The 230686-nt window shown below is 43.5% G+C and carries 210 protein-coding genes, 4 tRNA genes, 3 rRNA genes and 3 pseudogenes (1 of these 220 running past the window's edge); 187 read left to right on the top strand and 33 right to left on the bottom strand.

What is annotated here, in order from left to right; all coding sequences use genetic code 11:
• The 11 genes from fusA to SSV_RS09800 form a co-directional block, all read left to right on the top strand.
• A protein-coding gene (gene fusA, locus SSV_RS09850) for an elongation factor G (protein WP_072074650.1) crosses the window boundary here: on the top strand, positions 1–1080 show its 3' portion. It extends 1002 nt beyond the left edge of the window; 1080 of the gene's 2082 nt are visible here — the last part of the coding sequence; its start codon lies beyond the left edge, outside the window; its stop codon occupies positions 1078–1080.
• A 200-nt stretch (positions 1081–1280) separates the two neighbouring features.
• Positions 1281–6101 carry a ZmpA/ZmpB/ZmpC family metallo-endopeptidase gene (locus SSV_RS09845; protein WP_072074649.1) on the top strand — a complete coding sequence of 1607 codons (4821 nt, stop codon included), beginning with the start codon at positions 1281–1283 and terminating at the stop codon, positions 6099–6101.
• 387 nt (positions 6102–6488) lie between these two features.
• A complete protein-coding gene (gap, locus tag SSV_RS09840; protein WP_002908655.1) occupies positions 6489–7496 on the top strand; it encodes a type I glyceraldehyde-3-phosphate dehydrogenase in 1008 nt (335 codons plus the stop codon).
• A 348-nt stretch (positions 7497–7844) separates the two neighbouring features.
• Positions 7845–9656: a glutamine--fructose-6-phosphate transaminase (isomerizing) gene (glmS, locus tag SSV_RS09835; RefSeq protein ID WP_072074648.1), complete on the top strand. Its 1812-nt coding sequence runs from the start codon at positions 7845–7847 to the stop codon at positions 9654–9656.
• A gap of 210 nt (positions 9657–9866) precedes the next feature.
• Positions 9867–10913 carry a uroporphyrinogen decarboxylase family protein gene (locus tag SSV_RS09830; protein ID WP_072074647.1) on the top strand — a complete coding sequence of 349 codons (1047 nt, stop codon included), beginning with the start codon at positions 9867–9869 and terminating at the stop codon, positions 10911–10913.
• A 56-nt stretch (positions 10914–10969) separates the two neighbouring features.
• Complete coding sequence (locus SSV_RS09825) at positions 10970–11170, top strand: hypothetical protein (RefSeq protein WP_072074646.1); 201 nt, start codon at positions 10970–10972, stop codon at positions 11168–11170.
• 88 nt (positions 11171–11258) lie between these two features.
• Positions 11259–12260, top strand: a complete 1002-nt coding sequence (locus SSV_RS09820; RefSeq protein WP_072074645.1) for a uroporphyrinogen decarboxylase family protein — start codon at positions 11259–11261, stop codon at positions 12258–12260.
• Between the two features lie 15 nt (positions 12261–12275).
• Positions 12276–13160 (top strand): transporter substrate-binding domain-containing protein, encoded by an 885-nt coding sequence (locus tag SSV_RS09815; RefSeq protein WP_072074644.1) that lies wholly within the window; start codon positions 12276–12278, stop codon positions 13158–13160.
• Positions 13161–13355: 195 nt separating this feature from the next.
• The gene (locus SSV_RS09810) at positions 13356–14048 is read left to right on the top strand and encodes an amino acid ABC transporter permease (RefSeq protein ID WP_072074643.1); all 693 of its coding nucleotides are present in this window, start codon (positions 13356–13358) and stop codon (positions 14046–14048) included.
• Between the two features lie 3 nt (positions 14049–14051).
• Positions 14052–14738, top strand: a complete 687-nt coding sequence (locus SSV_RS09805; RefSeq protein WP_072074642.1) for an amino acid ABC transporter permease — start codon at positions 14052–14054, stop codon at positions 14736–14738.
• Between the two features lie 12 nt (positions 14739–14750).
• Positions 14751–15515 (top strand): amino acid ABC transporter ATP-binding protein, encoded by a 765-nt coding sequence (locus SSV_RS09800; protein WP_002917760.1) that lies wholly within the window; start codon positions 14751–14753, stop codon positions 15513–15515.
• A gap of 138 nt (positions 15516–15653) precedes the next feature.
• Here the strand turns inward: SSV_RS09800 and SSV_RS09795 are convergent, their stop codons facing one another.
• The gene (locus tag SSV_RS09795; RefSeq protein ID WP_004185304.1) at positions 15654–16406 is read right to left on the bottom strand and encodes a DeoR/GlpR family DNA-binding transcription regulator; all 753 of its coding nucleotides are present in this window, start codon (positions 16404–16406) and stop codon (positions 15654–15656) included.
• Positions 16407–16618: 212 nt separating this feature from the next.
• Between SSV_RS09795 and SSV_RS09790 the strand changes: the two genes are divergently transcribed.
• The 19 genes from SSV_RS09790 to SSV_RS09705 all read left to right on the top strand — a co-directional run bounded on the left by SSV_RS09790 (position 16619) and on the right by SSV_RS09705 (position 33627).
• Entirely contained in the window at positions 16619–17338 is a 720-nt protein-coding gene (locus tag SSV_RS09790) for a class II aldolase/adducin family protein (protein WP_072074641.1), read from the top strand.
• Between the two features lie 21 nt (positions 17339–17359).
• Entirely contained in the window at positions 17360–19126 is a 1767-nt protein-coding gene (locus SSV_RS09785; protein WP_072074640.1) for an L-fucose isomerase, read from the top strand.
• A gap of 65 nt (positions 19127–19191) precedes the next feature.
• Complete coding sequence (locus SSV_RS09780; protein ID WP_002916544.1) at positions 19192–19488, top strand: PTS sugar transporter subunit IIB; 297 nt, start codon at positions 19192–19194, stop codon at positions 19486–19488.
• 4 nt (positions 19489–19492) lie between these two features.
• Positions 19493–19855: a PTS lactose/cellobiose transporter subunit IIA gene (locus SSV_RS09775; protein ID WP_072074639.1), complete on the top strand. Its 363-nt coding sequence runs from the start codon at positions 19493–19495 to the stop codon at positions 19853–19855.
• Position 19856: 1 nt separating this feature from the next.
• Complete coding sequence (locus tag SSV_RS09770; protein WP_002927994.1) at positions 19857–21353, top strand: sugar ABC transporter ATP-binding protein; 1497 nt, start codon at positions 19857–19859, stop codon at positions 21351–21353.
• Between the two features lie 24 nt (positions 21354–21377).
• Positions 21378–22058, top strand: a complete 681-nt coding sequence (locus SSV_RS09765; protein ID WP_255297058.1) for an ABC transporter permease — start codon at positions 21378–21380, stop codon at positions 22056–22058.
• A complete protein-coding gene (locus tag SSV_RS12290) occupies positions 22043–22360 on the top strand; it encodes an ABC transporter permease (protein ID WP_255297057.1) in 318 nt (105 codons plus the stop codon). Before SSV_RS09765 ends, SSV_RS12290 begins: the two co-directional genes overlap by 16 nt.
• A 56-nt stretch (positions 22361–22416) precedes the next feature.
• Entirely contained in the window at positions 22417–23499 is a 1083-nt protein-coding gene (locus SSV_RS09760) for an ABC transporter substrate-binding protein (protein WP_072074638.1), read from the top strand.
• 42 nt (positions 23500–23541) lie between these two features.
• Entirely contained in the window at positions 23542–25026 is a 1485-nt protein-coding gene (locus tag SSV_RS09755) for a rhamnulokinase (protein ID WP_072074637.1), read from the top strand.
• The gene (locus SSV_RS09750) at positions 25027–25455 is read left to right on the top strand and encodes an RbsD/FucU family protein (RefSeq protein ID WP_072074636.1); all 429 of its coding nucleotides are present in this window, start codon (positions 25027–25029) and stop codon (positions 25453–25455) included.
• A gap of 186 nt (positions 25456–25641) precedes the next feature.
• Positions 25642–26793, top strand: a complete 1152-nt coding sequence (locus SSV_RS09745; RefSeq protein WP_072074635.1) for an iron-containing alcohol dehydrogenase — start codon at positions 25642–25644, stop codon at positions 26791–26793.
• Between the two features lie 476 nt (positions 26794–27269).
• Positions 27270–29408 carry an ATP-dependent Clp protease ATP-binding subunit gene (locus SSV_RS09740; RefSeq protein WP_072074634.1) on the top strand — a complete coding sequence of 713 codons (2139 nt, stop codon included), beginning with the start codon at positions 27270–27272 and terminating at the stop codon, positions 29406–29408.
• A gap of 238 nt (positions 29409–29646) precedes the next feature.
• Entirely contained in the window at positions 29647–29820 is a 174-nt protein-coding gene (locus SSV_RS09735) for an MFS transporter (protein ID WP_255297056.1), read from the top strand.
• A gap of 855 nt (positions 29821–30675) precedes the next feature.
• Positions 30676–30948 carry a TIGR04197 family type VII secretion effector gene (locus SSV_RS09725; RefSeq protein WP_072074633.1) on the top strand — a complete coding sequence of 91 codons (273 nt, stop codon included), beginning with the start codon at positions 30676–30678 and terminating at the stop codon, positions 30946–30948.
• A gap of 12 nt (positions 30949–30960) precedes the next feature.
• A complete protein-coding gene (locus SSV_RS09720; protein ID WP_072074632.1) occupies positions 30961–31323 on the top strand; it encodes an energy transducer TonB in 363 nt (120 codons plus the stop codon).
• Positions 31313–32452, top strand: coding sequence for a hypothetical protein (locus SSV_RS09715; RefSeq protein ID WP_255297055.1), 1140 nt, complete (start codon positions 31313–31315; stop codon positions 32450–32452). The genes SSV_RS09720 and SSV_RS09715 overlap by 11 nt, the downstream gene beginning before the upstream one ends.
• On the top strand, positions 32425–32889 hold the full coding sequence (locus tag SSV_RS12285) for a hypothetical protein (RefSeq protein ID WP_255297054.1): 465 nt from the start codon (positions 32425–32427) through the stop codon (positions 32887–32889). Before SSV_RS09715 ends, SSV_RS12285 begins: the two co-directional genes overlap by 28 nt.
• Before the next feature lie 17 nt (positions 32890–32906).
• Entirely contained in the window at positions 32907–33227 is a 321-nt protein-coding gene (locus SSV_RS09710; RefSeq protein ID WP_072074631.1) for a DUF4176 domain-containing protein, read from the top strand.
• Positions 33217–33627, top strand: coding sequence for a hypothetical protein (locus SSV_RS09705; RefSeq protein WP_072074630.1), 411 nt, complete (start codon positions 33217–33219; stop codon positions 33625–33627). The genes SSV_RS09710 and SSV_RS09705 overlap by 11 nt, the downstream gene beginning before the upstream one ends.
• A gap of 41 nt (positions 33628–33668) precedes the next feature.
• Here the strand turns inward: SSV_RS09705 and SSV_RS09700 are convergent, their stop codons facing one another.
• Positions 33669–34052 carry a serine hydrolase gene (locus SSV_RS09700; protein WP_072074629.1) on the bottom strand — a complete coding sequence of 128 codons (384 nt, stop codon included), beginning with the start codon at positions 34050–34052 and terminating at the stop codon, positions 33669–33671.
• A 314-nt stretch (positions 34053–34366) separates the two neighbouring features.
• Between SSV_RS09700 and SSV_RS09695 the strand changes: the two genes are divergently transcribed.
• The 8 genes from SSV_RS09695 (at position 34367) to SSV_RS09650 (ending at position 43346) form a co-directional block, all read left to right on the top strand.
• Positions 34367–34624 carry a hypothetical protein gene (locus SSV_RS09695; RefSeq protein ID WP_002893837.1) on the top strand — a complete coding sequence of 86 codons (258 nt, stop codon included), beginning with the start codon at positions 34367–34369 and terminating at the stop codon, positions 34622–34624.
• Positions 34625–35174: 550 nt separating this feature from the next.
• Positions 35175–37151, top strand: coding sequence for a transketolase (tkt, locus tag SSV_RS09685; protein ID WP_072074627.1), 1977 nt, complete (start codon positions 35175–35177; stop codon positions 37149–37151).
• A 178-nt stretch (positions 37152–37329) separates the two neighbouring features.
• Positions 37330–37665 carry a preprotein translocase subunit YajC gene (gene yajC / locus SSV_RS09680; RefSeq protein WP_072074626.1) on the top strand — a complete coding sequence of 112 codons (336 nt, stop codon included), beginning with the start codon at positions 37330–37332 and terminating at the stop codon, positions 37663–37665.
• Between the two features lie 240 nt (positions 37666–37905).
• Entirely contained in the window at positions 37906–38655 is a 750-nt protein-coding gene (locus SSV_RS09675; RefSeq protein ID WP_072074625.1) for an undecaprenyl pyrophosphate synthase, read from the top strand.
• 18 nt (positions 38656–38673) lie between these two features.
• Positions 38674–39477 carry a phosphatidate cytidylyltransferase gene (locus SSV_RS09670; protein WP_072074624.1) on the top strand — a complete coding sequence of 268 codons (804 nt, stop codon included), beginning with the start codon at positions 38674–38676 and terminating at the stop codon, positions 39475–39477.
• Between the two features lie 225 nt (positions 39478–39702).
• Positions 39703–40959 carry an RIP metalloprotease RseP gene (gene rseP, locus SSV_RS09660; RefSeq protein WP_072074622.1) on the top strand — a complete coding sequence of 419 codons (1257 nt, stop codon included), beginning with the start codon at positions 39703–39705 and terminating at the stop codon, positions 40957–40959.
• Positions 40960–41024: 65 nt separating this feature from the next.
• Positions 41025–42875 carry a proline--tRNA ligase gene (locus tag SSV_RS09655; protein ID WP_072074621.1) on the top strand — a complete coding sequence of 617 codons (1851 nt, stop codon included), beginning with the start codon at positions 41025–41027 and terminating at the stop codon, positions 42873–42875.
• A gap of 90 nt (positions 42876–42965) precedes the next feature.
• On the top strand, positions 42966–43346 hold the full coding sequence (locus SSV_RS09650) for a PH domain-containing protein (protein ID WP_072074934.1): 381 nt from the start codon (positions 42966–42968) through the stop codon (positions 43344–43346).
• 55 nt (positions 43347–43401) lie between these two features.
• On the opposite strand, the gene SSV_RS09645 is transcribed toward SSV_RS09650, so the two are convergent.
• Entirely contained in the window at positions 43402–43941 is a 540-nt protein-coding gene (locus SSV_RS09645; RefSeq protein ID WP_255297053.1) for a DUF1307 domain-containing protein, read from the bottom strand.
• Positions 43942–44105: 164 nt separating this feature from the next.
• Here SSV_RS09645 and SSV_RS09640 point away from each other — a divergent pair, with 164 nt between their 5' ends.
• From SSV_RS09640 to SSV_RS09625, 4 genes are all read left to right on the top strand, one after another.
• Positions 44106–48494: a PolC-type DNA polymerase III gene (locus SSV_RS09640; protein ID WP_072074620.1), complete on the top strand. Its 4389-nt coding sequence runs from the start codon at positions 44106–44108 to the stop codon at positions 48492–48494.
• Between the two features lie 19 nt (positions 48495–48513).
• On the top strand, positions 48514–48666 hold the full coding sequence (locus SSV_RS12125; protein ID WP_072074619.1) for a hypothetical protein: 153 nt from the start codon (positions 48514–48516) through the stop codon (positions 48664–48666).
• A 21-nt stretch (positions 48667–48687) separates the two neighbouring features.
• Positions 48688–49929, top strand: coding sequence for an aminopeptidase (locus SSV_RS09630; protein ID WP_072074618.1), 1242 nt, complete (start codon positions 48688–48690; stop codon positions 49927–49929).
• A 94-nt stretch (positions 49930–50023) separates the two neighbouring features.
• Positions 50024–50254, top strand: coding sequence for a GlsB/YeaQ/YmgE family stress response membrane protein (locus SSV_RS09625; protein ID WP_002893807.1), 231 nt, complete (start codon positions 50024–50026; stop codon positions 50252–50254).
• A 117-nt stretch (positions 50255–50371) separates the two neighbouring features.
• On the opposite strand, the gene SSV_RS12280 is transcribed toward SSV_RS09625, so the two are convergent.
• The 3 genes from SSV_RS12280 to def form a co-directional block, all read right to left on the bottom strand.
• Positions 50372–50575 (bottom strand): HNH endonuclease, encoded by a 204-nt coding sequence (locus SSV_RS12280; RefSeq protein WP_255297052.1) that lies wholly within the window; start codon positions 50573–50575, stop codon positions 50372–50374.
• Between the two features lie 318 nt (positions 50576–50893).
• On the bottom strand, positions 50894–51235 hold the full coding sequence (locus SSV_RS12275) for a hypothetical protein (RefSeq protein WP_255297051.1): 342 nt from the start codon (positions 51233–51235) through the stop codon (positions 50894–50896).
• Positions 51236–51500: 265 nt separating this feature from the next.
• Positions 51501–52133 carry a peptide deformylase gene (gene def, locus SSV_RS09615; protein ID WP_072074617.1) on the bottom strand — a complete coding sequence of 211 codons (633 nt, stop codon included), beginning with the start codon at positions 52131–52133 and terminating at the stop codon, positions 51501–51503.
• A 193-nt stretch (positions 52134–52326) separates the two neighbouring features.
• Between def and SSV_RS09610 the strand changes: the two genes are divergently transcribed.
• The 3 genes from SSV_RS09610 (at position 52327) to rpsO (ending at position 54672) form a co-directional block, all read left to right on the top strand.
• A complete protein-coding gene (locus tag SSV_RS09610) occupies positions 52327–53496 on the top strand; it encodes an MFS transporter (RefSeq protein ID WP_072074616.1) in 1170 nt (389 codons plus the stop codon).
• An 11-nt stretch (positions 53497–53507) separates the two neighbouring features.
• The gene (locus SSV_RS09605; RefSeq protein ID WP_072074615.1) at positions 53508–54236 is read left to right on the top strand and encodes a pseudouridine synthase; all 729 of its coding nucleotides are present in this window, start codon (positions 53508–53510) and stop codon (positions 54234–54236) included.
• 166 nt (positions 54237–54402) lie between these two features.
• Positions 54403–54672: a 30S ribosomal protein S15 gene (gene rpsO, locus SSV_RS09595; RefSeq protein WP_004193424.1), complete on the top strand. Its 270-nt coding sequence runs from the start codon at positions 54403–54405 to the stop codon at positions 54670–54672.
• A gap of 378 nt (positions 54673–55050) precedes the next feature.
• Here the strand turns inward: rpsO and SSV_RS09590 are convergent, their stop codons facing one another.
• Entirely contained in the window at positions 55051–55977 is a 927-nt protein-coding gene (locus SSV_RS09590; protein ID WP_072074613.1) for an alpha/beta hydrolase family protein, read from the bottom strand.
• Positions 55978–56264: 287 nt separating this feature from the next.
• On the opposite strand from SSV_RS09590, the gene SSV_RS09585 reads away from it, so the two are divergent.
• From SSV_RS09585 to SSV_RS09570, 4 genes are all read left to right on the top strand, one after another.
• The gene (locus tag SSV_RS09585) at positions 56265–56678 is read left to right on the top strand and encodes a YjdF family protein (RefSeq protein WP_072074612.1); all 414 of its coding nucleotides are present in this window, start codon (positions 56265–56267) and stop codon (positions 56676–56678) included.
• Positions 56679–56865: 187 nt separating this feature from the next.
• Entirely contained in the window at positions 56866–57087 is a 222-nt protein-coding gene (locus tag SSV_RS09580; protein WP_002899027.1) for a DUF4649 family protein, read from the top strand.
• A gap of 18 nt (positions 57088–57105) precedes the next feature.
• Complete coding sequence (gene trxA / locus SSV_RS09575; RefSeq protein WP_072074611.1) at positions 57106–57420, top strand: thioredoxin; 315 nt, start codon at positions 57106–57108, stop codon at positions 57418–57420.
• Between the two features lie 207 nt (positions 57421–57627).
• The gene (locus SSV_RS09570) at positions 57628–57987 is read left to right on the top strand and encodes a hypothetical protein (RefSeq protein ID WP_072074610.1); all 360 of its coding nucleotides are present in this window, start codon (positions 57628–57630) and stop codon (positions 57985–57987) included.
• Positions 57988–58039: 52 nt separating this feature from the next.
• On the opposite strand, the gene pepF is transcribed toward SSV_RS09570, so the two are convergent.
• Both pepF and SSV_RS09560 read right to left on the bottom strand, forming a co-directional pair.
• Entirely contained in the window at positions 58040–59836 is a 1797-nt protein-coding gene (gene pepF, locus SSV_RS09565) for an oligoendopeptidase F (RefSeq protein ID WP_072074609.1), read from the bottom strand.
• 402 nt (positions 59837–60238) lie between these two features.
• Positions 60239–62293 (bottom strand): RNA-directed DNA polymerase, encoded by a 2055-nt coding sequence (locus SSV_RS09560; protein WP_072074608.1) that lies wholly within the window; start codon positions 62291–62293, stop codon positions 60239–60241.
• A gap of 225 nt (positions 62294–62518) precedes the next feature.
• Here SSV_RS09560 and SSV_RS09555 point away from each other — a divergent pair, with 225 nt between their 5' ends.
• The 10 genes and pseudogenes from SSV_RS09555 to SSV_RS12380 all read left to right on the top strand — a co-directional run bounded on the left by SSV_RS09555 (position 62519) and on the right by SSV_RS12380 (position 71921).
• Positions 62519–63751 carry an RNA-directed DNA polymerase gene (locus SSV_RS09555; RefSeq protein WP_072074607.1) on the top strand — a complete coding sequence of 411 codons (1233 nt, stop codon included), beginning with the start codon at positions 62519–62521 and terminating at the stop codon, positions 63749–63751.
• Positions 63752–64547: 796 nt separating this feature from the next.
• Positions 64548–66749, top strand: coding sequence for a polyribonucleotide nucleotidyltransferase (gene pnp / locus SSV_RS09540; RefSeq protein WP_072074605.1), 2202 nt, complete (start codon positions 64548–64550; stop codon positions 66747–66749).
• A gap of 91 nt (positions 66750–66840) precedes the next feature.
• On the top strand, positions 66841–67458 hold the full coding sequence (gene cysE, locus SSV_RS09535; protein ID WP_072074604.1) for a serine O-acetyltransferase: 618 nt from the start codon (positions 66841–66843) through the stop codon (positions 67456–67458).
• A 30-nt stretch (positions 67459–67488) separates the two neighbouring features.
• A complete protein-coding gene (locus SSV_RS09530) occupies positions 67489–67707 on the top strand; it encodes a YdeI/OmpD-associated family protein (protein WP_072074603.1) in 219 nt (72 codons plus the stop codon).
• A 13-nt stretch (positions 67708–67720) separates the two neighbouring features.
• Entirely contained in the window at positions 67721–68485 is a 765-nt protein-coding gene (locus SSV_RS09525) for a nucleoside phosphorylase (RefSeq protein WP_072074602.1), read from the top strand.
• Between the two features lie 8 nt (positions 68486–68493).
• Positions 68494–69015 carry a dihydrofolate reductase family protein gene (locus tag SSV_RS09520; RefSeq protein WP_072074601.1) on the top strand — a complete coding sequence of 174 codons (522 nt, stop codon included), beginning with the start codon at positions 68494–68496 and terminating at the stop codon, positions 69013–69015.
• 17 nt (positions 69016–69032) lie between these two features.
• A complete protein-coding gene (cysS, locus tag SSV_RS09515; protein ID WP_072074600.1) occupies positions 69033–70376 on the top strand; it encodes a cysteine--tRNA ligase in 1344 nt (447 codons plus the stop codon).
• Positions 70369–70761, top strand: a complete 393-nt coding sequence (locus tag SSV_RS09510) for a Mini-ribonuclease 3 (protein WP_072074599.1) — start codon at positions 70369–70371, stop codon at positions 70759–70761. The genes cysS and SSV_RS09510 overlap by 8 nt, the downstream gene beginning before the upstream one ends.
• 19 nt (positions 70762–70780) lie before the next feature.
• Positions 70781–71212 (top strand): annotated as a pseudogene (locus tag SSV_RS09505) (DUF6892 domain-containing protein).
• Positions 71213–71498: 286 nt separating this feature from the next.
• On the top strand, positions 71499–71921 hold the full coding sequence (locus SSV_RS12380; RefSeq protein WP_002905370.1) for a hypothetical protein: 423 nt from the start codon (positions 71499–71501) through the stop codon (positions 71919–71921).
• A gap of 124 nt (positions 71922–72045) precedes the next feature.
• Here SSV_RS12380 and SSV_RS09495 read toward each other — a convergent pair whose 3' ends face one another.
• Positions 72046–73002: an aromatic acid exporter family protein gene (locus SSV_RS09495; protein WP_072074598.1), complete on the bottom strand. Its 957-nt coding sequence runs from the start codon at positions 73000–73002 to the stop codon at positions 72046–72048.
• Between the two features lie 151 nt (positions 73003–73153).
• Here SSV_RS09495 and rlmB point away from each other — a divergent pair, with 151 nt between their 5' ends.
• The 5 genes from rlmB to rpsI all read left to right on the top strand — a co-directional run bounded on the left by rlmB (position 73154) and on the right by rpsI (position 76292).
• Positions 73154–73882: a 23S rRNA (guanosine(2251)-2'-O)-methyltransferase RlmB gene (rlmB, locus tag SSV_RS09490; protein WP_002914047.1), complete on the top strand. Its 729-nt coding sequence runs from the start codon at positions 73154–73156 to the stop codon at positions 73880–73882.
• A complete protein-coding gene (locus tag SSV_RS09485) occupies positions 73879–74400 on the top strand; it encodes an NYN domain-containing protein (protein WP_002902298.1) in 522 nt (173 codons plus the stop codon). Before rlmB ends, SSV_RS09485 begins: the two co-directional genes overlap by 4 nt.
• A complete protein-coding gene (locus SSV_RS09480) occupies positions 74390–75253 on the top strand; it encodes a DegV family protein (RefSeq protein WP_072074597.1) in 864 nt (287 codons plus the stop codon). Before SSV_RS09485 ends, SSV_RS09480 begins: the two co-directional genes overlap by 11 nt.
• Positions 75254–75433: 180 nt before the next feature.
• Positions 75434–75880, top strand: coding sequence for a 50S ribosomal protein L13 (gene rplM / locus SSV_RS09475; protein ID WP_002893769.1), 447 nt, complete (start codon positions 75434–75436; stop codon positions 75878–75880).
• A 19-nt stretch (positions 75881–75899) separates the two neighbouring features.
• Positions 75900–76292: a 30S ribosomal protein S9 gene (gene rpsI, locus SSV_RS09470; RefSeq protein WP_002902303.1), complete on the top strand. Its 393-nt coding sequence runs from the start codon at positions 75900–75902 to the stop codon at positions 76290–76292.
• A gap of 96 nt (positions 76293–76388) precedes the next feature.
• Here the strand turns inward: rpsI and SSV_RS09465 are convergent.
• Positions 76389–76565, bottom strand: a pseudogene (locus tag SSV_RS09465) (tyrosine-type recombinase/integrase); the annotation flags it as partial.
• Positions 76566–76715: 150 nt separating this feature from the next.
• Here SSV_RS09465 and SSV_RS09460 point away from each other — a divergent pair.
• On the top strand, positions 76716–77228 hold the full coding sequence (locus SSV_RS09460; RefSeq protein WP_072074596.1) for a GNAT family N-acetyltransferase: 513 nt from the start codon (positions 76716–76718) through the stop codon (positions 77226–77228).
• A gap of 139 nt (positions 77229–77367) precedes the next feature.
• On the opposite strand, the gene SSV_RS09455 is transcribed toward SSV_RS09460, so the two are convergent.
• Together SSV_RS09455 and SSV_RS09450 are read right to left on the bottom strand one after the other, a co-directional pair.
• Positions 77368–78504 carry a YcjF family protein gene (locus SSV_RS09455; RefSeq protein WP_072074595.1) on the bottom strand — a complete coding sequence of 379 codons (1137 nt, stop codon included), beginning with the start codon at positions 78502–78504 and terminating at the stop codon, positions 77368–77370.
• The gene (locus SSV_RS09450; RefSeq protein WP_072074594.1) at positions 78494–78730 is read right to left on the bottom strand and encodes a hypothetical protein; all 237 of its coding nucleotides are present in this window, start codon (positions 78728–78730) and stop codon (positions 78494–78496) included. The genes SSV_RS09455 and SSV_RS09450 overlap by 11 nt, the downstream gene beginning before the upstream one ends.
• A 410-nt stretch (positions 78731–79140) precedes the next feature.
• Here SSV_RS09450 and SSV_RS09445 point away from each other — a divergent pair, with 410 nt between their 5' ends.
• The 4 genes from SSV_RS09445 to SSV_RS09430 all read left to right on the top strand — a co-directional run bounded on the left by SSV_RS09445 (position 79141) and on the right by SSV_RS09430 (position 86513).
• Positions 79141–79584 carry a hypothetical protein gene (locus SSV_RS09445; RefSeq protein ID WP_072074593.1) on the top strand — a complete coding sequence of 148 codons (444 nt, stop codon included), beginning with the start codon at positions 79141–79143 and terminating at the stop codon, positions 79582–79584.
• A gap of 217 nt (positions 79585–79801) precedes the next feature.
• Entirely contained in the window at positions 79802–81052 is a 1251-nt protein-coding gene (locus SSV_RS09440) for a dicarboxylate/amino acid:cation symporter (protein ID WP_072074592.1), read from the top strand.
• Between the two features lie 14 nt (positions 81053–81066).
• Positions 81067–82005 carry an ATP-grasp domain-containing protein gene (locus tag SSV_RS12120; protein WP_176693597.1) on the top strand — a complete coding sequence of 313 codons (939 nt, stop codon included), beginning with the start codon at positions 81067–81069 and terminating at the stop codon, positions 82003–82005.
• 281 nt (positions 82006–82286) lie between these two features.
• Positions 82287–86513: a GH32 C-terminal domain-containing protein gene (locus SSV_RS09430; RefSeq protein WP_072074591.1), complete on the top strand. Its 4227-nt coding sequence runs from the start codon at positions 82287–82289 to the stop codon at positions 86511–86513.
• Positions 86514–86661: 148 nt separating this feature from the next.
• Here SSV_RS09430 and SSV_RS09425 read toward each other — a convergent pair whose 3' ends face one another.
• Positions 86662–87498: a MerR family transcriptional regulator gene (locus SSV_RS09425; RefSeq protein ID WP_072074590.1), complete on the bottom strand. Its 837-nt coding sequence runs from the start codon at positions 87496–87498 to the stop codon at positions 86662–86664.
• A gap of 86 nt (positions 87499–87584) precedes the next feature.
• On the opposite strand from SSV_RS09425, the gene SSV_RS09420 reads away from it, so the two are divergent.
• The gene (locus SSV_RS09420; RefSeq protein WP_072074589.1) at positions 87585–88619 is read left to right on the top strand and encodes an NAD(P)H-dependent amine dehydrogenase family protein; all 1035 of its coding nucleotides are present in this window, start codon (positions 87585–87587) and stop codon (positions 88617–88619) included.
• A 58-nt stretch (positions 88620–88677) separates the two neighbouring features.
• Here the strand turns inward: SSV_RS09420 and SSV_RS09415 are convergent, their stop codons facing one another.
• Positions 88678–91785, bottom strand: coding sequence for an LPXTG-anchored zinc carboxypeptidase (locus SSV_RS09415; protein ID WP_072074588.1), 3108 nt, complete (start codon positions 91783–91785; stop codon positions 88678–88680).
• A gap of 254 nt (positions 91786–92039) precedes the next feature.
• Between SSV_RS09415 and SSV_RS09410 the strand changes: the two genes are divergently transcribed.
• The 51 genes from SSV_RS09410 (at position 92040) to SSV_RS09160 (ending at position 142142) form a co-directional block, all read left to right on the top strand.
• On the top strand, positions 92040–92306 hold the full coding sequence (locus tag SSV_RS09410) for an ACT domain-containing protein (protein ID WP_002893729.1): 267 nt from the start codon (positions 92040–92042) through the stop codon (positions 92304–92306).
• 10 nt (positions 92307–92316) lie between these two features.
• Positions 92317–93654 carry a PFL family protein gene (locus tag SSV_RS09405; RefSeq protein ID WP_072074587.1) on the top strand — a complete coding sequence of 446 codons (1338 nt, stop codon included), beginning with the start codon at positions 92317–92319 and terminating at the stop codon, positions 93652–93654.
• 132 nt (positions 93655–93786) lie between these two features.
• On the top strand, positions 93787–94683 hold the full coding sequence (locus SSV_RS09400; RefSeq protein WP_072074586.1) for a hypothetical protein: 897 nt from the start codon (positions 93787–93789) through the stop codon (positions 94681–94683).
• Positions 94684–94813: 130 nt separating this feature from the next.
• Entirely contained in the window at positions 94814–95515 is a 702-nt protein-coding gene (locus SSV_RS09395; RefSeq protein WP_072074585.1) for a histidine phosphatase family protein, read from the top strand.
• A gap of 99 nt (positions 95516–95614) precedes the next feature.
• The gene (locus SSV_RS09390) at positions 95615–96313 is read left to right on the top strand and encodes a histidine phosphatase family protein (RefSeq protein WP_072074584.1); all 699 of its coding nucleotides are present in this window, start codon (positions 95615–95617) and stop codon (positions 96311–96313) included.
• Positions 96300–97088, top strand: coding sequence for a M15 family metallopeptidase (locus SSV_RS09385; protein ID WP_072074583.1), 789 nt, complete (start codon positions 96300–96302; stop codon positions 97086–97088). Before SSV_RS09390 ends, SSV_RS09385 begins: the two co-directional genes overlap by 14 nt.
• Before the next feature lie 217 nt (positions 97089–97305).
• Complete coding sequence (locus SSV_RS09380; protein ID WP_072074582.1) at positions 97306–97629, top strand: PadR family transcriptional regulator; 324 nt, start codon at positions 97306–97308, stop codon at positions 97627–97629.
• The gene (locus SSV_RS09375) at positions 97629–98201 is read left to right on the top strand and encodes a DUF2812 domain-containing protein (RefSeq protein WP_072074581.1); all 573 of its coding nucleotides are present in this window, start codon (positions 97629–97631) and stop codon (positions 98199–98201) included. Before SSV_RS09380 ends, SSV_RS09375 begins: the two co-directional genes overlap by 1 nt.
• 42 nt (positions 98202–98243) lie before the next feature.
• On the top strand, positions 98244–99083 hold the full coding sequence (locus SSV_RS09370) for an ABC transporter ATP-binding protein (protein WP_072074580.1): 840 nt from the start codon (positions 98244–98246) through the stop codon (positions 99081–99083).
• Positions 99076–99804: an ABC transporter permease gene (locus SSV_RS09365; RefSeq protein WP_072074579.1), complete on the top strand. Its 729-nt coding sequence runs from the start codon at positions 99076–99078 to the stop codon at positions 99802–99804. Before SSV_RS09370 ends, SSV_RS09365 begins: the two co-directional genes overlap by 8 nt.
• 163 nt (positions 99805–99967) lie before the next feature.
• Positions 99968–101002 carry a heat-inducible transcriptional repressor HrcA gene (hrcA, locus tag SSV_RS09360; protein WP_042763211.1) on the top strand — a complete coding sequence of 345 codons (1035 nt, stop codon included), beginning with the start codon at positions 99968–99970 and terminating at the stop codon, positions 101000–101002.
• A gap of 35 nt (positions 101003–101037) precedes the next feature.
• Positions 101038–101574, top strand: a complete 537-nt coding sequence (gene grpE / locus SSV_RS09355; protein WP_072074578.1) for a nucleotide exchange factor GrpE — start codon at positions 101038–101040, stop codon at positions 101572–101574.
• A gap of 136 nt (positions 101575–101710) precedes the next feature.
• A complete protein-coding gene (dnaK, locus tag SSV_RS09350; protein ID WP_072074577.1) occupies positions 101711–103540 on the top strand; it encodes a molecular chaperone DnaK in 1830 nt (609 codons plus the stop codon).
• A gap of 2 nt (positions 103541–103542) precedes the next feature.
• Entirely contained in the window at positions 103543–103938 is a 396-nt protein-coding gene (locus SSV_RS12115) for a hypothetical protein (RefSeq protein ID WP_072074576.1), read from the top strand.
• Positions 103939–103998: 60 nt separating this feature from the next.
• A complete protein-coding gene (locus SSV_RS09340) occupies positions 103999–104631 on the top strand; it encodes a DJ-1/PfpI family protein (protein ID WP_072074575.1) in 633 nt (210 codons plus the stop codon).
• Between the two features lie 198 nt (positions 104632–104829).
• A complete protein-coding gene (dnaJ, locus tag SSV_RS09335) occupies positions 104830–105966 on the top strand; it encodes a molecular chaperone DnaJ (RefSeq protein ID WP_072074574.1) in 1137 nt (378 codons plus the stop codon).
• A 316-nt stretch (positions 105967–106282) separates the two neighbouring features.
• Positions 106283–112096, top strand: a complete 5814-nt coding sequence (locus SSV_RS09330) for a ZmpA/ZmpB/ZmpC family metallo-endopeptidase (RefSeq protein ID WP_072074573.1) — start codon at positions 106283–106285, stop codon at positions 112094–112096.
• Positions 112097–112353: 257 nt separating this feature from the next.
• On the top strand, positions 112354–113103 hold the full coding sequence (truA, locus tag SSV_RS09325) for a tRNA pseudouridine(38-40) synthase TruA (RefSeq protein WP_072074572.1): 750 nt from the start codon (positions 112354–112356) through the stop codon (positions 113101–113103).
• Positions 113093–113854: a bifunctional hydroxymethylpyrimidine kinase/phosphomethylpyrimidine kinase gene (locus SSV_RS09320; protein ID WP_072074571.1), complete on the top strand. Its 762-nt coding sequence runs from the start codon at positions 113093–113095 to the stop codon at positions 113852–113854. Before truA ends, SSV_RS09320 begins: the two co-directional genes overlap by 11 nt.
• Positions 113844–114326 (top strand): ECF transporter S component, encoded by a 483-nt coding sequence (locus SSV_RS09315; RefSeq protein ID WP_072074570.1) that lies wholly within the window; start codon positions 113844–113846, stop codon positions 114324–114326. The genes SSV_RS09320 and SSV_RS09315 overlap by 11 nt, the downstream gene beginning before the upstream one ends.
• Positions 114327–114338: 12 nt before the next feature.
• Positions 114339–114902: a TIGR01440 family protein gene (locus tag SSV_RS09310; RefSeq protein WP_072074569.1), complete on the top strand. Its 564-nt coding sequence runs from the start codon at positions 114339–114341 to the stop codon at positions 114900–114902.
• Between the two features lie 79 nt (positions 114903–114981).
• The gene (gene tig / locus SSV_RS09305) at positions 114982–116265 is read left to right on the top strand and encodes a trigger factor (protein WP_002911735.1); all 1284 of its coding nucleotides are present in this window, start codon (positions 114982–114984) and stop codon (positions 116263–116265) included.
• Between the two features lie 134 nt (positions 116266–116399).
• Positions 116400–117149 carry a CPBP family glutamic-type intramembrane protease gene (locus SSV_RS09300; protein ID WP_072074568.1) on the top strand — a complete coding sequence of 250 codons (750 nt, stop codon included), beginning with the start codon at positions 116400–116402 and terminating at the stop codon, positions 117147–117149.
• Positions 117150–117241: 92 nt separating this feature from the next.
• Positions 117242–117832 (top strand): DNA-directed RNA polymerase subunit delta, encoded by a 591-nt coding sequence (rpoE, locus tag SSV_RS09295; RefSeq protein ID WP_002898937.1) that lies wholly within the window; start codon positions 117242–117244, stop codon positions 117830–117832.
• A gap of 120 nt (positions 117833–117952) precedes the next feature.
• Positions 117953–118636, top strand: a complete 684-nt coding sequence (locus SSV_RS09290) for a B3/B4 domain-containing protein (protein WP_072074567.1) — start codon at positions 117953–117955, stop codon at positions 118634–118636.
• 182 nt (positions 118637–118818) lie between these two features.
• The gene (locus SSV_RS09285) at positions 118819–119229 is read left to right on the top strand and encodes a GyrI-like domain-containing protein (protein ID WP_072074566.1); all 411 of its coding nucleotides are present in this window, start codon (positions 118819–118821) and stop codon (positions 119227–119229) included.
• 144 nt (positions 119230–119373) lie between these two features.
• Positions 119374–119459: transfer RNA gene (locus SSV_RS09280), tRNA-Leu, on the top strand.
• Positions 119460–119636: 177 nt separating this feature from the next.
• Positions 119637–120518 carry a class II fructose-bisphosphate aldolase gene (locus tag SSV_RS09275; protein ID WP_002902377.1) on the top strand — a complete coding sequence of 294 codons (882 nt, stop codon included), beginning with the start codon at positions 119637–119639 and terminating at the stop codon, positions 120516–120518.
• A gap of 320 nt (positions 120519–120838) precedes the next feature.
• The gene (locus SSV_RS09270; RefSeq protein ID WP_072074565.1) at positions 120839–123259 is read left to right on the top strand and encodes a pneumococcal-type histidine triad protein; all 2421 of its coding nucleotides are present in this window, start codon (positions 120839–120841) and stop codon (positions 123257–123259) included.
• Positions 123260–123329: 70 nt separating this feature from the next.
• Positions 123330–124247, top strand: coding sequence for a metal ABC transporter solute-binding protein, Zn/Mn family (locus SSV_RS09265; protein ID WP_072074564.1), 918 nt, complete (start codon positions 123330–123332; stop codon positions 124245–124247).
• A 220-nt stretch (positions 124248–124467) separates the two neighbouring features.
• On the top strand, positions 124468–125460 hold the full coding sequence (locus SSV_RS09260; RefSeq protein WP_072074563.1) for an ABC transporter ATP-binding protein: 993 nt from the start codon (positions 124468–124470) through the stop codon (positions 125458–125460).
• Between the two features lies 1 nt (position 125461).
• The gene (locus SSV_RS09255; protein ID WP_072074562.1) at positions 125462–126280 is read left to right on the top strand and encodes an ABC transporter permease; all 819 of its coding nucleotides are present in this window, start codon (positions 125462–125464) and stop codon (positions 126278–126280) included.
• A gap of 1 nt (position 126281) precedes the next feature.
• The gene (locus SSV_RS09250; RefSeq protein ID WP_072074561.1) at positions 126282–127067 is read left to right on the top strand and encodes an ABC transporter permease; all 786 of its coding nucleotides are present in this window, start codon (positions 126282–126284) and stop codon (positions 127065–127067) included.
• A gap of 50 nt (positions 127068–127117) precedes the next feature.
• Positions 127118–127576, top strand: coding sequence for a GNAT family N-acetyltransferase (locus SSV_RS09245; protein WP_072074560.1), 459 nt, complete (start codon positions 127118–127120; stop codon positions 127574–127576).
• 51 nt (positions 127577–127627) lie between these two features.
• Positions 127628–127700, top strand: a tRNA-Thr gene (locus SSV_RS09240).
• Positions 127701–127890: 190 nt separating this feature from the next.
• A complete protein-coding gene (locus SSV_RS09235) occupies positions 127891–128337 on the top strand; it encodes a LytTR family DNA-binding domain-containing protein (protein ID WP_002893678.1) in 447 nt (148 codons plus the stop codon).
• Between the two features lie 5 nt (positions 128338–128342).
• Positions 128343–129005, top strand: a complete 663-nt coding sequence (locus SSV_RS09230) for a LiaF transmembrane domain-containing protein (RefSeq protein WP_072074559.1) — start codon at positions 128343–128345, stop codon at positions 129003–129005.
• 126 nt (positions 129006–129131) lie between these two features.
• The gene (gene rpmB / locus SSV_RS09225) at positions 129132–129320 is read left to right on the top strand and encodes a 50S ribosomal protein L28 (RefSeq protein WP_001140948.1); all 189 of its coding nucleotides are present in this window, start codon (positions 129132–129134) and stop codon (positions 129318–129320) included.
• 142 nt (positions 129321–129462) lie between these two features.
• Positions 129463–129828, top strand: a complete 366-nt coding sequence (locus tag SSV_RS09220) for an Asp23/Gls24 family envelope stress response protein (protein ID WP_002893676.1) — start codon at positions 129463–129465, stop codon at positions 129826–129828.
• 2 nt (positions 129829–129830) lie between these two features.
• Positions 129831–131495: a DAK2 domain-containing protein gene (locus tag SSV_RS09215; RefSeq protein WP_072074558.1), complete on the top strand. Its 1665-nt coding sequence runs from the start codon at positions 129831–129833 to the stop codon at positions 131493–131495.
• A 109-nt stretch (positions 131496–131604) separates the two neighbouring features.
• On the top strand, positions 131605–132207 hold the full coding sequence (locus SSV_RS09210) for an SP0191 family lipoprotein (RefSeq protein ID WP_072074557.1): 603 nt from the start codon (positions 131605–131607) through the stop codon (positions 132205–132207).
• A gap of 433 nt (positions 132208–132640) precedes the next feature.
• Positions 132641–133516 carry an ABC transporter ATP-binding protein gene (locus SSV_RS09205; protein WP_072074556.1) on the top strand — a complete coding sequence of 292 codons (876 nt, stop codon included), beginning with the start codon at positions 132641–132643 and terminating at the stop codon, positions 133514–133516.
• A 10-nt stretch (positions 133517–133526) separates the two neighbouring features.
• Complete coding sequence (locus tag SSV_RS09200; RefSeq protein ID WP_002908839.1) at positions 133527–134261, top strand: ABC transporter permease; 735 nt, start codon at positions 133527–133529, stop codon at positions 134259–134261.
• 4 nt (positions 134262–134265) lie between these two features.
• Positions 134266–135366, top strand: coding sequence for a sensor histidine kinase (locus SSV_RS09195; RefSeq protein ID WP_072074555.1), 1101 nt, complete (start codon positions 134266–134268; stop codon positions 135364–135366).
• Positions 135363–135962, top strand: a complete 600-nt coding sequence (locus SSV_RS09190; protein ID WP_072074554.1) for a response regulator transcription factor — start codon at positions 135363–135365, stop codon at positions 135960–135962. The genes SSV_RS09195 and SSV_RS09190 overlap by 4 nt, the downstream gene beginning before the upstream one ends.
• Positions 135963–136222: 260 nt before the next feature.
• Positions 136223–137923 carry an acetolactate synthase large subunit gene (locus SSV_RS09185; protein ID WP_072074553.1) on the top strand — a complete coding sequence of 567 codons (1701 nt, stop codon included), beginning with the start codon at positions 136223–136225 and terminating at the stop codon, positions 137921–137923.
• Complete coding sequence (gene ilvN / locus SSV_RS09180; RefSeq protein ID WP_002898887.1) at positions 137916–138392, top strand: acetolactate synthase small subunit; 477 nt, start codon at positions 137916–137918, stop codon at positions 138390–138392. Before SSV_RS09185 ends, ilvN begins: the two co-directional genes overlap by 8 nt.
• Before the next feature lie 64 nt (positions 138393–138456).
• Positions 138457–139479, top strand: coding sequence for a ketol-acid reductoisomerase (ilvC, locus tag SSV_RS09175; RefSeq protein ID WP_072074552.1), 1023 nt, complete (start codon positions 138457–138459; stop codon positions 139477–139479).
• A gap of 99 nt (positions 139480–139578) precedes the next feature.
• Entirely contained in the window at positions 139579–140829 is a 1251-nt protein-coding gene (ilvA, locus tag SSV_RS09170; protein ID WP_072074551.1) for a threonine ammonia-lyase IlvA, read from the top strand.
• Positions 140830–140885: 56 nt separating this feature from the next.
• The gene (locus SSV_RS09165) at positions 140886–141818 is read left to right on the top strand and encodes an SPFH domain-containing protein (protein ID WP_002927673.1); all 933 of its coding nucleotides are present in this window, start codon (positions 140886–140888) and stop codon (positions 141816–141818) included.
• 108 nt (positions 141819–141926) lie between these two features.
• Entirely contained in the window at positions 141927–142142 is a 216-nt protein-coding gene (locus SSV_RS09160) for a capsule biosynthesis transcriptional regulator (RefSeq protein ID WP_002893653.1), read from the top strand.
• Between the two features lie 95 nt (positions 142143–142237).
• Here the strand turns inward: SSV_RS09160 and SSV_RS09155 are convergent, their stop codons facing one another.
• Together SSV_RS09155 and SSV_RS09150 are read right to left on the bottom strand one after the other, a co-directional pair.
• Positions 142238–142978, bottom strand: a complete 741-nt coding sequence (locus tag SSV_RS09155; protein ID WP_072074550.1) for an amino acid ABC transporter ATP-binding protein — start codon at positions 142976–142978, stop codon at positions 142238–142240.
• Positions 142975–144540: an ABC transporter substrate-binding protein/permease gene (locus SSV_RS09150; protein WP_072074549.1), complete on the bottom strand. Its 1566-nt coding sequence runs from the start codon at positions 144538–144540 to the stop codon at positions 142975–142977. The genes SSV_RS09155 and SSV_RS09150 overlap by 4 nt, the downstream gene beginning before the upstream one ends.
• Positions 144541–144671: 131 nt before the next feature.
• On the opposite strand from SSV_RS09150, the gene SSV_RS09145 reads away from it, so the two are divergent.
• The 9 genes from SSV_RS09145 to sufB all read left to right on the top strand — a co-directional run bounded on the left by SSV_RS09145 (position 144672) and on the right by sufB (position 154927).
• Complete coding sequence (locus tag SSV_RS09145; protein WP_072074548.1) at positions 144672–146567, top strand: DUF2207 domain-containing protein; 1896 nt, start codon at positions 144672–144674, stop codon at positions 146565–146567.
• A gap of 139 nt (positions 146568–146706) precedes the next feature.
• A complete protein-coding gene (locus SSV_RS09140) occupies positions 146707–147549 on the top strand; it encodes an undecaprenyl-diphosphate phosphatase (RefSeq protein WP_072074547.1) in 843 nt (280 codons plus the stop codon).
• Between the two features lie 175 nt (positions 147550–147724).
• Positions 147725–148477 carry an adaptor protein MecA gene (gene mecA, locus SSV_RS09135; RefSeq protein WP_072074546.1) on the top strand — a complete coding sequence of 251 codons (753 nt, stop codon included), beginning with the start codon at positions 147725–147727 and terminating at the stop codon, positions 148475–148477.
• Positions 148468–149634 carry a glycosyltransferase family 4 protein gene (locus tag SSV_RS09130; RefSeq protein WP_072074545.1) on the top strand — a complete coding sequence of 389 codons (1167 nt, stop codon included), beginning with the start codon at positions 148468–148470 and terminating at the stop codon, positions 149632–149634. Before mecA ends, SSV_RS09130 begins: the two co-directional genes overlap by 10 nt.
• A gap of 89 nt (positions 149635–149723) precedes the next feature.
• Entirely contained in the window at positions 149724–150494 is a 771-nt protein-coding gene (sufC, locus tag SSV_RS09125) for a Fe-S cluster assembly ATPase SufC (RefSeq protein ID WP_072074544.1), read from the top strand.
• A 41-nt stretch (positions 150495–150535) separates the two neighbouring features.
• On the top strand, positions 150536–151798 hold the full coding sequence (sufD, locus tag SSV_RS09120) for a Fe-S cluster assembly protein SufD (RefSeq protein WP_072074543.1): 1263 nt from the start codon (positions 150536–150538) through the stop codon (positions 151796–151798).
• 42 nt (positions 151799–151840) lie between these two features.
• Positions 151841–153073, top strand: coding sequence for a cysteine desulfurase (locus SSV_RS09115; protein WP_072074542.1), 1233 nt, complete (start codon positions 151841–151843; stop codon positions 153071–153073).
• Positions 153060–153497 carry a Fe-S cluster assembly sulfur transfer protein SufU gene (gene sufU / locus SSV_RS09110; RefSeq protein WP_002902442.1) on the top strand — a complete coding sequence of 146 codons (438 nt, stop codon included), beginning with the start codon at positions 153060–153062 and terminating at the stop codon, positions 153495–153497. The genes SSV_RS09115 and sufU overlap by 14 nt, the downstream gene beginning before the upstream one ends.
• Before the next feature lie 17 nt (positions 153498–153514).
• Positions 153515–154927, top strand: a complete 1413-nt coding sequence (gene sufB, locus SSV_RS09105) for a Fe-S cluster assembly protein SufB (RefSeq protein ID WP_072074541.1) — start codon at positions 153515–153517, stop codon at positions 154925–154927.
• Positions 154928–155066: 139 nt separating this feature from the next.
• Here sufB and pbp3 read toward each other — a convergent pair whose 3' ends face one another.
• Entirely contained in the window at positions 155067–156335 is a 1269-nt protein-coding gene (pbp3, locus tag SSV_RS09100; protein ID WP_072074540.1) for a D-alanyl-D-alanine carboxypeptidase PBP3, read from the bottom strand.
• Positions 156336–156630: 295 nt separating this feature from the next.
• On the opposite strand from pbp3, the gene SSV_RS09095 reads away from it, so the two are divergent.
• From SSV_RS09095 to SSV_RS09040, 12 genes are all read left to right on the top strand, one after another.
• Complete coding sequence (locus SSV_RS09095; RefSeq protein WP_072074539.1) at positions 156631–158586, top strand: peptide ABC transporter substrate-binding protein; 1956 nt, start codon at positions 156631–156633, stop codon at positions 158584–158586.
• Between the two features lie 191 nt (positions 158587–158777).
• Complete coding sequence (locus SSV_RS09090; protein WP_072074538.1) at positions 158778–160748, top strand: peptide ABC transporter substrate-binding protein; 1971 nt, start codon at positions 158778–158780, stop codon at positions 160746–160748.
• A gap of 234 nt (positions 160749–160982) precedes the next feature.
• Positions 160983–162959, top strand: a complete 1977-nt coding sequence (locus SSV_RS09085) for a peptide ABC transporter substrate-binding protein (RefSeq protein ID WP_072074537.1) — start codon at positions 160983–160985, stop codon at positions 162957–162959.
• Positions 162960–163023: 64 nt separating this feature from the next.
• Positions 163024–164520 (top strand): ABC transporter permease, encoded by a 1497-nt coding sequence (locus SSV_RS09080; protein ID WP_072074536.1) that lies wholly within the window; start codon positions 163024–163026, stop codon positions 164518–164520.
• Positions 164520–165446 (top strand): oligopeptide ABC transporter permease OppC, encoded by a 927-nt coding sequence (gene oppC, locus SSV_RS09075; protein ID WP_072074535.1) that lies wholly within the window; start codon positions 164520–164522, stop codon positions 165444–165446. The genes SSV_RS09080 and oppC overlap by 1 nt, the downstream gene beginning before the upstream one ends.
• Before the next feature lie 8 nt (positions 165447–165454).
• Positions 165455–166522 carry an ABC transporter ATP-binding protein gene (locus SSV_RS09070; RefSeq protein WP_072074534.1) on the top strand — a complete coding sequence of 356 codons (1068 nt, stop codon included), beginning with the start codon at positions 165455–165457 and terminating at the stop codon, positions 166520–166522.
• Positions 166523–166532: 10 nt separating this feature from the next.
• Positions 166533–167459, top strand: a complete 927-nt coding sequence (locus SSV_RS09065) for an ATP-binding cassette domain-containing protein (RefSeq protein WP_072074533.1) — start codon at positions 166533–166535, stop codon at positions 167457–167459.
• A 438-nt stretch (positions 167460–167897) separates the two neighbouring features.
• Positions 167898–169446 (top strand): 16S ribosomal RNA (locus SSV_RS09060).
• Positions 169447–169510: 64 nt separating this feature from the next.
• Positions 169511–169583, top strand: a tRNA-Ala gene (locus SSV_RS09055).
• A 243-nt stretch (positions 169584–169826) separates the two neighbouring features.
• A 23S ribosomal RNA gene (locus SSV_RS09050) occupies positions 169827–172726 on the top strand.
• A gap of 114 nt (positions 172727–172840) precedes the next feature.
• Positions 172841–172956, top strand: a 5S ribosomal RNA gene (gene rrf / locus SSV_RS09045).
• The 16S, 23S and 5S rRNA genes sit together here with 2 tRNA genes alongside, the layout of an rRNA operon.
• A gap of 5 nt (positions 172957–172961) precedes the next feature.
• Positions 172962–173035 (top strand) — tRNA-Asn (locus SSV_RS09040).
• A gap of 231 nt (positions 173036–173266) precedes the next feature.
• Here SSV_RS09040 and SSV_RS09035 read toward each other — a convergent pair.
• On the bottom strand, positions 173267–174631 hold the full coding sequence (locus SSV_RS09035) for an aspartate kinase (RefSeq protein ID WP_072074532.1): 1365 nt from the start codon (positions 174629–174631) through the stop codon (positions 173267–173269).
• Positions 174632–174883: 252 nt separating this feature from the next.
• Here SSV_RS09035 and SSV_RS09030 point away from each other — a divergent pair, with 252 nt between their 5' ends.
• The 16 genes from SSV_RS09030 (at position 174884) to SSV_RS08955 (ending at position 188424) form a co-directional block, all read left to right on the top strand.
• Positions 174884–175675, top strand: a complete 792-nt coding sequence (locus SSV_RS09030; protein WP_072074531.1) for an enoyl-CoA hydratase — start codon at positions 174884–174886, stop codon at positions 175673–175675.
• A gap of 141 nt (positions 175676–175816) precedes the next feature.
• On the top strand, positions 175817–176251 hold the full coding sequence (gene fabT / locus SSV_RS09025; protein WP_002901186.1) for a fatty acid biosynthesis transcriptional regulator FabT: 435 nt from the start codon (positions 175817–175819) through the stop codon (positions 176249–176251).
• Positions 176251–177225 carry a beta-ketoacyl-ACP synthase III gene (locus SSV_RS09020; RefSeq protein ID WP_072074530.1) on the top strand — a complete coding sequence of 325 codons (975 nt, stop codon included), beginning with the start codon at positions 176251–176253 and terminating at the stop codon, positions 177223–177225. Before fabT ends, SSV_RS09020 begins: the two co-directional genes overlap by 1 nt.
• A 55-nt stretch (positions 177226–177280) precedes the next feature.
• A complete protein-coding gene (locus SSV_RS09015; RefSeq protein ID WP_002893611.1) occupies positions 177281–177505 on the top strand; it encodes an acyl carrier protein in 225 nt (74 codons plus the stop codon).
• A gap of 136 nt (positions 177506–177641) precedes the next feature.
• Positions 177642–178616 (top strand): enoyl-[acyl-carrier-protein] reductase FabK, encoded by a 975-nt coding sequence (gene fabK, locus SSV_RS09010; protein ID WP_002896881.1) that lies wholly within the window; start codon positions 177642–177644, stop codon positions 178614–178616.
• Positions 178609–179529: an ACP S-malonyltransferase gene (fabD, locus tag SSV_RS09005; RefSeq protein ID WP_072074529.1), complete on the top strand. Its 921-nt coding sequence runs from the start codon at positions 178609–178611 to the stop codon at positions 179527–179529. The genes fabK and fabD overlap by 8 nt, the downstream gene beginning before the upstream one ends.
• 12 nt (positions 179530–179541) lie before the next feature.
• Positions 179542–180276 carry a 3-oxoacyl-[acyl-carrier-protein] reductase gene (gene fabG / locus SSV_RS09000; RefSeq protein WP_072074528.1) on the top strand — a complete coding sequence of 245 codons (735 nt, stop codon included), beginning with the start codon at positions 179542–179544 and terminating at the stop codon, positions 180274–180276.
• A gap of 64 nt (positions 180277–180340) precedes the next feature.
• Positions 180341–181573 (top strand): beta-ketoacyl-ACP synthase II, encoded by a 1233-nt coding sequence (gene fabF / locus SSV_RS08995; RefSeq protein ID WP_002927619.1) that lies wholly within the window; start codon positions 180341–180343, stop codon positions 181571–181573.
• A gap of 6 nt (positions 181574–181579) precedes the next feature.
• The gene (accB, locus tag SSV_RS08990) at positions 181580–182068 is read left to right on the top strand and encodes an acetyl-CoA carboxylase biotin carboxyl carrier protein (protein ID WP_072074527.1); all 489 of its coding nucleotides are present in this window, start codon (positions 181580–181582) and stop codon (positions 182066–182068) included.
• Positions 182065–182487 (top strand): 3-hydroxyacyl-ACP dehydratase FabZ, encoded by a 423-nt coding sequence (gene fabZ / locus SSV_RS08985; protein ID WP_002896886.1) that lies wholly within the window; start codon positions 182065–182067, stop codon positions 182485–182487. The genes accB and fabZ overlap by 4 nt, the downstream gene beginning before the upstream one ends.
• 18 nt (positions 182488–182505) lie before the next feature.
• On the top strand, positions 182506–183873 hold the full coding sequence (locus tag SSV_RS08980) for an acetyl-CoA carboxylase biotin carboxylase subunit (RefSeq protein ID WP_002893598.1): 1368 nt from the start codon (positions 182506–182508) through the stop codon (positions 183871–183873).
• 99 nt (positions 183874–183972) lie between these two features.
• On the top strand, positions 183973–184836 hold the full coding sequence (gene accD, locus SSV_RS08975; RefSeq protein WP_002901174.1) for an acetyl-CoA carboxylase, carboxyltransferase subunit beta: 864 nt from the start codon (positions 183973–183975) through the stop codon (positions 184834–184836).
• The gene (locus SSV_RS08970; RefSeq protein WP_072074526.1) at positions 184833–185603 is read left to right on the top strand and encodes an acetyl-CoA carboxylase carboxyl transferase subunit alpha; all 771 of its coding nucleotides are present in this window, start codon (positions 184833–184835) and stop codon (positions 185601–185603) included. Before accD ends, SSV_RS08970 begins: the two co-directional genes overlap by 4 nt.
• Before the next feature lie 199 nt (positions 185604–185802).
• Positions 185803–186351, top strand: coding sequence for a carboxymuconolactone decarboxylase family protein (locus SSV_RS08965; protein WP_176693596.1), 549 nt, complete (start codon positions 185803–185805; stop codon positions 186349–186351).
• Between the two features lie 18 nt (positions 186352–186369).
• Complete coding sequence (locus SSV_RS08960; RefSeq protein WP_072074524.1) at positions 186370–187434, top strand: acyl-CoA dehydrogenase family protein; 1065 nt, start codon at positions 186370–186372, stop codon at positions 187432–187434.
• A 72-nt stretch (positions 187435–187506) separates the two neighbouring features.
• Positions 187507–188424, top strand: coding sequence for a TDT family transporter (locus SSV_RS08955; protein WP_072074523.1), 918 nt, complete (start codon positions 187507–187509; stop codon positions 188422–188424).
• Positions 188425–188544: 120 nt separating this feature from the next.
• Here SSV_RS08955 and serS read toward each other — a convergent pair whose 3' ends face one another.
• Positions 188545–189822 carry a serine--tRNA ligase gene (gene serS, locus SSV_RS08945; protein ID WP_072074522.1) on the bottom strand — a complete coding sequence of 426 codons (1278 nt, stop codon included), beginning with the start codon at positions 189820–189822 and terminating at the stop codon, positions 188545–188547.
• A 310-nt stretch (positions 189823–190132) separates the two neighbouring features.
• Here serS and SSV_RS08940 point away from each other — a divergent pair, with 310 nt between their 5' ends.
• From SSV_RS08940 to SSV_RS08930, 3 genes are read left to right on the top strand one after another with little or no spacing between them, the layout of a single operon-like run.
• Positions 190133–190690: a TetR/AcrR family transcriptional regulator gene (locus SSV_RS08940; protein ID WP_072074521.1), complete on the top strand. Its 558-nt coding sequence runs from the start codon at positions 190133–190135 to the stop codon at positions 190688–190690.
• A complete protein-coding gene (locus SSV_RS08935; protein ID WP_002916366.1) occupies positions 190683–191261 on the top strand; it encodes an NAD(P)H-dependent oxidoreductase in 579 nt (192 codons plus the stop codon). Before SSV_RS08940 ends, SSV_RS08935 begins: the two co-directional genes overlap by 8 nt.
• Before the next feature lie 13 nt (positions 191262–191274).
• Positions 191275–191907 carry a GNAT family N-acetyltransferase gene (locus tag SSV_RS08930; RefSeq protein ID WP_072074520.1) on the top strand — a complete coding sequence of 211 codons (633 nt, stop codon included), beginning with the start codon at positions 191275–191277 and terminating at the stop codon, positions 191905–191907.
• A 180-nt stretch (positions 191908–192087) separates the two neighbouring features.
• Here the strand turns inward: SSV_RS08930 and SSV_RS08920 are convergent, their stop codons facing one another.
• From SSV_RS08920 to SSV_RS08895, 6 genes are all read right to left on the bottom strand, one after another.
• Complete coding sequence (locus SSV_RS08920; protein ID WP_072074519.1) at positions 192088–192456, bottom strand: DUF956 family protein; 369 nt, start codon at positions 192454–192456, stop codon at positions 192088–192090.
• A gap of 70 nt (positions 192457–192526) precedes the next feature.
• The gene (locus tag SSV_RS08915) at positions 192527–193468 is read right to left on the bottom strand and encodes a PTS system mannose/fructose/sorbose family transporter subunit IID (RefSeq protein ID WP_002893579.1); all 942 of its coding nucleotides are present in this window, start codon (positions 193466–193468) and stop codon (positions 192527–192529) included.
• An 18-nt stretch (positions 193469–193486) separates the two neighbouring features.
• Positions 193487–194293 (bottom strand): PTS mannose/fructose/sorbose transporter subunit IIC, encoded by an 807-nt coding sequence (locus SSV_RS08910; RefSeq protein WP_048773513.1) that lies wholly within the window; start codon positions 194291–194293, stop codon positions 193487–193489.
• A gap of 42 nt (positions 194294–194335) precedes the next feature.
• Complete coding sequence (locus SSV_RS08905; protein ID WP_002893577.1) at positions 194336–195331, bottom strand: PTS sugar transporter subunit IIB; 996 nt, start codon at positions 195329–195331, stop codon at positions 194336–194338.
• A gap of 460 nt (positions 195332–195791) precedes the next feature.
• The gene (adhP, locus tag SSV_RS08900) at positions 195792–196811 is read right to left on the bottom strand and encodes an alcohol dehydrogenase AdhP (protein ID WP_072074518.1); all 1020 of its coding nucleotides are present in this window, start codon (positions 196809–196811) and stop codon (positions 195792–195794) included.
• Positions 196812–197028: 217 nt separating this feature from the next.
• Positions 197029–197841, bottom strand: a complete 813-nt coding sequence (locus tag SSV_RS08895; protein WP_072074517.1) for a Cof-type HAD-IIB family hydrolase — start codon at positions 197839–197841, stop codon at positions 197029–197031.
• Positions 197842–197937: 96 nt separating this feature from the next.
• Between SSV_RS08895 and SSV_RS08890 the strand changes: the two genes are divergently transcribed.
• The 5 genes from SSV_RS08890 (at position 197938) to lytR (ending at position 202473) form a co-directional block, all read left to right on the top strand.
• Positions 197938–198567 (top strand): DUF1361 domain-containing protein, encoded by a 630-nt coding sequence (locus SSV_RS08890; RefSeq protein WP_080983547.1) that lies wholly within the window; start codon positions 197938–197940, stop codon positions 198565–198567.
• 145 nt (positions 198568–198712) lie between these two features.
• Positions 198713–200134 (top strand): NCS2 family permease, encoded by a 1422-nt coding sequence (locus SSV_RS08885; protein WP_072074515.1) that lies wholly within the window; start codon positions 198713–198715, stop codon positions 200132–200134.
• A gap of 138 nt (positions 200135–200272) precedes the next feature.
• Positions 200273–200713: a tRNA (adenosine(37)-N6)-threonylcarbamoyltransferase complex ATPase subunit type 1 TsaE gene (gene tsaE, locus SSV_RS08875; protein WP_072074514.1), complete on the top strand. Its 441-nt coding sequence runs from the start codon at positions 200273–200275 to the stop codon at positions 200711–200713.
• Positions 200706–201227 carry a GNAT family N-acetyltransferase gene (locus tag SSV_RS08870; RefSeq protein WP_072074513.1) on the top strand — a complete coding sequence of 174 codons (522 nt, stop codon included), beginning with the start codon at positions 200706–200708 and terminating at the stop codon, positions 201225–201227. The genes tsaE and SSV_RS08870 overlap by 8 nt, the downstream gene beginning before the upstream one ends.
• 7 nt (positions 201228–201234) lie before the next feature.
• A complete protein-coding gene (gene lytR / locus SSV_RS08865; RefSeq protein WP_072074512.1) occupies positions 201235–202473 on the top strand; it encodes a glycopolymer--peptidoglycan transferase LytR in 1239 nt (412 codons plus the stop codon).
• A gap of 117 nt (positions 202474–202590) precedes the next feature.
• On the opposite strand, the gene SSV_RS08860 is transcribed toward lytR, so the two are convergent.
• Together SSV_RS08860 and SSV_RS08855 are read right to left on the bottom strand one after the other, a co-directional pair.
• Positions 202591–202878, bottom strand: coding sequence for a hypothetical protein (locus tag SSV_RS08860; protein ID WP_002896907.1), 288 nt, complete (start codon positions 202876–202878; stop codon positions 202591–202593).
• 9 nt (positions 202879–202887) lie between these two features.
• Positions 202888–203298: an HIT family protein gene (locus tag SSV_RS08855; protein WP_072074511.1), complete on the bottom strand. Its 411-nt coding sequence runs from the start codon at positions 203296–203298 to the stop codon at positions 202888–202890.
• Positions 203299–203366: 68 nt separating this feature from the next.
• Here SSV_RS08855 and SSV_RS08850 point away from each other — a divergent pair, with 68 nt between their 5' ends.
• From SSV_RS08850 to SSV_RS08750, 21 genes and pseudogenes are all read left to right on the top strand, one after another.
• A complete protein-coding gene (locus SSV_RS08850; RefSeq protein ID WP_176693595.1) occupies positions 203367–204098 on the top strand; it encodes an ABC transporter ATP-binding protein in 732 nt (243 codons plus the stop codon).
• Positions 204095–205141, top strand: coding sequence for an ABC transporter permease (locus tag SSV_RS08845; protein ID WP_072074509.1), 1047 nt, complete (start codon positions 204095–204097; stop codon positions 205139–205141). Before SSV_RS08850 ends, SSV_RS08845 begins: the two co-directional genes overlap by 4 nt.
• Positions 205142–205191: 50 nt before the next feature.
• Positions 205192–205986, top strand: a complete 795-nt coding sequence (ccrZ, locus tag SSV_RS08840) for a cell cycle regulator CcrZ (RefSeq protein WP_002893562.1) — start codon at positions 205192–205194, stop codon at positions 205984–205986.
• Positions 205983–206621, top strand: coding sequence for a tRNA (guanosine(46)-N7)-methyltransferase TrmB (trmB, locus tag SSV_RS08835; protein WP_072074508.1), 639 nt, complete (start codon positions 205983–205985; stop codon positions 206619–206621). Before ccrZ ends, trmB begins: the two co-directional genes overlap by 4 nt.
• A gap of 199 nt (positions 206622–206820) precedes the next feature.
• Entirely contained in the window at positions 206821–207309 is a 489-nt protein-coding gene (gene rimP / locus SSV_RS08830; RefSeq protein ID WP_176693630.1) for a ribosome maturation factor RimP, read from the top strand.
• Positions 207310–207368: 59 nt separating this feature from the next.
• Positions 207369–208467: pseudogene (gene nusA, locus SSV_RS08825) on the top strand (transcription termination factor NusA); the annotation flags it as partial.
• A 168-nt stretch (positions 208468–208635) separates the two neighbouring features.
• The gene (rnpM, locus tag SSV_RS08820; protein ID WP_002893558.1) at positions 208636–208932 is read left to right on the top strand and encodes an RNase P modulator RnpM; all 297 of its coding nucleotides are present in this window, start codon (positions 208636–208638) and stop codon (positions 208930–208932) included.
• Complete coding sequence (locus tag SSV_RS08815) at positions 208925–209221, top strand: YlxQ-related RNA-binding protein (protein ID WP_002893557.1); 297 nt, start codon at positions 208925–208927, stop codon at positions 209219–209221. The genes rnpM and SSV_RS08815 overlap by 8 nt, the downstream gene beginning before the upstream one ends.
• A gap of 19 nt (positions 209222–209240) precedes the next feature.
• Complete coding sequence (gene infB, locus SSV_RS08810) at positions 209241–212036, top strand: translation initiation factor IF-2 (RefSeq protein ID WP_072074505.1); 2796 nt, start codon at positions 209241–209243, stop codon at positions 212034–212036.
• A gap of 175 nt (positions 212037–212211) precedes the next feature.
• The gene (rbfA, locus tag SSV_RS08805) at positions 212212–212562 is read left to right on the top strand and encodes a 30S ribosome-binding factor RbfA (RefSeq protein ID WP_002908941.1); all 351 of its coding nucleotides are present in this window, start codon (positions 212212–212214) and stop codon (positions 212560–212562) included.
• Positions 212563–212800: 238 nt separating this feature from the next.
• Positions 212801–213952 carry an N-acetylglucosamine-6-phosphate deacetylase gene (nagA, locus tag SSV_RS08800; protein WP_032909878.1) on the top strand — a complete coding sequence of 384 codons (1152 nt, stop codon included), beginning with the start codon at positions 212801–212803 and terminating at the stop codon, positions 213950–213952.
• A gap of 157 nt (positions 213953–214109) precedes the next feature.
• On the top strand, positions 214110–214304 hold the full coding sequence (locus SSV_RS08795) for a hypothetical protein (RefSeq protein ID WP_072074504.1): 195 nt from the start codon (positions 214110–214112) through the stop codon (positions 214302–214304).
• A 77-nt stretch (positions 214305–214381) separates the two neighbouring features.
• On the top strand, positions 214382–215224 hold the full coding sequence (locus SSV_RS08790) for an aldo/keto reductase (RefSeq protein ID WP_072074503.1): 843 nt from the start codon (positions 214382–214384) through the stop codon (positions 215222–215224).
• Positions 215225–215677 (top strand): GNAT family N-acetyltransferase, encoded by a 453-nt coding sequence (locus tag SSV_RS08785; protein WP_072074502.1) that lies wholly within the window; start codon positions 215225–215227, stop codon positions 215675–215677.
• A gap of 315 nt (positions 215678–215992) precedes the next feature.
• Positions 215993–217261: a DNA methyltransferase gene (locus SSV_RS08780; protein ID WP_072074501.1), complete on the top strand. Its 1269-nt coding sequence runs from the start codon at positions 215993–215995 to the stop codon at positions 217259–217261.
• Entirely contained in the window at positions 217262–219580 is a 2319-nt protein-coding gene (locus SSV_RS08775; RefSeq protein ID WP_072074500.1) for an ATP-binding protein, read from the top strand.
• Between the two features lie 298 nt (positions 219581–219878).
• Positions 219879–224399: a S8 family serine peptidase gene (locus SSV_RS08770; protein WP_072074499.1), complete on the top strand. Its 4521-nt coding sequence runs from the start codon at positions 219879–219881 to the stop codon at positions 224397–224399.
• A gap of 312 nt (positions 224400–224711) precedes the next feature.
• Positions 224712–225473 carry an elongation factor Tu gene (locus SSV_RS08765; protein WP_072074498.1) on the top strand — a complete coding sequence of 254 codons (762 nt, stop codon included), beginning with the start codon at positions 224712–224714 and terminating at the stop codon, positions 225471–225473.
• 20 nt (positions 225474–225493) lie between these two features.
• Positions 225494–226411: a glycine--tRNA ligase subunit alpha gene (glyQ, locus tag SSV_RS08760; RefSeq protein ID WP_002893545.1), complete on the top strand. Its 918-nt coding sequence runs from the start codon at positions 225494–225496 to the stop codon at positions 226409–226411.
• A gap of 2 nt (positions 226412–226413) precedes the next feature.
• The gene (gene glyS / locus SSV_RS08755; RefSeq protein ID WP_072074497.1) at positions 226414–228453 is read left to right on the top strand and encodes a glycine--tRNA ligase subunit beta; all 2040 of its coding nucleotides are present in this window, start codon (positions 226414–226416) and stop codon (positions 228451–228453) included.
• A 20-nt stretch (positions 228454–228473) separates the two neighbouring features.
• Positions 228474–228731: a DUF896 family protein gene (locus SSV_RS08750; protein WP_072074496.1), complete on the top strand. Its 258-nt coding sequence runs from the start codon at positions 228474–228476 to the stop codon at positions 228729–228731.
• 67 nt (positions 228732–228798) lie between these two features.
• On the opposite strand, the gene SSV_RS08745 is transcribed toward SSV_RS08750, so the two are convergent.
• From SSV_RS08745 to SSV_RS08725, 5 genes are read right to left on the bottom strand one after another with little or no spacing between them, the layout of a single operon-like run.
• Positions 228799–228975 carry a hypothetical protein gene (locus SSV_RS08745; protein WP_072074495.1) on the bottom strand — a complete coding sequence of 59 codons (177 nt, stop codon included), beginning with the start codon at positions 228973–228975 and terminating at the stop codon, positions 228799–228801.
• Positions 228972–229514: a DUF3278 domain-containing protein gene (locus tag SSV_RS08740; protein ID WP_072074494.1), complete on the bottom strand. Its 543-nt coding sequence runs from the start codon at positions 229512–229514 to the stop codon at positions 228972–228974. Before SSV_RS08740 ends, SSV_RS08745 begins: the two co-directional genes overlap by 4 nt.
• Positions 229515–229532: 18 nt before the next feature.
• Positions 229533–229697 carry a DUF3278 domain-containing protein gene (locus SSV_RS08735; RefSeq protein WP_080983546.1) on the bottom strand — a complete coding sequence of 55 codons (165 nt, stop codon included), beginning with the start codon at positions 229695–229697 and terminating at the stop codon, positions 229533–229535.
• A gap of 31 nt (positions 229698–229728) precedes the next feature.
• The gene (locus SSV_RS08730; RefSeq protein ID WP_004189784.1) at positions 229729–230259 is read right to left on the bottom strand and encodes a DUF3278 domain-containing protein; all 531 of its coding nucleotides are present in this window, start codon (positions 230257–230259) and stop codon (positions 229729–229731) included.
• 47 nt (positions 230260–230306) lie between these two features.
• Positions 230307–230522 (bottom strand): helix-turn-helix transcriptional regulator, encoded by a 216-nt coding sequence (locus SSV_RS08725; protein ID WP_002903294.1) that lies wholly within the window; start codon positions 230520–230522, stop codon positions 230307–230309.
• Between the last annotated feature and the right edge of the window lie 164 nt (positions 230523–230686).

The following is a 230686-nucleotide window of genomic DNA, read 5'->3' as shown; positions in this document are numbered from 1 at the left end:
AACAGCGGTTCATATGTATTGAACACTTCTAAAGGTAAACGTGAGCGTATCGGACGTATCCTGCAAATGCACGCCAACAGCCGTAATGAAATCGAAACAGTATACGCTGGTGATATCGCTGCTGCCGTAGGTTTGAAAGATACAACTACTGGTGACTCATTGACAGATGAAAAAGCTAAAATCATCCTTGAGTCTATCAATGTTCCAGAACCAGTTATCCAATTGATGGTTGAGCCTAAGTCTAAGGCTGACCAAGACAAGATGGGCGTTGCATTGCAAAAACTAGCTGAAGAAGATCCAACTTTCCGTGTTGAAACAAACGTTGAAACTGGTGAAACAGTTATCTCTGGTATGGGTGAGCTTCACTTGGATGTCCTTGTTGACCGTATGCGTCGTGAGTTCAAGGTTGAAGCAAACGTAGGTGCTCCTCAAGTATCTTACCGTGAAACATTCCGCGCTTCTACTCAAGCTCGTGGATTCTTCAAACGCCAATCTGGTGGTAAAGGTCAATTCGGTGATGTTTGGATCGAGTTTACACCAAATGAAGAAGGAAAAGGCTTCGAGTTTGAAAATGCTATCGTCGGTGGTGTGGTTCCACGTGAATTCATCCCTGCGGTAGAAAAAGGTTTGGTTGAGTCAATGGCGAACGGTGTCCTTGCTGGTTACCCAATCGTTGACGTGAAAGCTAAACTTTACGATGGTTCATACCACGATGTCGACTCATCTGAAACGGCCTTCAAGGTTGCGGCTTCACTTGCATTGAAAGAAGCGGCTAAGACTGCACAGCCAGCTATCCTTGAGCCAATGATGTTGGTAACAATCACTGTTCCTGAAGAAAACCTTGGTGATGTTATGGGGCACGTAACAGCTCGTCGCGGACGTGTTGATGGTATGGAAGCGCATGGTAACAGCCAAATCGTTCGTGCCTATGTGCCACTTGCTGAAATGTTCGGTTATGCGACAGTTCTTCGTTCAGCATCACAAGGACGCGGTACTTTCATGATGGTATTTGACCACTACGAAGATGTACCTAAGTCAGTACAAGAAGAAATCATTAAGAAAAACAAAGGTGAAGCTTAATAGCTGAATCTAGAATCCTTTTTAAAGGGATTTGAATTAAAAAAATGCCTCAAAAAGTTAAAACTTTTGAGGCGTTTTTTATTGTCCAAGATGATAAATAGGGATAATAGAAAAGTACAGGTTATTGCTTGAATTTCTTTGTGTATGACTGATATTTTTGGTATACTAGAGAAGAATAAGTAAGGATAATGGAGACTATAATGAAAAAGGATTTATTCAAGGAAAAACATCGTTTTTCCTTGAGAAAGTACGCCATAGGAACTTGTTCTGTCTTATTGGGAACAAGTTTGTTTTTTGCTGCAATAAGAGCGGAGTCTGTAGCTGCAGATGAGCAGTTTCCTCGTTTAGTATCTACTCATTATGTAGAAGACAAGAGTTTGCCTGATACATTGAAGGCGGAGCTACGAAGATTTGAAGAGAACAAGATTAAAGTAGAAGAAGGAAGAAACTATTATTTTATCTATCGCAAGACTGCCAATCATTTGCCAAATACAGGTCTTTCCTTAAATGAATTGGTTCCAGTGCTTGGTATGGGGATCTTGCTGGTGTCTTTGACTTTGGTCAAGAAGAAAAAAGGCAAAGCTTTCTTCCTTGTCACAGCAATGGCTCTAGGTGGTGGAATTACATCAATTTCTGCTTTGGAACATTTAACAGAACTAAAACCTGCTCTCGTAAAAACCATAGAAGGACATTTTTTGCCGAGTCCAGAAAAGATAGAGGGATATGAGTTTACAGGTTATTATTTTGAAATAGAAGCTGGCGAGAAAGCTTCAGCTCAGCTTCCAACATCAAATACACAGCCGGCTTTAGCTCCGGAGGAAACACGGGGATTAGTATCTGATTTGGCATCAGGAACAAGTTTATCTCAGACCCCAAGTGTAGAAAGGACATCTATCCCTCAGGAAGGTGCTTTAAATCTCATTGAGGTTAAGCCTGAGTTGGAGAGTTCGAAAGAACCTGTTTCTTATTCAACAGTTGAGCAGGAAGACCCTACTTTACCTGCGGGTCAAACAAGAATCCTTCAAGCGGGACTTGCTGGTGAACGGACTATTTTGACAGAGGTCAAAATAGTTGACGGCAAGCAAGAAAGAAAAGTGGTTTCGGATACAGTCACGACAGAACCAGTAACCGAAATCATTGCAGTGGGAACTAAAGTTGAATCAACCGCTATTCCCCAAGAAGGTGTTTCAAATCTGATTGAAGTCCGGCCAGAATTAGAGGTATCGAGAGAAGCTGTACCTTATCCAACTGTTGAACAAGCAGATCCGAACTTGCCTGCCGGCCAAACGAGAATTGTTCAAGCAGGAGTGGTAGGTGAACGTACCATCTTGACAGAAGTAACGACGGTCGAAGATAGGCAAGAACGCACCATCGTCTCGGATACTGTCACGACAGAACCAGTAACCGAAATCATCGCATCTGATGCAATCGTTGAATCAACGTCTATACCTCAGGAAGGGGATCTAAGTCTGGTTGAAGTGAAGCCAGAATTGGAGATTTCGCAAGAATCTATTCCATATGTAACTGTTGAGCAAGCAGATTCAAGTTTGATGGCCAATCAAACAAACGTGGTTCAAACCGGAGTTGATGGGCAGCGTACCATTTTAACAGAAGTGACAAGCCTTGAAGGCAGGGAAGAACGTACAGTCGTTTCGGATACGGTTACGACCGCCCCGGTTACAGAGATTATTGCAGTTGGTACTAAAGTCGAATCGACAAACACTCCTCAAGAAGGTGAGACCAGTCCGGTTTCAGTCAAGCCAGAATTGGAAACTTCGCAAACAGCTGTAGCCTATACAACTAGTCGTCAAGAAGATCCGAATTTGCCAAAAGGTCAAACAAAGGTCATTCAAGCGGGAGTTGATGGTCAACGAACTGTGCTGACAGAGGTAAAAACAGTCGAAGGCAGGGAAGAACGTACAGTCATTTCAGATATAGTTACGACACCCCCAGTGACTGAGATTATCGTGGTCGGTACTAAAGGGGAGGAAGCATCGCTGCCACAGCCAAAAGTTGAAACAAAGAGCATTCCGTATGGAACAATCTATGAGGCTGACAATACCCTGGAAGTCGGAAGCAGAAAAACCAAGATTCAAGGCGTCATCGGAAAAGAAGAGACGACCTTCACCTATTCTCGAGATCAAGCGAGCGGAAATATTACTGAGTCCAGTGCTAAGAAAACACTGGTTGAGAAGGTAGATGAAGTCATCTTAGTGGGCACAAAACCAAGTATCGAAACTAAGATAATCCTCAATAAAACTGTCTACCAAGCAGATCCAAGTTTGAATTTTGGGAAGCAGGAAATTGCCCTAGATGGAAAGAGTGGTTCTGAACAGATTAGGACAAACTATCAGCTAAACACTCAAACAGGTCAAGTTACTGCAGCAGAAAAGCAAAAAGAAGTGACTTCTCCGGTCGATAAAGTGGTAAAAATCGGAAATGTAGAAAAAATTGTCACACCGATTCCTATCGTAGAAGAGCGCCGGAAAGACCCGTCGCTTGAGAAAAATATCGAAAGAGTGGAAGCTACTGGAGAAGCTGGTGAATCAACTCTGATGCGGACTTATGCGGTAAATTCGCAAACGGGTGAACTGACTGCTCCTGTGGAAAGGACTCTTGAAACCAAGGCCATGAAACCTCGTGTGGTTTTGATAGGAGTAAAGGATGATAAACCACATCAACTACCACCGAATACTGAGCTGGAAAATGCAGTGGATGTAAGCCAGGCTAGCAGGGCAATGAAATCGATGGATCTGTTGGGGAATGATACATTAACTGCCTCTCTCCAGCCGACCTACCTAGCCCGAGATCTTATTACCAAAAAGATTGAATTGAAGAAAACTAAGCCGAATATCACTGACGAAGAAGTCAAAGAAGCTCTGCGCAAAGAGTATCTTGAAAGGCTATCAATTAGAGAGACTTTAGAGGAAACCAAGCAGAATTTGGATGCTGACTTGAAAAAAGTTGTAGCTCATACCTTAAGAGTCCTTGGTGATAGTCCTGAAAATCGGGCAAAAGTAAAACAAGATTTAGAAGAAAATAAGGAAAAAATTCTCTTAGGCTTAACTTATATCAAGCGATTTTACAATATCGATTTCGGAGACACGAATATCCGCGACATCCTAGCTTACAATCCTAGCTCCTTTGGGAAGAAGGATGTGACATCCCTGGATTGGTTGAAACATCTGGGTTCTATGACCTACGATGAAATGAAATTAACCAATAGTCCGAAAACATTTGAAAAGTATTTTTGGAAAATAACAGATAAGAGAAGCTTGTTGGATTTCCTTGATTACAATCGGACAACCTTCACAAATATGGATGGCGATACTTGGCTGAAGACAGCTACAAAAGCCATTGTTGTAGAGAAAAAATCAAAAGAAACCATGGATGAAAATGTCGGTTTGTATACGAAGTTGACATCTGAACCAGCTCACTACGGCGCAGAAGCTCAGCAAGTGACGAATCGCAGACAATACAATATGGCTACTCTTTTGGGCTTAGTCAACATAAAAGAACCGAGCATCTACGCGATTACAAACATTGCGACAGTCACTTATGGCAATATCGGAACGTATATGGATTTGACTTTAGCTAAAAATAATGAGGCTAAATATAAGACCGAATTAGAAAGAGTTAAAGCTCTGGTAGAGTTGACCGCAAACCGTCAGGCGGATTATGTAGATACTCTCTATAGAATCACCAAAGAAAACAATCGTTCAAAATTGATTACGAATCGTTTAATCGTTGACACCATGAAAAAACACTCCGATGATAAGGGCGCAACAATCAAAACGACTTGGTCAAAAGAGTTTGGTCCAGATGCCAATCAAGGCGTGAAGAATTTCATGTCACCGCTCGGTATGTATTCTCCGGCTCAAACTGTTGGTGCTGAGGCAAATGGTGCCGGTGTACGTTACTTCATGGATAGGGTTCTGGATGATCGAGGTTCAGCGACCTATTCTCATGAGATGACCCACTTGCTGGATCGCACAGTGCTCTTTAACAATTATGGCAGACGTGATGGTACAGGTGCGGAGTTCTATGCTCGCGGTATGTTTGAAAATTCCTACTACCCAGAAACTGACACTCACTTCAACTTAAACTTTACTTTTGATGAGAGTAAGAAAGATAGTTTCTACAATAAGACGCCAGACCGCTTCCAGTCTGCAAAAGATCTTAAGACCTATATGCACGGTAGCTTTGATGTCCTCTATAGCTTAGACTACCTAGAAGCAGAAGCAACCAAGAATCTGGCGACCAGTGACAAAATGCTCTACTTTAAGCAACTCTTGCCAACTGCAACCAGTGGTTCTAGAAGCCCTGTAAATTATACTAATTCAGGCATAAAACCAAATCATAAGAGCGAGGAGACAAAGGCTCTAACCGAGACTGAGGCTAGCAAACTGACAGATATTTTTAGTCTGATTGATCATCATATCGTGGTGAATCGTTTTCTCATCAAAGGATTTACTGGGATTGGCAAGGTAGATGCCAACGGTTACTATACTGTCGATATGTTTGATACGATTTACGGTGTAAGTGAGAATGATAGTGGTATGAGCGGAGATATCAGCTTCAGGAAGCAAGCTTTTGAATTGTTGGCTGCTTTAGGATACTATGAAGGCTTTGTGCCATATGTATCCAACCAATATAAAGGCCAAGCAGAAGCTGAAAACAAACCATTGTCTGATAAGTACATCTTTGAACAGATCTTAGTAGGAAAATCCTATGCTCAGTTTAAGAAAGAACAAGTCAGCGAGAGAATAGCAAATCTAAGTAAGCTCAAACCGATTTCTATCAACTACAATGGCAGAACTCAGGTCATAGAGAACGCTGAAAAACTGAGAGAATTGATGGCTCAAGCTGTTAAAGAAGAACTTGCTCAAATCAAAGCAGGTCATACTACAGCTCAAAAATTTAATTTCATTGAAACACCTGTTCAAAAACTGAAGAAGGCTGTTTATAAGGCTTACCTCAAAGAATCAGATGAGTTCCGAAATTCAATTTATAGTCAGTAAGAAGAAATAAAATCCTTATTGTAAGGGCTTCAGACTAAAGATAAAGTCTCAAGAATGGAAGGTTCTTGAGACTTTTCTGCTTGTTTAGAAAAATTTCAAGAGAAATTAAAAGTGGGCATATGTTTGAGTTCTTAAGTAAGCAAAAAACAGGTAAAGATACTTCTAATCCATGCTCTGGATTGCTGTCTTTTAAGGATATCTTTTGCTTTTTGAAAGTAGTATTGAAAAAGATTTGGAAGAATGAACGACTTTCTCTGACAATGATGAAATCAGTTGCATTTTACCTCAATTAAGTATATAATAGAAATGTTGAAAGGTGATTTGTAGCAACTCAAGTTACTCTTTTCACATAAAAATTTTTTGATTTTCATAAGGAGGAAATCACGAATGGTAGTTAAAGTTGGTATTAACGGTTTCGGTCGTATCGGTCGTCTTGCTTTCCGTCGTATCCAAAACGTAGAAGGTGTTGAAGTTACTCGCATCAACGACCTTACAGATCCAGTAATGCTTGCACATCTGTTGAAATACGACACAACTCAAGGTCGTTTCGATGGTACTGTTGAAGTTAAAGAAGGTGGATTCGAAGTTAACGGTAAATTCGTTAAAGTTTCTGCTGAACGTGACCCAGAACAAATTGACTGGGCTACTGACGGTGTAGAAATCGTTCTTGAAGCAACTGGTTTCTTTGCTAAGAAAGATGCTGCTGAAAAACACCTTAAAGGTGGTGCTAAGAAAGTTGTTATCACTGCTCCTGGTGGAAATGACGTTAAGACAGTTGTATACAACACTAACCACGACGTTCTTGACGGTACTGAAACAGTTATCTCAGGTGCTTCATGTACTACAAACTGCTTGGCTCCAATGGCTAAAGCACTTCAAGACAACTTCGGTGTTGTTGAAGGATTGATGACTACTATCCACGCATACACTGGTGACCAAATGATCCTTGACGGACCACACCGTGGTGGTGACCTTCGTCGTGCTCGTGCTGGTGCTGCAAACATCGTTCCTAACTCAACTGGTGCTGCTAAAGCTATCGGTTTGGTTATCCCAGAATTGAACGGTAAATTGGACGGATCTGCACAACGCGTTCCAACTCCAACTGGATCAGTTACTGAATTGGTTGCTGTTCTTGAAAAGAACGTAACAGTTGATGAAGTAAACGCAGCTATGAAAGCAGCAGCTAACGAATCATACGGTTACACAGAAGATCCAATCGTATCTTCAGATATCGTAGGTATGGCTTACGGTTCATTGTTCGACGCAACTCAAACTAAAGTTCTTGATGTTGACGGCAAACAATTGGTTAAAGTTGTATCATGGTACGACAACGAAATGTCATACACTGCACAACTTGTACGTACTCTTGAATACTTCGCGAAAATCGCTAAATAATTCAATAGTAGAAGAAAGAGGCTCATTTGAGTCTCTTTTTCTGTGCACTGTTTTGCGAGAATTATCAGAGACAGGGCGAATGTACAGCTCTATTTCCTATTCTTTATTAGTTATATAGAAAGTCAGTTCTGACATATCTGTCCATTTTTCTAAATACTTCAAGGAGCAATTTTGCGGTAAGAGAAGCTAAGCATACTTTTCTTAAAGAAAACTATACCAATTTCGTGCTTGACAAACTAAAAAACTGTGTGTATACTAGCTTTGTTGGAGTTTTTAGACTCCAAGAAGACTATACCAATTTTTAATAAGAAGGGCTGGTTTCTAAGGCTAGAAATCAGAAGTAACGTTATGTGTGGAATTGTCGGAGTTGTCGGAAATCGCAACGCAACAGATATTTTGATGCAGGGCTTGGAAAAGCTGGAATACCGAGGTTATGACTCAGCTGGAATTTTTGTAACAACAGGGAAAACTTCTAGTCTGGTCAAGTCTGTCGGTCGTATCGCTGACCTACATGCTAAAATTGGCATTGATGTTGCTGGGACTACTGGTATCGGACATACTCGTTGGGCTACTCATGGAAAACCAAGTGAAAACAATGCCCATCCTCATACTTCACAGACTGGCCGTTTTGTCTTGGTTCACAACGGTGTGATTGAGAACTACCTTGACATTAAGAATACTTACCTAGCTGGTCATGACTTCAAGGGGCAGACAGATACAGAGATTGCTGTGCACCTGATTGGCAAATTCGCTGAAGAAGAAGGCTTGTCTCTTTTAGAAGCCTTTAAAAAAGCTCTCCACATTATCCGTGGTTCTTATGCCTTTGCTTTGGTGGATTCAGAAGATGCAGATGTTATCTATGTTGCTAAAAATAAATCACCGCTTCTAGTTGGACTGGGTGAGGGCTACAATATGGTCTGCTCAGATGCTATGGCCATGATTCGCGAGACAAGTCAGTTTATGGAAATTCATGATCAAGAGCTGGTTATTGTCCGTAAAGATAGTGTGGAAGTGCAGGATTATGACGGGCATACTCTGGAGCGTGAAAGTTATACTGCTGAGCTAGATCTGTCCGATATCGGTAAGGGGACTTATCCATACTATATGCTCAAAGAAATCGACGAGCAGCCAACTGTGATGCGTAAGCTAATCAGCGCTTATACAGATGATAAGGGGCAAGTATCAGTAGATGCGGATATTGTTAAAGCTGTTCAGGAAGCTGACCGTCTCTATATTCTTGCAGCTGGAACTTCTTATCATGCTGGCTATGCTTCTAAGCGTATGCTGGAAGAGCTGACGGATACACCTGTTGAGCTGGGCATTGCCTCTGAGTGGGGCTATGCTATGCCGCTCCTTAGCAAGAAGCCTCTCTTCATCTTTATCAGTCAATCAGGCGAAACAGCCGACAGCCGTCAGGTCTTAGTCAAGGCGAATCAGATGGGTATTCCAAGTTTGACCGTGACCAATGTTCCGGGTTCAACTCTCTCTCGGGAAGCCAATCATACCATGCTGCTCCATGCTGGTCCTGAAATTGCGGTGGCTTCGACCAAGGCCTATACAGCTCAGATTGCAGCCCTAGCTTTCTTGGCTAAAGCTGTTGGTGATGCCAATAATTCCGAGAAAGCGGCAGCCTTTGACTTGGTTCACGAGCTGTCCTTAGTTGCGCAGTCTATTGAGTCCACTTTGTCAGAAAAGGAGTTGATTGACAATAAGGTCCGTGGCCTTCTGGAAACAACCCGCAATGCTTTCTATATCGGCCGTGGTCAAGACTACTATGTGGCGATGGAAGCTAGCTTAAAACTCAAAGAAATTTCTTATATCCAGTGTGAAGGTTTTGCTGCTGGTGAGCTCAAACACGGTACAATCTCTCTGATTGAAGACGAAACACCAGTTTTGGCCCTGCTTTCAGACGAAGTATTGGCTAGCCATACTCGGGGCAATATTTCAGAAGTCGTAGCTCGGGGTGCCGAGGTGTTGACTATTGCTGAAGAGAATGTAGCCAAAGAAGGTGACGATATCGTACTCAATCAGGTTCATCCATATCTGTCACCGATCTCTATGGTGGTACCGACACAGCTCATTGCTTACTTTGCAACCTTGCACCGTGGTCTGGATGTTGATAAACCGCGTAATCTGGCTAAGTCTGTCACTGTAGAATAAGCACAGAGGGTCATTGCCTATAAAAATTATCTATCTCGTCTATAGAAAATATATATGGTACTTATCTAAAAAAGGTACAAAAAACAAGGTTATTCAGCAGAGTCTGAAAAGCCTTGAAAAAGCTAGCTTAGTCTAGCTTTTTTATTTTGCTTTGATAAATATTTTTAATCAGGCTGATAGGGAAGATATATTTCCCAGGAGAAGGAGAGGATGGTAAGATATATTACAAATTCAAAGAAGGAGGAAGTAATGGCCAGCAAGAAAGAATTAGTGCTGAGAGCTTTTCGGGGTGAAGAAGTTGACCGAGTGCCTGTTGGATTTTGGTTTCACTTTGTAAGCCAAGAGGAAAAGATGCTGGGCCTGGACAATCCAGTAATTTTCAATAAAAGTGTTGAGGGGCATGCTGCTTATGTTCGAGCTGCACGGCCAGACTTTGTCAAGATTATGAGCGATGGCTTCTTTAAGTATCCCAGCACGCTTTATTCGGATCATATTGAGTCCATTCGGGACTTGGCAGCTATCCAGTCTATCGGTGAGCATCATCCTTGGATTGAGCAGCAGATTGATATGGTGAAAGCTGTAAAGGCAAGCTATCCGGAGGACCTCGCTTCCTTCTACAATATTTTTGCGCCGGTCTCCTATCTCAAGCGCTGGTTCCGTCGGGAAGGGTCACGAGGAGATAGAGAAATAGCAGATTTTCTGGCAGAGGATCCTGAGCTGATAGGACATGTTTTAGATGTCATTGCCGGTGATATTGCTATTTTGACTAGGCGGATCATTGAGGAAGCGGGCATTGAGGGGATTTATCTCAGTACCCAGCAAGTCCAAGACGGCCGGGTAGATGCGGCCAGTTATCGTCGTTATATTGAGCCTAGTACGGTCAAGGTTCTGGAAGCGGCCAATGCGGCTGGCGGTCAGAATATTCTCCACATTTGCGGCTTTGAAGGAGCCAGCAATGATTTGGAACTGTTCAAGGACTATCCGGCTCAAGTCTTTAACTGGGCAACCCATCATGAGGGTGTCAGCTTAGCTGAAGGGCGCAAGCTCTTTGGCGGTCAGACTGTCCTGGGCGGCTTTGAAAATGGCAGAGCAGCTCTTCTAAATACAGGCAGTCGTGCAGAGTTAGAGGATGAGACCAAGCGACTGCTGGCTGCAGCTGGCAGACAGGGAGTGATTCTTGGGGCTGACTGCACAGTACCAGATGATTTCGAAGTAGAAAGACTGGACTGGATTCGTCAGGCAGCTAGTCAGTTCTGATAGATTTGCCAAAGCAATCAAAGAGTAATTTTCAACTCTTTAAAGGAGGAAGATAGATGAAGCGGTATCAAAAAAGGCTTGCAGTTCTTGCTCTGATATTCTTGATAATAGGAACATTTCTGAGCATCAGTCAGATTTATGCTCACCATTCTTCAGACAAAAAAGAAGATGATTTGCAGGTGATCAAGAAACTGCCAGAGCAGTCAACTGGCTTGATGCAGCCCAATGATATCGCGGCCCTGCTCTTGTTGGATTAGAATTGTACTTAAAAAGATGAATTAGCCTAATTAAAAAGCTAAAAAACAAATCATTGGCTAGATAGGAATGATAGAAAAAGGAGAGAAGATGATTTCAAAAAGAGAATTAGTACTGAAAGCTTTCAGAGGAGAGCCCGTTAACCGAGTGCCAGTTGGTTTCTGGCATCATTTTACCAGCGAAGAGGAGTGGCTGGCTGGTTTTGGAAATCAGGCCATTATTGAGAAAAATCTGGCTGGTCATCAAGCTTTTCTGGCAGAAGTTGAGCCAGACTTTATCAAGCTGATGAGTGATGGTTATTTTGCCTATCCTAATGAACGCTTGAAAAAAGTCCAATCTATCAAGGAGTTGGCAGATATTGAGCCGCTAGGTGCTGACCACCCTTGGATTAGTGATCAGGTTGAGCTGGTTCAGAAGATTAAGGCTAGCTTTACAGAGGACTTGGTCGCTATTTACAATATTTTTGCGCCAGTGACCTACTTCAAATGGTTGGTCGGCAAGGTTGCTGGTGGAGATGACATCATTGCAGATTTCCTGGCGGAGGATGCGGTACTCACGAAGCGGGTGCTGGATGTGATTGCTCAAGATATTGCGGCTCTGACGGAGCGGATTATCAAGGAAGCTGGTGCGGATGGAATCTACCTCAGCGTTCAGAGCATTCAGGATGCACGGGTTTCGGCTGAAGACTATAAGACTTTTATTGCTCCTAGTGAATTGGCGGTGCTGGAAGCAGCCAATGCGGCTGGCGGAGTGAATATCCTGCACATTTGTGGCTACGAAGGCGCGCGAAACGATGTTCATCTTTTTACAGATTATCCAGCTCAAGTCGTCAACTGGGCGGTGGGGCCAGAAGGCATCAGCCTAGCGGAGGGCCGGAAATTGTTTGGCGGTCGGACTGTCCTGGGTGGCTTTGAAAATGGTAAGGACGGCCTGCTCTACACGGGCAGCCAAGCGGCTATTCAAGACGAGACCAAGCGGCTGATAGCAGCGGCTGGTAAGGAAGCTTTGATTATCGGGGCTGACTGTACTATTCCAAGCGATATTGAAGCAGAGCGGATTCAGTGGGTTCGCCAAGCAGCAAGTTTAACATAAGAAGGAGACGAAAGAATGAGCAAGAAAAAATGGATTATTGGTGGAGCAGCAGTGATTGCTATTGTAGCAGCGACTTATTTGGGGCGGACCTTGACAGGTGCTTCATCTAGCAAGACGAGCAGCTCTGCATCAGGCAGCAGTAAGGTCACGACTTTAAAAGTGGCACATACACAGAACTATGTTCCTTATGACTTTGTGGATGAAAAAGGTGAGTCAGATGGCTATGAGGTTGCTGTTCTCAAGGCCATTGATGAAAAGCTGCCAGACTATCAGTTTGAATATACTGGTACCAGTGATGAAGATCTTTTAGTCGGTCTGGAATCTGGAAAATATGACATCGGAACCAAGGGAGCATGGTACACCGAAGAGCGGGCGAAGAAGTTCATCATTCCAAAAAGCCCAATCGGCGCTAGCATTATCGGTTTCACTATCCGCAAGGAAGACGCTGAAAAATACAAGACCATTGATGATTTTGCCAAGGAAAAGGGTAAGTTGGTGCCAATCTCTCCGCAGAATGCTCAATGGGCCGTTATCGAAGAGTATAACCAAAAGCATAGCGGTGCTCCTATTGATTTGACTGCAGCAGAGTCCTTCAAGGTAGCTGATGCTTATGCTTGGGTTCTGGAAGGGCGCTACGATGCTTTCTTTGACATCAAGCTGTCTTTTGAAAAAGCTGTGACGGACAAGGAAGGTTCTTACCATCAGTATGCGGATCAACTGTCTTGGTTCCCTTACAAGGGGATTCCGACCTATCCCCTGCTTCATAAAAACGAAAAGAATGAAGAATTTGCCAAGGCATACAAGAAGGCAATTAAGGAACTGGAAAAAGACGGAACCTTGGCTAAACTATCTGAAAAGTATTTCGGTGAAGATGTTTTCTCTTATGTGGACAAGAATTAGTGGCTGCTGTCTGCTGATCACGGAAAATCAAAAGGCTGACTGAGAAGCTAGCTGAATACAGAGCTGGTGGCTTCTAAGCTGACCTTGATGCTGTTTGAAGGAATTTTCAAAGAGAGAGCATGGCTGCTCCAATCTGAAAGTGCCCGTCCAAGAGAAGCTTATTCTATCTAATCACTGTCGAAGGAGAAGAAAATTATGGTCTCATATGACTTATCCCGTGTCTTTGGTCTGCTGCCTAGTCTGCTGCAGGCTCTGCCGACCACTTTATGGATTATGTTTGTGACAGCTTTGATTGGCTCCTTGCTGGGTGGTCTGTTGGCTTGGGCTCAGATTGCTGAGGAGCAGTCTTTTGCTGGCCTGGCTAGAGGATATATATTTATCCTTAGATGTACACCGCCTATCGTCTTGCTTTTCTTGGTTTTTTATGGCATTCCAGAGTTTTTAGAATGGTGGCTGGGGCTGGATATCAATAATTGGTCGCGGACTGTGTTTGTCATCATCACCATGATTCTGCTCTTTGCGGCTATGATTGCGGAAGTCTTCAAGGCAGCCTATCTTGCTGTTCCCAAGGGACAGACCGAGGCAGGTCTCAGTATTGGCTTGACACCGGTGCAGACTTTTCTGCGCATCGTCCTGCTACAGGCTTTTCGCATCGCCCTGCCTAATCTGACTACTGCCCTTCTTAATCTCATGCGGGATGCTGCGCTGGCTTATACGATTGGGGCAGTTGATGTCATGGGAGCGGGGCAAAATCTCATCAGCCGGAATCTGGGCAATTATTCCCTCGAAACCTATACAGCAGTGGCCTTGATTTACTGGGGGATTGCCCTAGTGGTTTCTCTGGCTTCCCAGCTTCTGGAAAAAAGTCTGACAGTCAAGGAGAGGTAAAGCATGGATTTGAATTATATAGTAAATACCTTTCTGGTAACGTTGAAAGGCATACCAGTAACCCTGATCATTATGGTGGTGGCTATTCTGCTCAGCTTTATTCCAGCTCTGCTTCTAGCTCTGGGGCAGATTTATAAAGTTCGAGGTGTGCGGACCTTTTCGGTGGTTTATCTGGCCTTTATTCGAGCAACGCCTCCTATTTTGCTCATTCTCTTTTTCTATAGTCTTTTTCCTAGCTTACTGAATCAAATTTTTAAAAGTCTGGGTAGTCAGATAGACGTCTTTAAGTTCAATCCGCTTTACTATGCTTTCATCGTTTATAGTCTGATGACGACAGGCAGTTTGTCAGAAATACTGCGCTCTGCCATATTGACAGTAGATAAAGGACAGTTAGAAGCGGCGCAGGCGATTGGTTTAACGAATTTTCAAGCCTATCGGAGGATTATTTTTCCTCAGGCATTGCGCTCAGCCCTGCCCAATCTGGCCAATCTGGTTATCAATCTAGTCAAGGGAACCTCGCTGGTATTTGTCATGACGGTCAAGGATATCACAGCCTTGGCTAAAATAGAGGCCTCCCACTCTTACCAGTATTCAGAGTCTTATCTGGTGATTTTTGTTATTTATCTCATTATTTGTGGCTTGATTCAGTGGATTTTTAGGGGCTTGGAAAAGCGCTACGCTCTTGCTTAGGAAGGAAAGATTATGTTAGAAGTAAAACATATCTCCAAACGATTTGGAGAGCACCAGGTGCTGGCAGATGTCAGTCTCAAGGTCAATCAAGGTGACGTTGTGGTTATTCTGGGACCCTCAGGCTCTGGGAAAACAACATTTCTGCGCTGTCTGAATCACTTAGAAAAAGCGGATGGCGGCCAGCTGACTTTGTCTGGTAAGGACTATGATTTGGCTAAGCTCAGCAAAAAGGAGATTTTGGAAATTCGTAGAAAGACAGCCTTTGTCTTTCAGCATTATAATCTCTTTGCTAATAAAACAGCCCTTGAAAATATCTTAGAGGGCTTAGTGATCGCTCGTAAGATACCGAGGGAAGAAGCGCTTGAGATTGCGGAAGAGTCCTTGAAGCGCGTGGGCCTCTTGGCCTACAAGGATTATTATCCTTCGCAGCTATCAGGCGGTCAGCAGCAGCGGATAGGGATTGCGCGTGCCATTGCTGTCAAGCCAGATGTCATCCTACTGGATGAGCCAACTTCGGCTCTAGATCCAGAACTGGTCGGTGAAGTTCTCAGCGTCATGAAACAGCTGGCTCAGGAGGGAGTGACCATGGTCGTTGTGACCCATGAGATGAGCTTTGCCCGCGATGTAGCCAACCATGTCATCTTTATGGACGGCGGTCACATCATCGAAGAAAATCCTCCTCAGGAATTCTTCTCTAGCCCGAAGGAAGAGCGGACCCAACAGTTTCTGTCCCGCATTCTGTCGGATGCCAGCTATAGTGTAGAGTACATGATTTAAAATCTGGAGTGAGTCCAGATTTTTATTTTTGATAGAACGCTGTTATCCTTTGGCTTGAAAATGGAGGGATGAGTAGATAGTAAAAAACTAGACCGAGATAAGCCTATCTCGGTCTAGTTTGTGTTTAAAGAAAGGTGCTTACCAGAGGATTTCGCACTGGCTGCCGACAGCATTTTGGAAGGATTCGACTGGTGGCTGGTCGGTGATAATGCAATCCAGACTAGAATAGTTGGAAAGTTTGAAATAATGACTGGTGTTAAACTTAGAGTGGTCGGCCAATAGAATTGCCTTGTCACTATTCGCTATCATTTCGCGCTTGATATGTGCCTGATTGTGGTTGGCTTCGTAGGCAGCGTAGCGATCCAATCCGCGGCAGCTAAAGAAGAGTAAGTCTGCATGGAAATTGTTGATGAAGTTGGCTGCAAAATCGCCCAGCGCAGAATTGGTCCCGCAGCCAATATGTCCGCCTGATAAGAAGAGGGTGACATTTTCAAAATTATTTAGCTGGCGGGCTGCTTCAATACCATTTGTTATGACACGTAGGTTCTGGAAAGGTGCCAAATGCGGAATGAGCATGGCTGCAGTCGTAGAGCTGTCAATGAAAATAGACTGGTTATGAGTGATAAAAGTTGAAGCAATTTCAGCAATTTGCTGCTTGCTTTTTTCTTCTTCACGGGCGCGAGCAGAATACACATATTCTACATTGTTGGCCGTAATCAGCATGACTTCACCATGAGAGCGGATGATTTTCCCCTCTTTTTCTAGCTCAATCAAGTCCCGTCGAAGTGTTGATGTAGAACAGTACAAAAGTTCTTCAAGTTGGGCGGTTGCAATAATCTTTCGCTTGCTGAGAATGTCTATAATTCGACTCATTCGTTCCAAAGAAACCATAGTGACCTCCACCGATGAACAAAGCTGAACATTTATGGTCACATTATAACACAATAAACGAAAAAAAATCAATATAGTAACCATTAGATTGAACGATTATGAACAGTTTTGGCTATATTGTTATATAAAAGTTGGCTATTTATCAATTAGAGGCATAGGTATTGAATGCGCTTACAAAAAATACTATGATGAATCCAGAAAGGAGTGAGATTATGGATCATCAAGAAGAAATAATCCGCGAACAAATATGTGATGTATGCCACAAGATGTGGCAATTAGGCTGGGTAGCCGCTAATGACGGCAATGTCTCAGTCCGTCTAGACCAAGATACCATTATTGCAACGCCAACAGGTATCAGTAAGAGCTTTATTACGCCTGAAAAACTCGTCAAGCTCAATCTAAAAGGGGAGATTATCGAGGCTCAGGACGGCTATCGTCCATCCAGTGAAATCAAGATGCACATTCGCTGTTATGAAGAACGGGAGGATGTGAATGCTGTCGTCCACGCGCATCCACCAATTGCGACTGGCTTTGCACTGGCTCATATTCCGCTTGATACCTATTCCTTGATTGAGAGTGCCATTGTAGTAGGGGCAATTCCTATCACTCCCTTTGGTGTGCCATCTACCATGGAAGTGCCAGATGCCATCACCCCATACTTGTCAGAACATGATGTCATGTTACTTGAAAATCATGGCGCCTTGACTGTAGGAAGCGATGTAATTACAGCTTACTATCGGATGGAAACCTTGGAGCTGGTTGCTAAGACCACTTTCCACGGACGCATGTTGCTTTCTACTAAGGGAGTTGAGGAGGAAGAGATTTCTCGTCCAACCTTGGAACGCTTGTTTGCAATGCGGGCCAATTATAAAGTCACAGGCCGTCACCCTGGTTATCGTAAATATAATGGTGACGGGACTATCAAAGAATAAGAAACATCGGAGGAAATGATTATGACTCAACATCCACGTATTGGAATTCGTCCAACCATTGACGGACGTCGCCAAGGTGTTCGGGAATCACTAGAAGTACAAACCATGAATATGGCTAAAAGTGTGGCTGACTTGATTAGCTCAACTTTGAAATATCCCGACGGTCAGCCTGTTGAATGTGTTATTTCACCATCTACCATCGGACGTGTGCCTGAGGCAGCCGCATCACATGAATTATTCAAAAAATCAAATGTCTGCGCGACTATCACAGTGACACCATGCTGGTGCTATGGTAGTGAAACCATGGATATGTCACCAGATATTCCGCATGCGATCTGGGGCTTCAATGGCACTGAACGGCCAGGAGCGGTTTATCTCGCTGCAGTACTGGCTTCACATGCACAAAAAGGTATTCCAGCTTTTGGTATTTATGGCAGGGATGTACAGGAAGCTAGCGACACTGAAATTCCAGAAGATGTAAAAGAAAAAATTCTGCGTTATAGCCGGGCTGCTTTGGCAACAGGACTGATGCGTGACACAGCTTACTTGTCCATGGGCAGCGTCTCTATGGGAATCGGTGGCTCCATTGTCAATCCAGATTTCTTCCAAGAATACTTGGGTATGCGCAATGAATCAGTTGATATGACGGAGTTTACTCGTCGGATTGACCGAGGCATTTATGACCACGAAGAATTTGAACGGGCCATGGTTTGGGTCAAAGAGCACATCAAAGAAGGTGTGGATCGCAACCGTGAGGACTTGGTTCTTTCTCCAGAAGAAAAAGCAAAACAATGGGAATTTGTGGTCAAGATGTTCATGATTGGCCGAGACCTTATGCAAGGCAATCCTCGCTTGGCTGAGCTTGGCTTTGAGGAAGAAGCTGTTGGGCATCATGCCTTGGTTGCTGGCTTCCAAGGTCAGCGTCAATGGACCGACCACTTCCCGAACGGGGACTTCATGGAAACCTTCCTCAATACTCAGTTTGACTGGAACGGCATTCGTAAGCCTTATGTCTTTGCGACAGAAAATGACTCGCTCAACGGTGTGTCTATGCTCTTCAACTATCTCCTGACAAACACTCCGCAAATCTTCGCAGATGTCCGGACTTATTGGAGTCCAGAAGCGGTAGAACGTGTGACAGGACACAAGTTAGAAGGCAAGGCAGCTGATGGCTTCCTGCACTTGATTAACTCTGGTTCTTGTACCCTGGATGGTACAGGTCAAGCCAGTCGAGACGGCAAGCCAGTCATCAAGCCATTCTGGGAATTGGAACAAAGCGAAGTAGATGCGATGCTTGAAAACACAGACTTCCCACCAGCCAATCGCGAATACTTCCGTGGTGGCGGCTTCTCTACTCGCTTCTTGACCAAGGGCGATATGCCAGTGACCATGGTGCGTTTGAACATCCTGAAAGGCGTAGGTCCAGTCTTGCAAATCGCTGAAGGCTATACCTTGGAATTGCCAGAGGAAGTGCATCATACCTTGGATAATCGGACAGATCCAGGCTGGCCAACCACTTGGTTTGCACCGCGTTTGACAGGAAAAGGCGCCTTCAAGTCTGTCTATGATGTCATGAACAACTGGGGAGCCAACCACGGTGCCATTACCTATGGGCATATTGGAGCGGATTTGATTACGCTGGCTTCCATGCTGCGTATCCCAGTTAATATGCACAATGTGCCAGAGGAAGACATCTTCCGTCCCAAGAACTGGTCACTATTTGGTACAGAAGATTTGGAATCAGCCGACTACCGTGCTTGCCAATTATTAGGGCCAATTCATAAATAAAGATTTTGGGTAGGCGTGCCTCTTTCTGGGCACGCAACCTACCCAATAGAAAGAGAGTAGCTTAGATGACCAAGACAATTATTCTAGCCTGTGTAGGTGGCTTAACAACCAGTATGTTGGTAGAGCGAATCAATGAAGTTATTCATCGTGACCAATTGGATTACTCCTTTTATTCCATTGGGATTACGGGTATGAATAACTTGAAGAATATCGATGTCTTATTGCTCAGTCCGCAATTAGCCTATTTAGAAGAAAAGGCTAAAGCAAGCTTGCAGGTGCCAGTCGCAGTCATTAGTGATGAAGATTTCGAGTTGATGAGAGGCGAAGAAGTGCTTCGTCAGGCTGAAGTATTGATGGACTAGGCCTATGGCAGGACAAGACAAAGGCTCAAGCCAAGAGCTGATGCGACTGATTATCAAGAGTAGCAAAGTGACTGCGCAAGTCATGCAGAGTTTGGAGTTGGCTCAGTCAGGTCAGAAGGAAGAAGCAAATGCTGAGTTGGAACAAGCGAGAAAACTAAGCGTGGAGGCTCACAACTTACAGACCAACCTTATCCAGTCTGAACTGAGTGGTCAAGCCAATCCTCCAAGTCTGCTGGCGGTCCATGCTCAGGACCATTTTATGAATAGCCATTTATTACTCGAATTAGCCGCCGTATTTCTCAATCAAATAGAAGAAATCGAAGATTTAAAAGCAAGAATTGCAAAACTGGAACAGGTAGGTGAGTAGCATGGATCATCCTGTCATATTAGAAATGAAGGGCATTGTTAAAAGCTTCGGTCCAGTCCGAGCCTTAAAAGGGGTCAATTTTGACTTGCGGGCTGGTGAAGTGCATGCTCTAATGGGTGAAAATGGGGCTGGTAAATCCACTTTGATGAAGGTCTTGACTGGTATCTATGGAGCAAATGAGGGTACCATTCATTACAATCAAGAAGAGGTGGTCTATTCCAAGCCCAAGGAAGCAATGGATGCAGGGATCGTTATCGTTCACCAAGAATTGAATATGATGAACCATCTAACAGTGGCTCAAAATATCTTTATTGGACGGGAAGAAGTTCAAGGCAGCTTCTTCATTAACGATGCATCCAGTATTAAGAAAGCAAAAGAACTCTTTAGTCTCTTAAAACTAGACATTAACCCAACTGAAAAAGTAGGAAATCTGACAGTTGGGAAACAACAAATGGTCGAAATTGCCAAGGCCCTCTCAATGGATGCCAAGGTGATTGTCTTTGACGAACCGACAGCAGCTCTGACTGAATCGGAAATCAATGAGCTCTTTGTCATCATTGACGACCTGCGTGCTAAAGGTGTCGGTATTATCTACATTTCTCACCGGATGGATGAGATTGCCCGAATCACAGACCGCGTGACTGTTATGCGAGACGGTGAGTATGTAGGCACGGTCAATACCAAAGATACCACCAAGGATGAAATCATCTCTATGATGGTTGGACGGACGATTTATGAAGATCCTAAGGCTGCGTCAACAGTAGCAGAAGATGCCCCTGTGGTGCTGGAGGTGAAAAACCTCTGTGCAGGAACAGCCGTTAAAGATGTGAGTTTTAAACTCCATAAGGGTGAAATTCTAGGTTTCTCAGGATTGATGGGAGCCGGTCGGACAGAAGTTGCCCGTTTGCTGTTTGGTGCAGACAAAAAAGAAAGCGGTTCCATTGTTATAAATGGGAAAGAAGTAAGCATCAATTCCCCCCAAGATGCCATCCGGGAAGGGATTGGTTACTTATCTGAAGACCGCAAGCGCTTTGGCTGCATCGTGGACATGACCATTGCCAACAATACGGTTATAACCAATCTTGATAAGTATATCAAGGCGGGCTTGATTGATGATGGTGCTATTGTCAAGGCGAGTGATCAGTTTGTTCAATCTTTACATACCAAGACACCGTCATCCAAACAGCTGGTTCGCAATCTTTCGGGAGGGAACCAGCAGAAAGTGGTCATTGCCAAATGGCTAGAACAAAATAGTGATATTTTAATCTTTGATGAGCCGACACGAGGGATTGATGTCGGAGCAAAAAGTGAAATATACACACTGATGAATGATCTGGTTGCTCAAGGCAAATCCATTATTATGATTTCGTCAGAACTGACAGAAATCTTACGGATGAGCGATCGAATCGTAGTCATGTGTGAAGGTAGAAAAACGGGTGAGCTGGATATTAGCCAAGCAACGCAAGAGAGAATCTTGGCGCTAGCGACTGACCGTTAAAAGTGAAAACAGAGGTGTTTACGTATGGAAGAGAAACAATCCTTATGGATGAAATTAGAAAAAACAGTTGGTTTACAAAAGCTGATTGCCTTGATTGCCTTGGTGGTAATCTTTGCCTTCTTTGCCATCTCCAGCGAATCATTTCGTTCGTTTGATACGGTAGTCAGTATCTTAGATGCGTCATATTACATTGGTTTCCTTGCCATTGGGGTCACATTTGTCATCATTACAGGTGGTATTGATCTCTCTATTGGTACGGTGATGATGTGCTCGGCTATTATCGGGGGCGTCCTTCATACCAAGATGGGCTGGCCACTCTGGCTGTCTTTGCTGGCTATTCTAGTCATTGGAGGATTGTTCGGTCTGCTCAATGGAATCATGGTCGCAAAATTCGGTTTGCCGCCTTTTATTGCGACACTGGGTACGATGATGATTTCCCGCGGTCTGAGCTCCATTGTCTCAAATGTCCAAAGTGTAACCTTCCCTCTTCGTGGAACAGGTGAAGGTTGGTACAAAGATTTATTCCGAACCCAGGATAATTTCCCGACAGGCTTGATTGTGCTGGTGCTTGTGGCTGTCCTTGCTGCGGTAGTATTGAACAAGACAAAAATTGGCCGCTATATTTTCGCGATTGGCTCCAATAAAGAAGCCACTCGTCTGTCTGGGGTCAATGTCGTCAATGGGAAGGCATGGCCTATGTCATAGGCGGTCTGTCAGCAGGGCTTGCTGCCGTTGCTTATGCAGCCACCTATTCTACGATTCTGCCAGGTACTGGTAACGGTATGGAGCTTGATGCGATTGCCGGTGTCGTAGTAGGGGGAACTTCTCTAGCTGGTGGTGTCGGATCTGTTATTGGTACCATTATCGGGGTCTTCATCATGTCAGTCCTGAAAATTGGTTTGCCATATATCGACCTACAACCCCACTATCAACTCTTTATTACTGGTTTCGTTGTTATCGTCGCTGTTTACTTTGATATTTTCATTCGCAAGAATAAGAAGAAATAAGTACAGCCCTCGCCATCATATATATGAGTGTATAAAATATAATAGGAGCTTTTATCATGAGAAAATCATTTAAATTTGCTACTGCGGCACTTCTTGCTGCTGCTGCGATTGGACTAGTTGCTTGTTCTTCTAAGAAAGACAGCGATAAAGCTACAAACAGCAAGGGTGGAGACTATCGGGTAGAAGTAATTGCCAAAGGTTTCCAACATGACTTCTGGAAAGCTGTTAATAAGGGTGCTGAACAAGCGGCAGATGAATTTGGCGCTAAGATTACTTTTGTCGGTCCTCAAAATGAAACCGCTATCGCAGAACAATTAGAACAGTTAAATAATGCCATTAACAAAAATCCAGATGCCATTGCCCTAGCAGCGCTTGACACCGAATCAGAGTTAGATGCTATTAAACAAGCCCAAGCTAAGAATATCCCACTGATTGGTTTTGACTCAGGGGTTCCAGGTGCACCAGACGGAGCAATTAAAGCAACTGCTTCAACAGACAACCATGCAGCTGGTGCCAATGCGGCCGAACACTTATTCCCATTGTTGGAAAAGAAATTGGGTGATAAACCGGTTCGTATCGGGGTGGTTTCCCAAGAAGCAAACTCACTTTCTATCACACAACGGACTTCCGGTTTCATTGATAAGATGGTTGAATTGCTAGAAAAGAAAGGCGTCAAAACAGCTGTTGTTGGTCACGATAAATTCAAAAACAATGTTTCTGAATCAGATGCCAAAGCTATCATTGAAGTTCGTGTACCAGCTCAAGTAGACGATGCAGCTGGAAAGACAGAAGCATCAACTGTGCTTGAAAAATCAGATACAGTCGCTATTTACGGTTCAAATGAATTTGCAGCTAAAGCTATTATCAACGCAAATGGCAGTTTCAAGGAATCCAAGCTCGGTGCAGACAAGATTTTGGCTGTCGGTTTTGACTCAGGTGCCTTACAGCAAGATGCAATTCGTAATGGTCTCTTTGTAGGATCTGTTACGCAAGACCCGATTCAAATCGGATATCAATCTGTAAAATTAGCTATTGAAGCGGCTCAAGGGAAAGAAGTCAAAGATGTAGACACAGGATCAAAATGGTATGATGCCAAAAACATCGACTCTGATGAAATCAAACCATTGCTTTACCAATAATCAAAATTGTTTGTAAAGATTGGTGTATTGGAGGGGATGATAATGACATTGATGAAATTACTGGCCATTGACCTAGGTGCTAGTTCAGGTCGTGTCATGCAAGCAATTTACAATGGCCATAGTATCCAACTATCAGAAGTTCATCGGTTCAAAAACGAGCCGATGAACGTGAATGACGGTCTTTATTGGAATATCCTGCATCTGTTTGGAGAAATTAAGATTGGGATCAAGAAAGCTTCAGTAGATGGGATTCCTATTCGATCCATATCCGTTGATACATGGGGAGTGGACTATGCCTACCTAGACCAAAACGGTGATCTGCTCTACCAGCCGCATTGTTATCGTGACAATCGTATGGGCCAATACGAAGAAACTTTTTATAAGAAAATCAGCAAAGAGGCGCTTTTTGAGGAGACAGGCGTACAGCCTGCCTGCATTAATACTGTCCTGCAAATATTCGCTGATTTGCAGGAAAAGCCGCATTTGGCAAGAGTTGCAGAGCGCGTGCTCTTCATGCCGGATTTGATTAACTATCTTTTGTCAGGTGTTTTATCCAGCGAGTACACCATTGCTAGCAGCAGTGGTTTGCTCAATATCAATTCTCAGACCTGGTCTGGCAGCGTTTTTGAGACGCTAGGGATTCCTAAAAAGTGGTTTGGTGAGGTGACGCAGGGAGGAAAAGTCCTGAGAAGCCTGTCGCCACGGATCACACAAGAGCTGAAAATTGAGCCTTTTGATGTCATTGCTGGGGCTGGTCATGATACAGCGGCAGCTGTTCTGGCTATTCCTTATGCGAGTGAGCAGCCAACAGCCTTTATCTCTTGTGGCACTTGGTCTCTGGTCGGTCTAGAATCTCAGAATCCTGTAACCAGCCAGGCAGCTTTAGCGGCCAATCTGACCAATGAAGGCTGCTTTGACGGATGCTATCGGATTTTGAAGAATACGACAGGGCTCTGGATTATCCAAGAACTGCAGCGGGACTGGCGATTGCAAGGAGAGGAGATCAGCTTTGCTGAAATGGTGACACTGGCAAGAAATGTCACGAATAATCGCTCTTGGATCAATCCCAATGATGCTATTTTTGCAGCTCCGGGAGACATGGAGGCTAAGGTCAAGGAGCGTTGCCATATGACCAACCAGCCTGTCCCTCAAAGCAAAGGCGAGGTTGTCCGAGTGGTCTTGGAAAGTCTCGCTTTTGCCTACCGTCAAACCGTGGAGCAAATTGAGAGCCTGACCGGTCAGAAAATCGAGCAGATTCACATGGTCGGCGGCGGTATCCAAAATGAGCTGCTCTGTCAGCTGACAGCTGATGTAAGCCAGAAGCCAGTCCTAACAGGACCGATTGAAGCCAGCGCTTTGGGAAATATCTTGGCACAGCTTTTGACCTTGGGTGAGATTCAAGATCGGCAGACTGCCCAAAAGCTCATCAAGGATTCAGAAAAGACCAAGCAATACCAAGCTCAAGAAGGCTCAGATTTGGCTCAGTCCTATCAAGAATTTCAAGCAAGTATGAAAGTAGGAAGCTAGATGTTAAAGCATATTCCAACTATTTTAAGTCCAGAATTGGTCAAGTATCTGATGGAGATGGGGCATGGAGACGAAGTGGTCATTGCCGATGCAAACTTTCCTGCCCATCGGATTGGTCAGCGGGTTGTTCGCTGTGACGGCCACGGAGTTCCAGCGCTGCTAGATGCTATCTTGACTGTCCTGCCCTTAGATACTTATAGTGATTACCAAGCAGGCCTTATGCAGGTAGTGCCGGGTGATCCGACCGTACCAGTCATCTGGGAAGACTACAAGGCTTTATTAGAAAAGCACTATCCAGGTACAGCCATCAAAGAATTTGAACGCTTTGCTTTCTATGAGCAGGCGGAAAAAGCTTATTTGGTCATCCAAACGGGCGAGGGAGCTCTGTACGGCAACATCATTTTGAAAAAAGGTGTCATTGCCAGCTAATGAAAAAAAAGGTAAGAGGTGGACAAGGTTGCTTCTGGAAAGGAGTGTCCTTGTTCCTCATCCTTATCTGGAGCTTTCTTTGCTTTTTTTATCAATTAACTTGTTAAAAAAATCACAAAAAACTTGCAAAAAGCGAATTTTTGCAGTATCATTATATTAACAACATAAATCAAAAGGAGAAAATATATGTCTACATTTTATGTACCAGCTGTCAATCTTATTGGCAAAGGTGTTGTCAAGGAAGTTGGCCCTTATGTTAAAGAGCTGGGTTATAGCAAGGCTTTGCTAGTGACGGATAAGTTTATCGAAGGCAGTGATATCCTGCCCCAAATCCTAGCACCACTAGATGCGGAAGGCATCCAGTATGTGGTCTTCAGCGATGTTGAGCCAAACCCGACTTGTAAGAATGTCATGGATGGTGTGGCTGCTCTCAAGGAACACAACTGTGACTTCATCATCAGTGTCGGCGGAGGTTCACCACAGGATGCGGCTAGCTGTATTTCAGTTATTGCGACAAATGGCGGCAAACCACAAGACTACGAAGGCTTACACAAGTCTGCTAAGAAAGGTCTGCCAGTAGTGGCAATCAATACTACAGCGGGAACTTCAGCTGAAATTACCATTAACTATGTCATCACAGATGAGGAACGCAAGGTTAAGATGGTTATGGTGGACAAGAATAGTTTGGCCCTGATCTCAGTCAATGACCCCGAACTCATGGTATCCAAACCAGCTGCCCTCACAGCAGCAACAGGGATGGATGCTTTGACTCATGCAGTCGAAGCTCTCGTCACACCAGGAGCTTACGGTGTAACCAAGAAATTATCTATCGGAGCTATTGAACTTATCAAGGAATACCTTCCTCGTGCGGTTGCAAATGGCCATGATATTGAAGCGCGTGAAGGCATGGTGAATGCCATCTTCCTTGGCGGTATGTCCTTTAACAATGCTGGTCTAGGTTATGTTCACTCTATGGCTCACCAACTTGGGGCAGTTTATAATCTGCCGCACGGTGTCTGCTGTGCCATGCTCCTGCCAGTTGTAGAGCGTGAAAATGCTAAACGGGTACCAGAAGCTTTCCGCAATGTTGCCAAAGCCTTTGGTCTGCAAATCGAAGGCAAGACTGACAAAGAATGTGCAGCTTATGCCATTTCTGAAATCAAAAAACTGTCTGAAACGGTTGGTATTCCGAAAAAACTCACTGAACTTGGTATCGAAGAAAAGGACTTTGACTTTGACTACCTATCTAAAAACGCTTTGATTGATGCTTGTGCGCCAGGCAATCCATTCATGCCAACTCTAGAAGAAACGATTGCTTTTTATAAAGAACTCTTCTAAGAACGAAAAAATTCTGCTGAAACAAACAAGGCTCTGCAGGGCTTTAGCTTGCAGGGCTTTTTTATAGGAATTAAAAGGATCTAAACGAAAATTTTGATTGCAACTGTAAATTTATTTTAAAAAATTATGTAAAATGTATTGACAAATAAATTATGTCATGATAAAATTACAACTGTAAACAAAAAAGTTTACGTAAATTTAATCAGAAAGTATGAATACAGCCGGAAGGCAATTATTTTTGGGAGGATCAAAAATTATGTAAAATCATCTTCGTCTGAAAGAGATTTGATTCACTCATAAAAGTAGAGACTAAATCAGTCTTAATTTTTGGAAATGAAATAAGTTATGTAAAGTAATAGACAGGAGAAGATCTCCCAAATGAATATTTATAGTAGATAAGGAAAAGATTTCTTATCTGAAATTTTGGAAAACAAAAAATTATGTAAATAAAAATATAAAAAAAGTGAGGCAATGCTATGAACAACAACTACAACAATTTTAACAATATGGATGACCTTTTTAACCAACTTATGGGACGCATGGGTGGCTACAACAGCGAACACCGTCGCTACTTGATTAATGGTAGAGAGGTCACACCGGAAGAGTTTGCTCAGTACCGGGCTACTGGCAAGCTCCCTGGTCAAGGAACAGGTGAGCAATCTGGACAAGCTGCTGCTCATGGACCTAAGCAAGATGGTATCCTAGCTAAGCTAGGTCGCAATCTGACTCAGGAAGCGCGTGACGGTAAGTTAGATCCAGTCATTGGGCGTAATAAGGAAATCCAAGAAACAGCTGAAATCCTTTCCCGCCGGACTAAGAACAATCCGGTTCTGGTCGGAGATGCCGGAGTTGGTAAGACAGCTGTCGTAGAAGGATTAGCTCAGGCTATCGTCAATGGTGATGTGCCAGCGGCTATCAAGAATAAGGAAATCATTTCTGTTGATATTTCTGGTCTGGAAGCTGGTACTCAATATCGTGGTAGCTTTGAAGAAAATATCCAAAACTTGATCAATGAAGTTAAGGAAGCCGGCAACATTATCCTTTTCTTTGATGAAATTCATCAAATTCTGGGGGCTGGCTCTACTGGCGGAGATAGTGGCTCTAAGGGCTTGGCGGATATTCTCAAACCAGCTCTTTCTCGTGGAGAGTTGACCGTTATCGGGGCGACTACTCAGGACGAGTACCGTAACACCATTCTCAAAAATGCAGCTCTGGCTCGTCGTTTCAATGAAGTCAAAGTTAATGCACCGTCTGCTGAGGATACTTATCAGATCCTTCGAGGTATTCGGGACTTGTATGAAAAGCACCACAATGTCATCCTGCCGGATGAAGTGCTGAAAGCGGCTGTGGATTACTCTGTCCAGTATATTCCACAGCGGAGCCTGCCAGACAAGGCGATTGACCTGGTCGATGTGACTGCTGCCCACTTGGCAGCCCAGCATCCAGTAACCGATGTTCATGCGGTTGAACATGAGATTGCTGAGCAAAAAGACAAGCAGGAAGCAGCTGTTGAAAAAGAAGATTATGAAGCAGCTCTGAATGCCAAGACCCGCATTGAAGAGCTGGAAAAGAAAATTCAAAACCACACCGAGGATATGAAGGTGACGGCGACAGTCAACGACGTAGCAGAATCTGTTGAACGGATGACGGGAGTGCCGGTATCTCAGATGGGAGCCAGCGACATTGAGCGCCTCAAGGGCATGAATGACCGTCTCAAAGCCAAAGTGATTGGCCAAGACAAGGCTGTTGAAGCTGTAGCAAGAGCTATCCGTCGTAACCGTGCAGGCTTTGATGAAGGCAACCGTCCGATTGGCAGCTTCCTCTTCGTTGGTCCGACAGGTGTCGGAAAGACTGAGCTGGCTAAGCAACTGGCTCTGGATATGTTCGGTACCAAGGAAGCCATCATCCGTTTGGATATGTCAGAATACTCCGACCGGACTGCTGTTTCCAAGCTGATTGGTACCACTGCAGGCTATGTCGGCTATGATGACAACAGTAATACACTGACCGAGCGTGTGCGCCGCAATCCATACTCTATCATTCTCTTGGATGAGATTGAAAAGGCGGATCCACAGGTGATTACCCTTCTCCTTCAAGTTTTGGATGATGGTCGCTTGACGGATGGTCAAGGGAATACAGTTAACTTCAAGAACACGGTCATCATTGCGACTTCCAATGCTGGATTTGGCTATGAAGCTGGCTTGGAAGAAGACGCAGAAAAGCCTGATCTGATGGACCGACTCAAAGCTTACTTCCGTCCAGAGTTCCTCAATCGTTTCAATGCAGTTATTGAGTTCTCTCATCTCAAGAAAGAAGATTTGATGGAGATTGTGAATCTCATGCTGATCGAAGTAAATCAAACCTTGAGCAAGAAAGAAATTGATCTGGCTGTATCTGATGCAGCTAAGGAATTCCTGCGCGACGCTGGTTATGACCAAGTCATGGGTGTTCGTCCACTCCGCCGTGTCATCGAGCAGCAAATTCGTGACAAGGTGACGGATTTCCACTTGGATAATCTAGATGCTAAGCACTTGACGGCCGATTTGGAAGATGGTGTCTTGGTTATCAAGGAAAAGGGTGCTGCCGCATCTGAAGAAGACAAGCAGGCAGAATAAAGCTTACTAAGTCAACTAACTTTTCAAAGACCTCCTTCTTAGATGAAGGCAGGTCTTTTTTATAAAGTAGGAATTCTAAATTACTTTCTGGAAATAAATTAGCATTTATCCCAAAATCTCAACTTGACTCTCCTTAACAGAACCTAAAAGCAAGCGACTTTATAAAGCCAGTATATTAGCCTATCAGGGGGATCAGCTTTATGCAGAAGGATTTAAAACAAGAGAGATGAATAATTTTTTGACGAAAGGAGAATGCTATGAAACAGTAACTACAATTAAGCTCAATGTCATTATCTTTGCCATTCTCAGCACTCTATGCGGCTGGATTGGTTATGTTGTTGATAAAATAACCGGCCAGGCTCATTACGAAAATATCGGAACAGAGATAGGAAGCGGCTTTTTAGGATGCTGATTTGGCTGGAACCCCCGTTAATCTGTACCCTCTTTCTCCGAAACTTTGGCGAAGACGGCTGAAAAGAGGCGGGGTTTTTCATTAATTTTAAGAATAATAAAAAATTATACCTGATTGGCTTTTTAGTCTACCTCTTGTTACGATGATAGTGATATTGTTGGGACTGATGACACAAGACATCAGAGTGACAGATGTGAAGGTTGAGCTCATGATCTATCTTGGAATCTTGCTTACACAGATAGGGACTCAATTCATAAAAAATATTTTTGAAGAATCTGTTTGGAAGGCTAACATTCTTCCTTATCGGGATGATAACTGTTGCATGCTGGACGATCATGTATACAGAGATTTTTAGAATTACTAAGTCTGTATTGCCCCTGGTAATTATATACACTATGGAGGATGCAGTTATAAATCCTTTGCTATTACTAGGATTTGTCTCGGTAGAAAAAATCAAGCTTTCCTATTCTCACTTTCAGTGGGGATGATTCCGACCGTTCTTTATTTAACAGTTGGTCTAGCTATACGAAAATGGAGAAAAAGCAAGAATATAGCCATTTAGTTCGAGACAGCAAGCCAACAGAGTAATAGAAGGCTGATTCCTGATAATGTTGCCGGCTTTCGCTTGAATCATCTGGCTGCCAAAGATTTGGAAGGCAATCTGGAGGATGAGTTTCTGATCATTCGGGAGCGGAAATCAGAGACTTTAAAAGCCCCAGCTTAAGCATGCTTAGTAATTAACAAGATTGGAATTATTTATCAGTCTTGTTTCTTTTTAGTTAAAAATCAGGCGGAGACTTGAACTTATAATATAAATGTCATAAAATAAAAGCAAAAAAAACAGAGGAGCAAACAATGTCAGATATTAAAAGTGATAATGGGCTGGCAGTTAGCCATGCTAATAGCTTTTCAACGGCTTCCAGTCAGATAGGAGCAGCATCTCAGGCTGACAAGGATGCTATCAGTCGTTTGGAAGGAAACAGCCGAGCCAGTGAGGAAATTGATCATTCCAGTATGGCGTCAGCTGATATCGCCGATAAGATTACAAGCTTCAGTCAGCTCCTGCAAAGCGTAGCAGAGGAATTTCAAGCGACCGACCAAGGACTGGCTGCGGATATTGAGGGATAAGGGGTAAGTAGTATGAAGAATTCCCAAACTCTGGCTGCCGAACGCCTGCAGGCTTTTGAAAAGCTGGATAAGGCTGAGGAGCAAAAGCGCCGTCTGGACCGCTTTGAAGAGGATATGGACTATCTCTATGACCGGGGGCTTTCGGCCTTGAGAGAGCTGAATTACCTGCCCTTAACGGCCAAGGACGGTCAGGATTTTTATGATATTATGGGTCTGGTTGAGCACAGTCACCGACTGCTAGATTTGGATATCCAGGATGGTCAGGATCGGCTGGATAAGGAAAGAAAAAAGCTAGACCGTCAGATTGAGGCCATCCAGGGTCAGTATAGACAAGCTCTGGAAGCAGAAGAAAAGGAGGCTGGATATGGGCGCTAAGATGGAACTCCCCGCTTCCAACCAGCAGGCAGGGTCAGTGTCCTCTGCCGGTCAGGTGAGGATTGCGGCTTATGAATCTGCCATGCAGGCCATGGAAAGTTTTACAGGGGAAAGCGGACTGACCGGAACAGCTTATGATAGTGCTAAAACCTACTGTCAGGGGATGTTTCTTCCCCTCTTTAAGGCAGCGATTCTCTTTGAAGAAGAGCTGGTCAAAGCTGGCAGCGACCTACCCGGCCGTTATGTTAGTGAGGTGGCAGAAGAGAGCTTGGATCAGGATGTACTGGAGAGTCAGATTGCTTCTTATGATCAGACCATTGACAGCCAAAATCAGGCTCTGACCGAGGCTGATAAACAGAAAGATGTGGCTGCTTCTACCAAAAGCAGCATCCAGAATGCCATTACAGCAGCTCAGGACAAACGTCAGGAATTACAGGACAAGCTGAATAAACTGCTGGCCTTTTATTCATCGTCGGCCACTATTTTCGATAATCTGCCGGGGCTGGCTGCTGCTTTGGATCAGGCTCTGAGTCTGATGACAGAAGGGTTTGCGAATTTTAACGGCAGCTTTGTCCTGCCCAGTCCGGACAGGATGATCTGGGCCCAGACTGTTGAAACAGCTTGGGAGAGCAAAAAAGCAGCTGAAGCCGCCTTTCAAAAGATCATGGATAAGCTAGACAGCGGTGAAGAGCTGACTCCGGAGGATATCCAGGCTGTCCAGGCCTATCTGGAGCGTTATCCCACCCGAGACATTCCGGAGGCCCTTCGCAGCCGTCTGGAAGAAGCGGTCCAGCAGGCAGATCCCAGCCTCAAGGCACGACTGAACCAAGCTCGGGCAGATAAGGCTTCTGGTAGCCTCTCGCAAGCTGCTTTCAATGGACTGTGGGCTGGGGCTATGCTGGGCTTTATGAAGCAAGCAGGTAATCAAACTGGCGCCCAAACAGCAGCTATGCCTGCTGCCAAACAGGATGGTGGCAGTGGCGGTGGTCATCGGGCTTTTGGGACTTTCTTTTTGGGCATACCCATACCCTGGAACATTCCAAAAAGACTGACTGGAGTACAGGATGGTTATATAGTACCTATGCCAAATACTCGACAACTGTGGAAGAAGACGATCCTGGTATTTTAAAATACAAGACAAATAATGGTATTATCAATGGAGCGGCTGTAGATTTGGGTGTGGCTTCTGTCGATATAGATGCCAGTGACTGGAAGCTCAATACCAGCCCTCAAATCAGTGTCGGCGGCTATCATGTCGGTCTCAATGGCAGTTTTGGCTTTAATACAGATACAGGCTGGCTCCCTATGCCGGAGATTAATCTTTCTGTAAATGGTGGAACAGAACAGCATGATACTGCGGTCGGTCTTAAAGTATCTACTGATATCTGGAATGGTATGATTGGAGTCTATGGGGTCGACTCGACTATCAGCAAAGACTCGAAAGGGAATACAACTGTCAATTCGGTTGAAATGGGAGCCCAAACCCTGAATGGTCTGGAAGTAGTAGCTGCAGCAGCTGTATTTGCAGCAGGTCCTGTAGCCCTCCCAGTGCTTGCTCTGGCTTAAGGAGAAAGGAAGCTTTGATGAAACAACAATTACCTATCGGAAGTGTAGTTATGGTCAAGGGCAGTTCTCAACCCCTGATGATTGTCAGCCAATTTCCTGTGACGACCCTTGACGGACAGACCGGCTACTTTGACTTTGGGGCAGTGACCCTGCCCTCCGGTCTGACGAGAAAAGAATTAATCTTTTTTAATAAAGAAGATATTGAGCGGCTAGTCTTTGTTGGTTATGTAGATGTAACTTTTCAGGATTTGCTTCAGCGTTATGACGAGCTGATAGCTGATATCCCCTATCCCAGGCTGACCGTCCCAGAAAGAGCAGGAGCCACAGATGAAGCGTAAGACAATTATTTTCTCAGGCCTGGTCCTCCTTGCTTTAGCTTTTGGAGCCCTCTTCCTCTTTGCCAGCCTGAATGAGGCCAGTCTAGATGGAGTGTATTACCGCCAGATTGAGGATGGGGCAGAAGGCTTCAGTGGCTTGGACAAGGAAACGATTCTGAATCTCAGAGACCAGAAAGTCACCTTTTATAAAGACGGTCTGGAAGAGAAGGGCAGCATTGACCGCAAGGCCGGTAGTATCCGGCTGGGATCTAAACTTTACAGCTATGTCCACAATGGGGATCTGCTCATGCTCAAGCTCAAGGATGAACCGACCAATTCCAAGGAGAGCCTTTATCTGGTCAGAAAAGACAGCCCCTCAGCCAAGAGGCTGGAGCAGAAGTCTAAATCTCAGTCACCTTAATGCACAGCTGCATCCGTCTCGTTCTAGCGAGGCGGATTTTGTCATTTGAACAAGCTCCTGCAGCAGGGAAAGAGCCGATAAGCCTTAAACAAGTCTTCTATCAAAACTTTTCCATTGGCTTGGTGGTCCATTTCATAATTTGGAAAGCCGGAGATTTTGTCAAGCAGATGTCGTAGGGTGAACTGCTCAGCTTGCGGCAGCCCCTTGGTTATCTCTTGCGGAAAAATAGCCATCAAGTCTGTATCATAACCCTGGTCTAACAGCTGGAAAATAATCGTATAAGTATATAATCTGGAAATACTTGCAAGGGCAAAAGGACTATCACTTATCATAAGCCCTTTGTTTTCTTTCAGATACTGTCGATCTCCCTGATAGGCTAACATACTGGCTTCATAAAGCTGCTTACTATTTAGAAAGGTTGACATTGCTATTTTCCTGCAGATTTTCTAAGTTTCTTCTTGAAAAACTGCTGGATGACACTCACATAATCTGAACTAGCATGATTTATGCCTCTAAAAAAATGTTTAGACAATTTGGAGGAAGATAGCAAATGACAATTGGGAATTTTAACGTTTTTAGATAATGGAAATAAAAAACAAATGCCTATAAAACTGGAAAAGTTGACATTCCAATGAATTATGTTCTAATTTTTTGTACATTTTCAAGTTTTTATATATGTAAATGTCAGAAAAAAGTGTATAATAGATTAGTAAATTAAATTTTAGGAGAGGATTTAATTATGAAAAAGTTGGATATTACAACTATGCCTGACTATAGGAAAGTCGAGGCTGTTGTTCAGTTGTTAGTTAATGGAACCTTAACTAGTTATCGAATTGCGACGGATGCAAACATCAGTAAGATGAGTATCCTGACCTTAACTAAAGGGACCAGCAAAATTAAGAACATTACTTATCAAACTGCGATGGCCTTAATTAATTGGTATGAAGAAAACCATGAAAAATACGGCATCACCATTCATCAAAAGGCCGCAGGATAGTCTAAAACTATGATGTAGCTCAACCCTAACCCAGCTAACCATTTGGATAGCTGGTTTTTTCTATGCCTCTTAATGAGACAAGCCGTGGGCGGCAGTCGAATTTAGAGGCATTGATGCAGACTGAGCGCAAGCGAAGTCTACGTTCCGCTAATGTTTTAGCGATTGCCGGCTCGCAGATTCGAGCAGATCTTAGAGGCGTAGATGTCGTTTTAGCATTAGCGAAAACTAGATTCTGTAAAAACTTCATGAGACAAGCCAGAGGCGCAGTCGAACTTAGGAGCAGCGATGCTGACTTTCTTACTTTTTTCTGTCCTTAGGGGCAGATTTTTTTGACAGTCCAAGAGTGAACAGTCACCTGTGTAATTCTTGGTCTTTTTGTTATCGCTTTCAAGATTTATAATAAATCTATAAAAAAATGAGATTATCCCTATCTTGCGATATAGGGATAATTTTCTTATAATAGATATGAGACAATTTTTATCGTTTCTACGACCATTGTTTATCCTGTTCTGGTATCAGAACAGATCTTAGTAAAAATAAGGAGAATCCAATGTCACAATTATCAGTTAATGCCATTCGCTTTTTAGGGATTGACGCGATTGAAAAGTCTAAGTCAGGTCACCCTGGTGTAGTCATGGGCGCTGCGCCGATGGCTTACGACTTGTTCACTAAACAACTTCGTATCAATCCAGAACAGCCAAACTGGATTAACCGCGATCGCTTCGTCCTTTCTGCAGGACATGGTTCTATGTTGCTTTATGCCCTGCTTCATCTGTCTGGCTTCAGAGATGTCAGCATGGAGGAAATCAAAAACTTCCGCCAATGGGGTTCTAAGACACCAGGCCACCCAGAGTTTGGCCACACAGCTGGTGTTGATGCTACTACTGGCCCACTGGGACAGGGTATTTCTACAGCTACTGGATTTGCTCAGGCAGAGCGTTTCTTGGCTGCCAAGTATAATCGTGAAGGCTATCCAATTTTCGACCACTATACTTATGTCATCTGTGGTGATGGTGATTTGATGGAGGGTGTTTCAGCTGAGGCAGCTTCTTATGCTGGTCTGCAAAAACTGGACAAGTTGGTTGTTCTCTATGATTCAAATGATATCAACCTAGATGGAGAGACCAAGGATTCCTTTACAGAAGATGTTCGTGCCCGCTATGAAGCCTACGGTTGGCATACTGCCTTGGTGGAAGACGGAACAGACCTTGCAGCGATTGATGCAGCTATCAATGAAGCTAAAGCTTCCGGCAAACCATCTTTGATTGAAGTTAAGACCGTTATTGGTTACGGTTCTCCAAACAAGCAAGGAACGAATGCAGTTCACGGTGCGCCTCTGGGAGCAGAAGAAGCAGAAGCTACTCGTAAAGCCTTAGGCTGGGACTATGCGCCGTTTGAGATTCCTGAGGAAGTCTATGCTGACTACCGTCAAAATGTGGCGGAGCGTGGTGCAGCGGCTTACGATGCTTGGAAACAGCTGGTAGAGGACTACAAGCAAGCCCATCCAGAATTGGCAGCAGAAGTAGCAGCTATCATTGCTGGTCAGGATCCAGTAGAGATCAAACCAGAAGACTTCCCAGTACTTGAAAATGGCTTCTCTCAAGCAACCCGTAATTCCAGTCAGGATGCCCTCAATGCAGCAGCTAAGGTGCTTCCAACTTTCCTTGGCGGTTCTGCTGACTTGGCTCATTCCAATATGACCTACATCAAGGAAGACGGTCTGCAGGATGATGCCCACCGTCTCAACCGCAACATCCAATTTGGTGTGCGCGAGTTTGCTATGGGTACGATTCTTAACGGTATGGCGCTTCATGGTGGTCTTCGCGTTTATGGTGGTACCTTCTTCGTCTTCTCAGACTATGTTAAGGCTGCTGTTCGTTTGTCTGCCCTTCAAGGCTTGCCAGTGACTTATGTATTTACTCACGATTCTATTGCAGTTGGTGAAGATGGACCAACTCACGAGCCGATTGAGCATTTGGCTGGTCTGCGTGCCATTCCAAACCTGACTGTTTTCCGCCCAGCAGATGCGCGTGAAACTCAGGCAGCTTGGTATCTGGCCCTTAAGAGCCAATCCACTCCGACTGCTCTGGTCTTGACTCGTCAAAATCTAACAGTTGAAGAAGGCACAGACTTTGACAAGGTAGCTAAAGGTGCTTATGTGGTTTACGAAACAGCAGCAGATTTCGATACCATCTTGCTAGCTTCTGGTTCTGAGGTTAATTTGGCTGTTGCAGCTGCTAAAGCACTTGCAGCAGAAGGCGCTAAAATCCGCGTGGTTAGCGTGCCATCAACAGAGCTTTTTGATGTTCAAGATGCAGCCTACAAAGAAGAAATTCTGCCCAATGCAGTTCGTCGCCGCGTAGCGATTGAGATGGCAGCTAGCCAGCCTTGGTACAAGTATGTCGGTCTGGACGGTGCAGTTATCGGAATCGACCAGTTCGGTGCCTCTGCGCCAGCAGGCAAGGTGCTGGAAGAATATGGCTTTACAGTTGAGCATGTAGCAGAAGTTATTAAAAATCTTAAATAAAAAGACATAAAATCAGGGTGCTGGTCATCCTGATTTTTGCTTTTTAAAAAAGTATAGTTAGGCCAGTCATGCTTCATCCGACTTGAGATGGACTTTACCTGAAAAGTCAGAATCGTCTTGTAAAAATAAGGGAAATCTGCTATAGTAGTTCATATATGACATTCGAAGGAGAAAATATATGAATCCAACTATGCTTATTGTCTTTGCGGTTGTACTGATAGGGATGACCTATTTCCAAATGCGTGCCCAAAAGAAACAGGCTCAGCAGCGTATGGAAAGTCTTAACAAGCTACAAAAGGGCTATGAAGTTATTACCATCGGCGGTTTGTATGGAACAGTAGATGAAGTAGACACAGACAAGAAAACAGTTGTTCTGGATGTGGACGGTGTTTACCTGACCTTTGAACTGACAGCTATTAAGACTGTACTGCCGTTGACTGAGGGCATTCCTGCTGTTGCTGGCGGTGAAGGAAGCGTTGACGTTCCCGAGGAAGAATCAGCGATTGAAGAGTAAAGAAATAAACAGCTTGCGGGCTGTTTTTTTCTGTGACTCATGTGGCTAGGAGGTGTTTGATTGCAACCTTATCTGCCTTGCAGTTTGGACAGGCTGAGTGACTTTTAACTGAGTTTGGATTCTCTGGTTGACATTCTGTCCTTATTTTATGCTCTCAGGCTTGAAAAAGCGGATGAATTGCCCACATTCCAAGGATTTATGATATAATGAACTGACAAAACTTTAAATAGGATAAAAAGTATGTTTAGTTTTAAGAAAAAAGAAAAGCTGAACGCACCGCTGAATGTTCCCAAACACATTGCTGTTATCATGGACGGCAATGGCCGCTGGGCTAAAAAGAGGATGCAGCCGCGCGTGTTCGGTCATAAGGCTGGCATGGAAACCCTGCAAAAGGTGACGATTGCTGCCAAGGAAATGGGTGTTCAGGTCTTGACTGTCTATGCCTTTTCAACGGAAAATTGGTCTCGGCCTGAAAAGGAAGTTTCCTTTATCATGAATCTGCCGGTTGAATTTTACGACCGCTATGTACCGGAGCTGCACAAGAACAATGTAAAAATCCAGATGATTGGTGATACGACTAAGCTTCCTAAGGCGACATTTGAAGCTTTGGAAAAGGCGGAAAGCCTGACCAAGCTCAATACAGGTTTGATTCTCAATTTTGCCCTAAACTACGGTGGACGATATGAGATCAATCAGGCGGTTAAACTGATTGCTCAGGATGTTTTGGATGCCAAACTCAGTCCTGGTGACATTACTGAGGAAGTCATTGGCAACTACCTCTATACCAGCAATTTGCCTAAGATGCTGCGCGATCCGGATCTGGTGATTCGGACCAGTGGAGAGCTGCGTCTCAGCAATTTTCTGCCTTGGCAGTCAGCCTACAGTGAGCTGTATTTTACGGATATCCTCTGGCCTGACTTTGATGAGAAGGCTTTGAAGGCTGCAATTGCAGAATACAGCCGTCGGAATCGACGCTTTGGCGGTGTTTAAGGGAGAAAGTAAAAGAGTATGAGTAAAAATTTACAAAAACGTCTAATCTTTGGGGGAATCGCTCTTGCTATTTTTATTCCTCTGGTATTGACAGGAGGCGTCATCTTTCAGATTTTTGTGGGGCTGCTGGCTATGCTGGCGGTGCATGAATTTCTCCAAATGAAAGGTCTGCCGACAGCGACCATCGAAGGGGTCTTGGCCATGCTGGCAGCCTTTGTCCTAACCCTGCCCTTGGAGAACTATCTGAAGTTTCTGCCTGTGGATGGCAATGTCGTGGCCTATGGCTTGGTCGTCTTCCTTCTGTTGATTTCGACTGTTCTGGGTTCCAACTACACTTTTGAGGATGCGGCCTATCCGATTGCAGCGAGTTTTTATGTCGGTCTTGGCTTTAATGCCTTGATTGATGCCCGCTTGATGAATATTGACAAGGTCCTGCTAGCTCTCTTTATCGTCTGGGCTACTGACAGCGGAGCTTATCTGGTCGGAGTGCGTTTTGGTAAAAGAAAGCTGGCGCCGAGAGTTTCTCCTAATAAGACTATTGAAGGAAGCCTAGGCGGCATTCTATCAGCTATTCTAGTGACTGGAATCTTTATGTTGGTTCGACCGCAAGTGTACGCACCTTACAATGCCTTTGTCTTTTTGATTCTGGCAGTGCTCTTTAGTATTGCAGGCCAGTTGGGTGATTTGGTCGAAAGCTCAGTCAAGCGTCATTTCGGGGTCAAGGATTCTGGTAAATTCATTCCTGGCCACGGCGGTGTCTTGGACCGTTTTGACAGCCTTCTCTTTGTCTTTCCGCTGATGCATTTCTTCGGCTTGTTCTAAGACAGTCGTGCATGGCTGAAAGCAAGGGATGGCAAGCTTGTCTAACGACCGCACAATCTGAGAAGGAACTAGGAATTAGAGCTCAAAATTTTGAGAGGAGCTTCTACCCTATTTTCAAAAGTGTCAGCTATGCAGGGGCGGGAAGCTCGGTATTTGGCCGTTTTCTGCTCCTTCTTTGATTTAAAGAAAAAATAAGATTTCTAGGAAAGGTAAAAATAGAAGTCCATGCAGTTTATAACCTTTATTATTATTTTTGGGATCATTGTGGTGGTCCATGAGTTCGGACACTTCTACTTTGCAAAGAAGTCCGGCATTTTGGTCAGAGAGTTCGCCATCGGTATGGGACCCAAGATTTTTTCCCATATTGGAAAGGACGGGACGGCCTATACGATTCGGATTTTACCCTTGGGCGGCTATGTGCGTATGGCCGGCTGGGGGGAAGATTCCACTGACATTAAGGTGGGGACACCGGCTAGTCTGACCTTGGATGCAGAGGGCAAGGTGGTTCGTATCAATCTCTCTGGGAAAAAGGTTGACCAGACAGCTCTGCCCATGAATGTGACTGGCTTTGACTTTGAGGAAAAGCTGGAAATCACAGGTCTGGTCCTTGATGAGCTCAAGACTTATGCAGTAGATCATGATGCAACGATTGTTGAAGAAGACGGCACTGAGGTGCGGATTGCACCGCTGGATGTTCAGTATCAGAATGCTAGTATCTGGGGCCGTCTTATTACCAACTTTGCTGGGCCTATGAATAACTTCATCCTGAGCGTGCTGGTATTTATGCTACTAGCCTTTGTTCAAGGCGGCGTTCGCGATGAAAACAGCAATCATTTTCAAGTCATGGATGGTAGTGCTATAGCAGCTGCTGGGGTTCAAAACAATGACCAAATCCTTAAGATTAATGACTATGAGATTAGCAACTGGGCGGATCTAACCAGTACTCTGGCGAAAATCACAGCCAAAAGTAAGGAAGCGCCGACCTTGTCTGTTACCTACAAACACGGCAGCGAAACGAAAGAGATTACCGTACAGCCTAAAAAAGACGGCAATCGCTATCTGCTAGGTGTATCCCCGACAGTCAAAACAGGCTTCTGGGACAAGGTCATTGGCGGCTTTACTGCTGCTTGGGCTACAACGGTTCGTATCTTGTCAGCTCTGAAAGATATTGTCTTCAACTTCAATATCAATAAGCTGGGCGGTCCGGTCGCTATTTACAATTTCAGCAGTCAGGCTGCGGAGCAAGGCTTGCCAGCAGTACTCAGCCTTTTGGCAATGCTGTCGCTCAATATCGGTATTTTCAACCTGATTCCCATTCCAGCCTTGGACGGTGGAAAAATCGTCCTCAATATTCTGGAGGCTATCCGCAGAAAACCGCTGAAAAGAGAAACGGAGACCTATATCACTCTGTCTGGAGTGGCTATTATGGTTATTCTGATGATAGCCGTTACCTGGAACGATATTATGAAATTATTCTTCTAGGAAGCTAAAGTTTTTAGAACTATGAAAAAGAAATTATTCAATGAAAGTCAAGGAGTTTTGTTTTTATGAAACAAAGTAAAATGTTAATTCCAACTCTGCGTGAGATGCCTAGCGATGCTCAAGTAATCAGTCACGCTCTGATGCTGCGGGCTGGCTATGTCCGTCAGGTTTCGGCTGGCGTCTATTCTTATCTGCCGCTGGCTAATCGCGTGATTGAAAAAGCAAAAAGAATCATGCGGGAAGAGTTTGACAAGATTGGTGCAGTGGAGATGCTGGCGCCGGCCCTGCTCAGTGCGGACCTTTGGCGCGAGTCTGGCCGTTATGAGACCTACGGTGAAGACCTCTACAAGCTTAAAAATCGTGAGAAATCAGACTTTATCCTAGGGCCAACCCATGAGGAAACCTTTACGGCTATCGTCCGTGATTCGGTTAAATCCTACAAACAGCTGCCGCTCAATCTCTATCAGATTCAGCCTAAATACCGCGATGAAAAGCGTCCCCGTAACGGACTCTTACGAACGCGTGAGTTTATTATGAAAGATGCCTACAGTTTCCACGCTAACTATGACAGCTTGGATGTAGCTTATGATGAATACAAGTCTGCCTATGAGAAAATCTTTACCCGTAGCGAGCTGGATTTCAAAGCCATTATCGGTGATGGCGGTGCTATGGGGGGCAAGGACAGCCAAGAATTTATGGCCATTACGCCAGACCGGACAGATTTGAATCGCTGGGTGGTCTTGGACAAGTCTGTAGCCAGCTTTGATGAGATTCCTGAGGATGTTCAGGAAGCTATTCGGACAGAATTGACCAGCTGGATGGTATCTGGTGAGGATACCATCGCTTACTCCAGTGAGTCCAGCTATGCTGCCAACCTTGAAATGGCGACGGATGAATACAAGCCAGCAGGACGTGTCGTGACTGAGGAAGAAGTAGCCCGTGTTTCAACGCCTGACTGCAAGACTATTGACGAAGTTGCTGCCTTCCTTGGGCTGGATGAAAGCCAGACAATCAAGACCTTGGTTTACATGGCTGACGAAGCTCCTGTCGTAGCACTTTTGGTCGGCAATGACCAGCTTAATGAAGTCAAGCTGAAAAATCATTTGGCAGCGGATTTCTTTGATGTGGCGAGTGAAGATGAAGTCCGTCAGCTCCTAGGAGCAGGATTTGGCTCACTAGGGCCAGTCAATCTGCCAGAAGGCGTGAGAATCATCGCTGACCGCAAGGTGCAAGACATAGCTAACGCTGTGGTGGGTGCTAACGAAGATGGTTACCACCTGACCGGTGTCAATCCAGGCCGTGACTTTACCGCTGAGTATGTGGATATCCGTGAGGTTCGTGAAGGTGAAATTTCGCCAGACGGTCAAGGTATCCTCAAGTTTGCTCGTGGTATTGAGATTGGGCACATCTTTAAGCTGGGAACTCGCTACTCTGACAGCATGAACGCTAATGTCTTGGATGAAAATGGCCGAGCAGTACCGATGATTATGGGTTGCTACGGTATCGGTGTCAGCCGTCTCCTGTCCGCTGTTATGGAGCAGCATGCCCGTCTCTTTGTCAATAAAACTCCTAAGGGTGAATTCCGCTATGCTTGGGGCATCAACTTCCCGAAAGAGCTAGCACCATTTGATGTGCATTTGATTCCGGTCAATGTCAAGGACGAGGAAGCCTTGGCTCTAACTGACCGAATCGAGGCTAACTTGCTAAATGCTGGTTATGAGGTCTTGGTGGATGATCGTAATGAACGAGCTGGTGTTAAGTTCAGCGACAGCGATTTGATTGGTCTCCCAATCCGTGTGACAGTCGGTAAGAAAGCTGCAGAAGGTATTGTCGAAGTCAAGATTAAGGCTACAGGTGATACTATCGAAGTCCACGCTGATAATTTGCTAGAAACCTTGTCAATTTTGACAAAATAAAACAAACTGCCAGTTTTATCTGGCAGTTTTCTTTTGCTTATTGGAGGTGAAAATGCTATAGTAGGAAAAAATAGATTGGAGGACCGAATGATGGGATTATTCAGCGGTTTATTAGGCAATGCCTCTCAGAAAGATATTGAAAAAACAGAAAGACAATTAGAGGATATTCTGACAACAACAGAGAATGTGGAACTGGCTTTTAGCCTCATTCGCGACTTGATTGTCTTTACAGATAAGCGTTTAATCTTGGTCGACAAGCAGGGAATGACTGGCAAAAAGACTTCTTATAAGTCCTTTCCATATCGCACTATCAGTCGCTTCTCAGTGGAAACAGCCGGCCATTTTGACTTAGATGCTGAGCTGAAAATCTGGGTTTCCAGCGCTCAAGAGCCAGCAGAAGTCCTGCAATTTACCAGTGACCGCAGCGTCATCGCTATCCAAAAGGCCTTAGCAGAAGCGGTGTTAAGATAGACAGAAAAAGCCTTCTGAGCATTAACTGTAAAGTTAAATCACTCAGAAGGCTTTTTTATTCTTCTTTGAAACCTTGTTTTCTTAAAGCCTCAAAAAATACCTCTGGTTTTTCTTCTAATTTTTCAAACATAACATTCTCTTTATTTTTAAGCCCCATAGCGGTATTTATTTCATCTTTATTCACTTTACTTAGATCGAAGGTGACACTTTGTGCGACAAATTCTCTATCATCAGAAATCCTTACAGCCAGTTTAATTCCCTTCAATTTGCTAATTCTTGCTATAAGCGGATCCTTTTGATTTTTAGCTTGATAGATGTCAGTTAATTCTTTGTGACTTTTATTCCTTTCTTCTTTAGGGATTTCTTTTTCTGTTATAAAATCAAAGTCTGTGACCTTGTCTTTAGTATATCTGACTTTAAACCGAATAGAATTTCCCTTAAACATTGTGTTTGAAAAAGTCTTGGTTTTAATCTTTTCTGTTTTCGCCTTGCTTTGACCCAGATTGGATTTGTTTTCCTGATTGGTTTGATTCGATGTTCCGCAAGCTGTCAAAGTCAGGAGGCAGGCACAAATTAAGAGGATTTTTTTCATCATAAGAACTCCTTTAAGGCAGATTATTTACTTTATTATAACACACTTTAATAACAATAAAAATTACTCTATAAAGTTGAGGGAGAGCAGACTAAGACTACTCTTTTTCTATCGAAAAAAGTGCTGATTTATGGTAAAATAGGGTCACTACTGTACGAGGAAATATCATGTCAAACAAGTTTGAAATTTTAATGCATCAGCTGGATATGCCACTGGAAATGAGAAATTCAGAGGCCTTTTTGAATGCAGAAATTGAGAAGGTTCTGGTCCACAAGTTCAGTCGGGTCTGGGAGTTTCATTTTTCTTTTGCGAATATTCTGCCTATTGAGATTTTTCGGGAATTGCAGAAGCGCCTAGCTCAAGAGTTTTCTAAGACGGGCAATCAAGCCGTTTTTGAAATTCACTGTCAGGCCCCTCAGGTATCGGATGACCTCTTGCAGGCTTATTACCAGCTGGCTTTTGAGGAAGGTCCATGTGCCAGCCATGGTTTTAAGAGTCTGTATCAGGATTTGCAGGTTCATTTGGAAGGTGATAAGTTGCTGATTGAGGGGGCTTCGACCATTGATACGGAGCATTTTCGCAAGAACCACCTGCCCAATCTCAGCCAGCAGCTGGTCAAGTACGGCTTTCCTCAGCTGACCTGTCTGGTTCAGCACAGCGATGAGCTGACCCAGCAGCAAGCGGAGAATTTCCAGGCGGAGAATGACAAGATTGTTCAGGCGGCCAATGAAGAAGCGCTCAAAGCTATGGAATCCCTGCAGCAGATGGCGCCACCGCCAGAGGAAAAGCCAGCCTATGACTTCCAAGCTCGCAAGGCTGCGGCTAAACCAAAGCTGGACAAGGCAGAGATTACCCCTATGATTGAAGTTCAGACTGAGGAAAACCGTCTGGTCTTTGAGGGAATGGTCTTTGATCTGGAGCAGAAAGTTACTCGGACCGGTCGAGTCCTTCTCAATTTCAAGATGACAGACTATACTTCCAGCTTCTCCTTGCAGAAATGGATGAAAAACGAAGAAGAAGCCAAGAAGTTTGACATGATTAAGAAAGGCGCCTGGCTGCGCGTGCGCGGAAATGTGGAGATGAACAATTTCACCCGCGACCTGACCATGAATGTTCAGGATGTGCAGGCTGTTACCCACTATGAGCGCAAGGATTTGATGCCTGAGGGCCAGAAGCGGGTTGAATTTCACGCCCATACCAATATGTCTACGATGGACGCCCTGCCTGAGGTAGAGGAAATCGTTGCAACGGCAGCCAAGTGGGGCCACAAGGCTGTCGCCATTACCGACCATGGCAATGTGCAGAGCTTTCCCCATGGCTACAAGGCTGCCAAGAAGGCGGGTATTCAGCTGATTTACGGTATGGAAGCCAATATTGTAGAAGACCGAGTCCCCATCGTCTACAATGAAGTGGACATGGAACTGAGCGATGCGACCTATGTGGTCTTTGACGTGGAAACGACTGGGCTTTCGGCGGTATACAATGACTTGATTCAGGTTGCTGCCAGCAAGATGCACAAGGGCAATATTATCGCTGAGTTTGATGAGTTTATCAATCCTGGGCATCCTCTGTCGGCCTTTACGACGGATCTGACCGGGATTACGGATGAGCATGTCCGCAATGCCAAACCGCTAGAGCAAGTGCTGAAAGAATTTCAGGAATTTTGCCAGGACAGTGTCCTCGTTGCCCATAATGCCACCTTTGACGTGGGTTTTATGAATGTCAACTATGAGCGGCATGGCCTGCCGAAAATCACTCAGCCAGTTATTGACACGCTAGAATTTGCCCGCAACCTCTATCCAGAGTACAAGCGTCATGGTCTGGGGCCTTTGACTAAGCGTTTCCAGATTGCTCTGGAGCACCACCACATGGCCAACTATGATGCGGAAGCGACGGGCCGTCTCCTCTTTATCTTTATCAAGGATGTGGCTGAAAAGCATGGTGTGACCAATCTCAAGGATTTGAATACGGATCTGGTCGATGAGAATTCCTACAAGAAAGCTCGGGTCAAGCATGCGACCATTTATGTGAAAAATCAGACGGGTCTAAAGAATATTTTCAAGTTAGTCAGTCTGTCCAATACCAAATATTTTGAAGGAGTTCCGCGGATTCCACGGACCGTATTAGATGCCCATCGTGAAGGCCTGATTCTGGGCTCGGCCTGCTCAGAAGGAGAAGTCTATGACGCTGTTGTTTCTCAGGGAGTGGATGCGGCTGTCGAAGTAGCCAAGTATTATGACTTTATCGAGGTCATGCCGCCGGCTATCTATGAGCCTCTGATTGCCAAGGAACAAATCAAGGATCAGGAAGAATTGCAGACCATTATTCGCAACCTGATTGAGGTCGGAGATCGCTTGGGCAAGCCTGTCCTTGCGACGGGGAACGTCCACTATATCGAGCCGGAAGAAGAGATTTACCGGGAGATTATCGTCCGGAGTCTAGGTCAGGGAGCCATGATTAACCGGACTATTGGCCACGGTGAAAATGCCCAGCCAGCTCCGCTTCCTAAGGCTCATTTTCGGACTACTAATGAGATGCTGGACGAATTTGCCTTCCTAGGTGAGGACTTGGCTAAGAAGTTGGTCATCACCAATCCGAATCAGCTGGCGGAGACCTTTGAGCCGGTAGAGGTAGTCAAGGGCGATCTCTATACACCTTTCATTGAAAAAGCCGAGGAGACAGTTGCCGAGCTGACTTATCAAAAGGCCTTTGAGATTTATGGCAATCCTCTGCCGGATATCGTGGACTTGCGGATTGAAAAAGAGCTGAGCTCCATCTTGGGGAATGGCTTTGCCGTGATTTACCTGGCTTCGCAGATGCTGGTGCAGCGCTCCAATGAGCGGGGCTATCTGGTAGGTTCGCGGGGGTCTGTCGGATCCAGCTTTGTTGCGACCATGATTGGGATTACCGAGGTTAATCCTTTGTCACCCCACTATGTCTGTGGCAAATGCCAATACAGCGAGTTCATCACGGATGGATCCTATGGTTCTGGCTTTGATATGCCGGATAAGGACTGTCCAGAGTGCGGCCACAAGCTGAGCAAGAACGGTCAGGACATTCCATTTGAGACCTTCCTTGGATTTGACGGCGACAAGGTACCCGATATTGATTTGAACTTCTCCGGAGAGGATCAGCCGAGCGCCCACTTGGACGTGCGGGATATCTTTGGTTCAGAATATGCCTTTCGGGCTGGTACCGTTGGTACCGTTGCGGCTAAGACGGCCTATGGATTTGTCAAGGGCTACGAGCGCGACTACGGTAAATTCTACCGAGACGCAGAAGTTGAGCGGCTGGCGCAGGGAGCTGCTGGAGTCAAGCGGACGACTGGACAACACCCGGGCGGAATCGTTGTTATCCCTAACTACATGGATGTTTATGACTTTACACCAGTCCAATATCCAGCTGATGATGTGACGGCCGAGTGGCAGACCACCCACTTTAACTTCCACGATATCGATGAAAATGTCCTCAAGCTAGACGTTCTGGGACACGATGATCCGACTATGATTCGGAAGCTTCAGGACTTGTCTGGCATTGATCCAAATGACATTCCTATGGATGATGCTGGCGTCATGGCCCTCTTTTCTGGGACAGACATTCTGGGTGTGACTCAGGAGCAAATCGGCACGCCGACTGGTATGCTGGGGATTCCGGAGTTTGGGACCAATTTTGTACGGGGAATGGTTGATGAGACCCATCCGACAACTTTTGCCGAGCTCTTACAGCTATCTGGTCTCTCTCATGGTACGGACGTTTGGCTAGGCAATGCTCAGGATTTGATCAAGCAAGGGATTGCCGACCTGTCCACTGTTATCGGCTGTCGGGACGACATCATGGTTTACCTCATGCACAAGGGCTTGGATCCTAAGATGGCCTTTACAATCATGGAGCGCGTGCGGAAGGGCCTTTGGCTGAAGATTTCTGAAGAAGAGCGTAACGGCTACATCGCAGCCATGAAGGAAAACAATGTGCCAGAGTGGTACATCGAGTCCTGTGGAAAGATCAAGTACATGTTCCCCAAGGCCCATGCGGCAGCCTATGTTATGATGGCCCTGCGGGTGGCCTATTTCAAGGTGCATCATCCGATTTATTACTACTGTGCTTATTTCTCCATCCGGGCTAAGGCCTTTGATATCAAGACCATGAGTGGCGGTCTTGATGCCGTCAAGCGCCGGATGAACGAAATCGCTGAAAAGCGTAAGAACAACGAAGCTTCCAATGTAGAAATTGACCTTTATACGACTTTGGAAATCGTCAATGAAATGCTGGAGCGGGGCTTCAAATTCGGAAAGCTGGATCTCTACAAGAGCCATGCGACTGAGTTTCTCATCGAAGAGGATACCCTTATCCCACCATTCTCTGCTATGGACGGTCTGGGTGACAACGTTGCCCGCCAAGTGGTCAGAGCCCGCGAAGAAGGCGAATTCCTCTCTAAGACGGAGCTCCGCAAGCGTGGCGGTCTCTCTAGCACCCTAGTTGAAAAAATGGACGACATGGGAATCCTGGGCAATATGCCTGAAGATAACCAGTTGAGTCTGTTTGATGAGTTTTTCTAAAATATAGAAAGAGGTTTTTATGAAACGTACCATTTCCGCTCAGGATAAGCCAGCACAAAAAGTGTTTGATTACCAGTTGCATCTTGATCCAGATACGATTTTGAAAATGACCGCTTTGATTTGCGGCACAGTGGCAGCGGTTAGCCTGCTGTCCCTGTTTAAAGAGAAATAACAAAAGAAAAGGAGAAGCAGCATGGTTCTGCCAAATTTTAAAGAAAACTTAGAAAAATACGCTAAACTATTGGTTGCCAATGGTATCAATGTGCAGCCGGGTCACACGGTGGCGCTCAATATTGATGTGGAGCAGCGTGAGCTGGCTCACTTGATTGTCAAGGAAGCCTATGCTCTGGGAGCTCACGAGGTCATCGTCCAGTGGGCGGATGATTTGACTACGCGGGAAAAATTCCTCCATGCGCCAATGGAGTGCTTGGACAATGTCCCAGACTATAAGGTGGCTGAGATGAACTATCTCCTCGAAAAGAAAGCCAGCCGCTTGGGCGTTCGTTCATCTGATCCGGGGGCTTTGAACGGCGTGGATGCTGAGAAATTATCAGCTTCTGCTAAGGCTATGGGCATAGCCATGAAGCCAATGCGAATCGCAACCCAATCCAATAAAGTCAGCTGGACAGTCGCTGCAGCAGCTGGTACAGAGTGGGCTAAGAAGGTTTTTCCAAATGCAGCCAGCGATGAGGAAGCAGTAGACTTGCTTTGGGATCAGATTTTCAAAACCTGCCGTGTCTATGAAGATGATCCAGTAGCCGCTTGGCAGGCGCATGAAGAAAAACTCAGCTCAAAGGCTAAAGTTTTGAATGAAGAGCAATTTTCTGCTCTCCACTACACAGCTCCTGGAACAGACCTGACACTAGGTTTGCCTACGAACCATCACTGGGAGTCAGCTGGCAGTCTCAATGCTCAGGGTGAATATTTTATTGCCAATATGCCGACAGAGGAGGTCTTTACAGCACCAGACTTCCGTCGGGCCGATGGTTATGTGACCAGCACTAAGCCCCTTAGCTACAATGGCAACATCATCGAAGGCATCAAGGTGACCTTCAAGGATGGCCAGATTGTGGACATTACTGCTGAAAAGGGAGACCAGGTTATGAAGGATCTTGTCTTTGAAAATGCTGGTGCGCGTGCTTTAGGTGAGTGTGCCTTGGTACCAGATCCCAGTCCGATTTCCCAGTCAGGCATTACTTTCTTCAATACACTTTTTGATGAAAATGCTTCTAATCACTTGGCAATCGGTGCGGCCTATGCGACCAGTGTGATCGGCGGAGAGAATTTATCCGAAGAAGAGCTGGAAGCAGCTGGACTCAACCGCTCGGATGTCCATGTGGACTTTATGATTGGCTCTAACCAGATGGATATTGACGGTATCCGAGAAGACGGCAGCCGCGTGCCTATCTTCCGCAATGGAGACTGGGTGATTTAAGATTTTGAGCTGCCTTGAATGGCGTATTCCATAATGACGGCTTCCACTTGCTTCTTGAGAAGCCTTGCTAGAAATATAGAAAGAAGGGGAATATATGATTGGTAGTATGTTTGTCGGTTTTATCATCGGCCTTATCGCCGGGGCTATTACTAGCCGTGGGGAGCGCATGGGCTGTATCGGAAAGATCCTCTTGGGTTGGTTTGGTTCCTTGATTGGTCAATTTCTCTTTGGCCATTGGGGACCAATGCTTGCTGATACAGCTATTGTTCCATCAGTGCTAGGAGCAGTTATCCTCTTGGCTATTTTCTGGAGACGGGATAGTTAGAATAGAAAAAGAAAAAAACAACAGCGATACAAAATTATTAGCTGTTGTTTTCTTTGGTCAGTTTAAAAGCTATACTTTCTATTATGAATAAACAATGATAAAGTAGAACTCAAAAGTTTATAATATTTTATTTGATTTTGAACGGTTACATTTCCAACATAATGTTTGCAAATTATCTGGTGTAGATAATCCGCCTTTAGAAATTGGAATAATATGATCAATTTCTAATAGTAAAAGACTTTGCTCTTTGGTTGACGCACCGCAAATTTGGCATGTATAATTATCGCGCTCTTTAATATAGTTGCGTAATCTATTTGTCATAAATGATCGTTGAGTTTGAATACTTCTATTATATTGAATTTGTTCTAAAATATATTGATAGACTGCTTCAACAGTTTCGTTGTTAAAAGTAATTGTTGTTCTTTGAGAACTGTTCCCGGAGTTACTTACATATTCAAAAACATATCTAGTGTATTCAATATTAATATCAGGGACATTAACTTCTAAATGTTGTATTAAATCTTGTTCGTAATATTTAATGATATATTTTGGGGCTTGAAAATTATTTTTAATATTTTCAAGCCTATCTTTCAGATTCCCCAGAGTATTTTCTATCCGCGAAATATTTTCGCTAATTTCTTAAAGTTGCTTTAGGTTTTCTTCGCTTGCTTCTATATCGAAATATTTGCATAGATATTTAATAGGTTCTTCTGAAGAACGTTTAACAATATACAAAGAAGCTGGATAGACTTTATCATTATTATAAGTTCGGATATTTCTATCTCTTCGATAGTTATATCTACTTGTATTTTCAAAAGATGCTAAATGAATATGTTCTCCTATAACCTTCTTTGCTTTAAAACAATTATTGTTTGGTATTAACTTAGCATACTCTGCAATATCGTTAAACTCTTTAATTGTATCTGTAATGTTATTTTTTTGTTCTAGAAAATCTGAACTATTAAAATAAAGATTTTTCATCAAATTTCTAATTTGAATGTAAATAATGCAAAAAATAAACGTACCAATTGTTGTTATAATTAAGCCTAAAAATTGGTTCCATAAAAAAGGTAGCAAAGAAGGTAATAAGGCTAGACATACCAACAAAATAGTGATATCAATAAACTTTTTTATGAGAATTCCTCCTCCTAAAATTTTTAAAATAATCTCTTCATTTTTATAAACAATTAATAAAACTAGTCTTAAATTATAACATCAGTGTTTTTGATAATGATATGCAAGTTATTTATTCAATCACCAACATGCCGTCTTTGACTGCAAATGGGTCTTTTTCATTGATGCGGTCGTAGAACATGATGCCGTTGATGTGGTCAATTTCATGCTGAACAACAATGGCGTTATAGCCCTTGAGCTTGATACGATGCTTTTGACCGTCCTTGTCAAAGTAATCCACTGTCACTCGTGCATGCCGAACCACGTAGCCCGGTACTTCTCGATCGACTGACAGGCAGCCTTCACCGTCAGCTAAGGCAGCATCCTGAACGGAGTGGGCTACAATCTTAGGATTGTACATCAGCGTTTGTAGACTATAAGCTTCCTTAGGTGGATTGCCCTCTTCGTCCTCAGGGTTGGGAACTAAAACAGCGATGAGCCGTTTGGAAATATCCAGCTGGGGAGCAGCAAGGCCAACACCACCGCGCAAGCCCATTTTTTCAGCCATGACAGGGTCCTGAGAATGTTTCAGAAATTGCATCATCTTTTCGCCCAAAATGATGTCCTGATCAGACAGAGGGAAGCTGACTTCCTCAGCGGTAGCGCGCAGGGTCGGATTGCCCTCGCGGATAATGTCCTTCATATCAATTAAATGGGCTGGTTTGGTTAATCGTTCAATAACAGATGTTTTTTCACTCACAGACATGATTCTCTCCTTTTTCTATCCTTCATCATAACATAAAAGCTGTAAGAAATAAAGGCGGGAGCGGTTTTGACTGGCTGGGGGTGTCTGCTTTTTGATGGAGCCACAGGGACCCATAATATTCCTGACAAAGAAATTGCGTCTTGACCCAAAAAACTGTATGATAGAGGTAGTGTGAATTTTAAAGGAAAATAGAATGAAAAAATTGATGGAAAAGGTGAGTATCCTCTCGCTTTCTTTGATTCTGACGACGGCTTTCTCGATTTCCAGTGCCCAGTCGGCCATGTTTGCTTTTTATAAAGGGATTCCAGAAAGTTGGGTAGAACTTCTGGTTTCTTTGCCTTCGGCTGGGATTATGCTCATGTTGCTGTTTAATCGGATCATTGAAAAATACCTGACAGAGCGTCAGATGATTGTGAGCGGGCTTCTAATCTTTTCGCTCTGCGGGCTTCTTCCTCTTCTTAATCAGTCTTACTGGCTGATGTTTGCCTCTCGGCTTGTCTTTGGGATGGGAATTGGTCTGCTCAATGCCAAGGCGATTTCGATTGTGAGTGAGCGCTACCAGGGACAGGAACGCGTTCGGCTTTTAGGACTGAGGGGATCAGCAGAAGTAGTCGGGACAGCCCTCTTGACTTTTGGCGTCAGTCGGCTTCTTCCTCTCGGTTGGCAGGCTGCCTTTCTCGTCTATACCTTTGGACTGGTGGTTTTGGCGCTTTATTTGCTTTTTGTCCCTTATGACAAGGTCTCTGAAAAGCAGCACGAGCAGTCTGAATTGGCTCCTAAGCTAAGCAGTCATGATTGGCAGCTAAGTCTAGCTTTTGCCTTTGTGGCAGGGGTCATTGTGCTGACTTATATTGCCATCAATGTGCGCGTGCCGGGGATTGTAGAGAAGTCTGGTATGGGGACAGCTCAGACAGCAGGCGTGATTCTTTCCTTGATGCAGTTGATTGGGATTGCAGCGGGTATCAGCTTTGCTAGTTTGACACATCTTTTTAGAGATAAACTGCTGATGCTTTCTGGTCTGGTTTTTGGAATGACTCAGATTATCATTGGCTTCTCACCTAATCTCTTGTCCCTCAGTATGGCTACTATTAGCGCCGGCTTTGTCTATAGTGTCGGTCTGACGACCATTTTTTACACCCTGTCCGAGCGCATTTCCGCCCACCTCCTCAATCAAGCCACTTCTATCGTGATTTTAGGTTGCAGTATCGGAGCAACGGCCACTACATTTGTCCTCAGTTTCATTGGGAGATTCTCTAACGCCCCAGCCTTTATCTTCAGCGTTTTGGGGCTGGCTATGATTCTGACCTCGCTCTTTGTGCTAAGATTTAGCAAAGAAAAGAGCGGATTGGCTCCAAAAAGCTAGGAGGTTATACGATGCGTCTGGATAAATTTTTAGCAGAAAATGGTCTGGGCTCACGCGCTCAGGTTAAGCAGCTCCTAAAGAAAGGGCTGGTTTTGGTCAATGGCAGAGCAGAGAAATCACCTAAGGCTCAGATTGATGAAAGAGCAGATGAGATTGTTGTTTCTGGCCAAAGGCTGACCTATGAAAAATTCGTTTACTACCTTCTCAACAAGCCGCAGGGAGTCATTTCGGCGACAGAGGATGACCGTCATAAGACGGTTCTGGACTTGCTGGACGAGACTGCCCGTCAGAAAGAAGTCTTTCCTGTCGGCCGCTTGGATATTGATACCCACGGCCTGCTCCTTCTGACCAATAATGGCAAGCTGGCCCATGCCATGCTGTCACCCAAAAAGCACGTAGAAAAAATCTACCGAGCTCAAGTAGCAGGCCTGATGAACCAAGCAGATGAGGAGCGCTTTGCTGCAGGAATAGAACTGAAAGACTTCACCTGCCAGCCAGCTCAGCTCAAGATTGTAGAGCTGGATGAAGCAAAAGAGACTTCTCTTGTAGAAATTACCTTAACTGAGGGCAAGTTCCATCAGGTCAAGCGTATGGTGGCTGCCTGCGGAAAAGAAGTTACGGATCTTCAGCGCCTCACGATGGGGCCCCTACAGTTGGATCCCGCACTAGCTCTCGGAGAATGGCGGAGATTAACCGAGGAAGAAATGCTTTCTTTGGCAATCTTCGGCGTTGAATTGTAAATGAAAGAGCCTGAATTCCTCATACAAAAGAGTTGAAACAGAATCATTTGACAAAGGTAGACCTTCTTGGTAGAATAAGTATGTCGTAAAGACAAATAACTTCTTCTTGGTTGCAGGCCATGCCAAACCTGTCACTCGGATGAAGCGTAAAGAAAAGGAGTATATCATGGCAATCTCAAAAGAGAAAAAAAATGAAATCATTGCACAATACGCACGTCACGAAGGTGACACTGGTTCAGTAGAGGTACAAGTTGCTGTCCTTACTTGGGAAATCAACCACCTCAACGACCACATCAAACAACACAAAAAAGACCACGCTACTTACCGTGGTTTGATGAAGAAAATCGGTCGCCGTCGTAACCTCTTGGCTTACCTTCGTAAGAACGACGTTAACCGTTACCGTGAGTTGATTAACTCTCTTGGACTTCGTCGCTAATCTGCTTTATTTTCTACTTACATTGCCTCGTCACCTTACCTCGATATACTCAAGTATTATCTTCGGTTACGGTTCCTAGCACTGCAAGGTAAAATAAACCAGATCTTCTCCCTTAGGGGAGATTTTTTATTTTTCAAGAGAATTTTAATACAATCTTCGGCTCGTCGCCTTGTCTAGAAACATTTTATCCTGCAAGAATGGAGCACTATTATTTGTAGAGTGCTTTTTCTTTTTCACTGGGATCTTAGTCCGAGCACAAATCACCCCCTCTGGATTCAGAGGGCTTTTCCTTAGTCTTGCTTCTAACTCAGTCAGACTCTTTTTGTGGTCCAAAAAAGCCCTTCTATTATTTTAGAAGAACTTTTTCTATCAGCAAATTTACTCTTTCAGGAATTTTTGGATTGCAGGAGCGGCAGTGATAGCAAATCTTTCGTCGATGCGATGCTCCCCACCTTCCACAGTGAAAAGCTCTGCATTTGGAATGGTCTGGCTGGCTTGAACAGCATACTGGTAGGGCACGACTGCATCATCAGTACCGTGGATAATGAGAGTCGGAGCTGTGATTTTGGCCTGCTCTACTTGGATGTCAATGTCTAAGGCATCGATTAGATAAATCTTGCCCAGGGTAGCATTGCGGTGTGTCAGGCTATCAGGAAGTTGATCGAAGTCGGGACTTCCCAGCTGTCGGTAAGTCTCCTGAACATCGTCAAAAAGAACGAAAGCTGGAAAGATAAGCATGAGTTTGTGCACGCGGTCCGGATAAGCAGCAGCATAGAGACTGGCAACGACACCACCTTGGCTGGCACCGAATAAGCTCATTCTGCTCTTATCTACAAAGGTCTCAGAACTCAGTTTTTCCATGACTTGAGTCAAGTCTGTGAGTTCGGTCTTGACTGACATATTCAGCATATCTTGTCCACCGCTTTTCGATTGGAGGCTGCCGCCGTAGAAATCAAAGCTGTAAACCAGATAACCTTGCTTTGCCAGCAGTTGGCTGTACATTTCATATTGCTCAAGGGTGTTGTTAAATCCATGCGCGATAACAATAGTCGGCAATTTTTTACTCTTGTAGTCACGAGGAGCAGTAATATTTCCGTAGAGTTGCTTGTCGTCGTATGAAATACTGTACTCTTCGGACACGATGTCTTGTGTCGGAGTCGGTTGCTTGTTGCTCTTCTCGCTAGAGGCTGTCTGTGTGGTTTCTGGCTTAGGAGGGGTAGGATTCGGTTTGGTCTGGGAATGCCAGAAGAACAGAGCCAGTCCAGCCAAGCTCAAGGCTGCTAAGAAAGCCCAAATATACTTCATAGTTCTCTCCTTTCATTATTTGTAGTATTATAGCGGAAATGAATGTATTTTACAAGGAGAGAGCTTTCTTGCTCTTTAATTTTTCTGGATTTCATGTAAGAAAATCCAATTCACTTATCTAAGAGAGATTTCTATAACCTTGAATTTTTTAGAAAATCTTGCTAGACTGTAGCTACTAAGATAAAAACACTGTTCTGGTTGGTAGTCCAGACGCAAAAATCCATTTTTTGTCAGTAACCTTCCTCCTTGGTTGTCCATTCTTAGGGATTTTTAAAGGAGGTGCTGTCATGGATAAGATTTCAATGACGCTGACAGTTTATTTTGAAGAGGGATTCTGGCACGGTCTTTTTGAGCAGGAACATGCTCAATCTTATAGAGTTTGCCGAGTCACCTTTGGTGCAGAGCCTAGCACGCAGGAATTGTTGGATTTTCTAAACCGTTATTATCATCGGTTGCAGTTTAGTCCTAGCATCAGAGTGAAGGAGAGGACTAAGTCGGTCAGTCCTAAACGCCTGCAGAAACAGGCTAAAAAAGAGCAGATGGCTTCTCGTTCTTCAAAGTCTCAGGAAGCGCTGAAGCTGCAGTTTGAAGAGCAAAAGAAAATCGCTCGAGTCAAGCGCAAGCAGCAGAAAGAACTGGCTAAGCAAAGGAAATTTGAACTCAAACAGCAAAAACGGTTGAAAAAGCACAAGGGGCATTGAACCTGTTTTTTCTTATTTATATGGGAAAGTCTTCCGATGGGAGGCTTTTCGTTTATCAGGCAATCGGTGAGTGGCTTAAAAAGTGAATTGATTTCTCCAAGTCGTTTTATTTGACAGATGTAACTAAAGGCGTTACAATATAGTCATAAAATAAAAATTACAAGAGTAATTTGAAAAAGGAGAAATTATGATTGAAATTACATATTTGGATGCTGTCAAGCAGGAGCGAAAGATGACCTTTGAGTCTTATCAGGAGTTTGAGCAGTCCCAGCAAGCCTGCTTGATTGGTGTGGCGGACTATTACCCAGTTAAAAAACTGACTTATAAAGGTCATGATTTGAACTATCAGGGTACTTACGGCGATGTTTTCTTTTTCCTGATGAAGCAGGATTTGACAAAGTTTGACTAAGAATAAAGGAGAAAAATAATGGTAAAAGCAATCACAGATGCAACATTTGAGCAAGAAACAAAAGATGGATTAGTGCTAATTGACTTTTGGGCCACTTGGTGCGGACCTTGTCGGATGCAGGGGCCAATCCTTGACAAGCTCTCAGAGGAACTTTCCGAAGATGAGCTCAAGATTGTCAAGATGGATGTGGACGAAAATCCCGCTACAGCACGCGCCTTTGGCATCATGTCTATCCCGACCTTGCTCTTTAAAAAAGACGGTCAAATCGTCAAGCAGGTAGCGGGCGTTCATACTGCCCAGCAGATTAAAGCCATTGTGGCAGAATTGGGATAAGGTGAGTGGAAGATTAAATTAGACCTATTTAAAATTAAGGCTGCTCTGGTTATAGAGTGGTTTTTTTATTGCGATTGTAACAATAATGAGTCAATTTAAAATTTTTGTTCGAAAATTCACTTTTTAAGGTATAATAAGTAGAGGTAAATTTTTTCCAATGGATCGTGCTAGAGAGCTGGGTTATTTAAAAATGATGGGAATGTGGTAATGATTATTATTGAGTTTCTAAAACATCTTTTATTTGTCTTTATGATTTTTACACCATTCATCGCTCCAGCGGTTTTGTGTTTCTTTGTGGGGTGGATGATTCCTAGAGAGCAGATCACGCAAAAAAGAATCATACTAGTATTGGCTTTGTTGATCCCTGTTTTGCTTTTAATTTCGTATTTTGCCCCTCAGATATTAGGTCTGGTTTTTTGGAGTCTGATTTGGTTTTTCATCGGCCTGCTGCGAATGAAGAATTATACTAAGTCACAGTACTGGACAAGATGGCTTATATTTATCGCTTGTTTTAGTGCCTATATTTTACTTTATCTCCGCTTTTTTGGGTCTCTTTATTTTTATTAAACTGTTTAAAAATCAGCTTGAAGCAAATCTTCAAGCTGATTTTGTTTATTCTTTATTGCCCTAACTCCTCGCTGTAAGCAATAATCTGATCAATTGTGTCAGACAAGAACTGAATGGTGTCGCGGAGTGGTTTATCCGTCGAAATATCTGCTCCGATAATCATAGCAGACTCAAGCGGAGTCTTGCTGCCGCCAGATTTGAGTAGCTCAAGCCAGTCACGGGCACCATTTTCGTCATTTTTCAGATGTAGGTAGCCGGCGGTAGAAATGACCAAGCCTGCGGAGTAAGTATAGCTGTAAAGCCCCATGTAGTAGTGAGCTTGGCGTATCCAAGTCAAGGCAGCATCGTCGTCAATCTCAACGGCATCGCCCCAGAATTCTGTCAAAACTTCTTTCATGATAGCGTTGAGTTTGCTTGCACCGAAGGTTCCGCCTTCTTCAATCAAAGTATAGACCTTGCGTTGGAAGGCAGCTTCCAGCAAGTGAGTGATGAAGTTGTGGAAGTAGGTATCCGTCAGACGGTGAGCCAGGGCAAAGCGTTTCTGGCGTGGGTTATCAAACTGGCGTTCCAGATAATCACTGAGCAGGAGCTCATTAAAGGTAGAGGGTGCTTCCACGTAGTAGGTAGACATGTGGGCGTTAAAGTAGCTTTGGTGATTGTCAGAGAAGATAAATTGACCAGAGTGGCCAATCTCGTGAATCAGAGTATAGACATCACTCATACGGCCAGTCCAGCTCATGAGAACATAAGGGTGAACTCGATAAGGATCAGCAGCATAGCCTCCAGAATCCTTTCCAGCATTGGCCGCAAAATCGACCCAGCGTTCTTCCTTATAGCGGGCAACTTCTTGGCAGTATTCTTTTCCGAGTGGCTCGACTGATTTCATGACAAGGTCATAGGCGTCGTCAATGCTGACTTCGGGATTGAGCTCGCTGTCCAAGTCCAGTTTCCAGTCGGCAAAGGTCATTTTTTCAAGTCCGTTTACCTTAGCGACATGCTTGAGGTATTTCTGAGCTACTGGGGCAAATTCGCTCAGAATCAAGTCAATCTGCCGGTCAAACATAGAGCGATCAACTTCTTGCTCTGCCAATAAGTAGTCAAAGACAGAGTCAAAGCCTTTCATGTCAGCCAGCAGTTTTTCAGACTTGACCTGAGCCAGATAGGCAGCTGCAGCAGTATTTTGATGCTGACGAAGGCCTTCAGAGAAAGAGCGGAAAGCTTTTTCGCGGATTTCTGCATTTTCATGGTTTTGATAGAAATTCTCATAGGTGACAAAGCTGTTTTTGTAAACTTTGCCGTCTACTTCAAAGTCAGCCATAGCAAAGTCGCCGGCCCGCATCTTGGTGTAAATATCCTGTGGACTGTAAAAGACTTCACCTAGATTGGTCAAGGCTTTTTCGACATCCGCTCCCAGATAGTGGGCTTTTTTGATTTTAGCTTGGCGAATGGCTGAGGTCAAATGGGGCTCTTGGCCTAGTCTCTCCAAGACAGCCTCGTCTGCGCCGACTAGGGCGTCGTCAAAGAAGCTGAGTGCGACATTGGCCTCGGTCTCAAACTCCATAGCTGCTTGGGCAATCTGCGCAAAGCTCTCGTCGCCAAAGTCAGTGGTCTGTGGCATAAAGCCGTAGTTGCCAATGTGGCTGATTTGGATATAAATCTGCTCTAGCTCAGCAAAAGCCCGCTCAAAATCTTCGAAAGTGCTGAGCTTGCCTTGATAATCACGGACGAATTTCTGGATGTCCTCTCTGGCCTTTTCGATGGCCCGCAGGAAGTCCTCCTGGTCTTGGTAAAGGGCTGTTAGGTCCCAGAGTTCATTTTCTGGAAATTCAGAACGATGTTTTTGTTCCATAGTCTACTCCTTTTGTCGTATATAGAAATAGTATAGCAAAAAATCACCTAAAATGTCCTGCCTAGAATAGATATGTGATAAAAAAATTCTGATAAAAGAGCATTCTAATTGAATTTAATGCAAAAATAGCATATGTTTTAGGAGTTGGCATTATATTATTAAGGAGTTTAGTATACGAAAATTCAGTTTTCAACCATCGCTCTAATTATGAGAAAGTATTTGAAATAAAAAAAGAATGTTGATTTATCAGCATTCTTTTTATGTTCACTTTGATAAAAATAATAGTTTATGTCTGATTAGCTATAAACAAGCTACCAAAGACATAATCTTTCAAAGTCAACTCATATCACCATACGAACATAAGGTAACATTTTAACATTGTTTTTTAATCTTGGAATCATGTTAGTAATCATCAAAAGAAGAATTATTTTTATCAGTGATTATTTTTTGAATTTGTAATTTTTCAAAATCAATTTGTTTTAGATTCCAGTTATAATAAGACTGCTCCATAAGCAGATTGAAAATTTTGTAATAAATACTGCTCTGTCCTAGCTTATTTAATTCTTTATTTTTGGATTCTTGTAAGATTTTTTTTGCAGATTTTCTTTTTATTTTTAGTTTTTGAAATTCTGGATAATGAATAAAATCATTTAAAATATAAAAATATTTAGCATCTTCTAAAAGGCTGATTGTATGTGTTTGGTAATTTTGGATAAAATTCAATATTGATTTAAAAAGATATTTTAAGACGACCCTATATCTAGTTTCATTCCCGATTATATAATATCCAACAGCACAGAGAGTAAAGTAATCCTCTGGATTTTCGTCTAGTAGTTGACACAAAAATTGTGTGCTCAATTTCTTATCAAAAGACTTTAAATATACAATTAAATCAGATATATTATTGATTCTATTTGAGTTATTTTTCAATATTCTATAGATATTTTCGAATATTTTGTTTTCAATATCTGATAGATAATTTTCACTGTTTTTTATAAACTCTTCTTTATTCTTATTGATTATTAATCTTAAATTGGATAACGAGGCTCTAAATTTCATTAGAGTTTTAATGTATGCCTTGGTTGTGTCAGAGTCAGGGTGTATTGAGTATATATTGTTTATTTCGTCTAAAGCAATATAAATTGTACGAAGGTATCTGAAAAAATAAGTGCTTTCACTGCCCATAAAAATTGGTTCATAAATTTTCAGAGAAATAAATTTTAAAAAATATAAAGTGATTCGTCTTTTAGAACTAGGGGTAGTGCTAACAATATCTCTTATTGTTTCGTATAGTTGTATCCAAGCAGACTCATTGATTAAAATCTGAGTTATCGAAAGTTTATAGGAGGGCTCAAGTTGCAGATATTTTTCTAAATTATCATTTTTTAATAACTTCAATTGATTTATTTCACGATTATTAGAAAACACATTAAGAAGTTGTTTTAACTGTATGATAGGGGTATCAGATAGCGAGAAGGGTTGTTCTTTGATTTGGTGTTTTTCAAAATTTAGTTTTAAATTGAAATTTGAAAGCTCTCTGGCAATTTCCTGCTCAATAGTTTCTAATATTTCATACGTTGAGGAAAAAATATAATAATCATCAACAAAGCGATAGATTTTATAGTTTTTATTGAAATGAATATTTTGATGATTTAAGTTCTTTTCAATGCTGTAATCACAATGTGTTAGAATGATATCAGCGATTATTCTATTTATCTCTGGTCCAATCAAGATACCATTAGTTTCATTATCGTTACTTTTTTGCTGTATTGTATCTGACTGAGCAGCAAATGTATTCTTTAAACTTCGCTTAGAATAGTCTTTCCCTAAATGTTTGTCTCCAACTATTGCCCATGTAATAGAATGTGTATAGATACTTCCAAAAAAATTCTGAATATCAAGCTTAGAAAAAAATCTAAACCGTAAACTATCTCGATTAAAACTGGGGGAGTTTATGATACCAGATAATTTATAATGCTTATTATAGGTAAAATATTTTTTAAAAAAACGATCTAATTCTTCGTTTGTAATAGTACTAATTCCTGTAATACCAAAATCTTGTTCAATTTTTAATCGCTCTTTATCTAGAGCTTTACTCTCTGCATATGTTATAGTATTTGCTTTTTGAACTTTACGAACATTGAATTTTGACTTTTGAAGAAAGTTGATTAGCAGGTATTCGTATTTCATAATATAAAATAGAAATTTTAACTGTGAAGAAGGATGCATTAAAGAAATTGTTCTATAACTACCATTATTTTTCGGTATTTCATATTTTAAGGGAATGGTATGCTTCTCATTGAATTTTTTGTTGAAATTTTCAATATCTGTCGGAACTAAATTTATTAGATTTTTTAAATTATTTTTCAATGGTAAATTTGTAAAAAATGTTGGAACCTCGGAAGGTAAAACTTCGGTTGTTAAAAACCATTCTTGTTTAAGGTATTTTTTATTCATAATTGCTATCTGTCCTTGAATTTTAGTTTCTTATATTGTATCATAGAGCAGTAGGCAAGAGAAGTAACTAAATATTTTATACTAGTTAAACAAGATGTTTTTCTCTCACACACAAAAAGATTATTTCAAGCTTAGCTTAAGATATCACGGTAATTTACCATGATATTTATCTAGAGTAGGATTTTATTATCCTACTCAGTTTGCCTACAATTTTAGGAGTATTTTATGAAATTTGATTCAATATTTGTAGAAATCTACCAAGGTGAGAGACAAGTTTATAAATTAAAAGATGAATCCCGACGTTCGGAATTCAAGGATTTAAATACTGAATTGATCAATAAATTCAATCTAGTTATTCCAAATAGAAATGTTATTATTAAATCATTGATTCAATTTTTAAGTCAAGGGAATATTTATTGTAATCAATCAGGTTTATCTGCTACAAATCAGAATTTTTATGTAATTAAAGCAGATATTTCCAATTTCTTTCCTTCGATTAACAAACATATACTTTATAAAAAAATAGTTAAATCTTCTTTGTTAAAAGATAGTAGTTTGGATGTTATTAAATCTTTTATATTTAATAATCACATTTCTGGTGTTCCTTTGGGGATGCCTTTTTCCAGTGCATTATCTGAAGTCTATTTAGAGGAATTTGATGATGCTATAAGGAGGAAATTTTCTCCAATTTTCTATGTTAGATATGTAGATGATATATTAATGGTAAAAAGCTATCCTGTAGATAATACTATTAATAAGGAAAGTGAGAAGAAATTATTATTTAGGTTATTGAACGAAATAAGTTTATCAGCTAATGAAACTAAGACAGATATATATGAATATGGATTAGCTAATAATGAACTAAAATTTGACTATCTAGGATATAATTTTAATATAAAAGACGAGAAGTTATATATTGATATTTCTAAAAATAAGTATGATAAAAAAATTCTGAACAGATTGACCAGATACTTCAAATATTATAACTCTTCCAGCCATACTGATAAAGATTTTTGGATTCTTTATTATAGAATAAAAAATTTGATCTATGGAGTTACTTCCAGCGGTGAAAAAGGAATTGACCATAAGTTGAAATTTGGAATTGGTTTTAGTTATAAGTTTATCAATTCTGATAATATACTAAAAAATCTTTTGAGGACATTCCACTATTTTAGGAAGAAGTACTCAAACCAATTTACCTCGGAACAGACTGCACTCTTATTCAGTTTGTTTACTGTTAATTCAAGTTCTAAAGGAAGAATTATTCTTAACCAATTTTCTGATACTGATGATATATTACTTTTACTCAAAAAGAGGGTAACTTATACTAAGTATTCAATTTCAAAGTTAGAAGAAATTGCTCAGCGTATTGGATGTTTTTCAATTACACGAAGTAACGATAGCTTATATAGATATAATTTACAAATACAGATTATGAAAAGCTTACGAATTCGTTAATTTAACTGAGAGCTCAGGCTCTCTTTTTTTCTTTCCTTCTTTTCCAAATCATTCTTATTGTTCTTAATAAATTCTAAGTGAATCAACTTTTGATTTTTAAAGGATAGTTCTTCCTTGGAAAAGCAAAAATTCAATTACTTTAGCCATGATATACATAGAATCCTAATTGTCGCAAGTGATGAACATCAAGTTATTCCTGAACATATATCAATTACCTTGCTATTAAAGTAGATAGTAAAGGAAAAGCTACGATTGATAAAGAAAACATTGCGAATCTTTTCCAAATCAATATGAAACCTGCCAATGACGCAAATGAATCAAAATTTGAATAATCTGTAACCGTAGTTCTATTAGGGCTCTTTTTTATTATACGACTCTAAGTTCGTCTTAATCCGTTAGCCGAGAAACAATTGATTAGCTTTAATCCTTGTGGAGAACTATAACTGGCTCTAAAATCTAAAAATATGTAGATTCAAGATATTCATTTAAAAAGGCTGTCTAAGCCTTTTTCTTTTGCCTGAAATTGTGGTAAAATAAGGTCTGTACGTGCTTGATACAAAGATGAGGATATAATAAGCTACTAAGGGCATGAAATTAAAGCTAAGTTGAACCGCCCTTTAGTATCTTGAGAATTGAACACGCCTCCAACTCTGTAGAAAAAGATAAATCTATCTAGGAGCAGTCGCTCCGTCGCTCGCTTTCCTATTTTTACGTTGCTTTTGACGGGCTTAATATCTTGATCTTTGTAGCCAAGGCGTATGAAAAAATTTGAGCATGTGCTCGGCAAGGAGTCTTTATGACAAAACAAGTTTTTAAAACTATTTTTGCAGGCCGTGAGTTGGTAGTTGAAACCGGTCAGGTTGCAAAACAGGCAAATGGCAGCGCCGTTGTTCGATATGGAGAAAGTACCGTTTTAACTGCGGCAACCATGTCCAAAAAGATGGCTACTGGTGACTTTTTCCCATTACAGGTCAACTATGAGGAAAAAATGTATGCGGCTGGGAAATATCCTGGTGGCTTTAACAAGCGCGAAGGCCGTCCGTCAACAGATGCGACTTTGACTGCTCGCTTGATTGACCGTCCGATTCGTCCTATGTTTGCGGAAGGTTTCCGCAATGAAGTTCAGGTTATCAATACCGTTCTTTCTTATGACGAAGATGCTTCGCCTCAAATGGCTGCTATGTTCGGTAGCTCTCTGGCTCTTTCTATCTCAGATATTCCTTTTAACGGCCCTATCGCAGGAGTTCAGGTCGGCTATATAGATGGTGAATTTATCATCAACCCTAGCAAGGAACAAAAAGAAGTTTCGCTTTTGGAACTGACAGTGGCTGGTACCAAAGATGCTATCAACATGGTAGAATCCGGAGCTAAGGAACTGTCTGAAGATATCATGTTGGAAGCTCTTCTCAAAGGGCATGAAGCAGTCAAAGAATTGATTGCCTTCCAAGAAGAAATTGTCGCAGCAGTCGGCAAGGAAAAAGCAGAAGTAGAATTGCTGCATGTTGATGAAGAGCTGCAGGCAGAGATTATCGCAGCCTACAACAGCGACTTGCAAAAGGCTGTTCAGGTAGAAGAAAAGCTGGCGCGTGAAGCCGCGACTCAGGCCGTCAAAGACCAAGTTACAGCAGTCTATGAAGAGAAATACGCGGACCACGAAGAATTCGACCGTATTATGCGTGATGTGGCTGAAATCTTGGAGCAAATGGAGCATGCGGAAGTGCGCCGTTTGATTACTGAAGATAAGATCCGTCCTGACGGTCGTAAGGTTGATGAAATCCGTCCGCTGGATGCAGAAGTGGATTACCTGCCGCGCGTGCATGGTTCTGGTCTCTTTACTCGCGGGCAAACCCAGGCCTTATCTGTCCTGACTCTGGCACCAATGGGGGAAACACAAATCGTTGACGGTTTGGATCCAGAATACAAGAAACGCTTCATGCACCACTATAATTTCCCGCAATATTCTGTCGGTGAAACAGGCCGTTATGGGGCTCCTGGCCGTCGTGAAATTGGACACGGTGCTCTTGGGGAACGTGCCTTGGAGCAAGTCTTGCCTAGCTTGGAAGAGTTTCCGTACGCGATTCGTCTGGTAGCAGAAGTCTTGGAGTCAAACGGTTCATCCTCCCAAGCCTCTATCTGTGCGGGCACTTTGGCTCTGATGGCCGGAGGTGTGCCGATTAAGGCTCCGGTTGCCGGAATTGCTATGGGCTTGATTTCAGATGGCAGCAACTACACAGTTCTGACGGACATTCAAGGTTTGGAAGACCACTTTGGCGATATGGACTTTAAGGTAGCTGGTACCCGTGAAGGGATTACCGCCCTGCAAATGGATATCAAGATTGAAGGAATTACTGCAGAAATCTTGACAGAAGCTCTGGCTCAGGCTAAGAAAGCCCGCTTTGAAATCCTTGACTTGATTGAAGCGACGATTCCAGCTCCACGTCCTGAGTTGGCTCCAACTGCTCCGAAAATTGACACCATCAAGATTGATGTGGATAAGATTAAGATTGTTATCGGAAAAGGTGGGGAAACCATCGACAAGATTATCGCTGAAACCGGTGTCAAGATTGACATTGATGAAGAGGGCAATGTATCTATCTACTCTAGCGACCAAGACGCGATTAATCGTGCCAAGGAAATCATTGCTGGCTTGGTCCGCGAAGCAAAAGTGGACGAAGTTTACCATGCCAAGGTTGTTCGGATTGAGAAATTCGGTGCCTTTGTCAATCTCTTTGACAAGACAGATGCACTGGTTCACATCTCAGAGCTGGCTTGGACTCGGACCAACAACGTCGAAGATGTTGTACAAATCGGTGATGAAGTGGATGTTAAGGTTATCAAGATTGATGCCAAAGGTCGGGTAGATGCTTCCATGAAAGTATTGCTGCCACGTCCGCCAAAGTCTGATAAGCCGAAACATCATCATGACAAGGGACATCATCCGCGCAAGGAGCACAAGGGTTATAAGGACCATCAAGAAATCCCTAAAACAGAAGAATAAGAGGTCGCTCATCCCTGTGGACCTCATCAGAAATCGGCAGAGGCGAGCCTAGTTCTCGTCTCTCCTTGTTTAGAGAAGGAAGGAGGCTAGCATGGGTTGGTGGAAGGAATCCATTGATATCGTAAAGGAAAATGACCCGGCGGCACGAACGTCGCTGGAAGTCTTGCTAACCTATCCAGGCATCAAAGCTTTGGCGGCCCACCGCCTCTCACATTTTTTGTGGCGGAACGGCTTCAAGCTGCTGGCGCGCATGCACAGTCAATTCTGGCGTTTCTGGACCCAGATTGAGATTCATCCCGGCGCTCAGATTGAGTCAGGTGTCTTTATTGACCATGGCAGTGGCCTGGTGATTGGAGAAACGGCCATTGTGGAGAAGGGGGCCATGCTTTACCACGGTGTGACCCTGGGCGGTACTGGCAAGGATACAGGCAAACGGCATCCGACCGTGCGTCGGGGTGCCTTGGTCTCTGCCCATGCTCAAGTCATCGGACCAATTGAGATTGGCGAGAAAGCCAAGGTCGGAGCCGGTGCAGTTGTAGTGGCGGATGTTCCAAGTGATGTGACAGTTGTTGGTGTACCAGCGAAGATTGTCCGTGTCCACGGTGAGAAAGACGAGCCAACCATTCACGAGGTAGAGGAGAAGCGGGAATACTATCTAGACAAGCTAGAGCATGCCCGTGAAGCCAGCCACCATTCGTCAAGTCTGTAGAAAAGGTTGGCAAAGTTACCTAAGTAAAATATGACAGGAGGAACCGACATGTCAGATTTATCAGATGCTATTTTGAACCAGGTAATCCTTGAACTGAAAGAAGGTTTGGACGGTTCTGCCAAGGAGCGTTTTACCAAACTGCCGCCTAGCCACCAGCGCGAATGGGCTCGCTATATCAGTGAAGCAAAAAAAGATGAGACCAAGCTGCGCCGCCTAAATAAAATGAAGACGGATTTGCTGAAGCCTTAAAGAAAGAGAACCTATGCTATTAGAGGAATTTGAAGATGTAGCAGCAGTCATTGAGCCAACTGAAAAGCCAGTCCATGACAAGGGTGAAGTGTGTGAAACCATCATCCTGTCCTTTAATGGGGAAATTCTGAAACGTTTGATTGAGTCAGAAGCAGTCTATCCAGGAGGCTATTTGAAAAGCATAAACGGACAGCATCCATGGTATATTTATGGCCAAGGACCTAGCAAGCTAGCAGTTATGTTGGCTCCGATTGGGGCTCCCATGATAGTCGGCCAGCTGGAGGAGTTAGCGGCCAGAGGCTTCACGAATTTCATCATTCTAGGTTCCTGTGGCGTTTTGGACCGCTCAATTGAGGCGGATAAGATCATCCTGCCTGCAGCCGCTTTGCGAGATGAAGGAACTAGCTATCACTATGCCCCACTGGGTGACGAAGTAGCCTATGACGAGTCTCTGCTGGTTGAGCTGGAAGCCATCTTTGACAAGCACGATATCGAGCATATCCGTACTAAGTCTTGGACGACGGATGCCTTTTATCGGGAAACACCTGATAAGGTCAAGCGTCGCTTGGCAGCCGGAGCCAAAGTGGTGGATATGGAAGCTTCAGCTATCATGGCTTGGAGTCAATTTCGCAAGAGCAAGGTCTATCAGTTCTTCTACACAGCTGACTATGTGGATCATCATAATCGAACCTGGGATGCCCGCCATGAAGAGCGGACAGCTGATGCCATGACTTTTTTCACTATCGCTTTGACAATAGCAAAGGAACTAGAAAGGTAACTACAAGAATGGCAGTATATTTTTACGGCTGTATCACCATGGATGGCTACTTGGCAGACAGCCAGCACAGGATAGACTGGCTGCATCAGCTTGGTTCTGTAGAGGATACAGGCTATGATGACTTTTACAGGCAAATGGATATCACCATCATGGGCAAGCGGACCTTTGAGGAAATCCAAGATTTGCAAGATGTAGAAAGTTTTTATCAAGCTACGGAAAACTATGTCTTTACGCATGATAGGCACCTGCCTGTCAGCAATTACCAGTCAGTAGCTGGGGATGTGGTGGACTTTGTTCACCAAATTGATAAAGGCAAAAATGTCTTTGTGATTGGTGGTAATTCCTTGGTAGGACCGCTCTTGGATGCGGATCTTTTCGACCACCTCATTATTCAGATAGCGCCCCTTATCCTAGGAAAGGGGGTTCCCCTCTTTACCCAAGAGGAAGGGCAGCGCTTTTACCAACTGGATAGCCTCAGACAATTTGGCCCTTTTGCAGAGCTGGTTTTCAGCCGAAAAAGTCAGAAATAGAGAAGGGAGTGGACCGCATGATTAAAATTTACGACACCATGACCCGCAGCCTACGTGAATTTGTGCCCATTGAAGAGGGCAAGGTTCGCATGTATGTCTGCGGTCCGACGGTTTATAATTATATCCATGTCGGCAATGCCCGCTCAACAGTAGCTTTTGACACAGTTCGTCGCTATTTTGAGTATCGGGGATTTGAGGTCAATTATATTTCCAATTTTACAGATGTAGATGATAAGATTATCCATCGCGCCAAGGAAGAAGGCATCACACCAAAAGAAGTGGCGGACAAGTATATCGCAGCTTTTCGTGAGGATGTATCAGCTTTGGGTGTTAAGCCGGCTACTCAGCATCCGCGCGTGATTGACTTTATGGAGGCAATCATTGACTTTGTGCGGACTTTGGTGGACAAGGGCTACGCCTATGAGTCAGAGGGCGATGTCTATTTCCGTGTGGAAAAATCTCACAATTATGCCAAATTAGCCAACAAAACCCTGGCAGACTTGGAGTTGGGTGCTTCTGGTCGGACAGATGAGGAGACTGCTCGTAAGGAAAATAAAGTGGACTTTGCTCTCTGGAAGGCGGCTAAGCTGGGTGAGATTTCTTGGGACAGTCCTTGGGGAGCAGGTCGCCCAGGCTGGCACATCGAGTGTTCGGTCATGTCGACGGAGATTTTGGGTGATACTATTGATATCCACGGCGGAGGAGCAGACTTAGAATTTCCTCACCACACCAATGAAATCGCCCAATCAGAGGCCAAGACTGGCCAGACTTTTGCCAACTACTGGATGCACAATGGCTTTGTCAACATTGACGACGTCAAAATGTCCAAGTCTCTAGGTAATTTTATCACCGTTCATGATGCCCTCAAGACAATTGATGGTCAGGTGCTGCGTTTCTTCTTTGCTACCCAGCATTATCGTAAGCCAATTAATTTCACGGAAAAAGCTGTTCATGATGCAGCGACTAATCTCAAATATTTGAAGAATACCTATGAGCAGCCTTTCACTAGTCAGGCAGATTCTGCTCAGCTTCAGACCTTTCTGGACAAATTCACTGCCGCCATGGATGAAGATTTCAATGCAGCCAATGGTATCACGGTTGTCTTCGAGTTAGCCAAGTGGATCAACTCTGGCAATTACACCGCTGAAGTTAAGGCAGCCTTTGCCAAGCTCTTAGAAGTTTTTGGTATCGTTTTTGTAGAAGAAGTCTTGGATGCGGACATTGAGCGCTTGATTGAGGAGCGCCAAGCAGCGCGGGCTAATCGAGACTTTGCGACTGCGGACCGTATTCGGGATGAATTGGCCGCTCAGGGCATCAAGCTTTTGGATACTAAGGACGGAGTGAGGTGGACACGTGACTGATGTCAACCTGATTAACGGTATTGCCCTCGCCTTTGAGGGAGATGCTGTCTACTCCATGTATATCCGGCGTCACCTGATTTTTCAGGGGCTGACCAAGCCCAATCAGCTGCATAGGGAAGCGACCAAGTACGTTTCTGCCAAGGCTCAGGCTAATCTCATCTCTCTCATGCTGGAAGAAGGGATTCTGACGGAGAAGGAAGAGGATATCTACAAGCGCGGCCGCAATGCCAACAGCCACACCAAGGCTAAGAATACAGACATCGTCACCTACCGGATGTCGACCGGCTTTGAGGCAGTCATGGGCTACCTGCATATGACCGAATCTATTGAGCGACTGGAAGAGCTGATTGACTGGTGTATTCAGAAGATAGAGGCTTCGTTCTGATTCTGAAAGGAACTAATTTATGAGTGATTTCTTACAATTTGACAATTTTAATTTCAAGTTGGCTATTATTCAGGAGTTAATGTATGAACAAAACGTGCTTGAGCCACGATTTGATGTTTACAGTTTTTGTGAATCTGAGAAATTATCTGTAGATCCAGAAGACTTCGATGAGACACCAATTCCTGAAGTAGAGACTTATTTCAAACAGTTGGAAATACCTAAAGAGTATGCGTAGAATGTGGAAAGCCTCTTCTTTGATGGAGGTAATGATATCTATGCGCAATTAATCCCTTTATGGGATGGTGAAGATGATCAATTTGATTTGGAAAATGTGAGTGAAAAAGAGCTATCACAGTTTTCGAATTTAAAAACCATAGACGGAACAATTTTTCCATTTTCTAAAGAAGTACGTGACTTATTTGAATCTAAAGGAATTGATATCGAAGAGTAATATTATTGAATAAAGGAATTTTATGAAAAAATTTGTATTGTTTGCAGTCTGCTTATTTAGTCTGATGACACTTAGCGCCTGCATGTTTGTCCCTCTTTTCAGACGAAGTGGCAATACTTCTTCCTCGTCTAGCTCTAGCTACTCTAGAAAGCAGAGTTCATCTTCCAAAAAAGAATACTCTGATGACGACTATGGCTATAGCTCATCTAGTTCGTCTTCTGCAATTGAAGATGATCCATATACTCTCTTTAATGACTTTGGTCAATCTTTGGACGCCCTTACTGATATGCAAGATATTGATAAGTGGGAAGAATTTAAATCCATCAATCTCATTTATTTTGAAGAGGAGTCTGATCGGGTTGCTACTAAAAAGGATGAAGTGCGTGCTAAACTAGGTCAGCCAACTTCAGAGCTAAGTAGTGGAGGTGACCTGTGGAAGTCGGATAATTATACAATCCTTATTGGTTATGATGAAAATTCTGTTGTTATGAATAAGCTTATTACATTCACTTCCTCTAAGCAGGTGGAAAGTTTAAGCGGTATTTCTAAAGGGATGTCAGCCCAAGATGTTGTCAAAAAACTAGGTAAACCACGAGGACTGGATGTGACAGGTATGTTTACTCGCTTCGTTTGGGCGGACGAGGATGATAAGGACTATTACGTCTATTTTAAGGGAAACAAGGTTTATGACACTAAGGAACCTAATTAAAAAGACATCAGTTATATAGCCGATGTCATGAAATGAAAACAAATTATTTTAATTCGGAGATAAAGATGATTAAAGTCCTTTATCTCTTTTTTAGTTTTAGTACTTTATTTGCAAAATAAAGCAGCTAGTCTTCTTTATATTTTTCGTAAAATTCAACCTTAATCCTAATAAAGGTTTCCAAGTCTCGTAGGAGCTGCAGGAGCATGGCTCGGGTTTCAAATTCCTGGCGGGTCTTAGGGAGTGGTCGCTCGCGAAAAACGGCTAGATAGTTTTCAATCTCGCCCAAGAGGTCTCGGGCGGGATTTTCCTGGCTCAATTGCTTAGCGGTTTGGGAGAAGAGGCGGGCTAAAATCAAGCTTTCACTGGCTGCTAGATGGCAGTTATTGATATTGCAGGCCATGTCTTGCAGGATACTATTTTGGGCCTGTCGCATTTCAAAGTAGTGGATATGGTAGTTGGTCTGGTGAAAGAGGTGGTTGGAGTGGTCCAGATAGACCAGCTGCAAGGCCTGTTGCAAAATCTTGTCCAGCTCCTTGATCAGAGCTGCATCATTTCGGCCGTCTCCAGATTTTAAGAAATATTCAAAGCGCAGGAGAATCTTTTTCAGCTGTTCTTCCACTTGCTCATGGTAGCTGTCAATTTCTTGCTGGCGCGAGGGCATATAGAGATTGGCTAGCAGAGCAAAGCCAGTTCCAATAAGAAATAGAGCTAGCTCATTTCCAAGCAGAGACCAGGAGGTGGATTTTTCTAAGAGCAGATGGGTGACCAGAACGGTGCTGGGTGTGATGCCGATTTCCCAGCCAAGCCGAAAGGCCAGAGGTACATAGATCACGATATAGATGGCCAATGCTCCGAGATGAAAACCTAGAAAGTGAAAGGCCAGGCTTCCGATAGCCAGAGCCAGCAGGGTAGATAAAAAGCGATTGCCAGCTAGCTTTGCTGTGCTGCGGCGGGTATCAGTCACGCTGAGGATGGCAATAATTCCGGCTGAAGGTGAGTAGGGCCGACCTAAAAAGTCAGCCAGCCAAGCAGCGAGACAGGTAGCTAATACTAGCTTGATGGTGCGTTGGAGGAGAGACATGAGTAAGAGTTCCTTTTTTAGACTTCTTTCTATTATAGCACGACTAGCGGGGAATCTTAGGGCCTGCTGATTGCTTTTTATCAGAGCAGAATTCTGTCTCGCCCGAGTAAATCCTGCCGCCATTTTTTCGCCTTTGTGTTATACTAGTCCTATGGAAAAAAACGATATTGTCTACGGTGTGCATGCGGTGACAGAGGCTCTCGCAGCTAACACTGGAAATAAACTCTACATTCAGGATGACCTGCGTGGAAAAAAGGTCGATAAAATCAAAGATTTAGCAGCAGAGAAAAAGGTTTCCATCTCCTGGACACCTAAGAAGACCTTGCAGGAAATGACAGACGGGGCTGTTCACCAAGGCTTTGTTCTGCGGGTGGCGGAGTTCGCCTATACTGACTTCGAGGTGCTTTTGAAAAAAGCAGAGCAGGAAGACAATCCTCTCTTATTGATTTTGGACGGGCTGACTGACCCGCATAATCTGGGCTCTATCTTGCGGACGGCTGACGCGACCAATGTGGCTGGAGTCATCATTCCTAAGCACCGGGCAGTCGGTGTGACACCAGTCGTTGCCAAGACCTCAACGGGTGCCATTGAGCATATTCCCATTGCCCGTGTGACCAACCTCAGCCAGACACTGGACAAGCTCAAGGAAGCTGGTTTCTGGATTTTCGGTACAGATATGCAGGGGACGCCTTCTCATAAGTGGAATACAGCAGGCAAGCTGGCCCTCATCATCGGTAACGAAGGTAAGGGCATCTCAAGCAATATCAAAAAGCAGGTGGACGAGATGATTTCCATTCCCATGAATGGACATGTCCAGAGTCTCAATGCCAGTGTCGCAGCTGCTATTCTCATGTATGAAGTCTTTCGCAATCGCCTATGAAAAGAAAAATCTTACTGGTGGACGGCTACAATATGACGGCCTTTTGGCGGGAGACTCGTCCTTACTTTAACCGAGGAGAGCTAGATGCAGCGCGAACCATTCTGCTCCAGAAGCTCAGCAATTATGCCAGCTTTGAAGGACTGGAAGTTATCTGCGTCTTTGATGCCCAGTATATGCCGGGAGTTCGGCAGACCTACGAGGAGTTTAATGTAACGGTCGTTTTCACTGAGGAGGAGGAAACGGCGGATGACTATATTGAGCGCTTGGCAGCTGAGCTCAATACACCCAAAAATCAGGTGTCGGTTGCGACCAGCGATCTCAATGAGCAGTGGACTGTCTTCGCCCAAGGGGCTTTGAGAGTGTCCGCTAGAGAGCTAGAGAAGCGAGTCGCTGTTACCAAATCAGACCTCAATAAACTGAGCGGACAAATCAACCTGCAAAGACCGCCCTTGCGACCGATGGACAGCCAATCTTTGCGCGATTTACAAAAAATGATGGAGAAAAAAGATGACCTTTAAAATTTTAACCGATTCAACAGCAGACCTGCCAGAAAACTGGACCCAGGAAAATGATGTGCAGGTCCTAGGCCTAACCATTCAGCTGGATGGTCAAACCTATGAGACAGTTGGCGCAGGCAAGCTGACCAGCCAAGAACTTCTGGATAAGATGGAGTCCGGCAGCAAGCCGACTACCAGCCAGATCAATGTCGGCCAGTTTGAAGATGTCTTTCGCGGCTATGCTAAGGAAGGAATGCCAGTTCTCTATGTAGCCTTTGCTTCGGCCTTGTCTGGTACTTATCAGAGTGCAGTTATGGCGCGAGAAATCGTCATGGAAGATTTTCCAGATGCACTGATTCGTATCATTGATACCAAGGCAGCTTCTATGGGTGAAGGACTTTTAGTCATGAAGGCGGCAGAAGCTAGAGCCGCAGGTCAGAGCTTGGAGCAGACAGCAGACTTGATTGAGAGCTTGGTGCCTAAGGTCAAGACTTATTTTCTGGTTGATGATCTCAATCACCTCATGCGGGGCGGTCGGATTTCCAAAACTGCTGCGCTTATGGGGAGTTTGGTCAATATCAAGCCGATTATCGCTGTCAAGGGAGATGGGACTCTGGACTCGGTCGCTAAAGTTCGCGGCAAGAAGAAGGCGCAGGCCGAAGTGGTCCGCATGACTCTGGAAGGAGTTGCTGATCCGCGGGTGGTCATCGCCTATGCAGGTGCCAAAGAGATTGCTGAGAGTCTAAAAGCCCAGCTGCTGGAAAGCGACCAAGTGGAGGAAGTTCTCGTCATGCCTCTGGGGCCTGTCATTTCTACTCATACTGGTCCTGGAACTTTGGGACTCTTTAGTATCGCCCAAGACATTCAAGACTAAGAAAATATGAAATCGCTATTTCATAAATAATTGCTTCAAATCTATTGCTTTTGCCTACTATTTTTGATATGATAGTAGGCGGTATTGTTTACCCCATTTGTAAGGCCCCGGAACCTTTCAAATAACTCGCGGACCGGAACATCCGCCCTGTAAACAAAAACGATATTCATAGGAGAAATCATGAACAAAACAACATACATGGCTAAGCCAGGTGAAGTTGAACGCAAATGGTATGTAGTGGACGCTACTGATGTCCCTCTTGGACGCCTTTCTGCTGTTGTAGCAAGCGTACTTCGCGGAAAAAACAAACCAACCTTTACACCACACACTGATACAGGTGACTTCGTAATCGTTATCAATGCTGAAAAAGTAAAATTGACTGGTAAAAAAGCGACTGATAAGATCTACTACACTCACTCAATGTACCCAGGTGGATTGAAACAAATCTCAGCAGGTGAGCTTCGCTCTAAGAACGCTGTTCGTTTGATCGAAAAATCTGTTAAAGGTATGCTTCCGCACAATACTCTTGGCCGCGCTCAAGGTATGAAGCTGAAAGTATTTGTAGGCGCTGAGCACACTCATGCTGCACAACAACCAGAAGTTCTTGATATTTCAGGACTTATCTAAGGAAAGGAACAAATAAGCTATGTCACAAGCACAATATGCAGGTACTGGACGTCGTAAAAACGCTGTTGCACGCGTTCGCCTTGTTCCAGGAACTGGTAAAATCACTGTAAACAAAAAAGATGTTGAAGAGTACATCCCACACGCAGACCTTCGCTTGGTTATCAACCAACCATTCGCAGTTACTTCAACTGTTGGTCAATACGACGTTTTCGTAAACGTTGATGGTGGTGGCTACGCTGGTCAATCAGGAGCTATCCGTCATGGTATCGCTCGTGCCCTTCTTCAAGTAGATCCAGACTTCCGCGATTCATTGAAACGCGCAGGCCTTCTTACTCGTGATGCCCGTATGGTAGAACGTAAGAAACCAGGTCTTAAGAAAGCTCGTAAAGCTTCACAATTCTCAAAACGTTAATCAATGCGATTATATCAACGTTTCAAAGCACTCAAGAGTTTACCTCATGGGTGCTTTTTGCGTGTTTTTTTGGAAGAGTTTGCCTCAAAGTTCACCTTATTGTTTTAGAGGCTTTAAGGCAAATTCTCCAATTTCCATAGGGACTAAGTTAGAAGTATTGACATAAATTTGAGTTGTACCCGTTTCACTGTGGGTTAAAGCATCTGAAATTGATTGCAATGATGTTCCGGCTTGTTTAGCAAGGGTTGCTCCTGTATGTCTTAGTTTATGTGGTTTACCCTAGATATTATTTTGTAAATAGTCTTTTGTGTTATAATGTAGAAACGATATGAAAAACAAAAGTATTTGTTTGAATTCTATAAATTTCACTTTTTATAAATATGAGAAAATTTGAATGTATACAATGATGGGAGATGTTTTACAATGATAAATTTAGAGCTGATGTCTGAAGAAAATAGTATAGATGTTTATTCTTTTGAAAAAGAAAATCAAGAGTATTTTGAGCGAAATTTACCTCCTAGACCAGGTAATTATTTTGATCCAGAAGGTTTTAAGGAAATTACAAGGGAATTGTTAACGGAACAAGAAAATCATGACGCCTACATGCATATTATTAGAGATTCGAAAGGCGTTATGGTCGGAAGGATCAATTTAAGTGTTTTAGGGAGTGATAGAAAAACAGCAGAACTTGGATATAGGATTGGAGAAAAATATACTAATTTAGGCTATGCAAGCGAAGCGGTTAAGTTCGTTTTAGACAAGGCGTTTTATACTTATGGTTTAAATAGAATCATTGCGGGAACAGCAACGGATAATCTGGCCTCTAAGAGAGTGCTTTTGAAAAATGGTTTCACATATAGTAGAATTATAGAAAATAATTTACAAATTAATAATGAGTGGGTGCATACAGCAGTATTTGAGATAACGAATCTATAGTATCATCGTTCCCAGTTTGCTGACAGGACTGATGGAGTTATCAAGCTTTACAGATATTCAAGAGTTTTCTCTTGGATGTCTTTTTGATGTAAAAAGTCATTTAACCTAAAAATACCCCAAGATTCAAAATCTTGGGGTATTATCTTTTTTTAGATAATTGTTCTCTAAAAAGTTTTGTCATTTGTTTTTGTCCGGCAGGAGTACCTAGTGCTTCTTTGCTTATTTCTCCTTTAAATATTTGTTCCATTAAAAATAGGTAAGCCTCGCCTAAAGCAGTTGTAATTAATCCAGCTGTGGTTCCAGAAATCGTTCCGCCAACTGCTGTGCCTACTCCTGGGATAAATTTGAGTATATTAGAGACAATTGTTTTTCCAAGGAATGTTGCTCCCCCAGATCCTAAAGTTGAGGATACAAAGGCGGTTAGAAAGGTTTTATTGATATCAAGTCCAAATATTACAGTAATGCCAGTAATCATGCTTATCTGGGTCGGCACAAGCATGAAGGCATCCGCAAATGGAACCGGTGCGAAACCTTCACCAAAACTTGCTGCTACTGCAGTTGCAATGACTGCCCTAGCATGTTTTTTTTTAGATTCCAGAGATACTTTTTGGATGTTTTGCAGTGTATCCTGCAGTTCAGTTGGCAAGACCTCAGACATCACATCAATCAGAGTATCTAATCCAAAAGCTTTAGCGACATATTCCTCGTCAAAATCCATGTCCTGAGCTAGAATAGGCACAACTTTACAAACATCTAAGTTTTCCTGCTCAACATGAGCTTTCATTTCTAGTGCTTTCTTTTTAGGTACAGATTGAGTAAGGACAACGATGATTGGGACCTTAGACTGTTTATTCTTCTCGGAAAACTCTCTGAGCCATTCCACTTCCGAACTATCGAAAGTACGGTTTGAACCGACGTTAATACAATACCAAATGCAGTGAATGACCTCATTGATATCATTAGAAGAGTAACCGTCGTTAATTAGCTTTATCACTTCATCTTTGACACTCTCTTGTTGGGTATATGATAATTCAAAGCCGGGTGTGTCGTAAATAGCCAAAGGATATCCATTTTTTTCAATTTTGCGAATTTCCTGAGTTACTGGTCGGCCTAGTCCAGTATCAGCAAAATTCCCTCTAAACAAACTATTAATTAGTGTGCTTTTGCCAACACCTGATTTACCAATGACAATGATGTTTAATCTTTTTAAATTATTAATTTTATCATTAATCGCGTTGAGACATTGCTGCGCAATATTATCGGTATTAATTTGCATGATCTTCTACCTTTTTATAGTCAGATTTTTTAACTAACGTGTCCTTTCCATCAAAACTAGTTTTTAGATGATTAGTTAGTGTTACTTGTTTTTTATATACATAATTTCTAGTTTTTTTCAATACTCTAGGCAGAAGAACTGTAGAGGCTAAAATTAAAGCTCCACTTCCTAAGATATATTTTACTTTAGAGGAGTTTCTTTTTTTGTTACCTTTTGTCTTTGACATAATATTTCTCACTAATATGATTTTTAAAATAATTATATCATATAAGAAATTAAAAGAGTCAATTTAATGATTTTGTTTATCTCTTTGTTTTAAAGCTTTTAGAACAACTTCTTTGATAGAAATTGTAATGTTAGCAGAGATCTATTAGTTGTAATGAAGAGGCTGTAAAGATCTTGAAGATAGAGAAGTAGTTATGTGGTTTTCAGCCTCTCTCGCTCTCCAAGGTACAAGAAAAATAAACCAACAGCTTTGCGGGTATGGTTCATAGATTTAGTAATTTATAGATTTTTAAAAATTTATATAGTAAACTAGATGTGTAACATTGAGTTTTGAGTGACTGAAAAATTAGTATGGATGTTACCAGCTGTTTTAGAAAATTAGTGTGGTATCAAAAAATTTAAGGAGACGTTATGAAAAAACGAACGAAAAGCATAATTGCAACAATTGCATCAATAGTGGCGCTCGTAAGTCTGGGAGGATGTGCCATGACTCAAAAAGAAAGTAATAAACAAGATAAGAAAGTTGCTTCTTCAAAAAAGGCTATCAAAGATGATAAAGAAGCCATCAAGCAAAAACAGCTCGCTTATCTAAAAAATCATGAGCAAGAAATTATAGATTTGGTAAAAGCTCAAAGTCCAAAAGTCGAATCAGTTCAGATTGATTGGGAAGAGACGCAATGGAGTGATGGCGGTCTTACAAATCCCGAGTATTATATTAATGTTTTTGGGCGTATCAATAATATTGAAGAATCGGGTTGGGGAGTAGATCTCCCAATTAATGATGACAATACATTAAATATAGATGAGATGTATATAGGTTCCGATATTAGAATAGAAGGTAGATTATTTACCTAATTGGAATTTGAAAAATTTTAATAATATATGCTTCATTAGCAGAATCAGCCTATAGGGATAAAACTAATAGATATTCAATAGTTATTTCTTGGATGTCTTTTTTCCATTATTCCACTCCCCCATAAAATTCTTCTATTACTTTCATAGAAAATATATATTAGCCAGATAGGGTCAATCATAGTAAAATAGCTATCAAAATAGACTAAAGGAGTTTGGAATGAAAATCGTTTCTTTATGGTCAAAGGTTTCTCTGGGCTTACAACTCTTGATTGCTTTGATTTTGGGTATTCTTGTTGCTCTTATCTGGCCACAGTTTTCGGCTTTTTACCAGTTTTTGGGTCAAGCTTTTATCAGTTTGATTAATATGGTGATTATTCCGCTAGTCTTTCCGGTTGTAGTCGTAGCTGTGGCTGGTGTGATCGGCAAGAAATCTTTCGGGAAGCTTTTGTCAAAGAGTCTGCTCTATTTCTTTGCGGTCACGACGGCGATTACCTTTATTTTTGTCTTTGCAGCTTATTATCTAGGCTTTGGTCAGGGAGTCAATATCGGTCAGGCGGGAGCCAGCATTGATGGGATTGCCAAAAGTATTCAATTGGATGAGTTTTTTCTTAGCTTCATTCCCTCCAATATCATCAAGTCGCTTTCAGAAGGAGCTCTGCTTCCTATTATTGTTTTTGCTCTATTTTTAGGATTTGGGCTTGGAAGCCTCAAGGAAGAAAAGACTCAGAAAGCTGTTGAGCTGCTGCAGATTTGGATTGAGGCTATTTATAAAATTGTCGGTGTGATTGTGAAGCTGTCTCCGATTGGTATTTTTGGTTTTATTGCCAAAGATGTAGCCACAACAGGAGTTGATAAGTTGATTGGTTTGGGTCAATTTGTAGCAGGGACTTATCTGGCTTATGCGGTGCTAGCTTTAGTGATTTTTCCATTGCTTGCTTTTGCTTTCAGAATTCCTTATCTGACAAGCTTACAACGGATTTGGAGTCTTCTGACTTTAGCTTTTGTCTCTGGCAGCTCCAGTGTTGTCCTGCCGCCGTTGTTGAAAGATTTAAAGAAGCAGGGTTATGATGAGCATGTCATAGATTTGGTTGTGCCTTTGGGTTACACTTTTAATCTTGAGGGGGCCGCTGTGTATTTCTCTGTAGCAACTATTTTTATTGCGCATGCTTATGGGATTGCTTTTTCTGTATCAGGGCTTTTCTTTACTGTTTTGCTTTTGACTTTGATTGGTAAAACAGCTGCGACTGTGCCTTCAGGAGCGATTGTTGTCTTGCTGGCAGCTGCGCCTCAGCTAGGCCTACCGGTGGAAGGCGTTGCCCTGATTTTTGCGGTTGATTTCTTTGTTAATGCTGGTCGAACTGCCCTCAATGTTCTAGGTCAGGTCTTGGCCGTCAGTGTTATTGAAAAGACGGAAGGCAATGTAGTAGAAGAATCGAAAAGCAGCAAGCTGGCTGTTCGGTATTCCTAAAGGAGAGAAGACTTATGAGTCAAGCAAAAGTATACGTTATTCATGAAAATTTGGAGTGGACGCAGCACTTGGTCAAGTGGCTGGAGAAAAAAGATGTGCCCTATGAACTTTGGGATTTGTCAAGTGGGATCCTAGATCTGCAGAGTCCGCCCCCAACAGGAATTTTCTACAATCGGATGTCTGCTTCTTCTCATACGCGTGGACACCGCTACGCACCAGAATTTACAGAGCAAGTTCTAACTTGGCTGGAAGCTCATGATCGTAAAGTCATCAACGGCAGTGTGGCTATTAATCTGGAAATCAGCAAAATTAAACAGTATTTGAAGCTTTCTGAGGTTGGAATTGCTTATCCAGAGACAGTAGCCGTTTTGGGTCAAGAGAATATTCTGGAAGCGGCTAGAAAACTAGATATTTATCCCCTGATTACCAAGCACAATCGGGCTGGGAAAGGTTTGGGAGTGCAGCTCTTCAATAGTGAGGAAGAGTTAGAAGCCTATGTAGACAGTCCTGCTTTTGAGCCTTCTGTGGATGGGATCACTCTACTTCAGGCCTATATCAAGCCTGCGGATGGTCGCATTCGTCGTTCGGAGTTTATCAACCAGAAGTTTCTTTATACTGTATCCATTGATTCATCAGATGGCTTTCAGCTTTGTCCGGCAGATGGGTGTCAGATTGGGCAAAAGCCTGCTCAGTTGGAAACATCGGATAAGTTTCAAATCACAGAGCCGCTGCCTGTTAGTCAAAGACAGGCTTATGAGACATTTCTAGCTCAGGCCGGCATTGATGTGGCAGCCATTGAGTGGGTAGAGTCGGAGGCAGGTCAGATCTATGTCTATGATGTGAATACTAATACCAACTATAATCCGACAGCAGAAGAAAAAGCAGGAATTTTTGCTCATCAGCACTTGGCAGAATATCTAAAGAACGAGCTGGCAGCATCCTATCCAGAATAAATTTAAAACAAACAAAAGCTTTCCGTTTTGGAGGCTTTTTGTTTTTTCTTCATTATTTCTAAAATATGACATCTGTCATTTTGTTTTTGTGACAAACGTTAGGTGAAGCGCTTACAAAAATTTGTTATATTTAGATTATTGAGATTGCTTCTTTTTTATAAAGGAGTTAGGTGCTAAACGAGGTGTTCATTTTGAACAAGAAAAGGTGAAAGGAGTGCGTTATGTAGCAGTAATTTGGTTGTGAGGAGTCTGATTTTATTTTTAGAATATTGAGGTGCATCATGAAAAATCATCAGGAAAAAGTGTGTAAAAATTGGTTTATGAGAAAAAGCGGCAAGCGTTGGGTGTTTGGGTGCGCCTTGCTTGCTTTTGGAGCTTTCTTGTTAGATGGTGGCGGTGTGGTTTATGCAGATGAGAGTAATACTAATCCAGCCCCTACTCAGGTCTTGCAGGCTGATTCATCAGCTGTCTCGGAGCCTGAGATCGGGCAAACAGCTGATCCTACAAGGAATGCCGATAAGGTAGAAAACTCTGTAGCTGAGGAGACAGCTGCGGCTGCAGCGACGGAAGTGGGTAGTCAGGATGCAGCAGTGGGGTCAGCCAACCAAAAGGCTGATAAGGATAATCAAGTCACAGCAAACGCTAAAGAGACCAAACAGGAAGAAGACGAACAGCCAGCAGCGAAGGAAGTTGCTTCGGAAAAACTCCCTGCCGCAGAGACTGTAGATAAGCAGTCAGGCTTCAATACTAATTTGGCAGAAGCCAAGGGAGACAAAAATGGAGTTTGGGAAGTCCGGGAACAAGGTCTTTATAGTGATGCCAGAGGCAAAGGTGATAGTTTCCTTTACTCTCAAAGTCAGGGCAAAGACTTTGTTTACTCGACGGATGTAACTTTCCTCAGTAAGGAAGGGGCGGCAGCCCTCATTTTCCGCAGTAATAATAATCCGGATGACAAGAGCAGCTATGCAGTTAATATTGATGGTGGAAGCAACAATGTGAAATTTTGGCGTTGGCAAGGCGGGCGTGACTATCAGTTCATCAATGAAAAGCATATCGAGCCAACGGATGATAATAAATATCGGCTCAAGGTTGTTTCTATCGGCTCTTGGGTATCCTATTATGTCAATGATATTCTAGTGGCCAGCTCAGGAGATTACACGCTTCAGAGAGATGATAAGGGGCAGAATACTTATCTGTCAGAAGGTTATTTTGGCTTACTAAATTGGAATAGCGAGCTGCTTTTTCAAAACACCTTTTACAAAGAAATCACTCCTCAGTCTAATCCCGAGTTAGAGGATATAAGGGTGACTTATTCGGTTGGGAAAGTGGAGCTGAAAGGTCAGTTCACTGCCCCTATCACTATCCAGTATGTCAAGCATGATGCTGAGACTGTAAGCTTGACCGTCGTAGCGAAAAATTCTGCTGCCAAGGTAAGCGTGACCGATGCTGCAGGTAGGGTTTATAGTGATTTGAAGAATATTCCGCTGGCAGTGGGGGCAAACTATCTGACTGTGACCAGTACTGTGACGGATGCGGATGGGCAGGAGGTCAGCCTGACTTACCGGCTCAATGTCCATCGTCGGCAGGCAGATGAGGTATACTACAATGAGCTCTATCGTGGTCAGTATCATTATTCGGTCAAGGACGGTTGGGCCAATGATCCCAACGGGCTGGTTTATTACAAGGGAGTCTATCATTTCTTCTATCAGTTTTATGATGATACCAAGTGGGGGCCTATGCACTGGGGCCATGCGACCAGCAAGGATTTGATTCATTGGGAAGAACAGCCGATTGCATTTTATCCGGATGCTAATGGGGCTATGTTCTCAGGCTCTATCGTAGCAGATACCACTAATTCCTCTGGTTTATTTGACAATGACCAGGGCGGTTTAGTCGCGCTGATTACTGCCGATGGAAACGGTCAGCGCATCAAGTTAGCCTACAGTAAGGATGAGGGCCGGACTTGGACGAAGCTTGATCAAATTGCAGCTGACTGGACGGATGATCCACTGCAATCTCAGGATTTTCGTGACCCCAAGGTCTTCCGTTGGGAGGGTAAATGGTTTATGATCGTTGCAGGCGGACCGCTGAGAATTTATTCCTCTGATAATCTGCGTAATTGGAAGGTGGAGTCAACCTATACGGATCTCCATACGGAGTGTCCGGATCTCTATCCTCTACTGGCAGATGATGGTAGCCTAAAATGGGTCCTGTCTCGTGGCGGGCGCTCCTATAAGGTCGGTGATTTTAGACAGGTGGAGGGCAAGTGGACCTTCGTTCCAGATGCTGAGTTTGCTCAGGCTGATCAGGTCATGAACTTTGGTAAAGACTCTTATGCAGCCATGACTTACTACGTTCAGGACTTTGGCAGCAAGGCTAATCCAACCCTACCCGACATTATCGAGTCTAACTGGATGAATACTTGGGAGGACTACTGTAATCTGGTAGCCGATACCGTCGGTCAGAAGTTCAACGGAACCTTCAACCTTAACCTCAAACTAGGCCTTATCAAGCAAGATGGCAGCTATCGGCTGACTCAGACACCAATTGCAGCTTATCAGACTCTGCGTCAGGAAGATAAGGCTGTGTTGTATAAAGATGTGGAAGTTAGTGAGAAGAATGAGCTGTTGAAAGATTTTTCCGGTGTTCAGTATGAAATTGTCTCTACTTTTCGGCCGAGTGAAACGACCAAGAAAGTCGGTTTTAACCTGCGGGTTGGAGATGGAGAAGTGACTAGAGTTACCTATGATTTAGAAAAGGAAACTCTCTCTATTGACCGCAGCCAGTCCGGCATTCTTCTCAGTAATAAATTTGCTCAGGTGGATAGTCAGTCCGTCAAGCGCAATGCGGATGGAAGTATAGATCTGCATCTCTATGTGGATCGCTCCAGCCTAGAAGTCTTTGCCAAAGGATATACTGTAGCGGGTGCCAATCAGATATTCCCTGCGCCAAATAGCCTTGCGGCTAGTGTTTTTGTAGAAGGTGGTGCTGCTAAGGCTGACATTGCTCTTTATCCGCTGAAGGGCATCTGGAAAGACAAACAGACAGTGACCAAACCACTGGAACTAGTGCAGGCTTCTCCTGTGACAAATAATATTTATGTCGGCGATACTTTGGATTTGAAAGCATATGTCATGCCAGCAAGTGTCTCTCAAGCGGTCAGCTGGAGTGTGGATCAGCCAGACTTGGTCTCTGTCACGGAAGATGGCAATAAGCTGCGAGTGACTGCTCTGCAAAGGGGCGTGGTCAAGGTAACGGCGACCTCTAAGGCAAATCCAAGCCTTTCCAAGGTCTTCACCATCAATATCAGCCGTAATGACTTTAAGACCAATGTTCCAGACTTAAAAGCTATCTCTGGTAAGTGGTATGTCGACGGTGAAAGTCTCTATAATCAGAATACCAGCGCCAATGATTATTATATGGGAGGTCAGAAGATTCCTTTCCCTGAGTATAACTTGGATGTGGATCTCAAGTATCAAAAAGGCTTGATTAATATTTTCTATGCGTCTGAAAATGTTGATCCTCGCAATGCTTATTCTATTCAATTTGGCGATAATGATAAGATTCGACTTTACCGCTTTATGGGAGAGACGATTGCAGAAAGTAGCATGAATGGCAAGCATCTTAATGACGGCCAGTTCCACCATGTTAAGCTAGTGAAAACTAAAAATGGTGTCAGTGTATCTGTGGATGGTGTAGAATACCTGAACCACCAATTTGATACGGTTGAGCCTTATTATAATGATGCCTACGTCGGTCTGGGACTCTGGGATGGGGACTTGGAAGCGCGCAATTTCTTTGTGACCAATCTTCATGCCCCAGCAGTTAATAAGGCTTCTCTGCAGAAAGTGGTAGACAATACGGCTAGTCTAGATCCAAGCCTCTACACAGATGAGACAGTTCAAGCTTACCAGTCAGCCTTGGCTCGAGCCCAGTCTCTCTTGGCAGATGAAAAAGCGGAGCAGGCAGATTTAGATAGAGCAGAACAGGATCTGAAAGCAGCTCTTGCTGCTCTGGCTGTGAAACCAAGTCATCAGGTCACTCCGGAAGAAGGGATAAAGGACCTAGTGGAAGAAAAGCCTTTCTTAGAAGTCGTAATGGAAGAGATTGCATATCAGACCCGAGAACAGGAAAATCCAGAACTGGAACAAGGGCAGCGGCGGATACTTGTAACTGGCCAAAAGGGTCAAAAGCGAGTCTTTGTAGAAGTCTTGAAGGGTCAGAGAACCGTCCTCGGTCAGGAAGTGCTTTCTCTAGCAGTTGACGAACTAGTAGAAGTTGGCAGCAAGGTGGTGGCTGAAAGTGCTAAACAGCCTTTGACAAGGACCCAGCCTCAAGCTCTGAAGCAAGGTAAGGAAGAGAAAGTTATTCCGTCGCCAAGATTGCAGCCAGCTCCCGACTCAGCTCTGCCTAGGACTGGCACTCAAGAAGATAAGTTTCTGCCTCTGGCTGGTTTAGCTTTTCTGGGAATGGGTCTTCTAGCTGGAAGGAAGAAACAAGAAGACTAAGGTGCTAAGCGATGGTTATTTGCACATAAAAAGGATGGGGTTTTCCCGTCCTTTTTTGATATAGATACGGCTTGTGAAATGATTAGTTTTTGGCTGGGCATGCTCTAGTATCTGGCAAGAAATTCTACTACATGCATCTACTTGCTTTTTATCCCTCTATCCGAACTTGCATCCGGATGAACATATCGCGGTGCTGCTCCTGGAGTTGTGGCTGTTCATGGATGACCTCGCAGATATAATCACCCACAGGAGTATATCCAGCTTGGGACAGATCCTGGTAAAAATGCGGCAGAGCTTTAAGTTCATCTGCGAAGGAAGGGCAGTAAGCAACAGCATAATTTCCTGCCGGCAGCAACATTCGATTTAAGTGAGGAAGTTCATTGGGAGTATGATGGAAGAGACAGAGTTGCTTGGAAATCCATCTTTCTTTTTGGAAATCTTCTTGTTTCATAATGGAGCCAACGCGGCTGAAATGAGTGAAAAAAGGACTGTAAAGTAGAATTTCTTGCTTGAAGCAGCGGAGAGCAAGTTCGTATTCTTCACTTTTCATTTGATAAATATTTTGCTCAATTTCAAAAGTAAGCAGCTGCCGCTCAGGAAAAGTTAGGATTTCCAGTTCTTGCTCGCTCTGCTTTTCGCCATAGATACGGGCACCAGACCGAAAGATTTCGATTTCTTGGATTTGTTTTTCTAAATCCTCTTTTTCCTCTAGAAGGCGCTGATAGCGTTCCTCGATAAGCTGGTGCAGTTGAAAATGGTCCTTATCAGATAGGATTTCTTTGATGTCTTCTAGAGAAAAATTCAGTTGACGCAGGTACTGAATGGAGTCAACCAGAGAAGATTGATTGATGTGATAGTAGCGATAGTTGGTTTCTGGATCGACTTTATAGGGTTTTAAAAGACCGATTTGGTCATAGAATCGTAGAGTTTGGATGGAAATCTGATTTATTTGGGAAAATTCTCCGATACGCAAAATTTTTTTCATTTTTTAAAACCCTCTATTGACTCTCTAGTTACTAGAGATATTATACTATAATTGTGAAAATAATAACAATTAATGGAGGGTTTGCCATGAGAAATACAAAAATTCGTGCTGTTCAGTATGGCTGCGGCAAGATGTCTAAAGTGATTTTCAAGTATCTGCTGGATCACGGTGTAGAAATTGTCGGAGCTATTGATAACAATCCTGCTGTAGTAGGACAGGATGTTGGCGATTTTGCAGAGCTAGGCTATAAGACTGGTGTTCTGATTTCTGATAATGCCGAACATGTCTTTGGAGAGTGTGACGCTGACATTGCCATTGTCACTATTGCTTCCTATATGCCGGAAATGTATGATTTTTTTGAAACAGCCATCAAGCATGGAGTTAATATCATCACGACCTGTGAGGAAGCTATCTACCCTTGGACGACGTCGCCATCTGAAACAAACCGCTTGGACAAGCTGGCCAAAGAATATGGTGTCACTGTAATGGGCTCAGGCATGCAGGATATTTACTGGATTAATATGCCTTGCTTGGCTATGTCTGGCCTTAATCGCATTCAAAAGGTGAAAGGGATTGTCAGCTATAATGTGGAAGATTATGGTCTGGCTTTGGCAGAAGCGCATGGTGCTGGTTACGATTCAGAGAGATTTGAAAAGGAAATTGCCAGTGCTGAGAGTCTGCCGTCCTATATGTGGAATGCTGCTGAAGCTATTTGCTCTAAGATGAACTGGACCATTCAGGATATTTCACAAAAGAGTGTTCCTTACATTTTGGATGAAGATGTTTATTCTGAAACCCTGGGACGCACGGTTCCAGCAGGTCAAGTAACGGGGATGTCGGCTGTGACAACCATTCATACCCATCAAGGAATTGAGTTAGAAGTAGAGTGTATTGGCAAGGTCTATCGTGAAAATGACGGGGATATGTGTGATTGGGAAATTACCGGCGATCCAAATCTAGTTTTCTCAGTCAGCAAGCCTGATACTGTAGCCTTGACCTGTGCTACCATTGTCAATCGTATCCCATCTGTGTTAGACGCACCGGCAGGTTATGTGACCTCTGAGTTGGCGCGTGACTTAGCCTATCCGACCTATCCACTTCATACCTATGTGGAAAAATAGCAGAGCTTATAACTAAAAATACACCTCCCACATCAATTGGGAGGTGTATTTTTAAGTATTAGTCTTCCTTTTTCTTTAAGAGGAAGAGTCCAGCTGCTCCAGCAACCAGAAGTCCAGCTAGAGCGAAGCTAGCACTTGTTTCTTGGCTTCCGGTCTCTGGTAGAGTCTGATTGTTGTAGGTCAAGACTACCGTTTGAGCCGGTGGATTCACTGTAGCAGGCTTCCAGTCAAGGACAGTCTGACTTGGCGCTTGATAGGTTGGATCAGGTGTCGTAGGACTCGGGAGGTCAGTCAGCTCGGCCAACTGGCTGCCAAAGATAGCATTGGAAATCCAGCGGTAGAAATGAACAGGGTGAAGCCGATTGGTCGGATTGCCAGCATAGACAAAGAGAGGCTTCTCGTTATAGGTACCAGCAATGGCTACGACTTTGTTGGCTAGTTGCTCATTGCCAGGCCACCAGCCAGCGATATAGAAGTCACTTCCGGCAATGCTGGCAAGAGTTCTAAAGTTGGCAGGAATCTTAGCAATCCAGTTACCAGAGTTGGAGTAAAAGAGTCCATCCTTCTTGTAGCCGCTGGTCAGCGGGTCTTGGTCTTGGATAATAGCCTTCATCAGTCCTTCATAGTCACTGCCGTTCTTGAAGCGTTCAGCGTCGAAGCCGTCTAGGATTCCTAATTTTTCCAAGCGCTGCATAGCAGAGCCTCCGACAACGATAGTTGGCTTGAGTCCGACAAGAGACTTGTCATAGTTGTTGCTTTCAAGGACGATGACGTCAGCATCTTCTGGGCGATCGACGATTTCAAAGCCCATATTCTTCAGAGCTAAGGCAGTATGTGCTGGAGCGTCCACGCCTGCCCATGAAAATTGATGCGGTGGTGCGTAGACCTTGAGAGGCTTCAGAGTTGGTCCCTGTGGAATCTTATAGAGGGCATCACCGTAAATGGCATAGCGATCCAGAAGGCTGGTAAAGGTCGGAGTATCAACAATATAGCCGTCATCTGTCAGATAAACCTTTTTTCCTTCTGCAAGAGCTTGATTGACGGCCTTAACGGCACTTTCAGACGTATTGGCAATGACATAATAAGGCGCTTTATTGTCAACCTGGCTAGTACGGGCAGCACGGAGGGCTGTCACCTCTCCTAGCTTGCCTTCAAAGAGCTTGTCGCCAAAGACTGGCTGAGCTTTAAAGCCTTTCATATCAGGGAAGTTGACGACTAACTCTGCATACATAGCTGCCCACTTAGATTCATTTGAGCCTTTGTAGAGGACATGATTGGCATAGCCACGCTTAGCTTGCGCCATATCGACAACCAGATCACCTTTTTTATAGTTGCCGCTGTCTTCTTTGAGTTCTTTGACAAGCACACCGTTGCGCTTGAAATAGTCAATCATATTAAAGGCTTCTTGGGTATCGTTCTCCTTGTCCAGACCCATCGGGATGACATAGTAGTCTGGGAAGAATTTTTCCTGGCCTTTTTTAATCCGGCCTACAACCTGGCCACCTGGTCCGACGAGCTCATTTTCTGCCTTAGGATCTTCGATCTTATTAATACCACGCAGGTAGAAGTTGAGGCGCATTTCCATGAGCTTATCTGGGTTCTGAGCGAGATAGTCCAGACCGCCTAGGACTACATAGTATCCAGCCTTGTAGGACTCTTGATTGCCCTCGGGAATTTCAATGGTATGTCCCAGAATGCCATGGTACATAGAATAAACCGCTGTGTAGCCGGAGAAGGAATCGTCCCATCCGTCTCCCCAGTCGAGTTTTGGAATGATGTATTTGTCGTAGCCAGAATTGGCAACGCCGGCCCGCCCCATATGATGGGCATTGTCCAGCATGAGGTCTGCCAAAAGGTCATATTCAAAGTTAGGATCATGCGGCGGGGTTGCTGGCTCAATCAGGAATTCCTTGACAAAGCCGTGGATATCATAGAGGGCAATTGGGTTCCATTTGTTAATCAATCCAGCAACGGTGCGGGTTTCAGGATTGGCTTGGTAGCCAGTATCTCGGTTGGGGTCAAGGCCATTGGCCAGAGCCCGCGTGTTGAGGACATCGCCGTCAGGGTTTTCCGTAAAGTCAAAGAGGAAAATAAACTTCTTCAGCAAGTCTTGGATGTTGAGAGTGACAAGTTTTTCAGAACCATCGGCAGCACTTGTTTTGAAGCTGACTTGGTCTTTGGTCGCAAAGGTCTTAAAGAGACCTGTGATAATATCAATCCCAGGCTGTTCATCAGCGTGGGTATTGTTGATGAGGATAGGCAGTTTGTAGTCCAGATTGCCATTTTTGAGAGCTGCCAGCATTTCAGCTGGTTTTGTCAAGGCCTGAGGATTGGTTGTATTGAGATAGTCGTCAATGCTCTTTTGGTCGGAACTAATGATACCCAGCTTGATATCACGACCCTGAGCGCTCTTTCCGATATCCTCAATCTGTACCAAGCGATCGGTTTTGGCATCCTGTCTGCTCTTTTCGATAGATGCCAGCATCTCCTCATGGCTGTGGAAGTCTTCGTAAGGGCGCAAGATGATATTTTTACGAATGGTCAGTCCTAAGTCCTGACTCGTACCGACCAATTCATGGCTGCCAATGAAGTTTCGATAGGTCCGGCGGATATTGTTGGGAGAGCGCAGGCTGAGATCGTCTCCGAAAAGCTTTTGAAACTGCAGATTCAGATGAAGGTCGTTCCCGTCGGCCTTTTCCTCAATTGTGACAAAGGGTTGGCCGGTAAAGGTGCCGCTGTCCATGTTCCAGGTTTTCCAGTCGGCAATCGGTTTATTGTCCAGAGTCCAGGTCAGCTTGCCCGCCTGAGAAGCCTGTCCTTGGACGGTTTCCTTGACCTCTGCAGGCTCGGACATATAGACAGTGCTGTCAGCCAGCTGTGTCTTGGCTTCTTCAGAAGCAGCTGCCCTTGTTTGAGCTGCTGCAGAGACAGCTGGATTGTCCGCTGCAGGAGTAGGAGTCTGCTCTTTTTCTCCTGTCTGATTTGGAGCAGCTTGAGCAGCTTCTGTCGCAGGAGTTACAGCCTCTACCTGATTGGTGGCAGGCTGTGAGTCGGTGCTGTTCTGCTGGTCAGCTGCGGCCTTGCCCTGAGCTAAGACAGCCATCAATACAGCGGCTGATAAACTTAAAGCCTGAGTATAGAGACGCTTCTTGTATGAATCGTTCATTAGGAAATCTCCTTTGTGTAAAATATTCTATATTTAGTATAACAAATATCGAAAGCGCTTTCAAATAAAAACAGAATAAACATACAAAGTTGCCCAAAATAGTCTCTAAGGTGAATTGCTGAGTGTAGGAGAATCTTCCTTGTTTCAAGTGCTATTTGTAATATCCGAACCTTCTGTCTTTATTTTCTGAAATAGTATACAAAATCCTCGAATTTATGCTACAATGAGACAAACTAAAATGATTGGAGCCAAGCATGAAAGCAATTATTACCGTTGTCGGAAAAGATAAAACAGGGATTGTAGCCGGAGTTTCCACCAAGATTGCGGAGCTGGGGCTGAATATTGACGATATTTCCCAAACTGTTTTGGAGGAATATTTTACCATGATGGCCTTGGTGTCAAGCGATGAAAAGCAAGATTTTACGGCCCTTCGTAATGAGTTTGAAGCTTTCGGACAAGAGCTCAATGTCAAAATCAACATTCAAAGCGCAGCCATTTTTGATGCCATGTACAATATCTAAGGAGTGAAGGATGGATATTAGACAAGTAACAGAAACCATTGCCATGATTGAGGAGCAGAATTTTGATATTCGGACCATCACCATGGGCATTTCACTCTTGGACTGTATCGACACAGATATTGATCGGGCGGCGGAGAAGATTTACCAAAAAATCACGACCAAAGCAAAAGATCTGGTGGCAGTTGGGGATGAAATTGCTGCCGAGCTTGGGATTCCCATCGTCAATAAGCGGGTCTCAGTGACTCCGATTTCGCTGATTGGGGCAGCGACAGACAGCAGTGAATACGTGCCTCTGGCCAAGGCTTTAGACAAGGCGGCTAAGGAAATCGGTGTTGACTTTATCGGTGGTTTCTCGGCCTTGGTTCAAAAGGGCTATCAAAAAGGCGATGAAATCCTCATTAATTCCATTCCACGTGCTTTGGCTGAGACGGACAAGGTCTGCTCCTCTGTCAATATCGGCTCAACCAAGACCGGCATCAATATGACGGCAGTGGCGGATATGGGGAGGATTATTAAGGAAACGGCCCGGCTTTCTGAAATGGGGGCGGCCAAGCTGGTCGTTTTTGCCAATGCGGTAGAGGACAATCCTTTCATGGCGGGCGCTTTTCCTGGTGTCGGTGAAGCAGATGTGGTCATCAATGTCGGTGTTTCTGGGCCAGGTGTTGTCAAGCGGGCCTTGGAAAAGGTGCGTGGTGAGAGCTTTGACGTGGTCGCTGAAACAGTCAAGAAAACGGCCTTCAAAATCACCCGTATCGGTCAGTTGGTCGGTCAGATGGCCAGCGAGCGTCTGGGCGTTAAGTTCGGGATTGTTGACTTGAGTCTGGCTCCAACACCGGCAGTCGGAGACTCAGTGGCCCGTGTCTTGGAAGAAATGGGCTTGGAAACAGTTGGCACTCATGGCACGACAGCGGCCCTTGCCCTGCTCAATGACCAGGTCAAAAAAGGCGGTGTCATGGCCTGCAATCAGGTTGGTGGTCTGTCTGGTGCTTTCATTCCTGTTTCAGAAGATGAGGGCATGATTGCGGCTGTGCAAAATGGCTCGCTTAATTTAGAAAAGTTGGAAGCTATGACAGCTATCTGCTCGGTAGGTTTGGATATGATTGCCATTCCAGAAGCGACACCTGCTGAAACCATCGCAGCCATGATTGCGGATGAAGCGGCGATTGGTGTTATCAATCAAAAGACGACAGCTGTGCGGATTATTCCGAAGGGCAAGGAAGGCGATATGATTGAATTTGGCGGGCTCTTGGGAATAGCTCCGGTCATGAAGGTCAATCAGGCTTCGTCAGCGGCCTTTATCGCGCGGGGTGGTCAAATTCCAGCTCCCATTCACAGCTTTAAAAATTAAAAAGCTAGATTTGAAACAGCTTTTAAGAAAGCATTATAAAGGACAGCTATTCAGTTTCCCAGTAGGAGTTTGCGGAATTGAGTCTAGCTGGATGCTTGAAATGTAGGGGATTATAAGGAGATTGTTTAGGTTATGAATAAAAGAGAGCTAGCTGAGCTGGCCCTTGATTTAGGTTTGGATTTTGATAAAGAGAGCGGCATTATATATGGCCGTAGAAGGGATTATGCTTTTTATCTAGAGACCATAACGGATGGCGACGAATTTGCGATTTTCTTTTCAGTCAGATGTGAGCAGGGCTATATTGGTCGAGATACCTTGGAATCTCTAATCAACGATTCCGAGGTCTTGATTGATTTTGAGAGAGCTGGCTATAGCCTAGCCTGTCAGATTTTAGCTGATCAGGATCGGGATCTGCTGCCGGATATTTTGGAGGAGGCTATCGAAGACTGCACCCGCTACTTTGAGGAGCAAGGGTTGGTTAGCGCCTGTGAAAAAACCGGTGAAACCGGAGAGGTCGACCTGTATCAGTTCAAAGGAGATTGGCTCTTTCTCACGCCATCTAGCTATGAGCGGATGATTTCCATCTCACAGGATAAGGTGACAAAGCGCCCTCTTCCTCATCGAAGTCCGCAGAAAATACATTATTTCCTGGGGATTTTCGGAGCTTTCTTGACTAGCTTGCTTGGTGCATGCCTGGTCTTTTTCTTGACAGGTGCATCCTTGGCCATGGGCTTCATATCAGGTTTTACACTGCTATTTAGCATTGCTTGCTATGAAAAGTTTGTCAAAGGAATTTCTGTTTTAGGAATTGTGGCAAGTTTCTTTTTTACTTTAACGATGAGCTTTTTAGCTGTTCAAATCGGTTATGCCAATTCTTTTTACCAAGGAGAAAGCCATGTTTTGCAAGCTATTATCGCTATTAATAAAGCCGCTTTATCCGGACAGTTTGGTCTTAATTATTGGCTCCATTATCTGTACATTGTTCTTGGATGTGTCAGTGCCGTCAAAGTTCATATTAAGTCTCTATAGTTGATTAGATGCTGACTTCACAGTGAGCAGCTGTCTATCATAGTGGGAAACTGAGTTCACCCTCTTCTTTATCTAAAGAATACGAAGGTCTATACTATAATAAACAAAGGAAAAATAAAAGAGGTAAAATATGTCAAAAACAAGACTCTATGTTATCCGTCATGGTAAGACCATGTTCAATACTATTGGCCGGGCTCAGGGCTGGTCTGATACCCCGCTGACTGCCAAAGGTGAGCGCGGTATTCGTGAGCTGGGTATCGGATTGCAAGAGTCGGGCTTGCCTTTTGTCAAAGCCTTTTCCAGTGATAGCGGCCGGACCATTCAGACCATGGGGATTATCCTAGAGGAGCTGGGTTTGACTGGCCGGATTCCCTATCGCTATGACAAGCGCATCCGGGAGTGGTGCTTTGGCAGTTTTGATGGTGCTTATGGGGGTGAGCTCTTTCATGGCGTTATCCCACGAGTTCTTAAGACGGATAATTACAAGGAACTCAGTTGGCCTGATTTGGCGAATGGTCTGGTAGAAGTGGATACGGCTGGCTGGGCGGAAAACTGGGAAAAGCTCAGCGGCCGAATCTGGGAAGGTTTTTCAGCCATAGCTGAGCAGCTGGAAGCTGCTGGCGGCGGCAATGCTCTGGTCGTCAGCCACAGTATGACCATTGGTACCTTGGCTTATCTGGTTGATGAGAATATCACGAAAAATCCTAATGTCGATAATGGCAGTGTCACAGTGCTGGAGTATGAAAATGGTCGCTTCAGCATTCAAGCTCTGGGAGATGTGTCTTACCGTCAGGTCGGCGCAGCCATATTAGACCGAGAAAATCAAGAATGAGCAGGAGTTTTGAGACTCTTGCTTTTTGCTTTGAAAGCCAGATGGCGCCAATTTCTTCATAAAATGGTATAATATGAAAAGAATAACGGAGGAAATGAAATGGCAAAAACAAGATTATACTTGGTTCGTCATGGCAAAACCATGTTTAATACTATCGGCCGGGCTCAAGGCTGGTCTGATACCCCATTGACTGAAGTTGGGGAACGTGGCATTCATGAGTTGGGCATTGGCTTGAGAGAAGCTGGGCTTGATTTCAAATTGGCCCGTTCCAGCGACAGCGGCCGGACTATTCAGACCATGGGCATTATTCTAGAGGAGCTGGGTTTGACAGGACAGATTCCTTATACCTTTGACAAACGGATTCGCGAATGGTGCTTTGGCAGTTTTGATGGTGGTTATGATGGAGAGCTCTTTATGGGTGTGATGCCCCGGGTTTTCAATATTGAGCATGTCCATCAGCTTAGCTATGCTGAGCTAGCAGAAGGTCTTGTCGAAGTCGATACAGCTGGCTGGGCGGAAAACTGGGAAAAGCTCAGCGGCCGAATCTGGGAAGGTTTTTCAGCCATAGCTGAGGAGCTGGAAGCTGCTGGCGGTGGCAATGCTCTTGTCGTCAGCCACGGCATGACCATCGGAACCTTTGTCTATCTAATCAATCGAACTCGGCCTCATGGTTTGGACAATGGCAGTGTGACGGTTATAGACTATGAAGACGGTAAATTCACAGTAGCTTGCGTCGGAGACATGTCTTATCGAGAGGTCGGTGCCAAAGTAATGGAGGAAGAAGTTGAAACGCGCTAAACATCGCAGAGAAAAGAGAAAATCGAAGTCTAAGAAGATTGGGTTAACATTTTTGTTGTTAATCGTCTTGTGTCTGGCGGCTGGAGGAACGGCGATTTATTTCCGTCCGTCCTTGTTACAAGATCTGCTTGCAAAGATTCAGTTTTCGGGTTCGTCTAGCAGTTCTGCTACGAAGGGCTCTTCTAGCTCAGAGAGTTCGCAGTCTGATTTGCCCAAGGTTTCTTCTACTGACTGGAATTTGATTTTAGTCAATCGTGACAACCAGCAAGAAGAGAAGACACCTGATCTGACTCAGATTGGAGAGATCCAGGTTGATAGCCGCATTGCTGAAAATACTCGGCAGTTCTTAGCTGCAGCCCAAGCGATAGCTCCTGAAGAAACTCTAATCTCTGGCTATCGCAGCCGAGCGGAGCAGGAAGAACTCTATAACGAAAAAGTTGCTGGGGAAGTCGCCAAAGGCCTGTCAAATGAAGAAGCAGTCAGCATCGTGCTGAAGCAAGTGCAGCTTCCAGGAGCCAGCGAGCATCAAACGGGCTTGGCTATTGATATGAGTGTCCCAGAAGGTCAGGAGGATGAACTGGCAGCCAAGATTGCTGAGCTAACTCCGCAATATGGCTTTGTCCTTCGCTATCCGGATGGCAAGAGTGACGTTACTGGAGTTGATTTTGAGAATTGGCATTACCGCTATGTCGGTGTGGAGAATGCCCAATATATGCAGAAGCACAATCTGGTTCTGGAAGAATATATTGCCCTGCTTAAGTCAGCGGGTAAATAAAAAAATAAGTCAGGTTTTCCTGGCTTTTTTTATGCTGATTTATCAGGAGGCAGGTCTCTAATCCTTTTAGCTTCTGATTAAATCAACTACAAGTATTGAAAGATAAAAATGAATCACTTTCTGTAAAAATATTTATAAATCCTTGACAACTATATCGGACTGCGATATAATTTTTATATCAAGGTTCGATATATCGAGGTGAAAGTGAGATGAAAAAATGAGTGGATTGACAGAAAAGCTTAGGAGAGTCTATGTGCCAATGACAGAGACAGGTTTTTATATCCTCTTCTGTCTTCAACAAGAGAGGCATGGCTACAGTATTACTCAAAAAGTCAAGGAGCTGACAGAAGGACAGCTATCCATCAGCCCGGGAACCATGTACGGAACCTTGGCAAAGATGGAAAAAGATGGTCTGATTGCCTTTGTTCGTGAGGAAGAAAAGAGAAAACTCTATTCTATCACGGAGCTTGGAAGACAGATTTTAGAGTTGGAAATCCAGCGGATTGAGCGCCTTTACCGCAATAGTAAGGAGGAAGTTTGATGGAAAAGAGAATTGTCTATAAAATCTTTACCATTGCAGACTATGACAGAGAAGCAGCTTATTTTAAAAAAATGCATAGCCAAGGCTGGAAATTGAAAAAAGTAAGTTATTCTCCCTTTCTTGTTGCGGTTCGCTATACTTTTGAAGCCTGTCCGCCTCAGGAAGTGGCCTATCAATTAGATTTTCGACCCATAAAGAAGGCGGAGCAAGAATCCTATTATCAACTATTTGAGGATTGTGGCTGGGAGCATATTACAAACTTTAATCAATTTTCTTATTTCCGCAAGCAGTTTTCTCAGATTGATGCAGACAGCGATCTTGAAATCTATAATGACGCATGGTCTAAGCTAGAGATGGTCAAGCGTTTGCTTATATGGCGGTTTTTGCCAGCCATCATAGTTTTGTGTGTCACTACCTATCTCATTCTAGATATTTTCCAGAAGAGTTTGAAAGCAAGTCTATTATTCAAGTCAATCTTAGCAATAGATTGTGTCATATTGCTCATTCTGTTCTGTCAATTGGTCCATATTGCCTTGCGTTTTTGGAAAATGAGGCAGGAACTGAAAGACTGATTGCGGTTTTGGTAAATATGGTTATGAAAGCGAGGAAAAACAATGAAAAAGACCATTATTGAAGTGCAAGGCTTGAAAAAGAAGTTCAAGGAACAAGAAGCCTTGGCAAGAATCGATTTTTCCATACAAGAGGGAGAAATTTTTGGCTTCCTAGGACCATCTGGATCTGGTAAAACGACGACTATCAATATCTTGACTGGTCAGTTGTCTGCAGATGCTGGAACAGCTCATGTGCTGTCTGCACCGGTTGAGAATTTAAAGGCAGAAGTGCTGGAGCAGATTGGGATTGTCAGCGATGGCAGCGGTTTTTATGAAAAGATGTCACTTTATAAGAATCTCAAGGCTTATGCTATGCTCTTTGGTGTTAATATGACAGAAGTCGATGAACTTCTCCGAAAAGTGGGGCTTTATGATAGTCGCAACAAGGTGGCTGAAAAACTATCTACGGGTATGAAGCAGCGCATGTTAATGGTGCGTGCCTTGATTAATCGACCTAAATTGCTCTTCTTGGATGAGCCAACCAGTGGTTTGGATCCGTCAACCTCTCGCACCATTCACGAATTGCTGCTGGAACTAAAAGCGCAGGGGACAACTATTTTTCTGACAACCCATGATATGCAGGAAGCTACTCTTTTGTGTGATCGCTTGGCCTTGCTCAGTAAAGGAAAATTAGTCGAAGTGGGCAGTCCGCATGAGATAATCCAAAAGTACAATACAGATAAGAAGGTTCGTTTAGAATATGAAGATTTGACGACTAAGACGGTGGCTTTTGAAGAACTGCAAGGAGGCATGGATTTGGCCAATGTTATCAGTATTCATTCCTGCGAACCAACTTTGGAAGATGTTTTCATCACGTTGACAGGAGGTACCTTAAATGTCTAATAAATTAAAAGGTATGATTTGGCTGAGAGGTCAAGTGACGCTAGCTAATAAAAGTATTCTATTGCAGGTTTTTATGCCGATTTTCCTCATTTTTCTCTATAAATTTATTTTTTCTCTGAATGGAGCTGGTAAGGAAATTGGCGCGGATAAACTAGCTACTATGTTGCTTACGATCTCCCTGCCTTTCTCTCTAGCCATGTCTGTTGGAACACCTATCATCATCATCCTAGCTGAGGAAAGAGAAAAACGTAATTTGCAAAGTTTGCGCTTGGCTGGTGTGACAGCTGGTCAATACATTCTCTCAGCCTTAATCTGGCCATCGATTATTGGGATCTTTTATATTGTTATTACCCCAATTTTGGTGGGAGCTAAGCTTTCTAATCATGTATTCAGCTATGGTTTGGTTCTCTTATTGACCATGCTGGTCTTAATTTTCTTCTTTTTAATGGTTGGTCTGTTTTGTAAAAATCAGGTCATGGCACAATCCCTTAGTGTTCCAGCCATGCTCTTGGCGGCATTTATTCCTATGTTTTCAAATATGAGCGAGGATTTATTTAAGGTGCTGCGTTATAGCTTTATGGGCCTATTTACTAGCTATATGAAAGATTGGTCTCATTTCCATTTATGGAGCGGAGAATTTTTGGCTCTGCTAGTTTGGCTGCTTCTTTTTGCAGGACTTTCTTTCTATTTGATGCACCGTTTGCAAATCTTGGACGACTAATCTAGGTCGCTAGACCGATTTTTAGCACTCTTGCAAAAAGAGTGCTAATTTTTTGAGTTTTTGTCTTGACTTTGGTGTGGAAGAGTGTATAATAGAATCATGAGTTAGCACTCGAGGTGATTGAGTGCTAATCGACAGCAGAATCTTGATTGGAGGTGATGCCGTGGTCACGGAGCGTCAAAATGAGATTTTGAATTTGATTATTGATATCTTTACCAAGACCCACGAGCCGGTAGGCTCCAAAGCCTTGCAGGATTCCATCAATTCCAGTAGTGCTACCATCCGTAATGATATGGCGGCTTTGGAAAAGCAGGGGCTTCTGGAAAAGGCGCATACGTCCAGCGGCCGTAAGCCTAGCGTGGCTGGTTTTCAGTACTTTGTCAAGCATTCTCTGTCCTTTGATCGTCTCGCTGAGAATGAACTTTATGAGGTTATCAAAGCCTTTGACCATGAGTTTTTCAACTTGGAGGACATTCTTCAACAGGCAGCAGACCTTTTGACCAAGCTCAGTGGATGCACGGTTGTTGCACTGGATGTAGAACCCAGTCGGCAGCGTTTGACAGCTTTTGACATCGTTGTGCTCAGTCAGCACACGGCTCTGGCAGTCTTCACCCTGGATGAGTCCAATACCATTACCAGTCAGTTTATGATTCCGCGCAACTTCCTAAGAGAAGACCTGGATAGGCTTAAAGGCCTGGTACGTGAGCGGTTCTTGGGACAGACAGTCTTGGATATCCATTACAAGATTCGGACAGAAATTCCGCAGATTATCCAGCGCTATTTCACTACGACGGACAATGTCATCCAGCTCTTTGAGCATATCTTTGGTGATATTTTCAAGGAAAATGTGATTCTGTCTGGCAAGGTTCAGCTCTTGGAATTCTCAGACCTGACGGCTTATCAGTTTTTTGATGACCCGCAGAAAGTAGCTTTTGAGATTCGCGACAGCTTGGCCGAAGATCAGATGCAAAGCGTGCGCGTGGCAGACAGTAGAGAAAGCTGTTTGGCTGATTTGACACTAATTTCCAGCAAATTCTTGATTCCTTATCGAGGCTTTGGAGTGCTAGCAGTTGTCGGTCCGGTCAATCTTGACTACCAACGGCTGGTCAGTCAGATGAATGTCGTTAACCGCGTGCTGACTATGAAACTAACCGACTTCTACCGCTATCTGAGCAGCAATCACTATGAAGTCCATTAAATATAATAGAAATATTCCTAAAAAGGAGGTGCCTTGTGGCAAAACATAAGCAAGAAGAACATCTAGAAGATGTGGAAGTAAAAGAGGAAGCTGTAGAAACAGCTGAGCAAGCTGAATCAGCAAGCCCTGAAAAATCAGAATTAGAATTAGCCAATGAGCGGGCAGAAGATTTTGAAAACAAATATCTCCGCGCTCATGCAGAAATGCAAAACATCCAGCGTCGAGCAAATGAAGAACGCCAGCAGCTGCAAAGATACCGCAGCCAAGACCTGGCAAAGGCTATCTTGCCTTCGATAGATAATCTGGAGCGTGCGCTTGCCGTTGAAGGGCTGACAGACGAAGTCAAAAAAGGACTGGAAATGGTGCAGGAAAGCTTGATTCATGCTCTCAAAGAAGAGGGTATCGAAGAAATCCCAGCTGACGGAACTTTTGACCATAACTATCACATGGCCATTCAAACCGTTCCAGCTGATGATGAGCACCCAGCTGACACTATAGCGCAGGTCTTCCAAAAAGGCTACAAACTTCATGACCGTATCCTGCGCCCAGCAATGGTAGTGGTCTATAACTAGGCTAGAAAACTTGAAAAATCTTGTCCGAAACGACAATAAACTATGAAGGAAGAAAACATTCGTTCAGCTTTGCTTCTAACGAGTGAAGCGAACCAAAGAGTATTGAAAATAAATTAAAGTAAAAAGAGGTAAAAATATGTCTAAAATTATCGGTATTGACTTAGGTACAACAAACTCAGCAGTTGCAGTTCTTGAAGGAACTGAAAGCAAAATCATTGCAAACCCAGAAGGAAATCGCACAACACCATCTGTAGTGTCATTCAAAAATGGTGAAATCATCGTTGGTGATGCGGCAAAACGTCAAGCAGTAACAAATCCAGATACAATCATTTCCATCAAATCAAAAATGGGAACATCTGAAAAAGTAGCTGCTAACGGCAAAGAATACACTCCGCAAGAAATCTCAGCTATGATTCTGCAATACTTGAAAGGCTATGCAGAAGAGTACCTTGGTGAAAAAGTCAGCAAAGCGGTTATCACAGTACCAGCTTACTTTAACGACGCACAACGTCAAGCGACTAAAGATGCTGGTAAAATCGCTGGTCTTGAAGTAGAACGTATCGTCAACGAACCAACTGCAGCAGCTCTTGCTTACGGTCTTGACAAACAAGATAAAGAAGAAAAGATCTTGGTCTTTGACTTGGGTGGTGGTACCTTTGACGTTTCAATCCTTGAGTTGGGTGATGGTGTCTTTGATGTATTGGCAACTGCTGGTGACAACAAACTCGGTGGTGACGACTTTGACCAAAAGATTATCGACCACATGGTAGCTGAGTTCAAGAAAGAGAACGGCATCGACTTGTCAAATGACAAGATGGCGCTTCAACGTTTGAAAGATGCAGCTGAAAAGGCTAAGAAAGACCTTTCAGGTGTGACTTCTACTCAAATCAGCTTGCCGTTTATCACAGCTGGCGAAGCTGGACCTCTCCACTTGGAAATGACTCTGACTCGTGCCAAATTCGATGATTTGACTCGTGACTTGGTAGAGCGCACTAAAGAACCAGTTCGCCGTGCTCTTTCTGACGCAGGCTTGAGCTTGTCAGAAATCGACGAAGTAATCTTGGTTGGTGGTTCAACTCGTATCCCGGCTGTTGTAGAAGCTGTTAAGGCTGAAACTGGTAAAGAACCAAACAAATCAGTTAACCCTGATGAAGTTGTTGCCATGGGTGCTGCTATCCAAGGTGGTGTTATCACTGGTGATGTCAAAGACGTTGTCCTTCTTGACGTAACACCATTGTCACTTGGTATCGAAACAATGGGTGGCGTCTTCACTAAGTTGATTGACCGCAACACAACGATTCCAACTTCTAAATCACAAGTCTTCTCTACTGCAGCAGACAACCAACCAGCCGTTGATATCCATGTTCTTCAAGGTGAACGTCCAATGGCAGCAGATAACAAGACTCTGGGACGTTTCCAATTGACAGATATTCCAGCTGCTCCTCGTGGAATCCCTCAAATCGAAGTAACATTTGACATCGACAAGAACGGTATCGTATCTGTTAAGGCTAAAGACCTTGGAACTCAAAAAGAACAACACATTGTCATCCAATCTAACAGCGGCCTGACTGATGAAGAAATCGACCGCATGATGAAGGATGCAGAAGCAAATGCTGAAGCAGATAAGAAACGTAAGGAAGAAGTTGATCTGCGTAACGAAGTTGACCAAGCTATCTTTGCGACTGAAAAGACTATCAAGGAAACTGAAGGCAAAGGCTTCGACACAGAACGTGACGCTGCCCAAGCTGCTCTTGATGAACTTAAGAAAGCGCAAGAAGACAATAACTTGGACGACATGAAAGCGAAATTGGAAGCTCTTAACGAAAAAGCTCAAGCGCTGGCAGTGAAACTCTATGAGCAAGCTGCAGCAGCTCAACAAGCCCAAGCGGGAGCAGAAGGAGCTGAAAACGCGAGCTCAACTAAAGCAGACGACGATGTCGTAGACGGAGAGTTTACTGAGAAGTAAGAATGAATGTATTGACTAAAGAGTATCTAAAAGATACAAAACGAGTTTATAAAGATTTTTGCAAAAAAGCTGATGATTTGGAAGAAGCAAAGGATTTCATTAAAAACATTCCATCTGATTTATTGGATGAGTATAAAGAGGTGGTTTTTTCTGAAAAAAGAACCAATCAAGTAAATATAGAACTAGTAACTAATATAGTTTTCTCAATTCTATTTCCTTCTGTTGCTGTCTATGTTGCTGCAGTTACTATAGGAGTTGATAATGAGGTTGGCTCGCTGCTAGTTGCGGGTATTCTGACTGTATTATTTATATTGGAACTTATTTATCTTGATAACAAAAAGAAAAGAATCAGAAGTATTAATTTGCAAAGATTATTCTATTTTTTAGAAAATACATGATAAGAAATCCAGAGGTTGCAACCCAGCCTCTGTTTTTCGCTAAACTAGAGGGTGACGCTTATGAAGAAAGTGCTCTGTTTAATTTATCCTAATTTTTCACTTTGTGAAGTAGTTAGTCTGACCAGTACTTTAGCTCTATCTTTTGGTGTTGAGGTTGATTATGCTGGTTCATATAGAAATGTTATAAGATCGGAAGATGGATTAGCCTGTCAACCTACTAGAACACTGGATGAAGTAGTCATCGAAGACTATTCTTGTGTCATTTTGCCAGGAATGATAAATATTATCCCTGCTTTGCATGATGAAAAATTGATTTCTTTCCTAAGGAGTTTGAAGCAACAAGAAGTTTTAATTGCAGCTATTTCCTCAGCGCCGATTTTATTGGCGAAAGTAGGTTTATTGAAGGATACTAAATTTACTGGTGGGATTTGGCAAAACTTCTTTGACTATTTTGAATTTCTTCCTAGGAGAAATTTCAAAGCTCAAGCTGTTCTGCAAGATAAGAACATCATTACAGCTATTGGTTTTGCACATCAAGCGTTTGCGAGAAAAGTGCTTCTTAGTCTAGATTTGGTAGATAATGCTGACAACTATTTTAAAGAACGGAATCAGTATTCGGAAGAGGATTTGATATTCACTTTATCAGAAGAAGAGTTTGCTGAAATGAAGCATGAATTTGAAAATACCCTCTGATCAATATTTTCTAAAATTTAAAGAAAGGAACATGGGTGTTCGCAACTGAACACGGGTTCCAAAAATTCTAACTCAATATAAAAGAAAGGAACTGAACCCGACCTAAATTCTTGGAAAAAAGAGAAATCAGCCTAGGAGCATCGCTCCGTTGCCTGATTTCCTATTTTTCAGTCGAATTTTACGGTCTTGGTATCTTATATGAACAATACAGAATATTATGACCGTCTAGGTGTCTCTAAGAATGCTTCTCAGGATGAGATTAAGAGAGCCTATCGGAAATTATCTAAAAAGTACCACCCCGATATTAATAAGGAAGCTGGGGCGGAGGACAAATATAAAGAAGTCCAAGAGGCTTATGAAACGTTGAGTGACGAGCAAAAGCGGGCAGCCTATGATCAATACGGTGCTGCGGGAGCTAATGGTGGCTTTGGCGGCGGTGCAGGCGGCTTCGGTGGCTTTGATGGTTCCGGCTTTGGCGGCTTCGAAGACATCTTCTCTAGCTTCTTTGGTGGCGGTGCTTCGCGTAATCCTAATGCTCCGCGCCAAGGGGACGATCTTCAGTATCGTGTGAATCTCCGCTTTGAAGAAGCCATTTTCGGGACTGAGAAGGAAATCAAGTATAACCGCGAAGCGACCTGTCATACCTGTGCTGGGTCTGGTGCCAAGCCAGGGACTAGTCCTGTTACCTGTGGCCGCTGTCATGGATCAGGCGTCATCAATGTTGATACCCAGACACCGCTTGGCATGATGCGTCGGCAAGTGACCTGTGATGTCTGTCACGGTCGAGGAAAAGAAATCAAAAATCCTTGTGAAACTTGTCATGGAACGGGGCATGAAAAACAGGCTCACAGCGTTAAGGTGAAAATCCCTGCTGGTGTGGAAACTGGTCAGCAGGTCCGTCTGTCTGGTCAAGGTGAAGCAGGCTTTAATGGCGGCCCTTATGGTGACCTTTATGTCGTGGTCCAAGTTGAGCCGAGTGATAAGTTTGAGCGAGATGGCTCTACCATTTACTACAAGCTCAATCTCAACTTTGTCCAAGCTGCTCTTGGTGACAGTGTGGATATCCCAACTGTTCACGGGGATGTTGAGCTGAATATCCCAGAAGGAACACAGACTGGCAAGCGTTTCCGCCTGCGAGGTAAGGGAGCACCGAGTCTGCGCGGTGGAAGCATGGGTGACCAATATGTTACTGTCAATGTTGTGACGCCGACTGGCCTCAACGACCGTCAAAAAGCGGCCCTCAAAGAATTTGCGGAAGCTGGCAATATCTCAGTCAATCCTAAGAAAAAAGGCTTCTTCGACAAAATGAAAGATGCCTTGGAAGATTTGCAATAATATGAAAAGGAGCAGCCTAATGCTGTTCTTTTTATGTTTTCTAGAAGGGCATTGAGCGCATGCAGTCAAGGGAAAGAGCCACTTTGACCAGCCTTTTAATCAAAAAAATTCACAATAAAAAGCGTAAAGAGATTTTCTCTATTTACTTTTACAAAAATTAATTGTTTTTTTAAGTAAAATCTATTGTAAAAATTTCCTAAAAGATATATGATAATACTATATGTATAAAACGCATCTTTTTAGCCTGCTGGGGAGTTGGCTAGAGAGATAATTGGAGATTAGCTTTATACATTTTAGGAAAAAGGGGATTTATAAAGTGAAACGTTTTGAAAAAGTGCAGGAGCGAATTCAGAAATATTCGATTCGCAAATTGTCTGTCGGTGTGGGCTCAGTTGCCATTGCAGCTCTGATTTTTGGGAGCTCTTTGTCCAGTTCGACTGTTGCTGCAGATGAAGTAGGAGGCGGTGCGACTGCTCACTATACTTATGTTGAAGAGCAAGAGCTAACAGAGCAGGAAAAAGGTCTGATTAAGAAAGGTCTGCCTGAAAATCTGCAAACAGGGGAAAATTATTACCTGATTTATCGGAAGCAAGATGGGCAAGCTGTCTTGCCGAGTACAGGAAATAACGGTCAGCCGCTTCTCGGCTTATTTGCGGGAACGGCTATTTTGGCTGTCATGGTTTTCTCACGAAAGAAATCTGGTAAGTTACTAGGAGTGCTTTTGCTAGGAAGCTTTGGACAGACTGTATTACAGTCTCCTCAAGCGTTTGCGCTAGAAAATCGAGAATTGCTTTCCTATAACCGTCAAGTTGCGGTTTCGTCAACAGTTTCTGAAGCGGATGTGACCATTGCTGGCTATAACTATATCGGTTACTTTACCGCTTCTGATTTGCTGGCTTTGACAGGAACCAAGCCGGCCTCCTTATCAGCTGGCCAAGAAGCTAGAGGACAAGCAGAATTATCAGAAGCTGCAAAAGAGGATTCTGATTCTATTGATCGAGCTGCTCAGGGAGGGGTGCTGTATCAGCTGAACCCTGCTGCAAATGATTCAGGACAGTCAGGGAAGCTTCCAGCTCCTCAGCCATCCAATCCAACTATAGAGACGGCAAAAGGGGAAAGCTTACAAGAGCCAGCTTTGCCAGAGTACACGGGCGGCGTTAATGGCGAATCGCTAGTTCAAGCGGACAATCCTAGCTATACAATTTCGGAAGGCACGGCAGGAGATACAGCCCCGGTTGAGCCGGCCCTCCCAGAATACATGGGCAGTGTTAATGGTGAATCACTAGTTCAAGTGGAGAATCCAGACTACACTGCCCCAGTAGGCACAGCAGGAGATACAGCTCCAGTCGAGCCAACTCTACCAGAATATACTGGTGGTGTTAACGGCGGATCGACAGTTCAAGCGGACAATCCAGTCTATGATGCGCCAATTGGTACAGTTGGTGACATAGCCCCAGTTGAGCCAGCTTTGCCAGAGTACACTGGCGGCGTTAACGGCGAGTCAGTAGTTCAAGCAGACAATCCAGTCTATGATGCTCCAGTAGCTACAGTTAGTGACCCAGCTCCGGTCCAGTCAGGCCTCCCAGAATACACTGGCGGCGTTAACGGCGAGTCGACAGTTCAGCCAGAACAACCTAGTCTGCATACAGACATCAAGTTGGAAACGATTGAGCCTCAAGTTGTCAACAAGACAGATGATAGCAAGTATCTTGATGAAGAGACCACTGTTGATGGAACTCCAGGACAAAAAGAAATTGTAACCAGCTATGAAGTCTTGGACGGTAATCGCATATCGGAGCCACAAACTACTGAAAGAATCTTGCATGAAGCAGTTGATACAGTGGTCACTCGTGGTAGCAAGGCTCGCATCAATAAAGAAGAATTGAGCAAGCAGCTAGCTTTAGCAGCGGCTGTGGATCCAGCAGTTTACACGAATCAATCCTATCAGCAATTGCAGGCAATTAAGAATATGGCTACGACAGTTTATCAAACTTCGTCGAGTCAAGATGAAGTAGATGCGGGTGTCAACCAACTCAAGCAGGCTTTAGCAGACTTATTGGCCCTTAAAGCAGCGCCGACTCTAACTGTTTCAGCGGTTAAGAAGGATGAATTGCAGAAATCAGTTCAGGTCCAATACCAGCTGACGGACAGGGATCAAGCCTTTACTAGTGCTTATGTTCGTCTGAAGAAAGATGGCCAGCTGATAGCAGAGCAGAATTTGGCGGCAGGCCAGCTGACTGCTAGCTTCAGTGGTTTGGACTACTATACAACGTATAAGATTGAGACGACTCTGTCCTATGACTTAGGAAATGGGCCTGAAAGTCAGGAATTAGCTCAAGAGACAGTCCAGCTTGACTTGAAGAAGGTGGAGCTCAAGTCCATTACTAATGTCTCCTTGATGAAGGTTGAGAATGGCCAGACAAAATTGATGCCTACTCTGGCTGAAAAACCAGCAAATCTGGACCAATATTACCTGCACTTTACATCAGACCAGTTCAAGGATACTGTCCTGCCGGTTACCTCTATTGAGGAAGTGGTAGTTAATAACCAGCCTGTCTTTAAGATCCAGGCTCAGCTGCCAGACTTGCTGCAAAGAAGCGCAACTGGTCTTCAAAACAGCTTTGATTTCTATCTGGAAAAGGCTAAGAAGCGTGAAGGAAATGTCTACTATGACTTCCAAGACCTTTTGGACGGCATCAAGGAAGATCCTTCTGGAACCTTTATTTTGGGCCGCAGTATCAGTGCCAAACTGATTGACAAACCTGCCAACAGCAAATCTTACCTGCAAGGTGAATTCAAAGGCCAGTTGATTGGTGGGCAAAATGGTGAGCGCCATGCGATTTTAGACTTAGCGCATCCTCTATTTGATACGATTACTGGCGGAACGGTCAAGGATATTGACTTTAAGCGAGTCAATATGGTTTATCCAGATTCGCAAGCGGGTGATACAATTGCGACAATTGCTGCTCGTTTGAAGAATAAAGGAGTAATCGAAAATGTCAATGTCCAAGGATACTTGGAAGGAAGAGACCATATTGCTGGTCTGGTTAACAATATAGAAGGCCAATCTCGAGTTGAAAATGTTTCCTTTAAGGGTCAGATTAAGTCCAAGGGGGGAAACTCTGTCACAGCCGGTATCGCTGGAACCAACGCCATGTCCTTGGTGAAACGTGCCTACGTTGAAGCGGATATTTGGGTCAAGAGTGGCCAAAATGCAGGTATGCTGGTCGCTCAAAACTTCACTGACTATTCAGGTTCAGGCTGGGGGAATTGGGGCAAATTGATGCAATCAGTTGCCAAAGGTAAGTTAGAGGATGCAGGCTCAAGAAATTCAGCTGGTATCGCTGCTTCCATTTGGCCGTATGGAACCATCAATGACACTGTCAGCTATGCCACAGTAGTGAACGGTAAAGAGCTCTTTAGCTCAGATAATGAGATTACCGATGCTTGGATGGGACAAAAACTCCAAAACCTCTTTGGGGTTCAGGGACAAAGCTCTGGAACCAAGACAGGTAAAGATGCCAAGTTCCGTCGCTTGACAGAAGCAGAAGCTGAGCAAAAAGTTAAGAGCTATCAGATCACGGCTCTTGAGCAAGCCAGCGCAAATGAAGTGACAACTGAGAAGCTAAATGCTGCTATCCTGAGAACAAGTACTTATCAAGATAAGCCAGGTTACAAGGCAGAAAATGAACAGCTTTATCAGAACCTAGAACGCTTTATGCCTTTCTACAATCAAGAGTTCTTGATTCATGAGTCCAACAAGCTGGTGGATGCTGGTAAGGCGGGCGACCTGTTGACTAAGAAAGTTCTATCTGTTCAAGCCCTGAAGGGCAATCAGTTTGTTGCTGGCGGAACGGATGCAGATAAGATCTTAGTCCATTTTGCAGACGGAAGCAAGACCATCTACAATCTTCAAAATCAAGCACGATTTGAACAGACGGCTCTGCCAGAATATCAGATTGCAGAGCTTGGTACAGTCTATACTCCAAATCACTCAACGGCTGTCAAAGAAGACTTGCTGGCTCAGCTGACAGAGAGCTTGAAGAGCTTTGAGCTGTACAGTGATGAAGTCTATCGTTCTGTTGGCCTGCCTAATGATAATGACAAGGTCAACAAAGTGAAGCGCCTCTTCTTGGATGAATCTCTGGCTGAGGTGAAAGCCAACTTGCAGGATATGCTTGGTAAGCTATTGGCCAATGAATGGACAAGATTCCATGCAGACAATCCAGCAGCCAACGAAGCTCTGAAAGCTAAAATCGAAGAGAATAAGACGGCTATCATGCTCGGTCTGACCTACCTCAACCGTTATTACGATCTCAAATTTGGCGACTACAACCTCAAGGAACTGGTACTCTTCAAACCAGATTTCTATGGTGAAAAAGTACCATTGCTGGATCGCTTGATTAAGATTGGTCGTTCGACAGAAAATCAACTCAAAGGGGCAGACAATGTCAATATGTTTGCACGTCAGTTGAAGGCTGAGTCCAAGTCTAGTGAATTGGTCGCTTACTTGGATTACAACCGTCGCCTGCTGACTGACTTTGCGGATATGGATTCTTGGTTCAAGGATGCGACTCGTGGCTTTATTCAGTTTGAAGAACGCCAGTCAGAAGTCGAGGAGATTAAGACGGCTAAGTATCGCGTCTTTGACAACCTCAACTCAGAGTACTTCAGCAACTATATCCTTCCTCTGCTAACCTTGAAGAATACGCGCTTAGCCATTCTGTCAAACTATAGCACCATGGCCTTTGTCAACAGAGACAAGCGCCGGTCATGGTCTGATGAACGATTTAATGCGCGCATCAAGGAAGTAGCGACCCAGCATAGAAACCACGTAGACACTTGGTACAAACTGCTCTCAGATGATATCAAGTCCAGAATGGTCAAGGAAAATGTAACGGCTGTATGGGATGGTTTCGATGTAGAAGGACGTGGCTGGATTGATGTCAATGGAAATGATAATAAGGGCAATCCTTATGCACCATCCCGCGAGTTCTTTAACCTAGTTGGCGGCAGAGCTGGTGGCTGGTACAAGTCAAATGGCTACGGTGCCCATGCTGCTGGTTCAATCCGTGTGAACTTCGAGGCCTTTGATCTCTTGACAGAATACGGTGTGTCCGTCTTTACCCATGAGCTCACCCACGTCAATGACAGAGATATTTATCTGGGCGGACATGGCAGACGACAAGGTATCGGACCAGAAGGCTATGCCCAAGGGTTGCTCCAATCACCTGTTCCTGATCAGCCAGGTTGGGGTGCTTTGGGTCTCAATATGGCCTTTGATCGTCCAAATAATGGCAGTCTCATTTTCAATAGCTCGCCAAGTCTCTTCAAGAACCGAGCAGACATCGACCATTACATGAAGGGATATAATGATACCCTCATGCTGCTGGATTACCTTGAGGGACAAGCCGTTGTTGCCAAAGGAAATGAAGCAGCAGCCAAATGGTTCAAGAAGGTTGAACCGAAAGTTGTGGATCCTCGAACCCAATACGACGTCGTGAGAGAGTTGACAGCAGAGGAGAAAGCGGCCATGTCAGTCTCATCTGTAGAGGACTTGGTTGATCAAGGCTTGCTGTCTAACCGTGCAGTTGACAATCGAACTTATAATCCTGCTGACTATGACTCTAGTTACATTTCTATCGACTTCATGACGGGTATCTATGGTGGCGGTCAAAACAATACTGGAGCGCCAGGAGCCTTGATGTTCAAGCATAATACCTTCAGAATTTGGGGTTACTATGGCTATGAAAAAGGCTTTGTAAGCTATGCTTCCAATAAACACCGCAAGACAGCCAATGAACAAGGTGTGACTGGTTTGAGCGACAACTTTATCATCAAGCAAATTTCTGAAGGCGAATTTGAAACCATGGAAGCCTTCAAGAAAGCTTACTTCAGACAAGTTGCTGAGAAAGCTCAAAACTTAGGAATTAAGCCAGTGACAGTCAACGGAAAAGTCTACAGCACTTATGAAGAGCTGAAAGCTGGCTTTGCAGAAGCTGTTGACAAGGATCTGAAGAAGTCTCGTGTCGATGAACGGGCAACCAAGGACTTCAAGTATGCTGTCTTTACACAATTGCTCAAGAACACCAATAGCTTTATGGATGAAAACTCCATTTGGGGTTCCTAAGAAAAAGTGTTTAATTGCCTACATGAGTAGCTGCAAATAATGACCTTTAGCAATATGTAATCAATAACCCATTTGAATTTGCTCTGTTTGTGTTGTCACTGACAGTCTGATTCAGATGGGTTGTTTTGTTGCAAAATGGCAAGTCGGAACAGAAAGAATCCCTGATTCTTAAACGATATTTTTCAAAAAAATCTGTCCCCGGACAGTTCCTGCTTTTAGGGCTTGCTGGGGGCTTTTTTTCCTGCTAAAATAAACACATGGCACGTTATAAAGCGATTATTTCCTATGATGGCTATGGCTTTGCTGGTTTTCAGCGACAGCCCCATGCCAGAAGCGTTCAGGAAGAGATTGAAAAGACCCTGACCCGTATCAATAAAGGCCAGCCTGTGGTGATTCATGGAGCGGGCCGAACCGACAGCGGCGTCCATGCTCTGGGCCAGGTGCTGCATTTTGATTTACCAGAAGAGCGGGATGAAGAGAAATTGCGTTTTGCCTTGGATACACAGACGCCGGAAGATATTGATTTTATCAGTGTGGAGCAGGTGTCGGACGATTTTCATTCTCGCTACAATAAGCACAGCAAGACCTATGAATTTTTGGTGGACATCGGCCGGCCTAAAAATCCTATGATGCGCCATTATGCCACGCATTATCCATATCCTTTGGAACTGAGTCTGATAGAAGAAGCGATTGCTCAGTTAGAGGGGACGCATGATTTTACTGGATTTACGGCTTCGGGAACCAGCGTGGAAGACAAGGTTCGGACCATTACCGTGGCCAAGGTTCGCTATGATGCAGAGCGTAAATTTCTGGTCTTTACTTTTTCGGGCAATGGCTTTCTCTACAAGCAGATCCGCAATATGGTCGGGACCCTGCTCAAGATTGGAAACAAGCGCATGCCGGTGGAGCAGATTCAGAGGATTTTAGCGGAGAAAGACCGCCATCTGGCAGGACCAACAGCCGGTCCAAACGGCCTCTATCTAAAGGAGATTCGTTATGAAGAATAAGTTGATTTTAGCCCTTTCGGGCAATGATATTTTCAGCGGCGGCGGGCTGCACGCTGATTTGTCTACCTATACGGTCAATGGCCTGCATGGTTTCGTAGCTGTGACTTGCCTGACGGCTATGACTGATAAGGGATTTGAGGTCATTCCAGTTGAGGAAGAGGTTTTTGCCCAGCAGTTAGCCAGTCTCAAGGATATTCCTTTTTCTACTATTAAGATAGGACTTTTACCCAATCTGGAAATAGCAGAGCAAGCTCTGGCTTTTGTCAAGCAGCATGCGGATATACCAGTAGTGCTGGATCCTGTTCTGGTTTGCAAGGAAAATCATGACTTGGAAGTCAGTGCACTGAGAGAAGAAATCATCAAGTTTTTCCCTTATGTCAGTATCATCACACCAAATCTAGCAGAAGCTCAGCTATTGACCCAAAAAGAAATCAAAACTCTGGAGGATACGCAGGCTGCAGCCAAGGAGCTCTATGATTTGGGAGCCAAGCATGTGGTGATTAAGGGCGGCAATCGCTTAAGCAAGGAGCGGGCAGTGGATGTTTACTATGATGGTCAAGATTTTGAGGTCATGGAATCGCCAGTGCTGGCCAGCAACAATACCGGAGCGGGCTGCACATTTGCTTCCAGCATTGCCAGTCAGCTGCTTCTCGGCAAGTCTCCGCTTGCAGCAGTTCAATTGTCTAAAGATTTTGTTTACCGAGCGATTCAGCGCTCAGATCAATATGGGGTAGTTCAGTATGAGAAATAATCAAGTTAAAAAATTAGTTATCTTAGCTTTCATCACAGCACTGTCTGTGGTTTTGGGGAATTTTTTTAAAATCCCAACGGCGACAGGCTTTTTGACACTGCTGGATGCAGGGATTTATTTTACAGCCTTCTACTTTGGCCGCAAGGAAGCGGCTATTGTCGGAGGACTCTCAGGCTTTTTGATTGATATGATTGCCGGCTATCCTCAGTGGATGATTTTCAGTCTGATTTGCCACGGACTTCAAGGTTTCTTTGCTGGTTTGGAGGGCAAGAAACGCTACCTTGGGCTAGTTTTGGCTGCGGTGGCTATGGTCGGTGGCTATGCCCTCTTTGGTAGTATCATGAATAGTGTCGGGGCTGCCCTAGCCGAAATCTCAAGTAATTTTATGCAGAATGCATTTGGTTTAGCAGTTGGATTTGCTCTTTACAAGGCCTTCCCAGAGAGTTTGAAAAAGACAGTCGCAGTGAAATAAACGAGGTGAGATATGGACTTAGCTAAGATTGGAGCAGAAACTCGTCAGATTGTTCTAGATGTTTTAGACAAGGCTGCCTTGGTCGAGGGAGATATTTTTGTTCTGGGTCTATCCTCTAGTGAGGTTGTTGGAGGCCATATCGGTCAGAATTCCAGTCTGGAAGTCGGACAGGTCATTGTCAAAACCATACTGGATGTCTTAGAAGAGAAGGGTATCTTTCTAGCAGTTCAGGGATGTGAGCATCTCAACCGCGCCCTCGTAGTAGAAAGAGCCTTGGCGAACAAGAAGGATTTGGAAATTGTCAATGTTTTGCCTACTCTTCATGCAGGGGGTAGCGGTCAGCTAGCAGCTTTCCAATACATGAAGGATCCTGTCGAGGTGGAGTTTATCGTTGCTCAGGCGGGGCTGGACATTGGCGATACTGCCATCGGAATGCATGTCAAGCATGTGCAGATTCCTATTCGACCGACTCTCAAGGAGTTGGGAGCTGCCCATGTCACGGCTTTAGCCAGCCGTCCCAAGCTAATTGGCGGCGCCAGAGCGGCCTATACAGAGGATAAAATCAGGAAGGGATAAAAGGAAAAATAATTTTGAAAAAAACTCTAATTATGCTATAATGGGTTGTATTCAATAAATTTTAAGGAGAAATGACAGAATGTCTGTATCATTTGAAAACAAAGAAACAAATCGCGGTCTTTTGACTTTTAGCATCAGTCAAGAGAAAATCAAGCCTGCCTTGGACCGTGTATTTAACTCAGTAAAAAAAGATATTGCTGTACCAGGTTTCCGTAAAGGTCGCCTTCCACGTGCTATCTTCAACCAACGTTTTGGTGAAGAAGCCCTCTACCAAGATGCTTTGAACGCTCTTCTTCCAGAAGCATATGAAGCTGCTGTCAAAGAAGCAGGTATCGAAGTAGTTGCTCAGCCTCAGTTTGATGTAGAGTCTATGGAAAAAGGTCAAGACTGGGTCATCAAAGCTGAAGTAGTCACTAAGCCAGAAGTTAAGCTAGGTGCATACAAAGACTTGGAAGTAACTGTTGAAGCTAGCAAAGAAGTGACTGACGCTGAAGTAGATGAGCGCATTGAGCGTGAGCGCAACAACTTGGCTGAGTTGGTTCTCAAAGAAGGTCCAGCAGCAGATGGTGATACAGTTGTGATTGACTTTGTTGGTTCTGTTGACGGCGTTGAATTTGACGGCGGCAAGGGTGACAACTTCTCACTTGGACTGGGCAGCGGTCAATTCATCCCAGGATTTGAAGAGCAGTTGGTTGGCCACAGTGCAGGTGAAACAGTGGATGTTGTCGTAACTTTCCCAGAAGACTATCAAGCAGAAGACTTGGCAGGCAAGGAAGCTAAGTTTGTGACAACTATTCACGAAGTTAAAGAAAAAGAAGTTCCAGCATTGGACGATGAACTTGCAAAAGATATCGACGAAGAAGTAGAAACTCTTGATGAGCTGAAAGAAAAGTACCGCAAAGAATTGTCAGAAGCTAAGGAAACAGCTTATAACGATGCGGTAGAAGCAGCAGCTATTGATCAAGCAGTAGCAAACGCGGAAATCGTTGACTTGCCAGCAGAAATGGTCCACGAAGAAGTGCACCGTGCAGTTAATGAATTCTTGGGCAATATGCAACGCCAAGGAATCTCACCTGACATGTACTTCCAAATCACTGGTACTAGTCAGGAAGACCTGCACAAGCAATACGAAGCAGATGCTGAGTCACGTACTAAGACAAACCTTGTCGTAGAAGCTGTTGCTAAGGCAGAAGGTTTTGAAGCTAGCGCAGAAGAAATCGAAGCAGAAGTAACTTCATTGGCTACAGACTACAACATGGAAGTAGAACGTGTTCGTCAATTGCTGTCAGAAGACATGCTGAAACACGACATCGCTATCAAGAAAGCTGTTGAAGTGATTACAAGCACTGCGAAAGTGAAATAAGGATGAAAGAGGCAAGATACCATTCTTGCCTCCTTTTTTTAGAAAACAAGAGGCGATTCTGCTATAATAATAGTATAGTTAAAAGGAAAACCTGCTCTGTCGCTAGTCCATAGAACTCGTGAAGGAGGTCGAGCATGAAAAGCAGTAAAAAATCTTATCTGAAGCTAGGCTTGATTCTTATCTTTTTTATTTTCTATTGGCTAATAGTCAATCTTTTATTTCATAATGCAGCGCTTTTTTGGCTCCTTTTATTAGCTGGTATTGCCCTGACCGTAATTGCTAAGAACTACCGCAAACTTTCAAAAAGTGACTGGATAACAGCTATTATTCTGGGATTTTTAGCGATCTTTTCGAATCCTATTTTTGCTGCTTTGACTTTCCTGACTTATCTGGCTAGCAGTCTTTTATTGAAGAAAAAGGAAAAATTCAGCACTCTTTTAAAACTTGATAGTCCGAAACAAACAGCTCTTGCTTTGATTCTGGGACTTCTTGTGGGCTTTGTGCTAGGCTTTTTAAATCTCGCTTTGGCCCACAAGCCTATCAGTCTACCAAGCTCTTTTCCTATTCAGGCTGTCCTAGATGCTCTCCGCGCAGGTGTATTTGAAGAAGTAGCTTTTAGACTATTTTTCTTTGCTATTATCATTTACCTGACTAAAAAAGATACTTTTTCAAAAATGGAGACTTTGTTAGTTTATGGTATTCTGACCTTGCCTCATACTCTGATTCACTTTAGTTTAGAAAAGTTTAATATAGGAAGCGTCGTTATTCTTAGTCTTGTTTTCGGCTTGCCTTTTGCTTTTTTGTTTCGGAAACAGGGGCTCTACAGCGCCATAACAGCCCATGCTGTAGTTGATTTGCTTAGATTTGTTTTTTTGGGAATTTGAAAAATTTTAACTTAAAATATAAATGGTAACCCTTTGACTATTTTTGGAAATTAGCGTAAAATAGTAAGGAAAGACAAAAAAGGAGAAAAGCCTTGGAATTAGAAGTATTTGCTGGACAGGAAAAAAGTGAGCTTTCTATGATTGAAGTGGCGCGTGCCATTTTGGAAGCCCGCGGCCGCGATCATGAGATGTATTTTAATGATCTGGTCAATGAAATTCAAAACTATCTGGAAAAATCAAACAGTGAGATTCGTGATGCTCTGCCATTGTTCTACACAGAACTCAATGTAGACGGCAGCTTTATTCCGCTGGGAGATAATAAATGGGGCTTGCGTTCATGGTATGCTATCGACGAAGTGGATGAAGAAATCATCGCCTTAGAAGAGACTGATGAGGATGACGCACCTAAGAAACGCAAGAAGAAACGCGTCAATGCCTTTATGGATGGCGACGAGGATGCCATTGACTACAGCGATGACGATCCAGAAGATGAGGACGGCTACGAAGCAGATCCAGCTCTCTCATACGATGAGGAAAATCCAGACGATGAGAAGAACGAAGTGGAAGCTTACGATGCTGAAATCAACGAAATCGCTCCAGATGATCTAGGTGAAGAAGTCGAACTCAACGAAGAAGATGACGACTACTCTGACGAAGATACGGAGACCGAAGAGGAAGAATAAATCAACCAAAAGAAGCAAGGGACGAAATCCCTTGTTTCTTTTAATATTCCTTGAAATATAAGTTCGGAAGGTGTAGAATACTAATAAAATTTAATAAAGAAAAGATGGAGGTATGCTGCTATGAAATTTGTCATTGATAAGAGTCTGGGTGAACTAGGCATAAAAAGTGTCGTTATCGGGATTGCCAAGAATGTCAATCCTCATGCAGAACTGTCTTCCTCATTTCTAAAAAAGAAAAAGGAAATGGAAGACTGGGCTTTAGCCTGCGACTTGGATGAGGTGCTTGAGTCGCCAGTGGTTCAAGGTTATATAGAGATACTGCAGCGCGTAGGTCGCAGTGTCAAGAAAAATCCTCCGACGGTTCCTGCTCTGATTCGCAATATCCAGCACCGAGGCTCGCTCCCTCATATTAATAGCATTATTGATATTTATAATGTCGAAGCCCTGCATTCTCTACTGGCTATTGGTGGGCATGATTTTGATAAGATTGAAGGTCAGATAGAATTCACCGTAAGCCAAAAGGAAGATGTTTTTCTGCCTATTTTGTCCAAGGAGAAGCATGTTGCCGAGACGGACTATGTCTACCGGGATGCCAAAGGCATTTTGGCTTGGCTGGATGTTCGTGACAGCGAGTATTATAAGTTTGATGAGGAGACCAAGGATGCTATTTTCATCATTCAGGGGAATGCCAATACCTCTGTCGAAATGCGTCTGGAAGCCTTGGAACGAATCCGACACGATTTAGCAGAGTCCATGCCCGAACTAGAATTCGAAACACATGTCATTAGTATTGAGGAAAATTAACTGGAGGAGACTTTCCCTTTTGATTTTCAGTGACTAGCAGCTTCCTGTTTTCAGGGAGTTTTTTTGAAGCCAGCTATATGTCTTTGGTTAGATTCAGAGCAAAAGAAAGCCAACTGCTTTTCTGGAAGGTGCGACATTTCTTAGCGGAAATGGTATAATGAAAAGCAAAAGGAGGTAAGAAGATGTTTCTAAACATTTTAGCTAGTATTCGTACTAATAATTTTCAAGATGAGCATTGTATAGAAAAAATCCAAGCTCTCTGGCAGGAACAAGAGGGAGCTGTGAAAGAAGCTTTTGTCCAAGGGGAACCGGTCTATGCTGTCTATCATGACTATGCCAGTGATTACAAAGGAGACTACAGTCTCTCTATCTGCCGTTTGACAGATGGGGAAGTCTATGATTTTGATACCTCTGAGCAGACCTATCAAGTGTTTGAAGCGGATAAGGAGGATCCTCAAGCGGTTCTTCATGCTTGGCAGAGGGTTTGGCAGGCAGAAGAAAAAGGTGAGCTTCATCGGGACTACACTATTGACTTTGAAAAATATGATCCCGACCAAACGGTGGCTGTCTTTGTTGCGACTCAGCAGCACTGAGTTTTCTGTGTTCCTGCCTTAGCTTCATTTTCGTTTAGTTTTCCCAATTTTGCTGATTGAGTAGAAAGTTGATTTTTTGAAATAAAGTCAAAAATTTTCTTGACAAGCCTTAGCTGTCCTGTTATACTAGTAAGGTACTCAATCGCGGGGATGGCGGAATTGGCAGACGCGCAGGACTAAGGATCCTGTGACCGCTTTAGGTCGTGAGGGTTCAAGTCCCTCTCTCCGCATCAAGTAAGCTGGCTTTGGCCAGCTTTTTCTTTTTGCACTAGAGACGCTTAAAAAGGCTGAGTCTCTCCCTGTAATTCCTTAAAATTTCAGGAAAAACTAGCAATTTTAGTGAAAAAGTGATAAAATAAACAATGTAAGTGGTTTAACCACAAAAAATAAGAGGAGGCCTGATAAGAATGGCAATCGTTTCAGCAGAAAAATTTGTCCAAGCAGCTCGTGACAATGGTTACGCAGTTGGTGGATTCAACACAAACAACCTTGAGTGGACTCAAGCTATCCTGCGTGCGGCAGAAGCTAAGAAAGCACCAGTGCTTATCCAAACTTCAATGGGTGCTGCTAAATACATGGGTGGCTACAAAGTTGCTCGCAACTTGATCGCTAACCTTGTAGAATCAATGGGCATCACTGTACCAGTTGCGATTCACTTGGACCATGGTCACTACGAAGATGCACTTGAGTGTATCGAAGTTGGTTACACTTCTATCATGTTTGATGGTTCACACCTTCCAGTAGAAGAAAACCTTAAATTGGCTAAGGAAGTCGTTGAAAAAGCACACGCTAAAGGTATCTCAGTAGAAGCTGAAGTTGGTACTATCGGTGGTGAAGAAGACGGTATCATCGGTAAAGGTGAATTGGCTCCAATCGAAGACGCTAAAGCAATGGTTGAAACTGGAATCGACTTCTTGGCAGCTGGTATCGGTAACATCCACGGTCCATACCCAGCAAACTGGGAAGGTCTTGACCTTGACCACTTGAAGAAATTGACAGAAGCTCTTCCAGGCTTCCCAATCGTATTGCACGGTGGTTCAGGTATTCCTGATGACCAAATCCAAGCAGCTATCAAACTTGGTGTTGCGAAAGTTAACGTTAACACTGAATGCCAAATCGCATTCGCTAACGCAACTCGTGCATTCGCTCGTGATTACGAAGCAAACGAAGCAGAATACGACAAGAAGAAACTCTTCGACCCACGTAAATTCTTGGCTGACGGTGTAAAAGCCATCCAAGCATCAGTTGAAGAACGTATCGATGTATTCGGTTCAGAAGGTAAAGCATAAGAAGCTTGATATATTTTTAAAAAAGTTTATCCGAAAGGATAAGCTTTTTTTGTATTATGACAATTGGACAAATAAAGAACAAATAATATTTTTCTTACAATCTAATAAAAAAATCTTGACAGACTAGATGATGAGGAGTAAAATATTAACCAGTTAATTAACTAGTTAACAAGTTTAATAAGTTGTTAAAAATTGAGTTTCTGCTATATTTTATAGAAAAAAATATTTAGATGATTTCTTTGGGGGTATATTATGAGTTAATTGTAAATTGTGATAAGTTTTAGCGAATTCTGTATAATCAAAAAAGAAAGTGAGATCCAATGGAAAAAAATAAGAAATACTTAACAGGAATTGTTGTCATTGCTACTGTGGGTCTTTTTGCTCATCAACTAGGTTATTATCAGGCAAACAGTTCGATTAAAAAATCCAATCGTGTTAGCTATATTGATGGTAAGCAAGCTGTTCAAAAGTCTGAGGAGTTAACGCCTGACGAAGTAAGCAAAAAAGAAGGGATTAACGCGGAGCAGATTGTTATCAAGATTACTGATCAGGGTTATGTCACTTCTCATGGTGATCACTATCATTATTATAATGGGAAAGTTCCATATGATGCTATTTTCAGCGAAGATCTTTTGATGAAAGATCCCAACTATCAACTTAGGGCTGAGGATATTGTCAATGAAGTCAAGGGTGGATATGTTATCAAGGTTAATGGCCAATATTATGTTTATCTGAAAGATATAGCTCGTGCGGATAATATTCGCAGTAAGGAAGAGATTAATCGTCAAAAGCAGGAACATGGTCATAATGTTACGAAAATAAGCAATGAAGTAGCAGCAGCTAGAGCTCAAGGCCGTTATACAACAGATGATGGCTATGTTTTTAATGCTTCAGACATTATTGAGGATACGGGAGATGCGTATATTGTACCTCATGGTGATCATTTTCACTATATCCCAAAGAGTGATTTGTCGCCTAGTGAGCTAGCTGCAGCTCAAGCTTACCTATCAGGTAGAGGAAAAGTAGCTAGTACTGTAGTCAGCCGTTCGTATAATAATGGAAACGGTGGCTGGATACAGACACAACCTACTTTTACTCAAATTTCAAATAACTATCAACCGAGTCAAGGAGAAGATGTTAAGGGTCTCCTTCAGCAACTTTATAATCTTCCACTTAGTCAGCGTCATGTTGAATCAGATGGCTTGATCTTTGATCCAGCACAAATTACTAGTCGAACACAAAATGGAGTAGCAGTGCCGCATGGTAATCATTATCACTTTATTCCTTATACACAAATGTCGGCATTGGAAGAAAAGCTTGCTCGGACAATTCCTCTTATAAGTCAGCCTAATAAACCTATGTTAGGATTGACACCTTATAGACCTATACCAACTCCATCTCAACCAGCTTTAAAACCGATTCTTCCTCCAAAGTTAAATTTGGAACATGCGGATTCATTGGATAAGGATTTAATCCAGCAGGTCGTTAGGAAAATAGCTGACGGTTATGTGCTAGAGGATAAAGGAGTGTCCCGCTATCTTTTAGCTAAAGACTTGCCTAAAGAGATTATTACAGCGATTGAAAATAAATTGGCGAAGCAGAAAAGCATACCTCATGTCCTGCAAGCTAAGAAAGAATCAGTTGAACCGAAAAATCAAGAGTTTTACGATAAAGTATATGGTCTTCTGGCTCAGGCTCATCAGCAATTACTAGAAAATAAGGGACGTTTGTCAGATTTCCAAGTCTTGGATGATTTAGTCAAGCGTTTAAATGATGAGACAAGTGATAAGGTGCAATTAATTGATGACTTATTAGCATTTCTTGCGCCTATCAATCATCCAGAACGTCTAGGCAAAGCAAATTCACAGATTGAGTATACTGAAACCGAAGTTCGAGTAGCCCAGCTGGCTGACAAATATACGACATCTGATGGATATATCTTTGATGCGCGCGATATTATCAGCGACGAAGGAGATGCTTATGTAACCCCTCATATGGGACACAGTCACTGGATAGGAAAAGATAGTCTTTCGGCTAAAGAAAAAGCAGCTGCTCAGGCGTATACTAAAGAAAAAGGTCTGTTTCCACCTGCACCAACAGATGATTCCAAAGCCAATCCAAGTGGAGAAAGTGCGGCTGCTATCTACGAACGTGTTCAAGGAGAGAAACGGATACCGCTCGTTCGTCTGCCTTACAATGTTGAGCATACTGTAGCAGTAAAAAATGGAAACCTGATTATCCCTCATAAGGATCACTACCACAACATCAAATTTGCTTGGTTCGATGATAAGACTTACCGAGCTCCTAATGGCTATACATTAGAGGATTTATTTGCAACTATCAAGTATTATGTTGAACATCCAGATGAGCGACCACAGTCTAGCGATGGATGGGGGAATGCAAGTGATCATGTTTTAGGTAAAAAAGATGACAAGGAGGATACTGTTAGCCCAGAGAAACCTCAAGAAGAAGTTGAAGAGGAAACACCAACTGAGCCAGAAGTACCTCAAGTTGAAACTGCTAAAGTAGAAGCTAAGTTGCAAGAGGCGGAAGACTTACTTGAAAAGACGACGGATCCAAGTTTGAAATCCAATGCAACTGAGACCTTAACAGGATTGCGAAATAATCTTAATTTAGGGACTATGGATAATAATAACATCATGGCAGAAGTAGAAAAACTGTTAACCTTGTTGAAATCAGCTGTTTCAACACCTGCTACTAATACAGAAACAACACCTTGATTTTTATCTGTTTTTAGATATGAATGTTTTATTGATAAATAAAAGATGAACCAACAATTTTGGAGTTAATATGAAGAAAAGAACTGCAGTATTAATAATGCTGAGTATACTAGCTTTGATGCTGGGAGCGTGTACTCAGAAAGAAGAACAACAAGCTAAAGGTTTGAAGATTGTGACCAGTTTTTATCCGGTTTATGCCATGGTTAAAGAAGTATCTGGTGATTTGAATGATGTTCGCATGATTCAATCTAGTACAGGGATCCATTCATTTGAACCATCGGCTAATGATGTAGCTGCTATCTATGATGCGGATGTTTTTGTCTATCATTCACATACCTTAGAGTCATGGGCGGGGAGCCTAGATCCAAATTTGCAAAAATCTAAGGTGAAAGTGCTGGAAGCATCCGAAGGAATGACCTTGGAGCGTGTACCGGGTTTGGAAGACGTGGAAGCTGGCGAAGGAATCGATGAAAAAACTCTTTATGATCCTCATACATGGCTAGATCCTGAAAAAGCTGGTGAAGAAGCGCAGATTATTGCGGATAAGCTATCTGAACTCGATAAAGAACACAAGGAAATATATCAAAAAAATGCTAAGAAATTCATTTCTAAAGCTCAAGAATTGACCAAAAAATACCAACCAATCTTTGAAAAGGCTAAGCAAAAGACTTTCGTCACTCAACATACTGCGTTCTCGTATTTAGCAAAGCGGTTTGGTTTGCAGCAGCTAGGTATTGCAGGGATTTCTCCTGAACAAGAGCCAAATGCAAGGCAGCTTACTGAAATTCAAGAATTTGTGAAAACCTATAAAGTTAAAACGATTTTTACCGAAAGCAATGCATCGTCGAAAGTGGCAGAAACGCTCGTCAAGTCAACGGGAGTCAGACTGAAAACTCTCAATCCTTTAGAAGCCGATCCCCAAAATGATAAAAACTACCTAGAGAATCTAGAAGAAAACATGAGTATCTTGGCTAAAGAATTGAAATGAGAAGTTAAAGCTTAATCTAGCTGAAGACTACAAAACAGAAACCTGCCCGTAAGGGTAGGTTTTTTAGTGTGTGATAAAATATGATAATTATTTTTGAATTTCCTATGTTAGTTTGAAAGTAAAAGTGGTAGTATAGTGAGGAGATAAGATTCTGTTTTTCCTGAGTTAGGTGGGGAAATGGTCTGTAACATGAATTGAATGATAGGATATTGAGAAACGTATGGCAATGATAGAAGTAGAACATCTTCAGAAAAATTTTGTGAAGACAGTCAAGGAACCAGGATTGAAGGGGGCTTTGCGCTCCTTTATTCATCCCGAAAAGCAGACCTTTGAAGCGGTCAAGAATTTAACCTTTGAGGTTCCAAAAGGGCAGATTTTAGGCTTTATCGGGGCCAATGGTGCAGGTAAATCAACAACCATTAAAATGCTGACAGGGATTTTGAAACCGACATCTGGTTTGTGTCGAATCAACGGCAAAATTCCGCAGGATAATCGCCAAGACTATGTCAAGGATATTGGAGTAGTCTTCGGACAACGAACCCAGCTATGGTGGGATTTGGCACTGCAAGAGACCTACACGGTCTTGAAAGAGATTTACGATGTGCCAGACTCGCTCTTTCATAAACGCATGGATTTTTTAAATGAAGTCTTGGATTTGAAGGAATTTATCAAGGACCCCGTGCGAACTCTTTCACTTGGGCAACGGATGCGTGCGGACATTGCGGCTTCCTTGCTCCACAATCCTAAAGTTCTCTTTTTAGATGAGCCGACCATTGGTTTGGATGTTTCGGTCAAGGATAACATTCGCCGGGCCATCACCCAGATCAATCAGGAGGAAGAAACAACCATTCTCTTGACCACTCATGACTTGAGTGATATTGAGCAACTTTGTGATCGGATTTTTATGATTGACAAGGGGCAGGAGATTTTTGATGGAACGGTGAGCCAGCTCAAGGAAACCTTTGGCAAGATGAAGACTCTTTCCTTTGAACTGGTACCAGGGCAAAGTCATCTTGTCTCTCACTATGCAGGATTGCCTGATACGACTATTGATAGAAAAGGAAATAGCCTCAATATTGAATTCGATAGTTCCCGCTACCAGTCAGCTGATATTATCAAGCAAACCCTGTCTGATTTTGAGATTCGTGATTTGAAGATGGTGGATACGGATATTGAGGATATTATCCGTCGCTTCTACCGAAAGGAGCTCTAAGATGGTCAAATTGTGGAGACGTTATAGACCCTTTATCAATGCAGGGATTCAGGAGTTGATTACCTATCGAGTCAACTTTATTCTCTATCGGATTGGCGATGTCATGGGGGCTTTTGTTGCTTTCTATCTCTGGAAAGCAGTCTTTGATTCCTCGCAAGAGTCCTTGATTCAGGGCTTCAGCATGGCAGATATCACCCTCTACATCATCATGAGTTTTGTGACCAATCTTTTGACCAAGTCGGATTCTTCCTTTATGATTGGAGAGGAGGTCAAGGACGGATCCATTATCATGCGCTTGTTGAGACCGGTGCATTTTGCGGCCTCATATCTCTTCACTGAGCTTGGTTCCAAGTGGTTGATTTTTGTCAGTGTAGGACTGCCATTTTTAAGTGTTATTGTTTTGATGAAAATCCTCTCTGGACAAGGCATTTTAGAAGTGCTGGGATTAACTGTCATTTATCTCTTTAGCTTAACGCTAGCCTACCTGATTAACTTTTTCTTTAATATCTGCTTTGGATTTTCAGCTTTTGTGTTTAAAAACCTATGGGGTTCTAATCTGCTCAAGAATTCTCTGATTGCCTTTATGTCGGGGAGTTTGATTCCCTTGGCTTTCTTTCCTAAGATTGTTTCAAATATTCTTTCCTTTTTGCCTTTTTCATCCTTGATTTACACTCCGGTTATGATTATCGTTGGGAAATACAATGCTAGTCAGATTCTTCAGGCTCTTTTCCTGCAGTTGTTTTGGCTTTTAGTGATGGCGGGCTTGTCTCAGTTGATTTGGAAAAGAGTCCAGTCATTTATCACCATTCAAGGAGGTTAGTATGAAAAAATATCAGCGTATGCATCTGATTTTTATCAGACAATACATCAAGCAAATCATGGAATATAAGGTTGATTTTGTGGTTGGTGTTTTAGGTGTCTTCCTGACCCAAGGCTTGAACCTCTTGTTTCTAAACGTACTCTTTCAACACATTCCTTCCTTAGAGGGCTGGACCTTTCAAGAAATTGCCTTTATCTACGGCTTTTCCTTAATTCCCAAGGGATTGGACCATCTCTTTTTTGACAATCTCTGGGCACTGGGGCAACGCTTGGTGCGAAAGGGAGAGTTTGACAAATACCTGACTCGTCCTATCAATCCTCTCTTTCACATCCTAGTCGAGACCTTTCAGATTGATGCTTTGGGCGAACTTTTAGTTGGTGGAATCCTTCTGGCGACAACGGTCACTAGCATTGCCTGGACTCTTCCCAAATTTCTACTTTTCCTAGTATGTATTCCTTTTGCGACCTTGATTTATACTTCTTTGAAAATTGCGACAGCGAGTATTGCTTTTTGGACCAAGCAATCAGGAGCTATGATCTACATTTTCTATATGTTCAATGATTTTGCCAAGTATCCGATTTCGATTTACCATTCGCTTATCCGTTGGTTGATTAGTTTCATCGTGCCTTTCGCCTTTACGGCCTACTATCCAGCTAGCTATTTCTTGCAGGAAAAGAATGGACTCTTTAACATTGGTGGTTTGATTCTAATTTCCCTTGTCTTCTTTGTCATTTCTTTGAAACTATGGGACAGGGGCTTGGACGCCTATGAAAGTGCTGGATCGTAAGATAGAAAATATGATTGGTCCTAAAGCTTAAATCAAGAAAGGGTTTTAAGATGATGGTAATTGAAGAAGTGAAGGAAGAAAAACAAAAGATGATAGTGGTTAGCGAAGTTTTGAAGGATCTACCAGAATGGTTTGGAATACCTGAAAGTACACAAGCTTACATTGAAGGAGCTACGGATTTGCAAGTTTGGGCTGCCTATCAGGAGAATGATTTGGCTGGCTTTGTAAGCTTATCATACTCTAGTGAAGATTGTGCTGAGATTGACTGTCTAGCTGTTAAGAAATTCTATCATAGAGCAGGAATTGGCAGTCAACTTCTAGGAGTTTTAGAAAAATCTGCTCGTCAAAAAGCATCCTATCTGCAGGTAAAAACGGTAGCACCAGGTCATTATCCTACTTACGACAGGACTAACGCTTTCTATCAGGCTCGGGGCTTTAAAAAGTTAGAAATCTTTCCTGAACTTTGGGATAAAAGCAACCCTTGTTTGATTTGGGTTAAAAAGTTGTGAAATTTTCCCTTGACAAAAAAACTCAAGATGCTAAAATAAAGGGGAAAAGGCGCCGATTTAGCTCAGTTGGTAGAGCAACGCACTCGTAACGCGTAGGTCACAGGTTCGATCCCTGCAATCGGCATTTTAATTTGGAAGCTTAAAGGCTTCTTTTTTCTTTGCTTATGCTAGAAATTTTTGTTGTCTGGTGTAAATATACTTTCTATCATCTCTTATAAACCACTTACCTGTCAAAATTGACCACTTACTGAAAAGGCCTTGTTTCTCGGGAGTTTCTTGTTATAATAAAGATAAGCAGATGGAAAGGAGAGCGTATGAACATTCGGATTGAATTAGATCAGAGTTTGGATGAAACAGAAATGGTGATAAAAGTTTCGCGGCTGGATGAGCGGATTCAGCGTATTCAGGAAGCTCTAGAAGAAACGGCGACTCCATCCATTCTTTTCTATAAGGAAAGCAGTGAGTACTTTCTTGATTTAGCGGACATTCTCTTCTTTGAGACGGACGGCAGCAAGATTTTTGCCCATGCCCGCAATGATGCTTATGAGGTCAAACTAAAACTCTATGAGTTAGAAGAGATTCTGCCCCGTTATTTCTGTCGGATTTCTAAGTCTACCATTGCCAATATCAAGGCTATCTATGCTTTGGACAAGTCCTTTTCAGGAACAAGTACCGTCCAGTTTTACAATACCCATAAACAGGTGCATGTGTCTAGGCACTATTATCAGTTAGTAAAAGAAAAGTTAAGTGAAGTGAGGTAATTATCATGAAAAAAACAATTTTTGGAATCGGCTTTCTAGTCTTGGCAGCTTGGGTCCTGCTACAGGGGAATTTTGGGATTCCTGCTTTCAATTTTAATATTTGGCCCATGCTAGTAGTTGCAATGTTTGCCTATTTCGCCTTGGAAAATTTCTTAGAAAGAGACTTTGGCACTGGGCTGATTATGGCAGTTATTGCGCTGATTATTGCCAATGCCGTTTACCACTTTTTAGCCATTTCAACAGGAACCTTAGTTTTGGGTGGTATTCTGGCTTGCATCGGTCTCAATATGATTTTCAAGCCCCAGCGCATTTTTAAGGGGCGTATCTTCTCAACTGCCTCTTCTTCCTCAAAAGATGATATTGCTTTTGGCAGTGGTACGCGCTATATCAACTCAGATAACTTCACCTATGAAGAGTTAGACTGTGCTTTTGGCAGTGCATCGGTTTATTTTGATAATGCGACTATCGAAGGGGACTCAGCAACTTTTGAAGTGGATCTGTCTTTTGGCAGTGTGATGCTTTATGTGCCCAGTGACTGGCGTGTAGAGCTGGATGTAGATAATGCCTTTGGCTCTGTCTACAATCCTCGCAATGTCAATGAAAAGAGAAAAACTCTCTATGTCAAAGGCAACGTGGCTTTCGGCTCTTTGAAGATTAGCTATGTTTAAGAAAACGGATTAATTTCGAAAGTTTAGACAAATGTACTTGTCAAACGTCAAGTTTTTTGGTAATATAGGAAAGTATGTGGTGCTAGCACATCCGTAATATTAGATCTAATAGGAGGAAATACGATAATGGCTAAAGTATGTTACTTTACTGGTCGTAAGACTGTATCAGGAAACAACCGCTCTCACGCGATGAACCAAACAAAACGCGCTGTTAAACCAAATCTTCAAAAAGTTACTGTTTTGATTGACGGTAAACCTAAAAAAGTTTGGGCTTCAGCTCGTGCCCTTAAATCAGGTAAAGTTGAACGCGTTTAATCTTTATTTAAAAAGGATGGAATTTTCCGTCCTTTTTTTGCTTTGAAATTTCCGCCTAGACAGTTGATTTAGACCCTTCCTCTTTTACACCCTGTATAAAATATGGTAGAATAAACTATAAAATACTTTTGAGGTACAAATTATGACTGTGAAAATTAATACAAAAGATGGTCAAATTGAACTGACTGATGATGTGATTGCGACAATCGTCGGCGGTGCAGCGACTGAAATTTTTGGTGTAGTTGGCATGGCCAGCAAAAATGCAATCAAGGATAATTTTCAAGCCCTTTTAGGAAAAGAAAACTATGCTAAGGGCGTGGTTGTGAAAGCGACTGATGAAGGTGATATCGCAGTTGATGTCTACACTGTGTTAAGCTATGGAGTCAAAATCAGCGAAGTTTCCAAAAATATCCAAGAGCGTGTTAAATTCAGTTTGGAAAACAAGCTCGGAATTACTGCCCATGCAGTGAATGTTTATATCCAAAATATTAAAGTCGTAGGAGAATAATCGTGGCAAATATTACTACTAGTTTATTCCAAGAAATGGTGCAGGCAGCATCAACTCGCTTAAATAAACAGGCTGAATATGTAAACTCTTTGAATGTCTTCCCAGTTCCAGACGGAGATACAGGGACCAACATGGGTATGACTATTGAAAATGGTGCCAAGGAAGTGTCAGATAAGTCTGCTTCAACAGTTGGCGAAGCGGCAGGTATCTTTGCGAAAGGCCTTTTAATGGGAGCGCGTGGTAACTCAGGAGTTATCACTTCCCAGCTTTTCCGCGGTTTTTCTCAAAGCGTGAAAGAGCATGAAGAGCTGACTGGTGAAGATCTAGCTCTGGCCTTTCAGTCTGGTGTAGAAGTGGCTTACAAGGCTGTTATGAAGCCGGTTGAGGGAACGATTTTGACTGTTTCCCGCGGTGCGGCGATCGGAGCCAAGAAGAAAGCTGAAGTCACTAATGACGCTGTAGAAGTTATGAAAGCGGCTCTTGAGGGAGCCAAGACTGCTCTGGCTAAGACACCCGATATGCTTCCGGTTCTGAAAGAAGTCGGTGTTGTGGATTCTGGCGGACAAGGGCTGGTCTTTATCTACGAAGGCTTCTTGTCTGCTCTTACAGGCGAATATATCGCTTCTGAGGACTTTGTCGCGACACCTGCGACCATGTCTGAGATGATCAATGCTGAGCATCATAAGTCTGTAGCTGGCCATGTGGCAACAGAGGACATCACTTACGGTTATTGTACAGAAATCATGGTGGCTCTTAAAACAGGACCAACCTATGTAAAAGATTTTGATTATGATGAGTTCCGCAACTACCTCAACGATTTGGGAGATTCCCTGTTGGTAGTCAACGATGACGAAATCGTCAAAGTCCATGTCCATACTGAAGATCCAGGACTGGTTATGCAGGAAGGTCTCAAGTATGGTAGTTTGGTCAAGGTCAAGGTTGACAATATGCGCAACCAGCACGAAGCGCAGGTTGAAAAGGAAGAGCGCTCAGCTAAGCCGGCTCAAGAGAAAGAGTATGCGATTATCGCTGTGGTGGCTGGTGATGGTCTGGCTGAAATCTTTAAGGCTCAGGGAGTTGACTACATCATCTCTGGCGGGCAAACTATGAACCCATCAACGGAAGACTTCATCAAAGCTGTGGAGCAAGTCAATGCTCGTAATATTATTATTTTGCCAAACAATAAAAACATCTTCATGGCAGCTCAATCAGCAGCAGAAGTGATTGAACAGCCAGCAGCTGTTATTGAGACTCGCACAATCCCTCAAGGTTTGACCAGTCTCCTAGCTTTTGATGGCGGAAAGACTATTGAGGAAAACCAAGAGCGTATGACTGCAGCCTTGTCAGAAGTAGTCAGCGGCAGCGTGACGACTGCGGTTCGCGATACGACGATTGATGGCTTGGAAATTCATGAGAATGACAACCTCGGTATGGTGGATGGTAAGATTGTTGTTTCTAATCCAGATATGCTGGCAACTTTGAAAGAAACGTTCAGCAAGATGCTGAATGAAGACAGTGAGATTGTCTCTATCTATATCGGTGAAGACGGCAGCGAAGAGTTGGCTAGCAGTCTTGCTCAAGATTTGATGGAACAATTCGAGGATGTAGAAGTAGAAATTCATCAGGGCAGTCAGCCGGTTTATCCATATATTTTTAGTGTTGAATAGCTTAAAAAGGCAATCGAAAGGTTGCCTTTTGTCATTTTATAGAAAATATTTAGACAAGAAACTGGTATTATGTTATACTGTAACAAATAAAAAGTAAAAAAGGTGAACTATGAAAAAATTTTTCATTCTTGTTATCTCTGCTTCGGTACTCTTGACGGGCTGTGTGTTTCCTAACTTCAGCAAGCATCGTCCTAGACATTCTTCTGAATCAGCAGCTTCTTCTAAGCGGAACAAAACCAGCTCTAGCTCCAGCGAGTCATCTAGTTCTTCTTCTGAAAGTACAGAGATTGTCTCTAAAACCTTGGTTGGAGACATTCAAGAAATCCATCATCGCGATACGATTACCTATCAGGGTAAGAAAATCTTGAATCTTCGGATGGAATTGCTCACTTCCTTGCCAGAAGAAGCTAGTGCAGCTTCAGCTACCTTGACTCCAGAGGAAATGACGGCTATCATTCGGGAAGGGGTCCAGTCCGATCCAAACTTTGTAGCAGCTAAGAATCTGGAAGGTGTTAATATTGATTATTCAGTTACAGCAGAGAAGAAATTGCAAACCTTGATTGAAATTGACCTGCAGAAAGCGAATGTTGAGGAGATGGAAAAGAATTCTTTCTTCCAAGATTTGGGTCTTAAGGATATTAAGGAAAGCACACCTGAGATGTTTATTCTGAGTCTGAAGCTCAACGGTCTCAAAGAAGAGGGGCAGAGCTAAAATTTAAAAACGGTTGGTCTCTCATCTTATAAATTAAGTAGTTAATTTATTGAAAAAATTTTTAGATTAGGCTGCTCTAATTCCAGTTTCTATCTAAATTGCAACAGACATACAACTAGTCGGCTCCTCTCAACGAGGGTGATCGGCTTTTTTTGTGTCTTCATGCAGAAGGGATATAAATAGATTATTCCAATATTTGCTAGCTTTGGGTTCAAAAAGCGGAATAGTGACATTTGTCATGTGAGTCGGTGACAAAATCAACTAGTAGGAAAAATTTCTTTGCCTTATAATATAGTTAACAAAACGATAAAAGGTTGCTGTAAGAATTCAAAAAGCATTTGGTCTTTGTTTTTCTTCCAGCCCTAGGCTTGGATGATTACAAAAAAACAAAGGACAGACGCAGACGCGGTTATCAGATCAAAGGAGGAGCAAAATGGAACTGATTGAAGTAAAGAAGCTTTCTAAAAGCATTCGCGGCAAGGAGATTTTAAAGGATATTTCGTTTGAAATCTCCCAAGGTGACTGTGTGGCCTTGATTGGTCCTAACGGAGCTGGGAAAACGACTCTCATGGATTGTTTGCTGGGCGATAAGTTTCTGACAGCGGGTGAAGCAAGGATTCAGGGACTCAAACCAACTGACAATCATCTCAAGCAGTCTGTAGCGATTTTACCACAGGAAAATACAGTGGTGGAGGATTTGAAGGTCAAGGAACTCTTGACTTTCTTCCAAGCTATTTATCCAAATAGTTTGTCCAATCAAGAAGTTGATGACTTGCTGCAATTTACAGACAAGCAAAAGAATCAGTTGGCCAGCAAGCTGTCTGGTGGACAAAAGCGTCTCTTCTCTTTTGTTCTGAGTCTGATTGGCCGTCCTAAGATTCTCTTCTTGGACGAACCGACTTCAGCTATGGACACCTCCACTCGTCAGCATTTCTGGGAAATTGTTAATCAGCTCAAGCAGCAGGGAGTGACCATCGTTTATTCTTCGCACTATATCGAAGAAGTTGAGCATACGGCAGACCGGATTTTGGTGCTGCATAAGGGTGAGCTGATTCGGGATACAACGCCTTATGCCATGCGCAGTGAGGAGCAGGAAAAACACTTTACCTTGCCGCTGACTTATCAGTCTGTGCTGGAAAAGCTGGATAATGTGACTGATTTAGAAATCAAGCAAAAGGCTTTATCTTTTGCTACTAGAGATGCTGGACAGGTCTGGCAGGTCCTGCAGGAAAACGGCTGTACAATCGAAGAGATTGAAGTACGTAACCGTACCCTCTTGGATAGTATTTTTGAAACGACACAAGAATAGGAGAGTAATCATGAAAAATATGGCAAGTCTTATGAAGATTGAGTTGATTTTGATGAAGCGGCAGGCTGCTTATTATCTCTTGTCTATTGGTCTGCCCAGCGTCTTTTACCTGATTTTCTCAGGAATGATGTCTGGAAGTGATACGCCTGAACATGTGCTTCGAGGCTACCTATTCTCTATGACTCTTTTTAGTATCATGTCTAGTGCTTTCTTTAGCATTCCAAGCACTTTGCAATCTGATAAAAATAATAATTGGCAAAAAATGATTCAGCACTCGCCGATTTCTATGGTAAAATATTATATATCGAAACTTTGCAGTACGCTGTTGACTTTTATGCTTTCTATCATCGTAGTCTTCTCGATTGGGCATTTTGTTCGCGGGGTTAATCTGCCAATGGTGGACTGGCTTCTTATTGCCTTGATCCTTCTGGTAGGAAGTGTGGTCTTTATTGCCATGGGGGTATTGGTCAGTCTCTTGCCAAGTGCTCAGCTCATGTCTGTAGTGGGAAATATCGTCTATATGGCACTGGCTGTTCTGGGCGGTCTATGGTTTCCTCTGACTATGTTTCCAAAATGGCTCCAGCCAATCGGTAAGTTGACGCCAAGTTATCAACTGATGCAAGTCGTGTCTTCTTATCTAGAACACCATCAGTTCAATGGCAAAGCCGCTTTGATTGTTCTGATTTATACGGTTTTGGTCAGCATTCTTGTGCTGCAACTCAAAAAGCGAATTGAGGTAAAATAAAACCATGTGGGAAAAAATTAAACATGTCCACTATATGTTTCATATTGCGCTGGTCTTTATCATCTTTCCAGTTGCGGGAGTGATTAGCGGGGAATACCCGCTTTTCGTCTTGCTCTGGACAGCTATTTTTGTTGCGGCTTACTATGCGGTCTTGTTAAGTAACCATCGCCTTATCCAGTTTTTTTCTTGGTGGCTCTTGATTGCTTACATATATTATGGTTCTGTCTGGCTGAATACAGGTTTTACCTGGTATATTTTTTATCTATCCAATCTTCTTATTTACGAACTGGATGATATTTCTTTTAAATCCTGGCGTTTTTTGACCTTTCTCGCCTTGCAGCCTGCTATTGTGCTGACTAATTATTTGATGGGCAATGTTGGTCCAGCAGAGCTGCTTTCCTATATTGTAATCTTTCTCTTTTCGGATGGTTTGACTTTTGGTCTTTATCGGATTCAAACGACAGAGCGAATCAAGGAAGAAAAGGTCAAGCAAAATGCCCAGCTGAATCTTTTCCTGGCGGAAAATGAGCGCAATCGGATTGGTCGAGACTTACATGATAGTCTAGGACACACCTTTGCTATGCTCAGTGTTAAGGCGGAGCTGGCTCAGCAGTTTTTGCAGATGGAAGCCTATGACAAGGCAGCAAAAGAACTGCAGGAAGTGCAAGAGATTAGTAAGAAGTCCATGGCTGATGTTCGGCGGATTATTAACGATCTAAAGAATCGGACTCTGGACGAGGAACTAGTGACCATTCGTGCCATACTGGAGATGAGCGGCGTTCAGGTAAAAATAGATAACCAACTCAATGTTGCCAGTATCCCACCGAGTCAGCAGTCGACGATTAGTATGATCTTACTGGAGGCGGCGACCAATATCATTAAGCATGCCAAGGCTAAAAAGAGTAATTTTTCTTTGGTAAAGAAAGACGAAAAGCTTGTTTTGGACATTCAGGATGATGGTTGTGGTTTTCAAAAGCTGACTGGTCGGGAGTTGCATAGTATTCGAGAGCGACTGTCTGCCTTGTCAGGAAGGCTTGAGATTCTTAGCAGCCAAGATCCAACGTGGATTCGGATTGAATTGCCGTACGGAGGGAAGGAAGCATGAAACTTTTGTTAGCAGAAGATCAAAGTATGCTGAGAGATGCCTTAGCTCAGCTCTTGCAGCTGCAGCCAGATGTCGAAGAAGTCTATCAGGCCGCAGATGGGCAGAAGGCTATTGACTGTCTTAGCTCAGAAACTGTTGATGTAGCTATTTTGGACGTGGAAATGCCCCACCAGACCGGTCTAGACGTTCTCGAATGGGTCAAGGCCAATCGACACAACATCAAGGTCATCATCGTCACAACCTTCAAGCGGCCGGGCTACTTTGAGCGAGCTGTTAAGGCAGATGTAGATGCTTATGTGCTCAAAGAGCGTAGCATTGCGGATTTGATGAAGACCATCCACACCGTTCTAGCTGGGCAAAAGGAATATTCGCCAGAATTGATGGAGGTACTGATGACCAGCAGGAACCCTCTCTCTCAGCAGGAGAGGCTAGTCCTACAAGCAGCAGCGAATGGCCTGTCCAATAAAGAAATTGCTGAAAAACTCTTCCTATCAAATGGAACGGTTCGTAACTACATGTCTGCTATTTTGACCAAGCTAGATGCTGAAAACCGAACAGAAGCAGTCCGAATCGGGCAAGAGAAAGGCTGGTTATAGCTGGCATACTCAGTTTTGTAGAAAAAATGAGGAGCGGTAGCTTTCCCATAAACGGAACATTTGAGAGCTAATAATTCTAATGAAAGGTCAGGACTATAGACATAGTTCTGGCTTTTTATCTTTTGTTTGAAAAACATTCGGATTTAGATAAAAAATCAAGAAAAAAATTAACTAGTGGCTTGCAATTTTTTTCAAAAATGTTATCATAGTAGAAAGCTTTTTGAATTTTTAGAAAATTGTAAATAAATGAAAGGGGAAGAATGGAGAAAATCAAATTAGAAACTTCTAAGACAGGTTCGGAGCTTGTTTTAGAAACCTTGAAAAATCTTGGTGTTGATACGATTTTTGGCTATCCCGGCGGCGCTGTACTGCCGCTTTATGATGCTATTTATAGTTTTGAAGGCATCTGTCACATCCTAGGCCGCCATGAGCAAGGCTGTGTTCACGAAGCAGAAGGCTATGCTAAGTCTACTGGGAAAATCGGAGTTGCAGTTGTGACCAGCGGTCCGGGAGCGACTAATGCCATTACCGGTATTGCCGATGCCATGAGTGATAGCGTCCCCCTTTTAGTCTTTACTGGTCAGGTGGCCAAGGCTGGAATCGGTAAAGATGCGTTTCAGGAAGCGGATATTGTTGGGATTACGACTCCTATAACCAAGTATAATTATCAGGTCCGGGAGACGGCAGAAATCCCGCGTATTATTACAGAAGCTATTCACATTGCGACGACAGGTCGTCCTGGACCGGTCGTTATTGATTTGCCTAAGGATGTCTCGGCTTTGGAAACGGACTTTATCTATGACAGCAAGTTGCATTTGCCGAGCTATCAGCCGACTATTGAGCCTAATGAATTGCAGATTAAGAAGATTATCAAACAAATCTCTAAGGCTAAAAAGCCGGTTCTGCTTTCAGGAGGTGGTATTAGTTATGCCGAGGCAGCAGAGGAGCTGGTTGCTTTGGCGGAGCGGTATCAGATTCCAGTAGTCACTACCTTGTTGGGTCAGGGGACTATTGCGACAGACCATCCTTTGTTCTTAGGTATGGGTGGGATGCACGGTTCTTTTGCGGCCAATATTGCCATGACTGAGGCCGACTTTATGATTAGTATCGGTTGCCGCTTTGATGACCGTCTGACTGGTAATCCGAAAACCTTTGCCAAGAACGCTAAAGTAGCACATATTGATATTGACCCAGCGGAAATTGGAAAGATTATCAGTGTGGACATCCCTATCGTAGGGGATGCTAAGAAAGCCCTGCAGATGCTGTTGAATGAAGAGCAGGTGCATAACAATACCAGTAAGTGGATTGAAAAAGTAACGCAGGATAAGGAGCGGGTCCGCTCATATGATAAGAAAGAACGTGTCGTACAGCCTCAGGCTGTCATTGAGCGCGTGGGTGAGCTGACCAAGGGTGATGCCATCGTTGTAACAGACGTCGGTCAGCACCAGATGTGGGCCGCCCAATATTATCCTTATAAAAACGAGCGTCAACTGGTAACGTCTGGTGGTCTAGGAACCATGGGCTTCGGTGTACCTGCAGCGATTGGAGCTAAGATTGCCAATCCGGATAAGGAAGTCGTACTCTTTGTCGGAGATGGTGGCTATCAGATGACAAACCAAGAGATGGCTATTCTCAATATCTATAAGATTCCGATTAAGGTCATCATGCTTAACAATCATTCGTTAGGCATGGTGCGCCAGTGGCAGGAAGCTTTCTATGATGGTCGTACCTCTGAGTCAGTCTTTGAAACTTTGCCAGATTTCCAGCTCATGGCTCAGGCCTATGGTGTTAAATCCTATAAATTTGACGATCCGGAGACTATTGTCCAGGATTTGGAAGCCTTAAAGGAAGATATACCAATGTTTATTGAGGTGGATATTTCTCGCAAGGAGCATGTTCTTCCAATGGTGCCGGCCGGCAAGAGCAATCATGAGATGTTGGGGGTGAAGTTCCATGCGTAGAATGTTGACAGCTAAACTTCAAAACCGTTCGGGTGTTCTAAACCGCTTCACGGGTGTCCTTTCCAGACGTCAGGTTAATATTGAGAGTATCTCAGTCGGAACGACGGAAAATCCGGAAGTATCCCGTATTACCATCATCATTGATGTGGCTTCATTAGCAGAGGTTGAGCAGATTATCAAGCAGCTCAATCGTCAGATTGATGTGATTCGGGTTCGAGATATCACAGACCGCCCTCACTTGGAGCGTGAAGTGATACTGGTTAAGGTCTCGGCTCCAGCTGATAAGCGGGCAGAGATTCTGTCTATTATCCAGCCATTCCGGGCGACAGTTGTGGATGTGGCACCTAGCTCTATTACCGTTCAGATGACTGGTGACGCGGAGAAGAGTGAGGCTCTGCTTCGGGTTATCCGCCCGTATGGTATCAAAAATATTGCTCGGACTGGAGCGACAGGCTTTACCCGAGATTAAATCAAACCTTTAATTTGTTAAAACCGCCTAACAGGCAATAAAAATAGAAAAGAGAGTAAAACTTATGGCAGTAACAATGGAATACGAAAAAGATGTGAAAGTAGCAGCACTTGATGGTAAGAAAATTGCCGTAATCGGCTATGGTTCACAAGGTCATGCCCATGCGCAAAACTTGCGTGATACAGGCCACGATGTGATTATCGGTGTTCGTCCTGGTAAGTCATTTGATAAGGCTAAAGAAGACGGCTTTGATACTTATACAGTAGCAGAAGCAGCTAAATTGGCTGATGTTATCATGATTTTGGCTCCAGATGAAATCCAACAAGATCTCTATGAAGCAGAAATCGCTCCAAACTTGGAAGCTGGCAATGCTGTTGGGTTTGCTCATGGTTTCAACATCCATTTTGAATTTATCAAAGTTCCTGCTGATGTAGATGTCTTCATGTGTGCACCGAAAGGCCCTGGTCACTTGGTTCGCCGTACTTTCGAAGAAGGCTTTGGTGTGCCAGCTCTCTATGCAGTTTACCAAGACGCTACTGGAAATGCCAAAGACATCGCAATGGACTGGTGTAAAGGTGTTGGTTCAGCTCGTGTTGGTTTGCTTGAAACAACTTATAAAGAAGAAACTGAAGAAGATCTCTTTGGTGAACAGGCTGTTCTCTGCGGTGGTTTGACTGCCCTGATTGAAGCAGGATTTGAAGTGCTGACTGAAGCAGGCTATGCGCCAGAATTGGCTTACTTTGAAGTGCTGCACGAAATGAAACTGATTGTGGACTTGATCTATGAAGGTGGCTTCAAGAAGATGCGCCAATCTATCTCAAATACAGCTGAATATGGTGATTATGTATCTGGTCCGCGCGTGATTACTGAGCAAGTCAAAGAAAACATGAAGGCAGTCTTGGCTGATATCCAAAACGGTAAATTTGCTAACGACTTCGTTGACGACTATAAAGCTGGCCGTCCGAAACTCACTGCTTTCCGTGAGCAAGCTGCTAATCTGGAGATTGAAAAAGTCGGTGCAGAATTGCGTAAAGCAATGCCATTCGTTGGTAAAAACGACGACGATGCCTTCAAGATTTACAATTAAGATAAAGAGCAGATAAGACATTAGGGGTTGGAATGCGAATTCCCAGCCCCTTGTTTTGCTTGATAGAGAATAAACTGAAAGAACAGGGAAGGAAGAAACATGCTCAGAGCAAAAGATATCACGCATGCTCATAAAGTGTTAAAAGATGTGGTTGTCAATACACCGCTTGACTACGACCATTATTTGTCAGAGAAGTACCAGGCTAAGATTTACCTGAAGAAAGAAAATATGCAGCGGGTGCGCTCTTTTAAACTCCGTGGGGCTTATTACGCTATTTCTCAACTTAGCGAAGAGGAGCGCCAGCGTGGGGTTGTCTGTGCTTCTGCGGGCAATCACGCCCAAGGAGTGGCTTATACTTGTAAGGAAATGAAAATTCCAGCAACCATTTTTATGCCCATCACGACCCCTCAGCAGAAGATTGGTCAGGTTCGCTTCTTTGGCGGTCAATTTGTAGACATCAAGCTGGTTGGAGATACCTTTGATGCTTCGGCCAAGGCAGCGCTTGACTATACTAAATCTGAAAACCGCACCTTTATCGATCCTTTTGATAATGAAGATGTCCAAGCGGGTCAAGGGACTGTAGCCTATGAAATCTTAGATGAGGCCAAGAGAGAAGCTATTACTTTTGATGCAGTTTTGGTACCAGTTGGAGGCGGCGGCCTGATATCAGGAGTCTCAACCTATATCAAAGAAAGTCAGCCAGCTATCGAAGTCATTGGTGTGGAAGCCAATGGCGCCCGCAGTATGAAAGCAGCTTTTGAAGCAGGTGGTCCAGTTAAGCTTAAAGAAATTGATAAATTTGCGGACGGTATCGCAGTCCAGAAAGTCGGTGCATCAACCTATGAGGTCACACAAAAGAATGTTCAAAATCTTATCGGTGTAGACGAAGGGCTTATTTCAGAGACCATCATTGACCTATACTCTAAGCAAGGGATTGTCGCAGAGCCAGCTGGTGCTGCCAGTATCGCAGCTTTGGAAGTCCTGAGTGAGTATATCAAGGGGAAGACCATCTGTTGCATTATCTCAGGTGGGAATAATGACATCAACCGTATGCCAGAGATGGAAGAGCGGGCACTTATTTACGATGGGATTAAGCACTATTTCGTGGTTAACTTCCCGCAGCGTCCTGGTGCCCTGCGTGAATTCGTAAATGACATTTTAGGGCCTAATGACGACATCACTCGTTTTGAATATATCAAACGGGCAAGCAAGGGAACGGGTCCCGTCCTGATTGGTATTGCTCTGGCAGATAAGCATGATTATGCTTCTTTGATTAACCGTGTTGAGCAGTTCGATCCCTCCTTTATCAATCTGAACGGAAATGAAACACTCTACAATATGCTTGTCTAATTGTAAAGATATTTTAGCCTAATTTGTATGCTTTCGTTTGAAACTGCAAATTAAATATGTTAGAATATACTATAGTGAATCAAGGAGGCTTGAACATGTTTTTTATTCCATTTTTCTTTATCATATTGATTATAATCTTTGTATTCTTGATGCTTAGTGCAGTCTATGTGGTTCGTCAGCAATCCGTGGCAATTATTGAGCGTTTTGGACGATACCACAAAACCAGCAGCAGCGGTATCAATTTCCGTCTTCCTTTAGGGATTGACAAGATAGCGGCTCGCGTCCAGCTGCGTTTGCTGCAGAGCGAGATTATCGTTGAGACTAAGACGCAGGATAATGTTTTCGTAACTATGAATGTTGCGACACAGTATCGCGTAAATGAGAACAATGTGATTGATGCTTATTACAAACTTATGCGTCCTGAAGCTCAGATTAAGTCCTATATCGAAGATGCCCTTCGTTCTTCCGTTCCAAAACTGACCTTGGACGAGCTCTTTGAAAAGAAAGACGAAATTGCCCTAGAAGTCCAAAAGCAGGTAGCTGAAGAAATGTCGACCTATGGTTATATCATTGTCAAAACCTTGATTACCAAGGTTGAGCCAGACGCTGAAGTTAAACAGTCTATGAACGAAATCAATGCAGCGCAGCGTAAGCGTGTGGCTGCTCAGGAATTAGCCGAAGCGGATAAGATTAAGATTGTGACAGCTGCTTCTGCAGAAGCTGAGAAAGACCGCCTGCATGGTGTTGGTATTGCCGAGCAGCGGAAAGCCATTGTGGATGGTTTGGCAGACTCTATCAAGGAATTGAAGGGCGCCAATATTGAGTTGACAGAAGAGCAGATTATGTCTATTCTTTTGACCAACCAGTACCTGGATACGCTGAATAATTTTGCAGATAGTTCGGGTAATAATACTATCTTCCTTCCAGCAAATCCAGAAGGTGTCGAAAGTATTCGGACTCAGATACTTTCAGCCCTCAAAGCTAAGTAAAGAAAATTCAGAATTATTTAATTTGTTCGAATTTGGTTTGTTTAAGTTGACAAACTGTATAAAAACAATTATAGTAGTTGATGTAGCTAGAATAGAGAGGAGTAAGAAATGGCTAAATCTAATTTCGAGAAAGTAGAATCTGTTGTTAGTTGGGTACGTGATAAGAAGATCACTGGTTACCGTATTAGTAAAGAAACAAATGCACGTGAAATGTCTATCATTGCTCTTGCTCAAGGACGTGCAAAAGTGAAAAATATCTCTTTTGAAACAGCTCTTGGCTTGATTGATTTCTACGACAAAAACCATGAAAAATTTGAAGACTAAACTTCAAAATTGTGCAACTGATATTGCTCATTAAATAAAAAAAGGAATCTGGATTTAGTTCCAGATTCCTTTTTGCTTTTGAAAATAGAAGTAATTTAGCTGAGGAAGCGCTGCAGAAATTCTTTGGTTCTTTCTTCTTTTGGATTGGTGAAGATATCCTGTGGGCTGCCAGCTTCAGCAATGACGCCCTTGTCCATAAAGATGACACGGCTGGAGACATCACGTGCAAATTCCATCTCGTGGGTTACGACAATCATTGTCAACCCTTCCTGAGCCAGTTCTTTCATGATTTTCAGAACTTCACCAACCATTTCAGGGTCGAGAGCTGAAGTCGGCTCGTCAAAGAGGATGGCATCAGGATTCATGGAGAGGGCGCGGGCAATAGCGACCCGCTGCTTCTGACCGCCTGAGAGCTGCTTAGGCTTGGCCTGCCAGTATTGCTCGCCCATGCCAACCTTGTTGAGGTTTTCTTTGGCAATTTTCTCGGCTTCTGACCGTTCTTTTTTTAGGACGGTTGTCTGAGCGACGATGGTATTTTCCAGGACATTAAGATTTTCGAAGAGATTGAAAGACTGAAAGACCATGCCCAGTTTTTCACGATAATGGGTCAGATCATAGTTCTCTGCCAAGACATTCTTACCGCGGTAGAAAATCTGACCGCCGGTTGGCGTTTCCAGAAGGTTAATGGAACGCAGGAAGGTTGACTTTCCGCTCCCGGAGCTGCCGATGATGGAAATCACTTCTCCTTTATGAACGGTGAGGGAGATGTCCTTGAGGACTTGGTTTTCACCGTAGGACTTTTTGAGGTTTTTAATTTCTAAAATGGTTTCTGTCATGATTTCACTTCTCCTGTCTGCATTTGATTGGCACCTGTCGTGTAGTTGTCTGTGTCGAAGCGTTTTTCAACATAGCGCAGGATGCGTGTCACGCTGAATGTCAGGACAAAGTAGATTACAGCGATGATAGTAAAGGTTTGGAAGTACTGGTAAGTCTGGGTAGCAATGGTATTTCCAGAGAAATAAAGCTCAACCACCGAGATAACGTTCAACACGGATGTATCCTTAATATTGATGACAAATTCGTTACCAGTTGCGGGCAGAATATTGCGGACGATCTGAGGCAGAACAATCTTGCGCATGGTCTGACCATGTGTCATCCCCAGTGCTGTTGCGGCCTCGAATTGCCCCTTATCAACGGCAAAGATACCGCCGCGGACAATCTCGCTCATATAAGCTCCGGTATTGATGGAGACGATGAAAATCGCAGCGATAGTCCGATCGATAGAAATTCCGAATGCCTGAGCTGTTCCGTAGTAGATAACCATGGACTGAACAATCATGGGAGTTCCGCGGAAAATCTCAATATAGACATTTAAGAACCAGCCGAAGATTTTTTGCAGTGATGCTAGGAGTTTATTCTTAGAAGCCGGTGCCGTCCGATAAACGCCAATCAGCAGTCCGATGATGAGGCCTGCGATGGTACCTGTTATCGAAATGAGCAAGGTCAAACCAGCTCCGCGTAGGAATTGCGGCCAGTTTTCAGCTAGAATCTTAGCTACTTGACTGAAGAATGATTCCTTAGCTGCTTCACTATCCGTATCAACAGGCTGTTTCTGAATCATCTCATCCATTAGCTTGACTTGGTCATTGGTAGTAATCTTAGCGATAGCAACATTAGCCTGCTCGATACGGTCGTCATCCTTACGCATTCCAATAGCAATGGAAGCATCTTCTTCGCCGACTTCAAAGCCTTTCTCAAACTGAATCATTTTGAAGTTGGAGTTGGCAGTCTCAGCAGTCAAGGCTTCTGGCCGCTCAGAGATATAGCCATCAATAACCCCAGATTCCAAGGCTTGACGCATCTGAGCAAAATCGCCCATAGCTGTTTCTTTTTTTGCACCAGGCAGCTGGTCAATGAGATTGTAGAGGTAAACTCCTTGCTGGGAGGTGATTTTGGCGTCTTTGAAGTCTTCTAGAGTCTTAGCGGATGCATATTTTCCATCTTTACGAACTAGGAGAACTGGCTCACTGGTGTAGTAACTGTTGGAAAAGGCGATTTCCTTTTTCCGCTCGGCAGTTGGACTCATACCCGCAATAATCATGTCAATTTTGCCGGAAGTCAGAGCAGGAATCAAGCCATTCCAGGAAGTCTTGACAACCAGAGGTTCTTTTCCCATCTCTTGTGCAATTTTTTTGGCAATCTGCACATCGTATCCGTTGGCATATTGGTTGGTGCCTTCGATTTTTACAGCACCGTTGGAATCATTATCCTGAGTCCAGTTGAAGGGAGCGTAGGCTGCCTCCATACCGATTCTCAGGTAGTCATCGGCCTGAATAACACGGACCGTTCCCAAGGCGACCAGGAGGGCTGTAAATAAAGTGAGTAATAATTTCTTCATGGGTTTCTCCTGCTTATCTAATAATAGTTCTTCCTATTCTATCGAAAATTACCGTTCTTTTCAATCCTAGTAAGCCCTTACTTGATAAAAATGATATAATAGAACAAAATATCTGTAAAGAGAGGTTGAATATGAAGCGATATTTTTATCTTCTGTTGGTTTTATTTTCCTGCCTTTGTTTTGGTCGGGTTGTCTCGGCTGTTGACTATGATATTGAATCCTATCAAGGCAATCTGGCCTTGCGTGAGGACAATACAGCTACCTACACAGAGAAAGTGACCTACAAGTTTAATGACGACTATAATGGTCAGATTGTTTCGCTGGGCTCTGCTGGAAAGATGCCCAATGGCTTTGCTATTGATGGGAATCCGACGGTCTCGATTCAGACCAATGGTGAGACTGATGTGGACTTTAGACCAGAAATCAAAGATTTGGGCGATGGTTATGAGGTCAAAATCTATAATTCAGGCTACGATGGTGACAGAGTTGTTGTCACTGTGACCTGGCAGTTGAGAAATCTCCTTTTTCTTCACAGGGATATTGCTGAGCTCAACTGGACTCCTATCAGCGACTGGGACCAGGGGATAGGGGAGGTCGTTTTGACGGTTTCTGGCTTGAGCAATCCAGATAAGAGCGAACTCTTTGCTCATAGTGGCTACTTTGGTACCCAGCCTTTCGTGGATAAGGATGGTACTGACTATCTGGTCAAAATCAATGGAATTGGCTCGGGCGATAATGTCGAGCTCCACGGCTATTGGGATCGACAAGCGGTTTCTCTTGTGTCCCAGAATGAAGACGAGAGCGACTACTTGCCAACCTTTAAAGCTCAAGAAGAAAAGATTGCCCGCAGGACGGTCTTTTACCGGCAACTGGGAGAGATTTATATGCCCTTGCTGCTCCTATGTGCCATCCTTATAGCGGCTATTCTTTATTTTGTCTTTGCCCAGAAAATCAAGCCTAAGCAGTCTTATCCCAAGAATGCCCGTCTATATGAGGCTCCTCAGGACTTGGCTCCTCTTGTCTTAGCGGAAAATATTTACGCGGTAGACATGGAGGATGTCAACCCAACTAGGGGCGGCAAGGCGGTGCTGAACTTTGAAAACATGGTTCAGGCGACTTTGTTAGACTTGCTGGATAGGGGCAATCTCCTTCTGCAGGGGGATGCTGAAAATCCTGTTCTGCAAATAGCGACTTATGATGGGCTGGCAGACTTTGAGAGACGTTTTTTGGGCATGGCTTTTAATAAGCAATCCCAAGCTAGGGTGAAAGATCTCTTTTCAGCCTATCAAATTTCAGAAGATCTTTATAAGCACAAGTCTTCTGCGGATGAGTCCTATATCCGCAACATCGGTAGCAATGTTAAGTCCTTATTTACCAACAGTTTGCGCTCCTTATCTAAAGAAGTGCGCTCTGAAGGCAAGCGTTTGGGTCTCTTTGGTCATTACCGGCCTCTTAAAGTTCAGGAAAAGATATTGCTGATTACTGCCATTATTCTAGCTAGTGCTGTTTTGGTAGCGTCTATCGCTGTTTTCTTTATCTATATGGCTTCTTTTGGCGGCTTTATCTGGTATTATATTCCTTTGGCGCTGGTGAGTCTTGTCTTGATTTTGATTTTTGCTAGTAAGGCACAGCTTTATTGGCGAGATGGCGTCCTGAATGACAAGGGCGCGCACGACTTCTTTCTGTGGAGAAGTTTTTCCAATATGTTGCGAGATATTGCTCATCTGGACAAGACGGAAATCGAAGGTATTATCCTTTGGAACCGTCTCTTGGTCTATGCGACCCTCTTTGGCTATGCAGATCGTGTCAGCCGTGTCATGGCTCTGCGTCAGATTCGCTTGCAAAATCCATCTATGGACAGCTATGTTCAGGCTAACTTGCACTATGCCTTCTATAGCAGTATGCACAGTTTCTCAAACTACGGCCATGTAGCCACCACAGCCAGCAATTTCTCCGTCTCATCTGGCGGAAGTTCAGGTGGTGGGTTCTCCGGTGGCGGAGGTGGCGGAGGCGGTGGAGCTTTCTAATAGACAAGCCCTTTCCTATCCGGAAAAGTCTTAGTACTGGCTTTTCCTAGCCTTGAAATTGTGATATAATAAGACCTAATACTCTTTGGGAATTTAAATGTGATTTTCCTTGAGTAAACCCTTCTTTCAGGAGTATTCTATGTTTATCATTGAAATTTTCATCTCTATTATTTACGGTATCATCGAAGGAATCACAGAATGGCTGCCGATTTCCAGTACAGGTCACTTGATTTTGATTCAAGACTTTATCCAGTATAAAAATCAAAGTCCAGCCTTTATGGAAATGTTTAATGTCGTTATCCAGCTAGGAGCTATTTTGGCGGTTGTCGTTTTCTATTTTGACAAGCTTAACCCTTTTAAACTAGGTAAGTCAGCACGTCAGGTTCAAAAGACCTGGCAGCTTTGGGCCAAGGTCGTCGTGGCAGCCTTGCCGGCTGCTGTTATCGGCTTATTCTTGGATGATTGGTTTGAAGCGCATTTCTACAATCTGGTCTCTGTGTCAGTGATGCTGATTGTCTATGGGGCGGCTTTTATCTATCTGGAAAGGCGCGAACAAGAGGAATCTGCTGTGACAGATTTGGCGAAGCTTCCTTACAAGACAGCCTTGCAGATTGGTCTCTTTCAGGTTTTGGCTCTCTTTCCTGGGACTAGCCGTTCTGGTGCCACCATTGTCGGCGGTCTCTTGAATGGTGTCAGTCGTTCTGTCGTGACAGAGTTCACTTTCTATCTGGGGATTCCCATTATGTTTGGCGCTAGTGGCTGGAAAATTCTCAAATTTATCAAGAATGGGAACAGTCTAGGATTTGGGCAAATTTTCTTGCTCTTAGTTGCCATGGGGGTGGCCTTCGGTGTCAGTCTAGTCGTGATTCGTTTCCTGATAGACTACGTCAAAAAGCATGACTTTACCGCTTTTGGGAAATACCGGATTGGCCTAGGCGGTGTGCTTCTGGTTTATGCAGCAATCAAAGCTTTGATCGGGTAAAAGGAGCAATTTTAATGTTCCCCTGACTATCCAATGTAGTAAAATAAGAAGCTCTCGGAATTTTCTGAGAGTTTTTTTCTTGTAAGATCCATTTTCAGAGCAATACTAGCTATTTTTTGAAATGCGGGGGATTTTTTAGTATAATAGTAGGACTAGAAGTGTATGAGGTAGAGATATGGAAATGAAACAGATTAGTGATTCGACCATAAAAATCACGATTCAGTTGGAAGATTTGGAAGAGCGCGGCATGGAAATGGCCGATTTCTTGGTCCCCCAAGAAAAGACAGAGGAGTTTTTCTATACCATCTTAGATGAGTTGGAAATGCCGGATAATTTTTTGGACAGCGGTATGCTGAGTTTCCGTGTGACGCCTAAGCCGGATAAGGTGGATGTTTTTGTTACCAAGTCTAAATTGGATAAGAATCTGAGTTTTGAGGATTTGGCAGATCTGCCAGACATGGATGAGCTGTCTCATATGTCTCCAGATGAATTCCTCAAGACATTGGAAAAGAGCATTTTTGAAAAGAGTAAGGAAGACATAGAAGCAGTCCAATCTTTGGAAACAGCCGAAGCAGAGGAAAGGGAGCAACTTTCTCAGGAGGCGGCTGATGAGCAGTCGGATGAAAATGCAGAGCGTTACATTTACTACATCCTGCGATTTGAAGATATTAAGGCTGCTGCGGCTTTTGCCCAGACGGTGGACTATAAGATTGACTTATCAGAACTTTATAAGTATGATTCTGCTTATTATTTGACGATTTTGGTGGATGTTGAGGGCTTCCCAGAGCGCTATCCAGCTTGGCTTTTGGCTAAGATGCGTGAATTCGCAGATGATTCAGATATCACTCGGGCGGTGCTGCAGGAGCACGGTCATCTGCTTTTGGTGACAGATGCCGTCTCCGGCCTGCAGAAGGTTGAATGCCTATGATTACTTTTCCTTTAAAGTTTATCTTGGTATTGCTGGGAACTTTTTTTATTGGGGTGATTCTAACACCCTTGGTTCGGCTCCTAGCCTTTAAGATTGGTGCGGTAGATTATCCCAATGCTCGCCGCATAAATAAAAAGCCCATGCCTAGCAGTGGCGGGCTGGCGATTGTAGCGGCCTTTTCTATCTCTACTCTGCTCTTGATGCCGCAGATTGTTGCTGTAGATTTTTTTGGACAGACCTATTTTGCTTATGTTTGGCCGGTTGTACTAGGTGGTTTGATTATTGCCTTTACAGGGCTGATCGATGATATCAAAGAGTTGTCGCCCATGCTGAAAATGGGGGGAATTGTTCTAGCAGCCAGTCTAATCTGGTGGCTGACTGATTTCCGATTGGATGATTTTAAGCTTCCTTTTGGCGGACCTTTCCTGCATTTTGAGCCTTGGCTGTCCTATATTTTGACAGTGGTGTGGATTATTTCCATCACCAATGCGGTTAATTTGATTGACGGTCTGGATGGTCTGGTGAGCGGGGTGTCCATCATCTCCTTGGTGACGATGGGGATTGTTTCTTACTTCTTTTTGCCCCAACATAATCTCTTTTTGACCCTGACAATTTTCGTCTTGGTCTTGTCAATTGCGGGCTTTTTCCCTTACAATTACCACCCTGCTATCATCTATCTTGGTGATACGGGGGCTCTCTTCATCGGCTTTATGATTGCCGTCTTGTCCTTGCAAGGGCTAAAAAATGCGACAGCTGTTGCGGTGGTGACTCCTATGATTATCTTAGGAGTACCGATTACGGATACTTTTCTGGCGATTATCCGCCGTACTCTGTCTGGTCAGAAATTCTACACACCTGACAAGCACCATCTCCACCATAGGCTCTTGTCCTTGGGATTGACTCATCGAGGAACAGTGTTGGTTATCTATGGGATTTCACTGGTCTTTGCTATGATTTCTCTCTTACTAAATGTTTCCAGTCGAATTGGGGGCGTGCTCTTGATGATTGGCTTACTTCTGGGTGTTGATCTCTTTGCTGAGCTGGTCGGAGTTTTGGGGCCTAATCGTACTCCTTTGCTCAATATTCTCCGCTTTATTGGGAATTCCTCCTACCGAGAGGAAGTTCGGCGGAAATGGCGTCAAAAGCGGAATAAATAAGAATAGCTCTAAACAAAATAAAAGCCTTTTGGGCTTTTTTTTGGTATACTAAAGTGTGTAAATCAGCTAAGCAAAGAAAGGAAAAAGAAATGTCTGTCTTAGAAATCAAAGATCTTCATGTTGAAATCGAAGGGAAAAAAATTCTCAAAGGGGTGAATCTCACTCTGAAAACAGGAGAGGTTGCAGCTATTATGGGCCCGAATGGAACAGGGAAGTCCACCTTGTCTGCAGCTATCATGGGCAATCCTAACTACGAAGTGACTCAAGGAGAGGTGCTTTTTGATGGAGTCAATATCTTAGAATTGGAAGTAGATGAGCGTGCTCGCATGGGACTCTTCCTAGCTATGCAGTACCCTAGTGAAATTCCTGGTATTACTAATGCAGAGTTTCTACGTGCAGCTATGAATGCTGGCAAAGAAGACGAGGAAAAAATCTCTGTCCGCGACTTTATCATGAAGCTGGATGAAAAGATGGAACTGCTCAACATGAAAGAAGAAATGGCTGAGCGCTACCTTAATGAAGGTTTCTCCGGTGGTGAAAAGAAGCGCAATGAAATCCTGCAGTTGCTCATGCTGGAGCCGACTTTTGCACTCTTGGATGAGATTGACTCAGGTCTGGATATCGATGCTCTCAAGGTCGTATCTAAAGGGGTCAATGCTATGCGTGGTGAAGGCTTTGGGGCTATGATTATCACCCACTACCAACGTCTGCTCAACTATATCAGTCCAGATGTGGTGCATGTCATGATGGATGGTAAAGTCGTTCTTTCTGGCGGTCCAGAATTGGCAGTCCGCTTGGAGAAAGAAGGCTATGCTAAATTGGCTGAAGAGTTGGGCTTCACCTATACCGAAGAAGCCTAGTCAAACATTCTTTTGACTTTGATAAAAGATAGGAGAATGACATGACTAAAGAATTGATTCAAGAATTTTCACAGCTACATGCAGAGCCAGACTGGCTCTTTCAACTGCGCCAGCAGGCCTTTGATAAAATTGACCAGTTAGAATTGCCGCGTATTGAGCGGGTTAAGTTCCACCGCTGGAATCTAGGTGACGGCCATATTTCAGAGAGTGAAGCGCTGACAAGTGTTCCAGACTTTACAGCCCTAGACGACAATCTCAAGCTTGTTCAAGTGGGAACTCAGACTGTTCTGGAGCAATTGCCGGCTGATTTAGCAGAGCAAGGTGTGATCTTCACAGATTTCCACACAGCTTTGGAAGAGATACCAGAGCTGGTAGAGAAGCATTTTATGTCCGCAGTTAAGTATGACGAGGATAAATTGGCGGCTTACCACACTGCTTATTTCAACAGTGGTGCCGTTCTTTATGTGCCGGATAATGTTGAGATTGACCAGCCGATTGAAGGAATTTTTTATCAGGACAGCGAAAGCGATGTTCCTTTTAACAAGCATATTTTGATTATCGCAGGCAAGCATTCCAAGGTTAACTACTTGGAACGCTTGGAAACTTATGGTGAGGGCGCTGTTCCAGTAACAGCCAATATCACTGTCGAAGTTATTGCTCAGGCTGGAGCTCAGATTAAGTTTTCCGCTATTGACCGCCTAGGTGAAAATGTCACAGCTTATATCAGCCGCCGTGGCAAGCTGGATAATGATGCTATGATTGACTGGGCTATCGGCGTTATGAACGAAGGCAATGTCGTGGCTGACTTCGATAGTGACCTCTATGGCAAGGGGAGCCATGCGGATATGAAAGTGGTGGCTCTTTCAAGTGGTAAGCAGGTTCAGGGAATTGACACCCGTGTAACTAACTATGGCTGCAACTCTATCGGAAATATCCTGCAGCACGGAGTTATCCTAGAAAAAGGAACCCTGACCTTCAATGGTATCGGCCATATTATCAAAGGGGCTAAGGGAGCAGATGCCCAGCAGGAAAGCCGGGTTCTCATGCTGTCTGACCAGGCTCGCTCAGATGCCAACCCAATTCTCTTGATTGATGAAAACGATGTGACAGCTGGTCACGCGGCTTCTATCGGTCAGGTTGATCCGGAGGATATGTATTACCTCATGAGTCGGGGTCTTGATAAGGCGACGGCTGAACGCTTGGTCGTGCGCGGCTTCTTGGGCTCAGTGATTGTAGAAATCCCTGTTAAAGAAGTCCGTGATGAAATGATTGAAAATATCGATATTATTCTCGCAAAAAGATAAAAAGTTGGGCCTTGTCCCTTGTGTAAGTAGATAGGAGTCTTCATGTCTGGATTTAATGCAGAAGCAATCAAGCAAGATTTTCCCATTTTGGACCAAATTGTTAATGATGAGCCTTTGGTTTATTTGGACAATGCGGCGACAACCCAGAAACCAAAGCAGGTGCTGGCAGCTATCGAAAACTACTATCTTAGAGACAATGCCAATGTCCATCGTGGTGTGCATACGCTAGCTGAGCGGGCGACAGCATCCTATGAAGCAGCCAGAGAAAAAGTTAGCTCTTTTATCAATGCAGCTTCTAGCAGAGAAGTCCTCTTTACACGAGGAACCACGACGAGTCTCAATTGGGTGGCTCAGTTTGCGACTGAAAGGCTGCAGCCTGGTGATGAAGTGCTGATTTCTATCATGGAGCACCATTCCAATGTTATTCCTTGGCAGAAGGCTTGTAGAAAGACGGGAGCCAAGTTGGTTTATGTCTATCTCAAAGACGGTGCTCTGGATATGGAGGATTTCCTTGCCAAGCTCAATGAGCGGACCAAGTTTGTCTCTCTGGCTCATGCTTCTAATGTTCTCGGGGTTATCAATCCCATCAAGGAGATTGCCCAGCTGGTTCATCAGCAAGGAGCGCTTTTGGTGGTGGATGGGGCTCAATCCATTCCGCACATGAAGATTGATGTGCAGGATTTGAATGTAGACTTCTTCGCCTTTTCGGGGCATAAGATGGCAGGTCCGACTGGTATCGGAGTTCTCTATGGCAAGGAAGAATTGCTAGAAGAGATGTCGCCAGTCGAGTTTGGCGGCGAAATGATTGATTTTGTCTATGAGCAGGAAGCGACCTGGAAGGAGCTCCCGTGGAAGTTTGAGGCTGGCACTCCAAATATGGCAGGAGCAATCGGTCTTGCGGCAGCCGTTGATTATTTGGAAGACTTGGGTATGGATGCCATTGACCAGCATGAGCAGGACTTGATTGCCTATGTATTTCCTAAGCTGCAGGCAGTAGAAGGTTTGACCATTTATGGCTCTCAGGATTTGGCCCAGCGTTCGGGCGTGATTGCCTTTAACCTGGATGGTCTCCATCCGCATGATGTCGCGACAGCTCTGGACTACGAAGGAGTGGCTGTTCGGGCGGGTCACCATTGTGCCCAGCCTCTGCTCACCTATCTGCAGGTGCCAGCGACTGTTCGAGCCAGCTTTTATGTTTACAATACCTATGCGGATTGCGACAAGCTGGTAGATGCTTTAGAAAAGACAAAGGAGTTTTTCAATGGCGCTTTCTAAGTTAGACAGTCTTTACAAGGCGGTTGTGACCGACCACTCGGCTCACCCCCATCATCATGGGAAACTGGAAGATGTGGAGCAGGTAGTCCTCAATAACCCGACCTGTGGCGATGTTATAAGCCTGTCTGTCAAGTTTAATGCTGAAAATCAGATTGAGGATATTGCCTTTGTGAATTCCGGATGTACCATCTCAACGGCTTCGGCCAGCATGATGACGGATGCGGTTCTAGGTAAGACAAAAGAGCAGGCCCTGGAATTGGCAGAAGTTTTCTCACAGATGGTTCAGGGACAGGAAGATAGTCGCCAGAAAGAATTGGGAGATGGAGCCTTTTTAGCAGGCGTTGCAAAATTCCCGCAGCGGATTAAGTGTGCGACCTTGGGTTGGAATGCCCTCAAGCGAGCAATTGAAGAAGATAAAAAGTAAGAATGTGAAAGGAAATTATGTCAGAAGAAAGAGTAGAACCAAAACCGATTGATCTCGGTGAGTACAAATTTGGTTTCCATGACGATGTTGAGCCTGTTCTCTCGACAGGGAAAGGGCTGAATGAAGCGGTCATTCGTGAGCTTTCTGCAGCCAAGGATGAACCAGAATGGATGCTGGATTTCCGCCTCAAATCCTACGAGGCTTTCAAGAAGATGCCTATGCAGACTTGGGGGCCGGATTTGTCAGAAATTAATTTTGATGACTTGATTTATTACCAAAAGGCCTCAGATAAGCCAGCTAGAAGCTGGGATGAAGTGCCTGAGAAGATCAAGGAAACCTTTGAGCGGATTGGGATTCCAGAAGCAGAGCGAGCTTACTTGGCTGGTGCGGCTGCTCAGTATGAGTCCGAAGTGGTCTACCACAATATGAAGGAAGAGTTCCAAAAGCTAGGAATTGTCTTTACGGATACCGACTCAGCTCTTAAGGAATATCCAGAGCTCTTCAAGCAGTATTTTGCTAAGCTGGTTCCTCCAACAGATAACAAGCTAGCAGCTCTCAACTCCGCGGTCTGGTCTGGTGGGACCTTCATCTATGTGCCAAAAGGTGTCAAGGTAGATGTCCCCTTGCAGACTTATTTCCGGATTAACAATGAGAATTCTGGTCAGTTTGAGCGGACTTTGATTATCGTTGATGAGGGCGCTAGCGTCCATTATGTAGAAGGATGTACTGCTCCGACATACTCCAGCAATAGCTTGCATGCGGCAATTGTCGAAATTTTTGCCCTTGATGGTGCCTATATGCGCTACACCACTATTCAAAACTGGTCCGATAATGTCTACAACCTCGTGACCAAGCGGGCGCGGGCCATGAAAGATGCGACAGTTGAGTGGATTGACGGGAACCTTGGTGCGAAAACGACTATGAAATATCCGTCTGTCTATCTGGATGGACCTGGAGCACGTGGAACCATGTTGTCTATTGCCTTTGCCAATACCAATCAGCACCAAGATACAGGGGCTAAGATGATTCACAATGCTCCGCATACCAGCTCATCTATCGTGTCTAAGTCTATTGCTAAGGGCGGAGGTAAAGTGGACTACCGCGGGCAAGTGACCTTTGGAAAGAATTCACAGAAATCCGTCAGCCATATTGAGTGTGATACGATTATCATGGATGATATTTCGGCGTCAGATACCATTCCCTTTAATGAAATCCATAACTCTCAGGTAGCTCTGGAGCACGAGGCCAAGGTTTCTAAGATTTCAGAAGAGCAACTCTACTATCTCATGAGCCGTGGCTTGTCTGAATCCGAAGCAACTGAAATGATTGTCATGGGCTTTGTCGAGCCATTCACCAAAGAACTGCCTATGGAATATGCTGTTGAGCTTAACCGTCTTATCAGCTATGAAATGGAAGGATCAGTTGGATAAGGATTGGTCTAAGCGAAACTTTAAATCACTGCTTGAAGCCACGCATTGCGAGTTAATATTCAAAGAAGTTTGCTAGTTCTAGTCCAACATTTACAAAACAGACAAAACAACCGCGGATCAAATGATTCGCGGTTGTTCTTTATAGTTTCTCGTTGACATAGCGGACGAAGTCATTCCACCAGACCTTGAAGAAAATACTTTTTTCCACCTCTTGGCCTGCCACCATTGTGACAGAAGGTGCTTTGTTTTCCAGATAGCCTTGGCCAATCGGTTCAGGGTCGGTATAGGTCAGGGTGCCAAGCTCAGTATTTTTTTTCAGAGGAGCTTGGAAGCCTTGTTCCTTGGTGGAAAATTCCACCTTGTGTTCAGCCTGATTGGCGATGCGCTCAATGATGGTGAAATCCTTGCTGGCGACGGCTGGAACGGTCTTTTGCTTGCCGTCAATAACTGTTGAATGGCTTTTATTGTAGGCCTCCCCCTCAGCCACAATGGTCGTCTGGGTGAAGTTTTGCGAAACATAGTTCATCAAAGACGCTGTGGCTACAAAGCGTGCGTAGGGGTCGCCGTCAGTTTGCTCAACGTCCAGCACAACAGTAATCATGCGGATACCATTTTCAGTAGTCGTCGCAACAAAGGAAGAGACTCCCTTATCCGAACTGCCGGCTTTGAGTCCGTCTACACCTGAGCGGAAATTGGACTGGTTTTCCAACATGAAGTTATAATTTTCCAGACTCGTCCCTGCAATTTTGGCTGTGGACTTGGAAGTGATGTCTGTCACTTGAGGGAAGTCCATAATCAGATGCCGGCTGATAACAGCCAAGTCGTAGGCACTGAATTTGTTTTCAGTGTCCTTGCTTTTTTTAGCTGTGCTAGCTGAGGCAGTATAGTCCGTTTCTTCAGTTGCGTATTCCAGAAGAAGAGTATTTAGCCCTGTGGAGTTCACAATAGTAGCATCTTTGATTCCCCATTCTTTGAGCTTGGCCTTCATCATTTGGACGAAATTTTCTTCGCTGCCCCCAACCTTCTCAGCCAAAGCAATCGTGGCACTGTTGGCGCTGGACATCAAGGACGCGGCAATCAAGTCCTTGACTTTGTAACGTCTGGCTTCCAAAGGGACATTGCTGATATTTGGATTAGCTGTCAGATTGTAGGCGTAGTCTGAAATATCAACATAAGTATCGGCAGTCAGGTCTCCTCTGTCAATGGCTTCATAGACCAGATAGACGGTCAAAAGATTGGTGATGGATCCGACTTCAATTGGAGTATTAGCATCTTTTTCGTAGAGAATCTTTCCAGAAGTAGCGTCCACAGCCATTGCACTTTTAGCGGCAATGTTGTAATCATCTGCTGCAACCTTGCTGGCGGTCATTCCGACCAAAACTAGTAAACATAGGAATAATCGTTTCATTTCTTTCCCCTAAAACAAGATATAACCATTGTATCATAAAATTCTCTTTTCTTTTACAAATGAAGGATAATAAAAATATTACAGAATAGATGTAAAAAGGCGCCGATATTGACTTTGAGCGCATTTTTATAAAGTTTAGCATAGGAAAATATGACAATAATTAAAAAATATTTGAAAAAACACAGTTTATAGGGCTGAAAAATAGAAAATTATTACTTTTTTACATAAAGCGTTTGCTTTTTCAAAAAAATGTTGTATAATAATACAATATACTGAATTGAGAAGGAGAATGCTCATGAAAAAATCTAAATGGTTGGCCATTACTGGACTGACAGTCGTGTCAGCAATGATTTTAGCCGCTTGTGGAAGCTCTAGTGCCAGCAATACTTACTCTTATGTTTATATTGCTGATCCTGATACCCTAGACTATGTAAACTCCAATCGGGCAACGACTTCTGATGTGGCTTCAAATCTGGTCGATGGTCTTTTGGAAAATGACAAGTATGGTAATCTGGTTCCATCTATTGCGGAAGACTGGACTGTTTCAAAGGATGGTCTGACTTATACCTATAAGCTTCGTAAAGATGCTAAATGGTACACTTCAGATGGAGAGGAATATGAAAGTGTCAAAGCCCAGGACTTTGTCACTGGTTTGAAGCACGCAGCAGATGAAAAATCAGAAGCCCTTCCAATTGTCCAAAGCTCTATCAAAGGCTTGGATGCCTATGTCAAGGGTGAGTCAAATGACTTTTCAACGGTTGGCGTCAAAGCTGTCGATGACTATACGGTCGAGTACACTCTTAACCAGCCAGAAAGTTATTGGAATTCCAAGACGACAATGGGGATTCTCTTTCCGATTAACAAAGAATTTTTGGAATCAAAAGGAAAAGATTTTGGTACTGTAAAACCTTCTTCCATTCTTTATAATGGTCCTTATATTCTGAAGGCTTTTACTTCTAAGTCTGTCATTGAATACGCTAAAAACCAGAACTACTGGGATAAGGACAATGTCAAGGTTGAAAATATAAAACTGACTTACTATGATGGTTCAGACCAAGAATCACTGATCCGCAACTTCTCAGACGGTGCCTATTCTCAAGCTCGGCTTTATCCGACAAGTTCTAACTACGCTTCTGTTGAAAAGCAGTACAAAGATAATATTATCTACACACCACAGAACTCAACCAGCTATTTCTTTAGCTTTAATCTGAATCGTAAGGCTTATAATCATTCGTCTAAGACCACAGATGCTCAGAAGACAGCGACTACAGCGGCTATTCAAAATAAAGACTTCCGTCAGGCGATTAACTTTGCCTTTGACCGGACATCTTTTGGAGCTCAGATGAATGGTAAAGATGGAGCGACTAAACTTATCCGTAGCTTGCTTGTTCCTCCTAGCTTCGTGCAGGTTGATGGCAAAGACTTTTCAGATGAAGTAGAGAGCAAACTTCCTACATACGGCGATGAGTGGAGCGGTGTCAAGTTGACAGATGCCCAAGATACCATCTACAATGCTGACAAGGCCAAGGCAGAGTTTGCTAACGCTAAGGAAGCTTTGCAAGCAGAAGGCGTTGAATTCCCTATCCATATCGATGTTCCTGTGGATCAGACTGACAAAGTCTTGGTACAGCGGACCAACTCTTTCAAACAGTCTGTTGAAGCAGCGCTTGGTCAAGAAAATGTCGTCATTGATGTTCAGCAAATGTCCACAGATGACTACGATAATTCAGCTTACTTTGCAGAAACAGCAGCTCAGAAAGACTACGACCTCAACATGTCTGGCTGGTCAGCAGATTATCAAGATCCATCTACTTATCTAAATATTTTCAACCCAGAAACTGGTGATATTTTGGATAATATAGGCTTAGAAAAAGGGAAAAATCAAGATATCGTTAATAAAGTTGGCTTGAACGAATACAAAGAGTTATTGGATGAGGCAGATAAGGAAAAACAAGATACCGACGCTCGTTATACCAAATACGCAGCAGCTCAGGCTTGGTTGACAGATAGCTCCATTGTTATTCCTAGTGTTTCTGCGGGAGGTTCACCAGTTGTTCAGAAGGTCGTGCCATTTACCAAGTCTTACTCTTATGTCGGAATCAAAGGAGATGTCTATGTCTTTAAGAACATGGAGCTCCAAAATGATATTGTGACAGCCAAAGACTATGAAGCAGCTCTTAAGAAATGGGAAAAAGAAAAGGAAGCATCCAACAAAAAAGCCCAAGAAGAGCTAGAAAAACATATTAAATAAGATTCTGAACCGCGAACTTTTGACTCTTTGCAAACAGTTTGGAATCAAAAGTTTGTAAATACGATAAAGCGAGGCTGAGACATTTTGTCCCAGTCTCTTTTTTATATCGCCTTCTATTGAATTGAAGCGTTTACATCTTGTCGCAGAAGTGCTATAATGAAAGTAATCTTAATGAAAACTGGAGGAAGTTTATGAAAACATCTAAGTTAGCTGCAGCTACTGGGCTTGTCATTCTCTCAGCTGGAATTTTGGCTGCCTGTTCGTTTGGAGGCTCCAATTCATCTGGGAAAAACTATAGCTATGTTTATACCGCAGATCCAGATACGTTGGATTACACTGTGTCCAATAAGCGGGCAACCAATGAGATTATGGCTAATGTAGTGGATGGTTTGCTAGAAAGCGATAAGTATGGTAACTTAGTGCCTTCTCTAGCGGAAGATTGGACCGTTTCAAAAGATGGTCTGACCTATACTTATAAGCTTCGTGAGGGAGTGAAATGGTATACTTCTGATGGTGAAGAGTATGCAGATGTGACTGCTAAGGACTTTGTGACCAGTCTGAAGCATGCTGCTGACAGCAAGTCTGATGGTCTCTATATCGTTCAAAAATCCATTAAAGGCTTGGACGACTATGTCAATGGTAAAATAACTGACTTCTCCCAAGTCGGTGTCAAGGCGGTGGATGATTCTACTGTTCAATACACTTTGAATCAGCCAGAAAGTTTCTGGAATTCTAAGACAACCATGGGGATTCTTTTCCCAATCAATGAAGAATTTCTGAAATCAAAAGGTGACAAGTTTGCTCAGGGAACGGATCCGACCAGTGTCCTCTATAACGGTCCATTTATCTTGAAATCTATTACTTCCAAATCTCAAATTAGCTTAGAGAAGAATCCAAACTATTGGGATAAGGAAAAGGTAAAAATTGACACTGTCAAATTCTCTTACTACGATGGTCAAGATACAGAATCTCTGGTGCGTGGCTTCTCTGACGGCAATTACACCATTGCTCGTCTTTTCCCAAATAGCTCCAACTTTGCCAGTGTGAAGAAACAGTATGGCGATAATATCGTCTACACTCCTCAAGGTTCAGGAACCTTCGTTGTCACAACTAATATCGACCGTCAGTCTTACGAGCATACTTCTAAGACAACGGATGCACAGAAATCTTCCACTAAGAAAGCACTGCTCAATAAAGATTTCCGTCAGGCTCTGCTTTTTGCCTTTGACCGTACTGCCTATTCTGCACAAACCAATGGCGAAGAAGCAGCAGACAAGCAGCTTCGTAATACCTTTGTTCCGCCAACCTTTGTTCAAGCTAATGGTAAAGAGTTCGGCAGTATTGTAGAAGAAAATCTAGCTAGCTACGGAGACGAGTGGAAGGGAGTCAAATTAGACGACGCTCAGGATGGTCTTTATAATCCAGAAAAAGCCAAGGCAGAATTTGCCAAAGCTAAGGAAGTGCTGCAAGCAGAAGGAGTAGAATTCCCTATTCATCTGGATATTCCGGTCAGCTCAGCAGATACCAATGGCGTTAAGAGTGTTCAGTCACTGAAGCAGTCTATTGAATCCAATCTTGGCTCTGATAATGTGGTGATTGACATTCAGCAGATGACAGATGATGAGTTGAATAACATCACCTACTTTGCGAACTCTGCATCTCAAGAAGACTGGGACTTGAATAATAATCTCGGCTGGAGCCCAGATTATAATGATCCATCTTCTTATCTGGAAATCACTGGCTCTAAGACTGGTGAGAATGTTGACAGTTACTTTGGTTTTGACCCTGGCACAGATAATGCAGCAGCTAAAGAGGCCGGCTTTGAAGAGTATGACAAGCTCTTGGAAGATGCAGCTTCAGAAAACGAAGATGTAAATAAACGTTATGAGAAGTATGCAGCAGCACAGGCTTGGTTGACAGATAGTGCTTTGCTGATTCCAGCATGGTCAAGTGGTGCAACACCAAGTGTCCGTAAGGTTGTTCCGTTCTCAGGACCATTTGCTTGGACTGGAAACAAGGGTGAATATAGCTTTAAATATGTTGAAATCCAAGATAAACCAATAACGACTAAAGAATATGAAAAAGCGCGTGAAAAATGGGCAAAAGAAAAGGAAGAATCCAACAAAAAAGCTCAAGAAGAACTCGCAGAACATATCAAATAAAGCAAGAAAATCCCATTGTAGTAACAGTGGGATTTTTGATGATTTTTGAAGACGAAATGGGTCAGCTTGAAGGTTGTCTAGTCCTAGATAATAAACATCCTAGAAAACCAATTGCATAAACATCTTAGGGTGTTAGTGAGCTAACTTAATATTCTGAAAATTTATTTTACTTTTAGCACTATCTATGCTATAATCTTAATTAAATCTAAAAATCTAAAAGATGGAGAAACCCATATGAAACAAAGCAAAGTCCTTGCGTTAGCAGGAGTGACTCTTCTTGCGGCTGGAATTCTTGCAGCTTGCTCAGGCTCCAAGTCAAACACAAACTCAGGCAGCTCTACGACCTTTAATTATATCTACGAAACAGACCCTGAAAACTTGAACTATCTAACTTCAAGTAAGGCAGCTACTACAGACTTGACAGCCAATGTCATTGATGGTCTTTTAGAAAACGACCAATATGGGAACTTAGTTCCATCAATGGCAGAGGAATGGACTGTATCACCAGATGGAAAAACTTATACTTACAAGCTTCGCAAAGATGCTAAGTGGTATACTTCCGAAGGTGAAGAGTACGCAGATGTGACAGCAGAAGACTTTGTTACAGGTCTCAAGTATGCAGCAGACAATAAATCTGAAACAATCTACTTGGTTCAGGATTCTGTCAAAGGGCTTAAGGACTATACTTCTGGGAAGATTGATTTCTCAGAAGTAGGGATTAAAGCAGTTGATGATCATACCGTTGAATATACTCTTAATGAGCCAGAAAGCTTCTGGAATTCTAAGACGACAATGGGAATTCTATACCCAGTAAACAAAGACTTTTTGAAAAACCAAGGTGATAAGTTCGCTCAAGCAACTGATCCAACAAGCTTGCTTTATAACGGACCTTTCTTGCTCAAATCATTGACTTCAAAATCGGAAATCCAATTTGAGAAGAATCCTAATTATTGGGACAAAGAAAATGTTCATGTAGATGCAGTGAAACTCTCTTTCTATGACGGGCAAGACCAAGGGAAGCCAGCTGAGCAGTTCAGTCAGGGTGCTCTGACAACAGCTAGACTCTTCCCAACTAGTGCGACTTATGAAAAGGTTGAAAAAGACTTTAAAGATAATATCGTCTATACACCTCAAGATGCCTCAACTTTCTTAGTAGGTACAAACATTGATCGTCAGTCATACAACCATACTGCTAAGACGTCAGAAACTCAAAAGACTTCAACTAAGAAAGCCTTGCTTAACAAGGACTTCCGTCAGGCTTTGACCTTTGCCTTCAATCGTGAGTCTTATGCATCTCAGATTAATGGTAAGGACGGAGCAGACAAACTTCTTCGTAACCTTTACATTCCACCTACATTTGTGCAAGCTGGTGATAAGTCCTTCGGTGACTTAGTTAAGGAAAAAGTCGTAACCTATGGCGACGAATGGAAAGATGTGGACTTCTCAGATGGCCAAGATGGATTCTATAACGAGAACAAAGCCAAGGCTGAATTTGAAAAAGCAAAAGAAGCTTTGAAAGCCGATGGCGTAGAATTCCCAATCCATCTGGACATTCCGGTTGATCAAACAGCTACTTCTAAAGTACAGCGCGTTCAATCCCTCAAGCAATCTATTGAAAAGACTTTGGGAACAGATAATGTTGTGATTGATGTTCACCAATTGTCTAAAGATGAAGTGACCAACATTACCTTGTTTGCTCCTTCTGCTGCTGAAGAGGACTGGGATATTTCAGACAATGTCGGCTGGTCTCCTGACTATCAAGACCCATCTACCTATCTGGATGTTATCAAACCTGGTGGTGAGAATACAAAGACCTTCTTAGGATTTGACGGCACCGATAATGCTGCAGCAAAACAAGTTGGTTTGGATGAATATACCAAACTAGTTGAAGAAGCTGGAGCAGAAAAGATGGATCTCAACAAGCGCTACGAAAAATACGCGGCTGCTCAGGCTTGGCTAACTGATAGTGCTTTGTTGATTCCGGTAACTTCTAGAACAGGCCGTCCAACCTTGACTAAGGTGGTGCCATTCTCAACTCCATTTGCTTGGTCTGGTGCTAAGGCGCGTGAAGCAGCAAGTTATAAGTACATGAAATTGCAAGATGAGACTGTAACGACAAAAGATTATAATAGCGCTCAGGAAAAATGGAATAAAGAACGTGTGGAATCTAATAAAAAAGCTCAAGAAGAATTAGCAGACCACGTGAAATAAGCTTGCTAAGAGAACTTTCTCTAATAGAGGAGAAAGTTCTTTTGGAATTTAAAGGAAACGATAAATGAAAAAATATATTTTTATGCGTATCTTACGCTCAATTGTGTCGATTTTCTTGGTGACGACTCTGACTTATGCCATTATCTATACTATGGTGCCAAGAAGGTTGATTTTCAAGCAGGATCCTAACTATAATAAAATAGCGACCAATAAAGATAAAAAAGCTAACTATGAAAACACCATCTTTGAGCGGATGGGTTACATTGACTATTATGATACTAAGGAACTGCAGGAGAAGGCCAGCAAGGAAGATTCCTCTGTTACAACAGAAGCTACAGAAGCAAACAAAGAGATTTATCAGAAATATATTGATAAACTTGGCAACGGCTGGAAATTGCAAGAATTCCCACTGAGCGGAGAATTCTATGCTGTACGTGAAGTGCCGGTTTATGAGCGTGTCTTTGAGTTCTATGCTAATTTGATTCAAATTGATCATCCAAATGTTATTCAAGATGAGGAAAATCCAAACCTAGAGCGTTATATCCGGTTTGAAAATGATCCTTCTGTTGGCTGGTCTCTTGTGGGTTCTGGTACCAAGCATAAGTATCTGCTGTACTTTAATGGTCAGTTCCCATTTGTCCACCAGAACTTTATTACCTTTAATTTAGGTAATTCTTATCCAACCTATGCTAATATCCCTGTTCTGCAGGTTATTACACAGGGACAAGGGCAAACTAAGTCTTCTGAAGTTCAATTCCCAACAGGTAAAAAGACATCGTCTGTTAATATTTATTCTCGTACTTACAAGACGCCAAGCAAAGCCGATTCACAGGACATTGCTAAGTTTGGTAAGGGAGATGCCTATACAGCGACTCAAAGCAACTATCAAAATCCATCCATGATTACCAGCTCAGCCATTATTGGTTTGATTGGTGTGGCTCTGTCTTATCTGATTGCTATTCCGCTCGGTTCCTACATGGCTCGACTTAAGAATACATGGTTTGATAGCATTTCCACAGCAGGTTTGACCTTCATGATGTCACTGCCAACCATCGCCTTGGTCTACATTGTCCGTTTGGCAGGGTCTGCCGTTGGTCTTCCAGATTCCTTCCCAATCTTGGGGGCGGGAGATTGGCGTTCTTATGTCCTGCCAGCTGTTATTCTAGGGCTTTTGAGTGCTCCTTGGACAGCTGTTTGGATTCGCCGGTATATGATTGACCTTCAGTCTCAGGATTTTGTCCGCTTTGCGCGTGCTAAGGGTCTCTCAGAAAAAGAAATTTCTAACAAGCACATCTTTAAAAACGCTATGGTGCCACTGGTATCTAGTATTCCAGCTTCAATCGTCGGAGTTATTGCTGGTGCAACCTTGACAGAAACAGTCTTTGCTTTCCCTGGTATGGGTAAGATGTTGATTGATTCCGTTAAGGCATCTAATAACTCTATGGTTGTTGGTCTTGTATTCATCTTCACATGTCTGTCTATCTTTGCCCTCTTGCTGGGTGACATTCTGATGACTGTACTGGACCCACGTATCAAGTTAACATCAAAAGGAGGTAAATAATGGCTACAATTGATAAAAGCAAATTCCAATTTGTCAAACGTGACGATTTTGCCTCTGAAACGATTGATGCTCCAGCCTACTCTTACTGGAAATCAGTCATGCGCCAATTCCTTAAAAAGAAATCAACCATTACTATGCTGGGAATTCTGATTGCCATTATTCTCATGAGCTTCATTTATCCTATGTTTTCAGACTTCGACTTTAATGACGTGAGTAAGGTAAACGACTTTAGCATGCGTTACATCAAGCCGAGTGGTCAGTACTGGTTTGGAACGGATAGTAATGGTAAGTCTCTCTTTGATGGTGTTTGGTTTGGTGCTCGTAACTCTATTCTTATTTCGATTATTGCGACAGTTATTAATCTGGCTATCGGAGTTATCATCGGCGGTATCTGGGGAATTTCCAAAACAGTTGACCGTGTCATGATGGAAGTCTACAATATCATTTCAAATATCCCAGCCCTTTTGATTGTCATCGTCTTGACTTACTCTATCGGTGCTGGTTTCTGGAATCTGATTTTTGCCATGACGATTACTGGTTGGGTTGGTATTGCTTACACTATCCGTGTGCAGATTATGCGCTATCGGGATTTGGAGTACAACCTTGCCTCTCGTACCCTTGGTACACCTACTCTCAAGATTGTAACGAAGAACATTATGCCACAGTTGGTATCTGTTATCGTGACCACCACTTCACAGATGCTGCCAAGCTTTATCTCTTACGAAGCCTTTCTATCCTTCTTTGGATTAGGTCTTCCTGTAACAGTGCCAAGTTTGGGACGCTTGATTTCAGATTATTCTCAAAACGTGACGACCAATGCCTACCTCTTTTGGATTCCGCTCACAACCTTGATTTTGGTATCCCTCACTTTCTTCGTAGTTGGGCAAAACTTAGCTGACGCCAGCGATCCACGTACACATAGATAGGAGTAAATATGACAAAGAATGAAAATGTAATATTGACTGCTCGCGATATTGTCGTGGAATTCGATGTTCGCGATCGTGTCTTAACCGCCATTCGAGGTGTCTCATTGGACTTGATTGAAGGCGAAGTCCTGGCTATTGTTGGTGAGTCTGGTTCAGGTAAGTCTGTCTTAACCAAGACTTTTACTGGTATGTTAGAAGAAAACGGCCGTGTAGCTCAAGGAACCATTGATTACCGAGGCAAAGATTTGACGACTCTTCGCACAAACAAGGATTGGGAACCAATTCGCGGTGCAAAAATTGCGACTATCTTCCAAGATCCTATGACGAGCTTGGATCCGATTAATACTATTGGAAGCCAAATTACAGAAGTCATTATCAAGCACCAAGGAAAATCAGCCAAAGAAGCTAAAAAAATGGCTATTGACTACATGAGTAAGGTCGGGATTCCTGATGCGGAAAAGCGTTTTGAGGAATATCCTTTCCAATACTCAGGTGGTATGCGTCAGCGGATTGTTATCGCTATTGCCTTGGCTTGCCGTCCTGATATTCTTATCTGTGATGAGCCGACAACGGCCCTCGATGTAACCATTCAAGCGCAGATCATTGACTTGCTCAAATCCTTGCAGCAAGAATATCATTTCACAACCATCTTTATTACGCACGACCTTGGAGTTGTAGCTAGTATTGCAGATAAGGTTGCGGTTATGTATGCTGGTGAGATTATCGAATACGGTACAGTTGAAGAAATCTTCTATGAGCCAAAACATCCTTATACATGGAGTCTACTGTCAAGCTTACCACAGTTGGCAGATGCAAACGGTGCACTTTACTCGATTCCTGGTACTCCACCGTCTCTTTATTCGCCAATCAAAGGGGATGCCTTTGCTTTGCGATCTGACTATGCTATGTCAATTGACTTTGAAGAAGCAGCGCCGGCTTTCAATGTATCTGAGACTCACTGGGCTAAGACTTGGTTGCTCCACGAAGACGCACCTAAGGTTCATAAGCCAGAGATTATCGAAAACCTACATGAAAAAATTCGTTCAAAAATGGGCTTCAATCAATTAGAAGCTTAGGAGGAAGGAAATGACTGAAAAATTAGTTGAAATTAAAGATTTAGAAATTTCCTTCGGCGAAGGAAGTAAGAAATTTGTAGCAGTAAAAAATGCAAATTTCTTCATCAATAAGGGGGAAACTTTCTCTCTTGTAGGAGAATCAGGTTCTGGTAAGACTACTATTGGTCGAGCTATTATCGGACTTAATGATACAAGTGCCGGTGATATCTTCTACGAAGGCAAAAAGATTAATGGGAAAAAGTCTAAAGCAGAAGAAGCGGATTTGATTCGTAAGATTCAGATGATTTTCCAAGACCCAGCAGCTAGCCTGAATGAACGTGCAACGGTTGACTACATCATATCTGAGGGTCTCTACAATTATCACTTATTTGATAGCGAAGAAGATCGTCAAAGAAAAGTCAAAGATATCATCAATGAAGTCGGCTTGTTGGCTGAGCATTTAACTCGCTATCCTCATGAATTCTCTGGTGGACAGCGTCAGCGGATTGGGATTGCTCGCGCTTTGGTCATGAAACCAGATTTCGTAATTGCTGATGAGCCTATCTCAGCCTTGGATGTATCTGTCCGGGCTCAGGTTCTGAATCTTTTGAAAAAATTCCAAAAAGAGCTGGGCTTGACATATCTCTTTATTGCCCATGACCTTTCGGTAGTTCGTTTTATTTCTGATCGTATCGCCGTAATTTACAAAGGAGTCATTGTAGAAGTGGCTGAGACAGAGGAGTTGTTCAACCATCCGGTCCATCCCTACACACAATCCCTGCTCTCGGCTGTTCCAATCCCAGACCCAATCTTAGAACGCAAGAAAGTGTTGAAGGTCTATGATCCTGAACAGCACGATTATTCTGTTGATAAACCAGAAATGGCAGAGATTCGTCCAGGACATTATGTCTGGGCTAATAAAGCTGAACTCGAAAAGTATAAACAAGAACAAGAATAGAAAAAATGTCCGAAAGGGCATTTTTTTGCGCATTTAAAAAGATATAGAATGTACGTCAATTGACTAGCCACAAAGGAATGTAAAATAATCAACCAATTTAAAAATAAAAATTTTTTAAAATTTTTCAAAAAAGGTATTGACAGGAGGTGTGGTTGGGTGATATACTAATATAGTTGTCGCGAAAGACAAAGCCCTTTGAAAACTGAACAAGACGAACCAAGTGCAGGGTGACATAGAGATATGTAACCTGTCAAAAAAAAAAAAGGTATTGACAGTTGGTGGGTATAGGTGATATACTAATATAGTTGTCGCGAAAGACAAAGCCCTTTGAAAACTGAACAAGACGAACCAAGTGCAGGGTGACATAGAGATATGTAACCTGTCAAAAAACGAGAAAATAAATCTGTCAGTGGACAGTAATGAGTGCGAACTCAAACTTTTAATGAGAGTTTGATCCTGGCTCAGGACGAACGCTGGCGGCGTGCCTAATACATGCAAGTAGAACGCTGAAGAGAGGAGCTTGCTCTTCTTGGATGAGTTGCGAACGGGTGAGTAACGCGTAGGTAACCTGCCTGGTAGCGGGGGATAACTATTGGAAACGATAGCTAATACCGCATAAAATTAATTATTGCATGATAATTAATTGAAAGATGCAACTGCATCACTACCAGATGGACCTGCGTTGTATTAGCTAGTTGGTGAGGTAACGGCTCACCAAGGCGACGATACATAGCCGACCTGAGAGGGTGATCGGCCACACTGGGACTGAGACACGGCCCAGACTCCTACGGGAGGCAGCAGTAGGGAATCTTCGGCAATGGGGGGAACCCTGACCGAGCAACGCCGCGTGAGTGAAGAAGGTTTTCGGATCGTAAAGCTCTGTTGTAAGAGAAGAACGGGTGTGAGAGTGGAAAGTTCACACTGTGACGGTATCTTACCAGAAAGGGACGGCTAACTACGTGCCAGCAGCCGCGGTAATACGTAGGTCCCGAGCGTTGTCCGGATTTATTGGGCGTAAAGCGAGCGCAGGCGGTTAGATAAGTCTGAAGTTAAAGGCTGTGGCTTAACCATAGTATGCTTTGGAAACTGTTTAACTTGAGTGCAGAAGGGGAGAGTGGAATTCCATGTGTAGCGGTGAAATGCGTAGATATATGGAGGAACACCGGTGGCGAAAGCGGCTCTCTGGTCTGTAACTGACGCTGAGGCTCGAAAGCGTGGGGAGCAAACAGGATTAGATACCCTGGTAGTCCACGCCGTAAACGATGAGTGCTAGGTGTTAGGCCCTTTCCGGGGCTTAGTGCCGCAGCTAACGCATTTAAGCACTCCGCCTGGGGAGTACGACCGCAAGGTTGAAACTCAAAGGAATTGACGGGGGCCCGCACAAGCGGTGGAGCATGTGGTTTAATTCGAAGCAACGCGAAGAACCTTACCAGGTCTTGACATCCCTCTGACCGCTCTAGAGATAGAGTTTTCCTTCGGGACAGAGGTGACAGGTGGTGCATGGTTGTCGTCAGCTCGTGTCGTGAGATGTTGGGTTAAGTCCCGCAACGAGCGCAACCCCTATTGTTAGTTGCCATCATTCAGTTGGGCACTCTAGCGAGACTGCCGGTAATAAACCGGAGGAAGGTGGGGATGACGTCAAATCATCATGCCCCTTATGACCTGGGCTACACACGTGCTACAATGGCTGGTACAACGAGTCGCAAGCCGGTGACGGCAAGCTAATCTCTGAAAGCCAGTCTCAGTTCGGATTGTAGGCTGCAACTCGCCTACATGAAGTCGGAATCGCTAGTAATCGCGGATCAGCACGCCGCGGTGAATACGTTCCCGGGCCTTGTACACACCGCCCGTCACACCACGAGAGTTTGTAACACCCGAAGTCGGTGAGGTAACCGTAAGGAGCCAGCCGCCTAAGGTGGGATAGATGATTGGGGTGAAGTCGTAACAAGGTAGCCGTATCGGAAGGTGCGGCTGGATCACCTCCTTTCTAAGGAGTCCGTAAGGACACACGGAATGCACTTGAGTCTTGTTTAGTTTTGAGAGGGCTATGTGGGGCCTTAGCTCAGCTGGGAGAGCGCCTGCTTTGCACGCAGGAGGTCAGCGGTTCGATCCCGCTAGGCTCCATTAGGATATGGAAGACGTTCCGCTTGCGGGAACTTCTGTAGAAAAATAGAGAACTGACATTGTGTTCGATGAACACAAGGAAGTTAGTCTTTTTTCCTAAGAAGTTAGTCTGGGATTCAACTTTGGTTGATAGCTATCCTACTTGTCCATTGAAAATTGAATACTAATATCAAATAGTAACAAGAAAATAAACCGAAAACGCTGTGAATATTAATGAGTTTAAGACTGAAAGGTCAAAAATAAGGTTAAGTTAGTAAGGGCGCACGGTGGATGCCTTGGCACTAGGAGCCGAAGAAGGACGTGACAAACGACGAAATGCCTCGGGGAGCTGTAAGTAAGCTTGGATCCGGGGATGTCCGAATGGGGGAACCCAACAGGTTGATGCCTGTTACCCATTTCTGTTAAGGGAATGAGGAGGAAGACGCAGTGAACTGAAACATCTAAGTAGCTGCAGGAAGAGAAAGCAAAAGCGATTGCCTTAGTAGCGGCGAGCGAAGAGGCAGGAGGGCAAACCGAAGAGTTTACTCTTCGGGGTTGTAGGACTGCGCTGTGGACTCAGAATTTATAGAAGAATGACTTGGGAAAGTCAGCCAAAGAGAGTAAGAGCCTCGTATTTTAAATAGATTCTGTACCTAGCAGTATCCTGAGTACGGCGGGACACGTGAAATCCCGTCGGAATCTGGGAGGACCATCTCCCAACCCTAAATACTCCCTAGTGACCGATAGTGAACCAGTACCGTGAGGGAAAGGTGAAAAGCACCCCGGGAGGGGAGTGAAATAGAACCTGAAACCGTGTGCCTACAACAAGTTCGAGCCCGTTGATGGGTGAGAGCGTGCCTTTTGTAGAATGAACCGGCGAGTTACGTTATGATGCGAGGTTAAGTTGAAGAGACGGAGCCGTAGGGAAACCGAGTCTGAATAGGGCGCTTTAGTATCATGATGTAGACCCGAAACCATGTGACCTACCCATGAGCAGGTTGAAGGTGCGGTAAAACGCACTGGAGGACCGAACCAGGGCACGTTGAAAAGTGCTTGGATGACTTGTGGGTAGCGGAGAAATTCCAAACGAACTTGGAGATAGCTGGTTCTCTCCGAAATAGCTTTAGGGCTAGCGTCGACATAAAGATTCTTGGAGGTAGAGCACTGTTTGGGTGAGGGGTCCATCCCGGATTACCAATCTCAGATAAACTCCGAATGCCAATGAATTATGGTCGGCAGTCAGACTGCGAGTGCTAAGATCCGTAGTCGAAAGGGAAACAGCCCAGACCACCAGCTAAGGTCCCAAAATAATTGTTAAGTGGAAAAGGATGTGGGGTTGCACAGACAACTAGGATGTTAGCTTAGAAGCAGCTATTCATTCAAAGAGTGCGTAATAGCTCACTAGTCGAGTGACCCTGCGCCGAAAATGTACCGGGGCTAAAACAATTTACCGAAGCTGTGGATACCTTTTATAGGTATGGTAGGAGAGCGTTCTATGTGTGGCGAAGGTGTACCGTGAGGAGCGCTGGAACGCATAGAAGTGAGAATGCCGGTATGAGTAGCGCAAGACAGGTGAGAATCCTGTCCACCGTAAGACTAAGGTTTCCAGGGGAAGGCTCGTCCGCCCTGGGTTAGTCGGGACCTAAGGAGAGACCGAAAGGTGTATCCGATGGCCAACAGGTTGAGATTCCTGTACTAGAGTATGAAGTGATGGAGGGACGCAGTAGGCTAACTCGTGCGTACGATTGGATGTACGTCTAAGCAGTGAGGCGTGGTATGAGTCAAATGCTTATACCTGTAACGTTGAGCTGTGATGGGGAGCGAAGTTTAGTAGCGAGTGAGTGATGTCACACTGCCAAGAAAAGCTTCTAGCGTTGTATCATACTCTACCCGTACCGCAAACCGACACAGGTAGTCGAGGCGAGTAGCCTCAGGTGAGCGAGAGAACTCTCGTTAAGGAACTCGGCAAAATGACCCCGTAACTTCGGGAGAAGGGGTGCTGACTTAAGTCAGCCGCAGTGAATAGGCCCAAGCAACTGTTTATCAAAAACACAGCTCTCTGCTAAATCGTAAGATGATGTATAGGGGGTGACGCCTGCCCGGTGCTGGAAGGTTAAGAGGAGTGCTTAGCGGAAACGCGAAGGTATGAATTGAAGCCCCAGTAAACGGCGGCCGTAACTATAACGGTCCTAAGGTAGCGAAATTCCTTGTCGGGTAAGTTCCGACCCGCACGAAAGGCGTAATGATTTGGGCACTGTCTCAACGAGAGACTCGGTGAAATTTTAGTACCTGTGAAGATGCAGGTTACCCGCGACAGGACGGAAAGACCCCATGGAGCTTTACTGCAGTTTGATATTGAGTGTCTGTGCCACATGTACAGGATAGGTAGGAGCCTACGAGATCGGGACGCCAGTTTCGATGGAGGCGTTGTTGGGATACTACCCTTGTGTTATGGCCACTCTAACCCGGTAGGTTTATCATCTACGGAGACAGTGTCTGACGGGCAGTTTGACTGGGGCGGTCGCCTCCTAAAAGGTAACGGAGGCGCCCAAAGGTTCCCTCAGACTGGTTGGAAATCAGTCGCAGAGTGTAAAGGTATAAGGGAGCTTGACTGCGAGAGCTACAACTCGAGCAGGGACGAAAGTCGGGCTTAGTGATCCGGTGGTTCCGTATGGAAGGGCCATCGCTCAACGGATAAAAGCTACCCTGGGGATAACAGGCTTATCTCCCCCAAGAGTTCACATCGACGGGGAGGTTTGGCACCTCGATGTCGGCTCGTCGCATCCTGGGGCTGTAGTCGGTCCCAAGGGTTGGGCTGTTCGCCCATTAAAGCGGCACGCGAGCTGGGTTCAGAACGTCGTGAGACAGTTCGGTCCCTATCCGTCGCGGGCGTAGGAAATTTGAGAGGATCTGCTCCTAGTACGAGAGGACCAGAGTGGACTTACCGCTGGTGTACCAGTTGTTCTGCCAAGAGCATCGCTGGGTAGCTATGTAGGGAAGGGATAAACGCTGAAAGCATCTAAGTGTGAAACCCACCTCAAGATGAGATTTCCCATAACGCAAGTTAGTAAGAGCCCTGAGAGAAGATCAGGTTGATAGGTTGGGAGTGGAAGTTGTGTGAGCAATGGAGCGGACCAATACTAATCGCTCGAGGACTTATCCTAGAATAAGAGCTTCATCAGAGTGCAGCGAATGGTTTAGAGATTGTGAGATTTGATATTGTATTCAATTTTGAGTTGACAAGGCTTGCCTGAGAGGTAAAGTAGTTAATTCAATAGTTAAGTGACGATAGCCTAGGAGATACACCTGTACCCATGCCGAACACAGCAGTTAAGCCCTAGAACGCCGGAAGTAGTTGGGGGTTGCCCCCTGTGAGATATGGAAGTCGCTTAGCGTTTATCCGCCATAGCTCAGTTGGTAGTAGCGCATGACTGTTAATCATGATGTCGTAGGTTCGAGTCCTACTGGCGGAGTTTCAAAGAGGTTTTACCTCTTTTTTTTTACATTTTGGTATCATTTATAATGGGAGATAATTCTATGATTGTGAGTGCTAGTGTTAAAAGCTATTGTTTTTAAGATAGTCTGTGAATTAAATAACATTATTTAGCAGTAAAATCAAAAAGGCAGAAGTTAGTACGTAACTAGCTTCTGCCTTTTTCTATTATCGAGTGATTGTATGATAAAAATGCTTCTGAGGTTTGCTTTTATGATTCTGTGTTGACTTCAAAGAAGGCTCTGTATAAAGCGCGGATGGCCGCTTTTTCCTGATTTTTTTCAACAACAAACATGATGGATACTTCGCTTGAACCTTGGGACATCATTTGAATGTTGATGTTATTTTCTGAAAGAGCTTTGGTTGCGGTAGCCGTAACCCCGATATGGCTTTTCATTTTTTCACCAACAATCATGATAATAGAAAGGTCATGTTCAATTTCTGCATGATCAACCTCTGCTTTTTGGACAAGCTGACGAAGGATTTCTTCCTCTTTGATAGGAGTTAATTCGCGCTCACGTAAGATAATGGAGAGGTCGTCGATTCCTGTAGGCATGTGCTCCCAACCAATATTCAGATCTTCAAGAATTTGAAGGACGCGTTTACCAAAGCCGATTTCTCTGTTCATCAAGTACTTGGACATGTTAATGCTGACAAAGCCAGCATCTCCAGCAATCCCAACGACTGGTAAGTGTTCCTTACTGTGTTTATGAACAATTTGAGTACCTGGATGTTCTGGGTTGTTGGTATTTTTAATAACCAGAGGAATTTTACCGCGGTATGCTGGAAGCAGAGCTTCATCATGGAGAACAGTAAAGCCTGCGTAGGCCAATTCACGCATTTCACGATAGGTTAGCTCGGGAATGGAATGCGGTTTGTGAACAATGCCGGGATGGGCAGCAAAGATTCCATCAACATCAGTAAAGTTTTCATAAATATCTGCTTTGACGCCTGCAGCAATGATAGAACCTGTAATGTCAGAACCACCACGGGAGAAAGTACAGATTTGGCCATCTTGAGTAACACCAAAGAAACCAGGGATAACTAGAACTTCATTAGAATTATTGAGTTCTTCAATCTTATCATAACTAGAAGGGAGAATGCGTGCATTACCTGGCTCACTGGAAACAAGGAGTCCTGCTTCTCTTGGATGAACATAGCGAGCAGGAACGCCATTTTGACTGAAATATGCTGCAATCAGTTTGGCGTTGTTATTTTCCCCTGCAGCGAGAAAAGTATCATAAAGAAATGCGTTATCTTCAATTGGCAGGGTTGCAAGGGTTGTAATGCTTTTTGAAATTTTTTCTAGCACTTTTGGTTTCAAACCTAATTCTGCCACCATATCTGCATAGCGATTAATAATCCACTGTTGGTTAGGTGTGACATCATTTCCTGCAATATACTCTCGGTAATATTTAATCAGGGCATCTGTTACTTTGATATCGTCGTCATGACGTTTACCAGGGGCTGAAACCACAACAAAACGACGTTCAGGGTCAGATTTGACAATGTTCAAAACTTTTTCTAATTGAAGTGCAGAAGCCAATGAACTTCCGCCAAATTTTACAACTTTCATAGGGTCTCCTATCTTATTTTAAAAATTATAACAAAATTCTGAAAATTATTCAAACGTTGTTTTTATACTATTTTTACCAAAATTATTGCTAATATCTTTTAAAATCAGAATGCTATCTAATTTTTACCCATTTTTTATTTCCTTTCTTTTATATTTTATGATAAAATATAAGTTGTGTATAATTTGAATATCAAATTATTTAAGAATAGAATAAAACGGCTGATTTGAGATCAGGTCGGGAATGGAGCTGAAATGACATTTAATGGAATTCTCTATCATGTAGCAGATGAAGTAGCAACGATTACTTTCAATCGTCCTGAAGTTTCAAATGGCTTTAATATTCCTATGTGTGAGGAAATTTTAGAGGCTATTGAACTTGCTGCTAAGGATGAGTCCGTCAAATTTTTAGTTATCAATGCGAATGGAAAGGTTTTTTCAGTGGGTGGAGACTTGGCTGAGATGCAGAGAGCAGTCAGTGATGATGATGTCCAATCCTTGGTGAAAATCGCTGAATTGGTCAATGATATTTCTTTTGCTATGAAACGCCTTCCTAAGCCAGTTATCATGAGTGTTGATGGTCCTGTTGCTGGTGCGGCTGCCAATATGGTCGTTGCAGCGGATTTCTGTATTGCGACTGAAAAATCCCGTTTCATTCAAGCCTTTGTCGGAGTTGGTCTGGCGCCAGATGCTGGCGGTCTTTTCTTACTGGCTCGTGCTATCGGGGTGACTCGGGCGACCCATCTGGTTATGACTGGGGAAGCTCTGACTGCAGAGAAAGCTCTGGATTATGGCTTGCTTTATAAAGTCTGTGAAGCAGAGAAATTGGAAAAAACAACGGAACAGTTGCTGAAGAAGCTGAAACGCGGCTCTCTTAATTCTTACAGAGCCATGAAAGAAATGGTCTGGAAGAGTCTGTTTAGCGGCTGGTCTGAGTATGCAGAACTAGAGTTGGAACTGCAGAAATCGCTTGCTTTTACAGAAGATTTCAAAGAGGGAGTTCGGGCTTATTCTGAGAAACGTCGTCCAAACTTTACTGGTAAATAATGTATTGGTTCAAGGTTGCTTATTTTGCAAGTTGTTTACAAAAATATTTGAAAATCAAATTAATTTTCAAAAAAGCTTGCAAATTACTTTTCTATCTGATAAAATTTGATTGTCAAAGTATTTTCTTAAGGAGGTATGGTTTTGAATTTTCAGTTAGTAAATGATTACTTAACGTCTATTTTCAATAATGTCTTGGTTATTGAAGAATCGAGCCTAAGAAGCAGTCGCTTCAACGATGTCTCCATTAAGGAAATGCATACAATAGATGTCATCGGCACAACCCCAAATGCTACTCCAAGTGATATATCACGAGAATTGATGGTTACCTTGGGGACTGTTACGACTAGTTTGAATAATCTGGAGCGTAAGGGGTATATTGAGCGGCGTCGGTCGGAAGTTGACCGTCGTGTGGTGCATCTGAATTTGACAAAGAATGGGCGGCTTTTGTATCGTCTTCACAAGCGATTCCACAACCGCATGGTCATGCAGGTAGTGGATGGGATGAGTCCAGAAGAGAGACAAGTGATGCAAAAGGGCCTGCAAAATTTATATAGTTTCCTAGAGGATTTGAAATAATGAACTATGCTAAGATTAGCCAGGTGGCTCATTATGCTCCCCGTCAGGTTGTCAGCAATGATGATCTAGCAGAGATTATGGATACCAGTGATGAGTGGATTTCAAGTCGAACTGGGATTAAAAAACGCCATTTATCGTCAGATGAGACGACCAGTGATTTAGCGACAAAAGTTGCAGAGAATTTGCTGCAAAAGTCAGGGACTTCTGCTCAAGATCTGGACTTTATCATTGTTGCTACCATTACGCCGGATTCTTTAATGCCTTCAACTGCTGCGAGAGTACAGGCCAATATTGGGGCCAAGAATGCATTTGCCTTTGATCTGACGGCGGCTTGTAGTGGCTTTATCTTCGCCTTATCAACTGGAGAAAAATTAATTTCTTCTGGCCGTTATCAAAAAGGTCTAATCATAGGTAGTGAGACCCTTTCTAAGACGGTAGATTGGTCGGATCGTTCAACGGCTGTTCTCTTCGGAGATGGTGCTGGCGGTGTACTGTTGGAAAGTGCTTCAGAACAGCATTTTTTGGCAGAAAGTCAGTTTACGGACGGATCTCGCGGAGATAGTCTGACCTGCGGAAAAATGGGTTTGGCTTCACCTTTTTCTGAAAAAGGTGAGAATCAACCTTATCTGACAATGGACGGTCGAGCTATTTTCGACTTTGCTATTCGTGATGTTGCTCGTTCTATCAAAGAAACCATCGAAAGCAGTCAGCTTTCAGCGGAAGATTTGGATTTTCTGCTGCTGCATCAGGCTAATATCCGTATTTTGGATAAAATGGCTAAGAAGCTTGGTGTTGCGCGGGAGAAACTTCCAGCCAACATGATGGAATACGGCAATACTAGCGCAGCTAGTATCCCGATTTTATTATCTGAGTGTGTCGAGCAAGGACTGATCAAATTGAACGGAAATCAGACAATTTTGATGTCAGGTTTCGGTGGAGGTTTGACATGGGGCACGCTTATTGTTACAATTTAGTTAATCAAGTGGAAACACATGATAAAAAATATTTTATTTTTAAAGGAGTCTATCCATGGCAGTATTTGAAAAAGTACAAGAAATTATCGTTGAAGAACTTGGCAAAGAGCCATCAGAAGTTACTCTTGAGTCAACTTTCGATGATCTTGAAGCAGATTCATTGGACTTGTTCCAAGTGATTTCAGAAATTGAAGATGCATTTGACATCCAAATCGAAACTGAAGAAGGTTTGAACACAGTTGGTGATTTGGTTGCTTATGTAGAAGAAAAAACTAAATAAGCAAGTAACTGAGAGTATCGAAAGATATTCTCTCTTGTTTAGGTAATAGTTTGACTGTCAAAGTAAAGAAAATACAACGAGTATGTGATAGTTTGAGATCAAGCTATTACTTAAGCAATGATAAAAGGAAGGTATTATGCAAACACGTATTACAGAATTATTGAATATTGATTATCCTATTTTCCAAGGCGGGATGGCCTGGGTTGCTGATGGTGACCTGGCTGGCGCGGTTTCAAAAGCTGGCGGTCTTGGTATCATCGGTGGCGGAAATGCACCCAAGGAAGTGGTAAAGGCTAATATTGACAAGATTAAGTCTTTGACGGACCGTCCTTTCGGAGTTAACATCATGCTCCTTTCTCCTTTTGCAGATGACATTGTGGATCTCGTCATTGAAGAGGGAGTAAAAGTAGTAACAACTGGTGCGGGTAATCCAAGCAAGCACATGGCTCGTTTCCATGAAGCGGGGATTACAGTTATCCCTGTTGTACCAAGTGTAGCCTTGGCTAAGCGGATGGAAAAAATCGGTGCGGATGCAGTCATCGCAGAAGGTATGGAAGCTGGTGGCCACATCGGAAAATTGACTACCATGTCCTTGGTTCGTCAGGTTGCTGAAGCAGTTAGCATTCCGGTTATTGCTGCCGGTGGTATTGCGGATGGTTCTGGGGCTGCAGCTGGATTTATGCTGGGAGCCGAGGCCGTTCAGGTCGGAACTCGCTTTGTCGTCGCTAAGGAATCCAATGCCCATCAGAACTACAAGGATATGATTTTGAAGGCTCGCGATATTGATACGACTATCTCTGCCCAGCATTTCGGCCATGCAGTTCGTGCCATTAAGAATAAGCTGACGCGTGATTTCGAAAAGGCAGAAAAAGAAGCCTTCAAGCAAGAAAATCCGGATTTGACTGTTTTTGAAAATCTGGGTGCTGGTGCTTTGGCTAATGCGGTTGTTCGCGGAGATGTGGAAAATGGTTCCGTCATGTCTGGTCAAATTGCTGGATTAATCAGTAAGGAAGAAACAGTCGAAGAAATCCTCAAAGATATCTATTATGGTGCTGCTGAGAAGATTCAGCAGGAGGCAAAACGTTGGGCAGGAGTAACTAGAAATGACTAAAAGAGCCTTTCTCTTCGCCGGTCAGGGAGCGCAGTACCTTGGAATGGGGCACGAGCTTTATGATCAGTATGAGCTTGTGCGGTCAACTTTTGATGAGGCTAGCCAAGTTCTAGGCTATGATGTCCGAGCTTTGATCGATCAGGATGAGGAAAAGCTCAATCAAACTCGCTATACGCAACCGGCTATTTTAACGACTTCAGTAGCTATTTATCGCCTCTTAGCTGATAAGGGAGTAGAGCCTGACATGGTAGCGGGTCTCTCTCTTGGAGAATATTCTGCCTTGGTGGCTGCGGGAGCCCTTGATTTCAAGACGGCGGTGGCCTTGGTTGCTAAGCGCGGTAGCTTCATGGAAGAGGCGGCTCCAGCTGGTTCTGGGAAAATGGTCGCAGTTTTAAATGCAGAAGTTTCTCTCATTGAAGCAGTCTGTCAAGAAGCAAGTGCCATTGGTGTAGTCTCACCAGCTAACTATAATACGCCTAGTCAGATCGTTATCGGCGGAGAAGTAGCAGCGGTGGACAAGGCTGTGGAGCTTTTGAAAGATGCTGGTGTCAAGCGCTTAATCCCGCTCAATGTATCCGGACCTTTCCATACAGCGCTTTTAAAGCCAGCCAGCGAACGATTGGCAGAAGTGTTAGAAACAGTTGAGTTTTCAGATTTTGTGCGGCCATTAGTCGGAAACACAGAAGCAACTGTGATGGAAAAAGAGAGAGTCAAAGAGCTTTTGACTCGTCAGGTAATGGAACCGGTGCGTTTCTATGACAGCATTGCTAAAATGCAGGAAGCTGGTGTGACTGAGTTTGTCGAAATTGGTCCTGGCAAAGTTCTGTCTGGTTTTATTAAGAAAATTGATAAGTCTGCGGATGTCCGCCAAGTTGAAGATGTAGAAAGTTTAAATGCTCTTCTAGAAAAATAATGAGGAATCATCATGGAATTACAAAACAAGAATGTATTAATTACTGGGTCCGCTCGCGGAATTGGATTGGCAATTGCGCATAAATTTGCTAGTGTCGGTGCCAATATCATCTTAAACGGACTAGCGGAGATTTCTGATGATGTTTTGGCTGGATTTGCCGGCTATTCTGGGAAAGTTGTAACTGTTATTGGAGATGTTTCCAAAACTGAAGATGCCCAGCGGATGGTAGAAGAAGCTGTTGCAGCCTTGGGTTCTGTTGATGTGTTGGTCAATAATGCTGGTATTACACGTGATAAGCTCATGCTGAAAATGACGGAAGAAGATTTTGAGCAGGTGCTGAAAGTGAATCTTACTGGGGCATTCAATATGACGCAATCAGTCCTGAAACCGATGACAAAAGCTCGTCAGGGTGCTATCATCAGTCTGTCAAGTGTCGTTGGTCTGGCAGGGAATGTCGGTCAGGCTAACTATGCAGCTTCCAAGGCTGGTCTGATTGGTTTTTCTAAATCAGTTGCCCGTGAGGTAGCAGCACGTAATATCCGTGTCAACTGTATTGCCCCTGGCTTTATCGCATCTGATATGACAGATGTACTTCCAGAAAAAGTAAAGGCTGCGTCTCTGGCACTCATTCCAATGAAGCGTTTTGGCACTCCAGAAGAAGTTGCAGATGTTGCTCTCTTCTTGGCAGGTCAAGAATATCTGACGGGTCAAGTCATCACGATTGATGGTGGCTTTACTATGCAGTAAGTCACAGTTTTTGAATATTAACGAGTAGCAAATCAGTTGATTCATCTAAATAAAGGAGCTCAATATGAAACTTAATCGAGTTGTTGTAACAGGATACGGTTTAACTTCACCTATCGGGAATACTCCAGAAGAATTCTGGAATAATTTAAAAGAAGGCAATATTGGAATCGGTCCAATTACTAAATTTGATCATAGTGAATACAGTGTTCACAATGCGGCGGAAATTCAGGATTTTCCTTTTGATAAATACTTTGTCAAAAAGGATACCAATCGTTATGATAATTACACACTTTATGCGCTTTATGCTTCTCAAGAAGCGGTCAATAATGCTCACTTAGATGTAGATGCTCTGGATAAGGATCGCTTTGGTGTCATCGTTGCCTCAGGTATCGGCGGGATTCAGGAAATTGAAGAGCAGGTTGTTCGCTTGCATGAAAAAGGTCCTAAACGTATCAAACCTTTGACCTTGCCAAAAGCTTTGCCAAATATGGGTGCAGGAAATGTAGCGATGCGCTTTGGAGCCAATGGAATCTGTAAGTCTGTCAATACGGCCTGTGCCTCAGCAAACGATGCGATTGGTGAAGCTTTCCGCTCGATTAAATTCGGTTATCAAGATGTGATGCTGGTCGGTGGCTCAGAAGCTTCTATTACGCCGTTTGCGATTGCTGGTTTCCAAGCTCTGACGGCTCTTTCTACGACAGAAGATCCTAAGCGTGCTTCTATTCCTTTTGATAAGGACCGCAATGGTTTTGTCATGGGTGAAGGTTCTGGCATGCTGGTTCTGGAAAGTTTGGAACATGCTGAGAAACGCGGAGCCACTATCTTGGCTGAGGTGGTAGGATACGGCCACACTTGTGATGCTTACCATATGACTTCTCCGCATCCAGAAGGTTTGGGCGCTATCAAGGCTATCAAACAGGCGGTTGAAGAAGCTGAAATTGAGCCGAAAGATGTAGCTTATGTTAATGCTCACGGTACATCAACCCCTGCTAACGAAAAAGGCGAAAGCGGAGCTATTGTTTCTGTCTTTGGTAAAGATGTAGCGGTGTCTTCTACTAAATCCTTTACAGGACATCTGCTCGGTGCAGCGGGCGCGGTTGAGGCTATTGCGACGATTGAAGCAATGCGTCATAGCTATGTGCCAAAAACAGCTGGTACAACAGAGCTGCCAGACTATATTGAAGCCAACGTTATTTACGGTCAAGGTAAGGAACAGGAAATCCCATATGCGATTTCTAATACATTTGGCTTTGGTGGTCACAATGCAGTTCTTGCCTTTAAACGCTGGGAGGCTTAAAAACCTATGAATATCAACGAAATTAAAGATTTAATGGCGCAGTTTGACCAGTCTAGTCTGCGTGAGTTTTCTTACAAAAATCAGAGCGATGAGCTAACTTTTAGTAAGAATGAAGGTCAGGTTGCAGTTCCAACAGCCAGTACAGCTCCAATTGCTGCACCTTTGCAGGCTGCGAGTGCGCCTGTGATTGAGCCAACTCCTCAAGCAGCTCCGCCTGCAGAGCCAGAAGCAGTTTCAGAAGCTCCGGCACCTGCTGCTGAAGGTGATGTTGTGGAAAGTCCTTTGGTTGGTGTGGCTTACTTAGCAGCTGGTCCAGACAAACCACCGTTTGTATCTGTTGGAGACCAAGTTAAAAAAGGTCAAACCCTTATGATTATTGAAGCAATGAAAGTCATGAATGAAGTTCCAGCACCTAAAGATGGTCTGGTTACAGAAATTCTAGTTCAGAATGAAGAAATGGTTGAATTTGGGAAAGGGCTGGTACGCATCAAATGATTGATATTAATGCAATAAAAGAAGCACTTCCGCACCGCTACCCAATGCTTTTGGTAGACCGCGTTTTGGAAGTTAGTGAAGATGAGATTGTCGCTCTGAAAAATGTGACAGTCAATGAGCCATTCTTTAACGGACATTTCCCTCAATACCCTGTCATGCCAGGTGTTTTGATTATGGAAGCTCTGGCTCAAACTGCCGGTGTGCTGGAATTGTCTAAAGAAGAAAATAAGGGCAAACTGGTCTTCTATGCTGGCATGGACAAGGTTAAGTTCAAGAAGCAAGTTGTACCAGGTGATCAACTGATTATGACAGCTAAGTTTGTCAAGCGCCGCGGAACGATTGCGGTTGTAGAGGCGAAAGCAGAAGTTGACGGAAAACTTGCAGCCAGCGGTACTTTGACCTTTGCGATCGGCCAGTAGATAAAAGGAGCTTTCACCATGTTTCGTAAAATTTTAATTGCTAACCGTGGGGAAATTGCGGTCAGAATTATTCGTGCAGCCCGCGAGTTGGGAATTGATACGGTAGCTGTCTATTCAACTGCTGACAAGGAAGCACTCCATACCTTACTGGCTGATGAGGCAGTCTGTATCGGTCCAGCCAAGTCCACTGATTCTTATCTGAATATGAATGCAGTCCTGTCTGCTGCTGTTTTGACAGGTGCAGAAGCCATTCATCCTGGTTTTGGTTTTTTGAGTGAAAACTCCAAATTTGCGACCATGTGCGAAGAGGTTGGCATTAAGTTTATTGGACCTTCAGGTGCAGTTATGGACATGATGGGGGACAAGATTAATGCTCGGGCTCAGATGATTAAGGCGAAAGTACCGGTTATCCCAGGTTCTGATGGAGAAGTCCATACCTCTGAAGAAGCCTTGGAAGTCGCCGAAAAGATTGGCTATCCAGTCATGCTTAAAGCTTCTGCTGGCGGCGGCGGCAAGGGCATTCGTAAGGTTGAAAAGGCTGAGGATTTAGTAGCGGCCTTTGAGTCTGCATCTAGCGAAGCCAAAGCAGCCTTTGGTAATGGTGCCATGTATATGGAGCGAGTCATCTATCCAGCGCGCCATATTGAAGTGCAGATTTTGGCGGATCAGCAGGGGCATGTGGTCCACTTGGGCGAGCGGGATTGCTCTTTGCAGCGTAATAATCAGAAAGTGCTGGAAGAAAGTCCATCCGTGGCGATTGGGAAAACCCTGCGTCAGCAGATTGGTGAAGCAGCTGTTCGGGCTGCTCAGTCTGTCGGCTATGAAAATGCTGGTACAATTGAGTTTCTGCTTGATGAAGCAAAGGGTGAATTCTACTTTATGGAGATGAACACTCGGGTGCAGGTTGAGCATCCCGTGACCGAGTTTGTCACTGGTGTGGATATCGTAAAAGAGCAAATCAAGATTGCAAACGGTCAAGAGCTGTCCTTCAGTCAGGATGATGTTGAAATCCGAGGTCATGCAATTGAGTGTCGGATCAATGCTGAAAATCCAGCCTTTAACTTTGCGCCGAGTCCTGGTAAAATTTCAAATGTTTATCTACCAAGCGGTGGAGTGGGGCTGCGTGTGGATTCAGCCGTCTATCCTGGCTACACCATCCCTCCTTACTACGATAGCATGATTGCGAAGATAATTGTTCATGGGGAAAATCGCTTCGATGCTCTGATGAAGATGCAACGTGCGCTTTATGAACTCGAAATTGATGGTGTTGTGACCAATAGTGGCTTCCAACTGGACTTAATCTCAGATCCTAATGTGATTGCTGGTGATTATGACACAGCCTTTCTCATGGAGAAGTTCCTTCCGGCTTATCAAGAGAAACAATAGATGAGACATGTAAGAGCTGCTCTGTAAATTCGAAAGACTGCGGCTTTTGCTGTTTGATGTGCCTGAGTATAAAATCTTGAAAAGGAGAAGACGTAAACGATGGCTTTGTTTTCAAAGAAGGATAAATATATCCGTATCAATCCTAATCGAGCGAGTCGGGAAAAGCCTCAAGCAAAGCCTGAGGTACCAGACGAACTCTTTTCGAAATGCCCAGGTTGTAAGCATACCATTTACCAAAAAGATCTTGGGAATGACAGTGTGTGTCCTAACTGTGGCTATAATTTCCGTATTTCTGCTCATGAGCGCTTAAATCTAACTGTGGATGAGAATAGTTTTGAGGAGATGTTCACTGGAATTGAAACCAAGGATCCTCTGAACTTCCCTAACTATCAGGAGAAATTAGCACTTACCCGTGAGAAGACAGGGTTGGATGAGGCGGTTCTGACTGGAACGGCTAGTATTAAGGGGCATAAAACGGCGCTTGGAATCATGGATTCAAACTTTATCATGGCTTCTATGGGGACAGTTGTGGGTGAAAAAATTACCCGTCTCTTTGAGTATGCAACAGAGCATAAATTGCCAGTCGTTCTGTTTACGGCTTCTGGCGGTGCCCGCATGCAGGAGGGTATTATGAGCTTGATGCAGATGGCTAAGGTTTCTGCGGCTGTTCAGCGGCACTCTGCAGCAGGCCTCTTCTATCTGACCGTCTTGACAGATCCGACAACTGGTGGTGTTACAGCCTCTTTCGCTATGGAAGGTGATATTATTCTGGCTGAAACACAGGCTCTGGTTGGATTTGCCGGGCGTCGGGTCATTGAGTCCACGGTTCGTGAGAAGCTGCCAGATGATTTTCAAAAGGCTGAATTTCTCATGGAGCATGGTTTTGTAGATGCCATCGTCAAGCGTGGTGACATGAGAGATACACTTGCTACCTTATTAGCATTCCATGGAGGTCAAGCATGACAAAAATCACTCGGATTATTAAAGAAGCGCGTGATCAGGCTCGTTTGACTGCGCTGGATTTTGCACAAGGAATTTTTGATAACTTCGTCGAGCTGCATGGAGATCGCTCTTTTCGAGATGACGGTGCAGTGATTGGAGGTATTGGGACGCTAAACGGTCAGCCTGTAACGGTGGTCGGTATTCAAAAGGGACGCAATTTGCAGGACAATCTGCGCCGAAACTTTGGTCAGCCGCATCCGGAAGGCTACCGCAAAGCCCTGCGCCTCATGAAGCAGGCGGAAAAATTTGGCCGTCCTGTGGTAACCTTTATCAATACGGCAGGTGCCTATCCTGGTGTCGGTGCTGAGGAGCGTGGTCAAGGGGAAGCTATTGCCCGCAATTTGATGGAAATGAGCAATCTAAAAGTGCCGATTATTTCCATCATCATTGGTGAAGGTGGCTCAGGTGGTGCCTTGGCTTTAGCTGTAGCAGACAAGGTCTGGATGCTGGAAAACTCTATGTATGCAGTTCTCAGTCCAGAAGGCTTTGCTTCCATCCTCTGGAAAGACGGCAGCCGCGCTATGGAAGCTGCAGAGTTGATGAAAATTACTTCACACGAGCTCTTGCAGATGGAAGTGGTAGATAAGGTTATTCCTGAAAGAGGCTTTAACAACCATGAATTACTGGCTGCAGTGAAAGAAGAAATCGCAACTGAGTTGAATAGTCTGTCTCAGCTACCCTTGGAGCAATTACTGGAAAATCGCTACCAGAGATTCAGGAAATATTAAAAAATCGAAGCCAAAAGGCTTCTTTTTCTCGTTTCGGATTCTTGTTTGTAATTGATGTGGAGCTACCTTACGAGGGAAATATATTTTAGTTTGAAAAATTGAATTATATTCTCTTTATAGGACTTATATAAAATATATATTATACAAGCCACTCGTCCTATGTTAAGATAGTTTCTAATTAAAAGAAATGAGGTTTCATATGTCAGAATTTACTATCCACACGATTGAGTCCGCACCAGCTGAGGTAAAAGAAGTCTTGGAAGCTGTTCAAAAAGATAACGGTGGCTACATTCCCAATCTTATCGGTCTTTTGGCCAATGCGCCAACGGCTTTGGAAACTTATCGGACGGTTGGAGCCATCAATCGCCGTAACAGCCTGACACCAACTGAGCGTGAAGTAGTGCAGATAACGGCTGCAGTTACTAATGGCTGTGCTTTCTGTGTAGCGGGTCATACAGCTTTTTCAATCAAGCAGATTCAAATGAATGATGATCTTTTAGAGGCTCTGCGCAATCGTACTCCGATTGATACAGATCCGAAGCTAGATACACTTGCTAAATTTACCATTGCTGTCATTAATACTAAGGGACGGGTCGGAGATGAGGCTTTGGCAGACTTCCTAGAAGCGGGCTATACGCATGAGAATGCTCTGGATGTAGTTCTGGGTGTCAGCCTTGCGACCCTCTGCAATTATGCCAATAATCTGGCCAACACGCCAATTAATCCGGAATTGCAGCCTTATGCCTAGTCTTTGAGGAGGTGGCAAATGACATTTTTTTCAGAAGAGTTTATCAACTGGTTGGATGACCACGCTGACCAAATTGACAAAGAATCCTGTGCAGCAGGCAATCAATTGATTGAGCGTATCGCTGCTGAAGGAGCCTTTCGGGTTGGCGTTCCAGAAGAGCTGGGAGGCCAAGGTGGCAATGATACAGATGTGATTGAAGTGCTTAAGGAGCTGGCTCACCATTCCTTGACCGCCTCCTTTATCTCTTGGGGGCAAAGAACCTTTATTGATAACGTCTTAAAGTCTGCTAATCCCTTCTTTAGAGACCACTATTTGGAAGGGCTTCTGTCAGGAGAATATGCAGGTGCTACAGCCCTGTCCAATGCTGTCAAATTCCTGTCGGACTTAGAAGAGTTAAATGTCTCTATTGTGGAGGAAGACGGGCGGCTTTATCTAAAGGGGCGCCTGCCTTGGGTGACCAATGCTCGCGCGGATCGCTTCCTCAGTATATTTGTTGCCGGTTTCGAAGACGGGAGCCACCAGCCGCTGGTTCTGGCTGTGCCGTCTGATGCAGAGAATTTCTCCCGTTCGGCGGATTTAGAATTTGTATCCTTGCAAGGGGGAAATACAGCTGCCCTGACTTTCAACTATGTGCTTTTACAAGAGGAATGGATTCTCGATCAAGATGCCCAGTCCTTTTTGGCAGAAAATCGCCCAGCTTTTCTAGGTTATCAGTTTGGTTTGGCTCTTGGCCTAGCAGAGAAGTCTCTGGCGGAGGTCGAAGTCAATCTGTCAGTCCGCTCCATTTTGAGAGAGGAGTGGGAGGAGCAAGTGGCTGCTCTGACTGAAATCCAGGATCAGCTCTATAGAGGTCTTCTCCAGCCTGGTTATTTTGTTGAGCGTCCTAAGGAGCTCTTCCAGCTGCGAATTGATATAGTTGATGTGGTAGCCCAAAGTCTGCTCTTGGAGCTCCAGGCTAGTGGAGGAAGAGGATACTTGAGTAATTCGACTTCTGGCTTTATCCGCCGTTGGAACGAAGGAGCTTTTCTTCCCATTGTCTCACCGAGTGCAGTCCAGCTGCGGCATATTTTAGAAGTTTCATAGAAATGATGGCAAACAAACATCTGATTGTCATTGAAGAGGGACTTCAAGACATTACTATAAAGGAGTTGCTTCGTGAACAGCAAACGACCGCCCATTCTTTTATCTGGGTTGATTCTTGGCCTATTTGGCTTAGCTAATCTTTTACTGAACTACCATTCTATCTTTTTCTACTTCTTGAATGGTCTAGCTTTGATACTTTGGCTTTATCTGACACTGGCTTTAGTGCTGTCATTTTCGGACTATCGGCAAGATTTGCAAAAGGCTCCTTTCTTATCGAGCTTTGCGACTTATCCTATGGCCAGTATGCTCTTAGCTTCTTACCTAAGTAAGCTTGGCTTATTTTGGGTGAGCCAGCTGCTTTGGTACATGGCCTTGCTTCTGCATATTTTTCTAATAGCTAACTTTACTTGGAAGTATGTGCTTAAGGCCGAGGGATTATCTTTAACCCCGAGCTGGACGGTTCTCTATGTTGGCTTGGCCATGGCAAGCTTGACTCAGGGTGTAGTTCAACAGCCGCTTTTGGGCTATTTGGCTTGGTTTTTTGCTCTGCTAGTGAGTTTGATTCTCTATCCCTTGTTTTACAAGGTTAGACGGTCACAAAGGCTGCCTGATGCTTTAAAGCCGCAGTGGGCCATTTACTGTGCACCTTTTTCGCTCCTGTTGGGAAGCTATATCCGTCTGGCTGGTTCTGATGCTGAAGGTTGGTTTGTTGCCTTGCTGATCCTCTTATCGCAGGGCTTTTATCTCTTGGTCCTATGGCTTTTACCTCGCATTTTCCGACTGGGGCCTCAGCTTAGCTGGTCAGCCTTGACCTTTCCTCTTGTCAATACAGCTTTTGCTCTGAGACTGGGACTTGATTATCTAGGTTGGACCTGGCTTGTTTGGCTAAGTCATGCAGAAGCTCTGCTAGCTTTCGTAATTGTCCTTTATGTTTGTTTTTATTATACAGTCTCATTGCGAGCCAGAATGGTAACAAAAAATCCGAGATGATACTCTTTGAAAATCTGTTTTTGATTTTCTCTGAGTTAATCTCGGATTTTTTTAATTTTAGCAAAATAAGTCTGCATTTAGACTTAGTGATACAGGCAAAGTATCAGGATAATCTGCTTTTTATTTCGGCGCGATGACTTCTAATCCACCCATGTACGGACGCAGAACCTCTGGGATAGTCACAGAGCCATCTTCGTTTTGGTAATTTTCTAAGATAGCTGCCACTGTACGTCCGACAGCCAGTCCAGAACCGTTGAGAGTATGAAGGAGTTTGACCTTGCCATCTGCTTCGTCACGGTAGCGGATTTGAGCTCGACGAGCTTGGAAATCTTCTGTGTTAGAGCAACTAGAGATTTCACGGTAGGTGTTCTGAGCCGGAATCCAAACTTCTAAGTCGTAGGTCTTAGCAGCCGAGAAGCCCATATCTCCAGTGCAGAGTGCTACAACGCGGTAAGGCAGATTTAGCTTTTGCAGGATATTTTCAGCGTTAGCAGTCATCTTTTCCAGCTCTTGATAAGATTCTTCTGGCTTGGCAAATTTCACCATTTCAACTTTGTGGAACTGGTGCAGACGGATGAGACCGCGCGTGTCACGACCAGCAGAGCCAGCTTCGGAGCGGAATGATGGGCTCATAGCTGTGAAGTAGATTGGCAATTCTTTTCCGTCAAGAATCTCGTCTCGGTAATAGTTGGTCAGTGGAACTTCAGCAGTTGGAATCAGAACGAAGTTGGTATCGCTTAGCTCAAACGTATCTTCTTTGAACTTAGGATATTGCCCTGTCCCAAACATAGAATCATGGTTGACCATGTAAGGAGTGATGACTTCTGTGTAGCCTTCTTTGCCATGCTCATCCAGCATGAAGTTGTAGATGGCACGCTCTAATCGAGCTCCCAAGCCCTTATAGAAGAGGAAGCGAGCTCCAGTAACTTTTGCTCCACGCTCCCAGTCCAGGATGTCCAAATCTTCACCTAAATCCCAGTGAGCCTTGGCTTCAAAGTCAAATTGTCGCGGTGTCCCCCAGCGACGAACCTCAACGTTTTCGTCCTCATCTGCTCCGACAGGAACACTTTCGTGCGGAATATTAGGCAGTGTGGTGGTGAACTCGGTCAATTTAGCGTCTAGCTCAGCCAAGGTTGCGTCCAAGTTCTTGACCTCAGCAGAAAGTTTTTGCATAGCAGCAATCTTATTATCTGCATTTTCTTTGTTGCGTTTAGCTTGAGCAATTTCAGCAGAAACAGTATTGCGCTCAGCCTTGAGTTCTTCGACCTTGACCAATAAATCCCGACGTTCTTTGTCAATGGTTTTCATTTGGTTGAGTGTAGCAGCGTCAACACCTCTCGTAGCCAATTTTTCAGCGACAGAATCAAAATCTGTACGGATGCGTTTTAAATCTAACATAGGTACCTCCAAAAATAAAAAGCACTTTATGAAACTGTTGGAGCGGCAGAGCCGCGGTTCCATCCAACTTCACAAAAGTGCACTTGATTAATTATTCATTTTTAAACTAACGGTAGAATTTCCTATTTTCTCCTTATCTGCTCACAGCCACCGCAGACTTTCTGAAAAGTGCCCAATAGTACTTATCCGTTTCGACTATTATACAGGATTTTCCGGAAAATGTAAATCCTAGGATAGGAAAAATCTTGACAGAAAAAGATAACTATGTTATCTTTAGATAAAGGTAACATAGTTATCTAAAGGAGTTCTTATGGTAAAACAAACAACGCGCGACCTTATGATTGAGAAGGCAAGCCAGCTTATCAGAGAATATGGCTATCAGAATATCCCCCTGAGGAAACTGGCATCTCTGCTGGGGGTTACGACTGGTGCTTTTTACAAGGCTTTTGAGAACAAGGAGGAACTTTACTATCAGGTCTGTCTTTTGGAAAACCAGGGGCAGATTAAACGTTTAGAGGAACAGTATTTATACGGAGTGTCTGATCCTTTGGATTGCATTTGGCAGATAGGACTCTTTCTTTTATTGGAATATAAGAGCAACAGTCAGATGATGGATTTTCTCTTTTTCAGTCCTGTGGCGATAGAGGCTTACCGGAAAGGTGAGCTTCTGGAAATCGGGAACAAGACGGTGGCTTATCTAGATAGGCTGCCTATTGAGAGTCAGAAAGAGAAAAAGATTCTCTTGCTCAAGCTGGACACTTTCATCACAGGCTATGGTCATTTTATTGCCAAAGGTTTGGAGCCTTTTGATGAGGAAGTCTATCGCTCAATGTTCAATGATTTACTAGGAGGTTACAAATATGAGTAAAAATCTCATTGTTTATGCACATCCCTATGATAAAAGCTTTAACCATGCTATTTTAGAGCAGGTTCAGGACTTGTTGGAGAAGAAAGGTCAGACCTATGAACTGATCGATCTCTATGAGGATGGTTTTAATCCTGTCTATACCAAGGAAGAGCTAGCGCTTTTTAATAAAGGTCAGGCACTAGACCCGCTGGTTTTAAAATATCAGGAAGCTCTTGCGTCCTGTGACCGCCTTATCATGATTTTTCCTATCTGGTGGGCGGATATGCCAGCTATTGTCAAGGGCTTTGAAGATAAGGTCTTTTTGAAAAATAAGATTTACGAGGAGACGAAAACTCGCCAGTTAGTTGGTCGTCTGACCAATATTAAAGAGGTATTGGCTATTACTACCTCTGCAGCACCGACCTTCTATCTTAAGTATTTCTGTGGTGATGTCGTCAAGAAAGCTATGTTGGGACATACCTTTAAGTCTATAGGTGCTAGACAGCGCCGTTGGTTGAATTTCGGGAATATTTCTCAGTCTACAGCTGAAAAACGGCAGGCTTTTTTAGAAAAATTAGCAGAAAAGATTTGAAGAGGTAGCTATCATGATTCATTTTAGAAGAGCCGATGAAAGGGATCTTGCTGCTGCGGTCTCAGTTTTAACTGCTGCTTTTGCTGAGCATGAGATCTACAGAGAAAAATTCCGTCCTCTCTTTGGCAGCAACCGGTCTTATATTGATTTTCTAAATAGATTGCATGCAGTTATGGTTAAGGCGGCGATGCGTCATCATATTTGCCTGCTTGCTGAAGTGGACGGGCGTCTTATGGCGGTCGTTACTATTCATAAGCTCGGTAGCCATCCTGTCGGTATACTTTCCTTTTTGCGGGCAGGAGCATGGAGGATGTGGCAATATATTCCCCAGCTTTTAGCCTTTCAAAAAGTCTTTGGGGAGGGGAGTAAAGAAGCTAAGAAAAGGGGTGTTTCAACTCTATATCTTGAACTGCTGGGTGTGCTACCTGATTATCAAGGACAGGGAGTTGGCGGTCTTTTTATCTCAAAGGGACTTGAGCTACTTGCCAAAGAAGAGAAATGTCAGCGGCTTACTTTGATTACTCATACAGAAAGCAACTGTCGTTTTTACAAAAAGAACGGATTTAAACAACTAGATGTCCGTGATGTTGAAGGTGTTAAGACATGGACTTTCGAGAAAAATTTAGCTGATGTTTATACTTTTTAAAAATCTAATGATGCGGTCTTGCATTGATAATGTTAGCTTACCCCACCCTATCATTTCAAGGGGTTGAAATAGTGCATTCTCAGATTGTTTCACTTTCCAATTTTTTGTGCTAGCTCCATTTTGATGATACAAGCAGTCTTTATCTTAGTCGAAAATATAAAAAATAAGGTTGAAACTTTTTCAACCCTGTTTTTTCTTCTTAAAGATTCCAGCAATTTTTTGCAACAGAGTCGGCAATCTAACGACCTTGTCATTGCCGATATGTTCTCGCGCGATTTTGAGAATCTTACCAGAGTCTTTGGAGGCAAAGAGAAACTTTCCTTTGTCAGTCCAGATTTCAAAGTGGCGGCTGACTTTCTTGCCAGAAACATTAGCACCGATAGCAGTGATGCTAGTCCAAGGCAGCTGGATATAATCTTCTACATTGGCATCAGCGTAAAACTCCAGCGCTGTCTCGCCGATTAAAAATTTCCCAACCTTACCGCCTAATCCAAGATAGGAAACGCCAGTGGTATTAAATTCAACTGTTTTGTTTTGTGACTGTGCCATAGAGTAACTCCCTTTTAAATAATATAGCTATTATACCACAATAAAAAGAAGGCCGAAACCTTCTTTTTGATTACATCAAACCAGCAACGTGAGCTAGTACACCAACTACAAAGAGGGCGATGATGATAGTGATAGGGGATACTTTCTTCTTAAGCAACCACATACAAGCGAAAGTTAGAAGCAGTCCCATCAAACCAGGAATCAAGGAATCCAAGTTTTGTTGGAAAGTTGTAACTTTTTCAGGGGTTTGAGATAGTCCTTGACCTACTTGAGCAAAGGCTTCTTGGATACCCTTATAGCCACTAGACAATTTGTCCCAATGGATATATGCTTTATCATCTAGCTTAACAGATGAAACGTTAAAGACAAACTTAATAGATACCCAGCGCTCAACCAGAACAGCCAAGATAAACATACCTAGAATTGAAGCACCTTTGGTAATGTCTTGGAGGATACCACCAGACATGTCTTTAGTGATTTCAGAACCAGCCTTGTATCCCAATTCTTGTGTGTACCAGAGGAAAGCCATCCGGATAGCATTCCAAGCTAAGAAGAAGATAAGTGGACCAATGATATTTCCAGTCAAAGCAAGAGATGCCCCAAGTGCTCCAAGGATAGGACGAACTGTGAACCAGAAGACAGGGTCTCCGATACCAGCCAGAGGTCCCATCATACCGATTTTAACCCCTTGGATAGCCGCATCGTCAATTGCTGCACCATTTGCTTTTTCTTCTTCAAGCGCAAGTGTAACTCCGATGATTGGAGCTGCAACATATGGGTGAGTGTTGAAGAATTCCAAGTGACGCTCAAGAGCAGCAGCTTGATCTTCTTTTTTAGTATAAAGTTTCTTAATAGCTGGAATCAGTGAATAAGCCCAGCCCAAGTTTTGCATACGTTCGTAGTTCCAAGAACCTTGCAAGAAAGTAGAACGCCACCAAACTTTTTGACGGTCAGCCTTTGAAAGAGTCAATTTTCCTGACTCATCAGGTTTTACAGTATTCAATTCTGTCATGATAGTGTGTCTCCTTTCTTAGTAGTCTTCTAGGATGTCGCCGATTGGATCGTTAGATGAAGCTGTTGCTCCGCCACCACCATTTCCGCCTTTTTTAGACAAGGCAAGGTAGATGAGGGCAATAGCGACACCGATTGCACCGAGGGCGATCAGAGTGAGTTCGCTGACAGCAGCCAAAGCGAAACCAATAGCGAAGAATGGCCATACTTCACGAGTTGCCATCATGTTGATAACCATGGCATAACCAACGGCTACGACCATACCACCACCGATTTGCATACCTTCTGATAGCCAAGCTGGCATAGCTTCAAGAGCAGCTTTAACAGACTCAGCAGGAATCATCAAAAGAAGTGCTGCAGGGATAGCAATACGTGCTCCTTGCATGAAGAGAGCGATAAAGTGAGCGCGTTCAACGCCTTTGATGTCGCCTTTTTTCGCAGCAGCATCTGCACCGTGAACCAAACCGACTGACAAAGTACGGACAATCATAGTCAAGAAGAGACCAGCAACAGCAAGTGGAATAGCAACACCTTGTGCTACAGCGATTCCTTTGCTTGAGAAGTCTCCACCCAGTACCATGATGATGGCAGCGGCAACAGAAGCGAGGGCAGCATCAGGTGCTACAGCAGCTCCGATATTAGCCCAGCCAAGAGCGATCAGCTGGAGAGAGCCACCAAGCATAACACCGGCTGCCAAATTACCAGTTACCAGTCCAATCAAGGTACAAGCAACCAGCGGTTGGTGGAATTGGAATTGGTCTAAGATACCTTCCAGACCAGCTAAGAAGGCAACAAAGACTACTAAAACCATAGAAATAATAGACATGTTCTAAATCCTTTCGTAATTTATAAAAGCGAACGTTTGATTTTACTGCACGTTGGCTTTCTTAATCAAATCAAACAAATCTTTTTTAGAGTCATTTGGTACTTTACGTACGTCGAATTCAACGCCAAGGTCACGAAGCTTTTCATAAGTGGCAACGTCTTCCTTATCCATTGACAGTACGTTGTTGACCATTGTTTTACCAGTTGAGTGAGCCATGGAACCAACATTAAGGGTCTTGATTGGCACACCGCCTTCAACAGCACGAAGGGCGTCTTGAGGAGTTTCAAACAGAATCAAGGCATGTGTGTTACCAAAGCGAGGGTCTTTTGAAACAGCAATCAATTTGTCGATTGGGACAACATTGGCTTTGACGTTACCTGGTGCAGCTTGCTTAATCAATTCTTTACGAAGTTCGTCTTGAGCTACTGAGTCAGAAGCAACGATAATACGATCTGCTTTTGAATCTGGCGTCCAAGCTGTTGCTACCTGACCGTGCAGCAAGCGTGTGTCAATCCGGGCAAGGTTGATTTTGAGCTTGCCGTCACCGATTACAGTCCCTTCAGGGATCGCTGCTTGGGCAACTGGAGCAGCTGCAGCAGGAGCATTTGCTTCTTCAGCAGCAGGATTCAGCTCTTCAGGCAGGGCTTTGACTCCTTCCTTGGCTTCTTTGATGATGTTAGCAACAACAGCTTCAACGCCGGCGTTGGCATCCATCATCCTTTCTGTATAAGCTTGAATCAGCATAGGCAGGTTCAAGCCTGTAATGATAGCGAACTTGCGGTCTGGATTTTCACCCATGACACGGCTAGCTTGGTTGAATGGAGAGCCACTCCAAAGGTCAGCCAAGACCAACACTTCATCGTCCGCATCAAACGAAGCCACAGCGTCATTGAACTTTGCATAGAGATCATCTGGTCCTTCGTTGGGCATGAAAGTTACAACTTGTACTTTTTCCTGCTCACCGAAAATCATAGAACCTGATTGATGAATACCAGCAGCAAATTCACCGTGGCTAGCAATAATGATTCCGATACTCATTATTGACATTCCTCCTTATAAAATGTTTGACTTAAGTTTTAAGAAAACTTTAAGGCAAGTTTATTATAAAACGTTTTCATGAAAAATGCAAGCGTTTGTTCCTAAAAACGACTTTTTCTTTCAAAAATGTCAGTATTTGCTGAAACCCTGATAAATATAGGTATAAGCAAACCTTAGTTATAGAAATGTTTTAATAAATTAGGAAAACAGAAATAAAATAGATTAATATATGAAAAACATTGAAATAATATGAAAGAGACTTTTGAAATGACAGAAGAGAATTTTGTTTGAGAAAGTGTTTATTTATCAAAAAAAGAAAGAGGAGGACCAAAGACAAAAAATCGCATCTTATGTCTTTAGTCTCCCTCTGTAATGGCAAAAGTTTCTAAATAATATCAAGTCTGTCCATCATAAGTTTCCAAGAGTTTAGTAAATGTTGGGACTGACATGCTTTAAAGGATTAGTGTGTGAAGTCAAGTACCATACGTCCCTGAATGGTACCCGCTTCCATTTCGTCAAAGACATCCACAGCATCTGAAACAGGGCGTTTTTGAACGATAGGAACCACTAATCCTTCAGCACCAAACTGGAAGGCTTCTTCCAAGTCCTTGCGAGTACCCACGAGGGAACCGATGACTTGGATACCATCTAAAACGGTTTTGACAATACTGAGGTCCATCATTTCAGATGGCAATCCAACGGCAACTACCCGACCGCCAGCACGAACAGAATCAACAGCTTGGTTGAAGGCAACTTTAGAAACAGCTGTTACTACTGCAGAATGCGCACCGCCAGTTTTTTCTTGGATAAGAGCAGCAACATCTTCAACTTCATGGCCGTTGATGACGATATCAGCACCAACTTCTTTGGCCAAAGCTAGTTTGTCATTGTTGATATCAACAGCGACAACATGGGCATTAAAGACTTTCTTGGCATATTGAACCGCTAGGTTACCCAAACCACCTGCTCCAAAGATTACTGTCCATTGGCCTGGCTGCAGCTGGGCTTCTTTGATTGCCTTGTAGGTAGTTACGCCGGCACAGGTGATAGAAGAAGCTTGGGCAGGATCCAGTCCTTCTGGAACTTTGACTGCATAATCAGCTGCTACGATACATTGCTCTGCCATCCCACCGTCAACGGAATAGCCAGCATTTTTTACTGTCCGGCAAAGGGTTTCGCGTCCAGTTGTACAGTATTCACAAGCACCGCAGCCTTCAAAGAACCAAGCGACACTGACGCGGTCTCCGACCTTGAGACTTTTTACATCTGGAGCGATTTCTTTGACAATACCGATACCTTCATGCCCAAGAACGCGGCCCGGTACCTTGCCAAAGTCGCCGTGTGCTACATGCAAATCAGTATGGCAGACACCGCAGTATTCAATGTCAACGAGAGCTTCCCCTGTTTCAAGAGGACGCATTTCTTTATTTTCGATGAGTTGGACATTGGTTCCCTCTGGATTTACAACGACTGCTTTCATAAGTAGTTTCCTCCTGTTATTTATTTTTTGATTATGTTAATTATATCACAAACTCAAACAAATGGCAAACGCTTATAATTTCAAGCAGAAGTAACCTTTAAAACTATGATACGGCGGATAAGCTCCGATTTTTAAAGCTTTTTGAGCCTGAAGATGATCGAGAGATGACAAAAAGAAAAGACAAACTCTCAAACAGAGTCTGTCTAATTGTCTACTTTTATAAAAAAAGTTTGTTGAGTTCGTGGGCGACGCCATCTTGGTCGTTAGTCAGAGATAACTGCTGGTCAGCGTAGGGCAGCAGGCCAGTATTGGCATTTTTCATGGCATAGCCAGTGCCAGCAAAGGAAAGCATCTCAGTATCATTTTGCTCATCACCAAAGGCAATCAGATTTTTACGGTCTACATTGAGAATATTAAGCAGGTACTGAAGGGCAAAGGCCTTATTGACACCCTTGGGAGCACACTCGAGGATGTTGAGTGGGCCGCCCCAAGAGTTGATAGAAAGTTCATGCTGGTAAAAAGCATTCATTTCCTCTGCCAGAGCATATTTGTCAGCTGCTCGTGTCTGCAGGAGAATGGCGTTAGGATTCTCCGTTACCAGATTGGCTTGAAACTGGTTTTCTGGCTTGAAAGCATCGATACCAAAGAGCTTGGGATCAGCGATTTCTTCGTTGGGATTGGTGATATAGAATTTATTGCGGTATTCGCCGGCAATGAAATCCGCTTCAATCTCATCCCTGCGCTTAACCATATCCAGCAGAAAGGACTTATCCAGCGTCAGCGATTTTTCAAAGTCCCATTTCTTTTCTGGAATGTGAGTCAAAGAGCCATTGAAGTTGATCATGGGCGTATTGAGCTCTAATTCTTTATAATATTTTAAAGCCATGCGGTAGGGCCGGCCTGTTGTGATAATGACCTTGTGGCCCTTTTGGGAAATTTTTTTGATGGTTTCTTTGGTGAAATCAGACAGATTGCTATTAGAGTCCAGCAAGGTTCCGTCCAAGTCCACAGCGATTACTTTTTTTGTCATGTGAGTCTCTTTTCAGTGATAATACAGACTATTATAACAGAATTCAGTGTAAATAACACGACTTATGTTATAATGGTGCTCTAATCAGTCACAATTATGACACAGCAAGGAGGAGCTTTTCGTATGCGTAAACCGATCATGATTCATGCTCTTTTTCTGATGATTGCCTTTTTTATCTATATCCAATCTCTAAACGGCGGTCCGACCTATCTCATCTGGAATATGACCTTGGCCTTAATCAGCTATGATGCAGCTGTCTTGACGCTTTTATTCAAGAAACAGAAGTGGATCTATCCTCTTCTTTTCCTGCTGTGGTTGCTTTTCTTCCCCAACACTTTCTATATGATTACTGATTTGATTCATATGACTTGGGTGACAGATGTTCTGAGTAAGCCAAGTGTTTTCCTGCTCTTTTTAGCTTTTGTTTCCAGTATTTTATTCGGGATTTTCTGTGGTATGGAGAGCTGGTATGTCATCAAGGAAGGCTGGAAGCTTAACTGGTATTTGGACTTATTGCTGACGGCAGCTCTGTCGGCTGTGTCCAGTTTGGCTATCTACATAGGACGTTATGATCGCCTCAATAGCTGGGATTTATTGCTTCATCCTCAGCTGGTTCTACAGAAGCTCTTGCAAACCTTGCAGCCTGATCGGATGCCATTCATTCTTGGTTTTACTTTTTTGCAGTTTATGAGTTTGGTATTTCTGATGAGAGATAATAAAAAATAAGAAAAGCGAGACATTCATCTTGAAAAAGTGAATGTTTTTTATTATAATTTAAACTATCGTTCGCAAATAAATGAAATTCAAGCTGTTTTTCTTTGTTATTGAACTAGATATTAGAAATTTTACTCAAAAGGAGATTTATTGAAAAATGGATAAATTTTTCAAACTGACCGAAAAAGGGACAGACATCCGGACAGAAGTTTTGGCGGGTCTGACGACTTTCTTTGCCATGTCCTACATTTTATTCGTCAATCCGGCCATGCTGGCTCAGACAGGTATGCCTAAGCAGGGTGTTTTTTTAGCTACGATTATCGGGGCTGTTGCGGGCACCTTAATGATGGCCTTCTTTGCCAACTTGCCTTATGCGCAGGCACCGGGCATGGGGTTGAATGCCTTTTTCACTTTTACGGTCGTCTTTGCCTTGGGCTACACTTGGCAGGAAGCCTTGGCTATGGTCTTTATCTGTGGGATTATTTCGCTTATTATCACTCTGACCAAGGTGCGTAAGATGATTATCGAGTCGATTCCAGGCTCCTTGCGAGCAGCTATTTCAGCTGGGATCGGAGTCTTTCTGGCTTATGTAGGTATTAAAAATGCCGGCTTGCTCAAGTTTTCAATCGATCCGGGCAATTATACAGTAGCTGGCAAGGGAGCAGATAAGGCCGCGGCAGCTATTACGGCTAATTCAGCAGCAACTCCAGGTCTGGTAGACTTTAACAATCCAGCGGTCATCGTAGCCTTGGTCGGTTTGGCTATCACAATCTTCTTTATCGTGAAAAATATCAAGGGTGGTGTTATCCTATCCATCCTGGTCACGACAGTTGTGGCTATTCTGGTTGGCTTGGTTGATTTGTCAGCTATTGACTTTGGGCAGAATAACATTGGCACTGCTGTTAGTGAATTGGGACAGATTTTTGGGGTCGCCGTAGGTCCGAAAGGTCTGGGAGCCCTTTTAGCAGATTCAGCTCGCTGGCCTCAGACGTGTATGGCCATTCTGGCTTTTTCATTGACAGATATTTTTGATACCATTGGTACCTTAATCGGTACAGGTGAAAAGGTCGGAATTGTGGCGACTTCTGGGGAAAACCATGAATCAGAAGGCTTGGATAAGGCGCTTTACTCGGACCTCATCGGAACCTCTATTGGCGCCATTGCTGGAACCTCTAACGTGACGACTTATGTGGAGTCTGCAGCTGGTATCGGAGCTGGAGGCCGAACAGGTCTGACCGCCTTGGTCGTAGCCATCTGTTTTGCGGTGTCAAGCTTCTTTAGCCCACTCTTGGCTATTGTTCCTAATGCTGCAACTGCACCGATTCTCATTATCGTGGGGATTATGATGCTGGCTAGTCTGAAAAATATCCATTGGGATGATATGGCGGAGGCCATTCCAGCTTTCTTTACTTCTATTTTTATGGGATTTGCCTATTCTATCACTCACGGGATAGCAGCTGGATTTATCACCTACACCTTGGTCAAAGTCTTCAAAGGTCAAGCCAAGGATGTGCATTCTATGATTTGGATTTTGGATCTTCTATTTATTTTGAATTTCGTAAATCTGGCTTTAAATTAGATTCAAATATTGTGATTTTTCCGGTATGTAGGGAAGTTTGGCTAAATTATATTTTTAGAATAAAAAATCGGCTTTTAAGGGCTGATTTTTCTTTTGCAAAATTAAGCAGAAAAAATTTTTTTCTGGTATAATAAGAGAATGTTTAGTCATAATGAGGAAGAATTAATCCAGTGGGGTCAGCGTCTGGGCACATTGCTTCAGGCGGGGGATGTACTGGTTTTAACGGGAGATTTAGGAGCAGGGAAGACAACCTTTACTAAGGGTCTGGCTCTAGGTTTGGGTATCAGTCAGATGATTAAAAGTCCAACCTATACCATTGTTCGGGAATACGAGGGTCGCTTGCCACTCTATCATCTGGATGTCTACCGCATCGGAGACGATCCAGACTCCATTGATTTGGATGACTTTCTCTTCGGGGAAGGCGTGACGGTCATTGAATGGGGGGAGCTGCTGGGAGAAAATCTACCTGAAGACTATCTCAAATTAAGCCTCTTGAAAAAGGAAGACGGGCGTGAATTGGTTTTTGAAGCCCAAGGAAAGCGAGCCCAAGAGCTACTTGAGGGACTGCAGAATGACTGAATATGAATTATGCTTGCGTGAAGCGGAAAAAACAGATGCTGCTGAGCTGATTGCTTTCCTCAATCAGGTCGGGTCTGAGTCAGATTATATGACGCTGGATGGGGCTGGAATTTTGATGAATCAGGAGGAGATGGCTTCATTCATTGAGCATCAGGCTGCTTCTAGTAATCAGCTTTATTTGTTGGCGCTTTTAAATGGTGAGATTGCTGGCCTTGTCAGCATCACAGCCGATTTCCATGAGCGAATCCGCCATATTGGTCAAGTCTTTGTTGTAGTGAAGAAAGCTTTCTGGAATCAAGGACTGGGACGCATATTGCTGGAAGAGGCATTGACTTGGGCAGAAGATTCTCAAGTTATTCGACGTTTGGAATTGAGTGTTCAGGTTAGAAATGAACGAGCGGTTCATCTCTATAAAGATTTAGGATTTGAAATTGAAGGCTTACAAAAAAGAGGAGCCTATTTAAAAGAAGGGATATTTCTTGATGTTTACCTGATGGGTAAACTGATAGACTAAAAAAGATATGTTTAAAAAGATTATAATGATGTTTCTCAGCCTCCTTGTCGTAACGACAGCTGGTATCGGTACTTATGCATGGACGATTTATGGTCAGTCGACAGATGAACTGTCCAAGACTTATAAGGGCTTGGGAAATGAGACGGATGTCATTTCTGCGACTAAGCCCATGACCATCTTGCTGATGGGGGTGGATACAGGAAGCGGCTCCCGCGAGGATACTTGGGTTGGGAACAGTGATACTATGATTCTCTTGAGTGTCAACCCAAAGACCAAGAAAACAGTCATGATGAGTTTAGAACGTGATATTCTGACTCAGATTGATGAAAATGGTCAGACAGTTGAAGCCAAGCTGAATGCTGCCTATGCGACTGGCGGAGCAGAGTTAGCCATTTCGACCATTGAGGGCTTGATGAATATCCACATTGACCGCTATGTGATGATCAATATGCAGGGCTTGGTTCAGTTAGTAGACGCAGTAGGTGGTATTGAGGTCAATAATACCTTTGACTTCCCAATTTCTATTGAGGATAATGAGCCTGAGTATACTGCCAAGGTTGAGCCAGGCAAGCAAACTATCAATGGTGATCAGGCGCTGGTCTATGCCCGCATGCGCTATCAGGATCCAGAGGGGGACTATGGCCGCCAAAAGCGTCAACGTGAAGTAATTAAGAAAGTGGTTGAAAAAGTTCTCAGTCTCAACAGTGTCAGCCATTATCAGGCTATTTTAAAAGCTGTCAGCAGCAATATGCAGACCAATATCGCGCTTGATTCAAAAAGCATTCCCCAACTGCTAGGCTATCAGGATGCCTTTAAGAATATTAAGTCTGAGCAGTTGCGTGGAGAAGATGCGACCTTGCCTGACGGTGGAAGCTATCAGCTGGTGACGTCAGAGCATTTGCTGAGCATGCAGAATCTAATCCGCAAGTCTCTGGGCTTGGACAAAGTCAAGAGTCTGAAGACCAATGCTGTTCTCTATGAAGATATTATGGGCGGCAACAGTCTAAGAAGCAGCAATAGCAGCAGTGCGTCTAGCAGTACAGAAAACAACAGCAACTACGAGACTCCTTATAGTCAGCCAACTTATAATAATGGCTATGAGAATTACTCTTATCCGACGACAGATGCAACAGTTGGAACTACGAATACGACCCCAGTTGCTCCAGCGGCTTCCTCCGCCCCAGCGGCAGATGTCAGTGTCAGCACCCCGCAAAGTCAGCCAATAGTCAATACGGCTACAGAGTAAAAAAAGTTAAATATAAAAAGAGGCCGGGACAAAATGTCTCGGTCTCTTTTGGTTGGAAAGCCCTTGACGCGGTGGCTGATTGGAATTATTGTTCCCCTATCATACACCTTTTCTCTATCAAGACTCATACTTTTCCCAGATGTCTTTGACTTGCTGGATCTGCACTTGAGCTTGATTTTCAAGGACTTTATATTTATAAGTAAGATCTTGAGCGATGTCTTTGACTTGCTCTTTTTGCTCTTGAATGATGGCAATATTTCGTTGGATATTGGCTAGACTGTCCTTTACTTTGTCAAGGCTATCTGTTGTTTCAATGATTTCTTCTTGGATTTTTTGACGGTTTTCAACTAGCTTGTAGCTAGCTGCTGCGGCACCAATAAATAGGAAAATATTTGAAAGTTTCATATTCCCTCCTTAAGCTTGCGCAATCTTCTCAGCTAATTTGGCCAGAGCTGGAAAGTCTGGTTCGTGGGCGTCGAAAGTAATCTTGAGGTCATCTGCATTACTATAGCGCGGTGCCAAATGCACATGGGTGTGAAAGACAGTTTGTCCAGCAATTTCTTCGTTGTTGTTGATAATATTCATACCAGCTGCGCCTGTGGCTTTCATCACCTTACGGGCAATGTCAGGTACGCGAGCGAAGAGCTGACTGGTGCTGTCTGCATCCATATCCAGCACATTTCGGAAATGCTCTTTAGGGACAACCAAGGTATGACCTGGTGTTACCTGGGAAATATCCAGAAAAGCAAGGACTTTCTCGTCTTCATAGACTTTAGAAGAAGGAATTTCTCCGGCAATAATTTTACAAAAAATACAATCAGCCATAAATGGTACCTCTATTCGCTAGATTTTGTTATAATATAAGAACCATTATACCAGAATTCGGAGAAAATATGTTAGAAATCAAAGAGCTTACGGGCGGCTATGTTAATATCCCGGTTTTAAAGGATGTCAGCTTTGAAGTGGGCAACGGCCAGCTGATTGGCCTGATTGGTCTCAACGGTGCGGGTAAATCCACGACTATCAATGAGATTATCGGTCTTTTGACGCCTTATAAGGGGCAGATTCAAATTGATGGGCTGGAGCTGCGGACTAATCCTAGTGATTACCGCAAGAAGATCGGTTTTATTCCGGAAACGCCTAGTCTCTACGAAGAATTGACCCTGCGCGAGCACATTGAGACAGTAGCTATGGCATACGACATTGAGCAGGAGACAGCTTTTAAACGCGTGGATAAGCTACTGGAAATGTTCCGACTCAAGGAAAAACTGGATTGGTTCCCTGTTCACTTTTCAAAGGGGATGAAGCAAAAAGTGATGATTATCTGTGCTTTTGTAGTTGATCCCAGCCTTTTTATTGTAGATGAGCCTTTTCTGGGTCTGGATCCGGTAGCGATTGCAGACCTTATCCAGCTCTTGGATGATGAGAAGAAGAAGGGCAAGTCCATTCTGATGAGTACCCATGTCCTGGACTCTGCCGAGAAGATGTGTGATAGTTTTGTAATTCTGCACAAGGGTCAAGTGCGGGCAAAGGGCAGCTTGACTGAGTTGCGTGCTCAATTTCAAATGCCGGATGCTAGTCTGAATGACATCTATCTAGCCCTGACAGAAGAGGCAGCGCTATGAAAGAATTATTTGCCAAACGAAAGCAGGATTTTCGTCAGCAGTGTCTGAAATACCTGCGTTATGTTTTTAATGATCATTTCGTGCTCTTTTTGCTGATTTTTATGGGATTTTTAGGTGTTCAATACAGTAAGCTTTTGCGGCATTTTCCGACTAATCACCTACCCATTATTGCTAGTTTGGTTATTCTATCGGTCTTTATCCTGCCTTTTGGACGGATTGCGACCTATCTGGAGAAGCCGGATGCCCTCTTTCTTCTGGTCAGAGAAGCAGAAGTCAGAGCTTTTATCAAGGCTCAGATTCTACGTTCCTACCTTTTGTACGCAGTCTTACAGACTGGGCTATTGCTACTGTTAGCACCGCTTTTTCTAGCTCTGGGATTGCCTGTTTGGGGCTTCGGGCTCTACTGCCTCCTTATGCTAGTCTTAAAATGGTTTTTGTTTCAGGCTAAGGCTAAGAAGTTCTTTACTGAAAATGGTTTAGATTGGCAGGTTCTGGTGGCTTATGAAGCTGCTCGAAAGCAGACGATTCTGCGCTTCTTTGCTCTCTTTACAAATGTTAAAGGCATTTCAAACAGTGTCAAGCGCCGAGCCTATCTGGATGGTTTGACGAGGCTTGTGGGCAAGCAGCATAACAAGACCTGGCAGAATCTCTTTTTGCGTTCTTACTTGCGAAATGGAGACTTCTTTGCTCTAACCTTAAGACTGCTCTTTTTGGCTCTTTTGGCCTTGATTTTTGTCAGTCAAGCTTGGATTGCTACAGCTTTTGCGGTCTTGTTCAATTACCTCTTGCTCTTCCAGCTGACGGCCTTGTATGAAGCTTTTGACTATCAGTTTTTGACCCAGCTTTTTCCGATAGAAAGAGGGGAAAAGCTGAAGGGAGCAAGACAAATTATCACATCTATTGGCAGCAGTGTCCTTTTGGGTGAAGTGATGACTGCTTTGCTATTTCTCCAAGACAAGACAGCAGTGCTGGCCATGCTGGGAGCGACTGCCCTACTCTATCTGTTCTATCTGCCGTTTAAGTTACGGAGATTGGTTGACTAAAAGAGGTAAAACTAGTAAAATGATAAAGAAACTTTTTACGGAGGGGAAACATGGACTTGGTTGATAACGAGCTGACCCTGACACCGATAGCTGGTAAGAGCGGAAAGGCCTATATGGGGACTTATCCGGACGGGGGGCGCGTTTTCGTCAAGATGAATACAACCCCTATCTTAGCAGGCTTAGCTCGAGAACAAATCGCACCGCAGCTTTTGTGGAGCCGCCGGATGCCGGACGGCAACGTAATGAGTGGACAGGAGTGGCTTTCAGGCACTATTCTGACCCCAAATGATATGTCCAAAAAGCAGGTAATCAATATTTTGACTCGGCTGCATCGCTCGCGCCCGTTGATGACGCAGCTGACCAAGCTGGGCTATACACTGGAAACGCCAACTGATTTGCTAAATGCTTGGCTCAATCAAGTGCCGCTTGCTTTGAGGAATAATCAATATCTGCAATCAGTAATCCGCGACCTACGCCAGACTGTACCAGCCTTTCGTGAGGACTATGCGACCATCGTTCATGGAGATGTGCGCCACAGCAACTGGGTGGAGACCGACAGCGGGCTTATTTACTTAGTGGATTGGGATTCTGTGCGCCTGACAGACAGGATGATGGATGTAGCACATATTTTGAGCCATTATGTGCCTGATTCAGGTTGGCAAGAGTGGCTGAGCGCTTATGGTTATAAGTATAATCAGACTGTTTTCAATAAGCTATACTGGTTTGGTCAGTATTCTTATCTGATGCAGATTGCCAAATACTATGAAAACAATGATTTAGAAAATGTGAACCGGGAGATTTACGCATTACGAAACTTCCGTTCCAAATACGGAAGAGGACAATGAGAGTAAGGAATCGTAAGGGAGCGACGGAACTGCTGGAGGCGCATCCCCAGTATGTGATTTTGAATCCAGCAGACGCCAAGGGCAGATGGCAGGAGATTTTTGGCAATAACCATCCTATTCATGTAGAGGTTGGCAGCGGTAAAGGAGCTTTTGTATCCGGCATGGCCAAGGCCAATCCTGAGATCAACTACATCGGGATTGATATCCAGAAATCGGTTCTCAGCTATGCCTTGGACAAGGTGCTGGCAACGGCTGTGCCTAATATCAAGCTTCTCTGGGTGGACGGTTCGGATCTGACTGATTATTTTGAAGAGGGCGAGATTGACCGCCTCTATCTGAACTTCTCAGATCCTTGGCCTAAGAAACGTCATGAAAAACGCCGTCTGACCTATCAGTCCTTTCTGGCGACCTATCAGCAGATTTTGCCGGAAAATGGAGAAATCCACTTCAAAACGGACAACCGCGGTCTTTTTGAGTATAGCCTAGTAAGCTTTTCTCAGTATGGTATGAAGTTAAAGGGCGTGTGGTTAGATTTCCATGCCAGCGACTTTGAAGACAATGTCCTGACTGAGTATGAGCAGAAATTTGCTAACAAAGGACAAGTCATCTACCGGGTGGAAGCAGTATTTGAATAAGAAAGAGTCTTCGAGGAAATGCTCCTTGAAGACTTTATTATTAGAAAAGAATTTTGCTTAAGAATAAGAGTGCTTTAAGTAAAATTCCGTCTTAACAAGCTTGCATGGCACATTTCCCTTGCATTCTGGGACTTGTCGTGCTATAATACTAGTAATGAATAAGGAAAGAGAGGCGAGGAAGTATCTTCGCCTCTTATCTGTGAGGAGGTGTCGTCATATCGCAACGATTGTTGAATTGGTGAGGGAGGTTATTGAACCAGCCATTCTGGCCCCCTATGAATTAGTCGATATTGAGTACGGAAAGATGGGCGGAGACTACGTTCTAAGTGTCTTTGTAGATAAGCCTGAAGGTATTACGGTCAATGATACAGCGGATTTGACGGATATTATCAGTCCGCTCTTGGATCAAATCAAGCCAGATCCTTTCCCGGAACAGTATTTTCTGGAAGTGACCAGTCCAGGCTTGGAGCGCCCGCTCAAGACCATGGAACAGCTAGCTGGTGCAGTCGGCAGTTATATCCATGTCAGTCTCTATAAGGCTGTTGACAAGCAGAAGGTCTTTGAAGGCACCTTGCTGAGCTTTGAAGAGGATGTTCTGCACATGGAATATCTGGACAAGACTCGCAGAAAAGAAGTCGAAATTCCCTACAGTCTGGTTTCCAAAGCCAGATTAGCCGTTAAGTTTTAGCCGAAGAAGCAATATAGAAAAGAAAGGAACACTTTTGTTTCGACAAAAGTCACATGAAAATGAGTAAAGAAATGCTAGAGGCCTTCCGTATTTTGGAAGAAGACAAAGGAATCAAGAAAGAAGATATCATTGACGCAGTGACTGAGTCACTCCGCTCAGCCTATCGTCGCCGCTATGGTCAGGCAGACAGCGCAGCCATTGAGTTTGACGAAAAGTCAGGAGATTTCCGTGTCTATACTGTTCGCGAAGTCGTGGACGAGGTCTTTGACAGCCGTTTGGAAATCAGTCTCAAAGATGCCTTGGCTATCAGTTCAGCCTATGAGTTGGGAGATAAGATCAAGTTTGAAGAAGCACCAGCTGAATTTGGCCGGGTCGCTGCTCAGTCTGCCAAGCAAACCATCATGGAAAAGATGCGCAAGCAGACCCGAGCAATCACCTACAATACCTACAAAGAACATGAAAATGAAATCATGTCAGGAACGGTGGAGCGCTTTGACAATCGCTTTATCTATGTCAATCTTGGTAGCATTGAAGCGCAGCTATCGAAGCAAGACCAGATTCCTGGTGAGGTCTTTGCCTCTCATGATCGCATCGAAGTCTTTGTCTACAAGGTAGAAGACAATCCTCGCGGTGTCAATGTCTTTGTCAGCCGCAGCCATCCAGAAATGATCAAGCGCTTGATGGAGCAGGAAATCCCTGAAGTTTATGACGGAACTGTAGAAATCATGAGCGTATCGCGGGAAGCGGGCGATCGGACCAAGGTAGCGGTTCGTAGCCACAACCCTAATGTGGATGCCATCGGAACAATCGTCGGACGCGGTGGAGCCAATATCAAGAAAATTACGAGCAAGTTCCATCCTGCCAAATATGATCCCAAGAGCGGCCGTATGGTACCGACTGAAGAAAATATCGACGTCATCGAGTGGGTAGCAGATCCAGCTGAATTTATCTACAATGCTATTGCTCCTGCCGAGGTTGACCAAGTTATCTTTAACGAAGAAGATAACAAGCGGGCCTTGGTTGTCGTACCGGACAACAAGCTTTCTCTGGCTATCGGCCGTCGCGGACAGAACGTACGCTTGGCAGCTCATTTGACAGGCTTTAGAATCGATATCAAGTCTGCCACAGAGTTTGAAGAAATGGAAGCAGCCAATGAACTGGGCGGATTTGCTCAGGAAGCTGAAGAAATTCTTGCGGATGCAGCTGTTCTAGAGACAGAAGTTTCAACAGCAGAAGCAACAGACTTTGACGCAGCTGCGGAGGAAACTGTACTAGAAACAGTTGGTTTAGAAAGCGAAGCTGAAGAACTAGATTAAGGGGGCTGGAATGGCAAAAACAAGAAAAATCCCTTTAAGAAAATCAGTGGTGTCCAACGAAGTGATTGACAAACGCGATTTATTGCGGATTGTCAAGAACAAGGAAGGTCAAGTCTTTATCGATCCGACAGGCAAGGCCAACGGCCGTGGGGCTTATATCAAGCTGGATAATCAGGAAGCCCTTCAAGCTAAGAAGAAGCGGGTCTTTAACCGCAGCTTCAGTATGGAAGTTGATGAGGCTTTCTATGATGAGTTAATCGCTTATGTCGATCATAAGGTCAAAAGAAGAGAGTTAGGTCTTGAATAAAGAGAAACTTGCAAATTTGCTGGGACTGGCTCAGCGGGCTGGCCGCATCATTTCTGGTGAAGAGCTGACCGTTAAGGCTATTCAGGAGGGAAAAGCACATCTGGTCTTTTTGGCCCAGGATGCAGCTCCTAATCTCAGCAAGAAAATCACTGATAAAAGTCGTTACTACCAAGTAGAAGTATCAACCGTGTTTTCAACACTGGAATTAAGCTCTGCCATTGGTAAGGCCAGAAAAGTGCTCGCCGTGACAGATGCTGGTTTTACAAAGAAAATGAGGTCTCTTATGTAATAGAAGAGGAGGACAAGATTTGTCTAAAGTAAGATTGTATGAAATCGCCAAAGAACTGGGAAAAGAAAGCAAGGAGGTAGTGGCTCGTGCTAAGGAGCTGGGATTCGATGTCAAAAGTCATTCATCCAGTGTAGAAGCTGACGCTAGTGAGCGAATCAAGTCCAGCTTTACGAAAAAAGCAGCCGCACCTCAAGCTACTGCAGAAAAGCCTGCAGCAGCTCAGCCATCACCGCAAAAAACTCCTGCCAAAGAGGCGGCACCAGTCAAGGCAGAACAGACAGAAGCAAAAGCAGCTGCTAAGCCAGAAGCGAAAGCAGAAATGGTAGCGCCTGTCAAGCGCCCGCAAAGCCGGAACTTTAAGGCAGAGCGTGAAGCGAGAGCCAAAGAAGAGGCAGAACGTCGGAAGCAGCAAGGCAACCGCAAACCACAAAACAAAGAGCAAGGCAAGCGTGAGGATCGCGATAATCGAAATAAGAATCGCGGAAACCGCAACGACCGAGATAGGGGCAATCGTCCAAATGACCGTCGCGATAATCGTGGTCAAGATGGCCGCCGCAATGGTCAGAATCAGCAAGGATTTAACGGTCAAAACCGTCAACAGCCTCAAGGACCGAAGATTGACTTTAAGGCTCGGGCAGCAGCTTTGAAAGCAGAGCAGAATGCTGAATACGCTCGCTCCAGCGAGGAACGCTTTAAGCAAGCTCAGGAGGCAAAAGAAGTTATGGAACGGCAAAACCGCCGCAAGGAGCAGCCTAAGGCAGAAGCAAGTGCACCAGTTCAGCCTGCACCAGCTCCATCTGCTCCAGCAGCGAATCCAAGCCCAGCGCCAGCCGCTGTGGATACGCGTCGTAAGAAGCAAGCTCGACCAGATAAGAAGCGCGATGATTTTGATCGCGAAGAAGAAGGTCCAAGAAAACAACAAAAGAATCGAAGCAGTCAAAATCAAGTGAGAAATCAAAGAAATAGTAATTGGAATAAAAACAAGAAAAATAAAAAAGGAAAGGGCAACCACAATCAGGCGCCAAAACCTGTTACAGAACGTAAGTTCCATGAGTTGCCAACTGAATTTGAATATACAGACGGAATGACCGTTGCAGAAATTGCAAAACGGATCAAGCGCGAGCCAGCTGAAATTGTTAAGAAGCTCTTTATGATGGGCGTGATGGCAACGCAAAACCAATCTCTTGACGGCGATACTATTGAGCTCCTCATGGTGGACTACGGTATCGAGGCTAAGAAGAAGGTGGAAGTTGACACAGCTGACATTGAGCGCTTCTTCGTAGAAGAAGGTTATATCAACCAAGATGCCTTGGTAGAGCGTCCGCCAGTTGTCACCATCATGGGACACGTTGACCATGGTAAAACAACCCTCTTGGATACCCTGCGTAACTCTCGCGTAGCAACAGGTGAAGCAGGTGGTATCACTCAGCACATCGGTGCTTACCAGATCGAGGAAAGCGGCAAGAAGATTACTTTCTTGGATACGCCTGGACACGCGGCCTTTACTTCTATGCGGGCCCGCGGTGCCTCTGTTACGGATATCACTATCCTGGTCGTTGCAGCTGATGACGGTGTTATGCCGCAAACGATCGAAGCTATCAACCATTCCAAAGCCGCTGATGTCCCAATCATCGTAGCTATCAACAAGATTGATAAGCCAGGAGCGAATCCTGAGCGCGTGATCGGTGAATTGGCTGAGCATGGTGTCATGTCAACAGCTTGGGGCGGAGATTCTGAATTTGTAGAAATCTCAGCGAAATTCAATCAAAATATTGACAGCTTGTTGGAAACAGTCCTCTTGGTGGCAGAAATCCAAGAACTCAAGGCAGATCCGACTGTTCGAGCGATTGGTACAGTTATCGAAGCCCGTTTGGATAAAGGAAAAGGTGCGGTTGCAACCTTGCTTGTTCAGCAGGGAACTCTGAATGTGCAGGATCCAATCGTTGTTGGTAATACCTTCGGTCGGGTTCGGGCTATGACCAATGACCTGGGCCGTCGCGTGAAGGTGGCGGGACCATCTACACCGGTTTCTATCACTGGTCTCAATGAAACTCCGATGGCTGGTGACCACTTTGCGGTTTATGAAGATGAAAAAGCTGCACGTGCAGCCGGTGAAGAACGTGCCAAACGTGCCCTTCTTAAGCAGCGTCAAGCTACTCACCGCGTCAGTCTGGAAAATCTCTTTGATACCCTCAAAGCTGGTGAAGTTAAGTCTGTCAATGTTATCATCAAGGCTGATGTACAAGGTTCAGTAGAAGCTCTGTCTGCTTCCCTACAGAAGATTGAAGTTGAAGGCGTTAAGATTACCATTGTTCACTCAGCGGTTGGTGCTATCAATGAATCTGACGTGACACTGGCAGAAGCCTCAAATGCCTTCATCATCGGATTTAACGTTCGTCCTACATCTCAAGCTCGCCAACAGGCAGAAGCTGATGATGTCGAAATCCGTCTCCACAGCATTATCTACAAGGTTATTGAGGAAATGGAAGATGCCATGAAGGGAATGCTGGATCCAGAATACGAAGAAAAAATCATCGGGGAAGCTCTTATCCGCGAGACCTTCAAGGTTTCCAAGGTTGGTACTATCGGTGGATTTATGGTTATCAATGGTAAAGTGACCCGTGATTCCAAGGTTCGTGTTATCCGTGACGGCGTCGTGATTTACGATGGTGAGCTTGCTAGCCTCAAGCACTTCAAGGATGATGTTAAGGAAGTTACTAACGGCCGCGAAGGCGGACTCATGATTGATGGCTACAATGACATCCAAGTAGATGACACGATTGAAGCCTACATCATGGAAGAAATTAAGAAATAAGATAAGAAGTCCGTTAAAAACTCGTAGTGAAATCATTTTTGGTGAAAGTCTATATTTTTAGTCTCGCATCTTTTTCACAAAGAGTTTAGATCGAATTTCATTCATTAAAACTAAAATATAAGCTAGGCCTAGCCTAGCTTATATTGCAGAAAAGAAAAATTAGAAAGGAAATTTCATGGCAAATAATTTTCGTACAGACCGTGTAGGCATGGAAATCAAGCGCGAAGTCAATGAAATCTTGCAGAAGAAAGTTCGTGACCCGCGTGTTCAAGGTGTGACCATTACCGATGTCCAAATGCTGGGCGACCTATCCATGGCCAAGGTCTACTACACGATTATGAGCAATCTGGCCTCTGATAATCAAAAAGCTCAAACCGGTCTGGAAAAAGCGACCGGTACCATCAAACGAGAGCTGGGTCACAATCTGAAGATGTACAAGATTCCAGATTTGACCTTTGTCAAGGACGAATCCATCGAGTATGGCAATAAAATCGACCAGATGCTGCGCGATTTAGATAAAAAATAAAGTAGAAACTCAGCTATCATGGCTGGGTTTTCTGTTTTTTAATTTAATATAACAATTTTTCGCAAAAATAGGTATATACCATTTACAAATAAAAAAGAAAGAGTTATAATATAGTCAAGAAAACTCAGAGATTCAAAAGCGGGAGTTAGAAAGCAGCTATAGAAAGATGCTAGCTCTATCACAGAATTCCGCTTTGAATGGCAGAGAATACAGAAGTCAAGACAAGGGAGGCAGTCTTATGCCTACATATATTAAAGCAGATCAATTTTTCTATCCTCAGGGAATCCGTCAGGGCGGTTATTTAGAGCTGATTGACGGCAAGTTTGGCAAGCTGGTGCAGTCTGTTCCGCAGGATGCGGAAGTCATAGACTACAGCGGCTACTCAATTGCGCCGGGTCTGGTGGACACGCACATTCATGGCTTTGGCGGTGTTGATGTCATGGACAATAACATCGAAGGAACTCTTCATACCATGAGTGAGGGTCTCTTGACTACCGGTGTGACCAGCTTTTTACCAACAACCCTGACCTCATCCTATGAGCGGCTCTTAGCAGTAACTGAAAATATCGGTGCTCGCTATCAAGAAGCCAGCGGAGCCAAGATTCGCGGTCTCTATTTTGAAGGACCTTATTTCACCGAGAAGTATAAAGGCGCCCAAAACCCTGCCTATATGAAAGATCCTAGCATGGATGAGTTTCGTGCTTGGCAGAAGGCCGCAAATGGCTTGCTCAATAAGATTGCTCTCGCGCCAGAACGTGATGGCGTTGAGGAATTTGTCCGTACGCTGACTGATGAAGGTGTGACCGTTGCTTTGGGGCATTCTAACGCAACCTATGATGAAGCCAAAACTGCGGTCGAAGCAGGTGCCAGTGTCTGGGTGCATGCTTACAACGGTATGCGGGGCTTGACCCACCGGGAGCTGGGCATGGTTGGTGCCATGTATGAGTTGCCCCACACCTATGCGGAGCTGATTTGTGACGGCCATCATGTGGACCCTAAGGCCTGTGACATCTTACTCAAGCAGAAGGGGCATGAAAATATTGCTCTCATTACTGACTGTATGACCGCTGGAGGTCTTGAAGATGGTGACTACATGTTGGGAGAATTTCCAGTGGTTGTGGCGGAAGGAACCGCTCGGCTCAAGTCGACGGGCAATCTAGCTGGCTCTATCCTCAAACTCAAGGACGGATTGAAAAATGTGGTCAAATGGGGTATTGCCAATCCTCATCAGGCGGTTATGATGGCTAGCCTGATTCCAGCAAAATCAGTCCATATTGATGATGTCTGCGGACAGATCAAGGAAGGCTACGATGCTGACTTTATCGTCTTAGATAAAGATTTAGAGCTAGTAGCTACTTATCTTGATGGTCAAGAACGTTTCCATGTATGAGAACCGCAGGTATTTAAATTAGTCTCCTTATATTTTTCAGAAAGAGCAGGGCAACCTGTTCTTTTTGATTGGCAAGCTACTTGATAGCCTTCTCCTAGATTTGAATTGCTTTCTTAGGCGTGATATAATGAGACTATAATGTAAACAGGAGTAGGCTATGAAACGAATTGATGCGAAATTTTTGATAATGGGACTTGTTTTACTGCTGGCGGGACTGATCTTTGGACGAATCTTAATCCTTGTCGCAGGGGCAGCTTTCATTATCTATAGCTTTTTCAGTAAAGGCATGGAGCCGACCAAGGAAAATATCTTTAAACCTAAGCCGATGATGAAGAAAAAAGAAAAGAAGTGAGCAGCTCTGCTCTTCTTAGTAAATACAGTGGTTGCCTTGCATAAGGCAGTGGATGGAACTCGTAAAGGAGGCGGGCGATGAAAGAATATCTTTTGAACAATGGTGTAGGCATTCCGGTGCTTGGCTTTGGTACTTGGAAAGCTCAGGATGGCGAAGAAGCCTATCAAGCAACATTAGCCGCTCTCAAGGCAGGCTATCGGCACATTGATACGGCAGCCATCTATAAGAACGAAGAGAGTGTCGGACGGGCAATAAAGGACAGCGGCATTCCACGGGAGGAGCTCTTCATCACGACCAAACTTTGGAATGACAACCATACTTATGAAGAGGCTCAAGAGGCCTTTGCTGCCTCAATGGAGCGGTTGGGACTGGACTATCTGGATCTCTACCTCATCCACTGGCCTAATCCCAAACCCCTGAGGGAAAATGATGCTTGGAAAAATCGCAATGCCGAAGTCTGGCGGGCTATGGAAGACCTCTATAATCTTGGCAAGATTCGAGCGATTGGCGTCAGTAATTTCCTGCCTCATCACTTAGAAGCCTTGCTTGAGACAGCTCGCATGACTCCTGCTGTCAATCAAATCCGCCTGGCTCCAGGTGTCTATCAGACAGAGGCGGTGAACTTCTGCCGTGAGCATGAGATTTTACTGGAAGCTTGGGGACCATTTGGCCAAGGTGAGCTCTTCCAAAATCCAGCCGTGCAGGCTGTGGCAGATAAGTATGGCAAGACCATTGCCCAAGTCGCTTTAGCTTGGAGCTTGCAGGAAGGTTTCCTGCCCCTGCCTAAGTCGGTCACTCCGAGCCGAATTGCCAGCAATCTAGACTGCTTTGGCATTGAGCTAGATGCTGCTGATATGGAACTTCTGAAGAGTTTATCAGTTGAATCTGGGGCACCAGATCCGGATAATAAGGATTTTTAGATGAAAATCCGATTCTATCGAAGTTCAGATAGAGAAGCCTTGCAGTCTTACCATTTAACCGACTTGAGATTTACCAGTCATCCGAGCCAGGCTGTCGCTGACTTAGAAAATCGCTATGCTATCTTGGGTCTTGAAGAAGATCAAATCGTAACCTTTCTGATCTTGGATGCTGGAGAAAAGAAGTTTACTTATGGAGGTCAGCCAGATAGCCTGCTCCTTCGTAGCTTTTCAACGGATGAAGACTTTCAGATGCGAGGATACGGTAGTCAGACGCTGAAGCTCTTGCCTGATTTCATAAGAGAACATTTGCCTATGTATAAAAGCATTATCCTAGGCGTCAATGAGAGAAATCAAGTCGCTTCCTATCTCTACCGAGAGACCGGCTTTAGCAAACATCCCCAGCGTATATTAGGACCAGCCGGCTGGCAGGAAGTGCATGAATTAAAAATATAAAAGTATCCCCAGTTTGAAAAGAACTGGGAATTTTTATCTCTACCATCAGAAGAAACTATAAAAGAAGATGTTTCAGTGCAATAATGAAAGGTGTAAAATACGACCAATATTCAACGAAACACTAAGATAGGGGAGTTAGATGAAGAAGACCCAAGAATTGGAAATCGAAGAAGTGACTAATTAATATTGTATTTTTATTTCGTTTTGCAGTTAACTTGTTATTAATCTCTTTATCTGTAAAGATATCTATGTTATACTTAAGCTATAGATTTTCATTTATCTAATAATAACCATTTTTATAAAAGAGGTAGCACTTTGAATTTAAGTTTAGCAAATAGAATAAGAAAAAAAGGCCTTAATTATTGGGATTTTAAAAATGTAACTGCTTCAGGTATTCATAAAATTAGTGCGTATCCAGCTACAATGGTACCTGATATGCAATATGAATTGATCAATTTAATCAAAAGTGAAGATTCGTCCATTGCAAATATTCTTGATCCATTCCATGGCTCTGGAACGACACTAGTAGAGGGGGAAAAGAACAACCTATCTCCTATTGGTATAGATATTAACCCTTTAGCTAATCTTATTACAAAAGTTAAGTTACAAGGTGTTAATAAACAGTATATCCATGTGGCAAATAAAAAAATTGAACAATTTTTAAAAAATAGCAATTCAGGTTTTGACAAACACTATTTTTATAATATAGAAAAATGGTATCGTCAAGACTTCATATTGACGTTTAGTAAAATTCGCTGTGCTATCCAGAGAGAAAAGTATAGATATGTAAGACAGTATTATTGGGTGTGTTTAATTAATATTTTAAAAAAGTATAGTAATACACGAAGTTCGACATTTAAATTGCATATAAAAGAGCAAAGCTCTATTGAAGCGATGGAAAATCATATCATTATTGATTTTTTAAAAAGTATTAATGTTTACTTTCAATATTTACCTGACTATAGTAGAAATAAAAAAATCAATTTACAGATAGGAAAATCTGAAGAAATTTTATATGAAATGAAGAATAATTCAGTGGATTTGATTGTTACTTCTCCTCCGTATGGAGATAATTCAACTACTGTAACATATGGACAGTACTCTATGTTACCGATATATTGGATTGATAGGAAGGATTTGGAGGTTTTTTCTGAAAATTTAATAGATAATTATTCAAGTATTGATTCAAATAGTTTAGGTGGATCTGGCAAAAGAAATAAACAAAAGCATCAGTCACACTATTTATCTGAGTATCTTGAAAGTATATCCCAAGATAAGCGAAAAAAAGTGGAAAATTTTGTAATAGACTATTTGGAAGTGATGACGCAAATGGGACGTGTTCTAAAAAAGGATAAGAGAATAGTTTTAACTTTAGGTGATCGACGTGTTGATAATAAAGTAGTGCCATTATCAAGTATTACGCAGGAATTTTTTGAAAATATTGGTTTTGAGTTGGAAGCTTCTATTACACGTAATATACCTATAAAGAGAATGCCAAGACGGGTTTCTAAAGTAAAAGATAAATCAGTGGAATCAATGAATCAAGAATATGTTTTGATATTAAGAAAAATAAAGGAGATTTAGATGTCTAATAAAGTTGAACAAGTACCTATTACTGTAGCAGGTAATATATTGAGTGAATTATCAGAAAAAATTCCGAATAATATTATTGCTCTAAATGAGTTAATAAAAAATGCGTACGATGCTTGTTCTCCTAGTGTCGATATTACATTGGATTCGGAATCTAGACTACTTACAATTCGAGACTACGGAATTGGTATGGATACGGAGGGAATTAAAAAATTATTCCACATATCAAGTAGTGATAAGCATTATGGAGAAATTATTTCTTATAAGGACACTAAACGCTTAACTCAGGGGTCAAAAGGTTTGGGATTTTTATCTGTTTTTAGATTTGGGAAAAAAGTATATTGGAAAACAGCTCAAAATACTCAGATCTCAGAGTTTACTGTAGATTTTGATTCTTTGGTTACTGAATATAATATAACAGATAAGCGTTTAGATGTTACTCTTTCAAGTTCAGGTGATTTTATAGGTACATTAATCCAAATTGAAATCAATGATTATAATGTCAATACTTTAAAAAGGTATCTTAGTGAAGAAGTTAATCGAAATAAAATTTTAAATTCTTTTATTGATGATAAAATATCTGACGGAAAAATTTCTGCCGATAAGAACTTTATTATAAAACTTAATATAGATGGAGAGATTAACTCAACCGATTATGAAATTCAATTACAGACACAAAATAAGCCTCAGCAGTTATTTGAAATAAATTATTCTTCGTCTGATCAAAATCTAGTCTTTAGGAAAGATGGTAAGGATATCTTTTCTGAAGAATTTAGTTTTAATTCAGATAGGTATTCTCTTGATATTAATTTAGCTGCCTATTATCTCGTTTCAAAAGGAAAAAGTAAGATTAACTCTTTATTCTATAATCCTACTAATAATAACTTAACTCCTTTAATTTATATCAATAATAATTTATTTAACAACTATATGTTGTTTGATACTGAATTAATGGCTACTAAAAAATATAGTGAAGTATTAAAGCAATTAATTGGTTATATTTCGATTAAATCTAGTGATTCATCAATACAGTTTAATTCTGATCGGACTCAATTTTCTCAGAGTGAGTTAACTGATGAGATTGCTCATTTCATTGAAAAATTAAATGAAGAAATTCAGAGAATTGGTGCTTCGTTGAAAAATGAATTAAGAGATTTTTCTTCCAAAACATTTATTCAAAATAGGATACCCGAAGAAGAAACTTCTAGTCCTGACAATCTTAAAAAATATATTAAACCAAATTTTAAATTAAAGGATTCTATAATTTTCAAAAAACAAGGAAACAAATTAAAATGTACTTTATTTGATGAGGAAACTTTATTAGACATTATTCCGAAGGCTAAAAAAACAATAGATTTGGGTACAGTTGAATCATGGATTGATATAGATGACCTAAATAAGAAGATTGCTAATTTAAATGAATTAATCCAAGTTGCAACAGACATTAGCTTTAATGGAGAAAAAGTTAATGGATTTAATAAACTTCAGGAAGGGGAGTGGCTGATTAAGAATGAGACGAATACTACAATAACTTCTCTAAAGATAATTTTGAAAAAGCCAGTCCAGCCTAAAATAGAAGTGCACAAAATTGATTTATTACGCGATGTTGATTACAAATTAGAAACTATTTTTACTTTATATAATAGTTTAGGAATCCCATGGAAGAGAATAGAACCGAATATAACAACAAATGGGAATCATACAATCAGATATGATGGAAGAAAAGGAGAAATAAGGTTTGGTAGAAATGGAGAGCAAACTATAACTGTAAGTGTAAAGGATAAAGATACTAAACTAGAATATGAAAGTGATTTTACTTTTAGGATAAAATCGTCTGAGGAGTACGAAATAAAACCTGAACAATTAAAACAGTCCTTGATTAGATTGCCAATCACCGAAACTCCAAATTTTTCTTCAGATATCAAAGTTTTAATAAATGAAATTAACGAGTTATTTAAGACTGATTACAGTATTATTCCTGTAATTTCTTATAGAACTCTTATAGAACTGACAGTTAATGATATATTAAATAACATTGGAGAAGAAAAGAAAACAGATTTATCAAAGAACTATAATAAAGTGATTTCAATAGCAGAAGATAGAATCAAGAATTCACGCCTTGATGATAAAGATAAGCAGATACTATTAGGCATATATAAATCTATTCAGTCTCAAAGTGAAGTAAATGCTTTTATTGCATTTTTAAACTTATCTGTACATAACGGAGCTAGAATAATTACAAAAGAAGATGTAAAAACAAAAACACAAGAAATACAATTACTCCTTGTATTATTGCATTTGACAACTTTATAATAATTACAAGGCTTTAAAGTTAAAATTAATTTGACAAATAATATCCAATAAACAACCTATCACAAACCAATCAAACTGGTGTATTCTGCGCTTGTTCTGATTGGTTTTTCTTATTTCCGGATTTTAAGATGTATTTGTTCTGTATTTCAAACAAATAGATGCTTGAAACTTTATTATATAGCTGTTCTTGGCTAGAACATTCGCCATTATTACGTTTTGGTTAAATTTGTTAGGATTGTATGAATTGTCAGAAAATTTTTATTATAATATGGTTTATAAATAAAGTAAGGAGACTTCTATGCAAAGACAACGTTTTTCACTCCGTAAATACAAGTTCGGTTTGGCTTCTGTTCTGTTGGGAACTGCTCTGGTTTTTGGTGCGGGACAGGCTCAGGCAGATGAGCAGGCGACCACTAGTTCATCAGGGCAAGTTCAGACGACTGCTGCTGTGGTATCAGCGACTGAGTCTGCTTCTCAAGCAGCAACACCTGAGAGTCAGCCGGCAACTCAAGCACCTGTGGAGAAAGCAACGCCAGCTTCTTCTGAATCGGCTACTTCAAGTACAGAGAATTCTAGCCAGCCTTCTACGGCAGAGGCTAAGGAAGCAGCCGCAGCTCCTGTAGAAAAAGGAGCGACTTCTTCATCAGAACAGGCTTCTTCAAGTGCTGAGAAGGTAACTCAGCCATCTGCCACAGAGACCAAGCCGACAGCTCCAGCTAGTTCGACTGTAGAGTCTCCGACAGCCGCAAACTCAGAAAAGCCTGCTGCTAATCCTGATGCAGTAGCAGAGTCACCAACTTCTCGCGATGCTAAGCCAAGCAGCATCAGTACCAATGAGATTATCAAGGTCCCTCAGACCTGGTCACAGGGTTATAAAGGTCAAGGCCGTGTGGTAGCCATTATCGACTCAGGTCTGGATGTCCATCATGAGGTTCTGAAGATCTCTGACCCGTCAAAGGCTAAGTATCAGACAGAGGCAGCTCTTGAAGAGGCTAAGAAAAAGGCCGGTATTGACTACGGGAAGTGGTACAACAGCAAGGTTGTCTATGCCTATAACTATATCGACGGTGATGACAATATCAAGGAAAAGAACAGTTACTCACATGGTATGCACGTAACAGGGATTACAGCGGGAAATCCCAACAAGAAAGCTCCTAATGATGAGTATGTCTATGGTGTTGCGCCAGAAGCACAAGTTATGTTTATGCGGGTCTTCTCAGACCGTCAACGCACAACAAGCGACGCTATCTATATCAAAGCCATTGATGATGCGGTGGCTTTGGGAGCTGATACCATCAATATGAGTCTGGGCTCAGCAACAGGTTCAACGGTTGATGTCAGCCCTAGTCTGCAGGCCGCTATTGAGCGCGCTCGGGCCAAGGGGGTGAGCGTGATCATTGCTGCGGGTAATGACAACACCTTCGGAAGTGAATACTCTAAACCGCTGGTTGAAAATCCAGACTATGGTCTAGTTGGCAGTCCTTCAACAGCAGAAAGCTCTATCTCAGTCGCTTCTGTCAATAATACTGTTCTGACAGAGGAAGTCATGGAAGTGCGTGGTCTGGAAAAGAATGATAAGCTTTTGAACGGTCATTTCAGCTACTCCATGGGTGAGACAAATGCAACCTTTGAAAAGGGCAAGGAATATGAGTATGTTCATGTTGGTCTTGGCCGTGAAGAGGACTTTGCTGGTAAGGATCTGACAGGTAAGCTGGCTCTTATCCAGCGTGGTTCCTTTACCTTTGCTGAAAAAGTTAGAAATGCCATTAGCCATGGTGCTGTTGGTGCTCTGATCTACAATAATGTCGACGGAGCTAACCTAACGATGAGCCTAGACAGTGAATCTAAAAAGGTTCCGTCAGCCTTTATTAGTAAGGAATATGGAGAGGCTTTGGCAGCTGGTAATTACAAGGTAGTCTTTAATGGTCTTAAGGTCAATCGGCCGCATCCAGGAGCTGGTAGTCTGTCTGACTTCTCTAGTTGGGGCGTTACGACAGATGGCTTGCTCAAGCCTGATGTGACAGCACCAGGTGGCGATATTTACTCTTCGCTTAATGACAATACCTATGGCTCTATGAAGGGAACCAGTATGGCTACGCCTCATGTAGCTGGTGTAGCAGCTCTGGTCAAGGAATATCTCCTTCAGCATTATCCAGACTTAACACCTGCCCAGAATGCCGATTTGGTCAAAGCCCTCATCATGTCAACTGCTAAGCTGCACGTCAACAAAGAAACTGGTGTCTACACCTCTCCGCGTCAGCAGGGTGCTGGTATCGTAGATACGGCAGCAGCTGTTTCTACCGGCCTCTATGTGACAGGAGATAACCAATATCCTAGCGTTTCTCTGGGCAATGTAGAAGATAGCTTCACCTTTGACGTTACGGTTCATAATATTACTGATAAGGACCGGACCTTGAAGATGATTGTCAATACCAATACGGACGGAGTCAAGGATGGCTACTTTACCCTGACACCTCGCAAACTAACCGAAACGGTTTGGCCAGAAGTCACCGTTAAGGCTCACAGCAGCCAGAAAGTGACGGTCAAGGTAAATACTGCTAAGTTTGCGGAAGAGTTAATCAAGCAGATGCCGAACGGCTATTTCTTAGAAGGCTTTGTCCGCTTTGTCGATCCAGCAGATGACGGCGATGTTGTTAGTCTGCCATTTATGGGCTTCCGTGGGCAATTCCAAGATCTGCCAGCGGTAGAAAAACCAATCTATGATCTGGTCCAAGAAGGCAAGTCAGGCTTCTATTACCCAGTGCCAGAGGACAAGAGTATCCTGTCTGATAACAATGTCTCTTCCCTTGTGACAGAGTCAAATGATACACTCTACTCTACCGGTCGAACAGCTGCTCGCAGCTCAATTGTACTGGGAACTGCAGAAAATGCGGATGGTAAGCATGTGCTGCAGCTGGGAGCGGATGGCAAGATTCGTCTGGCCTTCTCACCTAATGGAGATGGCAATCAGGACAGCATCCAGTATCGGACAGTTCTCTATCGCAATATCAATAATCTGACAGCTAGTGTCTATACGGCAGATGATACGGACTATCGCTTCCCAATCTGGCAGAGCAGCACGATTAGAGAAGGCCGCAAGAACTATTATAGTGGTCAGTCAGACAATCCTAAGTCCTACCTACTAGAAGATACATACTGGGATGGTCGTGATAGCAAGGGTGAGAAGCTGGAAGATGGCCTCTATACCTATGTGGTTCGCTATACACCAGATGTACCAGGTGCTAAAGAGCAGCAGATTACCTTTAAGCTGCAGATCGATACCCAGAAGCCTTTGATTAGCTCAGGCTATATCAGTACCAAGGATGGCGCAGAAATCTTTACAGCTCGCAAGCCAAAAGATGTTGGAAACGGAGGTATTTTGAGAGAACAGGTCTTCTATCTGCAGGCAGATGAAAAAGGGAAAGAGACCTATAAGGCCGTGGATGATTTTGGCATTGAGCGTGATTACGAGCGTCGGGTTTACATCTCAGCCAATGCGGATGGCAGCTACACCTTGCCAAAAGGAGTGGACAAGTCTAAGATCTTCTATGTGGTAGAGGACTATGCGGGTAACCGTGATGCCATAGCTTTGTCAGAGCTAGTCAGTGCTGAAAATGATGGGCGCATCCGTGTCGCTCTGGTGGATGCCAATACGCGTCAAGATGTGCATTCGACCTTTGTCTATCGGATCAAGGACAGCAAGGGCAAATATGTCGAACTGGACAAAGGCAAGCAAATCAATGCTCTGCCGTTTGGACGCTACACAGCTGAGATCTTTACTTATGATAAGGATGAGCTTCGTTTCTACAGCGCTCTGACTCAGGAATTTGAGCTGACAGCCCAAGATAGCTTTAAGACGATTGAATTTCTAGTTAAGAAGCTGGTCTTTGCACCGGTCAGCGTTGCCTTTGATCAAGCTGTTCCGAAGAATACCCAAGTGGTTCTCAAGAATAATAATGGCGATGCTTATACGCTTCCAGCAGAACTGTTTGGCAAGCATGCCTTCGGAAGATCTGTAGCATCTGGATTCTACTCTGTCTTTGTCAACCTACCGACTGGCTACGAGCTTTGGGAAACTGAGCCGACTGTTGAGGTCAAAGAAGGTAAGAATAACCTGCTGAAGCTGGGAGTTATCGTCAAGTCAGGCTTGCTGGCAGCTGTCAATCAGCAGTCTAGTCTGGTCGGCACTGCTCAGTATTACAATGCTTCTGCAGCGAAGCGCACAGCCTTCGACCAAGCATATCAGGCAGCCAAGGACGCTTTGACAAGCAAGCTGACCCAAGCGCAAGTTGATGCCGTAAGAAGTAAGCTTGAAACAGCATCTGCTGATCTAGACGGCAAGGACTCTGATATCGCTGCAGTTAAGGCGGCTGTGGAAGCTTATGCAGCTACTACTAAGACAGGAGCTTATGCCAATGCTAAGGATAGAACTCGTCGCGCTTATGACAAGGCCTTCCAAGCAGTGGCTCTGCTCTTGGTGCAGGACAAGGTGACACAGGAGCAAATTGATACAGCGATCGCTCAGCTAGCTACAGCCGAGAAGAAGCTGGATGGCAAGGCGACTAACTTTACCAATCTCAAGAAGATAGTCGATGATGAGGTGCATTACCAAGCCATCAGCAATAAGTTTATCTATGCGACTGACGCGGTTAAGGCGGCTTATCTAGAGGCCTATGCTGAGGCAAAGGCAGTCTTGGCGGATCCAGGTGCCAGCCAGGAAGATGTCAAAGCAGCCATTACCAACCTCAGAGAGGCAAAAAGAAAACTCGATGGCAGAAAGCCAAGAGTCGTAAGACCGAAAAAACCTAGACAAGCCTAATTGGTTTTCAAGTGAGTTAAAATCCCTTAAGTTGAAACTTGAGGGATTTTTCGATAAGTATTTTACATTGGTCCTATTTTCTGCTATAATCTTTTTTAGAAAGAATTCTCATTGTCTACTTTTTAGCGAGTTCGGGATAGTGTGAGCCGGATAGGGAAGCAGTGCAGATGGCGCTTTCGGTTAACATTTTTAAAGTAATGAAGTAATAAATTAGGGTGGAACCGCGTCTTGACGCCCCTAGGTAAATAGCCTAGGAGTGTCGGATGTGGTTCTTTTGCGTACTGAGTCTATTGTTCGAAAGAAAGGAGATTCATGGAGAACCTTTATCTTGTAAAAGATGAGAATCAATTAGTAGCTTTTCGAGATTTCGTTGCAAAGAATGCCGCAAAGTTGCAGGATTATCTGGCTTTTTTAAAAGACGAGTTTGCGGTTTATGACTTGCCGCAAGCCATCATTTGGTCCGATTTTGATTCTGCTACGCAGATCATTCGTGAAATTCCTGTGCCGGCTTATACAAATGATAAGCGGATGGTTATGACTCCCGAGTTGCCGATTTGGAAAGATTTGTATCTCCTTCAGTTAGAGAATTACGAGTCCTCTCACCAAACTCAAGCAATAGCAAACCACTATCAGTCTTTGTCTGAAAATTCTCTCTTGCAGATTGTGGGCCATGAGTTAGCTCATTGGTCGGAGCATTTTTCAGATGATTTTGATGGATACGGTGCCTATATCTGGTTTGAAGAAGGGATGGCTGAGTATATTAGCCGCAAGTATTTCTTTACAGATGAGGGATTTCAAACGGAAAAGGCCTGTAATCAGTCTCTTGTTGAGCTCTTTCAGAAAAAGCACGGTTGGCACTCATTGAATGATTTCGGCTCTTCAACTTATCAAGGGAATTATGCTAGTATTTTTTACGAATACTGGCGCAGTTTTTTGACAGTTGACAAGCTAGTAGAAAATCTAGGCAGTGTGCAAGCGGTCTTTGATTCTTATCATCGGTGGGCAAACACAGATAAAACAATTTCCTTGTTGGATTGGTTCATAGAACAGAAAATAATAGACAAAGAGATATAAACAAACTAAAGGAGTAACAAATGTCTAAAAAGTTAACATTTCAAGAAATTATCTTGACTTTACAGCAGTTCTGGAATGATCAGGGCTGTATGCTCATGCAGGCTTATGATAATGAGAAGGGGGCGGGAACGATGAGCCCCTATACCTTCCTGCGGGCTATTGGGCCAGAGCCTTGGAATGCGGCCTATGTAGAGCCGTCTCGCCGGCCAGCAGATGGCCGTTATGGGGAAAATCCTAACCGTCTCTATCAGCACCATCAATTTCAGGTGGTTATGAAGCCATCGCCAAGCAATATCCAAGAACTTTACTTGCAGTCTTTGGAGCTCTTGGGGATTAATCCGCTGGAGCACGATATCCGCTTTGTTGAGGATAACTGGGAAAATCCATCAACTGGCTCGGCTGGTCTGGGCTGGGAAGTTTGGCTGGATGGTATGGAAATTACTCAGTTCACCTACTTCCAGCAGGTCGGAGGTCTACCAACTCAACCGGTGACAGCTGAGGTGACTTATGGTCTGGAGCGTCTGGCTTCTTATATCCAAGAAGTGGACTCAGTTTACGACATTGAGTGGGCTGATGGTGTTAAGTACGGTGAAATTTTCACTCATCCTGAGTATGAGCATTCTAAGTACAGTTTTGAGGTCAGCGACCAAGACTTGCTCTTGGGGAATTTTGAGAAGTTTGAAGCGGAAGCTAAGCGCTGTCTGGACGAGCATCTGGTGCACCCAGCCTATGACTATGTTCTCAAATGCTCGCATACTTTTAACCTCTTGGATGCGCGTGGAGCCGTATCTGTGACAGAGCGGGCTGGTTACATTGCTCGTATTCGGAATTTAGCGCGTGTTGTGGCCAAGACCTTTGTGGCTGAGCGCAAGCGTCTGGGTTATCCGCTTTTGGATGCAGAGACTCGCGAGAAACTCTTGGCAGAGGAGGGAGAATAATCATGGTAAAAAATTTATTAGTTGAATTAGGCTTGGAGGAAATGCCAGCCTATGTTGTGACACCGAGCATGAAGCAGCTGCGCGACAAGATGGGAGCCTTCCTGGCAGACCATCGTCTGACCTTTGAGAAAATTGAAATGTTCTCTACGCCTCGTCGTTTGGCGGTGCGCGTGGTTGGCTTGGCGGACAAGCAGTCTGATTTGACCGAAGATTTCAAAGGCCCTTCTAAGAAAATTGCTCTGGATGCAGATGGCAACTTTACCAAGGCTGCAGAAGGCTTTGTCCGTGGCAAGGGCTTGACGGTTGAGGACATTACTTTCCGCGAAATCAAGGGGGAAGAATATGTCTATGTGACCAAGGAAGAGGTCGGCCGCCCGGTTGAGGAAATCATCCCAGCAGTGACAGAAGTTCTGCAAGCCCTGACCTTCCCTGTCAGCATGCACTGGGCCAACAATACCTTTGAATACATCCGCCCGGTCCACACCTTGACTGTGCTCCTAGATGAGCAGGCCTTTGACTTGGATTTCTTGGACATCAAGAGCGGCCGTACTAGCCGAGGACACCGCTTCTTGGGTCAAGAAACGGAGATTGCTTCAGCAGATTCTTATGAAGATGTCCTACGGGCTCAGTTTGTCATTGCCAGTCCTCTTGAGCGGGGAGATATGATTGTCGAGCAGATTCGAGCACTGGAAGAGGAGCACGGGGTTTCTATCGAGATTGATGAAGACTTGCTCAATGAAGTGTTGAATCTGGTGGAATATCCGACAGCTTTCTTAGGTAATTTTGATGCTAAATATTTAGAGGTGCCAGAAGAAGTCTTGGTGACTTCCATGAAAGAGCACCAGCGTTACTTTGTTGTGCGCGATAGTGAAGGCAAACTTTTGCCGCACTTTATCTCTGTCCGCAATGGAAATGCAGAGCACTTGGAAAATGTCATCAAGGGAAATGAGAAAGTCTTGGTGGCTCGTCTGGAAGATGGAGAATTCTTCTGGCGGGAAGACCAAAAGTTGGCTATTGCTGACTTGGTTGAAAAACTTGGCAATGTGACCTTCCACGAAAAGATTGGCTCTCTGGCAGAGCACATGGAGCGGACTGGCAAGATTGCTGCTCTCTTGGCGCAAGAAGCAGGATTGGATGCTGATGAGACAGTCGATTTGGCTCGTGCAGCGGCTATTTATAAGTTTGACCTGCTGACTGGTATGGTTGGGGAATTTGATGAGCTGCAAGGTATCATGGGCGAGAAGTATGCTCTTCTGGCTGGTGAGAATGCTGCGGTGGCAGCTGCCATTCGGGAGCACTATATGCCGACTTCAGCAGATGGCGAATTACCTGACACTAAGGTCGGAGCAGTCTTGGCTCTGGCTGATAAGCTGGATATCATTCTGTCCTTCTTCTCAGTTGGACTGATTCCAAGCGGTTCCAATGATCCTTATGCTCTGCGCCGTGCGACTCAGGGTGTTGTGCGTATCTTAGACAAGTTTGGATGGAACATTGACTTGGCTCAGCTTCTTGGTCGACTTTACGAACTCAAGTTTGATAGCCTAAGCTATGACAATCAAGAAGCCGTGCTGGACTTCTTCCGTGCTCGTGTTGAGAAAATGATAGATCGCAGCATTCCAAAAGACATCGTGGCGGCTGTTCTTCAAAGCACTCACTTTGTCGTACGCGATTTGGTAGAAACAGCTGCTCTTCTAGCAGAAAAAGCTCAGGAAGCTAGATTCAAGTCAGCAGTGGAAAGCCTGTCTCGGGTCTTTAATCTTGCTGAGAAAGCCCAAGGGCAGACCGCTGTCAATCCAGCTCTCTTTGAAAATCAAGAGGAAAAAGACTTGGCTGCCGCCATTGAAGCAGTGGAGCTGACGGCAGACTTAGCTGCTAATCTGGACCAACTTTTTGCCCTCAGTCCAGTTATCGATGATTTCTTTGACCATACTATGGTTATGGCTGATGATGAGGCTGTGCGTAACAACCGTCTGGCTCTCCTGTCTTCTTTGACAGCCAAAGCGGGACAGCTGGCCCAGTTTAATCAGATTAATACCAAATAAAAGGTAAGAGAGGTAGAATCATGGATCCTAAAAAAATTGAACGTATCAATGAATTAGCTAAAAAGAAAAAAGCTGAAGGTCTAACTGCTGAGGAAAAAGTAGAACAAGCCAAGCTTCGTGAAGAGTATATCGAAGGCTACCGTCGCTCTGTTCGTCATCACATCGAAGGCATCAAGATTGTTGATGAGGATGGCAATGATGTGACGCCTGAAAAATTGCGTCAAGTTCAGCGCAAGAAAGGCCTTCACGGCCGTAGTCTGGATGACCCAGAGTCTTAAGTAGATATAAATATAAATAAAAAAATCCCTCGCTAGGAAGCTAGAAAGTTCCTGTCGAGGGATTCTTTTATTCTTGTTTACGTTTTTTCAAAATACGGAGAGCTACATAGATGCAGCTAGCGATGATTGCTACATCGAGCCAGAAAATCCAAGGTTCCGTGATACGGAAAAAGAAATAAGCAGCGATGGCAATAATGAGGGAGAGAATCCCTAAATCCATTTTTTCTCTGAGATTGAGTCTCATAGATCTTCTTCCTCCTTTTTTTGTGCTTGACGAATCTTTCCTTTGGCAATGAAATGCATAATCAGTCCAAATCCAAGACCTGCGGCTAATCCAGTTACAATAAGTTTAGGTTGAAGCAAAACTTGTAGGATATCTTTCTTTTCCATGACAGCTATCATGATGCTGAAGAGAGGGTAAAAGAGTAGCCAATAGGAGAAACCTGCTTTGAGACCAGCATGTTTCATGGCCCTTTCTTCCTTGGCATCCTGAAGTTCTAGCTCTAGGTCATCAATTCCTTTGCGGCGTGCTTGAATGACTATATAGACACAGAAGCCGAGGATAAGGATTTCCAGCAGGATAGGATAGGCAACAGCGATAATTTTGGGCCAGCGAAAGGCTAGGGGAAAGGCGATGGCATTGCCAAAAATCAGAATAAAGAAAAGCCAGATAAAGCCTATATTTCCTAGATGCTCAGCCTGTTGGCGCTTTTGCTCGTCCAAAGGTCCGGTAATGCCGTAAAATCGTTTAATCATCTTGTCTGAGAATGTTTCTTTTTTCATGTTTGTGTCCTTTCTAGTTTAAGTCAAGGGATTATTCGCTCTGTTCAGTATGGTGTTTGCGTGATTTGAAATAAAGCCTATATTTCCTAGATGCTCAGCCTGTTGGCGCTTTTGCTCGTCCAAAGGTCCGGTAATACCGTAAAATCGTTTAATCATCTTGTCTGAGAATGTTTCTTTTTTCATGTTTGTGTCCTTTCTAGTTTAAGTCAAGGGATTATTCGCTCTGTTCAGTATGGTGTTTGCGTGATTTGAAGTACAAGCTGATAAAAACACCTAAAATGCTAGCGACCAAGGCTGTTTTCAGGATTCGATCAGCTTGTAAAAAGAGAGTGAAAAAGTCTTGCTTGAGAGTGACTGCTTCTACAAGGCTAAAGATAGGATGGAAAGTCAACCCAACGAAGAGAGCAATCTTAAGACCAGGATATTGAAGCTTGCGCCTTTCTTTTTCACTCATGAGTTCCAAATCCAAATCTGCCAGGTGCTTTTTCTCAGACCTGAAGTAAATGACACCAGCTATTATAAAGGTAAGAAGCTCTATAATAATGGGGTAAATTCGAGCATCTAAGCCTGGATAGATATCGGCTAGCATGAAAGCTAGGAAATTACCAACTTGCAAAATCAAGAAAAGCCAAATAAAGCCTATATTTCCTAGATGCTCAGCCTGTTGGCGTTTTTGCTCGTCCAGAGGTCCCGTAATACCGTAAAATCGTTTAATCATCTTGTCTGAGAATGTTTCTTTTTTCATGTTTGAGTCCTTTCTTTAGGTATGAAATTTGCTGCAGGGAAAAACTCTTAGTCATCTGATTCTTCATCTGTCAGCTGGGGCTCCCAAAAGAGGGCGTTGAGGTCAGTATCCAGCGCTCTAGCCAGATTGATACAGAGCTCGAGGGTGGGGTTGTATTTGTTGTTTTCAATCATATTGATAGTTTGCCGCGATACCCCGATAGACTTGGCCAACTCTAGCTGAGACATCTTTTTTTCTTTTCGAAATTCTTTGACACGATTCATTACACCCTTCCTTTCTAATTCTATAACTGATAACTTTCAGTGAGTTTGTCAGTTATATTTGACTTTTATTTTATGCTAGTATAATACTTTTTGGAAAAAGTGTCAAGTATATCTGACAAAAAAATTTAAAAAGGATTTCATCCGCTTACTTTTTCTTTTAAATT

Source organism: Streptococcus sanguinis (assembly GCF_001078705.1).
Taxonomy (GTDB): Bacteria; Bacillota; Bacilli; order Lactobacillales; family Streptococcaceae; genus Streptococcus; species Streptococcus sanguinis_D.
The sequence above is the reverse complement of the archived record's forward strand: the minus strand, read 5'-3'. Positions and strand labels throughout refer to the sequence as shown.

Coding starts and splice junctions, on each gene's coding strand:
- SSV_RS09845 (WP_072074649.1), top strand. CDS start 1,281: ATGAAAAAGGATTTATTCAAGGAAAAACATCGTTTTTCCTTGAGAAAG.
- gap (WP_002908655.1), top strand. CDS start 6,489: ATGGTAGTTAAAGTTGGTATTAACGGTTTCGGTCGTATCGGTCGTCTT.
- glmS (WP_072074648.1), top strand. CDS start 7,845: ATGTGTGGAATTGTCGGAGTTGTCGGAAATCGCAACGCAACAGATATT.
- SSV_RS09830 (WP_072074647.1), top strand. CDS start 9,867: ATGGTAAGATATATTACAAATTCAAAGAAGGAGGAAGTAATGGCCAGC.
- SSV_RS09825 (WP_072074646.1), top strand. CDS start 10,970: ATGAAGCGGTATCAAAAAAGGCTTGCAGTTCTTGCTCTGATATTCTTG.
- SSV_RS09820 (WP_072074645.1), top strand. CDS start 11,259: ATGATTTCAAAAAGAGAATTAGTACTGAAAGCTTTCAGAGGAGAGCCC.
- SSV_RS09815 (WP_072074644.1), top strand. CDS start 12,276: ATGAGCAAGAAAAAATGGATTATTGGTGGAGCAGCAGTGATTGCTATT.
- SSV_RS09810 (WP_072074643.1), top strand. CDS start 13,356: ATGGTCTCATATGACTTATCCCGTGTCTTTGGTCTGCTGCCTAGTCTG.
- SSV_RS09805 (WP_072074642.1), top strand. CDS start 14,052: ATGGATTTGAATTATATAGTAAATACCTTTCTGGTAACGTTGAAAGGC.
- SSV_RS09800 (WP_002917760.1), top strand. CDS start 14,751: ATGTTAGAAGTAAAACATATCTCCAAACGATTTGGAGAGCACCAGGTG.
- SSV_RS09795 (WP_004185304.1), bottom strand. CDS start 16,406: ATGGTTTCTTTGGAACGAATGAGTCGAATTATAGACATTCTCAGCAAG.
- SSV_RS09790 (WP_072074641.1), top strand. CDS start 16,619: ATGGATCATCAAGAAGAAATAATCCGCGAACAAATATGTGATGTATGC.
- SSV_RS09785 (WP_072074640.1), top strand. CDS start 17,360: ATGACTCAACATCCACGTATTGGAATTCGTCCAACCATTGACGGACGT.
- SSV_RS09780 (WP_002916544.1), top strand. CDS start 19,192: ATGACCAAGACAATTATTCTAGCCTGTGTAGGTGGCTTAACAACCAGT.
- SSV_RS09775 (WP_072074639.1), top strand. CDS start 19,493: ATGGCAGGACAAGACAAAGGCTCAAGCCAAGAGCTGATGCGACTGATT.
- SSV_RS09770 (WP_002927994.1), top strand. CDS start 19,857: ATGGATCATCCTGTCATATTAGAAATGAAGGGCATTGTTAAAAGCTTC.
- SSV_RS09765 (WP_255297058.1), top strand. CDS start 21,378: ATGGAAGAGAAACAATCCTTATGGATGAAATTAGAAAAAACAGTTGGT.
- SSV_RS12290 (WP_255297057.1), top strand. CDS start 22,043: ATGGCCTATGTCATAGGCGGTCTGTCAGCAGGGCTTGCTGCCGTTGCT.
- SSV_RS09760 (WP_072074638.1), top strand. CDS start 22,417: ATGAGAAAATCATTTAAATTTGCTACTGCGGCACTTCTTGCTGCTGCT.
- SSV_RS09755 (WP_072074637.1), top strand. CDS start 23,542: ATGACATTGATGAAATTACTGGCCATTGACCTAGGTGCTAGTTCAGGT.
- SSV_RS09750 (WP_072074636.1), top strand. CDS start 25,027: ATGTTAAAGCATATTCCAACTATTTTAAGTCCAGAATTGGTCAAGTAT.
- SSV_RS09745 (WP_072074635.1), top strand. CDS start 25,642: ATGTCTACATTTTATGTACCAGCTGTCAATCTTATTGGCAAAGGTGTT.
- SSV_RS09740 (WP_072074634.1), top strand. CDS start 27,270: ATGAACAACAACTACAACAATTTTAACAATATGGATGACCTTTTTAAC.
- SSV_RS09725 (WP_072074633.1), top strand. CDS start 30,676: ATGTCAGATATTAAAAGTGATAATGGGCTGGCAGTTAGCCATGCTAAT.
- SSV_RS09720 (WP_072074632.1), top strand. CDS start 30,961: ATGAAGAATTCCCAAACTCTGGCTGCCGAACGCCTGCAGGCTTTTGAA.
- SSV_RS09715 (WP_255297055.1), top strand. CDS start 31,313: ATGGGCGCTAAGATGGAACTCCCCGCTTCCAACCAGCAGGCAGGGTCA.
- SSV_RS09710 (WP_072074631.1), top strand. CDS start 32,907: ATGAAACAACAATTACCTATCGGAAGTGTAGTTATGGTCAAGGGCAGT.
- SSV_RS09705 (WP_072074630.1), top strand. CDS start 33,217: ATGAAGCGTAAGACAATTATTTTCTCAGGCCTGGTCCTCCTTGCTTTA.
- SSV_RS09700 (WP_072074629.1), bottom strand. CDS start 34,052: ATGTCAACCTTTCTAAATAGTAAGCAGCTTTATGAAGCCAGTATGTTA.
- SSV_RS09695 (WP_002893837.1), top strand. CDS start 34,367: ATGAAAAAGTTGGATATTACAACTATGCCTGACTATAGGAAAGTCGAG.
- tkt (WP_072074627.1), top strand. CDS start 35,175: ATGTCACAATTATCAGTTAATGCCATTCGCTTTTTAGGGATTGACGCG.
- yajC (WP_072074626.1), top strand. CDS start 37,330: ATGAATCCAACTATGCTTATTGTCTTTGCGGTTGTACTGATAGGGATG.
- SSV_RS09675 (WP_072074625.1), top strand. CDS start 37,906: ATGTTTAGTTTTAAGAAAAAAGAAAAGCTGAACGCACCGCTGAATGTT.
- SSV_RS09670 (WP_072074624.1), top strand. CDS start 38,674: ATGAGTAAAAATTTACAAAAACGTCTAATCTTTGGGGGAATCGCTCTT.
- rseP (WP_072074622.1), top strand. CDS start 39,703: ATGCAGTTTATAACCTTTATTATTATTTTTGGGATCATTGTGGTGGTC.
- SSV_RS09655 (WP_072074621.1), top strand. CDS start 41,025: ATGAAACAAAGTAAAATGTTAATTCCAACTCTGCGTGAGATGCCTAGC.
- SSV_RS09650 (WP_072074934.1), top strand. CDS start 42,966: ATGGGATTATTCAGCGGTTTATTAGGCAATGCCTCTCAGAAAGATATT.
- SSV_RS09645 (WP_255297053.1), bottom strand. CDS start 43,941: ATGATGAAAAAAATCCTCTTAATTTGTGCCTGCCTCCTGACTTTGACA.
- SSV_RS09640 (WP_072074620.1), top strand. CDS start 44,106: ATGTCAAACAAGTTTGAAATTTTAATGCATCAGCTGGATATGCCACTG.
- SSV_RS12125 (WP_072074619.1), top strand. CDS start 48,514: ATGAAACGTACCATTTCCGCTCAGGATAAGCCAGCACAAAAAGTGTTT.
- SSV_RS09630 (WP_072074618.1), top strand. CDS start 48,688: ATGGTTCTGCCAAATTTTAAAGAAAACTTAGAAAAATACGCTAAACTA.
- SSV_RS09625 (WP_002893807.1), top strand. CDS start 50,024: ATGATTGGTAGTATGTTTGTCGGTTTTATCATCGGCCTTATCGCCGGG.
- SSV_RS12280 (WP_255297052.1), bottom strand. CDS start 50,575: ATGACAAATAGATTACGCAACTATATTAAAGAGCGCGATAATTATACA.
- SSV_RS12275 (WP_255297051.1), bottom strand. CDS start 51,235: ATGAAAAATCTTTATTTTAATAGTTCAGATTTTCTAGAACAAAAAAAT.
- def (WP_072074617.1), bottom strand. CDS start 52,133: ATGTCTGTGAGTGAAAAAACATCTGTTATTGAACGATTAACCAAACCA.
- SSV_RS09610 (WP_072074616.1), top strand. CDS start 52,327: ATGAAAAAATTGATGGAAAAGGTGAGTATCCTCTCGCTTTCTTTGATT.
- SSV_RS09605 (WP_072074615.1), top strand. CDS start 53,508: ATGCGTCTGGATAAATTTTTAGCAGAAAATGGTCTGGGCTCACGCGCT.
- rpsO (WP_004193424.1), top strand. CDS start 54,403: ATGGCAATCTCAAAAGAGAAAAAAAATGAAATCATTGCACAATACGCA.
- SSV_RS09590 (WP_072074613.1), bottom strand. CDS start 55,977: ATGAAGTATATTTGGGCTTTCTTAGCAGCCTTGAGCTTGGCTGGACTG.
- SSV_RS09585 (WP_072074612.1), top strand. CDS start 56,265: ATGGATAAGATTTCAATGACGCTGACAGTTTATTTTGAAGAGGGATTC.
- SSV_RS09580 (WP_002899027.1), top strand. CDS start 56,866: ATGATTGAAATTACATATTTGGATGCTGTCAAGCAGGAGCGAAAGATG.
- trxA (WP_072074611.1), top strand. CDS start 57,106: ATGGTAAAAGCAATCACAGATGCAACATTTGAGCAAGAAACAAAAGAT.
- SSV_RS09570 (WP_072074610.1), top strand. CDS start 57,628: ATGATTATTATTGAGTTTCTAAAACATCTTTTATTTGTCTTTATGATT.
- pepF (WP_072074609.1), bottom strand. CDS start 59,836: ATGGAACAAAAACATCGTTCTGAATTTCCAGAAAATGAACTCTGGGAC.
- SSV_RS09560 (WP_072074608.1), bottom strand. CDS start 62,293: ATGAATAAAAAATACCTTAAACAAGAATGGTTTTTAACAACCGAAGTT.
- SSV_RS09555 (WP_072074607.1), top strand. CDS start 62,519: ATGAAATTTGATTCAATATTTGTAGAAATCTACCAAGGTGAGAGACAA.
- pnp (WP_072074605.1), top strand. CDS start 64,548: ATGACAAAACAAGTTTTTAAAACTATTTTTGCAGGCCGTGAGTTGGTA.
- cysE (WP_072074604.1), top strand. CDS start 66,841: ATGGGTTGGTGGAAGGAATCCATTGATATCGTAAAGGAAAATGACCCG.
- SSV_RS09530 (WP_072074603.1), top strand. CDS start 67,489: ATGACAGGAGGAACCGACATGTCAGATTTATCAGATGCTATTTTGAAC.
- SSV_RS09525 (WP_072074602.1), top strand. CDS start 67,721: ATGCTATTAGAGGAATTTGAAGATGTAGCAGCAGTCATTGAGCCAACT.
- SSV_RS09520 (WP_072074601.1), top strand. CDS start 68,494: ATGGCAGTATATTTTTACGGCTGTATCACCATGGATGGCTACTTGGCA.
- cysS (WP_072074600.1), top strand. CDS start 69,033: ATGATTAAAATTTACGACACCATGACCCGCAGCCTACGTGAATTTGTG.
- SSV_RS12380 (WP_002905370.1), top strand. CDS start 71,499: ATGCAAGATATTGATAAGTGGGAAGAATTTAAATCCATCAATCTCATT.
- SSV_RS09495 (WP_072074598.1), bottom strand. CDS start 73,002: ATGTCTCTCCTCCAACGCACCATCAAGCTAGTATTAGCTACCTGTCTC.
- rlmB (WP_002914047.1), top strand. CDS start 73,154: ATGGAAAAAAACGATATTGTCTACGGTGTGCATGCGGTGACAGAGGCT.
- SSV_RS09485 (WP_002902298.1), top strand. CDS start 73,879: ATGAAAAGAAAAATCTTACTGGTGGACGGCTACAATATGACGGCCTTT.
- SSV_RS09480 (WP_072074597.1), top strand. CDS start 74,390: ATGACCTTTAAAATTTTAACCGATTCAACAGCAGACCTGCCAGAAAAC.
- rplM (WP_002893769.1), top strand. CDS start 75,434: ATGAACAAAACAACATACATGGCTAAGCCAGGTGAAGTTGAACGCAAA.
- rpsI (WP_002902303.1), top strand. CDS start 75,900: ATGTCACAAGCACAATATGCAGGTACTGGACGTCGTAAAAACGCTGTT.
- SSV_RS09460 (WP_072074596.1), top strand. CDS start 76,716: ATGATAAATTTAGAGCTGATGTCTGAAGAAAATAGTATAGATGTTTAT.
- SSV_RS09455 (WP_072074595.1), bottom strand. CDS start 78,504: ATGCAAATTAATACCGATAATATTGCGCAGCAATGTCTCAACGCGATT.
- SSV_RS09450 (WP_072074594.1), bottom strand. CDS start 78,730: ATGTCAAAGACAAAAGGTAACAAAAAAAGAAACTCCTCTAAAGTAAAA.
- SSV_RS09445 (WP_072074593.1), top strand. CDS start 79,141: ATGAAAAAACGAACGAAAAGCATAATTGCAACAATTGCATCAATAGTG.
- SSV_RS09440 (WP_072074592.1), top strand. CDS start 79,802: ATGAAAATCGTTTCTTTATGGTCAAAGGTTTCTCTGGGCTTACAACTC.
- SSV_RS12120 (WP_176693597.1), top strand. CDS start 81,067: ATGAGTCAAGCAAAAGTATACGTTATTCATGAAAATTTGGAGTGGACG.
- SSV_RS09430 (WP_072074591.1), top strand. CDS start 82,287: ATGAAAAATCATCAGGAAAAAGTGTGTAAAAATTGGTTTATGAGAAAA.
- SSV_RS09425 (WP_072074590.1), bottom strand. CDS start 87,498: ATGAAAAAAATTTTGCGTATCGGAGAATTTTCCCAAATAAATCAGATT.
- SSV_RS09420 (WP_072074589.1), top strand. CDS start 87,585: ATGAGAAATACAAAAATTCGTGCTGTTCAGTATGGCTGCGGCAAGATG.
- SSV_RS09415 (WP_072074588.1), bottom strand. CDS start 91,785: ATGAACGATTCATACAAGAAGCGTCTCTATACTCAGGCTTTAAGTTTA.
- SSV_RS09410 (WP_002893729.1), top strand. CDS start 92,040: ATGAAAGCAATTATTACCGTTGTCGGAAAAGATAAAACAGGGATTGTA.
- SSV_RS09405 (WP_072074587.1), top strand. CDS start 92,317: ATGGATATTAGACAAGTAACAGAAACCATTGCCATGATTGAGGAGCAG.
- SSV_RS09400 (WP_072074586.1), top strand. CDS start 93,787: ATGAATAAAAGAGAGCTAGCTGAGCTGGCCCTTGATTTAGGTTTGGAT.
- SSV_RS09395 (WP_072074585.1), top strand. CDS start 94,814: ATGTCAAAAACAAGACTCTATGTTATCCGTCATGGTAAGACCATGTTC.
- SSV_RS09390 (WP_072074584.1), top strand. CDS start 95,615: ATGGCAAAAACAAGATTATACTTGGTTCGTCATGGCAAAACCATGTTT.
- SSV_RS09380 (WP_072074582.1), top strand. CDS start 97,306: ATGAGTGGATTGACAGAAAAGCTTAGGAGAGTCTATGTGCCAATGACA.
- SSV_RS09375 (WP_072074581.1), top strand. CDS start 97,629: ATGGAAAAGAGAATTGTCTATAAAATCTTTACCATTGCAGACTATGAC.
- SSV_RS09370 (WP_072074580.1), top strand. CDS start 98,244: ATGAAAAAGACCATTATTGAAGTGCAAGGCTTGAAAAAGAAGTTCAAG.
- SSV_RS09365 (WP_072074579.1), top strand. CDS start 99,076: ATGTCTAATAAATTAAAAGGTATGATTTGGCTGAGAGGTCAAGTGACG.
- dnaK (WP_072074577.1), top strand. CDS start 101,711: ATGTCTAAAATTATCGGTATTGACTTAGGTACAACAAACTCAGCAGTT.
- SSV_RS12115 (WP_072074576.1), top strand. CDS start 103,543: ATGAATGTATTGACTAAAGAGTATCTAAAAGATACAAAACGAGTTTAT.
- SSV_RS09340 (WP_072074575.1), top strand. CDS start 103,999: ATGAAGAAAGTGCTCTGTTTAATTTATCCTAATTTTTCACTTTGTGAA.
- dnaJ (WP_072074574.1), top strand. CDS start 104,830: ATGAACAATACAGAATATTATGACCGTCTAGGTGTCTCTAAGAATGCT.
- truA (WP_072074572.1), top strand. CDS start 112,354: ATGGCACGTTATAAAGCGATTATTTCCTATGATGGCTATGGCTTTGCT.
- SSV_RS09320 (WP_072074571.1), top strand. CDS start 113,093: ATGAAGAATAAGTTGATTTTAGCCCTTTCGGGCAATGATATTTTCAGC.
- SSV_RS09315 (WP_072074570.1), top strand. CDS start 113,844: ATGAGAAATAATCAAGTTAAAAAATTAGTTATCTTAGCTTTCATCACA.
- SSV_RS09310 (WP_072074569.1), top strand. CDS start 114,339: ATGGACTTAGCTAAGATTGGAGCAGAAACTCGTCAGATTGTTCTAGAT.
- tig (WP_002911735.1), top strand. CDS start 114,982: ATGTCTGTATCATTTGAAAACAAAGAAACAAATCGCGGTCTTTTGACT.
- SSV_RS09300 (WP_072074568.1), top strand. CDS start 116,400: ATGAAAAGCAGTAAAAAATCTTATCTGAAGCTAGGCTTGATTCTTATC.
- SSV_RS09290 (WP_072074567.1), top strand. CDS start 117,953: ATGAAATTTGTCATTGATAAGAGTCTGGGTGAACTAGGCATAAAAAGT.
- SSV_RS09285 (WP_072074566.1), top strand. CDS start 118,819: ATGTTTCTAAACATTTTAGCTAGTATTCGTACTAATAATTTTCAAGAT.
- SSV_RS09275 (WP_002902377.1), top strand. CDS start 119,637: ATGGCAATCGTTTCAGCAGAAAAATTTGTCCAAGCAGCTCGTGACAAT.
- SSV_RS09270 (WP_072074565.1), top strand. CDS start 120,839: ATGGAAAAAAATAAGAAATACTTAACAGGAATTGTTGTCATTGCTACT.
- SSV_RS09265 (WP_072074564.1), top strand. CDS start 123,330: ATGAAGAAAAGAACTGCAGTATTAATAATGCTGAGTATACTAGCTTTG.
- SSV_RS09260 (WP_072074563.1), top strand. CDS start 124,468: ATGGCAATGATAGAAGTAGAACATCTTCAGAAAAATTTTGTGAAGACA.
- SSV_RS09255 (WP_072074562.1), top strand. CDS start 125,462: ATGGTCAAATTGTGGAGACGTTATAGACCCTTTATCAATGCAGGGATT.
- SSV_RS09250 (WP_072074561.1), top strand. CDS start 126,282: ATGAAAAAATATCAGCGTATGCATCTGATTTTTATCAGACAATACATC.
- SSV_RS09245 (WP_072074560.1), top strand. CDS start 127,118: ATGATGGTAATTGAAGAAGTGAAGGAAGAAAAACAAAAGATGATAGTG.
- SSV_RS09235 (WP_002893678.1), top strand. CDS start 127,891: ATGAACATTCGGATTGAATTAGATCAGAGTTTGGATGAAACAGAAATG.
- SSV_RS09230 (WP_072074559.1), top strand. CDS start 128,343: ATGAAAAAAACAATTTTTGGAATCGGCTTTCTAGTCTTGGCAGCTTGG.
- rpmB (WP_001140948.1), top strand. CDS start 129,132: ATGGCTAAAGTATGTTACTTTACTGGTCGTAAGACTGTATCAGGAAAC.
- SSV_RS09220 (WP_002893676.1), top strand. CDS start 129,463: ATGACTGTGAAAATTAATACAAAAGATGGTCAAATTGAACTGACTGAT.
- SSV_RS09210 (WP_072074557.1), top strand. CDS start 131,605: ATGAAAAAATTTTTCATTCTTGTTATCTCTGCTTCGGTACTCTTGACG.
- SSV_RS09205 (WP_072074556.1), top strand. CDS start 132,641: ATGGAACTGATTGAAGTAAAGAAGCTTTCTAAAAGCATTCGCGGCAAG.
- SSV_RS09200 (WP_002908839.1), top strand. CDS start 133,527: ATGAAAAATATGGCAAGTCTTATGAAGATTGAGTTGATTTTGATGAAG.
- SSV_RS09195 (WP_072074555.1), top strand. CDS start 134,266: ATGTGGGAAAAAATTAAACATGTCCACTATATGTTTCATATTGCGCTG.
- SSV_RS09190 (WP_072074554.1), top strand. CDS start 135,363: ATGAAACTTTTGTTAGCAGAAGATCAAAGTATGCTGAGAGATGCCTTA.
- SSV_RS09185 (WP_072074553.1), top strand. CDS start 136,223: ATGGAGAAAATCAAATTAGAAACTTCTAAGACAGGTTCGGAGCTTGTT.
- ilvN (WP_002898887.1), top strand. CDS start 137,916: ATGCGTAGAATGTTGACAGCTAAACTTCAAAACCGTTCGGGTGTTCTA.
- ilvC (WP_072074552.1), top strand. CDS start 138,457: ATGGCAGTAACAATGGAATACGAAAAAGATGTGAAAGTAGCAGCACTT.
- ilvA (WP_072074551.1), top strand. CDS start 139,579: ATGCTCAGAGCAAAAGATATCACGCATGCTCATAAAGTGTTAAAAGAT.
- SSV_RS09165 (WP_002927673.1), top strand. CDS start 140,886: ATGTTAGAATATACTATAGTGAATCAAGGAGGCTTGAACATGTTTTTT.
- SSV_RS09160 (WP_002893653.1), top strand. CDS start 141,927: ATGGCTAAATCTAATTTCGAGAAAGTAGAATCTGTTGTTAGTTGGGTA.
- SSV_RS09155 (WP_072074550.1), bottom strand. CDS start 142,978: ATGACAGAAACCATTTTAGAAATTAAAAACCTCAAAAAGTCCTACGGT.
- SSV_RS09150 (WP_072074549.1), bottom strand. CDS start 144,540: ATGAAGAAATTATTACTCACTTTATTTACAGCCCTCCTGGTCGCCTTG.
- SSV_RS09145 (WP_072074548.1), top strand. CDS start 144,672: ATGAAGCGATATTTTTATCTTCTGTTGGTTTTATTTTCCTGCCTTTGT.
- SSV_RS09140 (WP_072074547.1), top strand. CDS start 146,707: ATGTTTATCATTGAAATTTTCATCTCTATTATTTACGGTATCATCGAA.
- mecA (WP_072074546.1), top strand. CDS start 147,725: ATGGAAATGAAACAGATTAGTGATTCGACCATAAAAATCACGATTCAG.
- SSV_RS09130 (WP_072074545.1), top strand. CDS start 148,468: ATGCCTATGATTACTTTTCCTTTAAAGTTTATCTTGGTATTGCTGGGA.
- sufC (WP_072074544.1), top strand. CDS start 149,724: ATGTCTGTCTTAGAAATCAAAGATCTTCATGTTGAAATCGAAGGGAAA.
- sufD (WP_072074543.1), top strand. CDS start 150,536: ATGACTAAAGAATTGATTCAAGAATTTTCACAGCTACATGCAGAGCCA.
- SSV_RS09115 (WP_072074542.1), top strand. CDS start 151,841: ATGTCTGGATTTAATGCAGAAGCAATCAAGCAAGATTTTCCCATTTTG.
- sufU (WP_002902442.1), top strand. CDS start 153,060: ATGGCGCTTTCTAAGTTAGACAGTCTTTACAAGGCGGTTGTGACCGAC.
- sufB (WP_072074541.1), top strand. CDS start 153,515: ATGTCAGAAGAAAGAGTAGAACCAAAACCGATTGATCTCGGTGAGTAC.
- pbp3 (WP_072074540.1), bottom strand. CDS start 156,335: ATGAAACGATTATTCCTATGTTTACTAGTTTTGGTCGGAATGACCGCC.
- SSV_RS09095 (WP_072074539.1), top strand. CDS start 156,631: ATGAAAAAATCTAAATGGTTGGCCATTACTGGACTGACAGTCGTGTCA.
- SSV_RS09090 (WP_072074538.1), top strand. CDS start 158,778: ATGAAAACATCTAAGTTAGCTGCAGCTACTGGGCTTGTCATTCTCTCA.
- SSV_RS09085 (WP_072074537.1), top strand. CDS start 160,983: ATGAAACAAAGCAAAGTCCTTGCGTTAGCAGGAGTGACTCTTCTTGCG.
- SSV_RS09080 (WP_072074536.1), top strand. CDS start 163,024: ATGAAAAAATATATTTTTATGCGTATCTTACGCTCAATTGTGTCGATT.
- oppC (WP_072074535.1), top strand. CDS start 164,520: ATGGCTACAATTGATAAAAGCAAATTCCAATTTGTCAAACGTGACGAT.
- SSV_RS09070 (WP_072074534.1), top strand. CDS start 165,455: ATGACAAAGAATGAAAATGTAATATTGACTGCTCGCGATATTGTCGTG.
- SSV_RS09065 (WP_072074533.1), top strand. CDS start 166,533: ATGACTGAAAAATTAGTTGAAATTAAAGATTTAGAAATTTCCTTCGGC.
- SSV_RS09035 (WP_072074532.1), bottom strand. CDS start 174,631: ATGAAAGTTGTAAAATTTGGCGGAAGTTCATTGGCTTCTGCACTTCAA.
- SSV_RS09030 (WP_072074531.1), top strand. CDS start 174,884: ATGACATTTAATGGAATTCTCTATCATGTAGCAGATGAAGTAGCAACG.
- SSV_RS09020 (WP_072074530.1), top strand. CDS start 176,251: ATGAACTATGCTAAGATTAGCCAGGTGGCTCATTATGCTCCCCGTCAG.
- SSV_RS09015 (WP_002893611.1), top strand. CDS start 177,281: ATGGCAGTATTTGAAAAAGTACAAGAAATTATCGTTGAAGAACTTGGC.
- fabK (WP_002896881.1), top strand. CDS start 177,642: ATGCAAACACGTATTACAGAATTATTGAATATTGATTATCCTATTTTC.
- fabD (WP_072074529.1), top strand. CDS start 178,609: ATGACTAAAAGAGCCTTTCTCTTCGCCGGTCAGGGAGCGCAGTACCTT.
- fabG (WP_072074528.1), top strand. CDS start 179,542: ATGGAATTACAAAACAAGAATGTATTAATTACTGGGTCCGCTCGCGGA.
- fabF (WP_002927619.1), top strand. CDS start 180,341: ATGAAACTTAATCGAGTTGTTGTAACAGGATACGGTTTAACTTCACCT.
- accB (WP_072074527.1), top strand. CDS start 181,580: ATGAATATCAACGAAATTAAAGATTTAATGGCGCAGTTTGACCAGTCT.
- fabZ (WP_002896886.1), top strand. CDS start 182,065: ATGATTGATATTAATGCAATAAAAGAAGCACTTCCGCACCGCTACCCA.
- SSV_RS08980 (WP_002893598.1), top strand. CDS start 182,506: ATGTTTCGTAAAATTTTAATTGCTAACCGTGGGGAAATTGCGGTCAGA.
- accD (WP_002901174.1), top strand. CDS start 183,973: ATGGCTTTGTTTTCAAAGAAGGATAAATATATCCGTATCAATCCTAAT.
- SSV_RS08970 (WP_072074526.1), top strand. CDS start 184,833: ATGACAAAAATCACTCGGATTATTAAAGAAGCGCGTGATCAGGCTCGT.
- SSV_RS08965 (WP_176693596.1), top strand. CDS start 185,803: ATGTCAGAATTTACTATCCACACGATTGAGTCCGCACCAGCTGAGGTA.
- SSV_RS08960 (WP_072074524.1), top strand. CDS start 186,370: ATGACATTTTTTTCAGAAGAGTTTATCAACTGGTTGGATGACCACGCT.
- serS (WP_072074522.1), bottom strand. CDS start 189,822: ATGTTAGATTTAAAACGCATCCGTACAGATTTTGATTCTGTCGCTGAA.
- SSV_RS08940 (WP_072074521.1), top strand. CDS start 190,133: ATGGTAAAACAAACAACGCGCGACCTTATGATTGAGAAGGCAAGCCAG.
- SSV_RS08935 (WP_002916366.1), top strand. CDS start 190,683: ATGAGTAAAAATCTCATTGTTTATGCACATCCCTATGATAAAAGCTTT.
- SSV_RS08930 (WP_072074520.1), top strand. CDS start 191,275: ATGATTCATTTTAGAAGAGCCGATGAAAGGGATCTTGCTGCTGCGGTC.
- SSV_RS08920 (WP_072074519.1), bottom strand. CDS start 192,456: ATGGCACAGTCACAAAACAAAACAGTTGAATTTAATACCACTGGCGTT.
- SSV_RS08915 (WP_002893579.1), bottom strand. CDS start 193,468: ATGACAGAATTGAATACTGTAAAACCTGATGAGTCAGGAAAATTGACT.
- SSV_RS08910 (WP_048773513.1), bottom strand. CDS start 194,293: ATGTCTATTATTTCTATGGTTTTAGTAGTCTTTGTTGCCTTCTTAGCT.
- SSV_RS08905 (WP_002893577.1), bottom strand. CDS start 195,331: ATGAGTATCGGAATCATTATTGCTAGCCACGGTGAATTTGCTGCTGGT.
- adhP (WP_072074518.1), bottom strand. CDS start 196,811: ATGAAAGCAGTCGTTGTAAATCCAGAGGGAACCAATGTCCAACTCATC.
- SSV_RS08895 (WP_072074517.1), bottom strand. CDS start 197,841: ATGACAAAAAAAGTAATCGCTGTGGACTTGGACGGAACCTTGCTGGAC.
- SSV_RS08890 (WP_080983547.1), top strand. CDS start 197,938: ATGACACAGCAAGGAGGAGCTTTTCGTATGCGTAAACCGATCATGATT.
- SSV_RS08885 (WP_072074515.1), top strand. CDS start 198,713: ATGGATAAATTTTTCAAACTGACCGAAAAAGGGACAGACATCCGGACA.
- tsaE (WP_072074514.1), top strand. CDS start 200,273: ATGTTTAGTCATAATGAGGAAGAATTAATCCAGTGGGGTCAGCGTCTG.
- SSV_RS08870 (WP_072074513.1), top strand. CDS start 200,706: ATGACTGAATATGAATTATGCTTGCGTGAAGCGGAAAAAACAGATGCT.
- lytR (WP_072074512.1), top strand. CDS start 201,235: ATGTTTAAAAAGATTATAATGATGTTTCTCAGCCTCCTTGTCGTAACG.
- SSV_RS08860 (WP_002896907.1), bottom strand. CDS start 202,878: ATGAAACTTTCAAATATTTTCCTATTTATTGGTGCCGCAGCAGCTAGC.
- SSV_RS08855 (WP_072074511.1), bottom strand. CDS start 203,298: ATGGCTGATTGTATTTTTTGTAAAATTATTGCCGGAGAAATTCCTTCT.
- SSV_RS08850 (WP_176693595.1), top strand. CDS start 203,367: ATGTTAGAAATCAAAGAGCTTACGGGCGGCTATGTTAATATCCCGGTT.
- SSV_RS08845 (WP_072074509.1), top strand. CDS start 204,095: ATGAAAGAATTATTTGCCAAACGAAAGCAGGATTTTCGTCAGCAGTGT.
- ccrZ (WP_002893562.1), top strand. CDS start 205,192: ATGGACTTGGTTGATAACGAGCTGACCCTGACACCGATAGCTGGTAAG.
- trmB (WP_072074508.1), top strand. CDS start 205,983: ATGAGAGTAAGGAATCGTAAGGGAGCGACGGAACTGCTGGAGGCGCAT.
- rnpM (WP_002893558.1), top strand. CDS start 208,636: ATGGCAAAAACAAGAAAAATCCCTTTAAGAAAATCAGTGGTGTCCAAC.
- rbfA (WP_002908941.1), top strand. CDS start 212,212: ATGGCAAATAATTTTCGTACAGACCGTGTAGGCATGGAAATCAAGCGC.
- nagA (WP_032909878.1), top strand. CDS start 212,801: ATGCCTACATATATTAAAGCAGATCAATTTTTCTATCCTCAGGGAATC.
- SSV_RS08795 (WP_072074504.1), top strand. CDS start 214,110: ATGAAACGAATTGATGCGAAATTTTTGATAATGGGACTTGTTTTACTG.
- SSV_RS08790 (WP_072074503.1), top strand. CDS start 214,382: ATGAAAGAATATCTTTTGAACAATGGTGTAGGCATTCCGGTGCTTGGC.
- SSV_RS08785 (WP_072074502.1), top strand. CDS start 215,225: ATGAAAATCCGATTCTATCGAAGTTCAGATAGAGAAGCCTTGCAGTCT.
- SSV_RS08775 (WP_072074500.1), top strand. CDS start 217,262: ATGTCTAATAAAGTTGAACAAGTACCTATTACTGTAGCAGGTAATATA.
- SSV_RS08770 (WP_072074499.1), top strand. CDS start 219,879: ATGCAAAGACAACGTTTTTCACTCCGTAAATACAAGTTCGGTTTGGCT.
- SSV_RS08765 (WP_072074498.1), top strand. CDS start 224,712: ATGGAGAACCTTTATCTTGTAAAAGATGAGAATCAATTAGTAGCTTTT.
- glyQ (WP_002893545.1), top strand. CDS start 225,494: ATGTCTAAAAAGTTAACATTTCAAGAAATTATCTTGACTTTACAGCAG.
- glyS (WP_072074497.1), top strand. CDS start 226,414: ATGGTAAAAAATTTATTAGTTGAATTAGGCTTGGAGGAAATGCCAGCC.
- SSV_RS08750 (WP_072074496.1), top strand. CDS start 228,474: ATGGATCCTAAAAAAATTGAACGTATCAATGAATTAGCTAAAAAGAAA.
- SSV_RS08745 (WP_072074495.1), bottom strand. CDS start 228,975: ATGAGACTCAATCTCAGAGAAAAAATGGATTTAGGGATTCTCTCCCTC.
- SSV_RS08740 (WP_072074494.1), bottom strand. CDS start 229,514: ATGAAAAAAGAAACATTCTCAGACAAGATGATTAAACGATTTTACGGC.
- SSV_RS08735 (WP_080983546.1), bottom strand. CDS start 229,697: ATGAAAAAAGAAACATTCTCAGACAAGATGATTAAACGATTTTACGGT.
- SSV_RS08730 (WP_004189784.1), bottom strand. CDS start 230,259: ATGAAAAAAGAAACATTCTCAGACAAGATGATTAAACGATTTTACGGT.
- SSV_RS08725 (WP_002903294.1), bottom strand. CDS start 230,522: ATGAATCGTGTCAAAGAATTTCGAAAAGAAAAAAAGATGTCTCAGCTA.